Below are 230,686 nucleotides of genomic sequence, written 5' to 3' on the forward strand. Positions count from 1 at the left end.
AGTCGGCGAAGGCCGGCACCCGCTCACGACAGTGTCGCAGCAGCGCGTTGACACCCTCCAGCGCCAGTGCGCGGGTACGTTCGGGGGCACGGTGCGGTGCCCGCCAGACCGCCGGCAGGTGCCGCAGCTCGCGTACGGCGACGGCGAGGCCCCCGCTCATCGGGGCCCATGGATGTCGGTAGGCACCACGCCACCGTAGCGGGTCGCCGCTCGGGCGTCAGGTGCCCGATCCGACCCCCGAGTCGGGACCGGACGACGACGCGGTTCATCGAGGTCACCGCGGTGACGAACCGCTTCTCTACCCGGCTCGGCCGGCCATGGCGACGAAGCCGTTGAGGCCGGGTGCCGGCCGAGCATCTCGTCTGCGGCGGCGGTGATGGAGCCGGGGTCGGTCGTGTCGATGAGCACGGTGTCGATGTCGGGGCGCTCGGTGCGGATGTCGGCGAGCCGGTCTGCTCAGCGGCCACCGACGAGGACCGTGTTGCCCCGTTGCCGGAGCCGCACGGCGAGGCCGAGTCCGATGCCGGAGGTGGCGCCCGCGATGAAGCTGGTGTTGCCGCTGATCTTCATCTGCCCGGTGCCGTTCAGTGGCCGGTGGAGTAGAGGTTGATGAGGTTGCCGTCGGGGTCGCGAAAGAGCATCGACCGGTAGCCCCACGGCTGGGTGGTGGGTTCCTGAACCCAGTCGGTGACCTGCTCGCCCAGGCGGGCGCGTTCGGCGTCGACGTCGTCGACCTCGAATTCGAGGATCGCGGACCGGTTGGCGGCGGCCTCGGCCGCGCCGTTGTTGTAACGCTTGACCGCAGCGCCGGCGGCCAGCGCAATGATGCTGCCCGCGGTGTGCAGTTCGGCGTAGTCACCGGGCCCGAAGGGGGTCACCGGCTCGGTGTTCGTGAGCGCGGAGTAGAAAGCGGTCAGGGCGGGCAGGTCGTCGGTGACGAGACGGATCGAGGCGAGCTTCATGGCGTTCTCCCGCTGCTTCCAGGGGCCGGACCGTCCGGCTCCCCGAAACAGTACGGTACTGTACCGTACTGTTTCTTCGGTGTGCAGAGATGCGGAGATCACAACGTGGCCCGATCCGAGGACTTCGTCGACGTCCGAGTCCAGCGATCCAAGGCGGCCGTGCTCGCCCAGACATACGAGTTGCTGTCGTCAGGTGGGATGGGTGGCGTCAGTATCGACGAGGTGTCACGGCGTTCCGGCGTGTCCAAGACCACGATCTACCGCCATTGGCCGTCGCGGGCCGCACTGCTGGTCGAGGCATGCTCGACGATCGGGTCGGCGCCCCCGGTCCCCGATACGGGTAGCCTCGGCGGGGATCTCGCCGCACTGGCCGAGGAACTGGCCGAGCAGCTACGCAGCGCCCGGTGGGCGACGGTCCTGCCCTCCATCATCGATGCCGCTGAGCGTGAGCCCGAGTTGGCCGGCCTTCAGGCGGACCTGCATGCTCGGTTGCTGGCTCCGTTCGGCGTGGTCGCCGAACGCGCGCGGGCCCGGGGCGAGCTCACCACGGATTGCAGGCAGGACGACGTCACCGCCCTCATCGCCGGCCCCCTGTTCTACCGCCGCTGGTTCTCCCGGGAGCCTCTCGACGCCGCGTTCATTCGACGTGTCGTCGAGGCCGCCCTTGACCAATTCGGCATGCCGCCCCGTTCCCCGTGATCGTTAGGCTTCGCACGCCGGGCGACAGGCGGTCACTACGATTCCGTCACGCGCGTGCACGACTACGCATGGCCCTGCGGCCCTGGCGGCTAACGGATTTGCCGCGGAGGGCGCGCGAGGCGCCCTCCGTCGAACCAGTTGAACAGCAGGTCACCGAGCCGTTGCGGCTGGTGGTAGGTGACCGGGATCATGCCGCTGAGCCCCGGCGACCAGGTTGGCTGCCGCGTTGAAGAGGATGCTCAGCGACCCGCCGTCACGGAGCCGAACACCGACCCGGTAGTAGTTCCGGCCGACCATCGGAGCCTCGACCGAGAGTCCGCCATAGCCGCAGCGTGGGCCGCGCGCGGCCCACGCGGGCGGGGCCGGGCTGCGCCTTCGAGGACGGGTCGACTTACCTATCCAGACTGAGCCACTGCGTGCCGGAGTTCGCTCAGCCACTCAACGCCGAGCCGATGGCCGTCGGGAAACTGGTCCCCGCGATCCCAGCGCCACGTGGTGATCATCGCCAGCATGAGGATCCGGCAATCTCGGAGCAGCCGGCGATCGACGCCCGGGTAGTTGTCACCGACGTCGTCGGGTGCGTAGGCCAGGTCGAACTCGACCGGCCCCCGGCAACAGGTCTCGAAGTCGATGAAGAGCGGGCCGGTCCGGGTCGAGAGCAGGTTGCCTGGGTGGGGTTCACCGTGCAGAAGCTGCTCGGGTCGGCCCCTCTCGCTGACCGCGCGCCGCATACGGTCCAACGTGCTGGCGAGGAAGACCCGATCCGAGTCAACCAGTTCCGGCGTTCGGGCATGGTCGGCCACGAGCGTCTGCGCCGCAGAAACCCGGTCCGTGAAATGCGGGACGGGCAGGTCGACCTTACGCATCCCGGCATGCAGACGTTCGAGCGCGCCGACATACTCCGCGTTCGACAGTGACTGAGTAGTCGCCGGTTCGTAGTAGATCCAGAAGGTGACCACGTAGTCACCCCGGATAAACACCTCGAGCGACTCCAGCGCGGCCACCGGACTCCCGACCTCGGCCAACCGCCGAGCAACATCCACTTCAAGCTGGGCACACTGGTTCGCTGCCGGCGCGACCCGGGCGAGCACGGCGCAGGGCTCCAGCCTCAGGGTGAGCGCGTTCGAGTTGTGCAGGACGGCACCATTGCGGACGGTCAGGCCGAGCGATGAGGCGCTCGACATGGCTGCCTGCATCTGGTGTTGCAGCCGGGCGGCGTGCTGTTCCAGTCGCCCCCACTGCTCCGCTTCCGGGCGGCCCGACAGGTCGAGGCGGACCAGGTCGACGGCCGTCTCGTCGCCGTACTGTTGGGCCGGGGCGTCCGGCGGGCCCACCAGTCGCAGCCGCAGTGCGTCGTGGTGCTCCACCAGGGCGGCCAGTGCCTGGCGCAGCAGATCCAGGTCGACGTGCGCGTCCAGCTCGAACAGCTGCGACATGTTGAAGTGCTCACGGGCCGGCAGCGGTTGTTCCAGGAACCATCGCTGGATCGGGCTGAGCCGGAAGGGCTCGCCGGTCACCGCGGCGACCTCCGGTACGGCTTCCAACTGTTTGCCGACTCCTTGCGCGGCCAGCCGGCGGATCGTCCGGGCGTCGAGGATGTCCCGTGGCGACACCCGCACACCGGCACGCCGTGCCCGGGCGACGATCTGGATGCTGATGATCGAGTCGCCGCCCAACTCGAAGAAGTCGTCGTCGATGCCCACCCGATCGGCCTTGAGGACCTGGCACCAGATGGCCGCGAGCTGTCGCTCCAGATCCGTCGTCGGAGCCACGTACTCGTCGACGGTCGGCTCGAATCCGACACGCGGGTCCGGCAGCCGGGCGAAATCCACCTTTCCGTGCCGGGTCAGCGGGAGGCCGGGAACGGGCACCAGGAACGCCGGCTGCAGGTAGCGCGGCAGGGTCTCCTCGAGCCGGCCCCGGATCTGACGGACGTCCAGGTCGTCCGTCGCGGCCACCAAGTAGGCGACCAGTTGGCGGTCGCCATCGTCGTTGCGGACCACGGTCACCGCCGCGTCGGCTATCCGCTCGTCGGTGACCAGCGCGGCGTGCACCTCGGCCGGCTCGACCCGGAATCCTCGGATCTTCACCTGATCGTCGAGCCGGCCCAGGAACTCCAGTGTGCCGTCGTGACGCCAGCGCGCCCGATCACCGGTCCGGTACCGGCGGGCGCCGGCGCGACGGGGGTCCGCCACGAACCGTTCGGCGTTCATCTCCGCCAGGTTGAGATAGCCGTTGGCGACGCCCAGGCCGCCGGCGTACAACTCGCCGGGGACACCGATCGGCACCGGTTGGCCGGCCGGGTCGACGATGTCGACCGTGGTGTTCGGCAGTGGGCGTCCGATCGGCACGGCGCGGGTCGTGTCGACGGCCGTGACGCGGTGCACGCTGGTCAGCTGGGTGTTCTCGGTGGGTCCGTAGATGTTGAGCAAGGTGCAGTTGGGCACCTCGGTGAGGAAGTCGCGCGCCGCCCGGACCGACATGATGTCCCCACCGGACAGCAGCAGCCGCAGACCGCCGAGGTCCACCAGATGGCGTGGTTCGAGCCGGCGGAACAGCCCCGGGGTCAACTGGAGCACGGTGACGCCGGTGGCCGAGAAGAGCGCGCATAGTTCGTCCAGGGTCTCCGGTCCAGGTGGCGCAAGGGCGAGCGCGGCGCCGTTCAACAGCGCGCCGAAGACGTCGAACAGCGAGGCGTCGAAGGTCAGCGGTGTCGCCTGGGCCACCACGTCGTCCGGACGGACCTGGAGCTCGTCGACGTCGCAGACGAGAGCCGTGATGCCCTGGTGGGACAGGGCCACGCCCTTGGGGCGACCGGTCGAGCCGGAGGTGTAGACGACGCAGGCGAGGTCCGTCGGCTCGAACGGCCATGGACTCTAACTCGGAAGTAGACCTACTTCCTCCCGATTAGGGCCGCTTCGCGCAGCGGAGCGACAAGGACTAACCCCGAACCCGCGGATCAAGAGGTTGATCTTGGTCGAATCGCCTGGTCCAGCGGAGTCGCGTGAGTCCATCTGTTCGCGATCGGGCCCCAGCTTCAGCGGGACGGCGTCCGGGCTGATCCATCGCGCGCCGGCCCCGTCCATCGCGCCAGAGCACCCCGTGAGATGCCGCGTGGATGATCAACCGCCAGCCCAGCTCGGGGCCCACCGCGTCGGATCGTGGCCGACTCGGGTGCACAAAGCGTGCACCCGAGTCGGCGCGACGATCGGCAGTCCGTTACCGGCGGTCAGGCTTGACATCCGCCTCTGTTCTCTGTCAGGCGGGTACGAACTGCCACTGCTGGTTGGTACCGCCGTTGGCCGACCACTGCACGACCTGCGCTCCGTCGCTGGTCGAGGCGCCGTAGACGTCGGCTGCCAGTCCGTTGCCGCGGCTGACGATGGTGTAGTAGCCGTCACCGGTGGGCCGCAGGTACCACATCTGGTTGGTGCCGCCGTTGGCCGACCACTGCTGCAGTTGCAGGCCCTGCGTGGTGCTGCCGCCGTTGACGTCGAGCACCTTTCCGGAGGCGGTGTAGCGCAGGGTGTAGGCGTCCTGCGTGGTGCTGATCGTCCAGGTGGGGGTGCCGCTCTGCTGGACGGTCTTGGCGCCGTCGGCGGTGGAGTTGCCGGCGATGGCGAGGGGTTTGCCGCTGTTACGGTTGACGATGCGGTAGGTGCCGGGAGTGGGTCCGGTTCCGCTGCCTCCGCTGAGGTTGAAGTACTCGACCGCGTCGGTGAAGACGGTGCTGCCGGACTTCGTGGTCGACAGTTGCAGGTACACGCGGCTGCCGGTGGCGGGGGTGGTGAAGGACACCGGCTGGGTGACCCGTGAGCCGAGCGGGACGGTCAGGGTCGTGCTGCCGGACGCGACGACCGCACCGGTCGGGCTGTCGAGCCGCGCCGTCCAGGTGAAGCCCACCGACGTGTCGACGAAGTCGTCGTTGAACACGGTGATGTTGCGGGTCACCGTGGCGTTACGGGCATAGCTGGGCACCGCCTGCGGCAACGGGAAGGTGCCGTTCGAGTCCGAATTGCCGGAGGCCGACCAGAAGGGGAGGTCGACCGCGGCCACCGGGTTGAACGCCGCCTGCACGCGCTGGATCTGCGGGTTGCCCCACGGGTCGGGCAGGTTGTCCACGCCGTAGATGGGGTGACCACCCTCCTCCGGGGTGAAGTCGGTGCTCCGCACGCCGGGCACGACGCTGGCCCAGGCGGACAGCAGCGTGTACGGACGCAGGTCGGTGGCGCCCTTGCCGCGCTTGGCCAGGGTTGCCGTGGCGAACCACTCGAAGCCCTGCTTGTTGTTGCATGCCGGCCAGATGTACTCGCCCTCGCCGTCGGGTCGCCCGTTCACGGTGATCAGGCCCTCCCCGTACCTGCCGAAGCCGTCGACGTAGTGCGGGATAACCGCGAAGTTGGCGTACGTCATCCCGGGATACAGGCTGACATTCCCGCCGACGCCCACCTCGGCGATGATCGGCCGGGTGCCGTCGGCGCCGTTCATCGCCGCGTACAGCTCCTTCTCGAACTGTTCGGAATCCTGGCCGCTCTGGTTCGGCTCGTTGTTCTGACTCCAGCGGATGATCGCGGGGTGGTTGCGGTCGCGCAGGACCAGCGCACGGGCGTGGTTGACCATGTTGTCGTGCCCGACGGACTCCTTCCACTCCTGCGAGGATTGGGAGCCGCGAATCGCGACCTCGTCGATGATCATCAGGCCCATCTCGTCGGCGACATCCAACATGTAAGGGCTCCCGGGCTCCTGGTGGATGCGCACCACGTTGTAGTTCAGCCGCTGGTAGTTGTCCACCGCCTGCGGCCAGCCGCCGTTGCCGGACGACGGGGGCAGGAAGCCGGGCAGGGTGTGGTATGCGTCGCCCTTGCCGCCGTTGTTGATCCGGTCGTAGTCGGCACCCTGGAGGTTGTCGCCGCGGAAGTTGACGCGCACGCCGTTGAGGTAGTAGTAGTCACCGTTCTGGGTGGCCTCCCGGAATCCGAACCGGTACTCGGCGTCGCTCGTCCGGCCGTCGTCGGTGACGGCATGCACCGCCAGCCCGTGCAGCTGCGCCCGGTACCCCGACCGGTACGGCACGTTGGGCCACCAGTACGAGGTGCTGTCGAGGTTCCACGCGACCGGCCCGACGGTCACGGTCACGGTCGAGCGGGCCGCCACGGTGACCGTACGGCTGGGCAGTTCCGGGTAGCTGAAAGCCGTTCCGTTCTTGGACGACAGCGACCCGGTCAACGTCACCGACCGGGAACTGCCCGACGTGTTGCGCACCGTCACGTCGTAGGTCAGTGTCTTGTTCGCCACCGACGTACGCACGAATGTGTCGCTGACGTACACCGCCGGGTACACCCGCAGGAACGCGGACCCGAAGATCCCCTGCGGTACCGCCTCGGACCACGTGGCGGCGTCGGGCACCAGGTACCGGCCGTTGGATGCCTTCAACGCGCCGCGGCCCTTCACGTTCACGGTGATCGTGTGGGTGGTGCCGGCCGCCGCGTAGGCGCTGATGTCGAAGTTCGACGGGGTGAACGCCGTCGTCTGGGTGGCGACCACGCGGCCGTCGACCGACAGTGTCGCCTGGTGGTTGACCGCGCCGAACTCGATCCAGGTCGACTGGGGCTGCCCCGAGTCCGGCACGGTGATGCTGCGCGAGTACACCGCCTCGTTCACGGTGGTGAAGCCCTGTTTGTACCAGCCGCCACCAGGCACCGCGATCGTGGTCGCCGCCCGGCCCGCGGGCGTGAAGCCCCAGGTCCCGCTCAGGTCGACCGAGGCGATCGCGGCGTTCCCGGCTGCCACACCGTCAACACCGGCGGCGGCCACAGCCCCCATCGCGCCCGGCGCGGCCAGGGCCGACCGGGGGGTCGCCAGGGGCAGCCCGCCCAGCGTCAGGGTCAGGCCGAGCGCCACGGTCGCGGCAAGCCCTCTGGCCGACGCCGACAATCGGCCACCCCAATGGGCTTTCGTACGATGCACGGCAACCTCCTGTGACTCATCCGCCAGCTCCGCAACACCGGTTCAGGGCGCAGCCTCAAGGCCGAAACTCGAATCGATTCGACGAATCTGCCGGCGTCGCCGACCACCCCGGGAAGGGTGGCTACGGCCCGGATACATAGATATGTATTAATGGACCTATCGAGCGTGAAGTCAAGGTTTCACGACGGTTACTTCCTGCTCCCTGCGCCTCGCAGACTTCAAACAACCGCCGGTGAGTACGCCCCTTCCGGAGCGCTAGGGCATCGCGATCAGGCATTCCGTGTCGCCAGCTCACCGATGCGGCGTCGACGAATGGCGAATCGATTCGACTCTCCGATGCCCGGCCGCGTGACACGTCGAAGGCGTGGACAGCACTGCGGTCCTCGGAGAAGTCGGCGGGCACCCCGGCCCGACCTGTTCGATTCGAAACTGGGATTAGAGTGTTGGCAAGGAACATGCCTCGCCAGCATCACAGGCGGGCTACGGGAGCTTGATGGCGAGTGTATGACTGCGCAGACATGACAGCGCAATCATACATAACTATGGCCGGCGATGGGAGGTGCCATGACGCGACTGGCAAGGCCGGGTGGAAGCCCTCCGACGCCGCGCAGCGTGGACGTCGCGCGGCTGGCCGGCGTCTCCCAGAAGACGGTGTCCCGGGTCCTCAACGACGAGCCGTATGTCTCAGCCGACGTGCGCCGGCGGGTCCTGGACGCCGCCGAGGAGCTCGGCTACCGGCGCAACCAGGCGGCCCGGGCGCTGGCCTCCGGGCGGACCCGGTCGATCGGCGTGGTGACGCTCGGCAGCGCCTTGTACGGGCCGGCATCGTGGCTCATCGGCATCGAGCGGGCGGTCCGGAAGGTGGGCTACACGCTGCGGGTGGCCACCACGATCGAGGGCGACCCGGGCGGCATCGCGAGCGCCCTGGCATCGCTGCTGGACCAGGGCGTGGACGGCGTCGTCATCTCCGAGCCGATCGACGAGGGCGTCGGCCTCATCAGCGTGGACGTGCCGGTCCTGGTCCTCGGCGCGCCGCCCACCTTCACCGCGCCGCAGGTGGTGACCGCCAGGGTCGGCGCGGGCCGGCTCGCGCGAGCCGCGACCGAGCACCTGCTGGAGTTGGGGCACGCGACCGTCCATCACCTGGCCGGCCCGCAGCGGTGGTATTCGGCACGGGACCGTCTCGCCGGCTGGCGCGAGGCGTTGCGAGCCTGCGGCGCGGACGAGCCGCCGGTCGTCGAGGGCGACTGGTCGGCCGCGTCCGGCTACGCGGCGGGCCGGGAACTGGTCGGCGACGGCACCGTGACCGCGGTGTTCGCCGCGAACGACGACATGGCGATCGGTCTCATCCGCGCGCAGCTCGACGCCGGGCGCCGGGTGCCCGAGGACATCAGCGTCGTCGGGTTCGACGACATCCCGGTCGCCGCCTACGTCACTCCCCCGCTCACCACCCTGCGGCAGCCATTCGACGAGGTCGCGCAGCAGGGCCTCGCGCGGCTGGTAAACGTCATCGAGAAACCGGACGTCGAGCTTCCACCGGCGGCCGACCAACCGGTCGAGCTCGTCGTCCGCGCCTCGACGGCACCACCACCGCCCCGACCGATCCCGGGACGCGGCCGCCGAGCGACCCCCCATGCCCACGGTGGCCCGCATGATCAGCCCGCCGGCAGCGAAGTCCCCTCCACCCAGCCCTGATCAGCGTCAATCCGTCCATCCACGGGGCACGTCACCCGAGGCCCGCACCGGCCGTCGCTGACGAGCGGCGGAAGCACCCGCGCGGACGCGCACCTCTCTCGATACCCCTCCTGTCCCAGCACCCCGTTGCCCAGCGCGCCGGCCCCCGCCCTTTTGATGGGAGTTCACCATGGCCACATCGCCCCCAGGAGGTCCTCGCGCCTGGCAGCCGCCATGGTGTCCGCCGGGCTTCCAGGACACGCCGAGTGTGGGTGCGGCGTCGTAAAATCCGCTGAGTTGCATCATCCGCCCGGGGACAGGCTGACCAGTCGGGTTCGGGCTCGTAGTGGGAGTCGACACCGCAGAGTTCCAGTCCGCGCCCAGAAGGGTGACGGTGTCGTCGAGTTGTTTGCCGGGGTTCCGTGGTCCGAGGCGGATGACCGCGACCATGAGCGGGCAGTCCGCGCCGATGCCCAGTCCAACCTCTTCTGGGACAAGCGGATCGGCGCTCGCCTGTTTCCAAGGTGCAGGGCGAAGAACAGTTGTAATCCCGGCCCGGCGGGGTGGCGGCCGAAGGAACTGGCCGCCACCCCGCCTCACCGCCGTGCCATGGTGGTACGGGGTTGTCGGACCGTCAGCTACGGGTAGCCCATTGCTGGTTGCCGCCTCCGTGGCACGCCCACAGGTTGAGTTGCGTCCCGTTGGCGGTGCCGTTGCCGACGGCGTCCAGGCAGAGTCCCGACTGGACGGAGGTGATGGTCCCGTTGCTGTTCCGGTTCCACTGCTGGTTCGCGCCGCCGTTGCAGTCCCAGATCTGGACGACGGTGCCGTTGCTGGTGCCCGATCCGCTGGCGTCCAGGCACTTGTTGCCGTAGACGGTCAGGGTTCGGTTGGCGGTGTGGGTCCAGCGCTGGTTGCTGTTGCCGTGGCAGTCCCACAGCTGCACCCGGGCGCCGTTGCTCGTGCTGGAGTTGGCGACGTCGATGCAACGGCTCGACTGGCCGCCCGCGATCATCACGTTCGCCTGGCCGGCCGGCGGCGTGGTCGGCGGCGTGGTGGTCGGCGGCGGGGTGGTCGGCGGCGGGGTCGACCCGAACTGGGTGAAGAACCGCCACACCTCAGGCTTGACCCAGCTTCGCGCGCCGCTCTCACAGCCGGCACATCCGTCCACCGGGCCCTGCTGGTGGCCGCCGTCGAACGGGGCCCAGGCCACCGGGTAGCCGGCCCGACACGAGTAGGTGGTGATGATGTGGGTCAGGCTGCCCCGCGCGGGCTCGGGGGCGTTCTGCGCAGCGCAACCGTTGTTTCTGAGCCACCTGTCGCGTAGTGACCGGCCGCTTTGAATGTTGTCGTTGATGCCGTGAATTCCCAGGTACGCCACGGGCTGGGTCCCACCGCTGCAACCACTGATCTCGCCGGGGGCGGCGATGGCCGCGACCGCGCGGAACACCGTCGGCCGCGAACACGCCAACGAGTAGCTCATCGCGCCGCCGTAGCTGAACCCGACCGAGAAGCGTTGCGTGGTGTCGACGCAGAGCGCGTTCTCGATCACGCGGATCATGTCGTCGGTGAAGGTGACGTCCTCGCCGTTGGTGTTGGCCCAGCCGTTGTTGATGCCCTGGGGGGCGACGAAGATCGTGGTGTTGTTCGACTGCGACAGCATGCCGTAGTAGGCCCAGGCGTAGCCGTCGGTTCCGCCCGAGGCGACGGCACTCGCGGTGCCACCCAGCCAGTGGTAGCCGAAGGCCAGCCGGTGCGGGTAGGTGTTGTCGTAGCTGTCGGGGAGCCGAAGGATGAAGCTGCGGCTCTTGCCGCCGCTCTGGATGGTGTGGGTGCCGCTGTTCAGTCCCGGGGCCTTACCGCAGCCGGCAGTGGTGGCCGCCGAGGCCGGTGGGGCGTCGGTGAGGACGTACGCGCCGACGGTGACCAGGACCAGGGCGGCCAGGATCGCCCCTATCCAGGGGGCCGAGCGTTTACGAGGTGACACAGAGTCGACTCCTTACGGGGAAGCTGCCGTCCGGCTCGGGTGTCAAGCCGGCGACCGCTACTTGAGCCACACCCGGCTGGACGTGAAGGCGTCACCGAAGCGCCGACGTCAACACGGACGGCGGTCGAAGCGGCGGCCGCAGACGTCGACCGGCCCGGTGTCATCTCAGCCCTCCGGACGGGACGCGGGCAGGTATATATCGATGCCTATATTCGTATGACGTACGACGTTCGTCAAGTCCCTGCTGCTGTGGGCCATCAACCAGCAACGCATCGCTTACGGCCAGACCGTCACCGTCGGCCCACCCATGACCGCCGCCGGCCGCCGCACCATCGCCCTGGACCACACCACCGCACGGGTGGACCGTGCGGTGGACCATGGCCGCAGGGGCCACGATCAGCCAACTGTGGAACGGCACGCTGAGCACCAGCGGTTCGTCGGTGACGGTGCGCAATGCCGCGCACAACGGTTCGCTGGCCGCCAACGCCTCGACCACGTTCGGATTCCTCGTCAACGGCGCACCGGCCACGCCCCCGCTGACCGTCACGACGCCATAGCACGCCGATCAGGGTGCGCCGGGTGGTGCGCCCATCACACGGATCTCAGGAATGCCCGCGTGCCCCGGTGTCCGTCCTGCGCACGGCCGGTCAGGATGCCGGGGGTACGGGTGATCACGCCGTACCCCCGAACTGCTGCTTGCGGCGGACGTAGACCCCACCCGGCCAGCTCGTCGAGCATCTCCAGGGCCATCATCCACTTCGGCCGGTATCGCTGGTCCACGACCAGCTACGATGCCGCCCGTCGTCGGATCTGGTCGATCTGGCAGTTGGCGACCTTCCGAGGGTGCCGGAGTACTGCCGGGCCGCACGCTCCGGGGCCTTGCCGTCCTTGAGGAATCCGGTGCTAGGACGGATGTCCCCACACCGCAACGGGGCTCCTCGGCACCGCTCCCGGTCCTGGGCGGTCAGGGGCCCAAGGTTCGTCGCCCACGGACAGAGGTGGCGACTCGGCCCGGGGGCGGCGTCGGGCGAGGTCAGCGCCGGCCTGGTCGCGGTGGCCTGGTCCATCCCACGGTTGTCGCGGGTGACCGTCGCGACCAGGCCGTCGAGGTGAACAGGGTGTTCAGGGCCGTCGCTACAGACCCAGGCTGCGCAGGGTCGGCACGGTCTGGCCCACCCAGGCGAGATCGGCGTCCTCGCGGGCACCCTGGGTGCGTTGTGTGCCGGCCAGAAACCACAGGAAGTAGGTCGTGTAGCCGGGCGCGCTGACCACGGTGTGGTAGCCCTCGGGCATCATCTGCATCAGATGCTCGCGGATGGTGGCGTTTTCCTCGTACCCGTCGTCGGTGTAGACCCGGCTGATGCCGAACCCGTCAACCGGGTTGACGCGGTAGTAGTACATCTCCTCGTGTGCGGCCTCGGCGGGAAGGTCGTCGACCCGGTGCCGGTGCGGCGGGTAGGTGCTCCAGTTGCCCGAGGGCGTGTAGGTCTCGCCGACGATGAGCCGGCGGGCGGGCAGGTCCGGTTGGGCGATCTCGGTGAGGATCTGGTGGTAGGTGCGGCCGAAGTTGGCGGCTCCCCAGCGGCCGGTCGCGACCTGCTCCGGCGCGATGACGTAGGGCTCGGTGGCCAGCTCACTGGGTGCGCTGGGCAGGGCGATCTCCACGGCGGTGACGGCCTCGACGGTGATCGAGGAGCCAGCCGGGAGGTAGACGGAGTGCGGCTTGCCGGAGAAGACGTCCGGACGCTGGCCGACCTGCGGGAAGTGGTGGCCGGCGACGGTGAAGTCGGCGGTGCCGCCGAGAATGACGGCCAGGATCTCCCGATCACCGGACTCGCCGGTCCAGGACTCGCCGGCCGACAGCCGCAGCAGGGTGAAGTCCAGCAGCCGGCAGGGATTGAAGGGCAGCGTGTTCCGGCCGTCGGCGGCGGGGATGGAGCAGTGGTAGCGGTAGTCCATGGTCACCTTTCGGAGGAGGCGGGGCAGTACGGGTCCGTCGCGGCGGTCACCAGGGGCTGGTCCAGCCGGGGATCGTGGCGCGGGTGAGGGCTTCCAGGTAGAAGTAGTCGCCCCACAGGGTTCCCTCGTCGACGCCGACGCCCTTGGGTTTGTCGTAGACGCCGTGCAGGATCAGCGCGTTCGAGACCTGATGGCCGCCGGTGGAGTAGTGGTCGATGAGCGAACGCAGGATCTCGGCGGCGGCTGTGCGGTACCGGCCGGCGCTGGCCGGGTCGGTGAGGTTGTCCGCGAGTTCGAGCAGGCCGCAGACGGCGATGGCCGCGGCGGAACTGTCCCGTTCCTGGCCGCTGCCGTCGCCGAACTCCAGGTCCCAGTACGCGACGTGGTCGGCTGGCAGGTGGGCGAGGAACCGGTCGGCGCAGGCGCTCGCGGCGGCGAGCAGCGCGGGATCGCCGATGTGCCGGTGGTTGAGGCTGAACCCGTAGATGCCCCAGGCCTGCCCACGGGCCCAGCAGGAGTGGTCGGCGTGGCCCTGTTCGGTCTCGCCGCGCAGCGGCACACCGCTGTCCGGGTCCCAGTAGAAGGTGTGGAAGGTGGTGCCGTCCGGGCGCAGGATGTGCCGGCGCAGTTGAGCGGTGTGCCGGCGGGCGGCCGCGGCGTAGCGGTCGTCGCCGGTGGTGTGGCCGGCCCAGAAGAGCAGTGGCGTGTTCATGAGGCTGTCGATGATGGTACGGCCGCGTTGGCGCGGATCGTCGAGGTCGCCCCAGGCCTGGATGATACCGGCGGGTTCGAGCACGCGGGTCATCAGGTGGTCGGCGGCGGCGAGAGCCGCGTCCCGGGCCTGCGGGTCGCCGGTACGGCGGGCCGGGTTGACGCAGGCGAGGGTGTAGAGGAACCCGAGGTCGTGGGTGTCGAGGTCGATGCCGTGGTTCACTCGCGACGCGAAACTGTCCACGTGGGACAGGGCGGCCCGCAGGTGACGGTCGTCACCGGTCAGGTCGTGCGCCAGCCAGAGCATGCCGGGCCAGAAGCTGGTGGTCCACCCGACGTTGGCGCCCTCGGGCTGGCCGGCGCTCGGTGGCCGGAGCGGGTAGCGGTCGGCGTCGGTGGTGTCCGCGGGATACCGGTCGCCGAAGGTGACGATGTTCGCGTCGACGGTGCGTACCGCGGCGGCCACCGCAGCCGCCAGAGCCTCGGCGTCGGAGTGGAGACGGACGTTGGTTGCCGTCATGGATGCTGTTCTCCCTCGTGGGTCCGGTCCGGTGCCGGGCAGGTGTGTCATCGACGTCCCCGCTCGCTGGCCGGAACGTGGTGGTCAGGTGCGCTGGGCTGCGGCCGTCGACGGGTCGAGGACGGCCCGCAGGGTGAAGCGGCTGTTGGCCCAGACGACGTAGAGCAGCGGCGCGGCGGCGAGGCCGAGCGCGATCGCGGGCCGGGCCGCTAGGAGCTGGACGAGCAGCGCAAGCACGAGCAGAGACGCGACGGTGAGGTACCACCGGCGCACCGCCAGATATCCGCAGGCACTGGCCACGTCGCGCAGCGGCGCGGTGGGTCGCTCGGCGACGGTCACCAACCCGAGCAGCGTGGTCGCGACGGTGAGGACGATCAGGGTCGCCAGTACCGGCAGGGCGAGTGCCCCGACCCGGTGGCCCCACGCGGCGCGGGCGTCCACGGCGAGCACCACCAGGGCGGCCATGGCTACCGCCGTCCAGAGCATCGCCGGCCGGGCGGTGGCTCGCCAGGCACGTCCGTAGGTGCGCAGCACGCCGCCGGAGTCGCCTGCGGAGTAGGCGGACATGACCGCGAAGACCGCACAGAGCCCGGGCGCGCAGAGCGGGGCGGTCAGCGCGTAGAGCGGCCAGGAGCGCGCCGCGTCGGTGGTGAACGCGAGGGTCACCATGGGCAGGCAACCGAGCACCAGCAGCAGGTTGGTGACGAGCGCGACGTGGACCCCGTCGAAGACGGCGGTGATGGTGTGGTGGCGTGGCCGCATGGACCTCACCCCTTCAGTCCGGTCGTGGCGATGCCCTCGATGAAGTGGCGTTGGCCGAGCAGGAAGATGACCGCGACGGGCAGCACGGACAGCACGGAGCCGGTCATGATGAGCGCGTACTCGGCGTTGTACTGGGAGATGAAGGTGTTCAGCCCCAACTGGATGGTGCGCAGCTCCGGACTGCGCAGGTAGACCAGCGGGCCGAGGTAGTCGTTCCAGGTGGTCACGAACGTCAGCAGGGCCAGGCTGGCGAGCGCCGGCCGGGACAACGGCAGCATGATCCGTCGGTAGATGCCGAACTCGCTGAGCCCGTCGACCCGCGCCGACTCGCTGAGTTCCTCGGGGATCGTCTCGTAGAACTGCTTCATCAGGAACACGCCGAACGCGCCGAACGCCTGTAGCGCGACGATCGACCACAGGGTGTTCGACAGGTGCAGCTTCGACATGAGGATGAACTGCGGGATCATGTACGACTGCCAGGGCACCGCGATCGTTCCCACGTACGCCAGGAAGAGCATGTTGCGGCCGGGGAAGCGGACCCGGGCGAAGCCGTAAGCGGCGAAGCTGCCGGTGAGCACCTGCAGGACGGTGACGAGCACCGACAGCAGCAGGGTGTTCCACAGCCACGTCGTCATGTCCGAGCGCTGCCAGATGTCGAGGTAGTTCCGCCACACCACGGGATCGGGCAGCCAGGTGATCGGGATGGTGAAGACGTCGTTGTTGGTCTTCAACGACGCCGCCACCATCCAGTAGAACGGCAGCAGCAGCCCGACCGCCGCGAGCACGAGGGTCACGTACCCCACGAGCCGCCAACCCCGGAGCCTGACACGTCGGGTGGGTGTCCCGCGGTGGCCGGGCGCGGCGACGGCCGGTGCGGGCACGGAGAGGTCGGTCGCGGTCATCAGCTGTTCCTCCGCTTGTTGACCATGAACTGGATGACCGTGATGCCGAAGCAGATGGCGAACAGGACGATGGAGACCGCCGAGGCGTAGCCGAACTGGTTCTCCTCGAAGCCCTTCTGGTAGATGTACTGCGAGAGCACCAGTGTCGACTGGCCGGGCCCGCCGCCGGTCATCACGAGAATGAGGTCGAAGACCTTGAAACTCTCGATGGTGATCAGCACGGTGACGAAGAAGGTGGTGTGTCGCAGGCCGGGGAGGGTCACGTGCACGAACCGCTGCCACGCTGTGGCGCCGTCGGTCTCAGCCGCCTCGTAGAGCTGGGCCGGAATGGTCTGTAGGCCGGCCAGGAACAGCAGCATGTAGTAGCCCATGTAGCGCCAGGTGCCGACGATGATGACCGCCGGCATCGACCAGGTCGACGACGTGGTCCAGCCCGGCGGGTCGTCCACCCCCACGGCGCGCAGGAGCGCGTTGACCGGCCCGTACTCCGGACTGAACAGTTGGTTCCACACGATCGCGATCGCCACGATCGAGGTGACGTAGGGGAAGAAGGCGACGGTACGGAAGAACCGCACGCCGCGCAGTCTGCGATTGAGCAGCAGCGCCAGCCCGAGTGCGGCCGCGAGGGTCAGCGGGATGTGGAAGACCGTGTAGTAGACGGTGTTACGCAGCGCGGTCCAGAAGCTCGCGTCGCCCCACATCCGCCGGAAGTTGGCGGTGCCGGTCCACTCGGCCACCCCGAAGACGTTCCAGCTGGTGAAGGCCACGTAGAACAGCACCGCGACGGGTAGGAGGGTCAGCACGGCGAAGCCGACGAAGTTGGGCAGGATGAACGACCAACCGGCGACCGTGTTGTGCCACACCAGACGCCGGTTCCTGGGTCGCGTGCGCGGCAGTGTTGCCATAGGGATTCTCCGGGGGCGTTCGACGTGGCGGCGGGTCCGGCAGGCAGTTCAGCCGCGCCGGGCCCGCCGTGAGTTCACTGGTTGAGGACCTCGTTCTTGGCGCGGGTCTGCGCCTCGCTCAGCGCCGCATCGACGCCCTTGCTGTTGGACAGGATCGCCGAGTGCGTCTCGTTGAGGAGGTTCTGCAGACCGGCGGTGTGTTTCGAGACCGGGTTCTCCGGCTTGATGGTGTGCTTGGCGTAGGCGAACTTCGACAGGTCGTCCTGCGGTACGCCGTCCAACCCGAACAGCGTCGCGGTGACCGCGTCGGTGACCTGGGCCGGGGTGATGCCGATCCCGGCCAGCGCCTTGCCGGCATCCGGGCCGGCCGCGTACTGGAGGAATGCCTTGGCCACGGCGACCTTCGACTTGCTGATCTTCGGGTTGATCCCCAGGCCGGTCGGGTCACCGAAGGTGACAGGTGTGGCGGAGGTGCCGGTGGTGGACTTGTCGAACTGCGGCACCGGGGCGATCCCCCACCCGAACGTGTCGGCGTCACCGCTCTTGCGCTGGTTGAGCAGCGTCGCCACGTACCAGGTGCCCATCGGCAGCAGCGCCGACTGCTGCTTGCCGAACTGCGCCTGGTAGGTGAGCTTGTTGGTCTTCGCGGTGCCGAAGGTCGGCTGCGCGCCGGCCGCCTGCAGGTCCAGCGACCGCTCGTAGTACGGCTTCAGGTAGCCGAAGTCCCCGGAGAGCAGGTCCGCGCCGGGGGTCTGGGCGAGCGCGAATCCCTGCACGGTGGACTGGAAGGTGTGCTGGTACGCGCCGGTCGCGTTCGAGCCGGCCGCCTTCAGCCCGGTGTGCAGTCGCTTCGTCGCGTCGGTGTAGTCGTCCCAGGTCCAGCTGCCGTCCGGCGGTGCCACCTTCGCCTTCGCGAACAGGTCCTTGTTGTAGAACAGCACCCACGAGTCCTGCCGGTACGGCACCGCGTACGCCTTGCCGTCCACCTGGAACGACGCGAGCGCCGGGCCCGAGCCGAGACCGGAGATGGCGTCGGAGACGTCCAGCAGCTGACCACCGCTCTGGTACGTGTAGAAGTTCTTGAGGTTCTTCATCACGTACAGGTCCGGGGCGGTGCCGGCGGCCAGGTCCGTGATCATCTGGGTGTCGTAGTCGTTGCCTGCGGCGTACTCCTTGAGCTCCACCGTCACGTTCGAGTGGGTCGCCTTGAAGCCGTCGGCGAGCGTCTTGAACTCGGGCGTGGACGACAGACTCCAGCCGGCCAGGGTGATTGTCACGGGGGCGTTGGGGTCGACTGGCTCGTCTCCGCCGCCGCAACCGGCGAGAACAAGCGTCAGGGCCGTCGCGGCGCTGATGACGGCAGGTATCGCGCGCTTCATCCCTTTCTCCTTCAGGTCAGGGGCCCGGACGGGCCCGCACTGCTACCAGGCCACCGCGGTGGGCCCGGCATGTTCCGTGTCCAGCCGGGTCGACGTGCTGACCCCGTCGGGCCAGTCGACGGCCAGGTGGAGGCCGTGGGCGGCCTCGTCGGCCACGACCCGGCACGCCTGCCCGGCCGTGGCTGCCGGGGCCCTGGACAGCTCGAGAAGGGCGACGACCCATGCGCCCGGCCGGACGGGGTGGTCCAGCCAGGGCACGACCAGGTCGCCGGCCAGCGGCCCGCCGTGCGGAACAACGGTGGCACCGGCCGTTCCGCCGCCGTGAACGCTGTCGAGCCTGCTGGTCAGGCCGGCCCCCGTCACGGCCGCCACCCGGTCACCCAAGGTCGCCGTCGCGTTCCCGGCAACGGCCCAGCCGCCGATCCGCAGCCGCAGCGCAGCCGCCCCGACACCGTCGGCGAGGTCGTCGACGCGGGTCAGCCGGAGTTCCCAGGGGCCGTGGACCAGCGAGTACACCGTGAGGTGCCCGGCCGGTCGGGACCGGCCCCGGCGGCCGCCGCCGTGATCGCGTTGACCGGGATCCGGGTCGACCCAGTGGGCGAGGGCACGTGATCCGGCCACCCCGACGCCGTCGGTGTCGACGTACACGGTCAGCAGGCGCATGCCGGCGCGGTGGGTGACCCGACCCGCGTCGTCGACGAGGGTGACGGACTGGTCGAGCGGACTGACCCAGCCGCTGTCGTCGAGGACAGGGCTGGTGGCGGTGGAGTAGCCCAGCCGGGCGTAGAGCGGGGAGTCTCCGACGGTGGCGCCCTCGACGGCGTGGTCGGTGCCGTGGTTGACGACACGGACGACCCCGTCGGCGCGGGTGCCGGAGACCAGCCAGCCCGGCGCGGGTATCGCCCGTACCGTGTCCCGCTCCTCGACCGGGAGCGGCTCCTCGACGGCCGTCCAGACGGGATGGTCGGCGGGCAGCGCGATGCCGAGCAGACCCTTGCTGGCCCAGTACGGCGAGCCGGGCCCGGAGTACGACTGCGCCAGTCGCGGCCACGGCCCGTGCCAGCCGAGGGTGAGCAGGCCGCGTTCGTCCACGGCGCCGTTGGCGACGAAGTGGCGCACGATACGGGTGGCCGCGCGGCGCAACTGACCGAGGCTGACCGAGGACACGCCGGCGATGGCCCCGACCCAGAACGGCGCCGCCGCGGCGAATCGGTAGGTCAGGCTCCGTCCCTGGATCAACGGTGATCCGTCGGCGCCCACGAGCGCGACCGCATCGCTCAGGAAGCGGTCGAGGCCGGCCAGGTCCCGTTCGCGGCGCTGCTCGGCGAGGCCCGCGGCGCCGGCCATGCGCGCCCACAGCGTCGGGTACAGGTGCAGGGCCCAACCCACATAGTGGTCGTAGGCGCGGTCTGATCCGTCGGACATCCAGCCGTCGCCTCGGGCGAAGCCGTCATGGGTGCGCAGGTCCTCGGCCATCTCGTCGAGCGAGTGCGGCCCGCCGACCGAACGCAGGAACGTCTGGACGACCAGCCGGAACCAGACCCAGTTGATCCGTGGGTACGTGTCGTCGCCGACCGCCGGGCGCAGATAGTCCACTACCCGCTCCCGCACCACGGGCGGCAACCGGTCCCAGATCCACGGACGGGTCAGGTCGAGGACCAACGCGATGGAGGCGGCCTCCACCTTCGCCTGGGGGTGCTCGTCCAGGCGCACCCAGCGGTCCGGACCGCTCGGGTCGGTGCCGGCGGCGATGCCGGTCGTGTACCGGTCCACGAGTTCGTCCACGCCCACTCCCCGGGCACCCGCGATGCGGAAGCCGGCCAGCAGGAAGGTGCGAGCGAAACCCTCCAGGCCGTCGACGGCCCGTCCGTAACCGCCCGCCGGCCCGGGAAAGGTGACGAGGGCGTGGCCGGGCGACGCGAACGGCCGGACGGCGGCGAGCATCCGGTCGGCGAGGGCCAACCAGTCATCCCGGTGCCAGGTCGCGGCGGGGGCGGCCGGGTTCGTCCCCGGTGTCGGCCGGCCGGCCGTCCCGAACGTCATCCGAGGTCCTGTCGCATCAAGCCGTCTCCGTGAAACGTGGCGAGCGGGGCGTTGCCCATGAATGTGACGTGCAGACATCCACCGGGTTTCCGAAGTAAAACGCTCACATCAGAGCAAGTCAATGCCGTCCTCAAACCGATACGGACACAACCGATCAAAGAGGGAAACAATACTGCTTTGACCGGCCAAGTGATCTGATACGATCACCATCGTTCATAACCGCTCTACCGTCCGAGGGGTCATGACCATCGCCGACCGCTTCGCCGGCCCGCTGGCTGCGGCGCGGCGCGGTCACCGGACGGAACCACCGGGACGGATGTTCGCGTCGCCGCAGGACGCCTGGTGCCTCGACCCGGGCCAGACGACCTCGCCGCCCCCACAGCCACCTGCCCGTGGCCGGCCAGTCATGGCTCGGCGGCGGCCGCGCCCGGCCGCCGCGCCGGGCGGCGCCTGGCCGGCTCGGCGACGGTCGGCAGCCGGGTGCGGCGTCGTGCGCCGCGACGATCCGGCGGAGCACGACTCCTATGCTCTTCGACGGATGGGAGATGAGCTGATCCGGCTCGCGGTCGACGTCACCGCGTTCGACCCGGCCGGCGAGCCCATCCGCACCCCGCACGAGCTCCCGCCGCACCAAGCGTTCCCCGGAGGTCCCCCATGACCAAGGACAGTCCTGTCGTCGCCACGACGGAGGGCTCCCGAGGGCCGCTTCAGGTCGCCCGCCGTCAGCAACTGTTGGCAGCCCTGCAACGGGACGGCTCGATGCGCGTCTCCGACCTGTCCCACGCGCTGGGCGCCGCGCCGGTCACCATCCGGCGTGACATCGCGGAGCTGGCCGCCGAGGGTCTGGTGCGCCGCGTCCACGGTGGGGTCGCCCTGATCCTGCCGGACGACGCCCCGGCAGCAGACGAGGCACCAGTCGCCGGCCTGGACCCGCTGGTCGGACGCGCCCTCGGCATGCTCGTGCCCTCATTGGACTACTACTGGCCGGACGTGGCCCGCGGCGTCGAGGGAGCAGCCCGCGAGCTCGACATGCGCGTGGTACTGCGCGGCTCCTCCTACGACACCGAGGACGACCAGCCGCAACTGGCCCGGCTCGTGGAGCGGATGGGCGTCGACGCGCTCATCATCGCGCCGAGCATGGACGCGCCGAGCGCCGAGCGCACCATCGAATGGCTCGACCAGGTCGGCATCCCGGTCGTCCTGCTGGAACGCACCGCCACGGTGGGCAGCCACCACGCGGTCATGGAGTCAGTGGTCACCGACCACGCACTCGGTGCGGCCATGGCGGTACGCCACCTCACCTCGCTCGGACACCGCACGGTCGGCCTGGTGCTCGATGCCAACAGCCCCACCAGCCAGCACGTACGGCGCGGCTGGCTCGACGCCACTACCGAGTGCGGCCTCGACCCGGACGCGACGGTGGTGGCCGTGGTGCCCGACGCGCGGTCACCGGAGCGGGACACCGTACTCAACGACGTCCTCGACCGGTGTCAGGCGACCGGGACGACGGCGCTGCTGGTGCACGCCGACGCCGAGGCCATCGCGCTGGTACAGCACTGCGAGGAACGGCACCTCTCCGTTCCCGGCGACCTCTCCATCGTGGCGTACGACGACGAGGTCGCCGGCCTCTTCAGCCCGCCGCTGACCGCGGTCCGACCGCCTCGACGCTCGATCGGACGGGCCGCCGTGCGTCTCGTCGCCGACCGGCTTGTCGACCCCGACCGCCCCACCCACCGGATCGTCATCAGCCCGTCACTGCGGATCCGGGGATCGACCGCGCCGCCACCCGCGTAGGTGCTCCACCTCATCCTCGGCTCCCCCGGTCACCGTCCGCCCGGCCGATACGGCAATGCTGGCCGACGCTCCTGGTCTGCCAGTCTGAAGAGGTCAGATCGATCCGGCGCCATCGGCTCACCGGCAGCACGCCTGGTGGCTCGGCGTCGGCTTCGGAATCGAGATCCACGACGACCTCCGTGTTTCGTTGATCAGTGGGGCAGGTCAGGTGCGTGTGCGGCAGGTGGTGCGGGCGTCGGCGTACCAGGCCGTAGTGAGAAGTCCTGCCTGGTGCCGTGACCACGAACGTTCACGGTGTCGGATGACACGCCGTCGTGCCTGTCGGCTGGAACCACGACTCGGACACTCCCCGTGACGAGCCGAGGAACTGTCCGGTCCGGGCTGGCCCGCCGGGCCCGGACCCGTTACCGCGCAGGCCCGCCGGGCCCGGGCCCTCTCGGGCCCGGACCGAGTCCGGCCCCGAGAGAGGTGACGGTCAGCTACGCAGACTCCATCGCTGGTTGGAGCCGCCGTTGCAGGACCACAGGATCAGTTTGGTGCCGTTAGCCGTCCCGGCGCCGTTCGCGTCGAGGCACAGTCCGGACTGCTGTCCGGTGATCGTGCCGTTGGAGTTGACGTTCCACTGCTGGTTCGGCTGGCCGTTACAGTCCCAGATGATCACCGTCGTGCCGTTGCTCGTACCCGCGCCGTTCGCGTCCAGGCACTTGCTGCCGTACACCTGCAGTTGCCTGCCCGAAGTGTAGGTGAAGCGCTGGCCCATGGCGGTGCCGCAGTCCCAGAGCTGCACCTGGGTGCCGTTGTTCTGGGTCGAGTTCGGCACGTCCACGCAGCGGTTGGACTGCGCGCCGACGATCTGCTGACCGGTTGCCGGCGGCGGCGTCGTGGGTGGGGTGGTGGTGGGTGGGGTGGTGGGTCCGTCGGGGCTCAGTGAGGTGATGAATCTCCACACCTCTGCCTGTGTCCAGGATTTGGCGCCGGGTGCGTAGGGGTCGGCCGAGCCGTCGACGGCGTTGGGGGCGTGTGGTCCGTCGAAGGCGCCCCAGACGACGGGGTAGCCGGTGCGGCAGCCCGTGTACCAGGTGACGATGTGGGTGAGGCTGCCCTGGGGTGGCTCGGGCGGGTTCTGTCGGGTGCAGCCGTTGTTCTGGACGAACCGGTCGCGCATCGACCGTCCGCCGGAGATGGGGAGGGTGCCGTCGCGTAGTCCGTGGATGCCGAAGTAGGCGATGGGATCGGTGCCGCCCTGGCATCCGCTGAGGACCCCGCCGGAGTAGACGATGACGCCGCGGAAGGTGGTGGCGCGGGCGCAGGCGATGGCGTAGGTCATGGCGCCGCCGTAGCTGAAGCCGGAGGCGAACAGCTGGGTGGTGTCGACGCACAGGCCGCCTTCGATCTGCCTGATCATGTCGTCGACGAAGGTGAGGTCCTGGCCGTTGGAGTTTCCCCAGCCGTTGTTGATGCCCTGGGGGGCGACGAAGATCGTGTTGCCCTTGCCGTACTTGTCGACGCGCAGTCCGTAGTAGGACCATTCGATGCCGCTGGTGCTGCCGTTGTCGACCTGTTCGGCGGTGCCACCGACCCAGTGGAAGGAGAAGACCAACCGGTAGGGGTGGTTGCTGTCGTAGTTGTCGGGGATCCGCAGGATGTAGCTGCGGTTCTGTCCGCCGCTGGTGATCGTGCGTTTACCGCTGGTCAGGGTGGGCGCCTTGCCGCACCCGGCGGTCGCGGCCAGCACACCAGCACCAGCGGTGGAGGCTGCGGAGGCGAGTCCGCCGCTGATGGTGAGGCCGGCGGCCAGGGTGAGGGCGACCGCGGCAGCTGCCACGGATGCCAGGGTTGCTCTGTGTTTCACGACCATTCAACTCCTTCTATCAGGAACATCCCGCCCCCGGTTTCGGCTACCCGCCTGCCTGGGTGGTCGGGTTTGGCTGTCCGTCCCACGCCTCGCCGTGGCGGCAGGGCTCCCGGCCCCGCCGGGCGGGAGCCGCACCTGATCCGCCGGCACCGACCCGGGACGGTACGGCGAGGACCGGCCTCCCGCTGTCGGCCCACCGCCGCTACCGGCGTACGACCCACGATCACGGACGGCCGCGATCACGCCGAGGACGGGTGAGCCGGACGTGGCGGCGTGGACGGGCACCGATGGGCGACTGACCGCGTACGCGGGGCATGCTCAGACAGGTCTCCGCAGGCTCGACGAATCGATTCGCCACACCGTACGGTCGGCATCACCGGACCGTCAAGTGATGGACGTCGATGTATTTGCCGAGGTGCCGGCCGGTGACGGCGGGCGCTGTCGCGTTGGCGGATCGGTGGGCACGCCGAGCCCCGCCAGTGGGCGCTGGTCAGATTGCTCCGGCGAGTTCGGTGAACGCGGAAGCCACCCGTAGAGAGGGCTCGGACTCCTGAAGGGACGGCCGCCTGTCCGGACTGCGCGGCCGTGACGGACCGGGTGCACGGGTATCACCAGTGGAGCCTCTTGGACGTGTCGGTCGATGCCCGGCCAGTGGTGCTCCGGGTACGCGTACGTCACCTGGCATGCCCGACGCAGGGCTGCCCACAGACGTTCCGTGAACAGCTTCCGGCTGTTCTGGAGCGTTACCAGTACCGCACACCCCGGTTGATCTCCCAGGTCGCTACGGTGTTGCGTCATCTGGCTGGCCGGGGCGGCGCTCGCCTGTTGTCAGTCCTGGCGATGGTCGTCATGTCCCGACACACCGCCCTGCCGGCGCTGCTACGCATACCGCCGACTGAGCGGAGGGTGCCCCGCGTGCCGCATCTGCGCCTGGTTGTCGGTGTCGTAGGCGAGTTCCACGAGACCGACGGGCTCGGCCGGCAACTTCGGGTAGAGCGGGGTGAAATCGAAGCCGGAGGCGCTGGTGCGCAGCAGTTCCTGCCCATCGTCGATCGCTTGGGTGAACCGCAGCATATCGGCCCGGTCGCGGTTGATCGAGTCGAGCAGGTCCCGCACCTCGCCGGCCACGCCCTCCCGGATCTTGATGAAGTATCCGCCGCGCAGGGCCGGGTTCGCGCTTGCCTCGACGTGAGAGGGCGGTCCGATGATGTTCGAGTTGATCTATGGCTTGTATCCGGTTGAAGGGCTTTCGGCAGGTTCGTCGGTGATCGCTACCACTCGATGCGTGGAAGGTGAATCCTGGTCGTGACCGACGGGCGGTAGTGGCGTTAGGTCGGTCATGGGTGATCGAAAGCCGTACCCGAGTGACCTCACCGACGAGCAGTGGGCGCTGATCGGGCCGTTCCTGCGGGCGCGGAAGACCAAGCGGGTCTCGGTGTCGGGCCATCAGGGTGACTACGACCTGCGGGAGATCGTGAACGCGATCTTCTACCAGAACCGGACCGGGTGTCAGTGGGCGTACCTGCCACATGACCTGCCCCCGAAGTCGGCCACCTACTACTACTTCGCTCTCTGGCGCGACGACGGCACCGACCAGACGATCCACGATCTACTGCGCTGCCAGGCTCGGGAGAACGCCGGCCGGGCCGAGGACCCCAGCGCGGTCGTGCTGGACACCCAGTCGATCCGCGCGGCGAACCATGTCCCGGCTGCCACGACCGGCAAGGACGCGGCGAAGAAGGTACCGGGGCGTAAGCGGGGCCTGGCCGTGGACGCCCTGGGTTTGATCATCGCGGTCGTGGTGACCGCGGCGTCGTCCACCGACAACGCCATCGGCGTTCGACTGCTCGACAAGGTCGCCACGCACACCCCGACGGTCACCCGCGCCTTCGTCGACGCCGGGTTCAAACAGGACGTGGCGCTGCACGGCGCCGTGCTGGGAATCGACGTCGAGGTCGTCAAACGATCCGACACCCGGCCCGGGTTCGTGCCGATCCGCAAACGGTGGATCGTGGAGCAGGTCAACGGCACGCTGATGCTGCACCGCCGCCTCGTGCGCGAGTACGAGAGCCGACCGGAATCGGCGGTGTCACGGACGGTGTGGGCATCGACGGCAAACATCGTGCGCCGGCTGACCGGGACCACCACATCCTCCTGGCGACACCGGTGAACCTTCCCACGCTGCTCGACCTGATCGCCGAACGCGAGGCCACCGCACGCCAGGCCGCCGACCGGCTCCGCGAGCAGATCACCACACTCACCACCGAACTCACCCGCGTCGAGGGCGAACTGGCCGACCTGAAGACCACCCGCACCACCCTGCGTGCCCTCGCCGCCGCCGAGTTCACCGCCGACGACCCGACGATCGCCAGCGCCCCCTACCAACAGATCCTGGAAGTCCTCACCACCGCCCCGACCGGCATGCGCGCGAAAGGCATCTGCCTCGCGCTCGGCGTCGAGCCCTCACCGAAACACGTCGAAGGCGCCCGCGCGAAGCTGAAACGCATGGTCACCCGCCAGGTCCTGACCGAAGACGAACCCGGAGTGTTCACCCTCGCCCCGAAACGGACCTAATGTTCCGAACCGTCCTCTGATAGGACCGGCCGGCGCAAGATCCCTCACCACGGCCAGGCCGCCGCGACCAGGGCGGACGTAGTTCTCGGCACCCACAGCGTCGACGGGTAGCGGACAAGCGCGTGCTGGCTCTGGTCAAGGCGTTCCTCAAGGCGGCATCCTCACCGAGGTCGGTGGTTGCGCGGACACCCATACCGGAACGCCGCAGGGGTCTTTATGCTCAGCTGAACATAATGAACCCTATGAACAGTGCTGGGTTATGCGCAGCGGTGGTCTGTTGGTCCTGGTGAGGCGGACAGGGGAGGCAGGGTCTTCTCGCGAGATCGTCACAGTGACCTCTTCGGCACAGCCAGCAGAGTATTTGAGTGTTGTCAGCCTGCCCACCGGTGCGGGCCCGGGCCCGCGGCTGTGGCGTGGGTCGTGGACGCGGGCACGCTGAGGACGGCGCGCGCGGCGGCGATGACGAACGATTTCTCCTCGGCGGTGAGTCGGCGTCGCTGATCGAACGACGTTCGAGGGGTGCCGGCGCATCGTTCTGCCGTGGTGCCGGTCTCCGCCGCGGTCAGCACGCCGGCGTGGATGACACCCACGACGCATCGCCCACGCAGTACGGCGGCTTGGTCGGTGCCTCCGCCGATGGCCTTTTGGAGGGTGAGCACGCGTTCGGGAAGGCGCAGTCGCCGCAGCTCGCGGGCCACCGACGGGTCTCCGAACAGCGAGCGCAGCAGCGCGGCGTGCTCGTCGAAGATGTCGACCAGGCGGGCCAGGAGGTCGGTGGTCATCGTTCCCGCGGCGTTGAGGTCGGCGACGAACGCATCGTGTTCGCCCAGCGGGGGTGTCATCAGGGCGTGCAGCAGCTCCTCCTTGGAGGAGAAGTGGTAATACAGGGAACCCTTGGTCATCTGGACCTGCTCGGCGACATCCTGCACTGACGTGCCGGCGTATCCGCGCTCGACGAACAGCCGTCGGGCCACGTCCAGGATCCGCCGGCGGGTCTTCTCCGCCGCACTTCCCACGGTCCGCGCCATTGCCACCTCCCGTACTGCCATCCGAGCCTGGGTGTTGATCCGATGCCAGACCGTGGCCGACCGGCCGTGGCCACACGCTCAGCAAACCGGCTGTTCCCCGGCGACGCAAACCGCCTGATCGCCGCGTGCGACCGTCCGCCGTCGGAGCGAACGCGGTCTCAGCCAGTTCACAGGAACGTTGGTTACCTTGCGCGCGAACATACCGACCGTTTGATTAAAAAGGGGGTCCGGCATGGCAGGGGTCGCACGCTGGTGTTTTCGTCGACGGTATGTCGTCGTGTTGCTGTGGGTAGCGGTGCTGGTCGGCCTCGGAGCGCTCAGCCAGGCCGCGGGAAGCGCCTACTCCAACAGCTTCTCGCTGCCCGGCACTGATTCCAGTAAGGCACTCGACCTGCTCAGGTCAGCCTTCCCGGCGCAGGCCGGCGACTCCGACACCATCGTGTGGCGGGTGTCCGCCGGGTCAGTCCGCGACCCCCAGGTCCAGCAATCGATCACCGTGATGCTGGACAAGGTCGCCGACGCGCCGTCGGTCGCCGCCGTCAAGAGCCCTTACGTCGCCGGCGGCGCGGCGCAGATCAGCCCGGACGGGCGTACCGCGTACGCCACGGTGAACCTGGAAGGACTCGCCCAGGAAGTCCCGAAGGCAGATGTCGAGAACGTGATCTCGTTGGCCGAGTCCGCGCGCACCGATAACGTCGCGGTGGAACTCGGCGGCAACGCGATCCGTCAGGTCAACAAGGTCTCCACCTCGGTGTCGGAGGTCGTCGGTGTCGTCGCCGCGGCGGTGGTGCTGCTCATCGCGTTCGGTTCGTTGCTGTCGATGCTGTTGCCCCTGGTCACCGCGATCGTGTCGCTGTTCGTCAGCATTCTGAGCATCGGCCTGTTGAGCCACGTCGTCACCATGAACGACATCGCGCCGACCCTGGCCGTGCTCATCGGCCTCGGCGTGGGCATCGACTATGCGCTGTTCATCGTCTCCCGGCACCGCAGCGGCCTCAAGGCAGGGCTCACCGCCGAGGAGGCGACGGTACGAGCGCTGAACACCTCGGGCCGAGCCGTCATCTTCGCTGGCCTCACGGTCTGCGTCGCCATGCTCGGCATGCTCGTGCTACAGCTGTCGTTCCTCACCGGCATCGGCATCGCCGCGGCGGTGATGGTACTCATCAGCGTGGCAGCGGCGACGACCCTGCTGCCCGCGATGCTCGGCATCATCGGTCACCGGGTGCTGAGCCGGCGGGAACGGCGCCAACTCGCCGCCGAGGGCCCGCGCGACGTATCCGGCCAGGGCTTCTGGGCCCGCTGGGCCACCTTCGTGCAGCGGCACCCGCGGCTTCTCGCACCGGCCGCGCTGGCCGTCATGGTAGCGCTGATCATCCCGGTCTTCTCGCTGCACCTCGGCTCCTCCGACCAGGGCAACGACCCGGCCGGCACGACCACCCGCAAGGCCTACGACATGCTCGCCACAGGGTTCGGGCCAGGCTTCAACGGGCCGCTACAACTGGTCGCCGCGACCTCCTCCCCCGCCGACCAGCAGGCGCTGGCCGGCCTCGCGAACACCGTCAGCAGGACGCCCGGCGTCGCGGCGGCCATCGCACTGCCGGCACAGCCCGGCGCGAAGCTCGGCATCATCCAGGTCATCCCGACCACCTCACCGCAGGACTCCAAGACCAGTGACCTGATCACACACCTGCGCAAAGACGTCATCCCCGCCGCCGAGGCGGACACCGGGCTGCGCGTGTACGTCGGCGGCCAGACCGCCATCTTCGATGACTTCGCCGACGTCATCACCGCGAAGCTGCCGCTGTTCATCGGTGTCATCGTCGGCCTGGGCTTCCTCCTGATGCTGCTCGCGTTCCGCAGCGTCGTGGTATCGCTGACCGCGGCGGTGATGAACCTGCTCGCGGCCGGTGCCTCGTTCGGTGTGGTGGTCGCGTTCTTCCAGTGGGGGTGGGGCTCCGAGGCGTTCGGAATCGGCAAGGCCGGCCCGGTGGAGGCGTTTCTGCCCGTGATGATGCTCGCCATCCTCTTCGGGCTGTCCATGGACTACCAGGTGTTCCTGGTCAGCCGGATGCACGAGGAGTGGGTGCACACCCGCGACAACCGGCGTGCGGTCACCATCGGTCAGGCCTCCACCGGCCGCATCATCACCGCTGCGGCAACGATCATGATCTGCGTCTTCCTGGCCTTCGTCTTCGGCGGCCAACGGGTCATCGCCGAATTCGGCGTCGGCCTGGCCAGCGCGGTGCTCATCGACGCGTTCGTGCTGCGGACACTACTGGTGCCAGCACTGATGCACCTGCTGGGCAAGGCCAACTGGTGGCTGCCGACATGGATCGACAGGTGGCTCCCACACGTCTCGGTCGAACCGGCCGACGACGCCGCTTCGGCCACCGGTCAGACACCCGCCGCAGACCCGACGCACCAGACGATCCCGGCGGCATCGGCCTAATGCCCCTGAGCCGGTCGTCGGCCTCAACCTCGTCACGCGAAACCGGATCCCGCAGGCGCGACCGAGCGGGATCCATACCGCAACGGCACCGGGCGAGGCCGCCGACGCGCTCGCGGCGGCTGATGACGATCTGCACACCGCCCTCGCAGACCTGCAGGCCCAACTCGCGAAGGGCAACCGGGCGACGTCCGGATCACCGACGACGGCGAGCTGATCATCCCGCCTCTGACGGCTGAGGACGTACCCGCCGAGACCGACGCGCTGCGTGCCGAGCTGGCCGGGATGCTGCCACGGGCGCCGATCGCGTCGGTGCTGGTAGAGGTCGACGCCCGGATCGGGTTCACCGACCACCTGGTGCACGCCGGTGAGAAGTTCGCCCGGCCGGCGGAGCTCAAGCGCAGTCTGATGTACGTGGTCATCGCGGAGGCCACGAACCTGGGCCTGTCCGCGATGGAAGAGTCGTACGACGTGCTCGCCTGGACCGCCGAGTGGTACCTCCGGCCGGAGGCCCTGGAGGCAGCTAACGCCACGGTGGTCAACTACCACCATCGGCTGCCGCTGACCCGGGCGTCCGGCTCGGGCACCCTGTCGTCCTCGGGCGGGCAGCGGTCCCGGTCAAGGGCAAGAGCATCACCGCCCGGCACCTGTCGCAGTACCTCGTCCACGGGCAGGGCATCTCCACCTACACCCACGTTTTCGACCAGCACTCGACCTACGACACGAAGGTGATCCTGGCGCACATCTGGCTGACCTACCACGAGAACGGCACTTCTACGGCACCGACTCCGTCGACATCGACGGCGAACTCTCCCAGCTCGACGCCGACGGCTACCGGCCGCTGCGCCTGGCCCAGGTTGCCACGGCAAGTGGCTGACCGGACTCCGGTGACGGACGATGCCCGCCGACTGGTAAGTCGGCGGGCATCGGTGTGCCGGTGGGGCGCTCACGCGCAGCAGCTGCCGCGGGCCGACTGGTTGAGGGCTGTCAGGCCGGTAACGGGGCCTGCAGGGTGCCGGGCTGTTCGGTCAGCGCGGCACCCTGCAGGCCGGCGTCATCGCAGCCACGGATTCCGCCCCCGGGGCCCTGCAGAACATGCGCTGCATCTTCCTGGGGCAGCCTCCGTCGTCCCGCCGAGGGGCGTATGCAGATCAACGGCGTGTACTCAGGACGCGGGTTGCTCGCTGGGGAAGAAGACCTTCTCGACCTGGTCGTGGTGGGTGTGCAGCTCCCAGTACAGCGGCGCGATCTCTTCCGGTGCGGTGGCGCCCGGCTGGCGGCCGAGCCACGCACCGATCGCTATGTGACCGACCTGTACTCCTCGAGGAGCGGCGGCGGCGTGCAGACCATGGGCCCAGCTGCGTAGCCACGCCGCGGCCGGGGCGACGTTGCCGAACATGTCGTGACCCATCTCGGGGCGTACGGAGGAGGCGCCGGTGGTGAACAGGATCGTGCCCGAGCCTCGGGCGAGCATCTCCGGCAAGACCTCGTTGACCGCTGCCACGGCGCCGTGCACGTAGAAGTCGAGCTGGATCTGCACGTTGTCGTGGGTCAGCTCGGTGGAGGAAGCCATCGGCAGCGTCAGGTTGGCCGGCGAGTACTCAAGGACATCGATCTGCCCGAATCGCTGCTTGACCGCCGCGAGGCCGGAGACGATCGACGGCCGGTCCAGGACGTCGGCCGCGAAGGCCGCCGCTTCGACGCCTTGGCCGGTCAGTTCGGCCACGACCGCCTCCAGGTTGGCCGGGGTACGCGACAGCAGCGCGACCTGGTGGCCTTGGCTGCCGAAGGTCTGGGCGATGGCGAGCCCCATTCCGGGACCGGCACCCATGATGGCGATGGTCGGCATGACTTCTCCTTCGATGACAACAGCGTTGTGGACAGCGGGTTCGGTCGGGGCCGAGTGCCGCTGGGAGTTGATGAGGCGCAAGAGGAGCAGGCGGGGCACCGCGTACCACTGGCCGATGTCAGTCGCTGATTCGCAGCTCCTGCCGCGCGTATCGCAGGTCCTCGGTCTGAGCGAGGATGAACTGCGCGAGATCGGCCCGGGCGATGCGCGAGCCGACCCGGTCCCCGGATCCGGTCCTGGTGCGCACCTTGACCCTGCCCGATCCCGGCTGGTCGTTGGGTGCGGTGACGACCACGATGGCCCAGTCCGAATCCGAGCCACGAACGGCCTCACCCACCTGAACCGTCTCGTTGACCATGGAGCGGGTAGCGGGCAGCAGCCCGAACAGGGCGAAGCTCGCGCTGCGCAACGCCCGCAGCAGGGGATTGCGGGGAATCACGATGCTCGGCCCCCAGTTGTAGACGAGCCTGAGGGCCCGGTGTGCGCGCATCGCGGCCAGGATAGTGCCCGTTCCCGACGCGAGAGGCACCTCCCGTGGCCCGCCGAGGATCTTGGGGCTGAGGGAGGCGAGGACGGCGTCAGCGCCGCGGGCGGCGTCGGCGACGACCACCTCGTTGGTCAACTCGCCCTGCGCGACCCGCAGCCGGTCGTGGCGCAGGGCGAGCTTCGCCGGATTGCGCATCAATGCCACCATATCGGGCCAGACCGCGAGCGCCTGCTCGACCAGATGCACGCCGGTGTGGCCGCTCGCGCCGAAGATGGCCAGTTTCATCAAATCTCCCCAAGCCTGGTCCGCGCCGAGTCGCGACACAGCGTGACAAAATGAGGCCGCCCTCATGTTGAGCTTAGCACGAAAGTCGAGGTACCCCTCAAATTGATAGACTGTGGGGTATGCCCCCTGACCGTGCACCAGCCGCGACCCCGGTCTCCGCGCCCGCCCGCCCGCTGCGCCGCGATGCCCAGCGCAATCGCGAGTCGCTACTGGCCGCCGCCCGGGCCACGTTCGCCGAGCAGGGGATGCAGGCGTCGCTGGAGCAGGTCGCCAAGCGTGCAGGGGTGGCCATCGGCACCCTCTACAACCACTTCCCCGCCCGGCTGGACCTGGTGCAAGAGGTATTCGCCGGCAAACTCGCGACCTGGATCGCCGCAGCCGAACAAGCCCTGAGCATGGACGACGCGTGGGAAGGGCTCCGCCTGTTCCTGGAAACCATGTGCGAACTGCAGGCCCGCGACCGCGGCTTCAACGACTTCGCCTCGATCCGGCTGCCAGAGGATGCCTGCCTGGCCGGCCAGCAGACCCGCGTCCACGACCTCGGTGTACGCATCGTCGAACGGGCGCGAGAACAGGGCCGCCTACGAGCCGACCTGGTACCCGAGGACCTCGCCTTCGTCATCTGGTCCCACAGCCGGATCATCGAGGCGACCGACGGGATCGCCCCGCACGCCTGGCGCCGCCACCTGTACCTGATGCTCGACGGGTTCCGCGCTGAGCGCGCCCGCCCGCTCCCCGAACCGCCCCTGACTCCCGGACAGCTCTACCGCGCCATGCTGCGCCTCGGCGGCGGCGACAACAGCACCGACTGACTGCCCGGGACGCCGAGCTGGCGTGTCCCCGTGCAGCTACGCCGCCGGCATGTCCCCTGTCCGGCAACTACATCGCCGGCGACGCCGCTGACCAGCAGCCCGAACGGCTCCACCGACGGTGCCGGTTCCGCGTCGACCATGGCGAACTCCGCTGTGGCCGGCAGGTAGCCGGCAAGGACCACCTGCTGCCCGCCGGTCGTCGAGCGTAGCCGTACGGCGGTCGCGTCAGAATCCGAGTGCTTACCGCCGTGTGTATCACGGCATCGACGACCACATGGCCAAGGTGCGGCAACAGCACACCCAGGCCGGCCGCCGCGTTGATCAGAGTCCACAGCCAGCCAAACGATCACGACCAACTGCTAGTGCCTTGACCACGAACGTTCACGGTGTTGGTTGACACGCCGTCCGGCCTGCTGGTCGGGCGGCGTCGTGGGGGTCAGGCTGTGGCGGTGGCAGATCCTGTACGCGTGCGGCGGCTGAGTGACCTGGAGGGTCAGCAGCTGCTCAGAATCACCCGCCGGGGCACCGGTTCACCGATCCGACTGCGGCGAGCGATGGTCGTGCTCGCGTCCGCTGGTGGGAACACGGTGCCGGCGATCGCCCGTCTCGTGCAAGCCGATGAGGACACGATCCGGCAGGTCGTCCACCGGTTCAACGAGATGGGGATGGCCAGCCTGGACCCTCAGTGGGCGGGTGGCCGTCCCCGCCAGATCAGTCCTGACGAAGAGCAGTTCATCGTCGAGACGGCCAACACCCGCCCCGAGAAGCTGGGGCGACCGTTCACCCGTTGGAGCATCCGCAAGCTCGCCGATCACCTGCGCGTCCACTCCGCTCGACGGGTCCGGATCGAGCGGGAACGGCTGCGGCAGATCCTGCACCGACACCGGATCACCTTCCAACGGACCAAGACGTGGAAGGAGTCCACCGATCCGCACCGGGACGCCAAACTGGCCCGGATCGAGTACGTGAGTACCTGTTTCCCGCAGCGGGTGTTCGCGTTCGACGAGTTCGGGCCCCTGGTGATCCGTCCGCAGGCCGGCGCAGGTTGGGCACCGGCGGGGCACCCGCACCGGTTGCCCGCGAACTACCACAAGCTGCACGGCGTCCGGCAGTTCCACGGCTGCTACTCAGTCGGTGACGACCAGCTCTGGGGTGTCGTCCGGCGGCGAAAGAGCGCCGGCAACACCCTGGCGGCGCTCAAGTCGATCCGGGCCTCTCGACCCGACGGGGCACCGATCTACGTGATCCTGGACAACCTGTCCGCGCACAAAGGACTCAAGATCCGCAGGTGGGCCGCCCGGAGCAAGGTCGAACTCTGCTTCACCCCGACCTACGCCTCCTGGGCCAACCCGATCGAAGCCCAGTTCGGGCCGCTACGCACCTTCGTCATCGCCGGCTCGAACCACCCCAACCACACCGTCCTGGCGCGTCGGCTACAGACCTACCTGCGGTGGCGCAACGCCAACGCCCGCCACCCCGACGTTCTCGCCGCCCAACGCCGCGAACGCGCCCGAATCCGCAGCGAACGACAACGACGATGGGGCCAACCCACCACCCACGCAGCCTGACCCCAACACCCTGAACGTTCGTGGTCACGGCACTAGCGGGTGGGGTTGGCCGGTGAGGGCGACCAGGGCGGTGGCGACGGCGTGGAGGTCGGCTTTGATGTAGGTGGTGGTGGCGGGTCCGCGGCTGTCGGTGTGGCCGGCGTAGGCGCGGGCTATCCCGTAGCCGAAGCGCCGTTCGACCCAGGTGAGGGTGGTGTGGCGTAGCCAGTGGGTGGAGATGCCCTGCGCGGCGACCCACGGGAGCTGACGCCCGATGCGTTTCCACAGCAGGTCGTAGCGGCGGTAGCTGGCGGGTTGGCCGTTGCGGTAGCGCAGGAGCTTGTCGGTGGGCGCGACGGCGCCGCGGGCGTTGGCGTGATCGAGGAGGCGTTCGGCGAGCATCGGGGTGATGGGTTGCCACCGTTGGGTGCCGCCCTTTTCGGTGAGCCGGATCAGGGCGTGGTCGGTATCGAGGTCGATCAGGCGCAGCGCCAAGGCACCTCCGCGGCGGCAGGCGGTTTCGGTGTGCAGGCGCAGCAGCAGGGCGTCGAGGATGATGTCGTTGCCGCCGCTGCGGGCGGCGCGGTTGATCTCCTCCAGTTCTATCGGGGTGAGGGCGCGGCGGGTGTTGGGCAGCCGGCGGGGCTTGCGCACCCGGTGGGCGGGGCTGTCTACGGCCGTGATGTAGCCGTCGGCGATAGCCCGGGTGTAGAAGGCGCGGGCGGCGGCGACGAAATGCTCGCCGGCGTGCCGACCGTGACGGGAGTTGCGGCGGGAGCGGGCGCCGGCGGTGGCCTGGCGCATGAGGGCTTCGATGTCGCTTGCGGTGACCGTATCGAGGCGGCGGTCGCCGAGGGTCGCGGCCATGCGGTTCCAGTAGCTTCGGTAGCCGCGCCGGGTGCCGGGGCTCGCCGCCGCTTCGACGCGGGGCAGGTATTCGGCGATTGTCGGCACCGCGCGGCTGGTGGTGTCGGTGAGGTCGGCGGCGGTGAGGCCGAGATGGTCGAGCCGCGCTCGGGCGATGGTGATGCGGTCGGGGTCAGCGCTCATCGAGTGCTCCGAGGATGTGGGCGTGCAGGTCGGCCAGGAGCGTGGTGATGGTGTTTGAGGGGTGCACGACGATCAGGTCTCGGCCGCGGAAGGCGGCCAGGAGCACCGGTTGACCGGGAGTGATGCCGCACAGGTGGCGGGCGGCGGCCGGCAGGGGAAGCTCTTCACGGGCGCCCACGACGTGCTCCCCGTCAACGGCAGGGGCGATGAGCAGCGCGGCGTGCACGACGTCGACGCGCAGGGCGAGGCCAGGCGTCCAACCCAGGGCGCGCAGCAGCGGGCGGGCGGTCACCCGACCCGCGGAATCGGGGCGGGCGACGTCGAACAACACCCCGCCGGAGGTCTGGTCAGCGGGCGGCGGCAGGGTCGGCATGGGTGCCGGCTGCGGCGGCGCGACCGGCAGTGGGGTGGGCACGAGCGCCTCGACGAGCTGCTCGTCGTGCCAGCGGGGAGGGAGCGGTCGGCGGCTCACGGCCGTTCCCGCCAATGTGGCCGCGCCAGTGTCAGCGCAGGCGGGGGCGTCCCCCGAGGTTCGTCATGAGCATGGATGCTGCTGGTGGTGATCCGCTGCCCCGCCGTTGCCGGTCGATCTTGCGCGAATCTCCACGAAAACTGGTGTCCGAGGGGGGATGAGCCCCCACGCGAAGCATCCCTGCACACGGTAGGTGTGCATGCAGCAAAGGCTACCGGTCGTATACCCCATGACGGAACCCCTCGGTTCCAGCACGCGCTTCCGCGATGCGGAGGATCCCGAGGTCACACAGCCTGGTCGGCGCGGCCACTAAAGGACGTCTCGTAACTCGGTGAAGGCTTTGCCCGGCACCGGTGCTGGGTCACCCCGTGAGGATGATGTTGTGGAAAGGTCTTCATGCGGGCCAGGGCGTGTTCGACCTGGGCGCGGACGGTGCGGTGTTGCCTGTTCAGCTCCTTCTGCCAATCGGGTAGCTCGCTGCCGTCGGCGGGCTTGCGGTACGGGATGATCACCTCCGGGTTGCCGCGGTAGGCGCCGTCGGCCATGACCGGCCTTCCGGTCAGTTTCTGGTTGATGCCGGAGGTGCGGTAGACGATGGTGTCGTTGCGGTTGCCGGGTTGTGGATCGCCGAGAGCCACGACGAGGCGGGTGTGGGCGTCGATAGCGACCTGCAGGTTCGTGCTGTAGCGGTAGTTCTTGCTCGGGGCGGCCAGACGGTGGTCCCGGGTCGGGACGAGGGTGCCGTCGACGATGGTGATCTGCTCGACCCGACGCCGCCGCCCCGGAGTGAGAGCGAGCAGAGGGCCGAGGGTGTCGATGACCCGGTGCGCGGCGGAGTGCGACACCCCGAACAGCGGACCGATCTGCCGCATCGTCAGGTTCGTGCGCCAGTATGCGGCCACCAGCAACACCCGGTCGGCGAGGTCGAGAGACCACTGCCGGCCCGGCCGACCATCAGCGATCGCATCACCACCACGCTCGGCGACCAACCTGACCAGTCTGCGGAACTGGGCGGGCTGCAGCCCCGTGAACGGGAAGATCCACTCCTGGCGGGCCGCTGAGATTACCTGCACCCCAACATGATCCACCATGGACCGAACGCCGAGTTACGAGACGTCCTTTAGGGCCGCTTCGCGCAGCAGAGCGACAAGGACTAACCCCACGGAAGGCAGGGACCGGAGCCTGCACAACAAGAGGTTCGCCACTGCGACATGCACCCGCGGCCGGCGTGACCAGGGACGCGCTCGGACGCAGCAACGGGCCGTCGGACAGGACCGGACGTGAGGGATGCTCGTCGCACGAGCACCCACCGAGCACCCAACCGACCACAAGGGACGGAAAAGCGAAGGGGCCTGACTGCCATTTCGGCAGGTCAGACCCCTTATAATCTTGTGCGCCCGAAGGGACTCGAACCCCTAACCTTCTGATCCGTAGCCGCCGGAGGCGAGAGGTTCCCGGGTGGCACCTCGGGCGAACCGGTTCAGACCAGGTCACGGTGTTCAGGCGCGCAGGTAGGCGAGGACGGCGAGCACGCGACGGTGCCCGTCGGTGGCGACCGGGAGTTCGAGTTTGTTGAAGATGCCGCCGATGTGCTTGTTCACCGCGGCATCGCTGACGCGCAGCTTCGCCCCGATGTAGGCGTTCGAGCGGCCCTCCGCCATGAGGGCCAGAACCTCCTGCTCACGGGGGCTGAGCCGCTCAAGCGGATCCTGCCGGCGGCGGATGAGCTGGCGGACCACGGCCGGGTCGACCACCGTCTCGCCGGCCGCCACCTGGTCCACCGCACTCATGAAGTCGGCGACCGCGCCGACCCGGTCCTTGAGCAGGTACCCCACCCCGGCCCCGTCGCCGGAGTCGAGCAGTTTGGCGGCGTACGACTGCTCCACGTATTGGCTGAGCACCAGCACCGGCAGGCCGGGCAAGGCATCGCGGAGCGCCACAGCAGCACGCAATCCGTCATCGGAGTGGTGCGGCGGCATCCGCACGTCGGTGATCAACAGGTCGGGTTGGTCCGCGTGCACCGCCTCCACCACGGCATCGGCGTCAGCGACCGCCGCGATGGTCTCGTGACCGAAACGGCTCAGTATGCCGACGAGGCCTTCCCGCAGCAGAGACGAGTCCTCGGCGACGACTATACGAAGGGGCACGGTATCTCCACGTGGATGATGGTGGGGCCGCCAGGCGGGCTGGAGACGCGCATGCGGCCGTCGAGGACGCCGACCCGGTCGGCGAGACCGGTCATTCCGGTTCCGCCACCCTGGTAGGCGCCACCGACGCCGTTGTCGGTGATCTGTAGGGTCAGCACGTCGGCATGGTGCCGCCCGGTGATCCGGGCCTTGGTCGCGCCGCTGTGCTTGGCGATGTTAGTCATCGCCTCGGTGACCACGTAGTACGCGGCCAGCTCGACGGATTGCGGCAGCCGGGCCGGCAGCTGCACGTCGACGGTCACCGGAATCGTGAACCGGCTGGTATTTTCCTCGATCGCGGCGACCAGGCCGTTGTCCGCGAGCACCTGCGGGTTGAGCCCGTGCACCAGGTCGCGCAGCTCCGCCAGGGCAATCGACAGCTGCTCCTGCGCCTCGCCGATCCGCCGGTGCAACGGGGAGTCCGGCTCGGTGTCCAGCTGCATCACCCCGAGCCGCATGCTGAGCGACACGAGCCGTTGCTGGGCGCCGTCATGCAGATCGCGCTCGATGCGGGCACGTTCCGCCTCGAACGCGCCGACCAGCCGGGCCCGGGACCGACTCACCTCGGTGAGCTGCTCACCGAGCTCCTGGTCGCGCGGCGACAGGATGATCCGGGTGAGCGCGGCGCGCGCGCCGGCCCACGCGGTGATGGAGTACGGCCACGCCGACAGCAGCAGTACACCGATGATCGCCCACGGCCACACCGCCGGATCCTGAACCGCGGCCTGGATGCAGATCCACGGCAGCGCGAACGCGAACGCCAGCACCACAAGGTCCAGCCAGCACAGGGCGGTGGTGGAGATGACGGTGAAAGCGAGCTCGCGCCACGTCGCCGGCTCGGTCAGCCGGGTCCGCAGCCAGGCTCGGAAACCGGGGGCGGCCGGCGCCTGGTGAGGGTCGTCGGTGCGGTCCATGTCCACCAGCCGCATCCGCCAGCGCTCCAGGCGGGCCACGGCGAGGCCGGACAGGGCGGTCGCGAGCAACAGCACCAGCCCGACCAGGATGACGAGAGAGATCACGCCGGCCGCGATCAACACGGCCAGGATCCCGAGAGTCACCGCACCGAGCAGGACACCGGAGATCAGGTACGCGAGAGCGCGCCACGGCCAGGAGGTGAACAGGAATCCGAATGGGCGCTGGGCCATCGCTTGCCACGCTGTCCGGGTTTGCACTCCACGACCGTAGGACATCCCGCATGGGCCGCACAGTAGAGCGGACTCTACCTGCAGAACTACAGTCCGGGTCAATGTGCGGGAGCCGGTCGGTGGGGTCTGATGATTGGCATGACGACGACGCATATGACCTCCGTTACGACGGCGGTTGAACTCAACTCCGTCCGCAAGGTCTACGGATCCGGCAACCAGGCCGTGACTGCGCTCGACGACGTCTCCATCGCCTTCCCCCGTGGCACCTTCACTGCTGTCATGGGCCCCTCCGGCTCGGGCAAGTCCACGCTGCTGCAGTGCGCGGCGGGGCTCGACCAGCCGACCTCCGGGCAGATCCTGGTAGCCGGGCAAGACGTCGGCGCGATGGACGAGAATCGCCGCACGATCCTGCGCCGCGACCACATCGGCTTCGTCTTCCAGGCCTTCAACCTGGTCGCCTCGCTGACGGCCGCGCAGAACGTGGAGCTGCCGATGCGTTTCGCCGGCAAGCGGCCCGACCCGGCCGCGGTGCGCGCCGCGCTGACCCAGGTCGGCCTCGGCGAGCGCACCGGGCACAAGCCCAGCCAGCTCTCCGGGGGGCAGCAGCAGCGGGTGGCCCTGGCCCGCGCGCTGATCACCCGCCCCGACGTGCTCTTTGCCGACGAGCCGACCGGCGCTCTCGACACCACCACCTCCGGTGAGGTGCTGACCCTGCTCCGCACGCTCGTCGACAACGAACAGCAGACCACGATCATGGTGACCCACGATCCGGTCGCCGCCTCGTACGCCGATGTCGTGGTCTTCCTCAAGGACGGACGGATCGCCGATCGGGTGACGCTGCGCCGGGGCGACCCGGCCAACCCCCAGCTCATCGCCGCCCATATGACCCGGCTGGAGAACTGATCATGCTCGCACTCGCCAACATCCGCGAACGCTGGCGCTCCTTCGTCGCCGCCTTCCTCGCGGTCGCCTTCGGTGTCGCCCTCATCGGCGTCACACTAATCGTCTACGACTCGGCACGCCCGCAGGTCCAGTCACGCTATGGGGCGGCGCCGGTGCTGGTCATCCCCCACCAGGCCGCGAACGAGAGCGGCACCCCCAAGGATCCGATCCCGTGGAGCGAAACGGACGCGGCGGCCCTCGCCGGCCGGCTCGGCGGGATCGCTGGAGTCCACGGAACCGTGATCGACCGGTCCTTCTACTCCCAGGCGTTCCGCAACGGACAGCCGGTCCACGACGACGCGGCCGAGGACGCCGGGCACGGCTGGTCCAGCACTCTGCTAGCACCGTACAAGCTGGTGGCCGGCACCGCGCCGCAGACTGCCGACCAGGTCGCGGTGGACGCGTCACTGAACGTCGAGCCCGGCGACAAACTCCAGGTCAACCTGGCCTCCGGGCTGCGAGAGCTGACCGTGTCGGGCACGGTCGACGGGCCCGGCTTCTTCTACACAGACACGGCCGCCGCGCAGCTCGATCCGGGTGTGCGGGCGATCGCCCCGCTGCTGGACGACCCAGGTAGGGCCGGCGTCGTGGCGAACCAGGCCGGCACCGTGACCGGCGACGCGGGCACGGTCCTCACCGGTGACGCCCGGTCCGCGCTGGAGCCGCAGTTCGTGGCGCACAAGCGCTTCCTCGGCACCCAACTGATCGCGGCGATGGCCCTCCTCGGCCTGTTCGTGACGGTGTTCGTGGTGGCCGCCACCCTGGCGCTGGCGACCGCTCAGCGGCGGCGTGAGATCGGCCTGCTGCGCACCATCGGCGCCCAGCCCAAGCAGATCCGCCGGATGATCCTCGGCGAGGCGGCCGGGGTCGGCCTGGCCGGCTCGCTGGCCGGCTCGGTGCTGGCGGTGGCGGCCGCGCCGCTGATGAAGGCGATCCTGGTGAGCCTGGACGTGACCGCTCCCGGCTTCGCGATCTCGGTGTCCGCCTGGCCGCTGCTGACCGCGACGCTGATCGGCGTCGGGGTGGCCGTGGTCGGTTCCTGGGCGGCGAGCCGACTGGCCGCGAAGGTGGCTCCGCTTGAGGCGCTCCTGGACGCCCAGTCCGAGAAGCGCGCGATGACGCCGGCCCGGTGGCTCACCGGAGCCGGGACGCTGGGCCTCGGCGCGCTGCTGGCGGTGATGACCGCGGTCTCCGGTGCGGACGACCGGATCAACATGGCGATGGGCGCGGCGATGTGCTTCATCGTGGCGGCGGCGCTGCTCGCTCCGGTCCTCATCGGCCCGGTGGTCCGGCTGGTCACCGCGCCGCTGACCCGGCGGTCCGCCTCGGCCGGCCCGATGTTGATCCGTTCCGAGCTGCTCAACGCGACCCGCCGGGCGGCCTCGACGGCGGCGCCGATCATCGCGGCAGTCGGGTTCGCGGTGCTGATCAGCGGCATGGTGGAGACGATGCGGATGGCGTACCCGGCCGGGGAGACGAAGAAGCTGGCCGGCCAGGTCCTGATAGCACCGGAAGGCACACCGGGTCTGAGCGACCAGGTGGTGACGCAGAACCCGGTGGGCAAGGCGGCACTGCCGACCCGGATCTTCCTGGACCGTCCGGGCAAGGGCCCGACCGTGATCGACGGGCTCGGCTCACGGGACCCCCTCTGGGACAAGCCGGGCGAGGCCGTGCTGGGTGAGAGCACCGCGAAGATGTTCGGCGTTACCGCCGGCCAGACGGTCACCGTCCGCTTCGTCGACGGCCTGAGCGAGACGGTCAAGGTCTCCCGGGTGCTTCCGGACGATCCGGGTCGCGGCGCCTTCGTGATGTCCCGGGCGCTGGTCCGGCAGCACGACCGCGCGGCGCTCACCGACACCATCTTCATCCCGCAGGCCGACGCTCCGCAGACGGTGGCCGCCGGAGCCGCGCTGCACGACGCGCAGAGCTACGCCCTGGCCGACTACAACACCGACGCCCGCCTCACCACCAGCCTCGCGATGATGCTGATCGTGGTGGCGGTCGGCTACAGCGGCCTGGCGGTGGCGAACAACATGGCGATGGCGGCGTACGGACGCAAGGACGACTTCGCGGTGATGAAGTCGGCCGGTGGCACCATGCGGCAGCTGATGAGGTTCGTGGTCGGCGAGACCACGCTGATCTCCGGGATCGGCATCGCGCTGGGCCTGCTGGTGACGCTCCCGCCGCTGGCCGGCATGGCCTCAGGCCTGTCCCAGGTGACCGGCACGGACGTCACGATCCAGCTCAGCGGAGGCGTGGTCACCGCCGCGATCATCGGCTCGCTGATCATGGCGATCGGCGCGAGCGTCGCGGTCACGTGGCGAGTGCTCCGGCCCCGGGTGGCGGCCGGCTGAGCCGGGATGGGGTCCCGTGGCCAGACCCCCATCCCGAGGAGCCCGAGGACGGCGGACCCCCGCCGCTGTCCTCGGGCTCCGTCGTGTCCACCCATCCGCCTAGACGGATCGACGCTTATAGAAAGCAGGTAGCCCCCGGCGATTCGCTACGGCTTCCACCTATCCGATGGGAGGCGATCAGCATGGTCGTCCGGGGGAGCCAGACGTCCGCGCGATGGCTGCGGCCGTGCAACGACGTCGTGTACCCGACCAGCCACCTCGTATGCCTGCCGCACGCGGGAGGCACCGCTCAGGCGTACCGCAGCTGGCCGGGCCGGCTGCCGGCCGACGTGGCGGTGCACTCCGTCCAGTACCCGGGCCGGCAGGACCGGCTGCGTGAGCCAGCCGCCGAGGCGCTGACCGATCTGGTCGGCCCGATCGCCGACGAGCTGACCGCGCTGCTCGGCTCGCCGTTGACCCTGTTCGGGCACAGCATGGGCGCGATCGTCGCCTACGAGGTGACGCTGGAGCTCCAGCGGCGCCACGGCGCGGTCGTCGACCTGCTGGCCGTCTCCGGCTCCCGGGCCCCGGACCAGCGCGAGCCGGGTGACAAGCACAAGCTCACCGACGCCGCGCTGATCGCGGAGATCAGCCGGGTGAACAGCACGTTCGGTGATCTGCTGGCCGCCCCGGAACTGCTCGAGCTGGTGCTGCCCACGATCCGCGCCGACTACCAGCTGATCGGCGGCTACGACCGTACGGCGGTGGTGCCGGTGCGAGCGCCGATGCTGGCCATGGGTGGTGACGCCGACCCGGACGTCAGCCGCGCCGACCTGCTGCAGTGGTCCCGGTTCAGCAGCGCCGGCTTCGACTCGGCCGTCTTCCCGGGCGGCCACTTCTATCTCGTCGCCGACGAGGCGAGCGTCCTGCGCCGGCTGGCCTGCTCTCTGCCGTCCGGCGCCACCCGCCGGCACCAACGGGTCGCCGTCCAACAGCCGTCGAACAGCTAGGGGTCCGTAACCATGCCCGAATCCCGTACAGTCTCCGCAGTCTTCCGCCAGATAGTCGAGCGCAGGAGCGACCGTCACGCCGTCGCCTACGTCGGCGACCCGTTGGACGACGCCACCATCCGCTGGTGGACTTACGCCGATGTGGATCGCCAGGCCCGGAGCATCGCCGGCTGGCTGACCCAGCAGGCCCCGCCCGGCTCCCGCGTGCTGCTGCTCTACCCGGCCGGTGGTGACTTCGTCACGGCCCTGCTCGGCTGCTTCTACGCCGGCATGGTGGCGGTGCCCTCGTCGATGCCCGGCCGGTACATGCACGACCAGCGCCGGGTGCTCAACATCGCCCGGGACGCCCAGATATCCGGCGTGCTCACCGTCGACGCTGAGCTGGACTCGGTGCGTTCCTGGGCCGAGCAGACCGACCTGGACGCGGCGATCCTGGCCACCGACACGTCCGAGCTGTTCCCGCTCGCGGCGGAGGCGATCCATCCGGTACGGCCGGACAGCGTGGCCGTCCTGCAGTACACCTCCGGGTCCACGTCGGACCCAAAGGGCGTGGTCATCACCCACGAGAACCTGCTGCTCAACGCGGCTTCGGTGCACGAGGGCCTGAACACCGACGAGACCAGTCGGTTCGGCGGCTGGATCCCGAACTACCACGACATGGGCCTGATGGGGCACATCCTGCCGCCCCTTGTGGTCGGCGGTCAGGTCGTGCTGATGAGCCCGGCGACGTTCCTGCGCCGGCCGGTCACCTGGCTGCAGCTGGTCGACCGGTTCGACCTGAAGCTCTCGGCCGGCCCCAGCTTCGCGTACGAGCTGTGCCTCAACCGGGTCACCGACGAGGAGATCGCCGAGCTTGACCTGTCCGGCTGGCAGAACGCCGCCAACGGCTCCGAGCCGGTCAACCCGACGGTGCTGCGCGCCTTCACCGAGCGGTTCGCGGCCGCCGGTTTCCGCGCGGAGAACTTCTCGCCCTGCTACGGCATGGCCGAGGCGACCCTGGTGGTGTCGGCGTTCGCCACCGGCGACCCGGTGGTGCGGCGCTGCGACGCGGCCGCCCTGGCCGAGAACCGGATCGTGCCGGCCGCCGTCGACGGCGAGCACCGCGACCTGGTCAGCTGCGGTGCGCCGGTCGGCATCGACCTGCGGATCGTGGACCCGGCGACCGGAGTGGAACTGCCCGAGGGCCGGGTCGGCGAGATCTGGCTGAACGGTCCCAGCGTCGCGCAGGGCTACTGGCAGAATCCGGCCGCCACCGCGGCGGCCTTCGGCCATCGGGTCGGCGACACCGACGACTTCCTGCGCACCGGCGACCTGGGCACGTTGCTCGACGGCGAGGTCTATGTCACCGGCCGGATCAAAGACATGATCATCGTACGGGGCCGCAACATCTACCCGCACGACGTGGAGCAGGAGCTGCGTCTGCACCACCCGGAGTTGCGCGACCGGGTCGGCGCGGTCTTCACCGTCCCGGCCGGGGACGGCAGCCCCGACGGCCGGCTCATCGTCACGCACGAGGTGCAGAAGTTGCCCGCAGGCCGGGACGCGGCCGACCTGATCGCCGGCATCCGCCAGACGGTGTCCCGGGAGTTCGGCGTCCGGGCGTACGCGGTGCTGCTGATGCGCCGCGGCGCGGTCCGGCGCACCACCAGCGGCAAAATCCAGCGCTCCGCGATGCGCGCACTCTTCCAGACCGGCGAGCTGCAGCCCCTGCACGCCGACGGCTACTCGGCCGAGCGCACCCTGGCCACGATCGGCGGCCTGCGGTGACGCTGGAGAGCCTGGGCCTGGACGAAGTCTCGGCGTTCCCGATCGCCGCCTGCGCCGCGTTGGACGAGGCGGGACTGCCGGCGCACTACGTGCCGGTCCCGCTCGGCGGCCGGCTGGACGGCCTCAGCACCCTGATCGCCCGGTTGCGCGAGACGGCCGCGACCGACCTGACGGTGGCGGTGGCGCACGGCAAGACGTTCCTCGGGGCGGTCTCGGTGTGGCTGGCCGGTGACCCCGCCCAGGCCACCCGGCTGGCCCGGCACGTGCTGGCCGGCGAGGCGGTGGCGTGGGGGCTGACCGAGGAGGGCACCGGCAGCGATCTACTGGCCGGGACGGTGTCGGCCACCCGCACTGCGGAGGGCTGGCGCCTGGACGGCCGGAAGTGGCCGATCAACAACGCCACCCGCGGCCGCTTCATGTGCGTGCTCGCCCGTACCTCCGAGGCCGGCGGCCCGCGCGGCTTCAGTCTCTTCCTGGTCGACAAGCGCGTCATGCCGCCCGGCGCCACCGCACCGATAGCGAAGGTGTCGACCCACGGCATCCGCGGCGCCGACATCAGCGGGCTGGAGTTCACCGCCGCCCCGCTGCCGGCCGACGCTCTGGTGGGCCCGGTCGGAGGCGGCCTGGAGACGGTACTCAAGGCGTTGCAGTGGACCCGGACCGCGTGCAGCGCGCTGTCGCTGGGCGCGGCCGACCACGGCCTTGCCCTGGCCCGGCGCTACCTGTCCGAACGGCGGCTCTACGACCGGCGGCTCGGCGACCTGCCACACGCCCGCGCCGGCGCCGGGGAGGGGGTGGCCCGGCTGTTTCTGGCCGAGGTGGTCGCCACCACCACGGCCCGGGCCGCGCAGGCCGCGCCGGGCGAGCTGAGCGTGCTGGCCGCCATCGCGAAGGCGTTCGTGCCGAGCGTCGTCCACGAGCAGTTGCGGCAGCTCGGCGACCTGCTCGGGGCCCGTGGGTTCCTGATCGGCGTCGAGGGCTACGGCGAGTTCGCCAAACTCGAGCGCGACCACCAGATCGTCGGCATCTTCGACGGCAGCACCTGGGTCAACCGCCGTGCGCTGGTCACCAGCCTGCCGGCGGTGAGCCGGATCCTGGAGCGCGGCGCCGGTCCCGTCGGGCCGCCCGGATGGCTGGACCTGGACACGCCGCTGCCCGCCCTGGACCCGTCGGTGCTGCGACTGACACCGGCCGACGAGTCGATCGTGCGGGCGCTGCCCGGGGTGGTCGCCGGCCTGGAGCGGGACGGCAGCCTGCCGCCGGATGTGCTGGCGGAAGCGCATCGGCTGGTGGCGGCGGCCCGGGCGGTCCAGGACGAACTGCGGACGATCCGGCCCAGCGCCGGGTTGCCGCCGACCGCTGTGATGCGCCTGGCCGAGCGGTACGAGTGGTGCTTCGCGGGCGCCGCCGCGGTGAGCCTGTGGGCGGCCAACCCGCAGCGGCACGCCCTGCCGTGGTGGCAGTCGGGCCTGTGGCTACAGGGTGTCCTGTCGCTGGTGCTCGCGCAGCTCACCGGAGCCCCGGTGGACTATTTCGACCTGCTGGCGGATAGGTTGCTCAGCCCGGACGGGGCGGCGCCCACGCTGCTGACCCGAGGATCGGGGGTGGTCTGATGGCCGCGGACGTCTTCTTGGCTCCGGACATCGACGAGCGGATCGGCGCGCTGGAGAACCTGCTCGGGGATCCGCGCGATCCGGCCAACCCGGTCGGGCACGCGGCGATCCTGGGCGCCGACGAGCGGGCCGAGCTGCTGCCCGCCGGCGAGGAATTGCTCGACGAGTTCGGGCTCAAGGCCGAGATGGTGCCGGCCGAGCTGGGCGGACGCTTCACCCGAGCGGACGACCTGGTGGAGTTGATGCGCTCGCTCTACCGGCGCGATCCGTGCCTGGGCCTGGGCTATGCCTCCAGCACCCTGCTGGGCGCGGTGAACGTGTGGACGGCGGGCTCGGCCGGGCAGCGGGCCGACTTGGCCGAGCTGCTGCTGGCCAACGGGCGGGTGGCAGCGGCATACCACGAGCTGGCGCACGGCAACGACATCGGCGCAATGGAGTTCTCGGCGCTGCCCGGGCCGGCGGGCGGGCTGCTGCTCAACGGGCGCAAGGAGGTCGTGTCGAACCTTCGGCGCGCGGACGCGGTGGTGTTCTTCGCCCGCACCGATCCCGGACCGGGGCGGCGCAGCCACTCGCAGGTCTACGTGCGCAAGTCCGATCTGGATCCGCGCCGCTACACGTATCTGCCCCGCTTCCGCTCGGTCGGGATGCGCGGGGTGGATCTGGGCGGCATCGAGATCCGGGACTGCCCGATCGACGCCGGCTCGGTACTCGGGCCGCCCGGCCGGGGCATGGAGGTGACCACCCGCGCCTACCAGCTGACCCGGACCGCGCTGCCGGCGATGTGCACCGCGCTGCTGGACACCGGTCTGCGCACCGCGCTCGACCACGTCCGATCGCGCACCCTTTACGGTCGCACCGCCGACACCATCCCGATGGTGCGCACCACCCTGGTCAACGCTTTCGTGGATCAGCTGGTCTGCGAGGCGCTGGCGCTGGCGGCGACCCGGGCGCTGCACCTGGCCCCACGGGCCGGCAGCGTCTACGCCCCGGCGGTCAAGTATCTGCTCTCCGGCCTGCTGCTGGACGCCATGCAGCAGCTGGTGCTGGTGATGGGCTCGGAGTTCTATCGGCGCGACGGCGTGAACGCGATCTTCGAGAAGATTGCGCGGGATCTCAAGCCGGTCGGGTTCGGGCACGTCGCCCGGGCGGCCTGCCTGACCAGCCTCATCCCGCAGCTGCCGTTGCTGGCCCGGCGGGGCTGGTGGGCCGCCGAGCCGGCCCCGGACGGCCTGTTCGCCCCGATCGCGGATCTGCCGCCGCTGGACTTCGCCGGGCTGACGATCACTTCCGGCGGCCACGACCCGCTCGCCGGGTCACTGGCCACCGCGTCCGACCGGCTCGGCCCGGACGCGCCGGCCACGCTGCGCCGGCTGGTCGAGCGGCAGGCCGGTGAGCTGGCGATGCTGACCGCACAGTGCGCGGCCCTCGCGCCCGCGGACCTGAGCATCGTCGCGACCGCACGGACCCGGCAGCTGGCGGCCGCGTACGTGACGGCGCTGGCCGCCTCGGCCTGCATCGAGCTTCATCTGCGGCACCGCGCCACCAGCGGTTTCCTCGGTGGCTCCGACTGGCTGGTCGCAGCGCTCACCCGGCTCTCCGCCGCACATTTGCCGGTCACCCGGGACGTGCCCGTCGAGGTGGAGGACGCGCTCCTGACCGAGCTGCGGCGACGGCACGACCAGGGCGCCGGCTTCGGGATCTCGGCCCGTCAACTGCGCTGACAGGTCATCGCACTCACTGTGAAGGGAAATCTCTGATGGACAGCATCACCGGAATGACCTCGGTCGACGGCGCCGTCGCCACGCTGCGCGACTGGCTGCTGGAGCGGGTCGCGGCGTATCTGCCCGACGTCGAGGAGCCGATCAGCCCGCGTAACCCGCTCGGCGAGTACGGCCTCGACTCGATCGTCGTGCTAGCCCTGGCCGCCGACATCGAGGACCATCTCGCGATCAGCCTGGACCCGACCGCTTTGTGGGACTACTCCACGGTCGACCAGCTCACCGTCTTTCTGCTGGACGAGTGCGTCCGGCAGAAGTCACAGATATAAGGGGGAATCATGCGTTCTTTCAAGATCACGGCGGGTCTGCTCGCCGTAGCGGTGGCGCTCGTGGCGCCGCTCCCGGCCGAGGCGGCCGCTCCCGTCCGGGCGGCGACCATCGACTGGCCGATCCAGGAGATGGAACGGCTCGACCCGCTGGAGGGGGTCTGGAACTGCACCGGACTCAACTACTCCCGCCCGGGGGCCACGCCGATCGCCGCGACCGGGTCGGCCGCCGTCAAGTTCTCGCAGGGACAGCGCTGGCTGCAATGGGACGTGACGACCACGCTGGCCAACGGCTACGTCGGCACCGAGTTCGCCGTCTGGGGCTGGGACGCGGTCACCAAGACCTACTCCCTCGACACGTACGGCGAGGGGTACCGGGCGATCCTGCGCAGCCCGGGCTGGCAGGGCAACACGATCATGGCGTACGGCATCACCACCACAGCGTCAGCGGACATCGTCAAGTCACGCGTGTCGATGACCATCGAGGGGTCGGAGGCGGTGAGCCTGCAGCGTGAGTACGAGGTGAACGGCGCGTTCTACGTGGCCGTGCAGCAGAGCTGCCGACGCAGCTCGTAGGGCGCAACGACTTTGGGGCGCCCCGATTGCGGGGCGCCCCAAAGTCGTCTGCGGGTCCGGTCAGAACACGAGGACCAGGTTGTCGTGGCGCAGCAGCCGATCGTCGCAGTGCCACTCGATCGCCCGAGACAACACGGTGCGTTCGACGTCGGCGCCCAGCCGGACCAGGTCCGCGGTGTCGTGCCGATGCGAGGCCCGCACCACGTCCTGCTCGATGATCGGGCCCTCGTCGAGATCCTCGGTGACGTAGTGAGCGGTCGCGCCGATCAGCTTGACGCCCCGCTGCCGGGCCCGTTCGTACGGCCCGGCCCCGGCGAACGCCGGCAGGAACGAGTGATGAATGTTGATCACCGGCACCCGTACCTTCTCCAGGAACGCACCGGAGAGGATCTGCATGTACCGGGCCAGGACGATCACGTCGCACTCACCAGCGAGCACGTCGGCGAGCGCCCCCTCGGCCTGCGCCTTGCCGCCGGGCGGCACCGGCACATGGTGGAAGGTCAGGCCGAACGACTCCACGGTGTCCCGCAGGTCGGGGTGGTTCGAGGCGACCAGGACCAGTTCGCCGGCCAGTTCACCGCGGCGCCAGCGCCACAGCAGATCCAGCAGGCAGTGATCGGTCCGGGAGACCAGGACCGCGATCCGCTTGGGCCGACCGGCGTCGGCGAAGTGCCAGGCCATGTCGTACGGCGTGGCGACCTCCGCGGCGAACTCCCCGACCAGGGCCGGCCGGTCCACGGCGTCGACCGCGAGCTCCATCCGCAGGTGGAACGTGCCTCCCTCCGGGCTGGTCGTGTACTGGTCGGCCTGGCGGACGCTCGCACCACGGTCGTGCAGGAACTGCGTGACCGCGCGGATGATGCCCGGACGGTCCGGGCACGAGACGAGCAGGCGCAGCTTGTCGACGGGCATGGTTCCTCCAACACAGGCTCGGATCACCCGAATGTCGCGCAGTGATCTATGCCGGAACTCTGTGTCGGCGCCCTCAGCTCAACCAGCGCAGCTCCTGTGCGCGAACCCCGCCCTGGAAACGGCTCTGCGCCCCGAGCGCGTCCATCAACTCGCGGATGAGCCGGCTCAACGTACGTGGGGAGACGCCCAGGTTGCGGGCGATCTTCTCGTCCTTGAGACCGGTGGCCAGCATCTGCAGCAGCGCGGCGTGCTGCGGCGCGAGCTGGTCGAGCGGTGGGCGGGGCAGCTCATCGTCGTGCGGCAGCGCGGTGCCCGGATTCCACGCCAGGTCGTACAGGTGGGCGATCGGTTGCACGATGGCCCCGCCCCGCAGCGCCAGCACTGGTGACTCTTCCTGATCACCAACTGCGGCTAGCAGCGCCAGCGTGTTGTCGCAGATGATCATCCGCGTTGGTACGACCGGACTGGTGCGTACGTCGGCGCCGATGTTGCGCAGCGAGTTCAAATACTGCCGGGCATAACCGACCCGCAGGTACTGCTCCTGATAGAGCGCGCGCATACGGATGCCCCGGCGCAACATGATCTCGTCACGTTGGAGACCGCTCCGCAACACCTCCTCGGGCGGCGGCGGGCCGGGGTGCACGGAGATCACCTCGTTGACCGCACGGTCGGTGATCTCGGTCAGTAGGCCCCGGATCCGTCCGCTGTCACGGACAAGTTCGACCCGGATGTCGTCGGACGGAACGATGTCTATCGGCAGGAACCCCTGAACCAGGGTGGCCACTGCGGCCTGGGTCTCCGCAACCCGCTGGGCGGCCACGTCCAAGGTGTCCATCTCGTCGCTGAGTAGTCGGCGTAGCGCCGCGTCCGGGGTGAGCAGGGCGTCGGACTGCTGGATCCCCTCGCCATCCAGTAGCCGCAACGCCGACAGCACCTCCACGGCACGTTCCCGCTTGGCGCCGTTGAGATCGAGAGCCTCGGCGGCGTTGTTCACGTCCGAACACCCGGCACGAAACATGTGTTCGTAGAGTCTTAATGCCAGATCGACATCAGGCTTATCGAAAGCAGGCATACGCACTTCCCCCGTGCTAGTCCACCACGCGGCATGGTCGCACGATTGTCAGACCAGGACGAGGCCAGCCCAGGAGTGATCCGAATCACTTTTCAGGGCGGAAAGACGGTATCAACCTACCCCCATAGGCCTGGTACCGCCGCTTCGGCCGTCCCGGGCCGGCCGGGACGCGTAACGCACCCGGGCCGCCAGACACCCGGCCAGCACCTCGCCTGCTACCTGGCTCCGACCGGCCACCGGGACCCGGCGCACCGCATCGGCGGCCAAGCCGAACCGGTCGGCCTCGGCCACCGCCGACTGGGTGTACAGCAGATGGACGTCGACGGGAAGGCTCTGATAAACGAGCCGGGCCCAGGCCCGCGAGCCGTCGCCGGCGGCGGCCGGCGCCTCCAACGCCGAATGCGCCAGCGGGCAGCCCAGCTCCAGGGCGAGCAGCGCGGCGAAGATCAGCGACTCGGTGCCCCAGGCGAGCACCACGTCGATCTTCGGTTCGACGGCGCGGGCGCGCAACGCACCACACGCCGCGGCGACGGCCGCGCGGGTCAGCTCCCCGCTGACCACGACGTCGGCCCGGTGACCGAGCCGCTCCAGCTCGACACGCAGGGGATCGAAGTCGGCAGTCGCCGCACTGAAGACGCACGTGAGTATGCGCATCGGCGCACACCTCCTAATCGCAACCGATCCCGAGACCGCCCAGTGTCCGGAGCGCCGTGCGTCATCGGCGCTCCATCGCGTCAGGTTGGCAGCTTGCTGCCAGGTTGGCGACCGTCGGCATGCCCACCGGCCGGGCGATGCCGCAGCCCGCCGCACCACCAGTAACCAACAGTGAGACAGTGGCGACTCTCCGCCACTGCGAGTTGCCGCCTTTACCAAGCCTTCCAATAGCCCCGCTACATCGACATCCTGGTTTACAGAGCCGGACGGAATCCGGACGGATCAACGGCCGAAACTCTCCCCATGAAAGGTCGATGTCATGCTGTCTGCCCTCATTCTCACCCTCACTACCACCGCCATCAACGTCTTCCCGGCGGCCGACATCACGATCTGGTGGCCGTGACGATGCACGTCAAAACCGTCACGGCTCGACAGATTCAACCAGTGCTGGGCGGCGCGGCGCACCACCTCACGCTGCTGGCTCCGGCCGCCGCGCTGACCGACGGCTGCCCGGACGTGGCGGCCGCGACCGCGGCCGTCCGGCGCGGCGTACGGGTCCGGGTGCATGTCGGCTCCGACCGTTGCGGCCTGTGCCCGGCGATGGCCGACCTGGCGGTGCTGCCGACCGTCACGGTCCCGTGCCGGATGGCGGTGATCGACGGAAAGATCCTGGTCGCAGCGCAGAATGGCTGGGACTACACGGCCGGTGGGGCGGTGCTAGCGAGCCCCGGACTGGCCTCGATGATCGAGCGGTCGATGTGGCGCGACGCGGTACCGCGGGCCGGCGAGGCGCACCGGTTGCCGTACGCCGAGCAGGCCGTGCTTAGTCAGCTCGCCCTCGGCCTGACGGACGACCTGGCGGCACGCAGCCTGGGTGTCGCGATTCGGTCCTATCGGCGCACCGTCGCGGCCCTGATGCAACGGTTCTCCGCCGACAGCAGATTCCAGGCCGGCTATCGCGCCGCCAAGGCGAATCTGCTTTGAACAGCTCGGTCCAGCTATACGGACTATCGGGGGAACGACAATGGAATTTTCAATTCTGGGTCCGGTGACGGCGCGCAAATGCGGTGCGGAGATTCCGCTGTCGGGATCGAAGATAAACACCGTGCTCTGTGCGCTGCTCGTGGCCCGGGGCAGAGCCCTGTCCTACACACAGCTCAGTGAGTACCTGTGGGGTTGGACGCCACCAGCGACGATGAGCGCGCAGATATACTCCTACGTCTACAAGCTCCGCAAACAGCTGGGCGACGAGGTGAGGCTGGAACGCCAGCACGCCGGGTACACACTCGACACGCTCGATGCGGAGCTCGACGTGGTGGCCTTCGACCGCCGGGTGGAGCAGGGCCGCCGCGCCCTCGCCGTACGCGATTACGGGACCGCCGCCGAGCAGCTGCGCGCCGCCCTGGCACTGTGGCGCGGACCCGCGCTGACCAATGTCACCGAGCACCTGGCCGAGGTCGAGCGGCCGCCGCTCGAGGAGGCCTGGGCCAACGCCACCGAGCAGCGCATCGAGGCGGACCTCGCGCTGCGTCAGGACACCGGGCTGACCCCGGAGCTGACCAGCCTGGTCGGCAAGTACCCGCTGCGCGAGCAGTTCCGTGCGCAGCTGGTACTGGCGCTGTGTCGCAGCGGTCGGCGTGCCGACGCCCTGCTCGCCTTCCACGAGGGCCGCCGGGTGCTCGCCGACCATCTCGGCGTGGATCCGGGACCGATGCTCGTCCGGGCCTATCAGGAGGCGCTGCACGACGAGGAGCCCGAGTACCCGCCGAAGCCGGGCGTCGTCGTTGCCCGGGAGCGCCGACGGCGGGCCAACTCCCCACTGCTACCACCCGACATCGGGCACTTCACCGGACGCCGCGCCGAGCTGGCCACGGTCCGCGGCGCCTGGGCCGCGACCGGCGGTCCCTGGGCCCGAACGGCACCGAGCCGTCTGCTGATCACGGGCGCGGTCGGCACGGGCAAGACCGCCCTGGCCATACGCATCGGGCACACCTCGGCCGAGCAGTTCCCGGACGGGGTTCTCTACGCTCCGCTGACCGAGTGGGACGGCACACCCCGGCCGGTCGCCGACATCCTCACCCAGCTACTGCACGGCATGGGCGAGGAACCGGCCCCCGGCACCGACGTGCGCGACCTCCTGCGTGACTACCGGATCGCGGGGCACGACCGTCGCATACTGGTGATCCTCGACGACGTCGTCGACGAGCGACGCCTGGACGACCTCATTCCAACCAGTCCCATGGCGGCCGCCATGGTCACCAGCCGTCAGTATCTCACCGGCTTCCCGCACCGGCACGTCATGGCACTGGACCCGCTGTCGGAGCGCGACGGGGTGAAGCTGCTGGCCGCGATCGCCGGCGAGTACCGGGTCTACAAGGAGCTCGCCGCCGCGCGGACGGTGGTGCGGCTATGCGACGGTCTGCCGCTGGCCCTGCACATCGCCGGCGCCCGGCTCGCATCCCATCCGCTGTGGACGGTTGAGCAACTGGCCACCCGCCTCGCCGATCCGGCCCGGCGGCTCGACGAGCTCTGCCACGCCCGGCAGACCGTACGCGGCCGGTTGATGACCGTGATGCAGCGGCTGCCCGCACCGGCCCGTGCACTGCTGCCGGCACTGGTCAGCGCGGATCCTGCGGGGTTCACCGCACGGTCCGTAACGTCGGCGGCCACGGCGTTGACCGAGACGGCCGACCGGCTGGAGGAACTGGCCGATCTGCACCTGGTCGCCCCGGCCGCAGTGGACGACGCCGGATTCACCAGGTTCCGGCTGACCGGGCTGAACCGCTTGCTCGCCGCCGAGCTGGCGGCCGGGGAGGACAGAAGTTGAGACACCGGAGGTGGGGGCGGATGGTCCGCCCCCCTTCCGGTGCGCGCGTGACGTCAGTCGGACATCGCCACCAGCGTGCGCCGGTCACCGGTGAACGACCGGCGACCGTGCCCGACCAGCACGTTGTCGATGAGCATCAGGTCGCCGGCCTGCCACGGGACGTCGACCGCGTTCTCCAGGCCACGGTCGCGGATCTGCTCGACGTACCGTCCGGGGATCGGGCTGCCGTCGGCGAACGTGACGTACTGCGGCAGCTCGTCGAGCGGCAGGATGTCGTAGAGCTCGGCCGCCGTCTGGTCGCCCAGCCCGGCCGGATGCCACTGGTCGGCCTGGTTGAACCAGACCTCCGCGCCGGTCACCGAGTGCCGGGTCGTGGCCGGGCGCACCTGGGTGACCCGCAGGCCCTCCGACCGCCACTCGAACTCGGCCTCCGCGTCGGTCAGGAACTTCTCCACCGCGGCCCGGTCGTCGGTCTCGAACGTGTCCTGCCAGCTCTTGCCGAGCCCGTAGCCGTCGTGCAGGTTCTGCACGTAGCGCACCCCGCCGGCGAACGCCTCGCGGACCTCGACGTCGAGCGAGGCCAACCAGAGCTCGCCGTCGACGATCGGCGTCCCGCCGCCGGTGAGCGCCGCGATCTGGCTGTAGAACGCCAGCCGGGCCGGCCAGCGCCGGGCATAGCAGAGCTCGTTGTGCTGGGAGATGGTGAACTCGGCCGGATACTCGGTCGAGGTGTAGACGTTGCCGCGCACCCGGGCACGCGGCGAGTTGCCGTGCACGTAGGGCAGGCGATTGGGCAGCAACCGGTCGAGCACGCCGTCGAGCTCCCCCGGCGTCACCCCGAAGTCGCGGAAGACCAGCGCCTTCTTCTCCACCAGCAGGGTCGACAGACCGTCGGGGCCGAGCTCGTCGAGCCATCCGGCGAGCCGGCGGACACCCGTGTCGGTCGCCCGGATCTCGTACGGCGTCCACGCGGTGGCGATGTCCGTCATGAATTCATCCTTCGTCCCGGCCGCGCCACCCGGCACGGCGCCGACGGGCGCGCCGGTCGGCGCGTCCGTTCCCGGGCCCGCGGCCTCAGGCGGTGACGCGGGCGTTGAGCTTGCCGAGCAGTTCGATGCCGGCCAGAACGGCGTCCGGGCGGACACCGAAGTCGATCAGGCAACCGATCTCGTCGATGCCGAGGCCGGCCACCCGGTCGATCAGCTCGGCGGCGTGGTCCACGCCGCCGAACAAGCCGCCGGTGGAGAAGTAGCGGTCGAAGGCGCGCGCCGAGAGGTACTCGATGTCGGCGGCGTTCAGGTCGGCCAGGTTCACGTCCTTACCGAGGAACGACTTCGCGGTCAGGTTCGCCGAGCTCTTCAGGTAGTTGGTGAACGGGGCCCGGACCACCTCGCGGACCTGGTCGAGGTCGTCGCCGAGCAGGGTGTGCAGCATCAGCACCACGTGCCCGGACCACCCGTGCCGCTCGGTGGCGACCCGGCGGTACTCGGCGATTTTCCCGGCCAGTTCACCGAGGTTCTGCCCGAGCAGATGGGTCAGCAGGCCGGCCCGCATCTCCCCGGCCGCCCGGAACGTCTCGACGCCGCCACCGGAGGTGACCCAGATCGGCAGCTCCGGCTGGACGGCCGGCGGGTACGGCCGCACCTCGACGGCCCGCCCCATACCGTCCACCCCGGTCGCCGTGCCGCCGCGCCACAACCGCCGTACCTCCTCGGCGGTCTGCCTCAACACGGTGCGACGGTTCTCGTAGTTACCCGGCGCGAGCGCGAAGTCGACGGCGTTCCACCCGGAGGCGAAGGCGATGCCGACCCGGCCGCCGGAGAGGTTGTCGACGACCGACCACTCCTCGGCGATGCGCAGGGGGTTGTGCAGGGGCGCGACGACGCTGCCGGCCCGGATGCCGATCCGGTCGGTGATCGTGGCGATGGCCGCGCCGAGCACCGACGGGTTCGGATAGGCGCCGCCGAACGGGTCGAAGTGCCGTTCCGGGGTCCACACCGCGGTGAGGCCGGCCCGGTCGGCGAGCTTGGCGCCCTCGATGAGCAGCTCGTAGCGGCCGCGCGCGCCGGGGGCGGTGCTGTCGTTGGCGAAGTAGAACAGGCTCAGATCCATGGTGGTCCCGTCAGGTCGTGGTTACGAGGTCGCCCGGCACCGGCTCCGGGGCCGGCAGCCGGGTCCGCCGGATCGCCGGGACGGTGAGCGCAGCCGCCGTAACGACGGCCATCCCGGCCGCCGCGATGAGCAGCCCGGTCGCGCCACCGGTCACGTCCAGCAGGTATCCGGCGCCGATCGCGCCGAGCCCGGCGGCGGCAGCTGCGGTGAATCCCGCGGTGGCCCCGACCCGCCCCTGCAGCTCGGCCGGAGTCGCGGTCATCTGGTAGATCGCCGAGGCGACGTTGAAGACGGCGCCGACGAAGCTCATCGCGGCGAACAGCACGCCCAGGCCCACCGGCGTGACGATGAACGCGCTACCCGCCATCAGGGCGCCCCAGGCCGCGAACCCGCCGATCACCACGGCCGGCAGCGGCAGCCGGCTCAGCCACCAGCGCGCGGTGAGCGCCCCGGCCACGCCGCCGCAGCCGCTGATGCCGAAGAGCAGACCGACCGCCGATGCCGGATGGCCCTGCTCCTGGACCAGGACGACCATCAGGGACAGCGAGACGAGCTGGAAGAACACGCCGCTGAGGGACACCAGGACGACGGCGGCGCGCAGGAAGGCGTGGCCTCGCAGCCAGGCGAGGCCGTCGAGCACGTCCCGGCCGACGTGCCGGTCACCGGCGACGGGCGCCGGACGGGTGTCGGCCCGCATCAGCCAGACGTTGGCGAATGCCACCAGGGCACCGACGGCGGCCAGCAGGAACGGGCTCCACCGGGTCCAGGTGAACAGCAGCGTGCCGAGCGGCGCGCCGACCAGCCCGGCCACCCGGCCCCGGGCCTCGTTCTGGCCCATCGCCGAGCCGAGCTGGGACGCCGGCACCACCTGACGCACGGTCACCCGCTCGGCGAGCCCGGAGAAGATCGCCAGGCTGGTGTCGACGAAGACCGCGGCGAGCAGCACGGTGAGGGTGAGCGTGCCGGTCAGCAGGGTGGCGGCCACCGCGCCGAGTGCCAGCGCCCGGCACCCGGCACAGAGGACCATCACCCGGCGGCGGTCCCACCGGTCCACAAGAGCTCCGGCCGGCAACTGGAAGACGACGCTCGGCAGGATAGCCGCCGCGGTCGCGAAACCGGCCGCCGCCGCCGACCCTCCGGAGATCCAGAGCGCCAGCAGGGGATAACAGACCGCGCTCATCCGGGAGCCGAGGAACGAGACCCAGTGGCCCGTCCAGAGCAGGACGAAGTCGCGGTTGCGGTGCAGCGGCACGATCTCGCGGGCAGTCATCACCGGCGCCTCTCTTTCGGTGCCTCGGCTCAGGCGGCGTCGCCGGCCATCTCGCGCACCAGGCTGAGCGGGCGCATGTCGGTCCAGTTCTGCTCGACGTATTCCAGGCACGCGGCGCGGGTGTCCTCGCCGTACACCCGCTCCCAACCGGCCGGCACCTCGGCGAAAGCCGGCCACAGCGAGTGCTGCCCCTCGTCGTTGACCAGGACTAGGTACGGCGCCTCGTCGTTCTCGAACGGGTTCGGCATGGTTGCTCCTCACATCGGATCGGTGTCGTCCGGTGACGACGAGTTCGACTCTCCGGCAGTGGTCTATCCGTTTCCTATGCCGTCGCGCCGAGGCGTTTGGCCAGCACACGGCCGATCTCGCTGACCGCCGCAGGCGTGGTGAACAGCTGCTCGTGCGTGGCGTCGACGGGATGCTCGGTGATCTGGCCACCGATGTGGGCCGCCCACGATGACGCGTCCTCGCGGACCTTGCCGCCCGGCGCCGAGGCGACGAAGAGCAGATCTCCGCCGTACGGATCGGGCTGGTGCGCCCGCATGATCAGCACGTTGCCGACGAAGGTCTCGATCATCCGCAGCAGCTGATCGTCCGGAAGATCGGCGATCGACGGGTTCTCGCCGCGCAGGAAGGTCAGGTAGGCGTCGACCGGCACGTCGTCGCCCTCGTGGGTGAACCCGGTCGCGCGCATCTGGTCGGCAATCACCTGCTGCCGGGTCGGCGGCACGGCGCCCGGTGGTTGCGGGTGCGCGTCCACCACGGCCAGCAGGTCGACCTCGGCGCCCGAGCGTTCCAGCAGCACCGCGACGGCCTGCGCCACGTGGCCGCCGAAGGACCAGCCCAGCAGCCGGTACGGGCCCTCCGGCCGCACCTCGCGGATCAGCCGCACGTAGCGTTCGGCCATCTCCCGCAGGGTGTCCGGCCGGTCGTCGCCGGTGAGGCCCTCGGCCTGCAGGGCGTAGACCGGCTGCTCCGGACTGAGGTGGCTGAGCAGCCCGGCGTAACACCAGCCGGCCCCGGAAGCCGGATGCACGCAGAATAGCGGTGGCTCGCCGCCCCGGGCCCGCAGCGGCAGCAGCGGCCCGAACGCCGGCCCACCGGCGTCGCCGGAGCCGAGCCGCGCGGCCAGAGCGGCCGGGGTCGGCGCCTCGAACAGCGTCCGGACGCCGATCTCGGCGCCGAGTACCGCCCGGATCCGGGCCACCAGGCCGGCCGCGAGCATCGAATGTCCGCCGACGGCGAAGAAATCGTCGTCCACGCCGACCGCCGGCACCCTGAGCACCTCGGCGAACAGGCCGCAGAGCAGCTCCTCCTGCGGGGTTCGCGGCGCCCGGCCGACCCGGGCGGTGTGAACCGGGGCCGGCAACGCACGCCGGTCCAGTTTGCCGGTGCCGGTCAGCGGCAGCGCGGCCAGCGGCACGACGGCGGACGGGATCATGTAGTCCGGCAGCCGCCGGGCCAGCGCAGCACACAGGGCGACCGAATCCGGCTCGTCACCCACCACGTAGGCGACGATCCGCCGGTCACCAGGCACGTCCTCGCGGACCAGCACCGCGGCCCGGCTCACCCCGGCCTGCTCGGTGAGGGCCTGCTCCACCTCGCCCAGCTCCACCCGGAAGCCGCGGATCTTGACCTGATCGTCGGCCCGGCCGAGGAAGACCAGATCACCGCCACCGGTCCACATCGCCAGGTCACCGGTCCGGTACATCCGCTCCCCCGGCGTACCGGACGGGTCAGCGACGAAACGCTGGGCGGTCAGCCCCGGATGGGCGTGGTAGCCCCGGGCCAGGCCGGCACCGGCGATGTAGAGCTCGCCGGGAACACCGGGCGCGACCGGGCGCAGCCGCTCGTCGAGCAGCCGCAGGTGGGCGTTGTCGACGGCACGGCCGATCCCGGCCGTCTCCGGCCAGCCGGCCACCGCGGCGGGCAGGGTGGTGGCGGTGACCACGTGGGTCTCGGCCGGCCCGTAATGGTTGTGCAGTCGGGCGTGCGGGTGGTCGGCGAAGAACCGGCGTACGTGCGGGCGCAGTGTCAGCGCCTCCCCGGCCTGGGCGACCGCGGTCAGTGCGGGCAGCCGGATCCCCTCCTGACCGGCCGCATCGAGGACGGCGTCGATCACGAGGTTCGGCGCCAGCAGGTGCTCGATCCCGGTGGCGGCGAGCCAGGCGGCCAGCCGTGGCGGGTCGCTGCGGATGTCGGCCGGGCACGGGACCAGGGTGTAGCCGTGCAGCAGGGCGCCCAGCAACTCCTGCACCGAGACGTCGAACCCGACCGCGGAGAACTGGGCGATCCGGCGGGTGCCGGTGGCCGGCAACGCGCGCTCGTGCCAGGCGAGCAGGCTGCGCATCGCCAGCTGGGTCATCACCACGCCCTTGGGGCGGCCGGTGGAACCGGAGGTGTAGATGACGTAGGCCGGATGCAGTGGACCGGCGACCGGCCAGACGTCCGGTTCCGGCGCGCCGCCGGGCGCGGTCACGTCGACGACCGGGCCGTCCCAGTCGAAGCCGCCCGCGCAGACCAGCACGGCCGGGGCCGTGTCGGCGAGCATCAGCGCGATCCGCCCGGCCGGCAGGGCCAGATCGACCGGCAGGTACGCAGCGCCGCACTTGAGGACCGCGACCAGGGCCACGGCCAGGTCAGCGGAGCGGGGCAGGGCCACCGCCACGTACCGCTCCGGGCCGGCGCCCTCGGCCAGCAGCCGCCGGGCCAGCCGGGTCGCCCAAGCGTCCAGCTCCCGGTAGGTGACCGGGACGTCGCCATCCAGCACCGCGACCGCGTCCGGGGTGCTCGCCACCACGGCGGCGAACCGGTCGGCCAGGCCCGCGCCGTCGTCCGGGAACACCGCGCCGACGCCGAAACCGGCCGGCACGGCGCCGAGGCTCAGCTCGGCCACCGGCTGGTCCGGGCTCTGCAGGACGGTCGCGAGCAGCTCGGTGAGCCGGACGGTTAGGCGCTCGGCGGTGTCCCGGTCGAACGCGTCCACGCCGAAGAGCAGGCGACCGGAGACCCCGGCCGGTGCGCCGGCTTCGTCCCGGCGGGCGTACAGGGCGAACGAGAGGTCCATCCGGGTCATGCCGGTCTCCGGCCGCTCCTCGGCCAGCCGTACGCCACCGGCCTCGGACACCGCGCGTACGCCCAGGCTCTGGTCCTGCCAGAGCAGCTCCACCTGGAACAGCGGGTGCCGGGCCATCGACCGGGCCGGGTTGACCACCTCGACCAGTCGCTCGAACGGCAGCTCCTGGTGTTCGAAGGCGGCCAGGTCGCTCTCCCGGACCCGGCGGACCACCTCGGCGAAAGTGGGTTCACCGGACAGGTCGGTGCGCAGCACCAGGGTGTTGACGAAGAAGCCGACCAGCCGGTCCAGCGCGTCGTCGGTACGCCCGGCGACCGGCGTGCCGATCGGGACGTCGTCGCCGGCGCCGAGCCGGTGCAGCAGCACCGCGAGCGCGGCCTGCACCACCATGAACGGAGTGGCGTGCCGGGCGGCGGCGAACGCGGCCAGGCCGGCGTGCACGTCGGCGCCGAGCTCGAACCGGACGGTCTCCCCACGGTTGGTCGGCTGGGCCGGTCGGGGCCGGCGGCCGGGCAGCGCCACCTCGTCGGGCAGCCCGGCCAGGGCGTCCTGCCAATACGCGAGTTGCGCGCTGATCAGGCTGTCCGGGTCGTCCTCGGAGCCGAGCAGGGCGCGCTGCCACAGGGTGTAGTCGGCGTACTGGACCCGCAGCGGCGCCCAGTCCGGCGCCGAGCCGCTACGCCGGGCGTCGTAGGCGGCCATCAGGTCCCGGCCCAGCACCGGCAGCGACCAGCCGTCGGCCGCGATGTGGTGCAGCACCAGCAGCACCACGTGCTCGTCCCCGCCGGGCTCGAAGAGCCAGGCCCGGATCGGGATCTCGGCGGACAGGTCGAAGGCGTACCGGGCGGCCTCGGACAGGTCGTCGCCGGCGACCACGGTCAGCTCCGGCCGGGCTTCCGGCAGAACCACCTGGTACGCGCCGTCGTCGTCGGTCGCGACCACGGTGCGCAGCGCCTCGTGGCGGGCGACCACGTCGGCCAGCGCGTCCCGCAGGGCGTCCACGTCGAGCGCGCCGGTCAGCCGCAAAGCGGTCGGGATGTTGTACGTCGGGTTCGGCCCGTCCAGCTCGTGCAGGAACCACAGCCGCTGCTGGGCGTAGGAGAGCGGCACCCGGGCCGGACGCGCTCCGGCGACCAGCGGGGTGCGGCTCCGCCCGGCGCCGTCCAGCCTGGCGCCGAGCCGGGCCGGCGTCGGGTGATCGAAGAGGTCGCGGATGCCCACCTCCGCGCCGAGCACGCCGCGGATCCGGCTGACCAGCGTGGTGGCCAGCAGGGAGTGGCCGCCGCAGCCGAAGAAGTCGTCGTCCAGGTGGACCACCGGCCGGTGCAGCAGCTCGGCGAAGAGGCCGCAGAGGATCTCCTCCCGCGGGGTGCGCGGCTCGCGGCCGGCGTCGTCGAGCCGGTACTCCGGCACCGGCAGTCCACGCTTGTCGACCTTGCCGTTGGGGGTGAGCGGGATCTTCGGCAGCGGCACGAGCATCGACGGGAACATGTAGTCGGGCAGGGCCAGGGCGGCGTGCGCGCGGACCGCGGCCAGGTCGATCCCGGGCTCGGCGGCCAGGTAGGCGACGAGCCGCCGGTCCCCGGGCCGGTCCTCGCGGATCAGCACGACCGCCCGCGCCACCTCGGGGTGGCCGGCCAGCACGGTCTCGATCTCGCCGAGCTCGATCCGGAAGCCGCGCAGCTTCACCTGGTCGTCGACCCGGCCCAGGTAGTCCAAGGCGCCGTCGGCACGCCGGCGGACCAGGTCGCCGGTGCGGTACATCCGCTGTCCCGGCCCGGCGAACGGGTCGGCGACGAAGCGTTGCGTGGTCAGGCCGGGCCGGCCGTGGTAGCCGCGGGCCACGCCGGCGCCGCCGACGTAGAGTTCGCCGGGCACTCCGGCCGGGACCGGGCGCAGGCCCGCGTCGAGCACGTACGCGGTGGTGTTGGCGACCGCCGGGCCGATGTCCGGCACGGTCTCCCCGTCGACCCAGGCCATCGTCGAATAGATGGCGGCCTCGGTCGGGCCGTAGCCGTTCGACAGCGACTCCGCGGTGGCCATCACGGTGGCGGCCAGGTCGATCGCCAGGGCTTCGCCACCGACCAGCAGGCGCAGACCGGCGAACGCCTCCGGGTCCTGTTCGGCCAGGGCCCGGAACAGGCTGGGCGTGGCCTGCACCATCAGGGTGCCGGCACGAGCCCGCTCGGCTCGCATCCGGGCGCCCAGGGCGATCTGGTCGCGGACCACGTCCACCGGGGCGATCACCAGCGTCGCGCCGGTGATCATCGGCAGGAAGAACTCGAGGCTGGCGATGTCGAAGCCGATCGTGGTGACGGCCAGCAGGCGGTCGCCGTGGGTGAGGCCGAACCGGCTCCGCACGGCGACGAGGGTGTTCTGGAAACCACCGCGGGTCACCACCACGCCCTTGGGACGGCCGGTCGATCCCGAGGTGTAGATCATGTAGCCGGCCGCGGTGGCCGGGGCGGCGACCCGTACCGGCTCGGATTGTCCCTGGGCCAGGTCGATCTCGTCCAGGAACAGCCGGCCGACCGCGGTGCCGGCGTCCGGGTCGGTGCCGTGGGTGGTGAGCAGCAGCGCCGGGGCCGCGTCGGTGAGCATGTAGTCGATCCGGTCGGCCGGATACGCCGGGTCGATCGGCACGTACGCGGCGCCGGCCTTCACGATCGCCAGGAGCGCGACCGCGAGGACGGCAGTGCGGGGCAACGTGACCGCGACGAACGACTCGGTCGTCACCCCGCGCGCCACCAGCAGCGCGGCGAGCCGGTCGGACCGGGCGTCGAGCTCGGCGTAGGTCAGCGGGCCGCCGTCACCATCCACGGCGACGGCGTCCGGCACGGCCGCCGCGGTGCTCGCCGCCCAGTCCGCCAGCCCGTCCGGGGGCACCGGCAAGTGCTCCCCGGCCCGGGTGAGTGCGCGCTCTTCGGTGGGGGTGGCGAGCGCGAACCGGCTCACCGGGCGGTCCGGGGCGGCGGTGACCGCCGTGAGCACCCGGACGAACCAGTCGGCCAGGCGGGTGGCCGTGGCCGTGTCGAACAGGTCGGTGCTGTACTCCAGGTGACCGGCCAGGCCGGCCGGGGTGTGCCCGGCCGGACGGGGCTTCTCGGCCAGCGAGAATCGCAGGTCGACCATGACCGAGCCGGTGGCGACCGGCTCCGCGGCGACGGTCAGGCCGGGCAGCTCCCGTACGCCGCCCATCTTCTCCACCTGATCGACGGTGTTGAGCGCGAGCATGGTCTGGAACAGCGGATGCCGGACCATCGAGCGGGGCGGGTTGAGCACCTCGACGAGCCGCTCGAACGGCACGTCCTGGTGGGCGAAGGCGGCCAGGTCGGTCTCCCGCACCCGGCCCAGCAGCTCGGTGAAGCTCGGATCGCCGGACAGGTCGGTCCGCAGCACCAGGGTGTTGACGAAGAAGCCGACCAGCCGGTCCAGCACGTCGTCGGTACGCCCGGCGACCGGCGTGCCGATCGGGACGTCGTCGCCGGCGCCGAGCCGGTGCAGCAGCACCGCGAGCGCGGCCTGCACCACCATGAAGACGCTGACCCGGGCCTGCGCCGCGAGTTCGACGATCCGCTGGTGGGCTGCGGCCGGGATCTCCAGCGGCACCTGGCCCCCGCGGTAGCTGGCGGTCACCGGGCGGGACCGGTCGGCCGGCAGGGTCAGCTCGTCCGGCAGCCCGGCCAGCGCCTCGGTCCAGTAGGCGATCTGACGGGCCAGCGCACTGTCCGGGTCGGACTCGTCGCCGAGCTCCGCGCGCTGCCAGAGGGTGTAGTCGGCGTACTGCACCGGCAGGGGCGCCCAGTCCGGCACCCCGCCGGCGGTGCGGGCGGCGTACGCCTCAGTGAGCTCGCCCATCAGCAGCGGGATGGACCAGCCGCCGTCGGCGGCGATGTGGTGCGCGACCACCAGCAGGATGCGCTCGTTGCCACCGGGCTCGAACAGCCAGGCCCGGATCGGGATCTCGGCCGACAGGTCGAACGGCCGCCGGATCGCGGACGCCAGATCGTCCCCGTCGACCACGGTCAGCACCGGCCGGGCATCCGGCCGCACCACTTGGTACGCACCGTCACCGTCCTCGGCGAAGACGGTCCGCAGCACCTCGTGCCGAGCGACGACGTCGGCCAACGCGTCGGCCAGAACGGCCGGGTCGACGTCACCGATGAGCCGGAGCGCGGCCGGCACGTGGTACGCGGGGTTCGGCCCTTCCATCTGGTGCAGGATCCACAGCCGTTGCTGGGCGAAGGAGAGTGGCAGGCGCTCGGGCCGGGGTACCGCGGTGAGGGATCGCCTCCCACGCCCAGCCCGTTCCATCGCCGCCGAGATCCCGGCGACGGTGGGCGCCTCGAACAGGACGCTGATCGGCAGATCGATGCCGAACACCGTCCGGATGCGGCCCATCAGGCTCATGGCCATCAGGGAATGCCCGCCCGAGCCGAAGAAGTCGTCGTCCACGCCCACCGACGGGCGACGCAGCACTTCGGCGAAGAGCCCGCAGAGGATCTCCTCCTGCGGAGTACGCGCGGCCCGGGCGGGGCTCGCGTTCGCGAACACGGGGGCCGGCAGGGCCTTCCGGTCGAGCTTGCCGTTCGGGGTCCGGGGGAACTCCGGCACGGTGACGAACGCCGAGGGCACCATGTAGTCGGGCAGGAGCCCGGTCAGGTGCCCGCGCACCGCCGCCAGGTCGGTCGACGGGTCGTTGACGTAGGCGACCAGGCGGGGCTCACCACCGGCGTCGGCCCGGACCGCGACTGCGGCCCGGCGCACCCCCGGCGCGGCCGCGAGCACGGCTTCGATCTCGCCGAGCTCGATCCGGAATCCGCGGATTTTGACCTGGTCGTCGACCCGGGACAAGAACTCCAATCCTTCCGGCGTACGGCGGACCAGGTCCCCGGTGCGGTACATCCGCTCGCCGGGCCGGCCGTACGGGCAGGCGACGAACCGCCCGGCGGTGAGCCCGGCGCGGCCGTGGTAGCCGCGGGCCAGCCCGTCACCACCGAGGTACAGCTCGCCGGGGACACCGGTCGGCACCGGGCGCAGGCCGGCGTCGAGTACGAGCACGTCGGTGTTCCGGATCGCCGTTCCGATTCGCACGGCACGGCCGGCGGTGACGTCGCCGACCGTCGACCAGACGGTGGTCTCGGTCGGGCCGTACATGTTGTGTACCGCCGCGGCCGGGCCGAACGCCTCGATCAAGTCGGGTGGCAGCGGTTCGCCGCCGACTAGGACCCGGACGCCGGCCACCGCGTCGGGCTCGTCGCTCACCAGCGCCCGCCACAGCGTGGGCGTGGCCTGCATGACCGACGCGGTGCGCAGCAGGGCGGCTATGCGGGCGGTGTCCCGGACCGTCTCCCGCGGCGCGATCACCACGGTCGCGCCGGTTGTCAGGGGCAGGAACAGTTCCAGGCCGGCGATGTCGAAGCCGACGGTGGTGACGGCCAGCAGACGCTCGCCGGGGTCGAGGCCGATCCGCTCGCGCATGGCGGCCAGGAAGTTGTCGAACGCGGACCGGGGGATGACGACGCCCTTGGGGCGGCCGGTGGAACCGGAGGTGTAGATGGTGTACGCCGCCGCGGTTCCCGGCACTGGAAGCGCCGGCAGTGACGTCTCACCCGGGGCGAACGTGTCCAGCAACAGCCGTTCGGCGTCGCTCGGCAGCAGCGCCGAGGTGGCCGTGTCGGTGATGGCCAGCACCGGCGCGCAGTCCTCGATCAGGTAGGCGACCCGGTCGGCCGGGTACTCGATGTCGACCGGCAGGTAGGCGGCGCCGCAGCGGAGCACCGCCAGCAGCGCCACCAGCAGGTCGACCGAGCGGGGCAGCGCCACCGCGACGAACCGGTCGGGGCCGGCGCCGCGGCCGGCCAGTTCGGCGGCGAGCAGGCCGGCCCGCTCGTCCAGCTCGCGATAGCTGAGCCGGATCGGACCGCACTCCACCGCGACCACGTCCGGCGCGGCGGCCAGCCACCGGTCGAAGGCGGCGGCAAGGGATGCCGCGGGCTCGTCGGCGCGGTTGCCCCCGAAGTCGGCCCGCTCGTCGTCGAGCAGCACGTCGACCGCGGACACCCGGATGTCCGGCGTGGTGGCGAACGCGGTCAGCACCCGGGTGAGGCGGGTCGCGAGCCGCTCGGCGGTGCCTTCGTCGAACAGGTCGGCCGACGCGGTGAGCGAGCCGCAGAGACCGGCCCCGCCGGGTTGCTCCTCCACACTTACCGACAGGTCGAACCGGGCCGTGCCGGCCTCGGCCGGCTCCACCCGCACGGTCAGCCCGCGCAGCGCGGCGACGCTTTCCCGGGCGGCCCGCTCGTCCAGCGTGTTCCAGGTCAGCAGGGTCTGGAAAAGTGGGTTGCGGGACCGGGATCGGGCTGGGTTGAGCGCCTCGACCAGCCGCTCGAACGGCAGGTCCTGGTGATCCTGTGCGGTCATCACCAGCTCGGCGGTACGACCGACCAGCTCCTCGACGGCAGGGTCGCCGCTGAGGTCGTTGCGCAGCACCAGCGTGTTGACGAAGAGCCCGACCAGCTCGTGCAACGCCTCGTCAGGGCGACCGGCGACCGGCGTGCCGATCGGCAGGTCGTCGCCGGCTCCCAGCCGATGCAGCAGGGTAGCCAGGGCCGCCTGCACCACCGCGAAGACGGTGGTGCGCTGCCGCTTGGCCAGCGCGGTTAGGCCGGCACGCACCTCGGCCGGGACGGTGAACGGCACGGAGTGACCCCGGTGCCCGGCCACCGGCGGACGCGGCCGGTCGACCGGGAGTTGGAGCTCCTCCGGCAGCCCGGCCAGAGTGCTCGTCCAGTGGGTGAGCTGACGGGCGGCCAGACTGGCCGGGTCCGTCTCCTCGCCGAGCAGCTCACGCTGCCAGAGCGCGTAGTCGGCGTACTGCACCGGTAGTTCCGGCTGCTCCGGCGCACGTCCCTCGGCCCGGGCGGCGTACGCCGTCATCAGGTCGCGCACCAGCAGCGAGCGGGACCAGCCGTCCGCGACGATGTGGTGCACCAGCAACAGGAGGACGTGCTCGTCGCCGCCGAGGTCGAAGAGGCTGGCCCGCAGTTGCGGCACGTCCCGCAGGTCGAAGGCGTGGCGCTGGGCCTCCGCCAGCCGCGCCGGCAGCTCCGCGGGAGTCACCCGAACCGTCTCCAGGCCGGGCCGGTGATCCGCTCCGAGGATGATCTGCTGCTCCCCGTCGAAGACCGTGCGCAGGCTCTCGTGCCGCAGCACCAGGTCATGCAGTGCGGCGTGCAGGGCCGGCCCGTCGAGTCGGCCGGTGATCCGCAGTGCGGTGGCGATGTTCCAGGTGGCGGTCGGGCCCTCGAGCTCGTGGAGAAACCAGAGCCGCTGCTGGGCGTATGACAACGGGATCATCGGGTGGTCCTCCTGCGCAGGGCCGGGCGGGCCGGGGCCGCGGCCGGGGAGTCGCCGGCCGCGGCGAGGCGGCCGGCGAGGTCGGCGACGGTCGGGCATTCGAAGAGGGTGCGGACGGTCAGGTCGGCGCCGAGGACGGTCCGGATGCGGGCGATGGCCTTCATGGCCAGCACCGAGTGACCGCCGAACTCGAAGAAGTCGTCGTCGATCGAGACCCGGGGTAGTCCGAGCACGTCGGCGAAGACGCAACAGAGGTTCTCCTCGCGCGGGTCGCGCGGCGGCCGTCCGGTCGGTCCGGTGTCGTACCGGGGTGCCGGGAGCGCCCGGCGGTCCACCTTGCCGTTCGGGGTGAGCGGAACGGCGTCCATCGTCACGATCACCCGCGGCATCATGTAGTCGGGCAGTGTCTGCCCGGCGTGCCGGCGCAGCTCCGCCGAGTCCAGGGCGAAGCCGGGCTCGGCGACGACGTATCCGGCCAGCCGCCGGTCCCCGGGCTGGTCCTCGCGGACGATGACCACCGCGCGGGCCACCCCGGGGTGCTGCTGGAGCACCGTCTCGATCTCGCCGAGCTCGATCCGGAAGCCGCGCAGCTTGACCTGCGCGTCGACCCGGCCGAGGTAGTCGAGACGGCCGTCAGGCCGCCAGCGGACCAGGTCACCGGTGCGGTACATCCGCTCGCCGGGCCCGCCGAATGGATCGGCGACGAACCGTTCCGCGGTCAGCGCCGGACGGCCGTGGTAGCCGAGGGCCAGCCCGGCACCCCCGATCCAGAGCTCGCCGGGCACACCGGCCGGGGTCCGGCGCAGCCCCGGGTCGAGCACGTGCAGTGTGGTGGCGCGGACCGGTCCGCCGATGTGCGGGCTGCCGTCGACCACGGATGCGGTCGACCAGACCGTGGTCTCGGTGGGTCCGTACATGTTGAGGACCTGCGCGGCCCGCGCGGTCAGAGCGGTGGCCAGCGCCGGCGGCAGGGCCTCCCCGCCGACCAGGACGCGCAGCCCGTCGATCGCCGCCGGGTCCTCGTCGAGCAGCGCCTGCCACAGGCTCGGCGTGGCCTGCATCAGCAGGTCACCGACGGCGGAGCGGTGGGCGTGCACGAGCGCGGCCAGCCGCGCCGGGTCTCCGACGACGTCGCGTGCGGCCAGCACCACCGTCGCGCCGACGGTCAGCGGCAGGAAGATCTCCAGCACCGAGATGTCGAACCCGACCGTGGTGACCGCGACCAGGCGATCGCCGGCGCTGAGGTCGCACCGCTGCTCCATCGCGGCCAGGAAGTTGTCCATGGCGGCGCGCGGGACGACCACGCCCTTGGGCCGGCCGGTCGAGCCGGAGGTGTAGATCGTGTAGGCCGGCGCCATGCCCGGCACCGTCTCGTCCGGGATCCGGTCGGGCCCGGTGACGTCGCCGATCAGCAGCACCGGCACACCGGCGTCCACGGCGGTGTCGGTCACCAGCACCGACGGGGCGGCGTCGGTGAGCATCCAGGCCACCCGCTCGGCCGGGAAGTCCCGGTCGACCGGCAGGTACTGGGCGCCCCGGCGCAGCACCGCCAGCAGGGCGGCGACCAGGTCGGCGTCGCGCGGCAGGGCCACCGCCACGGTCGATCCGGGGGTCACGCCCCGGGCGGCCAGGGCGGCGGCGATCGCGGCGGCCCGGCGGTCCAGCTCGGCGTAGGTGACGAAGACGCCTCCGGCGTCCACGGCGACCGCGTCCGGCGTACGCGCGACCGCCGCCGCGAACCTGTCGAGCAGCTCCGGGGTCGTCCCCGCAGGCTCGCCGGTACCGGCGACGACCAGCTCGGCGACCTCGGCCGGGGTGGTGAGCGGGAATCGGCTCACCGGGGCGTCCGGGTCCGTCACGACCGCCTCGACGACGCGCCCGAGCCAGTCGGCCAGCCGTTCGGCGGTGGACCGGTCGAACAGGTCGGTGGCGTACTCCAGGGCGCCGGTCACCCCATCTGGGGAGCCGTCCGCTGCCCGCCGTTCGGCCAGGTTGAGGGTCAGGTCGACCTTGGTGGTCACCGCCGGGGTGGGCAGCGCCCGGGCGACCAGGTCACCGAGCGGCAGTTCCCGGTCGCCCAGGCTCTCGTTGTTGTTCCACATCAACAGGGTCTGGAACAGCGGGTGACGGGCGGTGGACCGGGCCGGGTTGAGCACCTCGACGAGCCGCTCGAACGGCACGTCCTGGTGGGCGAAGGCGGCCAGGTCGGCCTCCCGGACCCGGGCCAACAGCTCGGTGAAGCTCGGATCGCCGGACACGTCGGTCCGCAGCACCAGCGTGTTGATGAACAGGCCGACGAGGTCCTCGACCGCGTCGTCGGTGCGACCGGCGACCGGTGTGCCGATCGGGATGTCGTCGCCGGCGCCGAGCCGGTGCAGCAGCACCGCGAGCGCGGCCTGCACCACCATGAAGACACTGACCTGCGTACGGGCGGCCAGCGCGGCCAGCCGCCGGTGCGCCTCGGCCGGGATCTCCAGCGGCACCTGGCCACCGCGGTAGGAGGCGGTGACCGGACGGGACCGGTCGACCGGCAGGGTCAGCTCGTCCGGCAGGCCGGCCAACGCCCCGGTCCAGTGGCCGAGCTGGCGGCTCAACTCGCCGCCCTCGTCGAGGACCCGCTGCTGCCACAGGGTGTGGTCGGCGTACTGCACCGGCAGCGGCGCCCAGCCGGGCGCGCGGCCGGCGCTGCGGGCGGCGTACGCGACGGCCAGGTCACGCATCAGCACCGGCATCGACCAGCCGTCCCCGGCGATGTGGTGGAGCACAACCACCAGGGCGTACTCGTCGGCACCGAGGTCGAACAGGACCGTACGCAGGGGCGGCTCGGTGGCCAGGTCGAATCCGAGCCGGGCCTCGGCGGCCACCGCACGCTCCAGCTTGTCCGGCGAGCAGCTGATCACCCGCGGGCCGGGCCGCGACTCCGGCCGTACCACCTGGTAGGCGCCGTCGCCGTCCTCGGCGAAGATGGTGCGCAGGCTCTCGTGCCGGCCCGCCACGTCGGCGAACGCCGTGGCCAGCGCGCCGGGGTCCAGGGCGCCGCTGATCCGCAGCGCGGTGGTGAGGTTCCAGGTGGCGCTCGGTCCTTCCATCTGGTGCAGGAACCAGAGACGCTGCTGGGCGAAGGAGAGCGGCAGCCGTTCCGGGCGCTCGGCCGGGGTGACCCCGGCCCGGGCTCCGGCGGCGCCGGCCAGCGCCCGGCTGAGACCGGCCACCGTCGGCGTCTCGAACACCTGCCGGACCGACAGCTCGACGCCGAGCATCGTGCGGATCCGGCTGGTCAGCCGGGTGGCGAGCAGCGAGTGACCACCGACGGTGAAGAAGTCGTCGTCGATGCTCACCACCGGCACCCGCAGCACCTCGGCGAACAGCCCGCAGAGCAGTTCCTCGCGCGGCGAACGCGGCGCCCGGCCCTCGGTCGCCCGGGTGTAGCGCGGCGCGGGCAGCGCCCGGCGGTCGAGTTTGCCGTTGTGGGTCAGGGGCAGCCGGTCCATCGGCACCAGCGCCGACGGGAGCATGAAGTCCGGCAGCGAGGCGGCCAGGTTACGGCGCAGCGCGTCCGCGTCGAAGGTCCAACCCGGCTCCGGTACGACGTAGCCGACCAGCCGCTTGTCGCCGGGCCCCTCCTCGCGGACCACGACGGCGGCCCGCAGGACGCCGGGCGCCCGACTGAGCACGGTCTCGATCTCGCCCAGCTCGATCCGGTAGCCGCGCAGTTTGACCTGGTCGTCGGCGCGGCTGACGTACTCCAGGACGCCGTTGCGCCAGCGGGCGAGGTCGCCGGAGCGGTACATCCGGCGGCCGGGCACACCAAACGGGTCGGGCAGGAAGCGCCCGGCCGTCATGCCGGGCCGGCGCAGGTAGCCGCGGGCCAGGTTGTCGCCGGCGATGTAGAGCTCGCCGGTGACGCCGGGCGGCACCGGCAGCAGCGCGCTGTCGAGCACGTAGACCCGGGTGTTGCTGATCGGGGCGCCGATCGGCGGGCTGTCCGGCCACTCCGCCACGTCGGCGGGCAACGTCCACGCGGTGACCACGTGGGTCTCCGCCGGACCGTAGTGGTTGTGCAGCCGGTGACCGGGGTGCGCGGCGTAGAAGTCGCGGACCCCGCGGCGCAGGGTGAGCGCCTCGCCGGCCTGGACCACGCGCCGCAGGTGGCCCAGCCCGGCGTCACCGCGCTCCTCGAAAAGGCCGTCGACGACCAGATTGGGCGCGTAGAGCTCGGCGACACCGTGCCGGTCGAGCCACCGCGCCAGCGCACGCGGGTCCTGGCGGACGTCCTCCGGGCAGACCGCGAGGGTACGGCCGTGCAGCAGCGCGGAGAGGAACTCCTGCACCGAGACGTCGAAGCTGACCGCGGTGAACTGGGCGACCACCGCGCCGTCGGGGCTCGGCATCGCCTGTTCGTGCCAGGCCATCAGGTTGGTCATCGCCCGCCCCGGCATCACGATGCCCTTGGGGCGGCCGGTGGATCCGGAGCTGAAGATGACGTACGCGGGATGGTCCGGCCGGATGTCCGGCGCGGGACCAAAGCTCCGCTCCGGCAGCGTGGCCGTGTCGAGCAGGAGCCGCGGCGTGTCCGCCGGCAGCAGCGTCCCGGGGATCGCCGCAGTGCTGATCACCAGCGCCGGGCGGGCGTCGGCCAGCATCGCCTGGATCCGCTCGGCCGGATACTCCAGGTCGAACGGAACGTAGGCCGCGCCGGTCTTGAGGACGGCGACCACCGCGACCGCCAGGTCAGCGCCGCGCGGCAGGGCCACCGCGACGAACTCCTCGGGGGCGGCGCCACGGCGGGCCAGCTCGGCGGCGAGCCGGTCGGCGGCGGCGTCCAGTGCGGCGTAGGTGAGCTCCCGGCCGTCCTCGACGATCGCCACGGCTTCCGGCGTACGGGCGACCTGAGCGCTGAACTGCTCGGCCAGCGACGCGTCGGTGCGCGACGCCGTCGTCGCGTCGTTGATCCGGTCCAGGGCGGCCCGCTCGGTGTCGTCGACGATGTCGATGCGGTGCACCGGCCGGTCCGGCGCGGCGGTGACCGCGGTGAGTACCCGGACGAAACGGTCGGCGATCCGCGCGGCGGTGGCGGTGTCGAACATGTCGGTGCTGAACTCCAGCCGCCCGGCGAGCCCGGCCGCCGCCCCGCGTTCTCCGCGCCGGTCCTGGATCGCGAGCAGCAGGTCGAACGTCGCCACGTCGGTGCCCAGCTCGAGCTGGCCGACCGACAGGCCGGGCAGGCTGAGGGTGTCGGCGGCGCCGGCCTGCGACCGCGCGGTGTTCCAGGTGATCATGGTCTGGAACAGCGGGTGCCGGGCCATCGACCGACCCGGGTTCAGCTCCTCGACGAGCCGCTCGAACGGCACGTCCTGGTGGCTGTAGGCGTCCAGCGCGGTGGCCCTGGTCCGGGCGATTACCTCGGCGAACGTCGGGTCGCCGGACAGGTCCGTACGCAGGACCAGGGTGTTGACGAAGAACCCGATCAGACCTTCCAGCGCGGCGTCGGTGCGGCCCGCGGTGGGTGTGCCGAGCGGAATGTCCTCACCCGCGCCGAGCCGGGACAGCAGCACCGCCAGCGCCGCCTGCACCACCATGAACGTGCTGGTGCGGTGCTCGCGGGCCAGGTCGTCGAGGCGGGCGTGCAGAGCGGCGGGCACGGTGAACGCGACGGTCGCGCCGCGGTGGGTGGCGGTCAGCGGCCGGCCGCGGTCCACCGGCAGGGACAGTTCCTCGGGCAGCCCCGCCAGCTTGGTTCGCCAGTAGTCGAGCTGCCGAGCCATCTCGCTGCCGGTGTCCTCGGCCTCCCCGAGCACGTCACGCTGCCACAGGGTGTAGTCGGCGTACTGGACCGGCAGGGCGGCCCAGGCGGGCGGGGCGCCGGCCGTACGGGCGGTGTAGGCGACCGTCAGGTCCTTGATCAACAACGGCATCGACCACCCGCCGTCACCGGCGATGTGGTGCATGACCAGCAGCAGCACGTGCTCGTCGGCGGCGACGCGGAACAGGTGGGCCCGCAGCGGGATCTCGGCGCCCAGGTCGAAGCCGACCCGGGCCGCGCGGGTCAGTGCCGCGTCCAGGTCGTCCGGGGCCACGGTCCGCGACGACAGGCGGAACTCGGCCGGGGGCAGGATCCGCTGGTGGACGCCCTCGGTGTCCTCCTCGAAGAGGGTGCGCAGCGTCTCGTGCCGGGCCACCACGTCGCCGAGGGCCGCGGCCAGCACGGCGTCGTCGAGGTCGCCGGTGAGCCTCAGCGCGGCCGGCACGTTGTAGGTGGCGCTCGGTCCCTCCAATTGATTGAGGAACCAGAGCCGCTGCTGGGCGTAGGAGACCGGCAGCCGCCGCGGCCGGTCGCCGGCGATCAGCGGGGGCCGGGCGGTGCCGTTCGTGGTGAGCAGCGCGGCCAGCCCGGCCACGGTCGGCGTCTCGAACAGCGCGCTGATCGGGATGTCCTGGTCGAAGACCGCCCGGACCCGGCTGAGCAGGCGCATCGCGGCCAGCGAGTGGCCGCCGGAGGCGAAGAAGTCCTCGTCGATGAAGACCTGCGGGCGGTTCAGGATCTCGGCGAACAGCCCGCAGAGGATGTCCTCCTGCGGCGAGCGCGGCATCCGGCCGGCCGCGTCGGTCACGACCTCGGCCGGCTCCGGCAGCGCAGCCCGGTCGATCTTGCCGTTGGCGGTCAGCGGCAGCTCGTCGAGCAGGACGAACACCGACGGCACCATGTAGTCCGGCACCGCGGTGGCCAGATGTTTGCGCAGGACGCCGACATCCACCGCGCCACGGGTCACGGCGTAACCGATCAGGCGGCTCTCGCCGCGCGAGTCGGGCCGCACCGCGGCGACCGCGGCGGTCACGTCCGGGTGCCCGGCCAGGACGGCTTCGATCTCGCCCAGCTCGATCCGGAAGCCGCGCAGCTTCACCTGGCTGTCCACGCGGGTGAAGAACTCCAGCTCGCCGGCGGCGGTCCAGCGGACCAGGTCGCCGGTGCGGTACATCCGCTCGCCCGGCTCGCCGTACGGATCGGCGACGAACCGCTGCGCGGTCAGCCCGGCCCGCCGCAGGTAGCCGCGGGCCACGCCGAAGCCGGCGATGTACAGTTCGCCGGCCACGCCCACCGGCACCGGTCGCAGCGCGTCGTCCAGCACGTAGACGCGGGTGTTGGCGATCGGGGCGCCGATGGTCGGCGGCGCGCCGGTGACCGCCGCGGCGGTCGACCACACGGTGGTCTCGGTCGGGCCGTACACGTTGGTGACCGAGGCGGCGTGCCCGGCCAGGGTGGCCGCCAGGGCCGGCGGCAGCGCCTCGCCACCGACCAGGACGTCCACGCCGCCGAGGACCTCCGGCTGCTCGGCGGTAAGCACCTGCCACAGCGTCGGGGTGGCCTGCATGGCGGTGATCCGGTCACCGGCCAGCAGGTCGCGCAGGGCGGCCGGGTCGCGCACCGTGTCCCGTTCCGCGACCACCACTGTCGCGCCGGCGAACAGCGGCAGGTAAAGCTCCAGGCCGGCGATGTCGAAGCCGACCGTGGTCACCGCCAGCAGCCGGTCGCCCTCGGTCAGGCCGAGCCGGTCGCGCATGGCGAGCAGGAAGTTGTCCAGCGCGCCCCGGGAGACGACCACGCCCTTGGGCACCCCGGTGGAGCCGGAGGTGTAGATGACGTAGGCGGCCGTGCTGTCCGGGACCATCCGGCGGCTGAACTCCCGGGCCGGCTCGGCGACGTCCAGCAGGACCGGCGCCGCCGGGGTCGCCGGCAGGCCGAGCAGCAGGGCAGTGGACGTTAGCAGGGCGACCGGCGCGGCGTCGGCGAGCATCAACCGGATCCGCTCGGCCGGGTACTCGGTGTCGATCGGCAGGTACGCGGCCCCGGTGCGCTGCACCGCGAGCAGCGCCACGACCAGGTCGGCGGAGCGCGGCAGGGCCACCGCGACGAACGTCTCCGGCGCCGCGCCACGGGCGGCGAGACGGCCGGCGAGGGCGTCGGCGCGGGCGTCCAGCTCGGCGTAGGTCAGCCGCACACCGGCGCACTCGACGGCGATCGCGTCCGGCTGGTCGGCGGCGAACCGGTCGATGCGGTCGAGCAGGGAGCCGCCGGTCAGCTCGGCGCCGGTGTCGTTCCAGTCGTCGAGCAGCAGCCGGCGCTCGACGGCGGTCAGCACGTCGGCGGCGCCGGCCCGCAACGCCGGGTCGGCGGCGAACTGCGCGAGCAGGGCGGCGAACCGGTCGGCGAGCTGTTCCACGGTGGCCCGGTCGAACAGGTCGGCGGAGAACTCGATGATGCCGGTCAGCCCGTCGGCGCCGGGCTGCTCGGCCAGGTTGACTGCGAGGTCGAACTTGGCCACGCCGCCGTCCACGCCGTGGCTGCGGATGCGCAGGTCGCCGAGGGAGGCGAGCGCCTCGGTCCTACCGCCCTGATCGTTGTTGTTGAACGAGAGCAGCACCTGGAACAGCGGCGACCGGGAACGGGACCGGACCGGGTTGAGCACCTCGACGAGCCGCTCGAACGGCACGTCCTGGTGGGCGAAGGCGGCCAGGTCGGTCTCCCGGACCCGGGCCAGCAGCTCGGTGAAGGTCGGGTCGCCGGACACGTCGGTCCGCAGCACCAGCGTGTTGACGAAGAGGCCGACGAGCTCCTCAAGGGAGTCGTCCGGTCGGCCGGCGACCGGGACGCCGATCGGGATGTCGTGGCCGGAACCGAGGCGGGACAACAGCACGGCCAGGGCCGCCTGTATCGCCATGAAGACGGTCACCTGCTGGTCGCGGGCCAGCTCACGCAGCGCGCGGTGCACCCCGGCCGGGACATGCAGGGGCACCGTGCCACCCCGGTAGGAGGCGACCGCGGGCCGGGGACGGTCGACCGGCAGCGGCAACTCCTCCGGCAGCCCGGTCAGGTGACTCGTCCAGTAACCGAGCTGGCGGACCACCGGCGAGTCCGGGTCGTCCTCGGAGCCGAGCAGCTCACGCTGCCAGAGGGCGAAGTCGGCGTACTGGACCGGCAGCGGCGTCCAGGTGGGAGGGGTTCCACCGGCCCGGGCGGTGTAGGCACGGGTCAGGTCACGGGAGAGCAGCGGCGTGGACCAGCCGTCCCCGGCGATGTGGTGCAGCAGTACGAACAGCACGTGCCGGTCGGCGTCCAGGCGGAACAGCCACAGCTTCAGCGGGTTCTCCCGCGACAGGTCGAAGGCGTACCGGGAGCACTCGGCGAGCCGCTGCGGCAGGGCCGCCTCGGAGTAGTCGACGACCGGCAGGTCGAACTCCGGCTCGTCCACGATGATCTGGTACGCGCCCTCGGCGTCCTCGGCGAAGACGGTCCGCAGGCTCTCGTGCCGTGCCAGCACGTCCCCGTAGGCGGCACGCAGCGCGGCGACGTCGATCGGGCCGGTCAGCTCCAGCGCCGAGCCGAGGTTGTAGACCGGGCTGGGACCCTCCAGGCGGTGCAGGAACCACAGGCGCTGCTGGGCGAAGGAGAGCGGGAGCCGCTCCGGGCGCGGGCCCGCGGTCAGCGGCAGGCGGGCGGTGCCGGCCGAGCGCAGGGACCGGGCCAGCTTGGCCACCGTCGGATTCTGGAAGAGCTGCCGTACGGACAGCTCCGCGCCCAGGGCGGCCCGGACCCGGCTGACCAGGCGGATGGCGAGCAGGGAGTGCCCGCCGACGGCGAAGAAGTCCTCGTCGACGCCGACCGACGGCCGGCCCAGGACCGCCGCGAACAGGTCGCACAGCAGCTCCTCGCGGGGGTCGCGAGGGCCGCGGGCAGCCGCGGCGCCGTCCGCCCAGTCCGGCGCCGGCAGGGCCGCGCGGTCTACCTTGCCGTGCGCGTTGAGCGGCAGGTCGGCCAGCGGCACGATCGCGGCCGGCACCATGTACTCGGGCAGGGCGGCGGCGAGGTGCTCGCGCAGCGCGGGGATCGCCGGGTCGGTGCCGACGACGTAGAGGACCAGGCGCCGGTCGCCGGACTCCTCGCGGACCACGGCGACGGCGCGGGTCACCGCCGGGTGGGCGGCCGCAGTGGCGGCGATCTCGCCGAGCTCGATCCGAAAACCACGGATCTTGACCTGGTCGTCGGCGCGGCCGACGTACTCCAGCGCGCCGCCGACCCGGCGGCGGACCACATCGCCGGTACGGTACATCCGGGCGCCGGGCGGGCCGAACGGATCGGCCGGGAACCGTTCCGCGGTCAGGCCGGGGCGGCCGAGGTAACCACGGGCCAGCACGACGCCGGCCACGTAGAGCTCCCCGGTGACCCCGTCGGCGACCGGGCGCAGGGCCGAGTCCAGCACGTACGCCCGGGTGTTCCAGAACGGGGTGCCGATCGGCACCGGGCCGTCCGGGAGCGGCTCACCGGCCGGGATGCGGTGCTCCAGGCAGTTCACGGTCGCCTCGGTCGGGCCGTACGCGTTGATGATCTGAACCTCGGGGTGAGCGGCCCGCCAGGCGCGCAGGGCCTCACCGCGCAGCGCCTCACCGCCGAGGATGAGCGTGCCGCTCGGGCTGACCGTCTCCGACATGGTGTCGAGCAGCGGCAGGTGGCTCGGGGTGCCCTTGAGGAAGGTCGGCCGGGGCCCGTCGACCGCGTCCGGCAGCTCGGCGACGTGCACCTGACCACCGGAGACCAGCGGGGACCACAGCCCGGTGACGGTCAGGTCGAAGGCGACCGAGGAGTGCGCCAGCGCGATGCCGGCCGCGTCCGGGTAGACCACCCGGGCCCGGCTCAGGTAGGCGCCGACCGAGCGGTGCTCGACCACGACGCCCTTCGGGCGGCCGGTGGAACCGGAGGTGAAGATGACGTAGACCGGGTCGTGCGGTCGGACCCGCACGGTGAACGGCTCGGACTCATGCTCCCCCAAGGTGACAGTCCGCAGGCCCTCCGGCAGGGCGGTCCCGGCCGTGGTGACCGCGAGAACCGGGTCGGCGTCGCCCAGGATCACCGCGATCCGGTCGGCCGGATAGTCCGGGTCGATCGGCGCATAGGCCCCGCCGGCCTTGGTCACCGCGAGCAGCGCCACCACCAGCTCGACCGAGCGGGGCAGCAGCACCGCGACCAGCCGGCCCGGGCCCACCCCGCGGGAGGCCAGTTCCCGGGCGAGGTGGCTGGCCCGGGCGTCCAGCTGACGGTAGGTCAGGGTCCGGCCGCCGGCTAGCACGGCCGGCGCGTCCGGGGTCCGGCGGACCTGCTCGTCGAAGAGCTGCGGCAGGCTGGCCGGAGCGACCTCGCGGGCGGTGTCGTTCGCTAGGGCGAACTCCCGCTCGGCCGGCGTGAGCAGGCTGATCCGGCCGATCGGCCGGTCCGGGTGCTCGACGAGCGCGTCGAGCACCCACCGGAACCGGTCGACGATCGCCGCGACGGCCGCGTCGTCGAACAGGTCCGGCTGGTGGAACAGCTTGAACCGCAGACAGTCCTGCGGCATGCCGACCAGGCTGAGTGGGAAGTGGTTGGCCGAGTGGCTGCGGGCACCGACGACGCGCAGCTCGTCGTTGTCCGGCGCGGGGGCCGGGGCGTCGTCGAACGGGAAGTTCTCGAACACCACCGAGGTGTCGAAGAGCGCGCCCAGCCCGGCCCGCCGCTGGATCTCGCCCAGGCCGATGTGCTGGTTCGCGACCAGGCGCAGCTGCTGGTCCTGCACCCGGGCGAGCAGGTCGCCGACGGTCTGGCCGGGATCGAGGCGTACCCGCAGCGGAAGGGTGTTGATGAACAGGCCGACCATCGACTCGACGCCGGGCAGCTCAGCCGGACGGCCGTTGACGGTGACCCCGAAAACGACGTCGTCGCGGCCGGTGAGCCCGGCCAGCACCAGCGACCAGGCCGCCTGGACGACCGTGTTGACGGTGACGCCGGAGGACCGGGCCAGCGCGGTGACCGCCCGGGTGCGCTCGGCAGTCAGCCCGAACTCGGTGCGGCCGGGATCCTGCGGGGCGCGGTCAGCCGGCACCGTGATCACCCGGGTGGGCGCGTCCAGCCCGGCGAGCGTCTCGTCCCAGGCGGCGCGGGCCGCGTCCTGGTCCTGGGCGGAGAGCCAGGCCAGGTAGTCCCGGTACGGCGCGACCGGGGGCAGCATGCTCGCGTCGCCGCCGGCGAGGTAGAGGGCGTGGAACTCCTTGAGCAGCGTCGGGAACGACCAGCCGTCCAGAACCGTGTGGTGAATGGTCAGCACCAGGCGGTGGTCCCGCTCGCCGAGCCGGATCAGCAGGAACCGGATCAGCGGCGGCCGACTGATGTCGAACCGGGTGGCCCGGTCCGCGAGAACGGCCTGCCGGGCCTGCTCCTCGGCGTCCGCGCCCGACCCGGCCAGGTCCAGGACGGTGAACGGCACCGTCACCCGCGCCGCGATGAGCTGCGCCCAGTCCCCGTTGCCCCGATGCCGGAACGCCGCCCGCAGATTGGCGTGCCGCCGCACCAGCGCGTCCGCGGCCGCCCGGGCCCGCTCCTCATCGAGCGTCCCGGCCAGGTGGAAGGTGGACTGCACGGTGTAGATGTCCGGCGTCGTCTCGTCGAAGACGCTGTGGAAGAGCAGGCCACCCTGCAGGGGTGACAGCGGCAGGATGTCTTCGATGGTCCCCCGACGAGTCACGTCACTACTCCAAATCCGAGTCGAATGCTGATTCGAACTCTTCGATCTCGTTCTGTGTCAGGCCTATAAGGCCCACGTCATGCGGGGTGAGACCGCCGGCGTCGGGCCGCTGCGCCCAGGCCGCGAGACCGCCCAGAGCGCTGATCCAGAGGTCGGCGAGCGCGGCCGTCTCCGCTTCGGTGAGCACATCGCCGGCCCAGGTGAAGGTGACGCTCAGGACCGACCCGTCCGCGGTCTCCGAGGTGCCCGCGTTGAGCTCGAGCACGTGCGGCAGCGGAGTGGACGGGTCCTCGCCCGGCGGACGGGGCAGACCATCGGCCACCGCCCAGTCGACGGTCTCGGCGGTGACGAAGCGGCCCAGGTAATTGAAGCCGAGGTCGGCCTCGCCGAGCCCGGCCAGCGCGCTGCGGGTGGCCGGGTTCAGGTGGCGCAGCAGGCCGTAGCCGATGCCCTTGTCGGGGACCGCCAGCAGCTGTTCCTTGACCGCCTTGAGCAGGGCGCCCGCGGCGGGTCCGCCGGCCAGCGCGGCGGCGGTGTCGAAGCCGCGCGGGTCCAGGGCGACCGGGTGCATCGCGGTCAGCCAGCCGATGGTCCGGGACAGGTCGATGCCGCCGCCCGGGCCGCCGGTGCGGCCGTGCCCCTCCAGGTCGATCACCACCGGGCCGTCCCCGCGCCACCGCGCCACCGCCACCGTGAGCGCGGTGAGCAGCACGTCGTCCACGCCCGCGCCGACCGCGGCCGGCACGGTGGTGAGCAGGGTCCGGGTGAGCTCCGAGGGGACGGTACGGGTCAGCCGCCCGGCCGTGGCGTAGGTGTCGGCCCGGCTCAGCGGACGCCGGCCGATTCCGCGCCGGTCGCCGGAGAGCACCCCGGTCCAGTGCGTGAGCTCGGCGGTCCGGGACGGACTGATGGCCTCCGCGGCCAGCGCGTGCGACCAGCGGCGCAGCGAGGCCGGCACCGGGGCCAGCGACACCTCCCGACCGGCCTGCACGGCCTGCCACGCCTCCAGCAGGTCGGGCATCAGGATCCGCCAGGAGACGCCGTCCACGGCGAGGTGGTTCACCGCCAGGACCAGCACGCCGGGCCGGTCAGCCCGGTCCAGCCAGGCAACCTGCAGCATCACCCCGTCGGCGGGGCGCAGCCTGCCGACCGCGGCACGGCCCTCCCGGTCGACGGCGGCGGACAGCTCGTCGTCGTCCAGGCCGGAGGCGTCGACGCGGTGTACGCACCCCTCGGCCCGCACCGAGCCCGGATCGGGCACCTCGCAGCGCCAGGTGGTGGCGTCCCCCGGATCGACGGCGTCCACCCGCATCCGCAGGCTGTCGTGCCGGTCCAGGACCGCCTGCAGCAGAGCGTGCAGGGTGGCCAGGTCGAGTCCGGCCGGCGACCGCACCAGCGTGGACTGGTTGAACGCCTCCAGCGGCGCGGCCCGGTCGGCGAGCCAGTGCATCATCGGCGACGGCACGACGTCGCCGACGCCGACATCCGGGGTGTCCGGCTCGCCGTCGTCCGTGCCGGCCACCGTGGCCAGATCGGCGACAGTGCGATGCCGGAACACGTCGGCCGCGGTGATCCGCAGCCCGGCCCGGGTGGCCCGGCTGACCAGCTGGATGGCCATGATGCTGTCGCCACCGAGGTCGAAGAACGCGTCGTCGGGGCCGACCTCGGGGAGCCGGAGCACCTCGGCGAAGAGCTCGGTGAGGATCCGCTCGACCGAGGAGCGCGGCGCCCGGGCCGTCTCGCCAGTGGTGAACACCGGTGCCGGCAGTGCCCGCCGGTCGACCTTACCGAGCCCGGTGAGCGGCAGTTCCGGCAACTCGACCAGGACCGGTACGGCGTAGTCGGGCAGGACCGCGCGCAGGTGCTCCCGGGCCCGTTCGGTGTCGTAGCCGTCGACCGGGACGACGTACGCGACCAGGCGCTTCTCACCCGGCCGGTCCTCGCGCAGCAGGACGGTCGAGGTGCCGACACCACCGGCACCGGCCACCGCGGCCTCCACCTCACCCAGCTCGATCCGGAACCCGCGCAGCTTCACCTGGTCGTCGATGCGGCCGACGAAGTCGATCTGTTCGTCGCGGGTCCATCGGGCCAGGTCGCCGGTGCGGTACATCCGGGCGCCGGGCGCGCCGTACGGGTCGACCACGAACCGTTCCGCGGTGAAACCGGGCCGGTCCCAGTAACCGCGGGCCAGGCCGTCCCCGGCCAGATAGAGCTCACCGGTGGTGCCGGGCGGCACCAGCCGCAGGCGGTCGTCGAGCACGTAGTGGCGCAGGTTGTCCAGGGAACGGCCGATCGGCACGGTGGTCGCCCACTCCCGCTCGGTCTCCGGATCGGCCCGGTAGACCAGCGCGAACACGGTCGTCTCGGTCGGGCCGTAGCCGTTGACGATGCGGCAGCCGGGCGCGTGCTTGTGCAGCCGCCGGACCGAGCCCGGGGTGGTCACGTCGCCGCCGGCGCTGAGCTGGCGGACCCGGCGGAACGCCTCCGGCGCCTCCTGCGCCATGACGCGGACCAGTCCGGACGTCATGAACAGCGAGGTGATGTCGTTGCCCTCGATCAGCTCGCGCAGGGCCGCGACGTCCAGGTCACCGGGCGGGGCGACGACCACGCAGCCGCCGCGCAGCAGCGGCACCCAGAGTTCCAGGACCGAGCCGTCCCAGGCGTGTGGCGAGTGCAGCGGCACCCGGTCCAGCACGTCGTCCCAGAGCCGGTCACCGGCCAGGGTGGCGACATCGCACTGCTGGACGGCCACCCCCTTGGGCTCCCCGGTCGAGCCGGAGGTGAACATGACGTACGCCAGCTGCAGCGGCGCCACCACCACACCGGTCGGGCTCGCGTCGCCACCGGTCCAGCCGGTCTCGTCGATCGTCATCACCGCCGCCGCGACGCCCAGGCTCTCCGCCCGGGCCCGGCCGGGCCGGTCGGTGACCAGCAGCGGGGCCTCCACCTGCCGGTCGAGCAGCGCGGCGAGCCGGTCATCCGGGTAGGTGGGGCTGAGCGGCACGTAGACGCCACCGGCCTTGAGGATCGCCAGCAGGGTCACGATCAGGTCGAGGGAGCGTTCCATCAGCACACCGACCCGGGTCTCCGTGGTCACGCCGCAGGCGATCAGGCGGTGGGCGAGGCGATTCGTGGCGGCGTCGAGCTCGGCGTACGTGAGGACCCGCTCGCCGAACCGCACGGCGGGCATCGCCGGCGTGGCCCGGACCTGTGCGGCGAAGAGGTCCGGGATCGACCCGCTCAAGGTCGGCTGCCCGGTGTCCAGCAGGCCGACCAGCAACCGGTCGCGCTCGCCGCCGACAAGCGTCTCCAGGCCGGAGATCGCCGCGTCGGGCCGGCGGGTCGCCTGCTCGAGGACACCGAGGAAGCGCTGCGTCAGCGTCTCGACGGTCGTGACGTCGAAGAGGTCGGCGCTGTACTCGACCGCACCGGTCTCACCGACCAGGGTGACCATCAGGTCGAACTTGACGTGCTGCGGCCCGACGTGATCGGTGGTGACGACGAGGCCGGGCAGCTCGGCGACCGCTTCGGCGGCCTCGGCTCCCGCGGTGTCCACCGTCAGAACGGTCTGGACGAGCGGGTGGCGTCCGGTGACCCGGGCCGGGCGCAGCGCCTCGACGAGCCGCTCGAACGGGACGTCCTGATGCTCGTACGCGGCAAGATCGGTCTCCCGGACCCGGCCGACCAACTCGGCGAAACTCGGATCACCGGAGACGTCGGTCCGCAACACCAACGTGTTGACGAAGAACCCGACCACCTCGGCCAGCGCCTCGTCCACCCGACCGGCCACCGGCGTACCGATCGGCACGTCAGCCCCGGCTCCCAGCCGCGACAACGTCACCGCCAGCGCCGCCTGCACCACCATGAACGGCGTGGCGCCGAGCCGGGCGGCCAGGCCGGCGATCCGGTCGTGCACCCCGGCCGGCAGGGTGAACGTGCTCCTTCCGGCCCGCTGCGGCCCGTCGAGCGGCCGGGATCGGTCGACCGGCAGGGCCAGCTCGTCCGGCAGCCCGGCCAGCGCCGACCGCCAGTAGTCGAGCTGCTCCTCCTCGTCGCCGGCGACCGCTCGCTGCCAGAGCGCGTAGTCGGCGTACTGCACCGTCAGCGCCGCCCACCCGGGCGCCCGGCCGGCCAGCCGCGCGGTGTACGCGGTCACCAGGTCCCGGGCCAGCACCGGCATGGACGCGCCGTCGCCGGCGATGTGGTGCACCACCACGAGCAGCTGGTGGTCGCGCTCCCCAGCCCGCCCCAACCGGGCCCGGATCGGCAGGTCGGTGGTCAGGTCGAACGGCTCGGCCGCCGCCTCCCGCAGGGCCGCGACGGGCACCACTGGCAGCGCGGGCCGGGCCGCTTCGGCCGGCACCACCACCTGGTAGGCGTCGTCGCCGGAGCCGGCCACCAGGGTGCGCAGGCTCTCGTGGCGGGACACCACGTCGGCGAGGGCCGCGGTCAGGGCGGCGACGTCGAGGTCGCCGCCCAGGCGCAGCAGCACCGGAATGTTATAGGTGGCGTCCGGGCCGCCCAGCTCGTGCATCAGCCACAGCCGCCGCTGCGCGGCGGAGAGCGGCAGCCGGTCCGGGCGCTCGGCCGGGGTGACCGGCGGCCGGGTGGTCCGGGCCGCGCCGCCCAGCACGGCGTCCAGGCCGGCCACGGTCGGCTCCTCGAACAGTTGCCGCACGCTGACCTCGACGCCGAGGACGGCCCGGATCCGGGCGACCAGGCGGGTGGCCGACAGCGAGTGCCCGCCGAGGGCGAAGAAGTCGTCCTCGGCCCCGACCGAGGGCACGCCGAGGATCTCGGCGAACGCCTCGGCGAGCAGCCGCTCGCGCGGCGTGCGGGGTTCGCGGCGGGTCGCGGTGGAGACGTGCACCGGCGCCGGCAGCGCCCGCCGGTCGAGCTTGCCGTTGGAGGTGAGCGGGATGGCGCTCAGCTCCACGAAGGCGGAGGGGACCATGTAGTCCGGCAGCGCCTCGCCGAGAGCGTGCCGCAGCTGGTCCGTGTCGCACTCGCCGACCAGGTAGGCGACCAGGCGCTGGTCGCCGGGCTGGTCCTCGCGGACGACGACTACGGCTTGGGCGACACCGGGCTGGGCGGCCAGCACCGTCTGGATCTCGCCGAGCTCGATCCGGAAACCGCGGATCTTCACCTGGTCGTCGATCCGGCCGAGATACTCCAGCGTGCCGTCGGCCCGCCAGCGGGCCAGGTCGCCGGTGCGGTACATCCGGGTGCCGGGGGCACCGAACGGGTCGGCGACGAACCGGATCGCGGACAGGCCCGGGCGGTTGAGGTATCCGCGGGCCAGGCCGGCGCCGGAGACGTACATCTCGCCGGCGACCCCGGCCGGCACCGGCTGCAGCCCCTCGTCGAGGACGTACATGCCGAGGTCCGGGATGCCGACGCCGATCAGGCTGGCCGCCTGCTCGGCCGCGGTGCGCTCGGTCAGCGGCTGGTAGGTCACGTGGACCGTGGTCTCCGTGATGCCGTACATGTTGACCAGTACCGGCGCGTCGTCCGCGTGCCGTTCGTACCAGCCGGAGAGACGGCCGAGGTCGAGCGCCTCCCCACCGAAGATCACGTAGCGCAGCGCGAGATCGGCGCCGCCGACCTCCCGGTCAGCCTGCATCAGCTGGTAGAAGGCGGACGGGGTCTGGTTGAGCACGGTGACCCGTTCCCGGCTGAGCAGGTCGAGGAAGTCCGCCGGGCTCCGGCTGGTGTCGTACGGAACCACGACGAGGCGGCCGCCGTGCAGCAGCGGGCCCCACAGCTCCCAGACCGAGAAGTCGAACGCGTACGAGTGGAACAGCGTCCAGGTGTGCGTCTCGTCGAAGCCGAACCAGTGCGCGGTCTGCCGGAACAGCCGCAGCACGTTGGCGTGGGTGACCGCCACGCCCTTGGGGGTGCCGGTGGAGCCGGAGGTGTAGATGACGTACGCCGGGTGTTCGGCGGCCGGCTCAGTCACCGGCGGGGTGTCCGGCAGCCCGGTCAGGTCCACGTCGTCGAGCAGCACCCACCGCACGTCCCCGGCGTCGATGCGGGACCGAACGCCGGCGGTGCCGACGATCAGCGCCGGCTGCGCGTCGGCCAGCATGAACGCAATGCGGTCGGCCGGGTAACCGGGGTCGATCGGCAGGTAGGCGGCGCCGGACTTGAGCACCGCCAGGATGGCGACGACCAGCTCGGTACGGCGCGGCAGGGCCAGCGCGACAAAGCGCTCGGGGCCGGCCCCGTGCCGGGCGAACAGGTGGGCCAGCCGGTTCGCGGCGGCGTCCAGTTCCGCGTACGTCAACTCGCCGTCCTCGCCGGTCACCGCGACCGCGTCCGGGTGCCGTCGCGCCGCCGCCTCGAACTCGCGCACCAGGTTCCGCTGGGCGCCGGCCGGGACCGGCTGTTCCGGGGCGGGCCGGCTCCACGATCCGAGGATGCAAGCACGCTCCTGCGCGTCGAGCAGGTCGATGCGGCTGATCGGCTCCTCGGGGCGGGTCAGGGCCGCGTCCAAGACCCGGATCAGCCGGGCGGCGAGCCGGGCGGCGGTGTCCGGGTCGAACATCTCGGCGCTGTACTCCAGGACCCCGGCCACCTCCCCGGCGTCGCCTGCGGTGAGGTGGAAGACCAGGTCGAACTTGGCGGTCCGCAGATCGACGGTCACCGGCGTGACGGCCAGGCCGGGCATCGCGCCGAGGGCGGCGAGCGCGGCCGGCTGCCCGTCACTCCAGTCGAGAACGGTCTGGACGAGCGGGTGGCGTCCGGTGACCCGGGCCGGGCGCAGCGCCTCGACGAGCCGCTCGAACGGGACGTCCTGATGCTCGTACGCGGCAAGATCGGTCTCCCGGACCCGGCCGACCAACTCGGCGAAACTCGGATCACCGGAGACGTCGGTCCGCAACACCAACGTGTTGACGAAGAACCCGACCACCTCGGCTAGCGCCTCGTCCACCCGACCGGCCACCGGCGTACCGATCGGCACGTCAGCCCCGGCTCCCAGCCGCGACAACGTCACCGCCAGCGCCGCCTGCACCACCATGAACGGCGTGGCCCGCAGCGCCCGTGCGGCGCCACGCAGCCGCTCGTGCAGGTCGGCGGGGAGGGTGAACTCGGCCCGGCCACCTCGGCCGGCGCTGCCGGACGGGCGCGGCCGGTCGACCGGCAGGGCCAGCTCGTCTGGCAGCCCGGCCAGCGCCGACCGCCAGTAGTCAAGCTGGTCGTCGGCTTCACTGGTCATCTCCAGCTGCCAGAGCACGTAGTCGGCGTACTGGACCGGCAGCGGCGCCCAGTCTGGCTCACCGCCGCGGGTGCGGCCGGTGTAGGCGGTGGCCAGGTCGGCGGCGAGCGGCTGGACCGAGCCGGCGTCACCGGCCACGTGGTGCAACAGCAGGAGCAGGACGTGCTCCCGGTCGCCGGTCCGGAACAGCGAGACCCGCAGCGGCGTCTCGGCGGACAGGTCGAACCGGTACGCGGCGGCCTCGGCGAGCACGGCCGGAAGGTCGGCCGGGCTCACCTCGCCCGTCTCGAACGGCGTCGGCCGGTCCACGAGGATCTGGTACGGCCCGTCGGTGTCGTCGGCCAGCACGGTCCGCAGCGTCTCGTGCCGCTCGACCAGGTCGGTCACCGCCTGACGCAGCGCGGCGACGTCGAGGTCGCCGTGCAGGCGCAGGGCGGCGGCGATGTTGTAGGCCGGGCTGGGGCCCTCCATCTGGTGCAGGAACCAGAGGCGACGCTGGGCCGCGGAGAGCGGCAGCCGGTCCGGCCGGGTCCGCAGGCGGACCGGGGCCGGCCGGTCGCGGCGCCGTCCAGTAGGGTCGCGATCCCGGACGCGGTCGGCGTCTCGAAGAGCTGCCGGACGGTGACCTCGACGCCGAACAGCACCCGGATCCGGGCGACCAGCCGGGTGGCGGTCAGCGAGTGGCCGCCGAGCGCGAAGAAACTCTCGTCGGGTCCGACTCGCGGCACGCCGAGCACCTCGGCGAAGGCGTCGCAGAGCAGCGCCTCGCGCGGGGTGGCCGGTTCCCGGCCGGTGCCGGCCGGGCCGGCCAGCACCGGCGAGGGCAACGCCTTCCGGTCCACCTTGCCGTTCGGGGTGACGGGGAGCTGGTCGAGGACCATCACCACGGCCGGGACCATGTAGTCGGGAACGCCGGCGGCGACGTGCTCGTGTACGGCCGCCGGTTCGGCCGTGCCGGTCACGTAACCGACCAGGTGCCGGTCGCCGAGCCGGTCCTCGCGCACCACCGCGACTGCGGCGGTCACCCCGGGATGCCCGGCCATCAGGGCCTCGACCTCACCCAGCTCGATCCGGTGGCCACGCAGCTTCACCTGGTCGTCGCTGCGCCCGCGGAACTCCAGCTCGCCGTGGCCGGTCCAGACCGCCACGTCGCCGGTGCGGTACATCCGGGCGCCGGGCGGACCGGCCGGGTCGGCGACGAACCTCTCCGAGGTCAGCGCGGAGCGGCCGTGGTAGCCACGGGCCAGGCCGTGGCCGGAGACGTAAAGGTCACCGACCACGCCGGGCGGCACCGGCTGCAGGTGCGGGTCGAGCAGGTAGACCCGGGCGTTGACGATCGGCCCGCCGATGGTCGGCGTGTCCGGGCCGGCCAGCGGCGTGCTCATGGTGGCGCAGACCGTCGTCTCGGTCGGCCCGTACGCGTTGATCATGCGACGGCCGGACGACCACTGGGCGACGATGCCGCCCGGGCAGTGCTCACCGGCCACCGCGAGCGAACGGACGCCGGGCAGCGAGTCCGGGTCCAGCTCGGCCAGGAGCACCGGTGGCAGGGTGACGTGACTGACCCGCTGGGCGGTGATCAGGTCGACCAGGGGTGCCTTCGGCAGCAGCCGGGCCTTCGGCGCGACCACCAGGCAGGCTCCGGAGAGGAGCGTGACGGCCACCTCGGAGACGGCGGCGTCGAAGCTGGGCGAGGCGAACTGCAGCACCCGGCTGTCCGGCCGCACGTCGAATCGCTCGCGTTGCGCCTCGACCAGGGAGTCGATGCCGCGATGCGAGACCACCACGCCCTTCGGGCGCCCCGTGGAGCCGGAGGTGTAGATGACGTACGCAGGATGATCGGCTCGCAGGCCGGGCTCGGTCCACGGGGCGGAACTCGCGTCCAGGCCCGCGATGCTCTTCTCGGTGATCACCACATCCGGCGCCGCGTCCCGCAGGATGTAGGCGATCCGCTCGGCCGGGTACTCCGGGTCGACCGGCACGAATGCCGCCCCGGCCAGGACCACCGCGTGCATGGCGGTGATCAGCTCGATCGACCGCGGCAGCAGGACGGCCACCCGGCGCTCGGGGCCGGCGCCGGCTGCTGCCAGCGCTCCGGCCCAGGCCGTGGCGCGCCCGGCCAGTTCACCGAAGGTGACCTCGACGCCCTCGAAGGCCAGCGCCGGGGCGTCCGGCGTCCGGCGGGCCTGGGCCAGGAACTCCACCGGCCACAGTCCGGTGGCCTCCGGGACCGGCCGGCCCTGCTGGCGGGGATCGTCCCGCCCGACCAGGCCGACCGCGCCGACCGGCGTCTCCGGGGCCAGGGCGACGACGTCGAGCAGTTCGCCAAGCCAGCGGGCGACCAGAGCGGCCCGCTCGGCCGGCACCACGTCCGGCCGGTGGTGCAGGCGGAGGTCAAGTCCGCCACCGAGCCGGGGCGCGGCCTCCAGCGCGAGGGCGTAGTGCGGCGCCGAGTGGTGGGCGATGTCGCCGATCTCCAGGCCGGCGCCGCGGGCGTACGCCCGGATCGCCTCCGGGTCGAACGGGTAGTTCTCGAACACCATGGCCGTGTCGAACAGCTCGTCGGCCCCGGCCGCCCGCTGGATCTCGGCCAGGCCGAGGTGCTGGTGCTCCAGCAGGGTGACCTGCTCGCGCTGCAGCCGGCGGGCGAACGCGGCGAGGCTCTCCCCGGCGTCGAGGCGGGCACGCAGCGGCAGGGTGTTGATGAACAGGCCGACCATCTCGTCCACGCCGGGCAGCTCCGGCGGGCGACCGGCCACCGTCATACCGGTGACCACGTCGTCCCGGCCGGTGAGCCGGGCCAGCAGCAGCAGCCAGACGGTCTGCAGCACGGTGCCGGGGGTGACGCCCAGGGCGCGCGAGGTGACGTCCAGCGGGACCGGCCCGGCGTAGGAGACGTCGATGCGGGCCGGTTCGGCGACGCCGGGCGCGGCGGCGACGAGCGTCGGATCCTCGAGCCCGTCGAGGGCGGTGCGCCAGGCGGCCAGGGCGGCGGGCCGGTCCCGCCCGGCCAACCAGGCGAGCTGAATCGCGTACGGCCGCGGCGCCGCCAGCGGTTCACCGCGGTAGAGGGCGAGCAGCTCGCGCACGATGATCGGCACCGACCAGCCGTCGCGTACCGCGTGGTGACCGGTGATCGCCAGCCGCCACCGCCCCTGCGCCAGACTGATCAGCGTGAATCGGATCAGCGGCGGCCGGCCCAGGTCGAAGCGCCGGTCCCGTTCGGCGGCCAGCACCGCGTCCGGTGAGCCGGTGTGCACGCTGAAGTCCAGCGGCGGGTCGGCCAGCACGACCTGCACCGTGGTGCCCTTGACGGTGAGCCGAAATCCGGAGCGCAGGGCGGTGTGCCGCCGCACCACCTCGGTCGCGGCCGTCCGCAGCCGCGCCACGTCCAGGTCCCCGTCGATATCGGCGACGAGCTGGGTGAGGTACGGGTCGCGCTCCCCCTCCTGGTGGGCGCTGTGGAAGACCAGGCCCTCCTGCAGCGGGGCGAGCGGTAGCAGCGCCGCGACGTCGCCCGCCGCCTCCAGCTCGTCGATCTCCGCCTGGGTCAGCCGGACGAGCAGGTCGGATGGGGTGTGCCCGGCCCGCGGCGGGGCCGCGGCGAGCGCCCGGAGCGCGGTGAACCACAGGTCGGCGAGTCGTTCCATCCGCTCGTCGTCGAGCGCCGCGCCGGCCCAGGTCCAGGTCGCGACGAGTTCGGGGCCGTCCGGGCCCTCGTGGGTGGCGGCGTTCAGCTCGACCAGGTGCCCGAGGGCGCGTTCCGGGTCGTCGGGCGCGCCCGGATGCGCATCCAGGGCGAACTCTCCGGCCTCGCCGGTGGTGAGCCGGCCCAGGTAGTTGAAGGCGAGCCCGGGGTGGCCGCGATCAGCGAACTCCGGCGCGGTGACCGGGTCGAGGTAACGCGTGACCCCGTACGCGAGATCTTGTTCCCCGGCCGCCCGCAGCTGCTCCTTGACCGTCTTGAGTAGGCCGTGGCCGCCGCGGCCGGCGAGCACGTCGGTGGCCCGGGCCGCGCCCAGCCGCAGCCGGACCGGCTGCACACCGGTGAACCAGCCGACCGTACGGGACAGGTCGGTGCCCGGCACCAGCCAGTCGGCACGGCCATGGCGCTCGGTGTCGACCAGCACGCCGTCGTCGTCGCCGCGCCAGGCCGAGACCGCCACGGCCAGGGCGGTCAGCAGCACGTCGTCGACGTCGCCGTGCACCGCGGCCGGGATCGTGGTGAGCAGGGGCAGAGTCGTGGCGGTGGACAGCCGGCGGGTAAGCCGACCGGCGCCGGCCACGGTGCCGGGGTCGGTGCGGCCCGGGTCGACGGCGAGCCCGGGCTCGTCGTCGAGCAGTGCCAGCCACGGCGCGGCGCCCACGGCCGGCAGCCGCGTCGAGCGCGCCGCCCAGGTCCGGAACGAGGTGGACGCCGGGTCGAGCGGGGCGTCCGGGTCCCGCCAGGCCGCCGCCAGGTCGGGCAGGAGGATCCGCCAGGACACGCCGTCGACGGCCAGGTGGTGAACGACCAGCAGCAGTCGTCCCGGAGCGTTGCCGGCGTCGAACCAGACGGCCCGGACGATCACTCCGGATGCCGGGTCCAGCTCGTCGCGGGCGATTTCACCGGCCGCAGTCAGCTCCGCGTCGGCGCCCGGGCCAGCGATCCGGCGCAGGCAGGTGGTGGCGTCCACCGAGCCGGGCGGGGTGATCTCCAGTTCGGTGTCGTCGAGCAGCCGCAGCCGCAGCGCGTGGTGGTGGTCGAGCACGGCCTGCAGGGCGGCGGTCAGCCGGGCCGCGTCGGTCGGCGGGACGGTCACCACGACGGATTGGTGGTAGCGACTGGTCCGGCCCCCGCGTTCGGCCAGCCGCCGCATGATCGGGGTGGCCGGCATCCGCCCGAAGGCGGCGGCGACCGGCTCGGTGAAGGGGGCGGCCGCCTCCGCGGCGACGGCGAGCAGGGCGGCCGCCGTACGGTGCTCGAACACCTGCCGGGCGGTGAAGTGCAGACCGGCCGTGCGAGCCCGACCGACCAGCTGCATCGACATGATGCTGTCCCCACCCAGGGTGAAGAAGTCCTGGTCGGGTCCGACGTCGTCGCGTCCGAGGACCTCGCCGATCAGCCGGCACAGGCGCTGCTCGCCGGGGGTGGCCGGGGCTCGCCCGGACGCCGCCGCGGTGAAGTCGGGCGCCGGCAGGGCGGCCCGGTCGACCTTGCCGTTCGCGGTGGTCGGCAGGTTGGTGAGGGAGACCAGCGCCGACGGTACGAAGTGCTCCGGCAGGGTGGCACGCAGGGCGGCCCGGACGGTGTCGTGCTCGGCGACCCCCACCAGGTAGCCCACCAGCCGGCCGTCGCGGACGGCGGCGACCGCGCGGGTCACGCCGGGCTGACGGCCGAGCGCCGCCTCGATCTCCCCGAGCTCGATCCGGTGTCCACGGATCTTGATCTGCTCGTCCGAGCGACCGAGGTAGACCAGGAGTCCCTCCGGCGTCCAGCGGACCAGGTCGCCGGTGCGGTACATCCGGGTGCCGGGCGCGTCGTACGGGCTGGGTACGAACCGCTCGGCGGTGGCGCGCGGCGCGTTCAAGTAGCCGCGGGCCACCCCGGCGCCGGCCACGTACAGTTCGCCGACAGCGCCGACCGGGACCGGGCACAGGCCACTGTCCAGCACGTACGCGCGGGTGTGGGCGAACGGGCGGCCGATCGGCAGCGGCCCGGGCGGCAGCTGTTCGCCCGGTTCCACCCGGTGGTCGATGCAGTTCACCGTGGTCTCGGTCGGGCCATACGAGTTGATCACTGTGACGTCCGGGTGAGCCTCCCGCCACTCGTGCAGCCCTTCGGCGGTGAGCTGCTCGCCACCGAGCATCAGCAGCCCGGTGGGCGACACGTCGATCCGCTGGTTGACCAGGACCGGCAGGTGGCTCGGGGTGCCCTTGAGGAAGGTCGGCCGCTCGGCCGCGTCGGCGAGCTCGTCGAGCTGCACGCAGCCACCGGTCACCAGCGGGCCGAACAGCCCGGTGACGGTCAGGTCGAAGGCCGGTGAGGAGTGCACCAGGCTGGTACCGCCGACCTCCGGGTACGCCTCGCGGATGCGCAGCAGGTGCGCGGCGAGCGCGTCGTGCGGCACCACCACGCCCTTCGGCACGCCGGTCGAGCCGGACGTGAAGATGACGTAGGCGGCCTGCTCGGGGCCCGGATTCGGGGCCGGGACGGCCGTCGAGCCGGTGGCCAGGCCGGGCAGGTCCGCGGGGCGGATCACCAGGGCCGGGCGGGCCTCGGTGAGGATCCGGTCGATGCGGTCGGCCGGATAGTCCGGGTCGAGGGGCAGATACGCGGCACCCGCGTGGTGCACCGCCAGGAGCGTCGCGACCAAGTCGATGCCGCGCGGCAGCAGGACCGCGACCAGCGACTCCGGTCCGGCGCCGCGGGCCTGAAGTCCGGCCGCCAGTTCCCGGACCCGGGCGTCGAGCTGCCGGTAGGTGAGCACGGCGCCGCCGGAACCGACCGCGGGACGGTCCGGGCCAGCCGCGACCTGCTCGGCAAAGAGCTGCGGCAGGCTGGTGCGGGGCCGCTCCGGAAGGGTGCCGTTCCAGCGGGTCAGCACCCGGTCGCGGTCCTCGTCGCTGATCAGGTCGAGCCGGCCGACGGCGCGGTCCGGCGCCGAACTGAAGGCGCGCAGGGCCCGCAGGAACAGCTCGGTGACGCGGGCCGCGGTGTCCCGGTCGATCTGCGCGGACTGGTGGTGCAGCCGGAACCGGAGCCGCTCGCCGGGCATCGCCATCAGGCCGAGCGCGTAGTGGCTGGCGTCGGTGACCCGGGCGTCGATCAGGCGCAGCCCGGTGGTGGCGGCCAGGTCGTCGAGGGCGTCCTGCTCGAACGGGAAGTTCTCGAAGATGACTGCGGTATCGAAGAGCTCGCCGAGCCTGCGGTCACGCTGAATGGTGGTGAGCGCGACGTGCTGGTGGTCCAGCAGCCTGGCCTGCTCCCCGGCCAGGCGACCGAGCAGGGCGGTGACCGGCTCGGCCGGGTCCAGGCGGACGGCGAACGGCACCGTGTTGATGAAGAGGCCGACCATGTCCTCGGCACCGGCCAGATCGGCCGGCCGCCCGGCGACGGTGATGCCGAAGACCACGTCGTCACGGCCGGTCAGCCGGCTCAGGGCGAGCGCCCACGCCGCCTGCACCAGGGTGTTGAGCGGAACCCGGGCCTCGTGCGCGGCCCGGACCAGTGCCCGCGTCTCGGCCGCCGTCAGCTCGCGGTCCAGGCGGATCGGCTCGCTGTCGGCCGCCGCGGGGGTGCCGGTCCCGAGCAGCGTCGGCCGCTCCACGCCGGCCAGGGCCCGCTGCCACACCCGGGCCGAGCCTTCGTCCCGGGTGGCCAGCCAGTCGAGGTAATCGCGGTAGGGCCGGCGGACCGGCAGTTCGGTGGCGCCGCCGTACAGCTGGAGAAGCTCCCGGACCAGAATCGGCAGGGACCAGCCGTCGGCCACGAGGTGGTGCAGGGTGAGGACGATCGCCCGCTCGGCCAGACCGACCCGGATCAGCGGCGGGTTCGCCAGATCGAACCGCTCGGCCCGATCGTGGTCGAGGAACGCGTCCAGGTCGGTGATCTCGCTCCACGGCAGGGCGGCCGACTCGTGCACCACCTGGGCCGGCTCGGGCAGCCCGGTGGAGACGAACCCGGTGCGCAGCACGGGGTGCCGGTCCAGCAGCGACGAGCAGGCGGCTCGCAGCCGCGCCGCGTCGATCAGCCCGGCGACGTGCAGCACGATCTGGATCAGGTACGGGTCACGCGTACCGCCGTCGTAGGAGCTGTGGAATAGCAGCCCCTGCTGGATCGGCGCGAGCGGCAGCACGTCGGCGACCCCGGGCCGGGCCAGCAGCTCGGCGTGCTCGGCGCGCGGGGCGGCCACCGCGGGTGACTCCGGCGCCGTCCCGCGGTCACGGGTGACCGAGGCCAGCGCGGCCACCGTACGGCGCTCGAAGACGTCTCGGATGGCGAACGTGACACCCCGGACCCGGGCCCGGCTGAGCAGCCGGAAGCAGAGCACACTGTCCCCGCCGAGCGCGAAGAAGTCATCGTCGACACCGACCCGCGGCAGACCGAGCACCTCGGCGTAAAGGTCGCAGAGCAGCTGCTCGCGCGGGTTGTGCGGGGCACGCCCGGCCGATTCGGCCCGCTGCGGCGGGGCGGGCAGCGCCCGCTTGTCGACCTTGCGGTTCGGGGTCAGCGGGATCTCGTCGAGCGGCACCACCACCGCGGGCACCATGTACTCCGGGAGGGTGGCCGCGGCGTGCTCGCGCAGCGCGTCCGGATCGATCGCCGCGTGGGCGCCCACGACGTAGGCGACGAGCTTGCGGTCACCGGCCCGGTCCTCGCGGACCACCGCGACCGCGCGGACCACGACCGGGTGGGTCGCCAGCGCGGCCGCCACCTCGCCCAGCTCGATCCGGAAGCCACGCAGCTTGACCTGGTCGTCGACCCGGCCGAGGAAGTCCAGGCGGCCGTCGGGACGACGCTGGACCAGGTCTCCGGTGCGGTACATGCGAGCGCCGGGCGGGTCGTCCGGCGCGGCGACGAACCTCTCCGCGGTGAGCCCGGCCCGGCCGTGGTAGCCGCGGGCCAACCCGTCCCCGCCGAGGTAGAGCTCGCCCGGGACGCCGGGCGGGACCGGGCGCAGCGCGGTGTCGAGCACCCGGGCGACGGTGTTGAGAACCGGCGTGCCGATGTCCGGCCGGTGGTCGGTGACGACGCCGACGGTCGACCAGACGGTGGTCTCGGTCGGGCCGTACATGTTGAGCACCACGTCAGCCGCGCCGGCCAGCACGGCCGCCAGGTCCGGCGGCAGCGCCTCGCCCCCGACCAGGACCCGCAGCCCCTGCAGCGTTGCCGGGTCCTCCTCGGCCACGGCCCGCCACAGGTTGGGGGTGGCCTGCACGAGCAGGGCCGATCCGGAGCGGCGGGGCCGGCGCAGGGCGGCGCAGAGCGCGACCGGGTCGGTCACGACGTCGCGCGGGGCGAGGACGACGGTGGCGCCGACGAGCAGCGGCAGGAACAGTTCGAGGACCGCGATGTCGAACCCGACGGTGGTGACCGCGAGCAGGTAGTCGCCGGCGGCCAGGCTGGTCCGGTCGATCATCGCGATCAGGAAGTTGTCCATCGCCGCGCGCGGGACGACCACGCCCTTCGGCTTCCCGGTCGAGCCGGAGGTGTAGATCATGTACGCTGCGGCTCCGCCGGGCACGTCGACCCGCACCGGGGCGGTGCCGGTGACCGTGGTGTCCTCGACGTAGAGGCGGGTGACCGGGTGGTCCAGCTCGACCGTACGGTCGGTCAACAGCAGGACCGGCCCGGCATCGGCGAGCATGTAGTCGGCGCGGTCGGCCGGGAACCCGGTGTCGATCGGGACGTAGGCGGCGCCGCAGCGCAGCACCGCCAGCACCGACACCAGCAGGTCGGCCGTGCGGGGCAGGGCGATCGCGACGAACTCACCGGGCTCGACGCCGGCCGCCACCAGGCGCGCGGCCAGCGCGTCGGCACGGTCGTGGAGTTCCCGGTAGGTGAGCGTCGCGTCCGTGGCGACCAGCGCGATCCCGTCCGGGGTCCGTCGGGCCTGCTCGGCGAACCACTGCACGGTGTCGCCGGCCGGCAGCTCCCCGGCCGGTCCGGCGAGCGCGGCCGGGCCGCTCTCGAGCGCGACCGCGCCGAGGGTTCGGGTGGGGTCGTCGGCGACGGCCCGCAGCAGGGTAAGCAGCCAGTCCAGCGCGTGGCCGGCCAGCAGTCCGGTGACCGGCTGGTAGTCCAGGCGCAGACGCAGCTCGTCGCCGGGGAAGGCGTACAGGGCGAGCGGGTAGTGCGTGGCGTCGTCCACGCCGGCGTCAAGAATCCGCAGGTCGTGACCGGCGGCCGCCACCGCGGCGGGATCGGCCGGGAAGTTCTCGAAGATCAGGATGGTGTCGAACAGGTCGGCGCCGCCGGAGGTGGCCCGCTGCACGTCGATCAGCGGCAGGTACTGGTGCTCCAACAGGTCCGACTGCCGGTCCTGGATGTCCCGGGCCAGGCTTTCCAGGGTGTGCTCCGGCCCGACGACGGCGCGCAACGGCACCGTGTTGATGAACAGGCCGGCCATCTCCTCGACGCCGATCAGCTCGGCCGGGCGGCCCGCGACAGTAACGCCGACGACGACGTCGCTCCGGCCAGTGAGCCGGCCGACTACGGCCGCCCAGGCCGTCCGCACGAACGCGTTCACGGTGACGCCGGCGGCCCGAGCGCGGGCGGCCAGGCGGGCGGTCTGCGCGGCGTCCAGGGCGGCGGTCAGCCGCTCCGGGCGCCGCGGGGTGTGCGGCGCGGCGACCCGGGTCGGCTCGGCGCCGGCCAGCGCGGTCGTCCACGCCTGCAGCGAGGACCGCCGATCCCGGCCGGCCAGCCACGCCAGGTAGTCCCGGTAGGGCCGCGGGCCGGCTGCGGGAAGTTCCCCGTGGTACGCCTGGAGCAACTCGCGCAGCAGCACCGGCACCGACCAGCCGTCGAGGACCATGTGGTGACAGGTGATCGTCAGTCGACGACCGCCCTCCGGCAGCGCCTCCAGAGCGGCTCGCAGCAGCGGCGCGACGGTCACGTCGATCGGCCCGCCCGGCTCGTCGTCCCAGGGCACCCCCGGAGCGGTGTGCACGGCCAGCACGGGCCGGCTCAAACCCTCATGGCGTACGGCCGAGCGCAGGACCGGATGCCGGGCGAGGACTGCGGCCAGCGCCCGGCGCAGCGCGGCCGGATCGACGTCGCCGGCCAAGTCGAGGTGGATCCGCATCACGTAGACGTCGTCCTCGGCGTACGCGCTGCGGGCCAGTAGCCCCTCCTGCAGCGGCGTCAGCGGCAGCACCTCCGCGACGCCCGGCTCGGCCAGAACCGCTTCCAGTTCGCCGGCCGGCAGCGGCGCGGGCAGCTCGGTCTCCGCGGTGTGCACCGCGGTGCAGACGCCGACCAGCCGAGCCACCGTACGCAGCCGGAACAGCTGCCGGATGGGCACGTCCACGCCGGCCCGGCGAGCGGCGGCGACCACCCGGGTGGCGAGCAGGGAGTGCCCGCCGAGGGCGAAGAAGTCGTCGTCGATGCCGACCAGGCCACTCTCCAGCACCTCGGCGAAGATCCGGCAGAGGAGCGCCTCCAACTCGGTACGCGGCGCCCGGCTACCGGCCGTCCCGGTGCGCACGGGCGCGGGCAGGGCGCGCCGGTCGAGCTTGCCGTTCGGGGTCAGCGGCAGTACGTCGAGGGCCACGATCGCCGCCGGGACCATGTATTCGGGCAGCCGGTCAGCGATGTGGCGGGTCAGGTCCGCGTCGGTGCCGACCACGTAGGCGACGACCCGCTTGTCGCCGGGCGAGTCCTCGCGCACGATCACGGCGGCGCGCTCCACGGCCGGGTGCGCGGCGAGCACGGCTTCGATCTCGCCGAGCTCGATCCGGTGACCGCGGACCTTGACCTGGTGGTCGACGCGGGAGACGAAGAACAACCGGCCGTCGTCGCCGACCCGCACCAGGTCGCCGGTGCGGTAGAGGCGGCCGGTTCCGTAGGGGTTGGCCACGAACCGCTCGGCGGTCAGCCCCGGCCGGCCCAGGTAGCCGCGGCCCACGTTGCCGCCGCCGATGTAGAGCTCGCCGGCGTGGCCGGGCGGCACCGGTTGCAGGGCCGCGTCGAGCACGTGGACCTGGGTGTTGAGGATCGGCTTCCCCAGGTCGACGGTGCTGCCCCGGACCGCGCCGGCGGTGGCCCAGACGGTGGTCTCCGTCGGGCCGTAGACGTTCGTAACATCGCCTGCCGCGGCGAACAGCCGGGCGGCCAGGTCGTCGGGCAGCGCCTCGCCGCCGGCCAGCACGCGTAGCCTGGCCAGGTCGTCGCCGCCGCCGGCCAGGAACATGTCCCACAGGCTCGGCGTGGCCTGCATGACGGTCACCCGCTCCCGGGCGATAAGGGCACGCAGTTCGCCGGTGTCGAGGACCTGGTCACGAGTGGCGATGGCGGTCGAGGCACCCGACAGCAGCGGCAGGAACAGCTCCAGTACGGCGATATCGAAGCTGATCGTGGTGAGCGCCAGGACCACGTCGGCGCCGGCCAGCGGGAAGCGGACGACCATCGCCTGCAGGAAGTTGGCCAGGTTGGACCGGCTGATCGCGACGCCCTTGGGCCGGCCGGTGGAGCCGGAGGTGTAGATGACGTAGGCGAGGCTCTCCGGCGTCTGCGGCACGCCCGGGCTCCCGGCCGGGTCGGCCGGCACGTCGGACAGCAGCATCACCGGGGTGTCACCGGCTGACGCGGGGCAGGTCGCGTCGTCGGTCAGCAGCAGGGCCGGTCGGGCGTCGGCCAGCACCCCGGCGATCCGGTCGGCCGGGTGCTCCGGATCGAGCGGCAGGTAGGCAGCGCCCGTCTTGAGCACGCCGAGCAGGGCGGCCAGCAGGTCGGCGGACCGAGGCAGGGCGACCGCCACCAGACGCTCCGGGCCGGCGCCGTGCCGCATCAGGGCGTGCGCGATCCGGTTGGCCCGCTCGTCGAGGGCGGCATAGGTCAGGGCCTGCTCACCACGAACCGCAAGGGCGTCAGGGGTGGCCGCCACCTGCCGCTCGAAGCGTTCGACCAGGCCGGCCGGCACCGGGCCGCCCGGGCCACGGCCGAGCCGGAGCAGAACGGTACGGGTGTCGTCGTCGAGCAGATCGGCCGTGCCGATGGGCGCGTCCGGCCGGGCGGCCAGCGAGGCGAGCAGGGTGAGGAAGCGGCGCTGGTGCGCCATCACGTCGGTGTAGCGGTAGGAGCGCGGGTTGCCTGCGAACTCCAGCTGCACGTCGTCCGACGCCGGGTCGCCGAAGCTCTGCAGCATCAGGTCGTTGACCGGCCCGTTGGCCAGCTGAACGCCGGTCGCCACGGTGTCGCCGAAGCTAACCCGGGCGCCGAACGCCATCGCGTTGACGAGCAGGCCGTACAGGGTGCCGGTGGTGCCGGCCCGGCGCAGCTCGGTGTGCATCTCCTCACGGCGGAACCGCTGTGCGCGTAGCGCCTCGCCGAGACGCTCGCGGACCTGGCTCACCACCTCGGCGAAGCTGTCCTGAGCGGTGACCGTCAGCCGCAGCGACACGTCGTTGGCGAGCATGGCCGGGGTGCGCAGCGCGGCCGGGGTGCGGCGGGCGGCGACCGGCAGGCCGATCACGATGTCCGACTCGGAGAGCAGACGGTGCTGGTAGACGGCGGTCGCGGCGGTCATGACGACCGGCCAGCGCTCGACCGCGCTGAGTGCGGCGACCAGGGGTCCGTCGAGCGTGGTCCGGCTGCGCAGGGCGTCCGACGCCGGGGCCGCGGAACGCTCGGCGAGGGCCTGGCCGGCGGTCTCCTCCGCGTACCGGTCCAGCCAGTACCGCCGATCCCGGTGATACTGGTCCGACCCCGGATAGGCGGCCTCCTCGCCGGTGACGGTGCCGAGGCCGTCCCACTTGGGCTCGCCGGCGCCGGCGCCGGACGCCAGCGCCGTGTAGATCTCGGCGAGCCGAGCTACGTACTGGCTCTGTCCGTAGCCGTCCAGCAGGATGTGGTGGTACCGCAGGTAGAACACCCAGCGGGTGTCGCCGAGGCGCAGCAGCGCGTGGTGGAAGAGTGGGCCGGTGGTCAGGTCGGCCGCGGTCGCCCGGTCGTTATCCATCCATTCGATCGCCGCGGAGGCCGGGTCCGGCTCATCTCGCAGATCTAGCACGTCTAGGCCGGCCTCGACCCGTGGGCGGATCAGCTGGTGCACCTCGCCGTCGTCGCCGAAGACCGCGCGCAGCGCCTCGGCCTCCCCGACCGCCCGGTCGACCGCAGCGGCCAGCAGCCGCTCGTCGATCGGCCCGTCGCCGTCGTAGCGCGCGGCGCACTGATACATCGGGCTGTCCGGCTGGAGCCGCTGACCCACCCAGACGCCGAGCTGGGCAGCGGTGACGGGCAGCCGGACGGCTTGCAGGCTGGGGACCTCGGTGACTGCCAATCGACTCACGCTCCATGGGAGGGTTCACGGCTACTCCGCAGAAGCTCGGCCGTCGCACTACCCGGGGCCTATATGGCCGCCACATAGAGCAGGCATAGACGCTCACCTCAGCGTCGGCCGAAACCCGTCCGATGTCTGTGAGGTTTCGTTGCCTGCGACCATCGATATCGTCTGCCCGGCCTTCAACCGATCCGTGGCCATCAAGAACACCATCGATAGCGTCGTGGCGCAGAACATGACGGATTGGCGGCTGCTTGTCGTTTCGGACGGCAGCACCGACGACACCGACGAGGTGGTCCTCTCCTACGCCGACTCCCGCGTGCGGTTGATCCGCACCGAGCGGCATGGCCACCCCGGCGGGCCCCGCAACATCGGCCTGGCCGCGGCGGCCGCCCCGTACATCGCCTATCTGGACAGTGACGACCGCTGGCTGCCGGACCATCTGGCGGTGCTGCGCCGGGAGTTCCACCGTGGCGCGCGGCTGGTGGTCACCGCCAGCATCGGGATGAACGGCCAGGACGAGGAGCAGTACCGCTCCGACCTGCTGAACCACGTGTGGCACCCGGATCTGCAGCTGCTCTGGGCGCTGTACGAGCCGTCCCGCGTCGGGCACGTACGCGGGCTGGCCGAGGCGGCCGGCGGCTGGACCACCGAGCACACCGGCATGGAGGACTGGGATCTCTGGCTGCGGATGGCCGACCAGGGCGAACGCTTTACCACGGTGTCCGACCGGACGGTACTGATGTACCTGTCCGACTCGTCCCGACGCAAGACCATGGACGTCCGGCACCGCATCAAGCTGGGCCGCACCACCGAACCGGAGGCGCTGCTGGCCCGGGTCCGCACCCCGGAGATCCAGCACGAGCTGCGGGCCGCGTTCGCGAAGCAGATGCTGCGCTTCTACGAGTCCAAGGCGCAGGCCGGCGAGTTGGTCTTCCCCGCCGAGGTCTCGGCCGGTGCGGTGCTGGCCCGGGTGACCGAGTTCGTCCGCGAACCGGCGACACCGATGTACCGCGAGCTCAGCATCGACCCGGATGGCACCGTTTACCTGCCGCTCCAGGTCAGCAGCGCCAGCCACGCCGCACGACTGCAAACCTTCCTGCGGGTCCACGACAGCGGCCGGCGCCGCATCGTGCGCCGCCTGATCGACGGAGGCAACCGATGACCGGCACCAGTCCGCTGCGCAGCCCGATCGCGCCCGCCGTCGCCTCGTCCGACTTCCGCGCCACCCTCGGTCACTACTGCACCGGCGTCGCGGTGATCGCCGGCTACCACCAGGGCCCGGCCGGTTTCGCCTGCCAGTCCTTCGCCGCGCTCTCCCTGGACCCGCCGCTGGTGACATTCTCGGTGGCCAACACCTCGCGCAGCTGGCCGCGAATCGCCCGCTCGGGCGCGTTCTGCGCCAGCATCCTCGGCGGGCACCAGATCGACACGTGCCGCACCTTCGGCACCCCCGAGGCCGACAAGTTCGGCACCACCGACTGGGCCCTGGCCACCATCACAGGCTCGCCCCGGCTCACCGACGCCATAGCCTGGATCGACTGCGAGGTGACCAACGTCCTGCCCGGCGGCGACCACACCATCGTCATCGGCCGGGTGGTCGCCCTGGACTACACCGGCAGCGACGACCCGCTGGTCTACTACCGCGGCCGCTTCCATACCGACGTCACCCGATGATCCTGTGGCCCGAGCGAAGCGTGGGCGATACAGCCGGCCTGAACCGCCCTCGGCGGCCCGAGTAGACCGAAGCGGGCAGCGCCCAGCACCAACACGACCCGGTACACCAACTTCGAGGGCGTCGTGCAGTCTGCTGGACTCAAGATCGCCGGATCCTGTCGCTGGCGGTACCGCTGCCCCACGGCACGCCTTGCCTCCGGCCTTCGACGAGAGTCACCACCAGCTCCCGTGTTGGCCGCCGCCCCGCCGGTGGGTGGACCGTCGGAAGTCACAGGTGGCGCGCGCCGGTCGACGGGCCCGTACCGGCAGGTGGGTCGGCGTCGGTGGAGAGGTGACTCCATCGAAAGGGCCCGGTCATGGCGAGGTCAGGTGTGATCTTCAAACGGTGTGGGTGCCGAGACGACCAGCGGCGGAGATGGGAGCAGTCTGCCCCCGACTGGGCGATCGTGGCCACGGCACCTGGTACTTCCACTGCTCGGCGAGGAACCCGCCACGCCCGCGACGAATGGTTGACCGCCACGAAGGCGGACCGGACGGCACAGGGCTGGACGGTCGAGCGGTGGCTGCGGTACTGGCTCGACAACCGCACCAAGATCCGCCCCACCACTCGCTTCCACTACACCCGCGACGTCGATACCGTCCTCATCCCCCACCTCGGCCCTCGGACGACAGGGCGAGTTCCTCGGCCCGAGCCCGCTCTGAAACCAGGAAGGTCGTCTCGACGGTGATCGGTGGCAGGTCGCTTGGCCTCGCGGACGTGTCGGGTCGCTTGGCCCACCGGGTGGCCTGCGTGTCTGGTGTGATGTACCGGTGGGGGTGCAGGGCGACAGCGAGTTGACGGTGCTGGTGGATCGGTTGCGGCGGGATCGTCGCCGTGATCCGTACTCGGGCCGGGACGCCTACTCGCGTACGGTGCGGGAGGTCGCCGACCGCTGCGAGGAGTTGATCGACGTGGGTGAGGCGTCGGTCGCGGTGCCGGTGCTGCGCAAGGCGGTCGATCGGATGACGAGCGCCCTGATGTACATGGACAGCTCCTCGGGCGTGCTCGGCAACGACCTCGCGTACCTGATGGAGGTCTACGCCCGGGCGTGTCGGGCCGCGCTGCCGCGGCCGGCAGGGTTGGCGGCGTGGCTGGTGAAGCTGGTGTGTGACGGCCCGGGCTGGCCGGACGTGGTGCTGCGCGAGTGGGCGCCGGCGCTGGGGCCGAAGGGCCTCGCTGAGGTCGCCCGGTTGGTCGACGAGCGTGCCGCCGCCGGGAACGAGCCCGATGGCTGGCATCGGCAGTGGGCGGTGCGGTACCTGCGGGAGCAGATCGCTGAGGTCTCCGGCGACACCGACCGCCACGTACAGGTCCTGGCGGAGCATCTGGTCAGCGCCGACCAGTACGGGCGGATCGTCACGGTGTTGGCGCAGGCGCAGCGCCCCGCCGAGGCGATCGGCTGGGCCCGACGCGGACTCGCCGCTCACCCGTCGGGGCATCAGGCTGTGGCGCTACGGACCTGCTCGTCTGGCTGTTGATCGAGACCGGTGAACCGGAGGCGGCGGTGGCCGAGCGCCGGACGGCGTTCGACGTCCAACCGACGATCGACAACTTCCGGTCACTGCTGGCCACGGTGGCCGACACCGACCGGGACGCCGCGCACACCGAGGCGGCATTGACGGTGGTACGCGAACGCGCCGCAGAGCAGGCGGGATATCTGCCCCACCTGATCGACGTGCTGATCCTCGCCGGTCGTGACGACGAGGCCTGGCACACCGGGCTCACGCGCTGGAACGAGATTCCCACCCAGCAGCGCGTCGAACTGGTGGAGTTGCGGCGGCGCACCCACCCGGCCGAGGTGTGCGAGCCCTACCAGGCGCTCATCGACGCCCAACTGCTGGACCCCTACGACAAACGCCGCTACGACAGGGCGATCACGCTGCTGCGCAACCTGCGCGAGGCGTACGTGGACACCGGTGAGGTCACCTGTTTCGAGGCGTACCTGGAGACGTTGCGCGCAGAACACCGCCGCCGGCCGACGTTCCTGGCCAAGCTCGACGACGCCCGCTTCCAGCCCAGCCGATAGGATGTGCCTGTGGCGGTCCGCATCGACGTAGAGGCCTTTCGTGATTCGATCCCCACCGTGGTGGATGAGATTGCGGCGCGACTGCTGGCCGACGGCAACGTCGGTGAGTTGGGATCCGCCGGGGGCGGTGTCCAGGCCTTGGTGCGCGACCACGACGCCACTTTCCAGCCCTGGGTGGGCATCGTCGACGGGATCTTCACCGGGGACTGCGATTGCGGGATCAGCGGAGACGACCTGTGCGCACACTCGGTCGCGGCCGCGTTGACCGCGTTCCACGCAGGCGCCACCTTCTCCGGCGCCGCCACCCCGCCCGGCGCCGCTCCCGGTGTGCCCGAACACGCCCGCTACCTTCGAGCCGTGCAGCGGCTGTCGCCCCACCAACTCGCCGAACTGGTGGCGGGGCACGCGGCCCGGGACCGCCTCTTCGCCACCCTGCTGCTGGGCGGGGCCGGCATGCTCGACGCCGCCGACACGTCCGGCCTCGCCGACTTCCGCACCGCAGTCGAGGACGCGTCGACCGTGACCGCCGGCAGCAGGTGGCAGATCTCCGACGTGGAAACCACGGGGGAGCGCCTGGCCGCCGAAGTCGAGATCCTCTGCGCCCACCCCGCAACCCCCGCCGCGCTCGACCTCGTCGAGGAAGCCATCCTCGTCTGGGACGACCTGTCCGGGCATCTCCGCGACGCCTACCACATCACCCGCACCGAACCGCAGGAGATCGCCGAGCCGCTCGTAGGCGCGCACCGTTACCTGTGTGAACGCCTCGACCTCGCCTCGGACGAGATCGCCCAGCGACTCAACCGGCTCCTCGAACGCTGCCACTACGACACCGTGGACGTCGACATCTACGCCGATCTCCTCGCTGAGCACGCCGTAGGAATGGCTGGTACGGCCGGTTGCTGATCATCGCGCGCGGAGGTAACGCCGTGTGATGCTTGTGCCGCCCGCCGCAGGACAGGACAACGCCGCCGGCAAGCACCGGCGGCGGGGCTACTGCCGGCCCCTACAGGTCAATCGTTGTTTGGTGGCAGTGGCTTGACCAACCGGAGTCGTTAAAGCCCTGGTAGCTGGGCTTGACCGAGAGGAATAGGCGTAGACAAAGTGTCCTCAGTCGATTGCTTGGGTTTCGACGGCCACGGTGGAGCCGGTGGCTGTCTTACGGACGTAGAGGCGGGATGGAATCCGCCGACGTAGTTCCGCGACGTGGCTGACCAGTCCGACGGTACGGCCACCTGAGCGCAGGCCGTCGAGGGCGTCGAGTACCTGGTCGAGTGCTTCTTGGTCGAGAGTCCCGAAGCCTTCGTCGACGAAGAGGCTGCCGAGTTGGGTGCCGCCAGCCTCAGCCAGGACGACGTCGCTGAGGCCGAGCGCCAGGCACAGCGAGACCAGAAAGGTTTCCCCGCCGGAGAGGGTGGCCGGGCGGCGTTCCTGGCCGGTCCAGGCGTCGACGACGGACAAGCCGAGCCCATTGCGGCCGGCGCGGCGGCCGGTGTCCGACTCGGTGACATGGCGCAGCAGGTAGCGGTTGTGGGTGACCTGCCCGAGTCGGGTGTTCGCCGCCGTGACGACGTGCCGGAACCGGTGGGTCAGCACATAGGTGGAGAGGGTCATCCGGGTACCGCTGTCGCTGCTCTTGCCCTCGACGAGTTGGGCGAGGCGGTTGGCGATCTCGTACTCGGCGCGGATGGGTCTCCACTGAGCGAGGGCGTTGACCAGATCCGGGCCCAGCTGCTTCAGCCGGTCGTGTTGCTCGACGGCGAGGCCATGCTGGGCGTGCAGCTCGGTGGCCCGCAGTCGGGCGGCTTGGTAGGTCTGTTCGCTGCCCTCAACGTCCGGTGATGGTTGGTGTGCGGCGGCGAGCAGGGTGGGGTCCTGTGCTCGTCCTGCGGCCTGGTGGTACTCGCCGTCGAAAGCGTCGATACGCTCCTGCAGGTCGACGATCTCGGGGTCGGTCAGGGCTGCGGCCCGCGCTGCCACGGTGTCGGCGAACTCCGACAGGTGCAGGTGGTGCTGCGCCTCCCGGTGGGCGTCGGCGAGTTCCCTTCCTGCCTGTAGCCACTGCCCCAGGTTGGTCGCTGCGGTCCTGACCTCGGCGAGTTCCCCGGTCAGGCGGGTCACCCGCGCCCGCAGGGTCTTGTCCTGGCCGCGGACGGCGTCGATGCTCTCGTCGAGTTCGGTGATCTGCGCGGTCAGGGCGGCCTGCTGGGCGTTCGCCACCGCTTCGTCGCGGCCGATGTCGGCGGCCTCGCGGTGCTGATCGGCCAGCATCACGTCGAGGGTTTCCAGGTGGGCGCCGAGTTCGTCGGCCAGTTTCGTCGCCTCGGTCGCCGCCCGCACCGCCTTGCGTGCCTCGGTGACCGTCGACCTCGCATGGGCTGCGGTCAGGTCACCGACCGTCTCGGTGACTTCGTTGAGCTGGGCGTTGATGCGCTCGACGGTGACCTCGGCGCTGCGACGTTCGTCGAGCAGTTCGCCCGCCTCCGTCTTGGCGTGGTCCTCGTCGGCGGCGGAGACGGCGTCGGCGGCGGCCTGCGCGGGTTCGGGGTGTTCCGGGGAGCCACAGACCCCGCAGGGCTGACCGGGCCGTAGTTCACCAGCGAGCTCCGCGGCCATGCCGGCCAGCCGACGCTGCCGTACGTCGAGGTGCCGGGCCTCGGCGGCTTGGTGGCGGTCGACGGCAGTACGCCGTTCCTCCTCGGCGGTCGCAAGCCGCGCGGTGAGGTCGTCGCGGCGCTTGCACGCCTTGGCTTGCTTCTGCGCCTCGTCCAGCCGCAGCTCGGCGGCCTCCCGGTCGGCGGCCACCGCCAGGGCCTGCTCGCGCCGGCCAGTGATCTCGGCATGCTCGACCGGCAGCTCGACCAGGCGGGCGTTGACCTTCTCGCTTCGGCCGGCCAGATCTTCGAGCTTCTTGCCGACCGCCGTCCGCTGCCCTCGCAGCGTGGTCCGTCGCGCCTCGCTGTCGATCGCGGCCTCGGCGGCACGCAGCTGCGTGGTGCGGGTCTGTTCCGCCCGGGTCAGCGCGTTGACGTCGAGGCCGGCCACGTCGACGGCCTCCCCGCCGTCCGGGACAGTCAGCGCGATACGGTCCGGCAGCACCGCCACGTCAGCGGGCAGCGAGGCGAGGTGTTCGATCGTCGTGCGGCGGAGCAGGTCGAGGTCGGTGTGCCGCCGGTCGACCTGGTCGAGGTACGGCTTCAGCGTCGCCGCCGCGCGGGCGGAGTCGAGCTGGCGCTTCCAGCGGTCACGCTCCGGCTTGCGTGTCGTCAGCTCATCGCGCTGCTGCACCGCCGCCTGGTACTCCCGTTGCTGCCTGGCGAGGGTCGCGGCGGCCTGCCGAACCTGGTCGAGGCGCTGCTCCTCCGCCGTACCCACGGCCATGTTCTGGGCCAGGGCCTCCACCAGGTCAGCGGCCCGGTTTCGGTGCACGGCGGCCCAGGCGTCCAGCTCACTCAAGGTGTCAGGCTTGTCGAGATCGGCGGGCACCTCGACCTTGACCACCTCGGCGAAGCGCTGCGTCAGGTCGCGGATCGTGCCGAGGGCCGCGCGTTCCTGCTGGCCGAGTTGCGTCCGGTGCTCCGCCAGCCATCCCTCGGCGCGAGTGAAGATCTCGATGTCGAAGAGGCGCCGCAGGAGCCCCTGCCGGTCGTCGGCAGACGCCTGCAGGAACCTGGCGAACCCGCCCTGGGGCAGCAGGACCACCTGGCAGAACTGCTGGACGTCAAGGCCGGTCTCCGCCCTGATCAGGTCGGCGGCTTCCCGGTGCTCCCTGGTGACGAACTCGATCCGGTCCGGGAGCTGTTCGACGATCTCGACAAGAGCCTGTTGCCGGGTGGTCCCGCTGCCGCGCCTACGGGGACGCATCCACTCCGGGCTGCGGCTGATCAACAGCCGTCGGTTGGTCAGGGTGACGTCCAGTTCGACCCGGGGGCCGACACCAACGGCGGCATGCTGCGAGTGCAGCGACTTGGCATCGTCCCGGAAACCGGGCACGGACCCGTACAGGGCGAAGCAGATCCCGTCCAGGATCGTCGTCTTCCCCGCACCGGTGTCCCCGTGGATCAGGAACAGGCCGTCGGCCGTGAGCGCCTCGAAGTCCACGCTCACCGTGTGAGGAAACGGCCCGAAGGCGGTCATGGTCAGCCGGTGCAGTCGCATCAGCGGGTCACCTCCACCCGGCGCAGCTCGTCGAAGGTCCGCTGCAGCAGCGCGACCTCGTCGTTGTCCGCCGGCCGACCACGCACCTCGGTCACGAAGTCCAGCGCCACCTCCACCGGTGACAGCCGATCCAGATCGGCGAGATCCCGGCCGCCCACCTCGACGGCCAGGCTCGGCACCACGAGCTTCAGCAGATGTGGGAACCGACGCTTGAGCCGCTCGTGCGGCGACAACGGACGCACCGCATCGGTCAACGTCGCCTCGACCCAACACTGCTCATACGCGCTGTAGGCAGGGCTGTTCAACAATTCCTCCACGGTGCCGGTGAGCCGGGCCATCCGCCTCGGCACCGGAGCAGGAACCTCCTCCACACCACGCAGCCCATCGACACCAAAATCCACCAGATAGGACGACTTGACGTGCGCGGCCTCGGAAAAGCTAAAGGCAAGCGGTGAACCGCTGTACCGCAACCCGTCGGCCAGACGCTGACGCCCGTGCAAGTGACCCAACGCCACATAGTCGACGCCCTCGAACACCGCACCGGGCACATGCTGCACTCCACCCACGCTGATGTCCCGCTCAGTGTCACAACCCTGACCGCCGGACACGAAGGCGTGCGCCATGACGACGGACCGATAGCCGGGACGAAGGGCCAAATCCGACCGAACCCTACCCATCGCGGCACGCAGCGCCGCCGCGTGACTCCGATCCTCGACCCCCCAGGAGGCAACCACCGACGCCGGTTCGAGGAACGGCACCGGGTAGCAAGCGACCCTCGCGTCCTCGTCTTCCAGCAGCACCGGCGTACCCACCGCACCCGTGCCCACCCGCACGTGCACACCGGCCCGCTCCAGCAACCGGGAACTGACACCCAACCGCGCCGGCGAATCATGGTTCCCGGCGATGACGACCACCTTGGTCCCCGCCTCCAGCACGAGCCGGGTCTGCGCCTGATCCCACAGACCGACCGCGTCCGGCGGCGGCACCGCCCGGTCGTAGAGATCACCCGCGATGAGCACCGCATAGACCCGCTCGCTCCGAGCGACCTCGACGAGATGGTCGATGAACGCCTGATGCGCGTCGTGCAGGCTGAGGCCGTGCAGATGACGGCCCAGATGCCAGTCCGAGGTGTGAAGAAAACGCACGAGCCGAGACGCTAGAACATCCATTGACCGCAGCACATCACCCCAGCCGACCACACTTCCGGACGAAGATCGGGTGTGTCCCGGCAGTCCATAGGGGAAACCTTTGCTATGGAATGGCCGAAGGACCGGCGGGCGGTCCTCTTGGCACCATCGGCGCCACTGGCCTTGGAGGGCCCCGTGCCATACCGCCACAGCCGACCGGTCGCGCTGTCTCACACTTCGGCGGGGACACCTCGGGTGAAGGGGCGTCCGGTGTAGACCATGCGGTGAGCTACCCCCACTTCGGTGGAGAGAGGACTCCACCAAGTTCAGGCAGGACTACCGATACACGGCCGACACTGGCACCGCGCCAGGCGAGTAATAGCCTCGACCCCTCCTCCGCGCCAACGGGTGTGGTGAGTGGCCGAGTCCAACAAACCACTGCATCGTTGTCCCTCCATGTCGAGGGATGCCCGTAGGCCTCGGTGTGGGAGGTCCTGATGCAGTACACGCCGGAACTCGACGGCCCTGACCTGCTCGGCTGGTGGATGCGGCAGCCGACCCGGCGAAGCCGCCCTCGGACGCGGCGCCAGGCAACACCAAAGCCGATGGGTATCCGGTTCGCGTTCTACGGCCGGATGTCGACGCGGGAGTTCCAGGACCGGTTGTCGTCGGCGCGGTGGCAACGCGACTTCGCCGAAGAGGTGATCGACGGCCGGGGCGTGATCGTGGCCGAGTTCTTCGATGTCGGCGAGTCCCGTCAGGTGCCCTGGCCGCGTCGCCCGCAAGCCGCGCGATTGCTGGCAGCTCTCGCGGACCCTGGCCGGGGGTTCGATGCGGTGGTCATGGGCGAGTTCGAGCAAGCGTTCTACGGCAGCCAGTTCCGCGACCTCGCGCCGATGTTCAACCTGTACGGCGTGCAGCTGTGGCTGCCCGAGCTCAACGGACCGGTCGACGCCAGCAACGAGTTCCACCTGTCGCTGCTGGCCCTGCTCGGCGTGCACTCGAAACGAGAGGTCCAACGCTCCCGGTTTCGGGCCAAGGCGGCGATGCGCGCCCAGGTGGTCGAGCAGGGCCGTCATCTCGGTGGCCGACCGCCCTACGGCTACCGGCTGGCCGACGCGGGCCCGCACCCGAACCGGGCACACGCCAAATGGGGACGCGTGGTCCACCGGCTGGAACCTGACCCGTCCACGGCACCGCATGCGCAGTGGATGTTCGCCCAGCGCCTCGCCGGCCGCAGCGTCGCCGGGATCACCCGCGACCTCAACGATCGGCACGTGCCCTGCCCGTCCCGCGTCGATCCCGGCCGCAACCCGCACCGCAGCGGCACGGGATGGACACTACGCACGGTGGCGGCGATCCTCGCTAACCCTCGCTACACCGGACGGCAGGTCTGGAACCGGCAGCACACCGACCGCGGCCCGCTCGACGCCGCCGATGATCTCCTCGGCCAGTCAGAGGCACGCCGCTGGAACCTGATGCAGCAGTGGGTCATCTCCCGGGACCTCGCGCATCCGCCGCTGGTCAGCGAGCACGACTTCGTCGCCGCCCAACAGGCCAACGCCCTGCCCGCACCTGCCGACGGCTCGAACGGGCGCTACCTGCTCACCGGACTGATCCGCTGCCAGGAATGCGGCCGGATCCTCGACGCCCATTGGGTCAACAAGCACGCCGCCTACCGCTGCCGCCACGGCCACCGCACCGCCTCAACAGATGACGCGCCCCGGCCGCTCAACGTCTACATCCACGAAGCCAAAGCGATCACACAACTCGCCGAATGGATCGGCATCCCGGCCGCCGACTCCCACACGGTCACCGACGCGCTACTCGAACACGAGCTCCACATCACCTGCGCGATCGGCGGGACACTGACCATCACAAAGATCTCCGAGGCGGCCACAACGCATCGACTACCCGCGAAGACCACCCGTGGGGGTTAACGTGTCCGAGGGGGGACTTGAACCCCCACGCCCTATACGGGCACTAGCACCTCAAGCTAGCGCGTCTGCCATTCCGCCACCCGGACCTGCTCGTTCAGCCTACCGCGTCGGCCCCGGCGGCTTTCACCCCGGTCAGCCGCCCTGGCGGGCCGCACGGGGCATTACTGTACACGGCCCGTATGGATCATGCACATCACCGCCCGACCCGCCGGCGGGAGCCGGATCATCGCAGCTCAGAACGCGGCTGTGGCGGGTGGGTAGCGTCCGGACCCGCTCAGACGGCAGCATTGCTGGCGTGTCCGCACCCTCACCCCTCGCCGCAGTCCAGCACCGGGCCCTCGCCCTGCGTTCCGCCGGTGACCTGTCGGAGGCCCGCCGGCTACTCACCGACGCGATCGCCTCGGCCCGTCCCGCGTACGGTGAGGACCACCCGGAGATCATGGGCACCGCGCACCTGCTCGCGAGGTTGCACCGGGAGGCCGACGAACCGGCCGCCGCCCGGCGGGTGTTGGAGGAGGCCTACGCGGCCGGCGAGCGGCGGTGGAGTCCAGCCGACCCGTTGATGCTCGCCCTGGCCTTCGATCTGGCCGGGGTCGCCGAGGAGTTGGGCAACCGGCACGAGGCCCGCCGCAACTACACCCGCGTCGCCACCGCCGGGCCCGCCGCGCTCGGCGAGCAGCATCCCGCCGTACGCACCGCCCGTCAGTATCTCGGCATCCCTGGGGGTCAACCGCAGCCGCCCTCCCCCGCGCCACCGGCCGTCCCCCCGGCGGCTCCGCCATCGGCACCTCCCGGGTACGCCCCGGCGGCGGCCCCCCACCAGGGATACCGGCCCACCCCGACGCCCCGGCCCGAGTCTGCGCCACCGTCGCCCCATCCTGTCTCCGCGCCCCCCACCCCCGCCGCCCCGGGCCCACCGGCCCCGGCTGGACCAGCACCCTCCTCGGGCCAGCCCGCCCCTGCCGGCCAGCCGGTACGCCCGACGGCACCACGGCCGGGACCCGCCCCGGACACCGAGCCCCGGGTGCCACTGCCCCGGCAGATGTACGGGGTCCAGCCCACCCACCGGCCCGGCGCACCCCGGCCCCACCCGGCCTCCCCGCCCCCCGGCCCCACCCGGCCTCCCCGCCCCCCGGCTGCACCCGGCCTCCCCCGCACCGCAGTCGGGGCCACCGGCGGCACCGCCGGGCCCGCCACCCGCCGCCCACCCGGGGCCGGACGCCATCGCGGAGGCGGCACCACCGCGACGGCATGCGTCGTCCCCCGATCCGGTCTCCGGTGGTGCGCCGCCGACGTCGCCCTGGGCACCCCCGCGCCTCCAGCAGCCGCCCCACCCGTCGTCACCGGTCCCGCCGGGAGAGCCCACCCAGCCGGCTGCTCCCCTGTCCGTACCGCACCCCGGGCCGCCGGCCACGGTGCCACCCGGTCCACCGGCCCACCACGGGCAGCCGGTCCCCATCCCCGCCGGGCCGCCCACCGACCCCGGCCAGCCGACCGGGGCACCGGCCGGGGCACCCATCCGGCACGGCCAGCCGACCGCGCTTGCACCCGTGCCCACCATCGCCGGGTCGGTACGCCCCCTCCCCGTCGCCGAGCCGCCCACCCGGGCCGAGCCGCCCAGCGGGCCATCGGCCGGCACACCGGAACAGCCGACCGGGCCCGTCGACGTCTCCATGTCCCGTCGCCCCACGGAGCAGCGGCCCGGGCCAGCCCCGACCGGGGACCGCACCACGTCGGGCTCTGCACCCGCCCACGCACCGGTGGCGAACCCGGCCGCGGCACCCGGCTCCGCCGCGGCAGCCGACCCGGTGGCGGCAGCCGACCCGGTGGCGGCAGCCGACCCGGTGGCGGCAGCCGACCCGGTGGCGGCAGCCGACCCGGTGGCGGCAGCCGACCCGGTGGCGGCAGCCGACTCGGTGGCGACTCCGGCAGCTCCACCCGCACCGGGCGCCGCCGCGACCCCGCCCGCGCCGGGTTGGGACCGTCCGACGGTACGGGTCCAGCAGATCGGGCCTCTGCTGGCGGAACCGCACAGCGGCCCCGGCCAGGCCCCGGCGGCAACCGCAGCCGACGACACGGCACGCGGGCCTGCCTCCGCCACCCCACCCGACCCGGCACCCACCCCAGCCGTCGACCACACCACAGGTCCGGCGTCCACGGCAGGGTCCGGCTTCGCAGCCCAGCCACCGCCGACAGCGACCGTGCCCTCTCCTGCGGATTTCCCACCGGCGTCCCCACCGTCGTCGGCGCACTCCTCACCACCGGTACCACCACGGACGGCACCAGGTCCCGCGTCGCCCCCACCCGCAGCCGCACCGCCGCCGGCCATGGTCACCCCGCCGGCAGTGGTACCGCCGCCACCGCGGGCCGGGCGGGATGCCGTCCCGGCCGATGCCCCCGATTCGCGGGGCTCCGCCGGGGGCACACCCGTCCCGGCCTCGACCGCCGGGCACCCCGCAGGTCTCGGCGGACCAGACGAGGACGACGATGCCCCCGCCGACGGCCCGACGTGGGGCGACGTGGCATCGGGGCGGTCGATCACCCTACCGCTGGCTCCGATGACCGAGCAGGCTCCCCAGCCGCCACCGACGACGGCACGGACCGCCGTACAGCCACCGGACACGGGACCAACCCCCGGCGCACCGTCGGCACCGGCAACCGGGCGGGGCTTCGAACCGCCACCGCCACCGGCATCACCATCACCGCCACCAGCGGCACCGCCACCACCGCCAGCGCCACCACCGGCACCGGCATCCCCACCGGCAGCGGACAGTGCGCAGGAACTCAGGCCACCGGCCGCCCCCGAGCCGACGCGGCAGGTGGTCCCGCAGTCCGGGCCGCAGGCACCGGCACAGCCGGGTTCACCGACCGGCTCCGGTTCGTCAGCCGGGTACGACGGTGGACGTGGCACCGGCCGGGGCGTACCGCCGGAGGTGGAGGAGACGGGTTATCCGGAGCTGACGCCGTCGTACCCGACACGGGACGGACGCCCGCGCCGGCGGGGCCGGACGGTGGCCGTGGTGGTCGGGGTGGTGGTGCTCGCCGTCGGAGGCACGATCGGGGCGGTGACCCTGAGCCGGCACGCGGACGGGCCGCAGCGGTCGACCGGCACCGCGCCCCGGGAGACGGCGGGGCCGCCCCCGGCCGACCTGAAGTTGCGCGACGACGCCGCCACCATCACGGTCACCTGGTCCGATCCGAGCAACGGGTCGGTGCCGTTCATGGTCGCGGGTGGACGCACCGGTCGGGCGCTCGGGGTGATGGCCACCGTCGACCCCGGACAGACCAGCTTCACGGTCAACGGGCTGAACGCCGAGGTGAACTACTGCTTCACGGTGCTGGCGGTCTACTCGACGGACGCGTTCGCCACCTCCGGTCAGGTCTGCACCGACCGGGTCCGACCGTCGCCGAGCGGCTGACCGGTCGACGGCGACCGGCACCGCGACGGCACGTCGCCCCGGCATCCCGGAACGCTGGGTGTCCGAATCGGAACGGTACGGGTTTCGTCGTCCCGGAGTGGCCCCTATGATGGCCCACGGTTCAGGCGCGGGCGTCCGGCACCCGGCACGCCGCCCCGGGCCACCGGACGGAGGGCAGCCCGCTGTGGCCAGCATCGACGACGCCCCGAGCGCCGACGCCGGCACGTCCCGCCGACGTTCCCGGTTACGCGGCGGGCTGGTCACGGTCGGTACGGTGACCGCGTTGGTGGCGGCGTTGGGGCTCACCCTGCTCGGCCGGGGTGCCGCCGAGGACGCGTTGGCCAGCTTCGACGCCAGCAGTTGGTTGTGGAGCAGCACCCGCGGCGAGTTGGCCCGGGTCAACGGGATCACCGCCAGGGTGGACACCCGCAAGGAGGTCCCCGGGGCCCGGCAGCATCAGGTGCAGGTCACCCAGACCGACCGGTTGCTGATCCTGCGGGACCTGGAGACCGGTCAGGTCAGCGCGCTCGACCTGGCCACCCTCCAAATCACCGCGACCACCCCCACCACGCCGGGTCTCGGGGTCAACGTGGTGCTGCACGACGACGCCGCGTTCGTGGTGGACGCGGTGCGGGGGGTGGTGCGCCAGCTCGACCCCCGTTCGCTGGTGCCGGTGGGTGAGCCGGTGCTCTTTCCGCCGGGCATCACGGCCGGCGCGTTCGACGGTCGGGGCCGGCTGTGGATCGCGGTGCCGACGGAGGGCACCGTCTCGGCGGTCACCCCCGCCGCGCTGCCGTCCGGCCCGGTGTCGGGGGCGGCCGACGGTCGGGGTCCGCAGCGGGTGGAGACCCGTCCGGTGGCCGAACCGCACCACGAGTTGGCCCTGTCCACGCTGGACGACGGGGTGGCGGTGCTGGATCGGACCACCGGCACGTTGGTGACGGTCCGGGCCGGGCAGACCCGGCGTACCGTGCTCGGGGACGCCGCGGGTGGCGCGGTGCCGGCGCGGACCAGCGGCCCGGTGGTGCCGGTGACGATCGGCGGTGACCGGCGGGTGCTCGCGGTCGGTGACGGCCGGGTGGTCACCCGGTTCGTCGTGCCGGGCAGCGGCGACCGGGTCGGGCCGGCCGTCGCCTGGGCGGGCCGGTTCTACTGCGCCGACGGGGTCACCGGCGCGGTCTACGCCTTCGACGGCGACGGGCGGCTGGTGGAGACCATCCGCCCCGGCCGGGCCGCCGGCCCGTGGGAGCTGGAGGTGCGGGAGAACCACCTGTTCATCAACGCCCCCGGTGCGGCCACCGCCCGGGTGGTCGACGACGCGCACCGGGTGCGCACCGTCGACAAGTACGCCAACGACGTGCTGGGCGGGGACCCGCCGCCGGACCCGCCCCCGCCGCCTCCGCCGCCGAAACCCCGGGTGGGCAAGCCCGGTGCGCCCCGGCAGGTCACCGCCACCGCCGGTGACGCGCGGGCCCGGGTCGCCTGGCGACCGGCCGCCGCGAACGGTGCGGCCGTCCTGCGGTACGTGGTGGAGGGCGCCGGCCAACGTCACGAGGTGGGGGCGAACCAGCGGGCCGTGGAGATCACCGAACTGACCAACGGCGCGACGTACACGTTCTCGGTGCACGCGGTGAACGCGAAGGGCGACGGCCCCGCCCGGCGCAGCAACCCGGTGACCCCGACGTCGGCGGTGCCCGCCCCGCCGGCCGAGGTCACCGCGCAGGCCCGCGCCGACGGGACCGTGCTGGTGCGGTGGCCGGCCGCCGACGGGCAGGGCAACCGCATCGCCCGGTACGTGGTCACCGCGACCTCGGCCGGCGCGAGCGCCCCGGTCGGCGAGTCGCGCCGTACGGAGCTGGTGGTGCCGGCCGGCGAGTTGACGTACGGCACGCAGTACGCGTTCACGGTGACCTCGGTCAACGACCGGGGTGCCGCCTCGGCGGCCTCCCCGATCAGTGCCACTGTGGTGCCGTTCGCCGCTCCGGGGCAGCCGGTGGACCTGCGGGCGGCCACGGTGGCCGACCGGCCGGGCACGATCGCGGTGCGGTGGTCCCCGGCGGCGGCGAACGGCCGGCCGGTGAGCCGCTACCAGGTCGACGTGGGCGGGCGGACCAGCGAGGTGACCGACACCGCCACGACGGTCAGCGGGCTGGACGACGGGCAGAACGTGATGGTCCGGGTGAAGGCGGTCAACGAGGCCGGCCCGGGGCCGGAGGCCACCGCGACCGCGCGGACGGTGGCGGTGCCCCGGGTGACGGTGACCGGGTCCTCGGCGGAGGCGACGTCGGTGACGGTGACGTTCACCGTGGACGCCGGTGGTGGGGAGCCGACCTGCACCGCCGCCACCGGGGGGAAGAGCGCCACGGGCAGCTGCGCCAGCCTGCGGGTGACCGGCCTGACCCCGGGTACGGCGTACACGGTGACGGTCACGGCCAGCAACGCCGCCGGCCGGGGCACGGCTACCCGGGCGCAGGGCACCGACCCGCTCTACGGGGTGGCGACCTGCGTCAACGGGCCGGACGGCGACCAACGCACCTACTGCGACCGCGATGTGGACGGTCGCAACGGCAACGAGGTCTTCTCGGTGCCCCGGCAGGACAACGACGAACAGGTCGGTTGGGCGAAGCCGGGCACCCGGCTGCGGGCGTACTGTCGGCGGCAGGGCGAGAACGTCGACTCCTGGATCTACAACGACCAGAAGCAGTCCACCTGGTGGGTCCGGGTCGACTACCAGGGCCGCAACTACATCCCCTGGGCCTGGCTCAACCTGGCCGGCGGTGACGACATCGCCGTGCTGCCCACCTGTTGACCAGCGTCGCCGCAGCCGAGGAGCATCCCGCCGTCGTGAACGACACCCCCGCACCGCTCAGCCAGCCGGAGGTCCAGGGTTTCGCCGCCCTGGCCGCCCGGCTGGCGGAGAACGTCAACGCGGTCGTGCTGGGCAAGCCGGAGGTGGTGCGGTTGGCGTTGACCGCACTGTTCGCCCAGGGGCACGTGCTGCTGGAGGACGTGCCGGGGGTGGGCAAGACCACCCTGGCGCGGGCGGTGGCGGCGACGGTGCAGGGCCAGTGGCGGCGCATCCAGTTCACCCCGGACCTGCTGCCCTCGGACGTCTCCGGGGTGACGATCTTCAACCAGGCCACCCGAGGGTTCGAGTTCCATCCGGGGCCGGTGTTCGCCAACATCGTCATCGCCGACGAGATCAACCGGGCCTCCCCCAAGACCCAGTCGGCGCTGCTGGAGGTGATGGAGGAACGGACGGTCACGGTGGACGGGGTCCGGCACCCGGTGCCGCAGCCGTTCCTGGTGGTCGCCACCCAGAACCCGGTGGAGATGGACGGCACGTACCGGCTGCCCGAGGCCCAGCTGGACCGGTTCCTGGTGAAGCTGTCGGTGGGGTACCCCGACGAGGCGGTGGAGGTGGAGGTGCTGCGCGGGGCGACGGTCCGCTCCCCCGACTCGCTGCAACCGGTCACCGACACGGCGACCGTCGGGGAGATGGTCCGGATGGCCCGCCGGGTGCACATCGCCGAACCCCTCTACGGGTACGCCGTCCGGCTGGCCACGGCGACCCGCCAGCACCCGCAGGTACGGGTGGGGGTCAGCCCCCGGGGGGTGATCGCGTTGACCCGGGCGGCGTGCGCGTACGCGCTGATCGACGGCCGGGGGTGGATCATGCCGGAGGACCTGAAGGCGCTCGTCGAGCCGGTCTTCGCCCACCGGCTGCTGCTCACCGCCGACGCGCAGGTGCGCGGGGTGACCGCCGCCGACGTGCTGCGTCATGCGGTGGCGTCGGTGCCGGTGCCGCTGCCGTCGGGCCAGTCGACCCCGACGCACGGCTGAGCGGGCCGGGCGTGGGGCTCACCGCCCGGGGTACCGGGCTGCTCGTCGCCGCGACCGCGTTGCTCGGCGCGGGGTTGCGGTTCGCGTACCCGGAGCTGGCCGTGCTGGGGGCGGCGGGCGCGGTGGCGGTCGGGCAGGCGGTGCTGGTGGCGGCCCGCACCCCCCGGCTGGTGGTGTCCCGCACCGCCGACCCGGACCGGGTGGCGGTGGGTGAGCCGGCGCGGATGGCCCTGACCGTCCGCAACGCCGGGCGGCTGCGGGTGGGCAGCCTGCTGGCCGAGGACCGGTGCGCGGGCCGGCCGGTGCCGGTGCCGGTGGTGCGGCTGCGTCCCGGCCGGGACACCGGCCTCGGGTACGACGTGCCGACCCGTCGACGCGGGGTGCTGCCGGTGGGGCCGCTGCGGGTGACCCGCCGCGACCCGCTGGGCCTGTCCGCCGCGACCCGCGCGTACGGGCCGACGGCGGTGGTCCGGGTGCATCCCCGGGTGCACCCGTTGACGGCGGTGCCGACCGGGGCGGGGCGCAGCCTGGACGGCCGGGTGGACGGGGTGCCGCACGGGTCGATCACCTTCGACTCGCTGCGGGAGTACGTGGTCGGCGACGAGTTGCGCCGGGTGCACTGGCGGACCAGCGCCCGGGTGGGTGAGCTGATGGTGCGGGAGAACGTGGACACGTCGCTGCCCCGGATCGTGGTGCTGTTGGACAACCGGTCGGCCGCCCACCCGGACCGGGTCGGCGGGGTGGCCGGGTCGTTCGAGGCGGCCTGCGAGGCGGCGGCGTCGCTGGTGGTGGCCGCGTTCCGCCAGGACCTGCCGGTGGTGCTGCTGCTGGTGGACCCGGCCGACGACCGGACGGCTGACCCGCCGCTGGACCGGCTGGCCGCGGTGACCCTGACCGACCCCTCGGGCCGGGGCCCGACGGCGCGACGACGGGTGACCGCGACGGTGCGGCGTTGGACGCCACCCTGACCCGGCTGCGCGCCGACCGGCCGGGCGACACGCTGGTCTTCCTCACCGGCCCCGGGGGCCGCGACGACGTCGGCCGGGTGGGCGCGCTGCGCGGGGCGTACCCGTCGGTGCTGGTGGGGGTGTTGGGGGCGGCCGGGCCGACGCCGACGGCGGCCGGGCCGGTGGTGCTCGACGCGGTCGACGGCGCGGCGTTCGCCGCCGCGTGGGACGCGACCGGCCGATGGTGACGGTGACCGAGCGGCCCGACGCCGCCCGACCGGACCGGGCGCGGGCGGGTGGCCCGGCCGGCGGTGGGCCGGGCCGGGCCGTCGCCCGGGTGCTGCGGGCGGCCGTGGTGCCGGTGACGCTCGTCGCCGCCATCGGCCTGGCCGGCGTGGCACTCGACCGGGTGTACGCCGGTGACCTGCTGACCCGGCTGGTGAGCGGCGCGGCCCTGGCGGCGGTGCTGGTCAGCGTGGCCGCCCGCCGGTTGCCGTCCTGGCAGGTGGCGCCGCTGTCGGTGGCCGCCATGCTCGGCGCGACGGCCTGGTCGGTGCGGCTCGCCGCCGCACACGCCGACCTGCCGGGCGGATTCCTCGACGTGACCGCCGACGCCGCCGCCAACGCGGTGCCCCGGCTGCTCACCGCGATGATCCCGGTCGAACCGGCCCCGGACACGGTGCTGGTGCCGGTGGTCGCCGCCTGGTTGGCCGGGCTGGCCGGTGCCGAGGTGGCGCTGCGGGCCGGTCGGGTGCTGCTCGGTTTCCTCCCGGCCACCGCGCTGTACGCCGGGGCCGTCTACGTCGTCGGCCCGAACGCGGAACCGGCGGTCGGGTCGTCGGTGGTCTTCGCCGGGCTGGTCGCGCTCGCCCTGGCCGCCGGCCGCACGCCGGGAGGCGACCCGGCCGCCGGGCTGCCGCCGGCCGTACGCGGCCCGGTGCGGGCCCGGGCGACGGTGGTCGCCGCCGCCGGGGTGGCGGTGGTGGTCGGGTCCGCCGCGCTGCTCGGGCCGGCCCTCGCCGGCCGGATCGACGACCGGCCGGTCGACCCGCGCCGCTACGTGCCACCGCCCCGGGTGGAGTCGCTGGACGAGAACCCGCTGATCCGGATCTCCGGCTGGGCGTTGGAGCCGCAGCAGAAGCTGCTGGACGTGTCGACCCGGGCCCCGGGCGAGGGGCCGACCACGATCCGGCTGGCCGTGCTCAGCGACTACGACGGGGTGACCTGGCGGGTCGGGGCGACCTACCGCACCGCCGGTCGGGTCCTGCCCGGCGGTGACCCGCAGGCGGCGGACACCGTCCGGCAGGAGATCACCGTGGCCGGGTTGACCGGCCGGCTGCTGCCCGCGGTGGCCACCCCCCGCACTGTCGACGGGGCCCGGGTGGCGTACGACCCGCAGAGCGGCACGTTGATCCGGCCGGAGGGGCTGACCCCGGGGTTGAGGTACACGGTCACCTCGGCGCGGGAACGGCTGGACGTGAACCTGCTCGCCACCGCCGACGTACCGGCCGGGGCGCAGGTGGCCCGGGTGCTGCGGGTGCCCGACGGGACGCCGGAACGGTTGCGCCGGCTCGCCACCCACCTGGCCGAGGAGAACGGCGCCCCGTACGCGCGGGCGGCGGCGGTGGAGCAGTTCCTCGCCGAGCACTACCGGCTGGTGGCGGACGCGCCGAGCGGGCACGCGTACCCGAACCTGGAGTTCTTCCTGTTCGGGCCGCGCGGTGGCGGCGGCCAGCGGGGCACCTCCGAGCAGTTCGCCGCCGCCTTCGCGGTGCTGGGCCGGTTGACCGGCCTGCCGACCCGGGTGGTGGTGGGGTTCACCGCCCGGGGTGACGGACCGGTGCGGGCCGCCGACGCGTACGCCTGGCCGGAGGTGCTCTTCGCCGGGGTGGGGTGGGTGCCGTTCGACCCCCGGCCCCGCCCGGACACCGCGCCCCGGCCGGTGGAGGACGACTTCCGGCCGGCCCCGCCGAGCCCGCCGCCGTCGGAGGTGCCCGAGCCGACCGCGACCCCACCGGCCACCCCACCGGCCACCCCACCGGCGGCGACCGCGCCGGGCCGGAGCACCGGGGAGCGCGGCGGGCCGACGCCGCTGCTGGTGGGGTTCGGCACCGGTGGGTTGCTGCTGGCGGGGCTGGTCCTCGCCGGGCTGGTCGGGTGCCGCCGGGCGCAGACCCGGGCCCGGTTGGGCCGGGGCGACCCGGGGACCCGGGTGGGCGGCGCGTGGCGGCACACCACCGACGCGCTGCGACTGTCGGGACGGCCGGTCGGCGGGGACCTCTCCGCCACCGAGGTCGCCGACCGGGCCCGCCGCGCCCTCGCCGAGGACACCGGCCGGGCCGAGGGTTCCCGCCCTGCCGGGGGTGCCGGCACCGGTGACCCCGGTGCGGACCCGGTGGGGTTGGCGGAACTCGCCGGGCTGCTCAACCAGGCGGCCTTCGCGCCGGGCACGCTGACCGACGCCCAGGCCGACCGGGCCCGGGACGTCGCCGTGGGGTACGCGGCGGCGCTGCGGGCGGCCCGGCCCCGCTGGCGGCGGTTGCTGTGGTCGGCACATCCCGGTCCCCTGCGCTGGCCCCGCTGACCGGTTCCCTGCCCCGGGAGACCGGGGCACGGTGAGGCCCGCCGGACCGGACGGTGGCGGGACGGGACCACCTCGACCGTGGGCCGGACCCTGGCGACGCGGAACCGGACCCCGGCAGCCCGGACCGGATCGTGGTGGGCCGGGGCCGGCTACGCCGGTGGTGGGCCGGGGCCGGCTACGCCGGTGGTGGGCCGGCGGCCCGCAGCCGGCGGACCAGTTTACGCAGGCCCGCCTGCCAGCCGTCCGGGTCCTCGGCGCGGCGCAGCGCGTACCCGGCGACCTCGGGGTGGGGCAGGATGAGGAAGCGTTCCTCGGCGAGCCCGGCGACCGCCGCGTCGGCGACCTGGTCGGGGGTGAGCACCGGGCCGGAGGCGGCGATCACCCGGGCGGCCAGGTGGCCGGTGGCCAGCCCGTCGGCGAGCATCGGGGTGTCCACCCCCTGCGGGCACAGGGCGCTGACCCGGATGCCCTGGTCCCGGTAGGTGACCGCCAACCACTCGGCCAGCCCGACCGCCGCGTGTTTGGTGGCCGTGTACGGGGCGTCGCCGACCGCCGTGAGCACCCCGGCTGCCGAGCAGGTGTGCAGCAGGTGGCCGCCGCCCCGGGCCAGCATGCCGGGCAGCACGGCGCGGGCGGCGTACACGTGGGCGAGCACGTTGACCCGCCAGGCGCGGTCCCAGTCGTCGTCGGGGGCGTCGATGCCGGCGCCGGTGGCCACGCCCGCGTTGGCGCAGAACAGGTCGATCCGGCCGTACCGTCGCTCGGTGTCGGCGACCAGGTCGCGGACCTGGCCCTCGTCGGCGGCGTCGACGGCGACCCCCCGGGCGACCGGGCCGACCGCCTCGGCGACGGCGGCGGTCGCGCGGGCGTCGAGATCGGCCAGGACGACGGCGGCGGCCCCTTCGGCGGCGAAGCGGCGGGCCAGCGCCGCGCCGATGCCCCCCGCTCCCCCGGTGATCACCACCACCCGGTCGGTCAGGTTCATCTCAGCCCCGTTCCGCCGGCCGCCCGGCGTCCACCGCCGACGGCGGGCCCAGCCGGCTGATCAGCTCACCCAGGGCGGCGGCCCCACCGGCGGTCACCTCCGGGGTGGGCAGCAGGGCCAGCACCGGCACGTCCACGCCCGCGTCGGCGTAGCGGCGGACCTGGTCGCGGCAGTGCTCGGGCGAGCCGTGCAGGATCAGCGCGTCGACCACCTCGTCGGGCACGGCCGCGGCGGCGGCCCGCCGGTCACCTGCCGCCCAGGCCGCCCAGACCGGGCCGAGCACGTCCTCCCGCCCCAGCCAACGGTGGAACTCCGCGTACGCGGGGACGGTGAGGTAGCTGGTGATCAGCCGCCGGCCGAGGGTACGGGCGTAGCCGGCGTCCTCGGTGGGGCAGACGAAGATCCGGGCGACCACCTCGAAGCCGGGGCCGCGCCCGGTCAGCTCGGCGAGGGCCTGCGCGACGTCGTCGGCGGCCAGCCAGTTGAGGATCACCCCGTCGGCCTCGGCGGCGGCCAGCCGCAGCATCCCCGGGCGCAGGGCGGCCAGCAGCAGCGGCGGTGGGCTGGCCGGCGGGCGTTCCAGGGTGAACCGGCGCACCCGGAACGTGTCGAACGCCCCGTCGACCGTCTCGCCCCGCAGCGCCGGCCGGAGGAACCGCAGCAGGTCGCGGGTGCGCCGGAACGGCTCGGTGTACGGCACGCCGTTCCAGTCCCCCACCACCACCGGGGAGGACGCGCCGATGCCGAGGGCGAACCGGCCCGGGGCGGCCTCGGCCAGCGCCGCCGCGCTCATCGCTAGCAGGCCCGGCCCCCGGGTGAAGGCGGGGGTGATCGCGGTGCCCAGCCGCAGTCCGGGTTGCCAGGCGGCGGCCAGCGCCAGCGGGGTGAACGCGTCGGTGCCGTTGACCTCCGACGACCACAGGTCGGTGAAACCGGCCTCTGCCAGGGCCGCGTAGCCGGCCGCGTGCTCGGCGAGCGGGACACCGGTCAGCGGCACGGTGAAGCCCCATCGGTTCGTCATCCGGTCGATCGTGCCCGCTCGCCCCGGCCGGAACAAGGCCGGCACCGGGGTGGATTCGGCGATGCCCGCCGCCGCAGCCGCCCGGGATGTTACGAACCCCTGGTGGGCCGGGCCGACGGCGACTGCCGACGATTATGACGGGCGGCGAGGAGGCCGCTCCGCTGCGGCGTACCGGATCGGCCCAGCGGGCCACGTTCCTGGAACTCTTCTTCGACCTGGTGTACGTCTTCGCGCTCACCCGGATCTCGTTCCGCGCCTTCGAGGACCTGGCCCTGGAGCCCGGCGGCACCACCGGCTGGTCCCCGGTCACCGGGGGCGTCAAGACGCTGCTGCTGCTGCTCGCGCTCTGGGCGGTCTGGCAGGGCACCGCGTGGACGACCAGCCGGTACGACCCGCACCACGGCTGGCTCCAGTTCGTGGTGATCACCGCCCTGATCGGCAGCATGGTGATGGGGGTGGCGATCCCCCACGCGTTCACCTCCACCGGGCTGGCGTTCGCGGTGGCGTACGTGGTGACGCAGGTGTCCCGCCCGGGTCTGCTGCTGCTGGCCCTCGGCAGCCACGAGTACCGGCGGCTCAAGCTGCGCATGCTCGTCACCTTCGGCGCGACCGGGGTGCTCTGGCTGACCGGGGCGTTCCTGTCGCCCACCCCCCGGGGGCTGCTCTGGGCGCTGGCGCTGGTCGTGGAGTACCTGGCCGCCCGGTTCGGGTGGCCGGTGCCGGGGCTGGGCCGGTCGAGGGCGAGCCGCTGGGACGTCGCCGGGGAACACCTGGCCGAGCGGTACCAGCAGTTCTTCCTGGTCGCGTTGGGCGAGACGATCCTGGTGGGCGGGCTGGCGTACAGCACGGGTCCGTTCGACCCGGCCCGGACCGGCGCGTTCGCGGTGGCGTTGGTGACCTCGGTGCTGCTGTGGCGGATCTACGTGCAGCGGGCCGGGCAGGTGCTCGCCGAGGCGGTGGTGCGGTCCCGGCACCCGTCGGACACCGGCCGCTCGGCGGCGGACACCCACCTGGCGATGGTGGTGGGGCTGGTCGGTACGGCGATCGGGTACGAGCTGACCATCGAGCACCCGTTCACCTCCCCGGAGGCGGCGTGGGTGGTGCTGGTGGTGGGCGGCCCGGTGCTCTTCCTGCTCGCCCGCGCCCGCTTCGAGTACGAGGTCTTCGGCCGGGTGTCGCCGTCGCGGTGGCTCGCGGCGGTGCTGCTGGTCGTGCTCTTCCCGCTGCTGCTGCACGTGGTGCCGCTGGTCTCCGCCACGGTGGCCGCGCTGGTGCTCGGCGGGGTCGCGGCGGCCGGCGCCCGCCGGGCCGGGGCCGCCCCCCGGAACCCCCCGCCCCACCCCTGTAACCACCCCACCCCACCCGCCCCGCCGGGTGGGCCTGACCCCGGTGATCAAGAAGTTTGCGTCACGTTGATGATCAGAACTGACGCGAACCTCTTGATCACCGGGGCACAGTCGCGGGGGCACAGCAGCGGGAGCCAGCAGCGCGGGGCACAGCAGCGCGGGGGTGGGTCAGGTGGGGGCGGTGAGGAACAGGTGGGGCCAGGGTTGCGCCGTGACGATCCGCCGCTCGGCGACGGTGAGCGGGGCCCGGCCGGTGGTCTTGCGGACCAGGGTGAGACGGTCCCAGCCGAGCCCGTCCGGGACCGGTCGTCCCCCGGTGACCAGGTCGGCGATCACCCGCGCGGCGGCGGGGGTGAGCCACGGCTCGCGGTGCAGCGCCACCGCCAGGTCCAGCCCGTGCACGCCGACCTCCACCACGCGGGTCACCAGGAACTCGTGCACCGTCATCGGGTCACCGTGGCGGGTGCGGACGACCCGGTCGGCGGGCTGCGCCCGCACCGCCGCGTCGGTGGCCCGCCAGGTGGCGGTGAAGGCCGCGGCGGTCGTCACCGCTTCCGTGGACCCGGTCGGGGCGGCGGGATCGCGGGCCGCCCGCCGGGCGCTGGCGATCCGGTCGGCGTCGACCTGGGGGGTGAACTTCGCCGGGCCGAAGTAGCCGGCGGCGTCCACCTCGGCGCGCGGCGGCGCGGGCGCGGCGAGCATGTCGACCAGCCGTCCGGCACCCGTGCGGACGTGGGCGACGAGGTCCCGGACCGCCCAGGGCGGGCACGGGGTGGGCCGGTCCAGGTCCGCGTCGGTCAGCGTGGCCAGGACCACGGCCAGCCGGGCACATTCGACTCGGAATGCCGTACCGGCCAGCGACGTCATGGTCGGGAGGTCCTCAACCCTTCCAGCGGGGCACCAGGCGGTGCACGGACAGCAGCACCAGCGCCGCCACCACCCCCATGGTGCCGGCGATCCCGGCGGCGCTGCCGGCGTACCCGATGAACAGGGTGCGGCGGGTCAGCTCGTCCACCGGCGTCTGCTGCTGGTCGAGCAGGCCGGACAGGGCGATGCCGCAGCCGAGGACGGCGAGCAGACCGCCGATGCCGAGCACGCTGGCGGCCACCTTGTGGGCGTCGTCGGGAGCGACCTGCGCCTGCTCGTGCTGGAAGATCAGCAGGAGCAGCCCGGCCAACGCCGCCCAGGCCCCGACCACCAGGAACGCGGCGATCGCGTCGCTGGGCCGGTGCCAGCCGGCGGAGAGGGTGGCGACCCCGGCGACGGCCGCGTACGCGGTGCCGAGGAACGCCCCGAGGACGCGCACCTTGGCCGGCAGCACCAGGATCAGCGCCAGCGCCACCGAGGCGGCGATGGTGGTGTGTCCACTGGGCAGGCTGTTGCCGACCGCGTCGCGTTGCGGGTCGATGCCGAGCGCGGGTCGGTCGATGACGTACTTGAGCACCTGGGTGGTGACGTTCGCCCCGGCGATCAGCAGGGTGGCCGAGATGGCGAGCGCCTTGCGGCCCCGGATCAGGGCGATGAAGAAGATCACCACCATGGCCGCCAGCAGGGAGACCACCGACATGGCGTTGAGGATCCGGTTGACCAGCCCGTCGATGCGGTCCTGGCCGATCCGGTTGCCGGTCAACGCGACCGTGTCGAGCCACTGCCCGGTGCCGGTGTGCACGGCGAACCGCCACACCAGCAGGAAGGCCGCCGTCTGGGCCAACGCCAGCACGACCAACCAGACCGCGGTCCAACCCCTTGCCGTCGCTCGCACCCGCACACCGTAGCGGCATGACCGGCACGTCGCGCGGGGGCCCACCGGCTCGACCCGGATACCTTGACACGGGACCACGGGAGGTGACGGTGACCGGCACACCGCAGCACGGACGATCGACCCGGCAGCCGCCGTCCGGGGACCCGCCGGCACCGCCGCCGCACGGGCCGTCCCCGCAGCCACCGGCCGGGAACCCGCCGGCCGGACGGTCCGCCGCCGCGCCCACGGCGACCGGCCAGCCGACCGCCGCACCACCGCCGGCCGGGGACCCGGCGGCACCGCACGGGCCGGCACCGCACGGGCCGGCACCCCACGGGCCGGCACCGCACGGGCCGGCACCGCACGGGCCGGCACCGCAGCCGCCGGAGCAGGGAGATTCGTTGGCCGGTCTGCTCGGTGGGCGCGGTGGCGCGGTCGACGCGACCCTGCCGCCGGTCGCGTTCACCATCGGCTGGCTGGCCACCGGACGGTCCGTCGTCGGCGGGGTCGCCGTGGCCGTGCTGGCCGGTACGGCGGTGGCGTTGTGGCGGTGGCGGCGCGGGGACCGTCCCCGGGCGGTGCTGATCGGACTGCTGGCGGTCTGCCTGGCCGCGGTGGTGGCGTTGCGCACCGGCCGGGCCGCCGACTTCTTCGCGGTGCAGGTCTTCTCCAACCTCGCCAGCGCGCTGGTCTGGATGGTGAGCATCGTGGTACGCCGGCCGCTGCTCGGGGTGGTCGTCGGGGCGGCGTTGCGCCAGCGCGGGCGGTGGCGGCGCGACCCGGCGCTGCTGCGGGCGTACGGGCGGGGCAGTTGGGTGTGGGCGGCGACGTACGTCGTGCGGGTGGCGGTGTTCCTGCCGCTGTGGCTGGGCGGGCAGGTGCTCGCGTTGACCGTGGCCCGGGTCGCGCTGACCTGGCCGCTGGTGGCGGCGGCGCTGACGGTGAGCTGGGTGGTGATCCGCCGGTCGCTACCGACCGGTCATCCGGGGCTGCGACACCCGGTGGACCCCGCTGAGGCGCGGCCGGAGGGCTGAGGCGCGGCCGGGCCACGGCCGACGGCCGGGGGCTGAGGTGTGGTCAGGGGTGGAGACGTTAATGGAGAGGCCGCCACGGGGGGAGCGGCCTCTCCGATCAACACGGTACTCCGTCAGGTGGCGTCGCGTTATCCCGCGCGCCCTCTTTTTTCACAGCCCTTTCCCGCCGGAGCGGGAAAGGGGATGGTGGGGTGGGCCGGCCGTTCCGCTGCGTCGGCCGGACGGTCGACCCACCCCCGGCCTGACCGTGGGAATCAGGCCGCCCGCCGACCGGGCGTCCGCTCCCCCGGGCCCGGTCGGCCTCCGGGTGGGCGGCGCCGCGCCACCCACCCGGCAGGGTCAACTCAGCCGTTCGGGAAGAGCATCCCGTAGTCCGCGTACGCCATGGCGATGTCGGACTGGGCCCAGAACCGGTGGTAGTTGAACGTCGGCTCGGGGCCGCCCTTGAGGTACGCGTCGACCTTCGGCCAGTCCGGGTCGTTCTTGTAGAACGACCGGATGTCCAGGAAGCTCTTGCCGGCGGCGATGGTGTCGCCGTTGGGCATCTTCCCGGTCCAGCCCGGCGGCACGTAGAGGCCCTGACCGTCGGCGGCGTTGTAGACGTCGTCGAAGCGCTTGTAGTCGCCGCGCGTCTCCGTCGTCGACACACCCTTGCTGTCGCTGGCCGCCGAGAGCGCGTCCAGCAGACCCTTCGCGGTGGTCTTGGCCTGCGTGTTGCCGGACTTGGCCGCGTACGCGATCAGGGTCCGGGCGAGGGAGCCGGTGACGCCGACGTCCTGACCCGTGGAGCTGACCTCGACGTGCAGGCCGGTGTTGGACGCCGGGCTGCTCGGGTTCCAGTTGGCGGGCTGGCCCGTCCACTTCAGCTCGGACGGAACCGCCCAGTTGGTGCCCAGCTTGGTGTTGGCGATCGCCCACGGCACCCACTTGTCGAGCAGCGCCTTGGCCTTGGTGTTGCCGGTCTCCAGGTACAGCTCGGCGATGCGCTGCATCGACCAGACCTGCATGCCGAACCACTGGTTCGACGGCGGGTCGTTGTAGACCGGGTCGACGTCGTAGAACATGCCGTAGAAGGTGGCGGTGCCGGCCGGCGGCTGGGCGTAACTACCGTCCCAGCTGTTGGTGGCGCCACCGGCGATGCCGCCCTCGGCGGACTGGAGCCAGGTGTAGAACTCCAGCTGCCGGTCGAAGCTCTTCTGCCAGTCCGCGACCGCGGTCGGGGACTTCGGCTTGAGCTCGCTGATGTTGGTCATCGCCCAGGCCGCGAACGGGTTCTGGTAGCCGAAGTGGTTGTGGCTGGAACCGATCCGCCAGGACCAGCCCGCGCTGGCGTCGTACGCGCCACCCCAGGCGTAGTACCAGGACAGCAGGTAGTGCGCCGAGTCCTTGCCGGTGCCGGCGGCGCAGGTGCTGGCCCCGACGCAGTTGCCGATCTTCTTGAAGTACTTGTCGAACATCGCGTACCGCAGGTAGTCGCCCATCTTGGCGGCCTTGGCCACGGTGGCCGCGACGTCGGCCTGCTTGCCCTGCGCCTTGGCCCAGGTCAGCGCCCAGTACGCGGCCTGCACGGCGCGGGCGTCGGCGTCCGGGGCGTTGGTGTACTTCCACTGCTTGGCGGGGGCACCCGAGTCCTTGACGAACAGGTCGAGGTAGCCGTACTGGCCGCCGTGCTTGAAGGTGTCGCAGGAGGGCTGCGGGATGGTCTCCCACACCGACTCCTGGGTGCCCCGCTGGAAGGTGTTGATGTAGGCCGGCTTGGTGGTGCCGTCACCGCAGCGGCCGAAGCCGTAGGTGTTGTCGACGTCCATCAGCCAGTGCATGCCGTAGATGTCGCCGGTGCCGTAGGTGGACTGCAGCTCCGAGCGCAGCGGGTCCTGGCCGACCGGGACGCTGGCGTTCAGCGCCGACGGGTACTGGCTGGGCAGGTTGTACTCGGAGGCGTACTGCGGGGTGCCGGCGACGCCCGCGGTGGGCTGGTCGGCGTGCGACGGGATGATGTACTTCTCCATCACCGTCCAGGCGTTGTTGAACGGGGCCCAGTTCTGGGTGACCCGGCCGTAGTAGGCCTCCAGCCACAGCCAGTAGCTGAACGCCTCGGAGGTGGTCTCGTGGCCGTGGTCGGGCGCCTCGACGATCAGCGTCTCGATCGAGTGGTACGGCACGCCCTCGGGGCTGAAGTAGCCCGAGTTCTTGATCTTGCCGTACTGGTCGAGGAACTTCGCCACGTAGGCGTTGTCCCCGCCGGGGGTGTCGTTGTCGATCTCGGTGGCGGTGACCACCACCGAGGAGACCCCGGTGCCGGCCGCGGTGATGGTGGCGGTGCCACCGGCGGTGTCGGTGTCCTCCGCCGCGGCGACCGTGACGGTGGCCCCGGTGTTCCAGTTGCTCGGGGTCAGCGTGACGCTGGCCGGCGAGACCGTGATGTCGGTGTCACCGGCACGGGTGATGGCGACCGGCACGTTGCCCGAGGGCGCGGCGCTGAGCTTGAGGTTGAAGGTGGTGCTGCCACCCTCGTTGACGCTCACCGTGGACGGCGTGGCGACCAGCGCCGGGCCGGTGGCCGGGTTGACGGTGAACGACTTCTCCGCCACGCCGATGCCGTTGGCGTTGTCGTACGCCTTGGCCTGGACCGTGTAGCTGCCGGACGGCAGCGAGGTCAGCGTGTACGCGTACGGCGCGGAGGTGTCGGTGTTGACCAGCATGCCGTTGCGGTAGAACTCGACCTTGCTGATCGTCCCGTCCGGGTCGCTGGCGGTGGCGGTCAGCGGCACGTCGGCCGGCGCGGTGAACGGGCCGGCGGGCACACCGAGGGAGACCGTCGGCGGCTGGTTGGCCGGGGTGCCGTTGCACGGGGTGCCGTTGAGGGTGAACGACGTCGGCTTCGGGTTGCTGCCCGAGTAGGAGCCGTTGAACCCGATGGTGGTGGAGGCCCCGGTCCCGATGTTGCCGTTGTAGGACTCGTTGGTGGCGGTGACCTCGCTGCCGCTCTGGCTCCACTTCGCCGACCAGCCCTGGGTGACCCGCTGGCTGCTGTTCGGGAAGGTCCACTTGAGCGACCAGCTGCTGAGCGCGTCACCCATGTTCTTGATGGTGACGTTCGCGGTGAAGCCGCTGCCCCAGTCGTTGGTGGCGTAGACCACGTCGCAGGCCGGCGCGGCCTGGGCCGCGCTGGCCGGCAGGCCCACCCCGCCGATGGCGAGTGCGGTGGCGGCGAGCATCGCCGTGCGGCGACGTCTTGCCATGAGTCTCATGTGCGCGGTGTCTCCTCGGACCGGGCCGGGGCTGCGGGCCCCGGCGGAGGCACCTCCACGCGCGGATACAGGGGTGCGCGGGGGGACGGAGGCGCCGGAATGGTGGTCGGTCCGGCCGGTGGGCCGGGGCAGGGACGGGGTACGGCCGAGCAGGCCGGCCGTGCCGTTCCTTCGGGTGCCGTCCGGGAGACCCGGATGCCCTCGGCGACCCATCACTCGCGCGTGTTTGGCTCCGCTGCGTTGATTCGACAGTGTGCCATGGAAGCGCTCCCACGACAACTACCAGTATCGAAACGCAGGTCGATGTTTCGATCTCGTTTAGGGGCTTTCACAAAGCCGTGACGGGCGTTACAGTCGCAGCATCGCCGATGGGAGCGCTTCCATCGACGGAGATGCAACAAGTGAAGGTCAGAACCGTGGTCGCCCGACCACGGGGTTCAGCCCGAAAGGCTGACGACGGGCCAGCCCGGACACCGTCGCCAGCCATCATCCCACCATCACGGAGGGAGGTGGAACCAGAGCCACTCGCGTGGCCCGGCTCCCGCGCGACACGCACGGCCGGACGCCAATTCGAGCGTGCGTGTGTGCAACACAGGTGGGGACGGGGGTTGCCCTCCCCCGTCCCCACACTAAACCCCCGTACTCGACGGGAAAAGAGGCCGACGGGTCAGGCGTGCGCGCCGCCCGGCCGGCCTCGATCGCTATCTGCCCCTCGGCAGTTGGGCCGACCGTCCCCACGACGGCGCCCGTCACACTCCCGATTCCCCATCCCGGCCGCCCACGCGCGGCCCTCTAGGCTGGCGGCCCGCCCCGAGGCGGCCGGGCCGTCGCACGCCCGCGCTGGGAGCGCTCCCGGCCGTCGGGGTGGCCCGCACCCTGAGGAGAAACATCCATGTCGATACTCACCCGGCGACGCCTGCTGCGCCGCGCCGCGCTCTCCGCCACCGCCACCGCCGGCGCCGGGCTCACCGCCGCCACCGGTGCCGGTGGCCTGGTCGCGGCCACCGGCACCCTGGCCGCCGGCTGCGACACGCCGAAGGGTGGCGATCCGGCGCCCGACCCCGCCACGGAGCGGCTGCGGTTCCCCCACGACTTCGGCTGGGGTGCCGCCACCTCGGCCTACCAGATCGAGGGCGCCGCCAAGGAGGACGGCCGGGGCGAGTCGGTCTGGGACACCTTCAGTCACACCCCCGGACGCACCCACAACGGCGACACCGGTGACGTGGCCGCCGACCACTACCACCGCTGGGCCGACGACCTGGACCTGATGCGCGACCTCGGGCTGCGCAGCTACCGGTTCTCCGTCTCCTGGCCCCGGATCCAGGCCGACGGCACCGGCAAGCCCAACCAGCGCGGGCTCGACTTCTACAAGCGGCTCGTCGACGGACTGCACGAACGCGGCATCGCCCCGATGGTCACCCTCTTCCACTGGGACCTGCCGCAGGCGTTGCAGGACGAGGGCGGCTGGGAGAACCGGGACACCGCCCACCGGTTCGCCGACTACGCCGACGCGGTCTTCCGGGGCATCGGCGACCAGGTGCCGGTCTGGTTGACCATCAACGAACCCAAGACCGTGGTGCAGAACGGCTACCTCTGGGGCCACCACGCCCCCGGCCGACAGGACGCCGACGCCGCCTACCTGGTCGCCCACCACCTCCAGCTCGCCCACGGCCTCGCCGTCCGCGCGCTGCGTGCCACCGGCTACGACACCCGCATCGGCCCGGCGCTCAACCTGCACCCGTGCTACCCCGCCGACGACAGCCCCGCCGCGGCCTCCGCCGCCACGCTGCACGACGGGTACGAGAACCGCCTCTACCTGGACTCCATCCTCACCGGGGCCTACCCGGCCGACGTACTGGCCGACCTCGGCCCGGACAGCCGGATGGTCAAAGGCATCCACGACGGCGACCTGGGAATCATCTCCACCCCGGTGGACCTGCTCGCGGTGCAGTACTACACCCCGCTCTACCTGACCGGCAACGGCAACACCGTCACCCGCTGGCCCACCAGCGAGGCGGACTGGCAGCAGATCTACCCGCAGGGCATGTACGACACCCTGACCCGGGTCACCCGCGACTACGGCCCGATCCCGATCACCGTCACCGAGAACGGACTGCCCTGCCCCGACACCCTCGGCCCGGACGGCACCGTCGACGACGCCGGCCGGATCGCCTTCCTGCGCGACCACTTCACCGCCGCCCACCGGGCCATCGCCGACGGCGTACCGCTGGAGAGCTACCACGTCTGGTCGCTGCTGGACAACTTCGAATGGGCCGAGGGGTACGACCAGCGCTGGGGGCTGGTCTATGTGGACTACCCGACCCAGCGGCGCGTCCTGAAGCGCAGCGCCCACTGGTACCGCCAGGTCATCCGGGACAACGGCCTGTAGAGACGCCGACCGGTAACCCGGCGACCGGGGCACCACCGGCACGGCCGGACCGCGTGGGGGCGGTCCGGCCCGGCACCCGACCGACCGTCAGCGGGGCAGTGCCTGCTGGAGTTCCGCGCGCAGCGCCGGGGTCAGCATCTCGCCGGCCTGCTTGGCCAGCCGGGCCATCTCGTAGCCCACCACGCCGATGTCCGCGTCCGCGCCGGCCAGGGTGGCCAGGATCGAGCCGTCACGGATCTGCATGACCAGGAAGTAGCCCCGCCCCATCTCGACCACCGTCTGCTTGACGATGTCGCCGTCGAACATCTGGGCCGCACCCGCGGTGATGCTCATCAACCCCGAGGTGACCGCGGCCAACTTGTCCGCGTGGTCCCGGGGCAACTGCGCCGAGATCGCGACCAGCAGACCGTCCGAGGAGACCACCACCGCGTGCGCCACACCCGGCACCCGCTCCGCGAACGCGTTGACCAACCAGTTCAGGTCACGCGCCTCCTGACTCAGCGTCATCACTGTCGTCCTCCTTCGCTGCGCACACCCGGCGGCAAGATTAACTCGGTGGTCTCCTCGGCCTCGGCACGGCGCACGCCGCTGTAGAGCCGGGACAGCATCCCGCCCACCGCCTCCGGGTCCAGGTCCTCGCGTACCCGGGCCGCCGGCCGGGCCGGCTCCGTCACCGAGGTCAGCTGGGCCATCGGCACCCGCACCGGCAGCCCCCGGTCGTTGGTGCCGCCGGTGACCGGGACGAGCGGCGGCGCCGGCGTGCGCTCCCCCAGCGACACCGGCGACGACGGGGCCGGACCCTGCCGGGACCACCAGCCGCCACCGGTGTCGGCCGGGGGCGCAGCGACCGGCGCCAGCACGTCCGCGGCGCGGACCGGCAACGGGGCCGGCGCGTCGGGCCGCTGCTGCGGCACCCCCGGCCACTGCTGCGGTGGCCGGCCGGCCACCGGCAGGTCGACCGGGTGGACCGCACCGGGCTGGCGCGACGCCCCGACGGGACGGGGCGCGGCGGTGACCGCGGTGGTGAGGGCCCGCTGCCCGACCGGCATGTCCAGCTCCACGGCGGGCGCCGGCGCGAGCAGGCTCGCCGGCAACGCGATCCGCGCCACCAGCCCCTGCCCCGGGGCGGCCAGCTGCACCCCGACGCCGTGCCGTGCGGCCAGGTGGCTGACCACGAAGTGACCCATCCGCTCGATGGCCGCCACGTCCGCCGCCGGTGGTGCCGCCAGCACCGCGTTGGCCTGCGCCAACGCCGCCGGGCTCATGCCGAGACCGGCGTCGGCGACCTCCACCACCGCACCGCCGCCCTCGGCCCACGCGCTCACCCGCACCGCGGTGTCCGGCCGGGAGAAGGCAGTCGCGTTCTCCAGCAGCTCCGCCATCAGGTGCACCAGCTCACCGACGGCGTGCCCGACCACGTAGAGGTCGGCCACCGACTCGTGGCGGACCCGCTGGTACTGCTCGATCTCGGCGCTCGCCGCGAGCAGCACCGCACCCAACCGCACCGGCCGGTTCCACCGGCGGGTGGACTCGGTGCCGGCGAGCACCAGCAGGCTCTCGTCGTTACGGCGCATCCGGGCGGCCAGATGGTCCAGTTTGAACAGGTTCTCCAGCTGGTCCGGGTCGGCCTCCTCCCGTTCCAGGTCGTCGAGCAGCTCCAGTTGCCGCTCCACCAGCACCTGGCTGCGCCGGGCCAGGTTCACGAACATCGCATTGACGGTACGGCGGGTCTCCGCCTGCTCCACGGCGACGCTGACCGCGCTGCGGTGCACCGCCACGAACGCCTCGGCCAGCTCGCCGATCTCGTCCAGGGACCGCACCACGGCGGGCGGCACGTCGATCCTCGGCACCCCGCCGTCGACGGCCCGCAGCCGGTCCAGGGCGTGCGGGAGTTCGACCTGGGCGATCCGCAGTGCCTGGTCACGCAGCCGCTGCATCGAGTTCGCGATCGACCGACCGATCAGCACGGCCAGCAGCACCGCCAGGGCGAGCACCACCACGATGCCACCGAGCACCAGCAGGGTGGTGCGCAACTGGGCGCCGCTGACCTCGTCGGCCCGGACCACCGCGTCGTCGAGGACCCGGGTCTCCAGCTGCCGCAGCAGCGCCTGCCGCTGCTCGCTGACCGTCCACCACTGGTTCGCGGGCAACACCGCGGGCAGGGCGGTGCCGCCGGTGGTGATGCTCTTCTCCTCCAACCGGGTGGCGTCGACGAACGCCCCCTGCCGGGAGGTCCGGTCGTACGCCTGGATCTGGCCGGTGGTCGCGGCGACCCGGAACGCGCCCAACGCGGCCAACTGCTGGGCCCGCAGGTCGGTCAGGTTCACCTGGTCCTCCAGGCCGTACCGGCCGGCCCGGCCGGCGGCGTACAGCTGGGCCCGGATCCGCGACGACAGCTCCTTGACCCGGGCCAGCTGCACGTAACGCAGCACCGCGTCGGTCAACTCCGGACGCTCCGGCCCGGGGTTGGGCTCGGCGAGCAGGCCGAGCAGCGCCTCCACCGCCCGGTGGTAGTTGCCCAGGATGGTGTCGCTGCTCAGCACCGCCGGCGGCACCGCCGCCCGGATGTAGACCACCTGGTCGTACGCCTCCAACGCCTCGGCGTAGGCGACCTGCCAGGCGGCGTCGGAGTCGGCCAGCGGGCCGGCCGCCTCGCGCAACGCACCGATGGCCGTGTCGGTGGCGGAGTGCAACGGCCGCAGGGCGAGCTGCGCGGCGTCCCGGTCGGCGGCGTTGCCCGCGCGGCGCAGGGCCGCCAGTTCACCGGCGGTGCGGTCCCGTTCCTGCTGGAGCCGGTCCACCACGGTGGTGATCTGCTGGCCGATGCCGACTTGCCGGGCGAAGTCGTTCAGCGCGGTGGTCCGCCCGACCAGCCCCGCCGTCTGCACCCCGGCCAGCACCAGGAAGGCCACCGACGGGATGACCAGGACGGTGGCGAGCTTGGTCCGCATCCGCCAGTCCCGCAGCCGCAGCGGCGAACGCCGCCGGTGCGGCACGACCCGCTCGTCGAACCGGTTCCGACCCGGCGACTCCGCGCTCGGTGTCGGGTCGGGACCTGCGTCCACGTCTCGCCTCCTCGGTCCCCGTCCCCACGACGGGTGGCCCGGTCCATCCAACCAGGCCAGACACCGGTGTCAACGGGTCGACGGGGCATCCGACCGGGCGGACGTGCCGGACCCGACGGTCGAGGTCGGCGAGGGGTCCTCCTCCGTACGGCCGGTGCCGGCGAGCCGGTCCGCGTCGGGCACCCGACCCAGCGCGACCAGCGCGGCCCCGGTTGCCCCGATCTCCCGCTCGGCGCGGTGCCGGACCGGTCGCGGGGCGAGCGCGGCGGCGAACGCCGTACGCCACCACGCGGAGGCGGTCACCGCTCCCCCGCCGAGCACCACCTCGACGGGTGCGTCGACACCGGACTCCAGCACGGCGAGGTCGTCGGCGACCATCCGGCACAGCCCGGTCATCAGCCCGGCGAGAATGTCCACCCCGGTGCTGGAGAAGCTGAGTCCGTGCAGCTCACCGGAGCCGGCCGGGGCCAGACCGGGCGGCCGGTCCCCACCCAGCCGGGGGTTCGCGGCGAGCACGCCGTCCGGCGCTACCCGGGCCAGCGCCGCGTCGAGTTCGGCCCCCTCGGGCAGCCGCAGTTCCCGGTTCGCCCAGGCGAACAGGTTCCCGCCGGACGAGTAGGCCGCACCGGTCACCACGTGCTCGTGGTCCACCCGGTAGCGCCACAGCGACGCGGGCAGGGGCGGCAACGCCGTCCCTGCCGGGACCCGCTGGACCAGCCGTACCGCGGCGGAGGTGCCGACGGTGACCGCCGCCCGGCGGGGGTCCACGCAGCCCGAGCCGACGTTGGAGGCGGCCCCGTCACCGACCGGCGCGGCCCAGTCCGCCGCGGCGAGTTGCGGCCACCGCCGGGCGTGCCCGGCCCGCAGCCGACCGTGCCAGCCCATCGGGGCCAACTCGGGAAGCTCACCCGGGCGGACCCCGGCCAACGCGACGGCCTCGTCGTCCCAGTCGAGGCGGCGCAGGTCGAGCAGGCCGGTGCCGGACGCCATCGACACCGACATCGGCGCGTCGTCGAGCAACTGGCCGAGGACGTACTCGACCAGGCCGGCGAACCGGGTCACGCCGGTCGTGCGTTCCCGCAGCCAGGGCAGCCGCACCGACCAGTAACAGCGATGCCACCACGCCCCGGTACGACGGTGGAAGTCCTGCGGATCGGCCGGACCGCTCGCGCCGGGGGCGGCTGCGGGCCGGGTGTCCAGCCAGGTCAGGACCGGGCCGAGCGGGTCACCGGCCCGGTCCAGGGGCAGCACCGAGTGCCACTGCGCGCAGACCGCGACCAGGCCCACGTCGCGCAGGTGGCCGGCGGCGGCCAACTCGTCCAGACACTCGGTCAGGCCGGCCAGGTAGGCGGCGGCGTCCAGGGTGCCGGCGCCGTCCCCGGTGACCGACAGGTGCACCTTGCGGCGGGCCAACGCTTCCGGCAGCGGGTCGGCGTCGGCGTCGAGCACCAGTCCCCGTACCGAGGAGGTGCCCAGGTCGAGGGCGAGAATGTTCATCGCGGATCACGCTACCCGCAGCTGCGGGTGGGAACGCCCTTCCCCGTCGTCCCCGCACCGCCTAGGGTGGGGGCATGCTCGCGCACCTGACCTGCTGGTGGCCCGCCGACCCGGCGGCCATCCCCCGCGCGTAGCTCTCACGCGGCCGCCCCGACGAGGCGGCCGACGGTTATCTCCCCGGCACCGGGGCCGCCCGACGACGAGGCGGCCCGGCCGACGAGGAGAACCCGATGAACCACCCGTACGACCTGCTCGCCGTCCTCGCCGACGGCGGGGACCCCGGCCCGTTCGCGCTGGTCCGCCGCGACGGCGTCGACCACGTCGACCTGTTCACCGGCCCGGTGGGCGTCGCCGACCACCTCGCCGAACTGCCGCTGCCCGAGGGCGGTCCGGGCCCCCGGACGCTGGCGCTGGTGCCCTACCGGCAGATCGCCGAACGGGGCTTCGCGTGTGTGGACGACGGCGTCCCGCTGGAGTACCTGACCGTCGAGTCGCACGTCGCGTTGCCGCTGGCCGACCTGCTCGCCGCCCTGCCGACCGGACCGGTGGTCACCCGCGACGCCGCCTTCGACGTCGACGACGACGAGTACGCCCGGATCGTCGACCGGGTGCTGGCCGAGGAGATCGGCCGGGGCGAGGGGGCGAACTTCGTCATCCACCGCACCCTGCACGCCACCGTACGGGGCACCCCGTTGGGTGCCGCGCTGGCGGCGCTGGGCCGGCTGCTACGCGACGAGCGAGGCGCGTACTGGACGTTCCTGGTGCACACCGGCACCCGGACCCTGGTCGGCGCGAGCCCGGAACGGCACGTCAGCGTCGACGACGGCCTGGTCATGATGAACCCGATCAGCGGCACCTTCCGGCACACCGGGACGGCCGCCGACCGGGACGCGCTGCTGCGGTTCCTGCACGACCCGAAGGAGGTCGAGGAGCTGTACATGGTCCTCGACGAGGAACTGAAGATGATGGCCGGGGTGGCCGAGCACGGCGGGCAGGTGGTCGGGCCGTACCTCAAGGAGATGTCGCACCTGGCGCACACCGAGTACCTGCTGGCCGGTCGGGGCACCCGCGACGTCCGGGAGGTGCTGCGCGAGACGATGTTCGCCCCGACGGTGACCGGCAGCCCGATGCAGAACGCCTGCCGGGTGATCGCCCGGCACGAACCTACCGGCCGGCGGTACTACTCCGGGGTGCTGGCGCTGCTGGGCCGCGACGCCGAGGGCCGGCAGACGTTGGACGCGCCGATCCTGATCCGGACCGCCGAGATCTCCCCCGCCGGGCGGCTGCGGGTGCCGGTCGGGGCGACCCTGGTGCGGCACTCCACCGCCGCCGGTGAGGTCGCCGAGACGCACGCCAAGGCCGCCGGGGTGCTCGCCGCGTTGGGGCTGGGCCCGCAGGCGGCGACGGTCGGTGCGTACCCGCCGGTGCGGTGGGCCGACGATCCGCAGGTACGGGCGGTGCTCGCCGCCCGCAACGACCCGCTGGCCCGGTTCTGGCTCGACCAGCGGGCCCCGGCGCGGTGGTGCTGCCCGGGGCGGCGGGCCGGCGGGCGCTGGTGGTCGACGGGGAGGACACCTTCACCGGAATGCTCGCCCACCAGTTGCGGGCGCTGGGCCTGACGGTGGACGTGCGGCCCTGGCACACCCCCGGCCGCACCGACGGATACGACCTGGTGGTGGTCGGCCCCGGACCGGGTGACCCGGGCGCGGTCGACGACCCGAAGATGGCGGCCCTGCGCGGGCTGCTGACCCGGCGGCTGGACGCGGACCGGCCCACCCTGGCGGTGTGCCTGGGTCACCAGCTGCTCAGCGGGCTGCTCGGATTGACGCTGCACCGCCGGGCCGCGCCCTACCAGGGCCTGCAACGGCAGGTGTCGCTGTTCGGGGTGCCACGTCGGGTGGGTTTCTACTCGACGTTCACCGCCCGGGCGGCCACCGACCGGATCGGCTCGCCGTACGGCCCGGTGGAGCTGGCCCGGGACCCGGCCGACGGGTCGGTGCACGCGCTGCGTGGGACGACCTTCGCCGGGGTGCAGTTCCATCCGGAGTCGGTGCTCAGCCGGGACGGCCTGGCGGTCCTGGCCGAGCTGCTGGGTCAACTCCTGGCCCGGCCGGCGCTGGCGGCGCACGGCGACCCGGTGGGCGGGTAGTGCGGCGGTGGGCGGTGGATCGGACGGTGCTGGCGACCCGTCCGATCCACCGCCCACCCGCCGGCACTGCCCCACCCGCCGGTCCGGTCCGGCGGGTCGACCTGGTCCGCCGGCTCGGTCTGGTCCGCCGGGGCTCAGCCGGCCAGGCCGCGCTTGACGGCGGCGCCGATGCGGACCGCCCGCTTGGCGGTCAGCGCGGTGGCCGCGAGCGCCACGTGGTCCGGGGCGATCTCCCCGTTGTTGCTGGTGTGCGACGCGCCGTACGGGTTGCCGGCGACGAACTGACTCGGGTCGGTGTAGCCGGGGGTGACCACCACACCACCCCAGTGGTAGAAGATCGTGAACAGCGACAGCAGGGTCGACTCCTGCCCGCCGTGCGAGGTGGCGGTGGAGGTGAAGCCGCTGTAGACCTTGTCGGCCAGCGCACCGTTGGCCCAGAGCGGGCCGGTGGTGTCGATGAACTGCTTGAGCTGGGCGGCGATCATGCCGTACCGGGTGGGGCTACCGAAGATCACCACGTCGGCCCAGGCCAGATCGTCGATCTCGGCCTCCATCACGTCCTGGGTCTCCAGCCGGTGCGCCTGCCAGCCCGCGTTCGAGCGGATCGCCTCGTCGGGCGCCAACTCCCGCACCTTGCGCAGGCGCACCTCGGCTCCCGCCTCACCGGCGGCCTCACAGGCCGCCTGCGCCATCTGGTAGGTGATGCCGGTCGCGCTGTAGTAGATGACCGCTACCTTGACCTGGCCGTCCATTCCTGTGTCCTCCTCGGTTCGGGTCAGCTCCCGCGACTACCCGGTGGTTGCCGGGTCAAACGTTCCCGCGTGGCATGATCCGGACATGCAGCTGCGCGCCGCCACCGCCGGGGACTGGCCCGCGATCTGGTCCTTCCTGCGCGAGATCGTCGCCGCAGGGCAGACGTACACCTGGCCGCGTGACGTGAGTGCGGACGACGCCCGCCGACGGTGGTTGGTCGTCCCACCCGGTCGGACGGTGGTCGCGGTGGACGACGACGGGACGGTCCTGGGGACGGCGAAGCTGGTCGCCAACCAGGAAGGGCCGGGCGACCACGTGGCCAACGCCAGCTTCATGGTCGCGCCGACGGCGGCGGGTCGCGGCGTCGGCCGGGCCCTCGGGGTGTACGTGCTGGAGCTGGCCCGGCGCGACGGCTACCGGGCGATGCAGTTCAACGCGGTCGTGGCCAGCAACACCCGGGCGGTGGCGCTGTGGCAGTCGCTGGGATTCGCCGTGGTCGGCCGGGTCCCGGAGGGTTTCCGCCATCCCGACCTCGGCCTGGTCGACCTGCTGGTGATGCACCGCCGGCTCGACTAGACCGGCCGGCGACACCGAGAGTTTCGGCCGCAGCTCAAGATTTCCGCAAGTTCCGCCCGGGAACGCTCCCACGCACGGACGGGAACGCGATCCTGGGGGCACGGACGCCGGGGTGGGGGCCACCCTCGGGGTTCGGGGGACCTGCACGGGGGATCGCGCTCCGCCGGTTCGGCAACCGGCGTAGCGCGATCAGGGGTCTCCACCCACATGACCACCGCGCTGCGCGCCCCGCGGTGGCGGTCCGGTCCGGGTGTGCCGGCCGACGTCGGGGGTCGCTCCTATGCTGGCCGCATGGTGGAGCTGACCGGCGGCGAGGCGCTGACGTTGCGGATGACCGCGCTGGGCCTGCGGGAGCACCCGGGTGGCCGGCCGGTGGACGTGGCCGGGGTGGTGGAGTGGTTCGGTGCCATGCAGGCCCAGGACGCGGCGAGCGGCCTGTGGTCGCTGGGCCTGCGGCTGCCCGGTCACACCGAGGCCGACGTACGCGCCGCCCTGGAACGACGCGAGGCGCTGCGCACCTGGCCGATGCGGGGCACCGTGCACCTGCTCCCCTGCCGCGACGCCCGCTGGATGCTGGAGCTGACCGGGGTACGCGCCCTGGCCGGGGCACCGGCCCGCCGGGCCACGATCGGGCTGACCGAGGCAGACGCCGACCGGGCCGCCGACGTGCTCGGCGCGGCGCTGGCCGGCGGCGGCCGGTTGACCCGCGCCCAGTGCCTGGCCACACTCGCCGCCGCCGGCATCGACACCACCGGCCAGCGCGCCTACCACCTGCTCTGGTACGCCAGCCAACGGGGTGTCACCTGCATCGCCCCGCACGTGGGCACCGAGCAGACCTTCGCGCTACTCGACGAGTGGGCCCCCGACCCGCACCGGCCCGAGCGCGACGAGGCGCTGGGCATCCTGGCCCGGCGCTACTTCCGCAGTCACGGGCCGACGACCCGGCGGGACTTCACCGGCTGGACGGGGCTGACCGCCGCCGACGCGAAGCGCGCCATCGCGGTCGCCACCGACGCCGGGCAGTTGGCCGTGGTGCACGTCGACGGCGTGGAGTCGCACCTCGACCCGGCGTTGCTCGACGCGCCCCGCCTGCCGGTGGACGACGTCCACGTGCTCCCCGGCTTCGACGAGTATCTGCTGGGCTTCAAGGACCGCACCCTGATGGTGGACCCGGCGCACGTGCCGGCGGTGATCCCCGGCGGCAACGGCGTCTTCCAGTCCACGGTGGTGCGCGGCGGCCGGGTGGTCGGCACCTGGAAGCGCCGCCTCGCCCGGACCAGGGTCACCGTGACGGTGCAGCCGCTGGTCCCGCTGGACACGGAGATCAGACAGCGGGTCGGGGTGGCGTTGGAAGGCTACGCCCGCTTCCTCGACCTGCCGTTGCACCTCTCCTGGTAGCCCGCCGCATCCCGCAGCCCCTCGTGCCGGAACTCCCGGCCGCCGCCCGCGCCGCACAGCCCCCACAGGCCGCACAGTCCGCCTGGGCCGGGCAGCCCCATAGGCCGCGCAGCCCTCCTGGGCCGGGTAGTCACCACGGGCCGGGCAGCCGCCACGAGCCCGGTAGCCACCACGGACTGGGTAGTTCCTGCGCGCCGCAGTGATGCGCACACATCCCGAACACCTTGCCCCGGTGACAACTCAGCGTAATTCTCGGCAGTATTACTGCCAGTAATCGGCCGCCTCGGCTGCCGAGAAGCCAGAAACCCCACCCTCATGTGCCCTGAACTGGTAATTCACCGAAACACCTCGCCGACCGCCGCCACACCCACCCGCCCCCTTTGCTCTGCTGCCATCCACGCGACAGTTGCGGAAAGTGAGCGTCGCATCGGTGGCAGCAGAGCAAAGGGGCCGAAGGTGGTGGGGCGAGGCGGACGTTTGGGTTACTGTCCGCGCTGGGCGGGTGGCGGCGAGCCCCGAGGTCGGGCTCGGACGGCGCAGGCCGTCACCGGCCTCGTGGGCAGCCGCACCGGGCCGCTGCGTCTGCGGTCCCAGCGGGGCTGCGGTCCCAGCGGGGCCTGCAGCCCCAGCGGGGTGGGCCGCCGCCGCTGGGGCCGGACGTCCGGGCCGGGAGGGGATCAGTTGCCGAGCGTGCCGGCCGACCGGCCCTCGTGCAGGGTGAGATTCCGCCCGTTCGACGGGTCGAACAGGTGGATCTTCTCCAGGTTGAACCAGACCCGCCGGTCCTCGCCCTCCTGCACCGGCGACTCGGCCGACAGCCGGGTCACCAGGTTGCCCCCGCCGCCGCTGAAGTCGGCCCCGGCGTCGGCGGCCAACTCCTCCAGCTCGGCGGCGCTGGCCCGCTGCCCCTCGACGGTGAAGTAGACGTACTTGTCGGAGCCCATCGACTCGACGATGTCGGCGGGGGCGGTGAACTCCATGCCCCGGGCCCGCGCCTCGTCGTCGATCAGTTCGGCGTCCTCGAAGTGCTCGGGGCGGATGCCGAGGATCAGCTCCCTGGGCGCGTCGGCCCCCTCCAGCTCGCGGCGGATCCGGTCGCCGATCGGCACGTCACCCAGGGCGGTCCGCAGCTTCCCGTCCTCCACGGCGGCGTGCAGGAAGTTCATCGACGGGGAGCCGATGAAACCGGCGACGAAGAGGTTGCGGGGGTGGTCGTACAGCTCCTGGGGCGGGCCGACCTGCTGGATCGCGCCACCCCGCATGATGACCACGCGGTCGCCGAGGGTCATCGCCTCGGTCTGGTCGTGGGTCACGTAGACGGTGGTGGTGCCGAGCTTCTTCTGCAACCGGGACACCACGGTACGCATCTGCACCCGCAGCTTGGCATCCAGGTTGGACAGTGGCTCGTCCATCAGGAACGCCTTGGGCTGCCGGACGATCGCCCGGCCCATCGCCACCCGCTGGCGCTGCCCACCGGAGAGGTTCGCCGGCTTGCGGTCGAGCAGCGAGGTCAGCTCCAGCACTTTCGCCGCCTCGTCCACCTTCTGGTCGATGGTCGCCTTGTCCAGCTTGGCCAGCCGCAGCGGGAACGCCATGTTCTCCCGGACGGTCATGTTCGGGTAGAGCGCGTACGACTGGAACACCATCGCGATGTCCCGGTCCCGGGGCGCCTTGTCGTTGACCCGCTGCCCGCCGATGCGCAGCTCACCGGAGCTGATGTCCTCCAGCCCGGCGATCATGTTGAGGGTGGTGGACTTCCCGCAGCCGGACGGCCCGACCAGGATGACGAACTCGCCGTCGGCGATCTCCAGGTCGACGTCCTGCACCGCGACGGTGCCGTCGGGGAAGCTCTTGCTCACCTTGTCCAGCACGATGTCAGCCATTTTGTCACCTATCCCTTGACTGCGCCGGAGGTCAGACCGGAGACGATGCGGCGCTGGAAGAAGAGCACGAACAGGATGATCGGAATGGTGATCACCACGGCGGCGGCGCAGATCGCCCCGGTGGGGTCCTCGAACTGCGACTCGCCGGTGAAGAACGACAGCGCCACCGGCACCGTACGGGCCCGCTCGGTCGAGGTGAGCGTGATGGCGAACAGGAAGTCGTTCCAGCAGAAGATGAAGACCAGGATCGCCGTGGTGAACAGGCCCGGGGCGGCCAGCGGGGCGATGACCCGCCGGAACGCCTGCGCCTGGGTCGCGCCGTCCATCTTCGCGGCCTTCTCCAGGTCCCACGGGATCTGCTTGAAGAACGCCGACAGCGTGTAGATCGCCAGCGGCAGCGCGAAGGTGATGTACGGCAGGATCAGCCCCGGCCAGGTGTCGAAGAGGCCGAGTTGCCGTTCGATCTCGAACAGCGGCGACACCAGCGACACCTGCGGGAACATCGCGATCAGCAGGGACACCCCGACCAGCAGGCGCTTGCCGGGGAAGTCCAGCCGGCTGATCGCGTACGCGGCCATCGCGCCGAGGACCACCGCGATGAGCGTGGCGATCAGGGCGATGCCGATCGAGTTGACCAGGGCGCGGACGAACTGGTCGGTGTCGAAGATGCTCCGGTAGTTGTCCAGCGTCCACTCCCGGGGCCAGAACTTGCCGTCGGTGAGGGTGGCCGGGGTCTTGAACGACAGGGAGGCGATCCAGAGCACCGGGACCAGGGCGAACACGACGACGATGACGTCGATCAGGCCCCAGCGCAGCTTCGCGCGGGTGGTGGTGTCGGCCATGTCAGCGCCTCTCCCCGTCGTCGCTGCCCGGGGCAGCGGTGCCGAACAGCTTCACGAAGACGAACGCGATGATCGCCACCGTGATGAAGATCAGCACGGACATCGTGGAGCCGATGCCGAGGTTGAGCCCCCGGATCAGGTTGTTGTAGGCGAGCATCGACACCGACGAGGTCTCGTTGCCGCCGTTGGTGAGCACGAAGATGTTGTCGAAGACCCGGAACGCGTCGAGGGTGCGGAACAGCAGCGCGACCAGGATCGCCGGCTTCATCACCGGCAGCATCACCTTGGTGAACCGCTGCCACGCCGTCGCCCCATCGGTGGAGGCCGCCTTGAGCAGGTCCTCCGGCACCAGCGCCAGCCCGGCCATCAGCAGCAGGGCCATGAACGGGGTGGTCTTCCAGATCTCCGCCAGCATGATGATCGCCAGCGAACTGGCCCGCTCGGTCAGTGGCGCGCTGCCGTCGAACAGGTTGGCCAGGTAGCCGGTGCCGGGCGTCCAGGCGTACCGCCAGGAGAACGCGGCGACGACCGTGACGATGCCGTAGGGGATCAGCGCGGCGGTCCGGACGATGCCCCGGCCGACCAGGGTGCGGTGCATGACCAGGGCCAGCCCCATGCCGAGCACCAGCTCCACCGCGACGGTGACCACCGTGATCAGCATGGTCACCCCGAACGCGGTCCACCAGAACTCGTTGCTGAGCACGGTGACGTAGTTCTCCAGCCCGATGAACTTCCGCTCGTCGGGGAAGCGCAGGTCGAAGCGCTGCAACGACAACCAGACCGAATAGATGATCGGGTACGCGGTGACCAGCACCATGACCAGCGCGGCCGGGGCGCACAGCAGCCAGCCCAGTTTCCGTTCGGCCTTCTTGTTCTCGCTCAGCGGGGCTCGCCGACTCACGGCAGGACCCCCTTGGACTGGAGCGCGTCGGAGATCGCGTCGCGCAGCTCCTTGGCGGTCTGCTCCGGCCTGATCGCCGACGGCGGCGACAGGATCGCCGACATCACCGTGGAGATGCTCTGGTACGCGGGGGTCAGCGGACGGACCGCCGGCTCCTTCAGCTCCTCCAGGATGGTCTCCTTCATCGGGTACGCCTCGTCCATCTCCGGGTCGTCGTAGACCGCCTCGATGGTCGGTGGCACCCCGTCGTTGATCGCGGAGAACTTCTGGTTCTTGGCGTCCCGGAGGCACTTCGCCGCCTCGAAGGACTCCGTCGGGTGCTTGGAGTAGGCGCTGACCGCCATGTTGACCCCGCCGATGGTGACCTTGCTGGGGGTGTTCGCGTCGATGCCGGGCACCCGGGCCCACTTGACCTTCTTGGCCAGCTCCGGGTCGGCCTCCTGCAACGCCGGGTAGACGAACGGCCAGTTGACCTGGAAGGCGCCCTTGCCGGACTGGAAGTCCAGCCGGACCGGATCCTCGGTGGAGTTGCTGAACGACGGTGACGTCACGCCCGACGTGGCGAAGCGCTGGAGCTGGTCGAGGGCCTTGACGGTGCCTTCGTCCATCACGGCCTGCTTGCCGTCGTCGCTGAGGATCTTGCCCCCGGCACTCTCGGCGAGCGTGTTGTAGAGCACCACCAGGCCCTCGTACTGCGCGCCCATGGTGAGCACCTGGTACGGCTTGCCCTGCCCCTTGAGGTCCTTGGCGACGGTGATCATGTCGTCCCAGGTCTTGGGTGCCTGCGGGACGAGGTCGCTGCGGTACCAGAGCAGTTGCACGTTGGTGTTCTTGGGCGCCCCGTAGAGCTTGCCCTCGTAGCGGGCGGTGTCCAGCGGGCCCGCCAGGGTGCCCTGTTCGACCTCGGACTTGTCCTGACCGGTCCACTCCCGGATCCACTTCGCGCTGGCGAACTCCTGGGTCCAGGTGACGTCGAGGCCGAGCACGTCCATCCCGGTGTCCTCGGCGGCCAGCCGGCGGACCAACTGCACCCGCTGGTCGTCGGCCTGCCGGGGCAGCACCCGGTAGGCGATCTTGTAGCGCCCCTCGGCCCGGGTGTTGCAGTCGTCGACCACCTTCTGCAGGTTCTGCTCGGGCGGGTAGTACAGGTTGATCGTGGGCGTACCACCGCCACCGTCGTCGGTGCCGCACGCGGCCAGCGGCGCGACCAGCGCCAGCGCGGCGGCGGCCGCCCCGGCCCGGAGCGCCGGCCGACGCCGGTGTCGGGCCGTTCCGGGGTCCGTCATCGCCCCTCCCCCTCTCTTCGGCGAAACCGGGGAGGTCAACCCGTGCCCCGGTGCACGGCAAGCCGTTACCGGGCCGGTGAAGTGCGGAAACGCGCCGCCCCGGGGTGTTGCGTGCGCCTACACTGCCCGACCTGCGAAGTCGTGAAACCTGTCGGTAACCGGAGTCGGGACGGGTGGGGCCGGGCCCACCGCGCAGGCGTCACCGGTGTCCGGGTCGTGCCCGTGCGGGCGGTTTCAGCGCCGGGCCCTGGCCCAGGTCAGGAAACGTTCGTTCATCCGGGCCGGCGGGTGCTCCGGGTGCAGTTGGGCGAGCTGGTTGGTCGCCTCGTGCATCAGGGTGCCGAGGTAGACCAGCAGCCCGGTGCGGTCCCTGCGGTACTCGGTGAGCAGGGCGAGCTTGGCCGGCTGGCAGGGCCACTCCCGGCCACAGTTGCGGCACCGCCACAGCGGGCGCATCGCGACGTGCGGGACCGGCGGTCGGACCACCATCACCGCCACCTCCTCGAATCGTGGGCGCGGTGGCCCCCGGCCGTCGTGGCCGGAGGCCGACCGCATCGACCTGGGATTGGAAGGGGCCGCTCCCGCACGGGGGGTGTCGGGAGCGGCCCCGGGCAGGGCCCGCTGCCGCCCTCCCCGGCTGCCAGCGGGCCCGCCACCGGTGACAATGTGCTGACCGGACCACTACTTTCGATACACGCTCACGTCATCTGCGCAGCTCAGCAGGGTGGGTGAGCGACCACGAGCGACCCGCCGGTCCACGGTGGGCAGGAACCGGGGGTGTGATGGGGACGGCTACCGACTACGTGTTGGAGGAGTTACGCCTGTTCCGGGCGTCACTCGCACTCAGCCAGGAGGATTTCGGTAAGGGCATCGGCTACTCGGGGTCGCACGTCAGCTCGGTGGAGACCGGCGGCCGGGCGCCCACGAAGGAGTTCATGAAGGCCGTCGACGGCCACCACGACACCGGCGGGCGCTTCCTGCGGATGCTGGACCGGTTGGGCCGGCTCGACGCCGAGCCCGCCTGGCTGCGGGAGTGGATCGAGTTCGAACGGGAGGCGACCACGCTGCGCTGGTTCGAGCTGGCGTACGTGCCGGGCCTGTTGCAGACCGAACGGTACGCCCGCGCGACGCTGGCCGGTGGCCGGTTCGCCCCGGAGGACGTCGACCGGATCGTGGCGTCCCGGCTCGAACGGCAGGCGATCCTGCGGCGGGAACGCCCACCGCAGCTCATCTGCGTGATCGACGAGACGGTGCTGCGCCGGCCGGTGCTCGACCAGCCGGGGCTGATGATCGAGCAGTGCGAGCACCTGGCCCGGTTGACCGCCGAGGAGCACGTCCAGGTGCACATCGTGCCGACCGACGCCGGCATGTACCTGGGGCTGGCCGGGCAGTTCATCATCGCCGAGATGCCCGACGGCGAGCGGGTCGCCCATGCGGACAACCAGCTCACCGCGCAGATCGTCGATACGCCGACCGATGTCGCTACGCTGGCCAGAACGTGGGAGATCGTGCGGAACGAGGCGCTCCCCCGCCGGCAGTCAATCGAGCTGATCGAGGAAGTGGCGAAGTCATGGACATGATGACCCCGCAGTGGCGGAAGTCGACCAGGTCCGGCGGCAACGGCGGATCGTGCGTCGAGGTCGCCGACAATCTGCCCGACCGGGTGCTGGTGCGCGACACCAAGGACCGCGAGGGCGGCACCCTGCACTTCGACCGTACGGCCTGGACCGCGTTCGTCGGCTACGCCAAGCGGCACTGACCAGGTCGGTCGACCAGGCTCCCCCGCACCGCCGGGAGCCTGGTCGACCCGGCCCGGCCGCCCCGCGCCGGTCAGCCTGACCAGCCCCGATCCCGGCCCGCCCTGACCCGGCCGCGGCCGGCCCCCATCCGACCCGCCCTCGGCTGCCCTGGCCCGGCCGGCCGCAGCGTGCCGAGCGCAAGATCGACTCATGTGGGGCGCAACAGCGGTATCGAGGTGCGGCGGACACCGCAACATCGACCCCAAGGAGTCGATCAACCGCGCCGCCCCGTCCCGACCGGCATCGCGCGGCCCGTCGGCTTGTCGACGACTGTCCGGATGGCGGGCGCGGTGGGCTGTCCCGGGGCATGCCGCGTGCACTAGCGTTGACGCACTCACTCCACCAGGCCGCGCGTCGCCGTCGTAGTCGATACGCCTCCGGCCGACATCAGCCTGCCCGTTCGGTGGGTTCTCCCGCGAACTCCCACTGCGCGCCCCCGGCCCGGGCAGGATCGTCCTCAACGAGGAGGTGCCCCGTGGTGCAGGACACCCGCGCTCTCGCCCTGACGTTCGAGGTGAGCGGCCTGCCACCGGTGAAAACCGAGGCGCTGTCCATCTTCGCTGCCGGCCATCGGCAGGCGACGAGGGTCCGCGCCCTACTCGAGGCGGCCTGCGCCGCGGCCCAGCAGACCGGCTGGACTCCGTTGGCCGGGCCGATCGAGGTCGACCTGATCCTGCGGTGCCCACCCGGGCACCGCACCTCCGACGCCAGCACCCTGCTGGGCGGGGTGTGCGCGGTGCTCCAGGACAAGAAGCGGGTGGCCAACATCGGGCTGGCCCATCTCGGGGTCCTGGTCGACGTCGCCCTCTACGTCGACGACCGGCAGATCCGCCGGCTGTCGTACCGGGAGGAACCGGCGGAGGACTTCTCGTACCAGGTCCGGGTGGCCGACGCGTCAGCCGTGGTTTGACCGACGTCCGCGGTGGGGTACCGCGGACGCCGACGAAGGGAGCGCCGATGTCGGAGCCACATGTCACGCTCGACCCGAGAGGGCTCGATCCGGTGCAGCAGAAGCTGCGCGGCCCACTGGAGGATCAGCTGACCTCGGCCCTCCAGGCCGCCACCGACCGGGTCCGGGCTGGCTACGCGGGCGAGCCGGTCGAGCAGGTCTGCCAGCTGCTGCTCGACGAGACCCGGTCCGGGCTGCACCCGGACATCGCCGCCGGTTTCCGGCCCGACATGGACGAGTTCTGCCGGGTGGCGGTGGCGATCGTCCGGGACGAGATCGCCTGACCCCGGCGCACCGCGTGCCAGCTCAACCCCGACCAAGGCCCTGCACCAGCCAGGGCTCACCCGACCATGCCTCCACCGGCCAGGGCCCGACACCGGTCAAGCCCACCAGCCAGGGCCCGACACCCACCAGCCAGGGCCCGACACCGGCCGAGCCCTCACCGGACGGGGATCAGTAGCGGCCGAGGTTCTGGGCCGGGCAGATCACGATGCGCGGGGCATGCTTCGGGTCCAGCCAGCGCAGCACGGTCACCAGGTCGGCGTGCGACATGCTGACGCACCCGGCGGTCGGGCCGCCGCCGGCCTTGCTGAACTCGTGCAGGAAGATGCCGCTGCCGGCGTTGGGCACGGGCTTGGGCACGGTCGGCGGCATGTTGTAGGTGATGACCGCGAAGTGGGTGTACGCCGGCACCTCCCGCCACAACGCCTCGCTGTATCCGCCGGGGTTCGTGCTGCTGTGCTGGAACGTGTTGTAGGCCGCCGAGTTCGGGTTCTCGTTCCACCAGTCGTCGGTGACCACCCGGTGGTAGGGGAAGCGCACGCCCGGGTTGGCGGCGATGCCGTACATGGTGGGGCCGAAGGAGTAGACCCCGGTCGGGGTGGTCGCCGCCCCCTCGGTGTGGTTGTCGCTGAACCCCTTCGCGCCCAGCCGGGCGGCCAGCGGGGCCGAGACCGCCACCCAGCGCCCACCCGCCTGGTGGAACGTCTCCATCGTGGCGTACGTGGTGGAGTAGCTGCTGCCGGTGACGATGACGACCTGGCGGGTCCCGGCGGGCAGGGTGGTCAGCCGGGAGGCCCGGTTCGGTGGCGGGAGCGGCCGCCCGCGACCCGTCGCCAGTGCCGAGCCGGGTGTGGTTTCCATCCCGAGATGATCGCACCACGAACGACACCAGGTGTCCCGAGGATCGCCGGGTGCTGGTCCGGTGGGTCAGGGCCGGGTCCGCAACTCCCCGGCCCTGACCGCCAGCCGTCCGGCCCGGCAGCGGTGGTCGCCGGTGCGAGCACGACGGGCGGGGCAGGCCGCCCATGTCGGGCCCGACACTCGGGCCAGGCCGCCTGCACTCAGCTCCACGGTGCCCCGGGCGTCGGACTTCGGCGCGTCCCGGCCACCCCGAATGGCGCCGGACGCGGGCCCAGGTTAGGCACCCGTCGCCGGGCCGGGCAAGCAGGTAGGTGGGGGCTGCGGGGGTGATTCCCGCCGGGGCGGAATTGCGGCATCCCGGCGTGACACGGTCAGCCGGGTCGACGCTGTTGGCGCTCAGAAGTGGGCGAGCAGATCCGGGAAGGCGGCCAGCCGGATCACCCCGGTGTCGGCCGGGTCGAGGTCGTCGTTCTCCAGCACCCAGGTGTTCTCGTTGGGGATGAACACCGCCCGCATCCCGGCCGCCCGCGCCGGCAGGATGTCCGACTTCGGGGAGTTGCCGATCATCCACGCGTCGGCCGGCGCGAAGCCGTGTTCCCGGGCCAGCCACCGGTAGGTCCCGGCGTCCTTCTCGGCCACGACGTGCGCTGCGGTGAAGTGGTGCAGCAGGCCGCAGGCATCCAGCTTGCGTTGCTGCTCCTCCCGGTCCCCCTTGGTCAGCAGCAGCAGGTCGTAGCGGGTGGCCAGGGCGTCGAGGGTGTCGGCGACCCCGGGCATCAACTCGACCTGGTGGTTGACCAGCGCGGTGGCCAACCCGTCGATGTCCGCGCGTTCCCGGGCGGTGGCCGGCCGTTCCCGCAGCCGCTCCAGGCACTCGCCGAGGCTGCGCAGGAAGACCTTGCTGCCGTAGCCGTGGGCCACCGCGTTGGCCCGCTCGATGTCGTCGAGCACGGTACGGATCTGGGCCCGGTCGAGGCTCGGGTGGTCGAGCCAGTCCAGGAAGTCGTCGATCACCCGCTCGAACAGGACGTTGTTCTCCCACAGCGTGTCGTCGGCGTCGAAGATCAACGTCGTCGCGCGCCCACCCGGGACCGTCCCGGCCACCGCAGCGCCCCCGCCCGACGTCGACCCGGTCGCACCCGTGTCCACCCTGGTCCCCTCCCCGATCGGTCGGCCGCCCGGCCCGGGGGCGGTCCCGGACACGTTAGCGGCCCGGCCCGCCCGGCACATCCGGGTTGTCCCGGCGCAGGGTCAGAATCAGGTCGGCCACCAGCGCCGTCCACCCGGTCTGGTGCCAGGCCCCGAGCCCGGCGCCGTTGTCGCCGTGGAAATACTCGGGGAAGGCGATCAGGTCCCGCCAGTCGGGATGGGTCTGGAACAGCTGACACGCCCCGTAGATCGGCCGGCGGCCCCAGTCGTCCCGGGTGAACAGTGAGATCAACCGGACGGACAGGTCGTCGGCGATCTCGTCCAGGGTGCACTTGCGCCCCGACCTGGTCGGGTACTCCACCTGCAGGTCGTCGCCGAAGAACGCCGCGTAGTCACGCAACGCGCTGATCAGCAGGAAGTTCGTCGGCATCCAGATCGGGCCGCGCCAGTTGGAGTTGCCGCCGAACAACCCGCTCGTCGACTCGGCCGGCTCGTAGCCGACGCAGAACTCCTGCCCGCCCAGGTCGACCGCGAACGGCTTGTCCAGGTGCGCCCGGCTCAGCGTACGCAGACCGTAGTCGGAGAGGAACTCGTCGGGGTCGAGCATCCGGGCCAGCAGCCGGACCACCTGCTCCGGGCCGACCATGGACAGCAGCCGCTGCTGACGCCCGTCCGGGCCGAGCCGACGGGCCCCGATCACGTCGGCGTACTCGGGGCGTTGGGTGAGGAACCAGCGCAGCCGGGCACCCAGCTCGGGCAGGCGGTGCAGGGTACGGGCGCTGAGCCGGGTGGTGGCCGCCAACGGCAGCAACCCGACCACCGAGCGGACCTTCAGCGGCACCTGACTGCCGTCGGCGAGGCGCAGCACGTCGTAGAAGAACGCGTCCTCGGCGTCCCACAGCCCCTGCGAGTAACCGGCGGCGGCGATGTACGCGAAGTGTTCGAAGAACTTCGTCGCGGTGTCCACGTACGCCCGGTCGTGCTCGGCCAGCACGATGGCCATGTCCAGCAGGTTGAGGGCGTACATCGCCATCCAGCCGGTGCCGTCGGACTGTTCGAGGACCCCGGCCACCGGCAGCGCCGCCGAGCGGTCGAACGGGCCGACGTTGTCCAGCCCGAGGAAACCGCCCTCGAACAGGTTGTTGCCGCCGGTGTCCTTGCGGTTGACCCACCAGGTGAAGTTGAGCAGCAGCTTGTGCATCACCCGGGCGAGGAACTCGTGGTCGCGCCCGCCGTCGATCTCGAACACCTTCAGCGCCGCCCAGGCGTGCACCGGCGGGTTCACGTCGCCGAACGCCCACTCGTACGCCGGGATCTGGCCGTTGGGGTGCAGGTACCACTCGCGGAGCAGGAGCAGCACCTGCGCCTTGGCGAAGCCCGGGTCGACCCGGGCGATGGTGACGCAGTGGAAGGCCAGATCCCAGGCGGCGTACCAGGGATATTCCCACGGGTCCGGCATGGAGATCACGTCGAAGCTGGTCATGTGCCACCAGGCGCTGTTGCGCCCGTGGCGGCGGCCGGCCGGCGGCGTCGAGCCCGGGTCGCCGTCGAGCCACCGTTTGACGTCGAAGTGGTAGAACTGCTTGCCCCACATCAGCCCGGCGATCGCCTGCCGGGCCACCAGTGCCTCGTCGGCGCTGGCCGCCGCCGGGATCACCCCGGCGAAGAAGCGGTTCGCCTCGGCCCGCCGGGCCCACACCACCGCGTCGAAGCCCGCGCCCAACTCCGCCGGGGGCGGTGCGACGGCCCCGGGCGGCGGGGCGGTCCGGGTCAGCCGCAACCGGATCTGCCGTTGCCCGCCGGCCGGCACCTCCAGCACGTAGTGCAGGGCACCCTTGGTGCCCTCCCGGTCCGGGTTGACGGTGGCCGCGCCGGCCACCACGTGGTCGTTGATCCCGTCCTTCGGGTACGGCGAGCGACCGGCCAGCCCCCACAGCCGCTCGGCGTTGGTGTCGTTGTCGCAGAGCAGCGGGACCGGCTCGCCGTCGCCCTCCAGCAGGATCTGCCCCAGCACCCAGTGCTCGCCGACCAGCCGGCCCCCCTCGCCGGTCAGCCGGGGCACCCGGTCCGCGCCGGGCGGACCCCAGGCCCAGGTGTTGCGGAACCACAGCGTGGGCAGCACGTGCAGGGTGGCCGCCTCGTCGGCCCGGTTGGCGACGGTGACCAGGATGCACATGTCCGTCGGGGACGCCTTGGCGTAGTCGACGGTGACCGCCCAGTACCTGTCGTCGTCGAAGATGCCGGTGTCGACCAGCTCGTACTCGTTCTCGTCCCGGCCGCGCAGGGCGTTCACGGCGACCAGCTCGTCGTACGGGAAGGCGGCCTGCGGGTAGTGGTAGCGCCAGCGCATCCACGAGTGGGTGGGGGTGCTGTCGAGGTACCACCAGTATTCCTTGGCGTCCTCGCCGTGGTTGCCGCCGTCGCCGCCGAGGCCGAACATCCGCTCCTTGAGGATCGGGTCGACGCCGTTCCACAGCGCCAGCGCGAAGCAGAACGTCTGCCGGTCGTCGCAGACGCCCGCCATGCCGTCCTCGTTCCACCGGTAGGCTCTGGACCGCGCGTGGTCGTGGGGGAAGTAGTCCCACGCCGTGCCGTGTTCGCTGTAGTCCTCCCGTACCGTCCCCCACGCCCGCTCGGACAGATAGGGACCCCATGCTCGCCAGTCCTGCTCCCCGGCGTCAGCCTGGGCGAGCCGGAGCCGCTCGGCGTCGGGGGACGGGGCGTCGGAGGGCGATCTGTCGGTGAGCACCTGCACATTTTCGACGCCGCCGGGGTACTTGACCACAGCGGCCATTGTCGTCGTGGCGTGTTACACCTCGCCGCCACAGGAGGAAAGAAGTTGATCGAGTTCGGTTTCGGGCCGGGGGTCTGCGGTGAACTGGCCACCGGGGCGACCCGGGAATGGCTGGTCACCGACGGTCTCGGCGGTTACGCCATGGGCACGGTGAGCGGGTTGCGGACCCGCCGCTACCACGGTCTGCTGGTGGTCGCCGGAGAGACGCCGGCCGCCCGCCGGGTGGGACTGGTCAGCCTGGACCCGGCGGTGGTCCTGCCGTCCGGGGCCCGGGTGCGGCTCGGCGCGCACGAGTGGAACTCCGGCGTGGTCGACCCGCGCGGCTACGAGTTCCTGGAACGGTTCGACCTGGTCGACGGGCTGCCGCGCTGGCGGTGGCGGATCGGCGAGGTGGTGATCGAGCGGGAACTGGCCATGACGTACGGCCGGCCCGCCGTGGCGGTGGTGCACCGGCTGGTGGCCGGCGGCCCGGTCCGGCTGGACCTGTCGGCCGCCTGCACCTGGCGCGACGCGCACGGCGAGCGGCGGGCCGACGGTCCGACGCCCCGGGTGGAGCCGGCCGACGGCGGCGCGGTGGTCGAGGGCGCATACCGGCTGACCGGCCCGGACTGGACGCCCGAGGGGCAGTGGTGGCTGGGCGTGCACCACCGCGAGGAGGCCGCCCGGGGGCTGCACCCCGACGAGGACCTGTGGTGCGCCGGGCGGTTCTCCGGCGCGCTGGACCGCCCCGGGGACACCGTGTCGGTGCTGGCCTGGGCCGGCGACCTGGCCGAGGAGCCGCCCCCGGCGACGCAGGTGGTGGCGGCGGCCCGGCAACGGCACCGGGCGGTCGTGGCGGCGGCGAAACCGGCCGACGCGGTGGACGCCACCCTGGCGCTGGCCGCCGACGCGTTCGTGGTGCGCACCGCCACCGGCCCGGACGTGGTCGCCGGCTACCCGTGGTTCGGGGCCTGGTCGCGGGACACCATGACCTCCTACGAGGGGTTGTTCCTGTGCACCGGGCGGGCCGACGAGGGGCGGGAGCTGCTGCGGGGGTACGCGGCGACGCTGTCGGAGGGGATGCTGGCGAACACCGCCGACACGGGTCGGGTGGAGTACAACACGGTCGACGCGACGCTGTGGTTCCTGCACGCGGTGAGCCGGCACGTCACCGTCACCGGCGACACCGACCTGGGTGACGAGCTGCTGCCGGCGCTGCACGGGGTGGTGCAGGCACACCTGGCCGGCACCCGGTACGGCATCGCGGTCGACCCGGCCGACGGGCTGATCACCCAGGGTGGCACCCCGGGCACCGCGCTGACCTGGATGGACGCCCGGGTGTACGGGGTGCCGGTGACCCCGCGTACCGGCAAGCCGGTTGAGGTCAACGCGTTGTGGATCAACGGGCTGGCCGGGTTGGCGGAGCTGACCGAGCTGGCCGGGCAGGACCCGGCCGAGCTGTGGCGGCTGCACCACCGGGCCCGGGACGCGTTCGGTAAGCGGTTCCCCACCCCGGCGGGCTGGCTGCACGACGTGGTGGACGCGCCCGCCCCGGCGTACCCGCTGGGTGGGGCGGCGCACCACGACGACGACCTGCTGCGCCCCAACCAGCTGCTCGCCTGGTCGCTGCCGTACGCCCCGCTGGAGCCGGACCCGGTGGCGCTGCGTCGGGTGGCCGCCGGGCTGTTCACCCCGCTGGGCCCGCGCAGCCTCGCCCCCGACTCGCCGGAGTTCGCGCCCCGGCACCGGGGTGGCCCGGCGGAGCGGGACGGCGCGTACCACCAGGGGACGGTCTGGCCGTGGCTGGTCGGGCCGTTCGTCGAGGCGTACCGCAAGGCCGGGCTGCCCACCGACGACCTGCTGGTCGGGCTGGTCGGACACCTGGGGGAATTCGGCCTGGGCTCGGTCAGCGAGACGGCGGACGCCACCGCCCCGCACGCCGCCACCGGCTGCCCGTTCCAGGCGTGGTCGGTGGCCGAGCTGCTGCGGGTCAGGCGGGTTCGATAGGCAGGCGTTACACACCGGCAACGGCGGCGTCTCCGCTGGTTATCCACCGGTGGGCAGGATGGGCCCCAACCCCGGGCCGCAGCGAGGACACCCTTCTGGTGTCCCACCGGCGTGCGCCCAGGACACCACCCGAAGGGGGCCGCATGTCACCTGACGCCGACGTGATCGACATCCACCCCGCCCGGCACCAGCGGGTGCTGATGCTGTCCTGGGAGTACCCGCCGGTGCTGGTCGGCGGCCTCGGCCGGCACGTACACGCGCTGGCCACCGCCCTGGCCGCCGCCGGGCACGAGGTCACCGTGGTCACCCGGCACGCCGAGGGGGCGCCGCTTCAGGAGTACGCCGAGGGGGTCCGCGTCCTGCGCGCCCCCGAGGACCCGGTGACCTTCCCGCTGGCCACCGGGTCCCTGCTGGCCTGGACGATGGCGTTCAACCACACCCTGACCCGGACCGCCCTGCGGGCCACCGACTCCGCCGACTACGACGTGATCCACGCCCACGACTGGCTGGTCGGGCACACCGCCGTAACCCTGGCCGAGCACCTCGACCTGCCGCTGGTCACCACCATCCACGCCACCGAGGCCGGCCGCCACCAGGGCTGGCTGCCCGGGGAACTCAACCGCACCATCCACGGTGTCGAACACTGGATCAGCAACGCCTCGACCCGGGTGATCGCCTGCTCCGGTTACATGCGCGCCCAGGTGAGCCGGCTGTTCGACGTCCCGGCGGGGCGGGTCGACGTGGTGCCCAACGGGGTCGACGACCGGGCCTGGCGGGCCCGGCCCCGGGCGGTCGCCTCGGCCCGCGCCCGGTTCGCCGGGGACGGCCCGCTGGTCGGCTACGCCGGTCGGCTGGTCTACGAGAAGGGCGTACAGCACCTGGTGGACGCCGTGCCGCACCTGCGGGAGCGGCACCCGGGGCTGCGGGTGGTGATCGCCGGGGACGGCCCGTACAAGGACGAGCTGGTCGACCAGGTACGCCGGCTGCACGTCGGCGACAGCGTCCGGTTCGCCGGGTTCCTCGACGCCGGACAGCTCCCGGCGGTGCTCGCCGCCACCGACGCGACGGTCGTGCCGAGCCTCTACGAGCCGTTCGGCATGATCGCCCTGGAGGCGGCGGCGGCCGGCGCCCCGCTGGCCGTGGCGAGCACCGGCGGGCTGGCCGAGATCGTCGAGCCGGGCGTCACCGGGGTGACCTTCCCGCACAGCGACCCGGGCGCGCTCGCCGGTGCGGTCGACCGGCTCGTCGGCGACGAGGTCTTCGCCCGCCGGGTGGCCCGCCGGGCCCGCACCATGGTCGGCGAGCGGTACGGCTGGGTAGCCATCGCCGCACGTACCGTGAGCAGCTACTCCACCGCCCGTCGCGAACACGGCGGCTTCCAGGCCCGACGCGCCGCGACCCTGCTGACCGGCGGTCGCCAGCGGATCGCCATCCCCGAGGGCAACCTGCTGGCGTTCGACGGTGCCGCCTGCTGAGGAAACCGGGACCCGACGACCGATAGGTCCGCCCCGATCCATTGGCTACGGTGTACCTCGGCCGATGGTGAGGAGAACGGTGCAGCAGGTAGTGATCGCCGGCCGGTACCGCCTGTTGAACTTGGTGGGCCGGGGTGGCATGGGCCGGGTCTGGCTGGCCCGCGACGAGGTGTTGCATCGCGAGGTGGCGGTCAAGGAGGTGGTGCCCCCCGCCTGGTTGGCTGACGACGAACGCGACGAGGTGCGGCTGCGGACCCTGCGTGAGGCGCGCACCGCCGCCCGGCTCAACCATCCCAACGTGGTCCGGGTCTACGACGTGGTGCAGATCGAGGAACGCCCGTGGATCGTGATGGAGTACGTCCTGTCGCGGTCGTTGCAGGCGGTGCTGGACACCACCGGCCCGGTCGACCCGGTGCGCGCCGCCGAGATCGGGCTGGCGCTGCTGGCCGCGCTGCGGGCCGCGCACTCCGCCGGGGTGCTGCACCGCGACGTGAAGCCGCAGAACGTCCTGGTCGCCGACGACGGACGGGTGATGCTCACCGACTTCGGGCTGGCCACCTTCGACGGTGGGGACGGGCTGATGACCCGCCCCGGGATGGTGCTCGGCTCGCCGCAGTTCGTCGCCCCGGAACGCGCCGCCGACGGCGTGTCCAGCGTGGAGGCGGACATGTGGTCGCTCGGGGCCACCCTGCACGCCGCGGTGGAGGGCCGCTCCCCGTACGCCCGGAGCACCGCGATGGCCACCCTGGCCGCCCTGGCGAGTTCCCCGCCGGACCCGGCGCCGCACGCCGGACCGCTGCGCCCGGTCCTCGACGGGCTGCTGCTGCGCGACCCCCGGCAGCGGATCGGCCACGACGAGACGAACCGCCGCCTGGAGGCGGTGACCCGACCGACGCCCGCCGCCGAGCCGCCGACGGTGATACTGCCGGTCGCCCGTCCGGTGGGCGTGGCCCGGCCGCCCCGGCCGGGCGGGGACGGCGAGCCGACGCAGCAGCCGACGGACCGCGCGGCGAGGAGCCGCGCGGAACTCGACGCCGAACGGGAGTGGGGGCCACCAGGTCGCCGGGTCGCCGGTGACTCGGGGGAACGCCCCACCACGTCCTCCTCCCCGACGACGGCCGGCACCACCGGCTCGACGTCGTCGGGCCCGGAGCCCGGCCGTCCCGGGCCGGGTGTCGGGGCACCGGACGGCAGCGTGCCGACGTCCGGCCCGGCCACCGCCGCGCCGGGGTCGGGCGGACCTGCCCCCGCCGGTGCCGGGGCGGAACCCGGCGTCCCGGGGGGACACGGTCCCGGGACGGACCCGGGGCGCGGTGGCGCGGGTGGACGAGGCCCGGGGCGGTCCGGCGCGGGGGCGGGATCACGGCGGGCGACCGGGACGGGTGGGGTGGTCGGGATGTTCACCCGGCTGCCCGGCGGCACCCGGGGCTGGCTACTGGCCGGGGCGACCCTGGCGGTGGGGGCCACGGTGGGCATCGGCACCACGTTCGCGATCGACAACGACGAGCAGCGGGCCGCGCCGCGCAGCACCGACGTGCCCGTCACCGGCGTGCCCTCCACCCGCCCGTACGGCCCGCCGGGTGCCGACCGGGGCCGGCCGAACCCACCGCCCGGCGCACCGGGCCTCGCCCCGCCGCCCCTGCCCTGCCTGCGGCCCGATCCGGTCGGCACGAAGGTCACCGGCCGACCGGCGACCGTGGACGGCGGGTTCCGTCCCCCGGCCGGCTGGACCTGGTACGACGGTGCCGGCTTCCGGATCGCCGTCCCGGTCGGCTGGCTGCGCACCCAGGAGGGGCAGGTGGCCTGCTTCCGCGACCCGGGCAGCCGCCGGACGCTCAGCGTGGAACCGCTGGCCGGTGGTGGCGGCGGCGCGCTGGACCGGTTGCGGGCCGAGGAACGCACGCAGCTCGACTTCAACGCCCTGCCCGGGTACGACAAGATCAGGCTGGACACTCTCGACGATGACGGCGCCCAGTGGGAGTGCCGTTGGGACACCCCGTTCGGCGGCCGGGAGCACGCGGTCCGGATGATCCCGGGTCGGAACCTGTCCGGGTTCATCCTCAGCTGGTCCGCCGCCGACGAGGACTGGAGCAACTCGAACAGCCAGCTGCGGGTGGTGCGGGAGAGCTTCCAGGGTCGGTCGACCGAGGTGACCTCGCCCACCTGACCGGCCCCGCCGCTGCGCCCGCCCCCATCGTCACGGTCACCGTCACTGCGGCCGCCGTCACTGCGGCCGCCGTCACTGCGGCCGCCGTCACTGCGGCCGCCGTCACTGCGGCCGCCATCGCTGCGGTCGAGAAACCGCAGCTCGGTGGCTACCCTGGCGAGGGGGCAGTCGAGGGGGAAAGTCGTGCAGCAGCAGCTGGTCGCGGGGCGCTACCGCCTGCTCGAACTGGCCGGCACCGGCGGGATGGGCCGGGTCTGGTTGGCCCGCGACGAGATGCTGCACCGGGATGTCGCCGTCAAGGAGGTCGTCCCGCCCCACTGGCTCGCCGAGTCCGAACGCTCGGAACTACGGCTACGGACGCTGCGTGAGGCGCGTACCGCGGCCCGGCTCAACCACCCGAACGTGGTCCGGATCTATGACGTGGTGCACGACGGGGACAACCCCTGGATCGTGATGGAGTACGTCCCGTCCCGGTCGGTGCAGCAACTGCTCGGCATCGAAGGACCGCTGGACCCGCACCGGGTGGCGGGGATCGGGCTGGCGGTGCTGGCCGCGCTGCGGGCCGCACACACCGCCGGGGTGCTGCACCGCGACGTCAAACCGCACAACGTGCTGGTCGCCGACGACGGGCGGGTGGTGCTCACCGACTTCGGGCTGGCCACCTTCGACGGTGGGGACGGGCTGATGACCGGCCCGGGGTTGGTGCTCGGGTCGCCGCAGTTCGTCGCTCCCGAGCGGGCCCGCGACGGGGTCTCCGACCCGCGTACCGACCTGTGGTCGTTGGGCGCCACGCTCTACGCGGCGGTGGAGGGGCAGTCCCCGTACGCCCGCGCCAGTGCGATGGCGACGTTGAGCGCCCTGGCCACCGAGCCGCCCGACCCGGTGCGTCGGGCCGGGCCGCTGCGTCCGGTGCTGGAAGGTCTGCTGCGCCGGGAGCCGGGCGAACGGCCCACCGCCGCCGAGACGGAGTCGTTGCTGCTCGCCGCGCTCGCCGCACCGCCGACCGGCAGTCCCTCCCCCGCCGGGCCACCTCCGCCCGGCGCGGCTGTCCACCGGCCGGAGATCCCGACCGACCCGGCAACCGTCGACGCGCCCCCGCCCTCCGGGTCGGCCGGGCCGGGTCCCGGGATCGGTCCACCGGGACCGGGTCCCGCCGGGCCGAGTCCGGCCAGGCCGGATCCAGCCGGGCCGGGTCTGGCCGGGCCGGGTCTGGCCGGGCCGGGTCTGGCCGGGCCGGATCCAGCCGGGATCGGTCCACCGGGACCGGGCCCGGCCGCGCCGGATCCAGCCGGGATCGGTCCACTGGGACCGGGCCCGGCCGCGCCGGGTCCAGCCGGGATCGGTCCGGCCGGGATCGGTCCGGCCGGGCGGAGTCCGGTCGACGGGCGTACCCCGGCGGTGCCGGTGGCGGACGCACGTCGCCGCCGACGGATCGCCCTGGTCACGGTGGCCGTCGCGGGCGCCCTGCTGGCCGGGGTCGGGACGACGCTCGCCCTGCACGACGGCGGCACCACCCCGTCCTCACCGGGCGGCGGCGCCGGCAACCCGGTGGCCCGGCCGGCGGCCTTCCCGTGCGCCGCGCCCGCGCCGACGGACGCCACCCCGGTCCGGTCCGCGCCACCGCCGGCGGGTGAGCGGTTCGGCCTGGTCCCGGGCTGGACCTGGTACGAGGACCCGACCGGATTCCGGATCGCCGCGCCGGCCGGGTGGCTGCACTACACCGAGGGCACGGTGACCTGCCTGCGGGAGCCGGGCGGCCCCCGGGTGCTCAGCGTGGCCCCCGGTGACGCCCCGGCCGACCCGGTCGCCCACTGGCAGGCCGAGGAACGCCGGCTCACCGATGACGGCCGGCTCACCGGTTACCGTCGGGTGGAGATCGTCCCGTTGGACATGTTCCGGGGTGGCGCACTGTGGGAGTGCGAGTGGACCGGTGCCACCGGTGGCCGGCTGCACACCGCCCGGCTGCTGGTACGGGTCACCCGGGACCGGGCGTACACCGTCTCATGGCTGACAGACCAGTTCGACTGGCAGGTCAACGCGACATACTTCCTGATGATCAGGCAGAGTTTCCGCCCCGCCGACTGACACCGTCCCCTGTGGATTGTCCGGGTGATTGCCCCGTCGGTGACGGCTCTGACACAGTGGCGTAGCGTTGTCGATCAAGAACCCGGGGAGGGGCGAGGCGAGATGATGGGACCGTCCCACGCACTGTCGGGCGCGGCGGTGTGGCTGACCGGGTCGTGGGCGCTGGACTACTTCGCCGACTACCACCAGTCCCCGCTGGCGCTGGCCGTCGGCACGGCGGTCTGTGCCGGTGGCGCGCTCTTTCCCGACCTCGACCTCTCCGGCAAGGTCACCCGTAACCAGGGCGGCGCGACGGTGGCCCGCACCTTCGGCGTCTTCTCGCTCTTCGTCGCCGAGGTGATGGAGAAGATCTCCCTCGGCGTCTACTACGCCACCAAGCTCAGCCGCGACCCGCGCCGCAACAACGGCCACCGTACGCTGACCCACACCATCCCGTTCACCGTGCTGGTCGGCTGGGGCACCACCGCGCTCTGCGCCGCGTACGGCAAGTGGGCGGTGGTGAGCATCCTGTTCTTCATGATCGGGCTGGCGCTGCGCGGGCTCTTCGACGAGTGGGCCGAACGGGCCGGCTGGGTGATCGTCACGCTCGTCTCGGCCGCCGCCGCCTGGTTCACCTTCGCCACCCTGCCCGGCGACCGCGGCTACCCGATGATCGGGTTGGCCGTCGGAGTGGGCTGTTTCGTGCACATCCTCGGCGACATGATCACCAAGGCGGGGGTGCCGATCCTCTGGCCGATCCCGATCAAGCGCCGCATGTGGACGATGATCGGGCTGCCGAACAGCATCGCCCTGCGCACCGGCAGCAAAGCCGAGGTGGTCGTGTTGCGCACCGCGCTGACGGTGCTCTCCGTACTCGCGGCGGTCGGCCTGGTAGCCCCCTCGGTCCTGCAACGATTCAACATAGAGGTCTAACCCCTCCCGCTCGCCCCCGCCCCCGCCCCGCCTCCTCCCCGCCCCGGCCCCGGCCCCGGCCCGGCCTTTCCCCGGTGATCAAGAGGTTTGCGTCAACATGGAGATCATTCTTGACGCAAATCTCTTGATCACCCGGGGGAAAGGCGGGCGGGGAGGGGCGGAGTCGGCCTGGTTGGCCGTGGGTGGGGGCCGGGTTCGTGGGTGAGGGGACGGTCGGGGGCGCTGGCCGAGCGGTCGGCGGTCACCTGTCGCGTTCCGCAGGCGGCAGCATCCCCGCCGCCTGCCTGAACGCTGATCAGACGCCGACCCGCTGCGGTGGCACGGTGAGGCCGTAGAGCGCCATCAGCTCCGGGGTGTCGACCCGGTTGCCGTCGGCGACCGAGTCGCAGGCGATGTCGACGATTTGGTCCTTGTGCGCCAACAGGTAAGGTCGGGCTCCGACATCGGCGCTGGCCAGGGTGGCGATGCCGGCCCAGTGCCGACGGCCGAACAGCATCGGGTAACCGCGCAACCCGTCGTAGGTGGCGCAGGCGAGCACGTCCGGGTAGGGCAGCGCGGCCACCCGGCGGACCGCCTCCGGGGTGAGGCCGGGCATGTCGACCGGGACCACCACCACCGCCTCGACCCGCCTGTCGGCCAGCGCGGCCAGGCCAGCCCGGATCGACGAGCCGACGCCGGTGCCCCAGGCCCGGTTGACCACCACGGTGGCAGGGCTCAGGTCAGCCGCCGCCCGTACCTCGTCGGCCGCCGCGCCCAACACGACCACCAACTGCCCGCACCCGGCCTCGGTCATCGTGTCGATCATGCAGCTGACCAGCGGCCGGCCTCCCTGGAGCAGTAATGCCTCGGGGCCGCCGAGCCGGCGTCCCCCGCCCGCCGCGATGATCATTCCTGCGATACGCACACCGGGTGCAACGAGCCCTCACCCGATCCGTGTCGGCACGAAACGGATATTTCACGCGTAATACCCACCCGCCCCCTGCCCTAACCCTCCTCCCGTCCCCCACCTGCCCTCGGTGATCAAGAGGTTTACGTCAGGAAACTCGATCCGGCTGACGCAAACCTCTTGATCACCGGGGACGGGAGGGGATGGGCGGGGGACCCGGGGATGGGCGGGGGTGGGGACGGGATGAGGGGTGGGGTGGGGGTGGGGGTGGGTTAGGCGTGGGCGTAGCAGTCGACGGTGGAGAGGTCGAGGGGGAAGCGGACGGGGGTGTCGCCGAAGAGCAGGGTCGAGGCGCGTGCTCCGGCCCGGCGGATCGCCTCGGTCACCGGATCGGCCAGCTCGGCCGGGCAGTGCACGATCACCTCGTCGTGCTGAAAGAAGACCAACTCGCCACCGATACCGGCCAGCTCGCCCCGGAGCGTGGCGAGCATCGTCGAGGCCCACTCGGCGGCGGTGGCCTGGATGACGAAATTCCGGGTGAACCGGCCCCGGGACCGGGCGGCCCGCGCCCGGGGTGAACGGGGGTCCGACCCGGCGTCCGGGTCCACCAGGGCATCGTCACCGGTGTCGAAGCCGGCTGTCCCCGGTGGGCAGGTCCGCCCCAGCCAGGACCGGACCAGACCGCCCGCCTCGCCGGTGCGGGCTGCCGCCTCCAGGTAACCGAAGGCGGTCGGGTAGCTGCGCTTGAGCACCGCCAGGGCGGGCAGCGCCGAGCCACCGGTCTGCCCGTACATCGCGCCGAGCAGGGCCAGCTTGGCCCGGGCCCGGTCACCACCGAAGGAGTCCTGCGCCAACGCCGCATAGAGGTCACCGGCCGCACCGGCGGTGGCCAGCCGGGCGTCGCCGGAGACCGCGGCGAGCACCCGGGGCTCCAACTGGCCGGCGTCGGCCACCACCAACTGCCACCCCGGATCGGCCACCACCGCCTGCCGGATCACCTTGGGGATCTGCAACGCGCCGCCGCCCCGGGTCGCCCACCGGCCGGAGACCACCCCGGCGGGGACGTACTCCGGGCGGAACCGGCCGTCGCGGACCCAGGCGTCCCGCCAGGCCCAGCCGTGCGCCGTCCAGATCCGGAACAGCTCCTTGTATTCGAGCACCAACGGTACGGCCGGATGGTCGACGCCGCGCAGCACCCAGGCCCGGGTGTTGGGCAGCTGCACGCCGACGCGGGCGAAGGCGCGCATCAGCTCCGCCGGGGAGTCGATGTGCAGCTGCCGCACCCCGAGCGCCTCGGCGATCCGGGCGGCCAGTTCGGCCAGCCGCCGGGGCGGCCCGCCCATCGGGGACGCCTCGCCCAGCAGCTCGGCGAGGATCTCACCGTGCACGTCGACCCGCCACGGCAGCCCCGCCGCGGCCATCTCGACCGCGACGAGCGCACCGGCCGACTCGGCGGCGACCAGCAGCCGGAACCGGCCGGGATGCGCGGTGGCGGCGATCCGGGTGAGCTGGTCGGCGTACACCCGGGTCAGGGTGTCGATGCCGGGGCCCGGCGGGCCGGGGACGGCCTCGAAGAGCGCGGCCTGGCCGTGACCGGGCGGCGCGGGCGGCCGGGCCGGCGGGTCGGGTGGGACCACGGCCCCGATGAGCCGGGCGTACGCGGCGGCCGGCGAACGCGGCTCGCCCCACCGCCCGGCGTGCCCCAGCAGCAGCGCCTCGGTCAGCTCGACGTCGTGGCACCGCTCGACCCGCACCCCGGCACCCAGCAGGATGGGGTAGACCGCCGTGCCGGAGCCCCACACCCAGCGGGGACGCTCGGCGGCCTCCCGGGCGGCGACCGCGCGGGTCAGGTCGTCGACCAGCTCGACCGCGCCGGACGGGCGGCCGGCGGCGTCCAGCGGCCGGAGCGCGCCACTGCCCCGCTCGCCCGCCACCACCGCCACCACCGCCACGGCCCGATTCTGCCCCGCCCCTGTGACACCCCGCCGCTTCCGCCGGTCGCCGGGTCCGTTCCACCTGTCAGGCCGTCACCTACCGACACCTGCGGATCGCCCACTGCGGTACTGAGGGGCAGGGGGCGTGCCGGCACCCGGACAGCTGCCGCAGCGCAGCGGCGGGGCCGGGTGCCGCCGCGGCCCAGCGGCCCAGCGGCCCGAGAACCGCGGTCCGGGGCCCGAGAACCGAGAACCGGGGCCCGAGAACCGAAGTCCCGGGCACTGACCGCGCATGAGGGCTGGCGGCAGGGCGGAGCGCCAGCCGGCCCGGCGGCGGGATGGAGCGGGTCGCCTCGCCGCCGGGACGGAGGGGGCTACTTGACCGCGCCGGAGGTCAGACCGGACTGGATCTGCCGCTGGAAGATCGCGTACACGATGATCATCGGGAGGATGGCGATGGTCAGGGCGGCGAACAGGCCGGACCAGTCGGCCTCGTAGCCGGCATTGACCGAGATGTCGGCGATGCCCTGGGTGAGCACCCACTTGTCCTTGGCGTTGGAGAGCAGCACCAGGGGCAACTGGTACTGCGCCCACTGCCCGATGATGTTGAAGATCGCCACGCTGATCAGGCCCGGCTTCGCCATCGGCAGCATCACCTGGAAGAACAGTCGGGTGTGCGAACAGCCGTCGATCATGCCGGCCTCGGCCACCGAGTTCGGCAGCGTCCGGAAGAACGCGGCCAGGAAGAAGATGGTGAACGGCAGCGAGTAGGCGATGTAGACCAGGATCACGCCGGTGTGGGTGTCCAGCAGGCCCAGGTTGCGGACCACGAAGAACAGCGGCACCAGCGCCAGGAAGACCGGGAAGGCCAACCCGGAGACGAACAGGTAGTAGATCGCCCGGTTGCCCCGGAACTTGTACCGGGCCAGCACGTACGCGGCCATCGAACCGAACAGCATGGTGCCGAAGGTGCTGCACGACACCACGAAGACGCTGTTGAGGAAGTACCGGCCGACGTGCGCCTTGGTCCAGGCCCGGCCGAAGTTCTCCCAGCGCAGCTCCGCCGGCAGCGTCCACGGGCTGCTGAAGATCTCGCCGGTGTTCTTGAACGCGGCCAGGAACGTCCAGAGGATCGGCACGATGACGATCACCGCCCAGACGGCGAGCGCCAGCTGACCGAGCCCGCTGAACAGTCGTACCTCGTGGTGCTCGCCCCGGCCCTTGCGGGTGCGGGCGGCGGGCCGGCCGGGCGGGGTGTCCGCCGCGGCCGGCGGCAGCGTCGTCTGTGCGGCCATGTCAGTACTCCACGCTTTCCCGCTTGGTCAACCGCAGCGTCAGCGCCGCGAACGTGAGGGTGAGGAAGAACAGCGCCACACCCATCGCCGAGGCGTAGCCGTACTTCGAGTAGACGAAGGCGTTGCGGTAGATCTCCACCGCCAGCACCGTCGTCGCGCCGTCCGGGCCGCCGCTGTCCACCGAGAGCACCGCGACGATGGCGAACGCGTCGAACGCGGCGATGCCGAGATAGACCCAGGCCACCTGGAGGGTGTCCCAGAGCAGCGGCAGGGTGACCCGGAAGAACAGCATCACCTTGCTCGCCCCGTCCATCTCGGCCGCCTCGTAGATCTCCCCCGGGATCGAGGCCATCCCGGCCGAGAAGAGCACCACGTAGAAGCCGACGGCCTGCCAGACCAGCACCGCGATGATCGACCACAGGGCCAGGTTCGGCCGGACCAGGAACAGCACCGGGTCCAGCCCGATCTTCATCAGCACGCCGTTGATCAGGCCGGACTCGTTGGGCCGGTACACCATCTGGAACAGCACCGCGATGATGGCCACCGCCAGGACCTGGGGGAAGAAGAACACCACCCGGTAGAACTTCGACCCCCGGACCCCCTGCCGCTGGCCACCCACGCTGCGTCCGCCCACGTTGAGCAGGAAGGCGAAGAACAACGCGATGGCGATCGTGATCAGCGGCAGGGCAAGCAGCAGTACGCCGTGGTGCTGGACCGCCTGCCAGAAGCGCCCGTCGTCGAGCAGCCGCCGGTAGTTGTCGAAGCCCACCCACTGCGGGGCGGACAGCCCCCGCCAGTTGGTCATCGAGATCTGGAACGCCTGCGCGTACGGTGCGATGACGAAGACCACGTACAGCGTGACCGGGGCGAAGAGGAACCCGATCACGAACGGATACTTGCCGTGCCGCATGATCCCGCTACTCCGATCGGTCAGCGCGTGAACTTGGCGACGGAGCTGTCCTTCTTGATGGCGTCGGCCCGCTTCTGGATCCGCTCCACGAAGGCGTCCGCCTTGATCCGGCCGAACATCAGCTCGTTGGTGGCGGTGCGCGCCTCCGTGTCGAGCTCCTTGTACCAGCCGTCGAAGTACAGGTTGAACACGTCCTTGCCGGCGGCGGCGAGGGCGGCCTGCGAGCTGGCCACGCCGGGCGGAAAGGCGAAGCCGGCGCTGCCGGCGGTGACCACGGTCGGGGCCTTGACCACCTCGGTGAAGCCCTTCGCCCCGGCGACCGAGAGCATCTGGCGCATGTACTCCAGACCACCGCGCGGGTTCTTGCTCTTGGCCGAGACGAAGTAGCCCTCACCGGCGGTGGCCCGTACGGCGGTGGCGGGCAGCTTGTCCGAGCCGGTGAGGCTGGGCACCGGCATCAGCTGGTAGTCGAAGCCGGCCGGGGTGTCCTTCTTCTGCTCGCCCTCCAGCCAGTCGCCGCTGGGGTAGAGGGCCAGCTTGTACTGGTTCTGCCGCAGCTGCACGTCGGTGTGCTTGAGCCCCTCGAAGCTCTTGTCGACGTACTTCGCGCCGATCTCCTCCCATGCCTGGGCGGCCTGCTTGACCGCGTCCTGCTGCCAGGCGCCGTCCTCCAGGTTGTCGATGTTCTTGAGTACGTCGGTGCCGCCGATCTTCGCGGCGTGGGTCAGGATGACGTTCCACTGGTAGTAGGCGGCGTTCGCCCCGGCGTAGCCGTACGGGGTGATGCCCTTGGACTTGATGCCGTCGAGCAGGGCGGTGAACTCCGACCAGGTCTTCGCGGGCGCCCAGCCGTTGTCCTTGAACAGCTTGCCCGAGTACCAGATGCCGAAGACGGTGGAGACGTAGTACAGGACGTACGGCTTGCCGTTGAACGAGCCGGCCTCGACGGTGCCGGGGACGACGGTGTCGCGGACCTTCTTGCTCGGGTCGTCGACCGACGGGGCGTCCCACAGCTCGGTGAGGTCCATCAACTGCCCGTCGGCGACCAGCGAGCCGAAGTCGATCAGCTTCTCGCCGGAGTTGTTGACGAACTCCGGCGGGTTGCCCGAGGCGAACCGGGGCTGGAGCACGGTGGAGACCGCCTGGGTGGACTGGTGCTTGATCTCCGCCTTGGGGAACGCCTTCTTGTAGAGCGGCTCGTGCACGTCGGTGGCGTACTTCTCGCCGTAGCCACCGTTGAAGATGACCACCTCCAGCGGGGCGTCCTCGGCGGCGCCGAGCGGGTTGGTCGCGCTCTTGGTGCCCTCCTCGGCCTTGGTGGTGTCCTCGTCGGAGCCGCTGGTGGCGCAGGCACCGAGCAGGCCGACCACCGGGGTGGCGAGCAGGCCCGCCGCGGCGGTCCGGCCCAGCAGGCTGCGGCGGCTCATCGGGGTCGGGGTCTCGGGGGTGTTCGACATCGTCGTCTCTCCTTGGGTGTCCGGGTCAGGCGGTGCGCCGGAGACGCCCGGCGTACCGCGACTCGAGGGCGAGGTTGTGCGCGTCCCCACCGGGGACGTTGGCGGAGAGGTAGATAGGGGGTACCTCTCCGGCCTGGTGGAACCGTCGGACGACCTCCGCGGTCACCAGTTGCGCCAGCAGCGCGGAGGTGACCGAGGAGACCGCACAGACCGCGCCGCCGCCCTCCAGCGGCAGCAGTGCGTCGCCGTACGGTGCGCCGTTGTCCAGCACGACGTCGGCGAGTTCGGCGAGTCGGCGACCGGACGGGTGGCGGGGCGCGACCCGTGCGGTGTGGGCGACCGAGGTGACCGCGATCAGCGGGTGGCCGTGCCCGGTGACCAGCGTCGCCAGCTCGACGACCGAGCCGTTGATGCCGGACTGGGAGGCGATCAGGAAGACGTCGGCCGGCTGCGGCCGGGCCAGCGGGTAGAGCTGGTGGGCCACGGCCGGGTCGCGTTCCAGCTTGGGGTCGGTGAGCACGTCGCGCGGGGCGTCGCCGTGCAGCACCAGGTCGTGCAGGCCGATCCGGTTGGTGGGGACCAGGCCGCCGGCCCGGGCCACCAGTTCGGCGGCGAACGCCTCGGAGTGGCCGGCGCCGAACGCCTGGAGCACGCCGCCGGCCCGCAGGCTGGTGGCGATCAGGTCGGCGGCCCGGCCGATCGCCTCGGCCTGGGTGTCGAGCAGCCGGTCGAGGACGGGCCGGACGGCTCGCGCGTACCCCTGGGCACTGATCATGACGTGGTCCCCTTCGCGGCCTTGTGCCCGTCGACGGCCTGGGCGGTACGCCGGAAGGCCGCGTGGGCGCGGTCGTGGGTGCGCTGCGCCACGGCGATGTAGAGCAGGTCGAGCACGACGAGTTGGGGGTGCCGGGCGGACAGCGCGTCCGGCCGGAAGGTGGTGGCCTGGCTGGCGGTGAGCAGGACGATGTCGGCCAGTTCGGCGAGCGGGGAGCGGGGGAACCCGGTCAACGCGACGGTGGTGGCGCCCCGGCTGCCCGCCTCGGCGAGCATCTCGATGGTCTCCCGGGTCTGCCCGGTGTGCGAGATGCCCAGGGCGACGTCGCCGACGCCGAGCAGCGCGGCGCTGGCGAGCCCCTCGTGCACGTCGCTCCAGGCCCACGCCGCCACCCCGATGCGGTGCAGGCTGAACTGCATCTCCTCGCCGACCAGGGCGCTGCCGCTGGCGCCGAAGATGTTGACCCGGGCGGCTCCGGCGATGGCGACGGCGGCCCGTTCGACCTCGGCGAGGTCGAGCAGGGTGGCGGTGTCGTGCATGGCGCGGGTGTCGGCGGCCATGATCTGGTCGAGCACCCGGGCCAGCGGGTCGCCGGGCTGGATCTCCCGGCCGATGTCGACGGTCCAGCCGGCCGAGCGGGCCCGGCCGGTCTCGGAGGCGATGCCCAGGCGCAGGTCGGCGTAGCCGTCGAAGCCCATGGCCCGGCAGAAGCGGGTGATCGTCGCCGGTGAGGTGCCGCTGCGTTCGGCCAGCTCGACGATAGTGGCGCGGGCCGCTGCCTCCGGGTCGCTGAGCACCTGCTCGGCGACCCGGCGCAACGCTCCCGTCAACTCCCCCGTGCCGGCCCGGACCCTGGCCAGCACTCCGTCCGCGCTGCGCCGGTCGACCGGCTCGGCATCGACCACCGCGGTTGCCGCGGTGGTGTCCGCCTCGTGCTCGGCCATCGACGCGCCTTTCGGAAAAGAGTGTTAACTGTTAGTGGTAAAAGTTCTTACTGAAGGCCCCTTCCTGTCAAGACCATGGGCGAAGTTTTCAAACTGTTACCTGTCGCTACGGCCCGCCACCGGCGCCCGGTCTTGCCCTGCGACACCGCACCGACCAGCATGGACACCCCCACACCAGCGCACCCCCGGGAGGCCCGCGAGGATGTCCGACATCGTCGTGGTCGGCCTCGACGTCGGGGGTACGTCCACCCGGGCCACCGCCCTGACCCTCACCGGCGAACGCCTCGGCACCGGCCGGGCCGGCGGCGGCAACCCCACCAGCCACGGTGCCGAACGGGCCGCCGCCGAACTGTCGACCGCCCTGCGGGAGGCGCTGCGCGACGTCGACCCGACCCGGGTCCACGCCGGGGCGATCGGGCTGGCCGGGGCCGGCCGGTTGCGCGCCGACCCGGCCGGCCGGGCCGCCTTCGACCGGGCCTGGTCGGACGCCGGCCTGCGCTGCCCGTACACGGTGCACAGCGACGCCCTCGTCGGGTACGCCTCCGGCACCGCCGCAGCCGACGGCACGATCCTGATCGCCGGGACCGGGGCGATCGCCGCCCAGGTGTGCCGATGGCGACTGGACCGGGTCGCCGACGGGCACGGGTGGTTGCTCGGCGACGCCGGCTCCGGGTTCTGGCTGGGCCGGGAGGCGGTCCGGCGCCTGCTCGCCGACCTGGACGCGGCCCGGACGCCGGGGCCACTGGGCCGCCGGGTGCTCGCCACCCTGCTGGGGGACGACCGGGTCGCCGACCGGCCCCGAGAGACCGTGGACGCGGTGGTGCAGGCGGTCACCCGCCGGCCGGCGGTGGAGCTGGCCCGGCTCGCCCCGCTGGTGGTCGCCGCCGCCGCCGAGACCGAACCGGTCGCCGTCACGCTGATCGAGCGGGCCGCCGGGCTGCTGGCCGACAGCGTCGCGCGGATCCGACCGGCCGACGCGGTGGACCCGGTGGTCCTCGGCGGCGGTCTGCTCACCGGTGACACCCCACTGGCCGTCGCCGTCACCGCGGAGCTGGCCCGGCGGTGGCCGGTCGCGCCCCTGCGTCCGGCCGGCGACGGCGCCTCCGCGGCGGCCTGGCTCGCCGCCCGCGACCTGCCGGGGGCCACCGATCCAACGGCTCTGCACCCGCTGCTCGTACCGGACCCGCCGGTCGACGGGAAGGGAGTCGCGACGGATCGTGTGCTACGGTAACCGGGTTGCAGTTTTGATTTCCGTAGACGTCTCATGGCGCCTGGTGGGTTATCTAAAACCCATCCGGGCGCTTTTCGTTTTTCGTGTCGTTTCGATGCGGGTTATCAACTCGGCGGCTAAGGGTCCGCGCAGTGCGGTCTCTCCACAGCCTGCAGAGGAGCAGACATGACTACAGGTACCGTGAAGTGGTTCAACGCCGACAAGGGCTTCGGCTTCATCAGCCCCGACGACGGCGGTGCCGACGTGTTCGCCCACTTCTCCGCGATCTCGGCGAGCGGCTTCCGCAGCCTCGACGAGAACCAGAAGGTGGAGTTCGACGTCACCCAGGGCCAGAAGGGCCCGCAGGCGGAGAACATCCGCCCGCTCTGATCCACGCTTCACGAACGGCGGCCCGACTGGTTCAGCGGGCCGCCGTTCGGCGTCTCCATCGCTCACCACGGCGACCGGGGCTGAGCGACCAGGGCCGCCCGGCCAGGCGTGAGCCGACGCAGACCCCTCCCGCTACGCGCCACGTTCCACAGCGCCGCCGCCCTGACGGTCGGGGCACGTACGACCCTGGTCCCGATGGAGCACAGCCCGACGCCCCGGCTCCCGATGACCACGGCCGGGGGCCGAGGTGCGCAGCGTTCACCCTGAAAGGCTGATGACTTTGACGACGACCTACTCGGGTCCGGCGAGGCTGATCCTGGCCGACGGCGCACGCATATCCGGCATGGCCTCCCTCAGCACCAACCAACGCGGTGGACTCAACGGCTGGGGTGGCACCTTCCGTCCGGACGAGATCACGACGGACCTTCGCAACGCCGTCGAGGGACTGCAACTGGAACTGCCCTACGACCGCGTGGGAACGGTCGCCGTCACCGGCCTACGCAAACTACTCGCCACGCAGGTGTTGATGTCGCTGGCAGGCCGCGGACCCGCACCATTCTGACCGTACGCCCGCACGGCCCCACCCCGCAGACTCGGTCACCCGTGCCTGCGGGGTGTGCCGCGGCTGCTCAGCTCTGGGTGGGGAAGCCGAGGTTCACCCCGCCGTGGCGCGGGTCCGGCCAACGGCTGGTGACCACCTTGCCCCGGGTGAAGAACCGCACCCCGTCCTCACCGTGGGCGTGCAGGTCACCGAAGAGCGACGCCTTCCAGCCGCCGAACGAGTAGTAGGCCATCGGCACCGGGATCGGCACGTTGATCCCGACCATGCCGACCTGGACCTCGTACTGGAACCGCCGGGCCGCCCCACCGTCGTTGGTGAAGATCGCCGTGCCGTTGCCGTACGGGTTGGCGTTGACCAGTGCCACCGCCGCGTCGTACGAGTCGACCCGGACGACGCCGAGCACCGGGCCGAAAATCTCGTCGGTGTAGATCGACATGTCCGGGGTGACGTGGTCGAACAGGGTCGGGCCCAGCCAGAACCCGTCCGGGTCCCCGTCCGGCACGACGTCCCGACCGTCCACCACCGGCACCGCGCCCGCCGCCACCCCGGCCTCGACGTACCCACGGACCCGCGCCAGGTGCGCGGCGGTGACCAGCGGCCCCAGGTCGCCACCGCGCCGACCGTCGCCGGTGCGCAGCCCGGCCATCCGGTCGGCGATCCGGGCGACCAGGGCGTCGGCGACCGGCCCCACCGCCACCAGCGCGGAGATCGCCATGCACCGCTGGCCCGCCGAGCCGAACCCGGCGTTGACCGCCGCGTCGGCGGCCAGGTCCAGATCGGCGTCGGGCAGCACCACCAGGTGGTTCTTGGCCCCGCCGAGGGCCTGCACCCGCTTGCCGGTCAGCGTCGCGCGCCGGTGCACGTGCCGGGCGACCGGGGTGGAGCCGACGAACGACACCGCCTGCACGTCGGGGTGGTCGAGCAGCGCGTCGACCGCCTCGGCGTCGCCGTTGACCACGGTGAGCACTCCGGCCGGCAGGCCCGCCTCGACGAACCACTCGGCCAGCAGCAGCGCCGCGCTCGGGTCCTTCTCGCTCGGCTTGAGCACCACCGCGTTGCCGCAGGCCACCGCCACCGGCACGAACCACAGCGGCACCATCACCGGGAAGTTGAACGGCGAGATCACCGCCACCACCCCCAACGGCTGCCGCAGGCTGTACGAGTCGACCTCGGTGGACACGTTCGCGCTGAAGCTCCCGCGCGACGCCGAGGCGATACCGCAGGCGTACTCGATCACCTCGAGGCCGCGCTGCACCTCGCCGGCGGCGTCGGCGAGCACCTTGCCGTGCTCGGCGGTGATCACCTCGGCGAGCCGGTCCCGGCGGGCGTGGACCAGCTCCCGGAAGGCGAACAGCACCGCCGTGCGGCGGGCCAGCGAGGCGTCCCGCCAGCTCCGGGCGGCCCGCCCGGCCACCTCGACGACCATCGCCACCTCGGCCGCGTCAGCCAACGCCACCCGGCCGGTACGCCGGCCGGTGGCCGGATCGAAGACGTCGGCGTACCGCCCGGACGTCCCGTCGATGCGCCTACCGTCGACGAAATGCCCGATCCGGGGCGCGTCGCCCGCCCCCTGCTCGATGTCGGCAAAGTCGTCTTCGCTGTCGGCCGCCGCAGCCACCGGCCCGGCAGCCACCGGCCCGGCAGCCAACGGCGCTCCGGAGGGTGACGTCCCGCCCGGCGTGCTCACCGGGCCGCCTGCGCCGCGACGGCGCACCGGATCGCCTCGACCAGGATGGCCAGCCCCTCGCGGGCCTCGTCCTCGGTGAGGGTCAGCGGCGGGCCCATCCGCAGCACGTTGCCGTGCAGGCCGCCCTTGCCGACCAGCAGGCCACCGGCCCGGCACGCCTCGAAGACCCCGGCGGTCAACACCGGATCGGGCTCCAGCCCGCCGGGTCGGACGAACTCCACGGCGAGCATCAGACCCTTGCCCCGCACCTCGGCGACGCCGTCGAGGTCGGCGACCGTGGCCCGCAGCCCGTCGAGGAGGATCGCGCCCACCCGCGCCGCGTTGGCCTGCAGGTCGTGGTCGCGCAGGTAGTCCAGGACCGCGTTGCCGGCGGCGGTGCAGAGCGGGTTGCCGCCGAAGGTGGAGAAGCTGATCGCCGGCACCGACTCCATGACGTCCGCCCGGCCGACCACGCCCGCCAGGGCGAACCCGTTGCCGATGCCCTTGGCGAAGGTCAGCAGGTCCGGGGTGACCCCGTGCGCCTGGTAGCCCCAGAAGTGCTCGCCGGTGCGCCCCCAGCCCGTCTGCACCTCGTCGGAGATGAGCAGGATGCCGTGCTCGTCGAGCACCTTGCGCCAGCCGGCGAACAGCCCGTCGGGCGGGGCGACGAAACCGCCGACCCCCTGGATCGGCTCGGCGATCAGGCAGGCCACGTCGCCGCTGGTCTGGGTGGCGAGCACCTCGCGCAGGTCCTCCACGGCGGCCTCCGTCCGGTCGGCCTCGGGCAGCCGGGCGAGCAGCCCGCGCAGCCGCTCACCGGAGTGCAGAAAGGCCACCTGGAGCGGATTGTGCGCGCTGGCCGTCCAACCCCCGTTGCCGGTGATCCCCATCGTCGCGTACGACCGGCCGTGGTAACTGTTGCGGACGGCGAGGATCTGGTGCGACCGGCGGTGGTTGGTGGCGACCAGCAGCGCCGCCTCGTTCGCCTCGGTGCCCGAGTTGGTGAAGAAGACCCGGGCGTCCGGGATGCCGGCGAGCGAGGTCACCCTCTCGGCCAGCTCCACCTGTTGCCGGATCAGATAGAGGGTGGAGGTGTGCACCAGACCGGTCCGCAGTTGACGCTCCACCGCCTCGCGGATCTCCGGGATGTCGTAGCCGATCATGTTGGTCAGCACACCGCCGAAGAAGTCCAGGTAGCTGCGGCCCTGGGCGTCGGTGACCCGGCGGCCGGACCCGGCGACCAACTCGATCGGCTCGGCATAGTAGAGCGGCATCCAGGACGGGAGCACGGCCCGGTGTCGGGCCAGCAGGTCGTCGGCGGTCATCGGCACACCCTTCAGCGGCGGCGGCTTGCGCGTCCTCCGCACGCTGCCACCCCGACCGGCCGGCGACAACTGGCACTGTGTAGCCCGGCGTCCGTCCCCGCCTGACACCGCGTCACCCGGCCCGGTGTCGTCGGGCCCGTGCCGGGGCCGAGGTCGCCGGCCCGCGCTCAGCCGGCGGCGGTGTCCCGGATCGCCTCGGCGAACACCTCGGAGCGGTGCTCGAAGTTACGGAACCGCCCGTAGCTGGGCGCCGCCGGGGAGAGCAGCACCACCCCGCCGGCCGGGGTCACCGACCGGGCCAGCCGGACCGCGTCCACCAGGTCGTCCACCAATTCGGTACGCACCTTCGGCAACCCGGCCAGCGCCGCCACGATCCGGGGACCACTGTCGGGAATCCCGATCACGGTCAACTCCCGCTCGGCCAGGTGCTCGGCCAGCGGCGTGTAGTCCAACCCCCGGTCGGTGCCACCGACGATCACCGTCAACGGCCGCCCGTCGTACGCGTCGATCGCGTGCATCGCCGCGTACGGGCTGGTGGCGAGGGTGTCGTCGACGAAGGTGAGGCCGGACGGGTCGGCGATCTCGGTGAGCCGGTGGGCCAGCCCGTGGAACCCGGCGACCGCCACCGCCAGGGTGTCCTTGTGGGCGACGACGTCGACCCCGAGCGCGTCGAGCACCGCGAGCGCCACGCACAGGTTGCCCGCGTTGTGCCGGCCGACCAGCGGCAGCACCCCCCGGGCGAACAACGGCCGGTCGCCGAGGTGGAACCAGTCGGTGCCGTCCGGGCCGGTGCCGACGTGCACACTGTCGGGCAGGCCGGCCCGGATCGCCGCCCGGTCGCCCAGCTCCAGTGCCAGCCGCGGGTCGTTGCCGTTGACCACCACCGTCCGGGGGCCGTACGCGATCAGGTTGAGCTTGTCGCGGTAGTACTCGGCCTCGCCGCCGTGCGCGTCCAGGTGTTCGGGGAACAGTGCGGTGACCACCGCGACCCGGGGCGAGTCGGTCAGGTCGCTGCACTGGTAGCTGGACAGCTCCAGCACGTACGACTCGGCGTCGGGCAGGTCGAGGGTGGGCACCCCGATGTTGCCGCCCAGGACGTTGGGCCGGTCCACCGCCGCGAGCAGGTGACTGATCAGGCTGGCCGTGGTCGACTTGCCCTTGCTGCCGGTGACCCCGATCGTCCGGTCGGCGTGGTCGGCCATCCACAGCGCGGTGCCCTGGGTGACGGTGACCCCCTTGGCGCGCAGCTCGACCAGCCACGGGTGGGTGTTGGGCACCCCCGGGGAGCGCACGACGACGTCGGCGGCGGCCAGCCGGGCGTACCCCTGCTCCCCGGTGACCAGCGGCGCGGCCTCGGCGAGCGGCCCCTCCCAGGCCACGGCGAGGAAGTTGGCGCTGTCGTCGACGGCGACCAGGTCCGCCGGGCCGTGCGCGGCGATGGCGGTCACGGCGGCGCGGCCCTCGCGGCCGGCCCCCAGACGGCGACGGTACGGCCGCGCAGATCGGACAGGCGCACGAACTCTCCCTCAGGTGTCGACGGTGGTGCGGCGGCCGGTCCGGCGCAGCGGACCCGGCCGGACGGACCAGGGCCTAGTATGGCGTGTGCCCAACGAGCAGCTCCGGCGGATGGACGCCTTCACCTTCCCGTCGTACTCGTTCGACCCCGCCACCGGCGCGGCGTCGTTCGACTACGCCCTGACCGGTCCCGACGGCGAGCAGCGGTTCACCGAGGTGATCACGTTACCGGTGCCGGCCGCGCCGCCGTCGGACGAGACGGTCGCCACCCTGGGCCGGGTCCTGGAACTGCTGCACGTGGTGGCCGGGGTCAGCTACTACAAGGCCGCCGCCCCGCCGCGCCTGGTGCTGCCGACGCCGCTGGGCGGGGCCGCCACCGCGCTGGTCACCGCCGTCTACACCAAGGGTCTCGCCGAGTACGCCTACCGCAACCAGCTCCCGCACGTGCTGCAGCTGCGCCCCGAGGTGCCGGCCGGCGAGGTCCCGCCACCCCGGGTGTACGACGACTCGGACCGTCGGCCGCTGTCGGCCGTCGGCGGGGGCAAGGACTCCATCGTCAGCCTGGAGGCGCTGCGCCGGGGCGGCTTCGACCCGGTGCCGTTCTCGGTCAACCCCAACCACGTGATCGTCGCGGTGAACGAGGCGTCCGGGTTGCCGGCGCTGGCCGCCCGCCGGCGGCTCGACCCGGTGCTGTTCGACCTGAACGCGGCCGGGGCGCGCAACGGGCACATCCCGGTCACCGCGATCAACTCGCTGATCGCGGTCGCCACCGCCGTGCTGCACGGGCTCGGGCCGGTGGTGATGTCCAACGAGCGGTCCGCGTCCGACCCGAACCTGATCTGGAACGGTCACGAGATCAACCACCAGTGGTCCAAGGGGGTCGAGGCCGAGGGGCTGCTGCGGGCGGCACTGGCCGAGCACGCCGGGCTCACCGAGCCGTACTTTTCGCTGCTGCGTTCGCTGTCGGAGCTGCACATCGCCCGGCTGTTCGCCACCATCGACCGCTACGACGCGGTGGTGACCAGTTGCAACGCCGCGTTCAAGCTGCGCGACGCCAGCGCCCGCTGGTGCCGCGACTGCCCGAAGTGCCGGTTCGTCTTCCTGGCCATGGCCCCGTTCATGCCCCGGGACCGGGTGGTCGGCATCTTCGGCGGTGACCTGCTGGCCGACGAGACGCAGATCCCCGGCTACCGGGAGCTGCTCGGCGTGGACGGGCACAAGCCGTTCGAGTGCGTCGGCGAGGTCGAGGAGTCGGTGGTGGCGTTGAGCCTGCTCGCCGCCCAGGACCAGTGGCGCGACGCCCCGGTGGTCCGCACCCTGGTCGACGCGGTCCCCGCCGCCGCCTGGTCGACGGCCGCCACCTCCGACGTCTTCACCCCCGCCGGCCCCCACCACGTCCCCGCCCCCTACGCCAAAACCCTGGACACCCTGACCTGACCCCCCTCCCCGCCCCCTCCCCGCTCCCCTCCCCCCACCCCCATCACCCCGGTGATCAAGAGGTTCGCGTCACCAGGGCGGCAAATTCTGACGCAAACCTCTTGATCACCGTGAACCTGCCGGCCGGGCAGTCGGTGATCAAGAGGAATACGTCATCCGGACAGCGAAATCTGACGCAAACCTCTTGATCGCGGTCGACGGGCAGACCGCGTAGGCGGTGATCAAGAGGAATGCGTCACCCCGCCGACGAAATCTGACGTATTTCTCTTGATCACCGGAGACGGGCCGGGGGCGGGCGGGCACGGGCCGGGGGCGGGCGGGCACGGGGCGGGGCGGGCACGGGGCGGGGGCGGGCGGAAGGGCGGTGGGGTGGGGAGGGGCGTCAGGGGGTGCGGATGGCGTCGAGGGCCAGTAGGGCTACGTGGAGGGAGAGGCTGGTCTCGACCGAGTCGAGGTCGACGCCGAGGATTCGGCCGATCCGGGCCAGTCGCTCGTAGAAGGCCGGGCGGGACAGGTGGGCGGCAGCCGCGCCGGCCGACTTGTTGCGGCCCTGCTCCAGGTAGGCCCGCAGGGTGCCGAGCAGTTGCTCCCGGGGGTGTTGGGCGTCGTGGGCCAGTAGCGCGCCGAGTTCCCGTTCGACGAAGGTCTGTAACCGGGGCTCGTCGCGCAGCAGGTGCAGCAGACCGGCCAACCCGACGTGCGGCAGCCGGAAGACCGGCAGTTCCCGGCTGTCCCGGCGGGCGGCCTCGGCGAGCTGCCGGGCCTCGACCAGCGACCGGCGTACCTCCCGCAGGCTCCCGACTCCGGAGCCGGCGGCGACGATCACCGTCAGCCGGTGGCCGTTCCCGCCGGACGGCGGCGGGTCGGGGTGGCGGCGGCGCACGGCGGCGGCGAAGGCGGTGAGGGCGCGTTCCTCGGCGGCGGCGTCCGGCAGGGCGAGCAGGACACCCACCGCCTGGTCGTCGACCGGACTGGTCAGACCGGACAGCTTCGTCTCCCGCAGCGCCTGGCCGACCGCCTCGGCGAGATCCCGCAGCCGGGCCGGGCCGGCCTGCGGGTCCGCCGGGGCCGGTGTGGGCCAGGTGACCGGGTACGCAGGGGAGCCGGCTCCGTCGGCGGGTGGCCCGCCCTCGCCCGGTGCGGGGGTGCCCGCCGGGGCGTCGCGGCGGTGCCGGACCATGATGCCGACCAGATGCCGGCGGTCGAGGGTCACTCCGAGCGCCCGGGCCCGCAGGGCGATTTCGTCCACCGGGCGGGAGTGGTCGAGCAGGGCGGTGAGCAGGGTGCGGTGCAGTTGCCGTTCCAGTCCTTCGGCGTCGCGGCGGATCAGCCGGCCCAGCGCCAGCGTCGAGGCGGCCCGCTCCACCAGGATGGTCAGCCGGGTGGGCGGCGTGCCGACGGGCCGACCGTCGCCGAGGCCCGCCCGCGCCGGCCAGCGCAGCAGCAGCCGACCCCAGTCCTGCCCGCGCGCGCCGACGGTGGTCACCAGCCAGCCGCTGTCCCCGTCGTACGCGGTCCGGCCGGTGGGACGGATCCGGCGGGAGTGCTGCTCCCAGCCGTCGAGCAGCAGGTCGGCGCTCTCCCCCGCCGGGTCGTAGGCGAGCACCTGCCGGGACAGGTTCTCCAGCACCACCGGGCAGCCGGCCAGCTCGGCGGCCTGCCGGACGACCTCGGCCGCCCCGGCGCCCTCGACGGACAGGTCGGTGAACCGCTGGTGGATCTCCTCGGTGGCCCGCAGCTCGTGCAGTTGGGCGTCGACGATCTGGGCGTGCACCGCCTCGGTGATCCGGACGAACGGGGTGGCCCGCCGCAGCTCGACCAGGGGCAACCCGCGCCGCTCGGCGGCCACGGCCATCACCCGGGGCACCTCGGTCGGGTAGCGGCGGCCCAGCTCGACCACCAGCCCGGAGACGCCCACCTCGGCGAGGTCGCCGATGAAGGCGCGGAGCCCGGCGTCGTCGGCCGGTAGCCCGATGCCGGTGGTGAGCACCAGTTCACCACCGCCGAGCAGGGTGGCGATGTCGGGCACCTCCGCCACGTGCACCCAGCGCACCGGCCGGTCCAGGCCGGCCTCCCCCGCCACCAGTCGCGGTGCGCCCCGACGGACCGGGTCCAGCGCCAGCACCTCACGGACGGTCGGGAACACGGGCGACACGCTACCCTCCGTGACCCCGGGTCCCGCCATCCGCCGTCCGTCGCCGCCCCACCGGCCGGGGCGGCCCCACCGGCCGGGGCGGCCCCACCGGCCGGGGCGGCCCCACCGGCCGGGGCGGCCCCACCGGCCGGGGCGGCCCCACCGGCCGGGGCGGCCCCACCGGCCGGGGCGGTGACCCGTCCCCGGCCGGCGGCGCGACGGTCAGTCGACGCCGAACTCCATCGCGGCCCGGTCGAGGGCCTCGTCGTCGGCCGAGGCGACGCCCCGGGAGGCGATGGCCTCCGCGCCGCCCTGCGGCATCGCCCCGATCAGCCCGGTGGAGGCGGCCTGGGCCGCGCCGACCGCCCGCTGGGGGTCCCGCCGCCGACCAGGCCGAGGGTGGCGTACTGCTCCAGCTTGGCCCGCGAGTCGGCGATGTCCAGGTTGCGCATGGTGAGCTGCCCGATCCGGTCGGACGGGCCGAAGGCCGAGTCCTCGGTACGTTCCATCGACAGCTTGTCCGGGTGGTAGCTGAACGCCGGGCCGGTGGTGTCTAGGATCGAGTAGTCCTCGCCCCGGCGCAGCCGCAGGGTCACCTCGCCGGTGACGGCGGTGCCGACCCAGCGCTGCAACGACTCGCGCAGCATCAGTGCCTGCGGGTCGAGCCAGCGGCCCTCGTACATCAGCCGGCCGAGGCGGCGGCCCTCGTGGTGGTAGTTGGCCAGGGTGTCCTCGTTGTGGATGGCGTTGACCAGCCGCTCGTACGCGGCGTGCAGCAGCGCCATGCCGGGGGCCTCGTAGATGCCCCGGCTCTTGGCCTCGATGATCCGGTTCTCGATCTGGTCGGACATGCCCAGGCCGTGCCGGCCGCCGATGGCGTTGGCCTCCAGCACCAGGTCGACGGGGCTGCCGAACTCCTTGCCGTTGATCGTCACCGGGCGGCCCTGGTCGAAGCCGATGGTGACGTCCTCGGTGGGGATCTCCACGGACGGGTCCCAGAACCGGACCCCCATGATCGGGCTGACCGTCTCGATGCCGGTGTCGAGGTGCTCCAGGGTCTTGGCCTCGTGGGTGGCCCCCCAGATGTTGGCGTCGGTGGAGTACGCCTTCTCGGTGCTGTCCCGGTAGGGCAGGCCGCGTTCGAGCAGCCACTCCGACATCTCCTTGCGGCCACCCAGTTCGGTGACGAAGTCGGTGTCCAGCCACGGCTTGTAGATCCGCAGCTGCGGGTTGGCCAGCAGGCCGTACCGGTAGAACCGCTCGATGTCGTTGCCCTTGAAGGTCGAGCCGTCGCCCCAGATCTGCACGTCGTCGGAGATCATCGCCCGGACGAGCAGGGTCCCGGTCACGGCCCGGCCCAGCGGCGTGGTGTTGAAGTAGGCCCGGCCGCCGGAGCGGATGTGGAAGGCGCCGCAGGTCAGCGCGGCGAGGCCCTCCTCGACCAGGGCGGCGCGACAGTCGACCAGGCGGGCGACCTCGGCGCCGTAGCTGAGCGCACGTCCGGGCACCGAGTCGATGTCGGGCTCGTCGTACTGGCCGATGTCGGCGGTGTAGGCGCACGGGACTGCGCCCTTGTCGCGCATCCACGCGACCGCGACCGAGGTGTCGAGGCCGCCGGAGAAGGCGATGCCGACACGTTCGCCGATGGGCAGGGAGGTGAGAACCTTGGACACAGGAAAGATTATGCACCTGGCCGCATTCTCATGCAAATAGCCGGTGGTCGTGGTGGCTACCCGTCGACCGGGTCGTCCCGGCCCAGCTCCCAGAACGCCACCGCCGCCGCTGCGGCCACGTTCAACGAGTCCACGCCACGCCGCATCGGGATCACCACCCGCACGTCGCTGGCCGCCTGGGCCGCCCCGGTCAGCCCCGGGCCCTCCGCCCCCAGCAGCAACGCCGCCCGCGCCCGCTGCGCCGACGTCAACCGCTGCATGGGTACGGCGTCCGCCGCCAACGTCATCGCGAGCACGGTGAACCCCGCCTCCCGCACCTGGTCCAACCCCACCGGCCAGCGCTCCAGCTTCGCGTACGGCACCGCGAACACCTCCCCCATGCTGACCCGCACGCTGCGCCGGTAGAGCGGATCGGCGCAGGACGGCGAGAGCAGCACCGCGTCGATGCCGAGCGCGGCGGCCCCCCGGAAGATCGCGCCGAGGTTGGTGTGGTTGTTGATGTCCTCCAGGATCACCACCCGACGGGCGGCGGCCAGCACCTCGGCGGCGGTGGGCAGGGGCTTGCGGTGGAACGAGGCGAGCACGCCCCGGTGGACGTGGAAGCCGGTCGCCTTCTCCAGCACGTCGGGGGTGGCCGCGTAGACCGGGACGTCCCCGATGTCCAGGTCGGCGAGCTGGTCGACCCGTTTCGCGTCCACCAGGTACGACCGGGCCGGATAGCCGGCCCGCAACGCCCGGCGCAGCACCAGCTCCCCCTCGGCGATGAACAACCCGTGCGGGGGTTCCCACCGGGTACGCAGCTCGACGTCGGTCAGCGCGCGGTAGTCGGCGATCCGGGCGTCGTCGGGGTCGGTGATCTGGTGAACGGGCACCGCCCGATTCTGCCGGGTGCCCCGGCGCGCACCTGCGGGGCGGTCCGGCGCACCGCCCGCCGGAACCCGGTCGCCTTCCCCGACCCGGCCGACCTCCCCGACCCGGCCGACCTCCCCGACCCGGTCGCCTTCCCGCCCACGGGCAGGTTCCCGGACACCGTCGCCTTCTCGGGCACCGTCGCCTTCCCGGACGCGGGCGGGTTTCCCGGGCCGGGCGGGGTTTCCCCGGACGTGGGGCGGGAAGGGGGCGGGAAAGGGACGCGACCGGAGGGACCACCACGATGAGCGCAACAGGCACCGCCGACGGCAGCTTGCCGAAGAACGCCACGGTCGCCGACCACATCGTGGCCCGCCTCGCCGAATGGGGGGTGCACCGCTACTTCGGTTACCCCGGCGACGGGATCAACGGGATGACCTCCGCGCTGCAACGAGCCGGCGGCCGGGTGGAGTTCGTCCAGGTACGCCACGAGGAGACCGCCGGTTTCGCCGCCAGCGCCCACGTGAAGTACGGCGGCGGCCCACTCGGCTGCGCCCTGGCGACCAGTGGCCCCGGCGCGATCCACCTGCTCAACGGCCTCTACGACGCCAAGCTCGACCACCAGCCGGTGGTGGCCCTGGTCGGCAACACCGCGCTGACCGCCGAGGGCGGCGGCTACTACCAGGAGGTCGACCTGCTCGCCCTCTACAAGGACGTCGCCTCGGACTTCCTGGCCCAACTCGACGACCCGTCCCAGGTGAGGCACCTGGTGGACCGGGCCTGCCGTACGGCGCTGTCCCGCCGGACGGTGACCGCACTGGTGCTCCCGCTGGACGTGCAGGACGAGCCGGCGGTACCGGATCCACCGCACGCGCACGGCTACTACCACACCAGTTCGGTCCCGAGCAGCATGCCGACGGTGCCGCCGGAGGCGGAGCTGCGCCGCGCCGCCGAGGTGCTGCGCGGCGGCGAGAAGGTGGCGATGCTGGTCGGGCAGGGCGCGCTCGGTGCCGTGCAGGAGGTACGCCTGATCGCCGACCGGCTGGGCGCGGGGGTGGCCACCGCCCTGCTCGGCTTCACCGCCGTCGACCACCGTGAGCCGTGGGTGACCGGGGCGATCGGCCTACTCGGCACCCGACCGAGCTGGCAGCTGATGCAGGACTGTGACCGGCTGCTGATCGTCGGCAGCAACATGCCGTACTCGGACTTCTATCCGCCGCAGGGGCAGGCCCGTGCGGTGCAGATCGACCTGGACGGGTCCCGGATGGGGCTGCGCTACCCGACGGAGGTCAACCTGACCGGCGACGCCGGCCCGACCCTGCGGGCGTTGCTGCGGGAGCTGGGCGACGGTCCCGCCCCGACGGCCTGGCGGGCGACCGTCGCCGACGCCACCTCGGCGTGGCGACGCGTCCAGGCGGACCTGGCCGGGCAGCCCGCCGACCCGGTGAACCCGCAGCTGTTGTTCCACACCCTCAACGACGCACTGCCCGACGACGCCATGATCGCCGTCGACTGCGGCACCGCCACCGCCTGGTACGCCCGCCACCTCCAGGTCCGCCCCGGCATGCTGGCCAGCCTCTCCGGCACCCTGCTGTCAATGGGCGGCGCCATGCCGTACGCCCTCGCGGCGAAGTTCGCCCACCCCGACCGGCCGGTGGTGGTGTTGATCGGCGACGGGGCGATGCAGATGAACGGGGTCAACGAGTTGATCACCGTGGCGAAGAACTGGCGGCACTGGGCCGACCCGCGTTTCGTGGTGCTGGTGCTCAACAACCGGGATCTGGCGTTCGTCAGTTGGGAGCAACGCTCCACCGAGGGCAGCCCGCGCTATCCGGCCAGCCAGGACGTGCCGGACGTGGCGTACCACCGGTGGGCCGAGGTGCTGGGCCTCGACGGCGAACTGGTCGACTCCCCCGACCAGGTCGCCGGCCTGTGGCGTCGGGCCCTGACCGCCGACCGTCCCGTGGTGGTGAACGCGATGGTCGACCCGGCGGAGCTGATGCTGCCCCCGCACTTCACCCTCGACCAGGCCCGCAAGACGGCGGCGGCCCTGCTGCGCGGCGACACCGACCGGGCCGGCATCGTCCGCCGGGGCATCCCCGCCACCCTGGCCACCTACCGCCCCGCCGCAAAAACCCCTGACCACCCACCCACCCGCCAGCCCACCCACCCGCACCGCCCGGAGCGGGGACCGGACCGGACCGCCCCGCCCAGCCTCCGCGCCGGACCGCGGTGATCAAGAGGTTTACGTCAAACAAAGCCCCATTCCTGACCTGAACCTCTTGATCACCGGGCCAAGCCGGGGTGGGGTGAGCCTGGGTGGGGTTTGGGGGGTGGGGTTTGGGGTTTGGGGGTGGGTTCGGGGGTGGTGGGGTCGTATCGGGTGGTTAGGGTGCGGGGGATGGGGCGTGGGGTGGTTGTCGCGATGGTGGGGACGGACGGGTCAGGAAAGTCGACCCAGGCCAGAGGGCTGGTGGGGCGGCTGAACGAGGCGGGGATACCCGCGACCTACCTCGAGAATGCCGGTGGACGGCCGCTGTGGAACCGGCTGGCGCGGGCGGTGGGCCGTCGCGACGGCGTGCATCTGTTCGGACGGCGCGCCTACCCGGTGCTGGAGGCGACGGTACGGTGGGTGGCGCTGGCACGTGCGGTGGCGGTCACCCGGTTGACCGGGCGGGTCGGGGTGATGGACCGCTGGACCTGGTGCCAATACGTGATCATGCGAGCCCGCGGCGACCGGGGTGTCGCGCTGGTCCGCGCCGCGTACGCCCTCTTTCCCCGGCCGGACCTGGTCTGTTTCCTGGCGGTCCGGCCGGAGCTGGCCCAGCGACGGGTGCTGGAGCGGGGCATCGACACCGAGGAGTTGGCCCACCTGACCGCGCTCGACGCCGGTTACCGGGCGCTACCGGAGTTCGGCAGCTTCACCCTGATCGACGGCAACGCCGCCCCGGCGACGGTGGCCGACGCCCTGGACCGGGCGGTCGCCACGGTGACCGGCAGGCGGTAGGGGTTTTGAGGCCACTCGAACATGGATCGAGCGCGATCTTGCACCTCGGTGCCACGCACGAACCCCGGCTGCGCGACCTGGGCGTACCGGCCGACTGGCACCCGCACGACCCCGGCTCAGCCCCGACGGTTCTGCAACCAGCGCAGCAGGTCCGACGGGAAGCCCTCGTCCGGTTGCGGCGCGCTGGGGGACGGCCGGGGCGTCGGACGCTGCGGGTTGCCGACGAGTTCCCGGCTGGGGGCGGTGAAATCGCGGACCGGCTGGCCATCCACGGCGGTACGGATGGTCCGGGCGACCGCCGTGATCACCTCACCCTGCACCGCCGCGCCGACCGCGTCGCTGGGGTCGTCGGGGTTGGCGGCGATGCCGGCGACCGCCACCTGCGGGGTGAAGCCGACGAAGGTCTCGGTGGCGTTCTGCTCCGAGCTGCCGGTCTTGCCGGCCACCGGGCGACCGACGATCCGGTCCACCCCACCGGCGGTGCTGCCGTTGCACTGCCCGTACGCCGACTGCTGGCCGACCGGGCAGCGGGCCGCGTCGGTGGCGGCGCGGGCCACGTCCGGCGTCAGCACCTGCTTGCAGGCCGGCTGCCCGACCGGCACGGTCGTACCGTCCGGGGCGGTCACCGAGACCACCGGGGTCGGCGCACAGTACGTCCCCTCGGCGGCCACCGTCGCGTAGGCGTTGGCCAGGTCGAGCGGGGTGGTGGCGGACACCCCGAGGGTGAACGCCCCCCAGTCGTCGGCGTCGTGCGCGGCGAGGTCGGCGTCGGCCGGCGCGCGGAAGGTTATCCCGAGGCGCTGGGCCATCTCCACCACCTTGGCCGGGCCGACCTGCTCTTCCAGCCAGACGAAGTAGGTGTTCACCGAGCGGCCGAAGCCGTCCCACATCATCCGGTAGCCGTCCATCCGCGCCGGGTTGGCGTTGGCCGGGCACCACCGGCCGTCACAGGACGCCTCCCCCTCGGCGGGGAACCGGGTGGTCAGCCGGCTCGGCGAGTCGAACCCGGTGGACAGGGTACGACCGTTCTCCAGCGCAGCCAGCATGGTGAACAGCTTGAACGTGGAGCCGGCCTGGTAGCCGGCGATGCTGCCGCCGCCGGATACCAGCGGGTTGACGGTCTGGCCGTCGCCCACCCCGTACTCCCGGTTGACGGCCAGGGCGAGCACCCGCCCGGTGCCGGGCTCGACGGCGGCGATCGGCAGGGCCCGGGCGTCGTCGGCGGGGTAGACCTTGCGGGCCTCGGCGACGGCGGTGGCCTGCACGTCGGGGTCGAGCGAGGTGACCACGGTGTAGCCGCCCCGGCGCAGCGACTGCTCCCGCTCCTGGGCGGTCGCACCGAAGGCGGGCTGATCCAACCACCAGCGGCGCAGGTAGTCGCAGAAGAAGCCGGCGTCGGCGCTGGCCGTGGCGGTGCAGCCGTTGGGCTGGGCCGTGGGGTGCAGGGTCAGCTTCTCGGCGCGGGCCCCGTCGGCCTGGGCGGCGGTGATCGCGCCGGTGGCGACCATCGAGTCGAGGACGTACCCGCGTCGCTTCAGGGCCGCGCCCTGGTCACCGTCGATCGGGCTGTACGCGTCGGGCGACTGGACCAGGCCGGCGAGCAACGCCGACTCGGCCAGGGTCAGGTCGGCGGGTGCCTTGCCGAAGTAGCGCTGGCTGGCGGCAGCGACCCCGTACGCCCCGGAGCCGAAGTAGGCGATGTTGAGGTAGCGGTTGAGGATCTCGTCCTTGCTGAGGGTCTTCTCCAGCTCGGTGGCGTACCGGATCTCCTGGAGCTTGCGCCCGACGGTCTGCTCGGTGGCCGCCTCCCGTTGCTCGGCGGTGGCCGTGGGGTCGGTCTTGAGCACGTTGCGCACGTACTGCATGGTCAGCGTGGAGCCGCCCTGGGCGGTGCCGCCGCCGGTGACGTTGGCGACCAGGGCGCGGGCCATGCCGCGCAGGTCGGCCCCACCGTGGGAGTAGAAGCGGCGGTCCTCGGCGGCGACGATCGCCTGCCGCAGTGTCGGGGCGATCTCGGCCAGCGGCACGTCGGTGCGGTTGACGTCGTAGAACGTGGTGAGCAGCGTCTTACCGTCGTTGGCGTAGAGGTAGGAGCGCTGCGGGGTGGCCGGGGTGCGCAGCGCCGCCGGCAGGTCGTCGAACGCCCCCAGGACCGCCTTGGTGGCGATGCCGGCGAGCAGGTTGCCCGGGAGCGCGGCGACTGCGAGGACCAGACCGGCCAGCAGGCCGGCGAGCAGCACGGTGAGCAGCCGCGTCAGCGGCGTCCGGGGTGAGGACATGGACGCAAGCATTGCCACCGCACCGGGTAGCAGCCCACTCCGCCAGCGGATTGTCAGGTAACTCACCGTAATCTGCCAGCGACTTCCCCGCCCCGTCCCCCTCCCGTCCCCGCATCCCCCGTCCATCCCGTCCATCCCCTCCGTCCCCTCCGTCCCGGCGGCTCGGTGATCAAGAGCTTTGCGTGCTCTCCGGCCGAATTCCTGACGCAAACTTCTTGATCACCGACCCGAGCCGACCCGAGGCGGGGGCGGGGTTAGTCCTTGTCGCTCCGCTGCGCGAAGCGGCCCTAATCGGGAGGAAGTAGGTCTACTTCCGAGTTAGGCGGCGGGGAGGGGGCCTTGCGGGCCGGGGGTGGGGTGGGGGTGGGGGTGGTGACGCTGGCGGTGGCGGCGTCGTGGGCGATGGCGGCCGGGAGGAGGCGGCCGGAGCGGTAGCCGATACCGACACCCGAGATCAGCACGAAGATCGCGCCGAAGGTCGGCAGCGAGCCGACCAGCGCGCCGCCCAGGCCGAGCAGCGGGGCGGCGATCATCAGCATCGCCCCGTCACCGATGGCGAACGCCCCGGAACGGGCCACCGCCCAGCCGGTGAGCAGCCACCCCGCGCTGTAGCAGGTGGCCCCGACCAGCACCAGCGTCCGGGCGGTGGTGCCGAAGACCGGGGTCTGCTCGGTCAGGCCGGCGAAGGGCAGCATCAGCACCGTGCCACCGATGCCCACCAGCAGGCCGGCCACCGCCGCCCGCCGGCTGCGGGTGGCCGCGAGCAGACCGGTGAGCGCGAGCAGGGCGAGCAGACCCAGCCAGATGGCGGCGACCCAGCCGAGCAGGTAGAGGGGTCGACCGTCGGCCGGGTACGGGTCGTTGCCGACCGCGCCGTCGCTGGCCATCGCCACCGCCCCGTAGAGCACCGCGTAGGCGGGCAGCAGCCAGACCGCCGCCCGGGCGAGCCGGCGCAGCGACCAGGCCCAACTGGCGTCGGTGGCCGGCGCTGACGGGCCGGGGTCACCGACGAAGGGCAGCACCCCGAAGCCGCCGCCGGTGCGCCGGGTGCCCAGCGGACCCGCCGGGTCGTGTGCGCCGGCAACCGGGGTACGGGAGAACAAGCGCTGCGCGGGTTCCTTCATGGCTCACCTCGTCTGCTCCGACGGGCGGCACGCGCGGCGACACCCGTCTGCTCCGACGGGTGGACCGGCACGCGCCCCCGTCCGCCCTCCCGACGGGCGGCACGGGACGCGCCACCCGGCTGCTGGCGACGGGCCGGCCGGAACGCGTCCGGCGCCCCGGTGCCTGACCACCACCCGTCCCTCAGGACCGATCGTGGCAGGCACCGGGGCGCCGGATGAGCGTTTCTCACATTTGCCGCCGGGGTGGGCGGCGGCGGGTCAGGCCCGTTCGCGCTGGTCGACCGGGTCGCTGACCAGGCTGGCCGGGGAGACCGGCTCGGGTGCCGGCAGCCCCTGCGGCACCTTGCCGCCGGTGGCCTGCGCCTCGGCGACGCGTACCTCGTCGTGGATCTGCTGGGCGGCGATGGCCGCCGCCTGCGCCGCCTCGGCGGCCTCCCGCTCTACCTCGCCGGCGCTGTGCTTCGCCTCCGGGGCCGGCTCGTCGCCGACCATCCGGCTGAGCCCGCCCAGCGCGCCGCCCATGCCCTCCAGGGCCTTGGTCAGCTCGGTCGGGATGATCCAGACCTTGTTGGCCGTGCCGTTGGCGATCTGCGGCAGCGCCTGCAGGTATTGGTAGGCCAGCACCTTCTGGCTCGGGTTGGCGGTGTGGATCGCGTCGAAGACCGTCCGGATCGCCTTGGCCTGACCCTCGGCCTGGAGGATCCGGGCCTGCCGGTCACCGTCGGCGCGCAGCACCGCGGACTGCTTGTCACCCTCGGCGGTGAGGATCTGCGACTGCTTGTGGCCCTCGGCGGTGAGGATCGCCGCCCGGCGGTCCCGCTCGGCACGCATCTGCTTCTCCATCGAGTCGCGGATGCTGGCCGGCGGCTCGATCGCCTTGATCTCCACCCGGGTCACCTTGATGCCCCACCGGCCGGTGGTCTCGTCGAGCACGCCGGAGAGGTGCCGGTTGATCTCCTCGCGGCTGGTCAGCGCCCGCTCCAGGTCCAGCGAGCCGATCACGTTACGCAGCGTCGTGACGGTCAACTGCTCGATCGCCTGGATGAAGTTGGCGATCTCGTAGGTGGCCCGGACCGCGTCGACCACCTTGTAGTAGAGGACGGTGTCGATCGACACCACCAGGTTGTCCGAGGTGATCACCGGCTGCGGCGGGAAGCTCACCACCTGCTCGCGCATGTCGACCTTGGTACGCACCGCGTCGACGAACGGGACCAGCAGGTTCAGGCCCGGGTTCAGGGTGCGCTTGTACTTGCCGAGCCGCTCCACCACGTCCTGACGCTGCTGCGGCACGATGCGTACCGCCTTCGCCAGCGTCACCACCATGATCAACGCTACGGCCACCAACAGGACCGCTAGAAATTCCATACCGTCACCTTTTCGCTTCCGGCAGCTCGCCGGGGGAGGAAATGTCGTCCTGCCACACCAGGGCGGTGGCGCCCCGGACCTTTATCACCTGCACCCGCGCACCGGGCTCGAAAGTCTGCGTCGCGTCGTACGGACGCGCCGTCCACAACTCGCCGTCGATCTTCACCATGCCCTGGTCGGCACCGACCTGCTCGATCACCAGTGCGGTGGCGCCCTCCAGCGCCGCCACCCCGAACGGCTGCTCGCCGCTGTCCACCGACGGCCGCATGTGCCGGCGGATCGTCGGCCGGGCGAGCGCCACCGTCAACGCCGACACCACGGCGAAAACCACCGCCTGCACGGCGACGGGCGCACCCAGCGCGGCGGCCCCGGCAGCGGCGAACGCGCCCACCGCGAACATGATCAAAAACAGCGTCGTCGTGAAGATCTCGGCGACGGCCAACAGCACACCCAGCACGATCCACACCACGGCGTCCACCCCCCGATCGTGACACGTCCACGCGAATCCACCCACTCCTGGTGATCAGTAAGCTCAGTTCAGGCCCGTTCCGACCGCCGCCAAGGAGCCGATCGTGACCCTGCTCGCCGAGACCGTCCGCCGGATCGACACCCTCGTGGCACAGGCCCAGGCCACCGGGCGTACGCCGTCGTTGGCGCTGGGCGTCGTACGGAACGGGACCCTGGTGCACCTGGCCGCCGCCGGCGACCACCCGCGCCCGGACCCCGACCTCCAGTACCGGGTGGGCTCGATCACCAAGACGATGACCGCGACGCTGCTGCTGGGGGAACGGGACGCCGGCCGGCTCACCCTCGACGACCCGCTGGAGCGGCACCTGCCGGGCACCGCCGTCGGCGGGCTCACCCTGCGCCAACTCCTCGGCCACGCCAGCGGCCTGCACCGCGAACCCGACGGCCCCTGGTGGGAGCGGACCGAGGGCACCGACCTGGCCACCCTGGTCGCCGGCGTGACCACGGACAAGGTCGGCTACCCCGCCTGGCGCGGCTACCACTACTCCAACCTGGCGTACGGGCTGCTCGGCGGGGTGCTGGAACGGGTCACCGGGACGCCCTGGGCGCAACTGCTGAGCACCCGGATCCTCGACCCGCTGGGCCTGCGGCGCACCACCTACCACCCCACCGCGCCGTACGCCCCGGGCTACGTGGTGCACCCGTGGCACGACACCCTGCGGGAGGAGCCGCGCACCGACACCGGGGCGATGGCCCCCGCCGGGCAACTCTGGTCGACCGTCACCGACCTCGCCCGCTGGGCGGCGTTCCTCGCCGACCCCGACCCCGAGGTGCTGGCCGCCGACACCCTCACCGAGATGTGCACCCCGGTCATCCTCAGCGACCTGGACTCCTGGCGTGGCGGCCACGGCCTGGGCCTGGAGCTGTACCGCGAGGGCGACCGGGTGTACGTGGGCCACGGCGGCTCGATGCCCGGCTACGTCGCCGCGCTGACCGTGCACCGGCCCAGCCGGACCGCCGTGGTCGGCTACGCCAACTCGTACGGGTTCCGCACCGGCCACATCGGCGGGCTGTCCCGGCAACTGCTCACCCTGGTCCTGGACGCCGAACCGACGCCGGTCACGCCCTGGCGGCCGGCCGCCGCCCCACCCCCGGCGGAACTGGCCGAGCTGACCGGCCGCTGGTGGTGGATGGGCATCGAGTACGAGGTCCGGGCCGACCCGGCCGGCGAGCTGTGGGCCGGCCGGCCCGGCGAGCCGACGCTGCGGTTCACCCGGACCGGACCGGACCGCTGGCGGGGCCGCTCCGGCGAGGAGGACAGCGAGGTCCTCGCCGTGCTCCGCGACCCGGACGGGCGGGCGGTGGGCCTGGACATCGGCACCTTCGTCTTCACCCGCACCCCCGACCAGGAGCCCTGACCGGGGCCGACGGGCCGGCGGCGGCGGGTGTCAGCCGGGTTCGGTGACGAAGTCGATCAGGCGTTCCATCGCGTTGATCAGCGGCGTCTCCACGTCGGCGAAACTGTCCACCCGGGACAGGATGCGCCGCCACATGTCGGCCGGCTCGGCCACCCCGAGGGCCGCACAGACGCCCTCCTTCCACGGCCGGCCCGGCGGCACCACCGGCCAGGCCCGGATGCCCAGCGCGGCCGGCTTGACCGCCTGCCACACGTCGACGTACGGGTGCCCGGTGACCAGCACGTGCGGGGAGTCCACCCGGGCCACGATCCGGCTCTCCTTGGAGCCGGGCACCAGGTGGTCGACGAGCACCCCCAACCGGCGGCCGGGGCCGGGGGCGAAGTCGCGTACCTCGGCGTCGAGGGCGTCGATGCCGTCCAACGGCTCCACCACCACGCCCTCGACCCGCAGGTCGTCGCCCCAGATCCGCTCCACCAGGGCGGCGTCGTGCACGCCCTCGACCCAGATCCGGCTGGCCTTGGCCACCCGCGCCCGGACGTCGGCCACGGCGATCGATCCGGAGGCGGTGCGGCGGCGGGCGGCGGGCACCACGGGGCGTACCGGCCGGCGCAGGGTCACCGGTGCCCCGTCGAGCAGGAACGCGGCGGGCAGCAGCGGGAAGACACGCCGCCGGCCGTGCCGGTCCTCCAGCACCACCGCCCCCGACTCGAACCCCACCACCGCGCCGCAGAACCCGGAGTCGGCGTCCTCCACCACGAGATCCACCTCGGCGTCGACCTCGGGGGTGACCTTCCGTCGCCGCCAGTCGCCCGCCAGCACGTCCTCGCCGTATCGCCCCGCCATGTCGATCACGCTAACCTCCGGCGCGCTCCGGCACCTCCCGACGCGCCCGTCCGACGTGCCGCCCACCCGGACCGACGCGCCCCGTCCGACCGCCGTCCGCGCGGGCCGACGTGCCGACCGCCCCGGACCGACGTGTTAACCGCCCCGGACCGACGTGCCGCCCGTGCGGGCCGCCACCTGCACCGGTGGGTGGGCCGTGGGACCCACGATCCGGCAGTCGAGACAGGGGCGGCGGGGAGCACGTACCCTTTCGGCATGTCCTCCCCCGCAACGGGCGCGGCCACCCTCGCCGCGCGCCGGTCGAGCCGTTTCGTGGCCTGGGTACGCGCCTGGCGGGCCGGCCTGGTGCCCTTCGACGAGGTGGCCGAGTCGGTCGCCGGTGACGAGGAGCACCTGGTCGCCGACGCGCCGGGCACCTGGCGGGACGTGCCGCTACGCGACGCCCTACCGACGTTGGCCAAGCTCTCCCCCGACGAGATCCGCCTGGTGCTGCCGGCACCGGGCGACCCGCGGGGGCTGCCCGGTCCAGGCGACTTCGCCGGGGCCGCGCTGCTGGCCGGGGAGGCCGTGGTGGCCGGTGGGCTCGGGCTGATCCCCGAGGTGCGCACCCACACCTCCGGCTCCGGGATGACCTGGGAGACGGTGCTGTGGCGGGTCTACCCGCTGCCGGCCGACGCGCCGAAGGCGTCGCTGACCGCGCCCGGAGCGGCCGAGGCGGAGGCGGAGCTGGCCACCGCGCTGGCCGAGTCCACCGCCGCGCTGACCCGCCTCGACGTGGCCCAGTGGCGGCCCGAGCTGGCCGGGGCGCTCGCCGCGCTGCGCCGCCCGGACGGTGCCACCGACCTGCCGCCCGGGTTCGACCCGCGCTCCCGGCGGCTGTTCGCCCGCGCCGCCGTCCTCGACCGGGTCCTCGCGCTGGCCGGGGAGAGCGCGCCCGGCGGAGCGATCAACAACCACGAGGCCCAGCAGCGCGACGCCGCCCTGCGCCCGCTCACCACCGCCTGTAGGCAGGCGCTGGTCGCCGCCTGCAACGCCCCGCTGCGCCCCTGACCGCACCCGCCGCGCACACCGGGCCGGGCCGCCCGCACCGCGCCGCACACCAGGCCGGGCCGCCCGCACCGCGCCGTATGCAGGGCCGAGCCGTCCGCGCCGGGACGCCATGCCCGCCGGCCGGGACGCCGCCCGCACCCGGACCGGATCGCGCCGGAACGGTACGGCTCAGATCTCGTCGATCAGGTCCAGCACCGAGTCGACGATGCGCGACGGCCGGTACGGGTAGCGTTCCGTCTCCGCCCGGGTGCTGATCCCGGTGAGCACCAGGATCGTCTCCAGTCCCGCCTCCAGGCCGCACAGGATGTCGGTGTCCATCCGGTCGCCGATCATCGCGGTGCTCTCCGAGTGGGCGTTGATGGTGTTCAACGCCGAACGCATCATCATCGGGTTGGGCTTGCCGACGAAGTACGGCTCCACCCCGGTCGCCTTCGAGATCATCGCGGCGACCGACCCGGCGGCGGGCAGCGCACCCTCCACCGACGGGCCGGTGACGTCCGGGTTGGTGCAGATGAACCGGGCCCCGTCGTTGATCAGCCGGACCGCCTTGGTGATCGCCTCGAAGCTGTAGGTGCGGGTCTCCCCCAGCACCACGTAGTCCGGGGCGAAGTCGGTCAGCACGTAACCGACGGCGTGCAGCGCGGTGGTCAGCCCCGCCTCGCCGATCACGTACGCGGTGCCGCCCGGCCGCTGGTCGGCGAGGAACTGGGCGGTGGCCAGCGCCGCCGTCCAGATCGCCTCCTCGGGCACCTCGAAGCCCATCCGGGTGAGCCGGGCCTGGAGGTCGCGCGGGGTGTAGATGGAGTTGTTGGTGAGCACCAGGAAGGGCTTGCCGGAGGACCGGAGCCGGTTGACGAACTCCGGGGCGCCGGGCACCGGCTGGCCCTCGTGCACCAGCACGCCGTCCATGTCGGTGAGCCAGCTCTGCACCGGTTTGCGGTCAAGCATCTGTCGTCCCAAGGGGGTGTCGGGGAGGGTGGGTCGTCGGCATCAGGGTCGGCGGGCGGCCGGCACGCAGCACGGGGTCGGGCAGCTGTCCCACATCGGCAGCTCACCGAGGCGACGGCGGGTCGCCGGCCCGTCGGGCGTGGTGCGTTCGGCCACCAGTTCGCGCACCATCGAAACGAACCTCGGGTCGGTGCCGGGGGTGCCCGCCCGGACGAAGTCCAGACCGAGCTGCTTGGCCGTCTCCAACGCCTCGGTGTCGAGGTCCCAGACCACCTCCAGGTGGTCGGAGACGAACCCGATCGGGCTGACCACCACCCCGGTCACCCCCTGCCCGGCGAGGGCGGTCAGGTGGTCGTTGACGTCCGGCTCCAGCCACGGCACCTGGGGCGGGCCGGAACGGCTCTGCCAGACCAGGTCGTAGGGCAGGTCGGGTGCGGCGGCGGCGTGCACCAGCCGGGCGGTCTCCGCCAGCTGCGCGGTGTACCGGCCGCCGTGCGGGCCGGCGGTGGCCGCCGCCGAGGTGGGGATGGAGTGCGCGGTGAAGACCAGCCGGGTGGTGTCCCGCCGGGCCGGGTCGAGCTGGGCCAGCGCCGAACGCACCGCGTCGGCGTGCGGCTCGACGAAGCCCGGGTGGTCCCAGAACTGCCGCAGCTTGTCGATCACCGGGGCGTCCGGGCCGACGGCGGCCCGCGCGGCGGCGATGTCCTCCTGGTACTGCCGGCACGACGAGTAGCCGCCGTACGCGCTGGTGACGAACGCCAGCGCCCGGGTGATCCCGTCGTCACGCATCTGCGCCACGGTGTCGGCGAGCATCGGGTCCCAGTTCCGGTTGCCCCAGTAGACCGGCAGGTCGACGTCGTGCGCGGCGAGGTCAGCCCGGATCGCGGCGAGCAGTTCGCGGCACTGCTGGTTGATCGGGGAGACCCCGCCGAAGTGCAGGTAGTGCTCGGCGACCTCGGCCAGCCGCTCGGGCGGCACCCCCCGCCCCCGGGTCACGTTCTCCAGGAAGGGCAGCACGTCCTCGGGCCGCTCCGGGCCACCGAAGGAGACCAGCACCAATGCGTCGTACGACATGGGGTCATTCTCCCCCGCGGCCGAAGACGGCCCGACGACGCCCCCTGGTCGCGGGCGTGCCGCAGGGGCCCCGGTCCGGGGCCCCTGCGGGCGGGTCAGGCGCCGAGGGCGTGGTAGCCACCGTCGACGTGGACGATCTCGCCGGTGGTGGCCGGGAACCAGTCCGACATCAGCGCCAGGCAGGCGCGGGCGGCCGGCTCCTGGTCGGTGAGGCTCCAGCCGAGTGGGGCACGCTCGGTCCAGGCCTGCTCGAACTGCTCGAAGCCGGGGATCGACTTCGCCGCCATGGTGCGCAGCGGCCCGGCGGCGACCAGGTTGCTGCGGATGCCCTGCTTGCCGAGGTGCAGCGCGAGGTAGCGGGAGGCGGACTCCAGCCCGGCCTTGGCCACGCCCATCCAGTCGTAGACCGGCCAGGCCTTGGTGGCGTCGAAGGTGAGCCCGACCACCGCACCGCCCGGCGACATCAGCGGCAGCGCCGCCATGGCCAGCGACTTGTAGGAGTACGTGGAGACGTGCAGGGCGGTCGCCACGTCCTCCCAGGAGGCGTCGAGGAAGCCGCCGCCGAGGCAGCTCTGCGGGGCGAAGCCGATCGAGTGGACCACCCCGTCGAGTCCGTCGACGTGCTCGCGTACCCGGTCGGCCAGACCGGCGAGATGCTCCGGGCTGGTCACGTCCAGCTCGATGATCGGTGCGGGCTGGGGCAGCCGGCGGGCGATCCGCTCGACCAGCGAGAGCCGGCCGTAGCCGGTGAGCACGACCTGGGCGCCGTTCTCCTGGGCGATCTTCGCCACCGAGAAGGCGATCGAGGCGTCGGTGATGACGCCGGTGACCAGCAGCCGCTTACCGGCGAGCAGTCCTGACATGTGTTGGCTTCCTCCGTACGTTCTCAGTGACCCATGCCGAGGCCGCCGTCGACCGGGATGACGGCACCGGAGATGTAGCCGGCGGCGTCCGAGGCGAGCCAGGTGACCACCCCGGCGACCTCGTCCGGCGCGGCGAACCGCCCGGCCGGGATGACCTTGCGGTACTCGGTGCGGCGCTCCTCGGGCAGCTTGGCCGTCATCTCGGTGTCGATGAAGCCCGGGGCGACCACGTTCGCGGTGATGTTGCGGCTGCCCAGTTCCCGGGTGATCGAGCGGGCCACCCCCACCAGGCCGGCCTTGCTGGCGGCGTAGTTGACCTGGCCGGCGCCGCCGTAGAGGCCGATCACCGACGAGATGAAGATCATCCGGCCCCACTTGGCCCGGAGCATCTTGGACGAGGCCCGCTTGGCGCACCGGAAGGCGCCGGTCAGGTTGGTGTCGAGCACCCCGGTGAACTGCTCCTCGGACATCCGCATCAGCAGCGTGTCGTCGGTGATGCCGGCGTTGGCGACCAGCACCTCGACCGGGCCGAGCTCGGCCTCGACCGCGGCGAAGGCGGCGTCGACGGAGGCCGAGTCGGTGACGTCGCACCGGACCCCGAACAGTCCCTCCGGCGCGTCGCCGCTGCGGTGGGTGACCGCCACCCGGTCGCCCTGCTTGGCGAAGGACTGCGCGATGGCCAGTCCGATTCCCCGGTTGCCGCCGGTCACCAGCACGGTACGGGCCACTGTCCCCCCTCGTTTCCACTGATCATTCCGGTCGGAGCCTAGGCGTTACCGACAGGTAACCGCTAACGGTCCGCCACCGGCGGCCGGCCGAGTACGCGTTCGCGCAGTCCCCGTTGTACGATCATCGTCGTCCGCGAGCCGAATGCGACTCGCGTTTCCGGGCCCGCCGACCGCAGGAGGTGATCGCTGTGCGAGATAGCGATCCTCCCAGTCGTGGCCGGGCCCTCCGTCAGCCCCGCTGAGCCACGACTCAGTCGGTCGAGCTGACCCAGCTCCCGCTCCCCGCACCTCCCGTCTGCGGTCCCGGCCACAGACCGGTCGGTGGTGCCGTCCCGCGTCGGGACGCCCCGGTGGAGCAGCCCGGTCACGACTTCGCGTGTGCGCCCCGTTCAACCCTTTGCGGTCCGCCCCGCCCCCGCGGACCGCCCCGTCGCCACCGGAGCCGTTCATGAGCCGCTACGTCGCCCCGCTGAGCTTCACCCTCGCCGCCGTCTGGGTGGCCGTCGTGTTCGTACTGGCCGGCGGCGGTCACTGACCACCACCGGCCGTCGCGCCGACCCGCACACCCCGGAGGGACACCCCGGACCGGGTCACCGCACCTCGGGACGTCCGCCAACCGCCACACCACACCCCGGACGTCCAGCCGGGCGTCACAGCATCCGGGACGTCCACAGCAGGCTCAACCCGCCCGCGCAGAGCACCAGCAGCAACGCCACCCCCGCGTACCACTGGGTGATCTCGCGGGGCTCGGTGCGGAACCCGATCGACGAGCCCATGTCCTGGTAGACCTGCTTCAGCTCGGCCACCGAGGCCGCCTCGTAGAAGTAACCCTCGGTGGTCTCGGCGAGCTGGGCCAGCGCCAGCCGGTCCACCGGCACCCGCTGCAACTGACCACCGATGTCGACCTGCCCCGAGTCGGTGCCGAACGCGATGGTGGACACCGGCACGTTCGCCGCCTGCGCCGCCGCCGCGGCCTCCTCCACCGACCGGCCCGAGGTGCGGAACCCGTCGGAGAGCAGCACGATCCGGGCCGGCGGAATGCCGGCCGCACCGTCGGCCGGCACCGACCGGATCGCCTCCAGGCAGGTGAAGACCGCCTCACCGGTGGCGGTCGCCTCGGCCAGGGTCAGCCCGTCGATCGCCGCCGTCACCACCGCCCGGTCCTTCGTGGGGGCCACCAGCACGTTCGCCGCCTTGGCGAAGGAGACCAACCCCAGGTTGTAGCTGGCCGGCAACTCACCGACGAACTGCTTCGCCGCCTCCTGCGCGGCCTCCAACCGGTTCGGCGACACGTCGTCGGCCTGCATGGACAGCGACACGTCGATGGCGAGCATCACGGTGGCCCGCTCCAACGGCTCCCGGGTGTCGATCGCCGGCCGGGCCATCCCGGTGGCCAGCGCCACCATCGCCAGCAGCAGCACGGTCGCCGCCACGTGCCGCCGCCACCCCAACCCCTTCGGCGCGAGGGTCCGCAGCAGGTCCACGTTGGTGAACCGCATCGCGTACGCCCGGCGGTGGCGCTGCCGCCAGACGTAGGCCGCGGCCAGGGCCAGCACCGGCACCAGCGTCAGCAGCCACCACGGTTGCATGAAACGGATCATCGCGTCGTCCCCCGGGTGCGGGCGTGCCGCTGGGCGGCCACGAATCGCACCATGTCCAGCAGCCAGTCTCGGTCGGTACGCAACACCAGGTGCCCGGCACCGGCGGCGCGCAGCTCGGTGGCGATCGCGCCGCGCTGGGCGGCGGCCGCCTCCGCGTAACGGCGGCGCAGCTGCGGATCGGCGGTCTGCACCTCGTGCAGCTCCCCGGTCTCCGGGTCCACCACCGGCAGCACCCCCACGTCGGGCAACTCCAGCTCGCGCGGGTCGACCACCTCGATGGCCAGCACGTCGTGCCGGACCCGCAGCTTACGCATCGGCCGGCCCCACTGCGCGGGCGGTGCGAGGAAGTCCGAGATCACCACGGCCAGGCCCCGGCGGCGCGGCGGCCGGTTGAGCAGGTCGATCAGCGCCCCCAGGTCACCGCGCCCGGGACGCAGCGGGGTGTGCGCCACCGCGCGCAGCAACGCCTGCGCCTCCCGCCGGCCGGAGCGGGCCGGCACCCGGGTCAGCGTCCCCGGCCCGGTGGGCTCCGGTGGTGGGGCGGAGCGCCACCGACGGGTGGGCGGGGCCGGCGGCGGGGCCCCGGTGCCGATCACCGCGCCGATCCGGTTGCCGCCGCGCACGGTCAGGTGGGTCAGCGCGGCCGTCGCGGCGACCACCACGTCCCGCTTGAGCCACCGGCCGGTGCCGAAGTCCAGGCTCGCCGACAGGTCCACCGCCAGCCACGTCTCCAACTCCCGGTCCGCCACCGTACGCCGCACGTGCGGGGTGGTGGTCCGGGCGGTCACCGGCCAGTCCATCCGGCGTACGTCGTCGCCGGGGCGGTACTCGCGCGACTCCCCCGCCTCGCTGCCCGGCCCCGGCAGCAGACCCGCATAGTCGCCCTGGAGCAGTCCGTCGAGTTTGCGGGTCACCAGCAGTTGCAGCCGGGACAGCACCGCCTCGTTGCGCTCCCCACCGGCGTCGGCCGGGCGTACCGGTGCGGTCACGGGCGCTGCCCGGGCCAGCCGGCGGCCGGCGGGCCGCTGACCGGCGGCGGCGCGGACGCCTGCTGACGGGGCGCCACCGAGGGCATCGGGATGGTCGACATCACCCGGTGCACCACGTGGTCGGCGGGCACGTCGTCGGCCAGCGCGTCATAGCTGAGCACCAGCCGGTGGCGCAGGATGTCCGGCGCGATGTCCTGGACGTCCTGCGGCAACGCGTAGTCCCGGCCGCGCAGCAGTGCCAGCGCCCGGGTGGCCCGGATCAGGCCGAGCGAGGCGCGTGGGCTGGCCCCGTACTGGATCAGCCGGGCCACGTCGGGCATCCCGTGCTCGGCGGGGCTGCGGGTGGCCAGCACCAGCCGGACGGCGTAGTCGACCAACGCGTTGTGCACGAAGACCTGGTCGGCCTTGCGTTGCAGGGCGAGCAGGTCGTCGGCGGTGAAGACCTGCGCCGGCACGGGCGCGGCGACCCCCATCCGGTAGACGATCTCCCGCTCCTCGGCGTCGGTGGGGTACCCGACGACGATCTTCATCAGGAAGCGGTCCCGTTGCGCCTCCGGCAACGGATAGACGCCCTCCTGCTCGATCGGGTTCTGGGTGGCCATCACCAGGAACGGGTCGGGCACCCGGTGGGTCTGGCCGCCGATGGAGACCTGCCGTTCGCTCATCACCTCCAGCAGTGCCGACTGCACCTTGGCCGGGGCCCGGTTGATCTCGTCGGCGAGCAGGAAGTTGACGAAGACCGGGCCCAGCTCGACGTCGAACTTCTCACTCGACTGCCGGTAGATCCGGGTGCCCATGATGTCGGCCGGCACCAGGTCCGGGGTGAACTGCACCCGGGCGAACTCCCCACCCACCACCCGGGCCAGGGTCTCCACCGCGAGGGTCTTGGCCACCCCCGGCACACCCTCCAGCAGGCAGTGCCCCCGGGCCAGGAGCGCCACGAACATCCGCTCCACCATCCGGTCCTGCCCGACGATCACCCGTTTGATCTCGAACAGCGCCCGCTCCAGCAGGGTGGCGTCCTGGGCGGGAGTGGTCACCACCGCAGGTGTCTCGGGGGCCGTCCCGTTCGGGGTCGGGGCGTCGGGCGTGGTCGGCTGGGCCACCGGTCCTCCACAGCATGATCGGTCGTCGTGGCGTGGTGCGGTAACAAGACTCGCATGCCCGGCTGAGAGCCGAGGTGGGGAGAACCCGATTTCCGCCACGCCGTCCCGATCACCGAATCGCTGAACGAGGGTGGACACGAAGGGGTCTGCCGCGTGTACGATTCACCCCGTCGCCGGGCGGCTCCCCCCGTGGCCGCCCGGCGCTCAAACCTCCGGCCCAGGCGTGCCTACACTTCCCTGGTGACCGATCCCACCCCCACCGACGAGGCCCCCGTCTGTTCGTCGCGGGGGTGTCGCGCGCCCGCCACCTGGGCGTTGCGCTGGAACAATCCCCGACTGCACACCCCCGACCGGCGCAAGACCTGGCTCGCCTGCCCGGCCCACCGGGGCAGTCTCGGCGACTTTCTCGACGCCCGGGGGTTCCTCCGGGAGGTCGCCGGGCTCCCCACATCGCATACCCTCGAAGCGTGAACGCTGCCGAGCCACCCCAGTCCCCGGTGAGCGCCCTGGAACCCTGGCCGGACACCGTCCGCTGGCAGCCGATCTCGACCGACCTGATCTGGGTCGAACTGCTCCGCCTGGCACTGGGCCTGGTGGTGCTGCTGGTCGGGCTGGCGGTGGGCTGGGCGCTGCAGGGGCACTGGCTGTTCGGCGCGGGCTGCGCCGTGGTGCTGCTCGGCGGCGGCTGGCGGGCGGTGACGATCGTCCGGGGCGTACACGCCTGGGGGTACGCCGAACGCGACGACGACCTGCTGGTCCGGCACGGGTTGCTGGTCCGCCGGTTGTCCATCGTGCCGTATTCGCGGATGCAGTTCGTCGACGTCAGCGCCGGCCCACTGGAACGCGCCTTCGACCTGGCCACCGTGCAGTTGCACACCGCCGCGGCGGCCACCGACGCCCGGGTGCCCGGCCTGCGGCCGGCCGAGGCGTCCCGGCTGCGCGACCGGCTCACCGCCCTCGGTGAGGACCGGGCGGAGGGGCTGTGACCGACGGCCACCCTGGCCCCGGCGCGGCCCGTCCCGCCGACCCGACGCCCACCAGGCCCACACCGTCTGACCCACCAGCACTGTCCGACCGTTCACCATCCGGCCCACCGGCACCGTCGGACCATTCACCATCGCACCGAGCGGCACCGTCGGGCCCAGCGGTGCCGTCGGGCCCAGCGGTGCCGGCGGGCCCAGCGGTGCCGGCGGCCCGCCCGCGCCGGGCGGGGTCGCCGCCCCGCAGGTGGCGACCGTCCCGGACCGTCTGGAGTCCCCCGCGCCGGCGGGACCCGTCACTGGTCCAGATGCCGACCAGCCGGGGCCGACCGGTCCGGGCGCGACGGCCGCCGATGCGCCGCCCCGGCAACGGCTGCACCCGCTGAGCCCGGTGTTGCAGGGGGCGAAGTCCCTGTTCGTGGTGATCGCCGGCCTGTCCTGGTCGACCCTGTCCCGGGTCGGCTTCGGCTGGTTCGCCGTGCTGGTGGCGGTACTCGCCCTGGGCGCGACCGTACTGGCGGTGGTCAGCTGGTACAACACCGGTTACCACATCGTCGGGCGGGAACTGCGGGTGCACGAGGGTCTGCTGTGGCGGCGCACCCGGGCGATCCCGCTGGAACGCCTACAGGCCGTGGAGGTGGTCCGCCCGCTGCTGGCACAGCTCACCGGCCTGGCCGAGCTGCGCCTGGAGGTGGTCGGCGGCGGTAAGACCGAGGCGCCGCTGGCGTACCTCTCGGTGGCCGACGCGGCCCGGCTGCGGCAGCGGCTGCTCGCCGTGGCCGCCGGCACCCCGGACCAGGAGACCACCGGGGCGGTCCCGCCGACGCCCGGCGACCCGGAGGTGGACGCCACCACGCCGACCGAGCGGGAGCCGGCGGGCCGGCCGCTGCACGCGGTGAGCAACACCGACCTGCTGGTCAGCCAACTCCTCACCCCGCAGGCGTTCCTGCTCCCGGTCGGGGTGGCCTTCGTGGTGGCGCAGTTCCTGTCCGAGGGCTCCTGGTCGTTCATCGCGGTCGCCAGCACCCTCACCGCGATGGCCGGCGTGCTGCTGCAACCGGTCCGCCGGGTCCTCGACGACTGGAGCTTCCGCCTGGCCCGCGAATCCGACCGGCTGCGCATCCACAACGGGCTGCTGGAGACCCGGATGCAGACCGTGCCGCTGGAACGGGTGCAGACCGTCGTGGTGACCTGGCCGCTGCTCTGGCGGATGAAGGGCTGGCTGCGGCTGCGGCTGGAGGTCGCCGGCTACTCCGGCGGCGAGACCGACGACCGCAACCGGCCCGACCGGCTGCTCCCCGTCGGCGACCTGGCCGTCGGCACGATGATCGTCGACGAGGTGCTGCCCGGGGTGCGGCTGGACGCGCTGCCGTTGACCCCGCCACCGCAGCGGGCCCGCTGGCTGCGCCCGCTCAGCGCCCGGGCGCTCGGCGCGGGGCTGCACGAGCGGGTGTTCGCCGTCCGGTCCGGTCTGCTCACCCGGCAGTTGGCGTTGGTGCCGTACGCCCGCATCCAGAGCGTGCGGGTGGTGCAGGGGCCAGCGCAGCGGCGGTTGCGGCTGGCGACCGTGCACGTCGACACCGCCGGTGGGTCGGGTGCCGCCGCGTACGACCGGGACCTGGCCCAGGCGTGGGCGCTCGCCGCGGAGCTGACCGCCCGGGCCCACGCCGCCCGCCGCGCCCGCTGATCAGCGCCGGGCGGACCCGGCCGGGGTGACGGCGACCGCAGCGTCGTCGGGTGACGCCGCGGCGGTGGAGCCGGCACGACGGGCCTGGCGGGCCCGCCAGGCCCGCTCGGCCAGCCCCACGACCAGGAACGTCACCCCCACGTACGCCCAGCCCACCAGGACGTCGATGACGTAGTGCTCACCGCTGTAGACCAGGGTGAAGGTCATCGCCAGCGGGTAGGCCAGCAGCAGCGGCCACCAGCGCCGCCGGGTCGAGCGCAGGAAGAACAACACCACGAACAACGCCCAGGCGGTGTGCAGCGACGGCATCGCGGCGACCGGGTTGGAGGCGATCTGCCCGGCGTTGAGCAGGTTGCCCGCGCCGTGCATCCCGAACTCCTTCCACCCCCGGGTGGAGATCCGGGCGACCTCGGTGAGCAGACCGTTCTGCGCCGCCCACCACGGCGGAGCGGCCGGATAGACGAAGTAGGTGACCAGGCCGGCCGCGCAGAGGAAACCCCACCGCCGCATATACGCCGCCCACCGTGCCCGGCTGCGCAGCCAGAGCACCGCGGCGGCGGCCAGCGTCACCACGAAGTGGGAGAAGTAGACCCAGCTGACCACCACGTCCCACCAGCGCACGTCGGGGCGGTAGAGGTGCTGCTGGAGCCAGACCGTCGGCACCTCGCCCCCGGTCGCCCAGCCGAACATCAACCGGTCGGCGACGATCAGCTCGTAGGCGTGCGGGGTGCGGCCGTTGTCGGCGAACCCCCGGGAGAGGTTGTAGAAGGCGAGCAGCAGCACCACCGGGATCCAGTCCCGGGCGAACCGCAGGTGGCTGCGCCAGGGCCGGCCCCAGTTCCAGGCGACGGTGCCGGCCCAGATCCACAGGAAGGCGTACGCCGGGTCGGTGGGCAGGCCGATGGCCAGCCAGGTCACCACGAAGGCGACGGCCCAGACGGACATCGCGATCACGCGGCGGCGTCCACCGGCGGACGCGCCGACGGACCCGGACGGGACGGGGGGCGGGGGCTCAGTCACAACGGCCATCGCGGTCAAGGTTAACGGTGGGCGACGCATCGACCACCGCCGACCACCTGTCGGGTGACCACCGGGCACGGGAGCCCGCCGACGGCGGCGGAAGCACCCGGCCGGCCGCCGATGTCCCGGCCGGCAGCGGGGGCCCGACCACTAGGCTGACCCCATGCTGGAACAGCCGGACGCACCGTTCCCGCCGGGGCTGACCGCCCGGGTGGAGCTGACCGTCGCCGACGCCGACACCGCGCGGGCCGTCGGCTCCGGTGACGTGCCGGTGCTGGCCACCCCCCGGGTGCTGGCCCTCGCCGAGGCCGCCACGGTGGCCGCGACGGCACCCCGGATGCCCACCGGCCGGACCACGGTCGGGGTCCGGGTCGAGCTGGCACACCTGGCCGCCACCCCGGTCGGGCGGACCGTGGTGGCCCACGCCCGGCTGGTCGAGGCCGACGGGCGGCGGCTGCTGTTCGAGGTGACGGTGACCGACGGCGACACGACGGTGGCGTCGGGCCGGGTGGAGCGGGCGCTGGTCGACCGGCAACGGTTCGTCGAGCGGGCGGCGCGGGTGTCATGACGAACCGGTTCGTGGAGATCGCCGACCGGGTCCACGTGCTGCGGGAACCGCTGCTCGACGTCAACGTCACGCTGGTGGTCGGCGACGGCGCGGCGCTGCTGGTGGACACCCTGTCCACCGCCGGTCAGGCCGCCGAGCTGGCCGCCGCGGCGCGGGCCGTCACCCCGCACCCGTGGACGCTGGTCAACACCCACCACCACTTCGACCACTGCTTCGGCAACGCGACGCTCGCCGCCGACCCACCCCGCCCGGTGTACGCGCACGAGGTGGCCGCCGCCGCACTGCGGGACCGGCCGGACCAGCTGCGCCGGGCGGCGTACGAGGAGATGCGGGCGGAGCATCCCGGGCTCGCCGCCGAGCTGGCCGGGACGACCCTGCTGGCCCCGACGCACACCGTGCACACCGAGACCGTGCTGGACGTCGGCGGCCGGCGGGTGGTGCTGCGGCACCCGGGGCACGGGCACACCGACGGGGATCTGGTGGTACACGTGCCGGATGCCGACGTGCTGGTCGCCGGGGATCTGGTGGAGCAGTCCGGGCCGCCGGCCTTCGAGGAGTCCTACCCGTTGCAGTGGCCGGACGCCGTGGCCGACCTGCTGCGGATGACCACGCCCGCGACGGTGGTGGTGCCGGGCCACGGCACGCCGGTGGACGTGGAGTTCGTCCGGGCCCAGCACGCCCAACTGGTCGAGCTGGCCTGGCTGATCCGGGCCGCGCACACCGGCGACGCCCCGCCGGAGCGGGTGGCCGCCGGCTCCCCGTTCGGTGCCCGACCCGGCCTGGTCGCCGCCCGCCGGGGCTACCGGGAACTCGACGGCACGCCCTGAGTCACCGGCCGCCGCGGACGGCCGGACGAACTGGCACCACGCCGTGCCCGACCGTCGACCCGGTCGCTGCGGTGACCGGGTGGGCGGCGCTCAGTCGGTGAAGCGGCGGCGTACCGCGTCCCGGGTGGGCATGGCGACCGCACCGCCGGGTGACTCGCAGACCAGGCCGGCGACCCGCAGGGCGAACGCCACCCGCCGGTGCCAGCCGGTCGGCTCGGTCGGTTCGCCGTCGGCCAGCAACTCGGCGATGAGCGCGGCCATCACCGAGTCGCCCGCGCCGGTGGCGTCCACCGCCTGGACCTTCGGCGCGGGCACCCGGACCGGGTCGGGACCGGCGGCGACCAGGGCACCGTCCGCGCCGAGGGTCACCACCACCGTGCCCGCGCCCACCTCCCGCAGGTACGCGGCGACCCCCTCGACCGGCTCGTCGGGCCAGAGGAGGGCGGCGTCGGCGCTGCTGAGCTTCACCAGGTGCGCCGAGGCGGCGAACTCCACCACCACCTGGCGCAGGCCGGCCAGTTCCGCCGGGCCGGACAGCAGCCGGGGCCGGACGTTGGGGTCGAAGACCCGCAGGCCGGGCGCGAGCGACCAGGCCCGCCGGGCGGCGGCGAGAGTCGGTGGGCGCAGCAGCACGATCGAGCCGCAGTAGAGCACGTCCGCGCCCTCGATCAGCGCCCCGTCGAGGTCGTCGGCGGCGAGCAGGCCGTACGACGGTGGTTCGCCGTAGAAGCGGAAGTCCGGCTCGGCCCCGGTGTGGGTGGTGACCGCCAGCGTGGTGGGTGCGGGCACGGTGACCGCGCCGGTCAGCCCGACCCCGGCGTCGGCCAGGAAGGCGCGGATGCGGCCGGCGAGCACGTCGTCGCCGAGGGAGCCGACGAACTCGGCGGTGCCGCCGAGCCGGGCCACCCCGACGGCGACGTTGAGCGGGCCGCCGCCGATCGCCTGCCGGAACACCGGCTGCCCCTCGGACTCGGCGTCCAACAGGTCGATCAGCGCCTCACCGAGCACCACCGCGTACCCCACGTCGCCTCCCAGCGCGTCGTCGTCGGCTACCAGGCTGGCACAACGGTCCATGCCGATCGGGGCCGGCCGGGCAACCAGATCCCACCCATCGAGCAACGACTATTGCGTGGTTCGTCCGGGCGTGATGGTATTGGGGTGCCGGGCCGGCGCGGAGGGCTGCCGCACCCGCTCGGCGATCAGCTGGGGTCTGACGCGAGAGGCACCGGTCCGTGGGCACGGACCGCCGACGGCACGCGCCCGTCGGCCCCTGTCGGGCCGCCGGCCAGAGCCGCGACCGACGCATCCCTCACCTTGTGCGGGGCGGGCGTTCGCGCCACCCCGCGGATCAGGAGAAGCTCGTGCTTCGTTCCCGTACGGCCGCGTTGTTCACCGCGGCCGCCACCCTCGCCTTCGGGGCCGTCGCCCTGACGGTGCAGCCCGAACCGGCCGCCGCACACGGCACGCCGATCGTTCCGGGCAGCCGGACCTACCTGTGCTGGCAGGACGGCCTGAGCCCCACCGGCGAGATCCGGCCGAACAACCCGGCCTGCTCCGCCGCCGTCGCCCAGAGCGGCACCAACTCCCTCTACAACTGGTTCAGCGTGCTCCGCTCCGACGCCGGTGGCCGCACCGTCGGCTTCATCCCCGACGGCAAGCTGTGCAGCGGCGGCAACACCGGTTTCGCCGGGTACGACCTGGCCCGTACCGACTGGCCGCTGACCCACCTGACGTCCGGTGCCCGGCTGGACTTCAAGTACAGCAACTGGGCGCACCACCCGGGCACCTTCTACTTCTATGTGACGAAGGACAGCTGGAGCCCGACCCGGCCGCTGGCCTGGAGTGACCTGGAGGAGCCGTTCCTCACGGTGACCAACCCGCCCCAGCGGGGCGCGTCGGGCACCAACGAGGGGCACTACTACTTCAGCGGGAACCTGCCGTCGGGCAAGTCCGGCCGGCACATCATCTACTCCCGCTGGGTCCGCTCGGACAGCCAGGAGAACTTCTTCGGCTGCTCGGACGTCACCTTCGACGGTGGCAACGGTCAGGTGACCGGGGTCGGCAGCGGCAACAACCCGACCACCCCGCCGCCGACCACGCCCCCGCCGACCACCCCGCCGCCGACCACCACCCCGCCGCCGCCGACCACGACCCCGCCGCCGCCGACCACCACCCCGCCGCCGGGCAACAGCGACTGCATGGCGGTCTACAAGGTGGTCAGCGCCTGGAACGGCGGCTTCCAGGGTGAGGTCACCATCATGAACCACAGCACCCGCACGTACGGGGGCTGGGCGGCGAGCTGGACCTGGCCCAACGGTCAGGTGATCTCGCAGGTCTGGAACGGCTCGCTGAGCACCAGCGGGTCGACGGTGACCGTCACCAACGCCGCGTACAACGGCTCGATCGCGCCGGAGAAGACGACCACGTTCGGCTTCACGGCGAGCAGCACCGGCACCAACGGACTGCCGACGGTCTCCTGCTCCGGCCGGTGATCCGACGCTGAACGCACACACCGGAGGCCCCCACCCGTCGGGTGGGGGCCTCCGGTCCGTCCGGGCCCGGTGTCCGTCGCGACGGGACCGGGGGCGGGGTCAGCGGACCATGCTGCCGACCACCGGCTTGGTGAGCAGGGCCGACTGGTTGCGCTGGATGCCCGGGTCGAGGGTCTTGGCCACGAAGATGGCGTGCCAGATGCAGAAGATCAGCACCGTCCACACCTTGCGGGAGTTGTCCGCCTCCTCACGCTTGTGCTCCTCCAGCAGCCGCATCGCGTACGACAGGTCGATCAGGTCGCCGGCACCGGAGGTGGACAGCACGTGCCGGGCCCACTCGTACATCTCGCCGCGCAGCCAGACCCGGGTGGGGGTCGGGAAGCCCAGCTTCTTGCGGTTGACGATGGCCGGCGGCACGACGCCCTGCAACGCCTGGCGCATGGCGTACTTGGTGGCGTCGGAACGGGGCGGCAGCTTCAGGTCGACCGGGATGGTGGCCGCCACGTCGAAGACCGCCCGGTCCAGGAACGGCACCCGCACCTCCAGCGAGTGCGACATCGAGATCCGGTCCGCCTTGACCAGGATGTCGCCGCGCAGCCAGGTGTAGAGGTCGACGTACTGCATCTTGGTGACGTCGTCCAGCTCGGTGCACTCGGCGTAGATCGGGGCGGTGACGTCGGTGTAACGCACCGACGGGTCGTAGCGGCGCAGCAGGTGCTGCTTCTCCTCCTCGGTGAACATCCGGGCGTTGCCGTAGTAGCGCTGCTCGATCGGGGTGGTGCCGCGCTCCAGGAAGCTCTTGCCCTTGACCCCCTGCGGGATCGCCTTGGAGACCGCGCGCAGGCCCTTCTGCACCCCGCCCGGCAGCCCGTTGACGGTGCCGAGGGAGAGCGGCTCCCGGTAGATGGTGTAACCGCCGAAGAACTCGTCGGCGCCCTCGCCGGAGAGCACCACCGTGACGTGCTCGGCGGCCTTCTTGGCGACGAAGTAGAGCGGCACCAGCGCCGGGTCGGCCACCGGGTCGTCCAGGTGCCAGACGATCTTCGGCAGCGCGTCGATCATGTCCTGCGGCCCGATCTTGGTCGGGATCGTCGTCACGTCGAGATGCCGGGCCGAGTCCTGGGCCACGTCGATCTCGGAGTAGCCGGGCACGTCGTAGCCGACGGTGAAGGTGAGGATGTTGGGGTTGAACTCGCGGGCCAGGGCCACCACGGCGGTCGAGTCGATGCCGCTGGACAGGAACGAGCCGACCGGCACGTCCGAGCGCATGTGCATCCGTACGCTCTCCCGAAGCGTCTCCCGGATCTCGTGGTAGAGCCGCTGCTCGTCGGCGACCGGGGCGGGCCGGAACACCGGCCGGTACCAGCGCCGCACGTCCAGCCGGCCCCCCGGCGACCAGGTCAGGTACTCCCCGGAGCCGATCCGGCTGATCCCCTGGTGCAGGGTGCCGGGCTCGGGAACGTACTGGAGGGTGAGGTAGTGGCTGAGGTTGGCGGTGTCGATGCCGGCGTCACCCTGGTAGTAGGAGTGCGCGAAGGGCAGCAGCGCCTTCTTCTCGGAGGCGAGGTAGAGGCCGTCGGCGGTCTCCAGGTAGTGCAGCGGCTTGATGCCGAAGTAGTCCCGCGCGCCGAACGCCCGACGCTCCTGCCGGTCCCAGATGACGAAGGCGAACATGCCGCGCAGCCGGGTGAGCACCTGCTCGCCCCAGTAGTGGTAGCCGGCGACGATCACCTCGCCGTCACCGGCGGTGGCGAACTGGGCCCCGAAGTTGCGGGCCAGCTCCTCGCGCAGCTCGATGTAGTTGTAGATCTCGCCGTTGAAGGTCAGCAGGTAGCGGCCGCCCGCGTAGGGCAGCGGCTCGTGGCTGGACGCCACGTCGATGATGGCGAGCCGCTTGTGGGCGAACACCCCGTCGGCGTAGTGGCCGGTGGCGTCACCGACCACCTCGACCCCTGTCTCGTCCGGTCCGCGGTGGTGCAGGCATTCCAACGCCCCCGCGATGTTGTCGCGGTGGGCGGCGGCGTTGCCGTTCGCGCTGAAGAAGGCCAGGAGTCCGCACATGGTCGCCATCTTTCCACGCGGCACATTCCGGTCGTGCGGCACCGCTGGCTCTGTCCCTCCGCGCGAAGCGGACGGCGCTGTCCCTCCGCGCGAGCGTCCGGTGCCGGACCGCAGGCACCCCGCCCGGCCGGAGCCGGGGTACCGTCTGGACGAGCGACGAGGCGAAGGGAGCCGACATGGCCGAGGAACGGACGGAAGGCAAGCCGGCGGACGGCACCGAATCGCACGACCCGGACTTTCCGGAGGCGTTCCTGTCCTTCATGCGGCACGGCTGGCGCGACACCAGCCTGCCGGTCGGGCCCCGACCGGAGGTCCCGCACCACGCCAAGCGGCGGGCCGCGCTCTCCGCGGCCTTCCCGGGCGAGACGCTGGTCATCCCCACCGGCACCGAGAAGGTACGCGCCAACGACACCGACCACCCGTTCCGGCCGGGCAGCGACTTCGCCTACCTGACCGGGGACCACGACCCGGACAGCGTCCTGGTGCTGCGCCCCAACGGTTCGGGGCACGACGCGACGCTGTACATGCGTCCCCGGTCCTCGCGGGAGACCGACGAGTTCTTCCGCAGCCGGCACGGCGAGCTGTGGGTGGGCCGGCGGCACACCCTGGCCGAGAAGTCCACCGAACTGGGCCTGCCCACGGAGGACCTGACGGCGCTGGACGGGGCGCTGGCGCGGATGGCACCGGGGCGGACCCGGGTGTTGCGCGGCTTCGACCAGCGGGTCGACGCGGCGGTGCGCCCGTGGGACGGCCCCGGGAGGAGGGGCAGCCGGCCCGCGACCGGGAGCTGGCGATCGTGATCGCCGAGCTGAAGCTGGTCAAGGACGAGTGGGAGGTCGCCCAACTCCAGGACGCGGTCGACGCCACCGTACGCGGCTTCGAGGACGTGACCCGGGTGCTGCCGGCCGACCGGGGGTCTCCGAGCGGCTGTTGGAGGGGATCTTCGCGCTGCGGGCCCGGCACGACGGCAACGACGTCGGCTACAGCTCGATCGTCGGGGGCGGCGAGCACGCGACGATCCTGCACTGGGTGCACAACCACGGCGCGACCCGTCCGGGTGAGCTGCTGTTGATGGACATGGGCGTGGAGAACCGCAACCTCTACACCGCCGACGTGACCCGGGTGCTGCCGGTGGACGGCCGGTTCACCCCGCTGCAACGCCAGGTCTACGACGCGGTGTACGCCGCCCAGCAGGCCGGCATCGACGCGATCCGGCCGGGCGTGGGGTTCCGCGAGGTGCACCTGACCTCGATGCGGGTGCTCGCCGAGGCGCTGAAGGATCTCGATCTGCTGCCGGTGAGCGTCGACGAGGCGATGGACCCGGCCTCCACGGTCTACCGGCGGTGGACCCTGCACGGCACCAGTCACATGCTCGGCATCGACGTGCACGACTGCGCGAACGCCCGCAAGGAGAAGTACCGCGACGGCCAGCTCGGTGAGGGTTACGTGCTCACCGTCGAGCCGGGGCTGTATTTCCAGCCGGAGGACGAGCTGGTCCCGGAGGAGCTGCGCGGCATCGGGGTCCGCATCGAGGACGACATCCTGGTCACCGCGACCGGTTCGGTGAACCTGTCGGCCGGTCTGCCCCGCCGCTCCGACGAGGTGGAGACCTGGCTGGCCGAGCAGCGTGAGGCGGGTCCCCGCCTGCCCGGCTGACCCCCGCACCCGGTTCACGGCGGCCCCGCCGCCGGACGCGTCGCCCCCTCGGCGGACGCCTCCGGCGGCGGGCCGCCGTCGTTCCCGCCCCACGCACCGCTCCCGCCCCGCCTGGCCTGGCCATCCCCGGCTGAAGCCGCCCCTGCGGCGAGTTACAGGGGATCACCCGCTGAGGACCTGCTCGTCCCGAGGGTCACCGACCGCCGGAACGTGCAAATAAGGCGGGCTTTCTTCGGGTTTGGCCTCATAGCGAGGAACGTTCTCATACCGTGGGTTTCGGGAGCTACAACCGATTTGTAGCAGGGGACGTCCGCTCAGGCGCGGCGACCCTGTCTGGTACGAGGAGAGGGCAGAGAGCTCCGATGTCCAACTACCTAACGAACAACGAAGCCTCCGCGCGGGCGACGGGGAGCAGGAGCCGTCGCAAGCTCTGGCTCGCCAGTGGCGTCGCCGGGTTGACAGGTGTGGTCAGTCTCGCCGCGGTGGGCGTCGCCGGCAGTGCCGGGGCGGTCGGGGTGAGCGGACTGAAGTGGAACACCACTCAGCAGGTCACCAAGGACGGCGACCATGGCCGCGGCGACGAGGGCCCGGACCGTGGCGGCAAGGACGACCGTGGCGGCAAGGACGAGCACGAGGGCAAGGACCGCGAGCGTGGAAGGGAGGTGCCCTGCGACACCGACCGGCTCATCCAGGCCATCGTCTTCGCCAACAGCCGCGACGGCGGCGTGCTGGACCTGGCCAAGGGCTGCACCTACAACCTGACCCGCAACCAGGACGGCAACGGCCTGCCGGTGATCACCCAGAACATCACCCTTCGGGGTGAGCACACCACGATCTCCCGGGACGCCACCGCCGACTACTTCCGGATCCTCAACGTGGGCCCCGGCGGCCACCTGAGCATCAAGGGCCTGACCATCAAGGGCGGGCAGACCATCGAGGCGTTCACGGCCGTCGCGCCGGAGACGGTCTGGGGGGCCTACTCGGACTCCCAGGCGATCGCCGCCCAGGTGAAGGCCGGCACCCCGCTGACCCAGGCGCTCACCGTCCGCAAGGCGAACCCGAAGGCCGGCCTGAAGGCCGCGCCGAAGGCCACGCCCAAGGCCGCCGTACAGCTCGCACCCAAGGCCAAGCCGGGGGCCGTCACGCCGCTGGTCCTCACGCCGGGCATCAACGACGGCGCCGGGATCCTGGTGCAACCGGGTGGTACGGCCGACCTGTTCGACACCTCGGTCGTGCTGAACCAGTCCGGCGGCAACGGCGGCGGGCTGGCCAACTTCGGCACCACGTCGCTGCGGCACACCGAGGTCGCCCACAACACCGCCTTCTTCTTCGGCGGTGGCATCTTCAACGCCGGCCTGCTCAAGGTCGACGAATCCACGATCACCGACAACACCGCCGTCATCGGTGGTGGCGGCATCTCCAACGGCGCCGCGGAGATCTTCACCGAGGACGTCGACGGCGGCACCGTCCTGATCGAGAAGTCCAAGATCACCGAGAACGAGACGCTCGGCTTCGGCGGCGGCCTGCTCGACATCGGGGGCAACACCACAGTGCGCTACACGGAGGTCCTGTCGAACACCGCGGTGCTCGCCGGTGGCGGTATCGCGGCGGCGGACGCCCAGGTCAACGTGCACCACTCGACGGTGGCCAAGAACAGCACCGCGGGCGTCGGCGGCGGCGTGGCCGTGGCCTTCGACAGCGCGGTCACCATCGAGAAGAGCCACCTCAAGGAGAACACCGCCGGCTTCTTCGGCGGCGGGCTGTTCAACGCGGACAGCGTCACCACGGTGCGTGAGTCCGAGGTCGTCGCCAACCGGGCCCTCGGTCCGATCGGCGTCGGCGGCGGCATCTTCAACATCTTCGGCGAGGTCAACCTCAGCCGGACGAAGGTCGCCAACAACTTCGCCACCTTCGCTCCGGGCGGTGTGTTCACCTTCGAGGGCGTGGTGAACGTGGACGACAAGTCCGCGATCGTCGCGAACCGCCCGACGAACTGCCTGGCCATCCCGGGCGACACCATCCCGAACTGCTTCGGCTGAGCATCCTCGGATGACGTGCGGCCGGTGACGGCGGCACACCGGGCAGGACGCGAACCGGCCCCCCTCCGCAGCACGCGGAGGGGGGCCGGTCGTCGCCTGCTCAGCGCACGACGAAGCGCCGTCGGGTCAACGCTGGACGAAGACCCCCACGCTGCGTGCCGGCACGGTGAAGGTGCCCGCCGCCCGGTCGAACGAGGCGGCCCGCAGCACCGGGTCGGCGGAGTCGGCCAGCACCGGGTGCAGGGTGGTGTCGGTGCCCCGCAACCCGGCCACCGTCTGCTTCGCCGCCGTCGGGGTGGCGTTGAAGACCACGGTCACCGTCTTCCACCGGCCACCCAGCCCCCGGGCGTCCAGGGTCATGGTGAGCACCCCCGGGGTCTCCTTCGCCCCGGACAGCGGGAAGGCGACCCGCTGCTGCACCTGGTCGGCGGTGGACAGCCCGAACACCGGCGAGGACCGCCGGATCTCCAGCAGTTCCGCGTACCGGGCGTCGGCCAGGTCGATCGCGGCGCAGTCCGGGACCAGGGACGGATCGGCCAGCAGCGGCTTCGCGTACGACCACTTGTCCTGGTTGTCCGCCGCCGGTGGGAGACCGGCACCGAAGCCGTTGCCCTCGGCGCAGTCCCAGCGGATCTGGTTGAACCAGTCACCGGAGTTGTAGGAGTTGCGGTCGAGCGACTTCGACCGCAGCCGCTCCGAGCCAGCCGCCACGAACCCGGTCCCCTGCCCGAGGGCGGTGGTGGCCAGGGCGAGCACCTGCATCCGGGCCCGGTCCGTCGCCGAGGTGCCGGTCGGCAGCTTGTACGCCAGCGCGTCGTACAGGATCTCGTTGTCGTGCGCGTCGACGTAGGTCACCGCCTCGCCGGGCGCGGCGGTGTAGCCGGCCGGGGAGCCGTTGTAGTCCACCTGCGCCCCGGTGACCTTGCGGCCGGTGGAGTCGGTGAACCGGTAGCCGCGCAGGTTGCCGGTCAGCCCCACCTTGATCAGGTCCTGCTGGTGGCGCAGCCGGGCCTGTTGTTCGGCGGCGGTGCCGTTGACCGGGTCGCCGTTGGGATCGGTGTAGAGGCCGGAGGCGAAGCCCTGCACGCGCGGGTTGGCGTCGAAGGGGCCGCCACCGCGTACCGCGTCGCGGAGCCGGTCGTTGAAGGTGCCGATCCCGGTGCCGGCCATGTTGGTCTGGGTGGCCTGGACGAACCGGGCGTCGTCGGCGACCTCGCCGAAGTTCCAGCCCTCGCCGTAGAGCAGGATCTTCTTCCCGTCGACACCGTCGCGGGCGAGGGTGAGACGGTCCAGCGCGGCCCGGACGGCCAGGATGTTGGCCTTGGGGTGGTGGCCCATCAGGTCGAACCGGAAGCCGTCCACCTTGTACTGCTTCGCCCAGACGACCAGCGAGTCGACCACCAACTTGCCCATCATGGCGTGCTCGGGGGCGGTGTTGGCGCAGCAGGTCGAGTTGGCGACGGTGCCGTCATCGAGCAGCCGGTGGTAGTAGCCGGGCACCACCTGGTCGAGGACCGACTTCGGATCGGTGCCGGCGGCGGAGGTGTGGTTGTAGACCACGTCGAGCACCACCCGCAGGCCAGCGCCGTTGATCCCGGCGACCATCCGGCGGAACTCGGTGGTCCGCCGCGCCCCGTCCGGGTCGACGGCGTAGCCGCCCTCGGGGACGGTGTAGTGCAGCGGGTCGTACCCCCAGTTGTAGCCGTCGGTGTCGGCGACCGCCGCGACGCACGCCTGCTGCCGGTCGGAGTCCGGGGGCAGCGTCGCCAGGTCGCAGTCGGGCTGCCGCTGGTCGGCGCGCTTCTCGGGAATGGTGGCGAAGTCGAACACCGGCAGCAGGTGCAGGTAGTTGACCCCGGCGTCGCCGAGCGCCTTGAGGTGTTTCATGCCGGCCGTGCCCGGGTCGGTGAAGGCCAGGTAGGTGCCCCGCCGGTCGGCCGGGACGGTGGTGTCGGCGATGGAGAAGTCGCGTACCGACAGTTCGGAGATCTGCGCCTGCGACGCGGCCGGCGCGGCCGGCTTGCGCAGCCCGGACCAGCCGGTCGGGGTGAGCGCCGGGTCGGCCAGGTCGACGATCTGGCTGTGCGTGGAGTCCGCCGCGAGCGCCACCGAGTAGGGGTCGGTGACCGAGGCGGTGACGATCTTCTGGGCGGCCGGCTGCCAGGCTTCGACCCGGTAGCGGTAGTACCGGCCGGTCCAGTCGCGGCTGCCGCGTACCGACCAGACGCCGGTGCGGTCGTCGCGGCGCATCGCCACCGTGCGCGGCTGCGCCGACGGCGTGTCGGACAGTTCGAGGGTGACGGTGCGGGCGGTGGGCGCCCAGACCGCGAGGGTGGGCACCTTACCGGCGAAACTGACGCCGAGCGTCGCGTCGGTGGCGGCCCGGTAGACGTCGTCGAGCGCGCCGGGGATCTGCACCCCGGTCGCGCGCAGCAGCGCCCCCCGGGCGTCGCGTTCGGTCACCACGAGTTGCCCGCGCAGCGCCGCCGGCACCTTCGCCAGGTCGGCCCGGTCGAGACGGAACGCCTGGTGGGCCCACAGGTGCGGGAAGGCCGCCCGCTGGGCCTCGGTGAGCCCGTTGCGCTGCGCCCGCAACGGCAGCGAGGTGTACGTCCCGGACAGCTCGCCGTCGACCACACTCAGCCCACCCGCCGGGGCGGCCACCAGGGCGTACGCCCTGCCGTCGGTCGGGCCGACGGCCCAGGTGACCGTGGACCTGTCGATCCACTGCGCCTGCTGCTTCGTGATGTCGAGGTCCTTCGTCGTCCCGGTGGCGGTGGCGGGGAGCAGCCGGCCGGGCACCCCGCCCAGCAGCCAGACCTCGTGGCCGACCCCGGTGAGGTCGAGTCGCTGGTCGTCGGGCTGATCCTTGGTGTCGCCCCGGTGGATGATGTAGTTGAGCCCGGTCGCGCCGGCCGCCAGCGGCACCCGGAACAGCGCGCCGAAGGAGTCCACCTTCTCGGGCAGGAGCGGGCTGGCCCAGTCGGTCGGGGTGGCCGCGCCGTCCCACAGGTGCAGGCCCCAGCCGGCGTAGTCGTTGTCGGCCTTGCGCCAGTGGATGATCGCGGTGCCCGGGTCGACGGGTGGGTCGGGTTCGCCGGTGGCGGCCTGCCGGGTGGGATAGAGCGCCGGGTCGCCCTGCTTGACCCAGACCTCGCCGGTGGTGGTCACGTCGATGGTGCGGTCGTTGGCGACGTCCTTGGTGCCCGCCTTGTCGACCACGAGGAACCCGACGGACTTGGCGCCAGGCTTGAGCTTCACCCAGGCGAACCGGCCGTACGAATCCTCCCCGGCGAACGGCTGCCCGGCGGGCCACTGCGTGACGTACGCCGGATCGAGGTCACCCCAGGCGTACAGTCCCCAGTCGGCGTAGTCCCCGGCGGGGCGCTGGTAGTGCACCACCACCCAGTCCCGGGACGCGCCCTGCGCGGGGGTGCCGACCACCCCGGTCGACCGGGTGGCGGTCGTCCGCCCCTTTCCGTCGCGGACCACCGCCTTGTATTCGACCCGGGTGCCCCCGGCGAGCCCGGTCAGGTCGTGGTGCACGGTGTACGGCGCGGTGTGCGCGCTGCCCAGCAGGGTCCATTTCCCACCCGCGACCCGGGCGGCGACGGTGACGGTGGCCAGCGGGTCACCTGTCACCTGAGCGGTGACGGCGGCCCGGGTGGCGACCGGGTCGGTGCCCGGCTCGGTGAGGGTGACGGTCGGCTTGGCGGTGGCCTGTGGGACGGGCCGGCCGGCCTTGAGCACCACCGCCGACCCGGCGGGGACGGTCACGCTCAGCTTTCCGTCGGTGCCGGCGGTCGGGGTGGCCGTGCCGCCGTAGATGCCGGTGAACGTGGTGCCGGGTGACCAGGTCTGCACGGTGACAGTCTGCGGGGTGCCGGCGTTGTTCACCGCCACCAGGTACTCGGTGCGGTCGGCCGGGGAGATCCGGGAGAAGGCGAAGACACCCGGCCCGTCGGCGGCGTACCGGGTGACCTGGACGCCGTCGCGCAGGCCGGGGTGCGCGGCCCGCAGCCGGCCCAGCTCGGCGATGGTGCGGTACAGCGGGTGGGTGGTGTCGTACTGGTCCGCGGCGTGGGTGCGGGTGGTGCCGATCAGGTCGTCGTCGAGGTAGTCCGCCGTGCGGGTGGCGAACATGTCCTGCCGGGCGTCCTTGTCCCCGCCCGGCCCGGTGAAGCCCTGCTCGTCGCCGGAGTAGACGACCGGCTGACCCCGGGTGAGGAACATCAGCTGGTGGGCGAGGCGGTCCCGGCCGAACTGGCGGGCGTCGTCGCCCCCGGCGGCGGCGATGAACGAGCCGATCCGACCCATGTCGTGGTTGCCGAGGAAGGTGGTCAGCCGGCCGGCGTCGGTGTCCCGGGCGGCGTACAGCGGGTCCTTGGCGTAGACGTCGGCCAGCGCCTTCGCCGATCCGTCGGTGGTGACGTAGCCGCGCGCCGCCTCCTGGAAGGAGAAGTCGAGGGTGGCCGGCAGCCCGCCGCGCCGCACGTAGGTGGAGGTGACCTCCTGGTCGGCGCTGTAGACCTCGCCGAACATGAAGAAGTCCTTCTTGCCGGCGGAGTCGGCGGCGCGCTTGATGCCCTGGCTGAACTGCGGCCAGAAGTCGAGGTTGACGTGCTTGACGGTGTCCAGCCGGAACCCGTCGACGTCGGTGCTGGCGATCCAGTCGCCGTACGCCTTGGTCAGGCCCCGGACCACCTCGGGCCGCTCGGTCCACAGGTCGTCGAGGCCGTAGAAGTCGCCGTACTCGCTGTTCTCACCGGCGAAGGTGGAGTCACCCCGGTTGTGGTACATCGTCGGGTCGTTGAGCCAGGCCGGCACCTTGACGCCCGCGTCGGCTCCGGTGGCGAACGTCGGCGTGTACGGGCCGGCGTCGGTGTTCACCCTCGGGAAGTCCCGGGTGCCGTCGGCGTAGTTGCGGTCCTCGAACTCACGCCCCTGCGCGTCGGTGTACGGCGACGTCTTCTTGTCGACGTAGGCGTACTTGCCCTCGGCGTAGGAGATGACGTCGGCGGTGTGGTTGACGATGACGTCGAGGTAGACCTTGATGCCCCGCTGGTGGGCCAGCCTGACCAGCCGCTTCATTTCCTCGTTGGTGCCGAAGTGCGGGTCGACCTGGGTGAAGTCGGTGATCCAGTAGCCGTGGTAGCCGGCGGAGACGTCCGCGCCGCTGCCCTGCACAGGGCGGTTCTTGAACACCGGCGCCAGCCAGATGGCGGTGGTGCCGAGCCCCTGGATGTAGTCGAGCTTGTCGATGACGCCCTTGAGGTCGCCACCGTGGTAGAAGCCCTTGTCGGTCGGGTCGAGCCCGGTGCGCAGCCGGTCGCCGGTGAGACCGCCGGTGTCGTTGCGGCGGTCGCCGTTGGCGAACCGGTCCGGCAGGACGAAGTAGAACTGCTCGGCGCGTCCCTTACCGGTGCCGGCGGCGAGCAGCGCCTCGGTGGTGGGTTCGGCACCCCACTGGGCGGCGCCGGCCGCGGCGAGTGCGTCGATGGTGGACGGGCGGTCGGTGGCGTCGGCACCGAGGTGGCGGACGGCGACCGGGACGCCGACGAGGGCGAGGGTGAGGGTGGAGACCAGGGCGAGCAGCGCCTTGCGCGGCAGCGGGGGTTTCATCGACGGCCTTCCTATGGTCGCTGATTCGCCCGCACGCTAGCCCTTTCCGAAAGGGTTCTGCAATACCTTGCAAACCAAGTCGCAACAAAGCAGCAAACTTGCAACGACGGCAACCGGACCGGCGACCCGACGCGACGGTCAGAGACCGGAGCAGGCCACCCCGTCGACCGTGCAGCGCGACGGCCGGATGCTGCCCCCGGTGTTCTCGAAGTGGAACCGCAACGGCACCGACGCCCCCGGCGCGACGTTCACCCCACTGGTGTACGTGAACACCCCACCCGACATCCGGGGGGTGCCCTGCGGCGCACCCTCCACCCACGAGGTGACCAGCCTGCTGCCGGCGGGCGGGACCAGCCGCACCGTCCAGGGCCGGGCCACCCGGTCCCGGTTGTGCAGCAGCACCTCACCGATGAACGCCTCGTTGTTCCAACTGTCCCGCACGCTGAACCGACCCGTCATCGGCGACGACGGCGGGGCCGGTGGCGCGGGCGGCGTGGCCTGCGGGGCCGGCGGGGCGGGCGGCGCACCTGGGTCGTCGGGCGGCACCACGACCCCGTCGGGCGGCGAGGACACCGCACCGCCACCACCCGACGGGTCACCCCCGACGACGTCGGCGGGCAGCTCGACCGGCAGCGGGTCGGTGCGGCGGGGCGTCAGACCGGGGACGACCGGTTCGGGCAGGTTCGCCGCCACCGGCGCCCGGTCGGTCACCCCCGACCCGGGCAGCGAGTAGGCCGGCACCGGATCGGCCGGCCGCGCCTCGAACGCCGGCCCACGACTGCGGTACGACGCCAGCGCCACGATCAGGAGCACGACCATCACCAGCACCCCGGTGGCGACCACGACCCATGGCGACGACGCCAGCGCACCCGCTCCGTGTGCCCGCGGTTGTGCGCGACGCATGCCGGACATGACCCTCCCTGGTCGGCCCCGTCCGAGAAGAGTAACGATCCCGGCGTTTGCCGGAAAGTGGCTGAGGCATCGGATTTTGTCCTAACCGGACAGTTCGCCGTTCGTCAGCCCCGTACCCGCAACGCGTCCACCTGGAAGTAGACGCCGTTCCGCTTGACCGCCCAGATGGTGTACGTCCCGAGCGGAAGGTCCCTGACGCTGAACACCGTCTGCTGGGGCTGGTAACGGTTCGCCCGCGCGCTCACCCGCTGCTGCTTCACCGGCCGGCCGCCGGCATCGACGACCCACACGTCGGCATCCCCGTACTCCGGGTCCCGCGACGTGATGTAGTCCAGCCCCGTGCCGGTGAACGTGAAGCTGAACGAGTCCCCGTCGTGGATCGTGTAGTGAACGTCGTCGCGGTGGTCGCCGTACGGCCGGTCCCGGGAGACCGCCCACCGCCCCCGGTAGGAGATGCCCGGGGCGTCGTCGTTGAGCAGCGTGGTCGGCTTCGGCGAGGGCGTCGCGGCCGACGGCGACACGGACGGGGACGGGGACGGCGTGGCCGACCGGGACGCGGTGGGCGGTCGACCGGCCGGTGGCAGGGCCACGCCCGGTCCGCCACCGGGGTCCGGGCGGGTCCTGGTGGGCGACGGCGACGGCAGCACCGACTCGGTCGCCACCGGCACACCCGGCACCATGATGGCCTCGCTGCGCGCCCCGGCGCCGTGCTCGGCGTAACGGTCGTGACCGAGCACCGCCACCAACGCCTTGACCAGCAAGAAGAGCAGCACGATCACCGCGATCGAGGCGAGCGTCCAGGGCAGCGCGGCGATCGCGTGGGGCAACCGAGACGTCCACCGCGTCCAGCGCGTCCCCGGCATGATCCTCCTCGGTCGATCCCGTACGCAGAGATTAGCGACCGTCCAGTAGCGATGATCAGCGGGGGCGGTAGGCCCGGCGCGCGCAGGTCAGCCGGTCCGGATGACGGTGCAGATCGCCGGGCCGTCCTCGGTGCCACGCAGCAGGTAGCGGTAGCGCTCCCCGGGCACCGCCCGCCCCTGGCTGTCCAGGAACTCCCACCGCACGGCGACCATGGTCAGCAGGGCGGAGACCGGCTCGACCTGCTCGATCAGCGCGTGCGCCGCGACCAGCTCCCGTTCCTGGTAGTCGGGCGCGGCACCGACGAAGGAGAGCGCGACGGCGGCCATCGTGCTGAACGAGAAGCTGTAGCTGTCGGCGACCACCAGCCCGGGCAGGGCGTAACAGCCGGCGATGGCGGGCACGTCACCGGTGGTGAGTGCCACCCCGTAACGGTCGAAGAAATCGCTCAGCGTATTCAGATCGGTGGAAGCTCTCACGGCGTCACCAGTTGCCGTCGCCGCCCGCCGGCAAACCTCATCGGGGCGGGATGCGTACCTCGATCTCCGCGCCCAGCCGTGCGTCGCCGGCCAGGTCGAGGTCGTCGCCGCTCCAGAACCGGCCCGGGTCGTACCAGTTGGGCCGGCGGCCGGGCGGCAGCAACCCCATCGCCTCGTAGGTCACCGCCACCACCTCCGCGCAGTACGCGGTCTCCAGCGCGCGGTCGCCGGTCGGCCGGTCGCCGGGCTGCCGGTCGGCCGGCTCGCCGTCCCGGTCCCGCCGACCCGGCAGGGGCAACGGGATGCGCAGCTGCGGGACCCGCCCCCGGGCCCACCGCCAGGCCAACTGGGCGGTGGACGGGAACGGGGTGCCGTCGAGCCGGGCCACGGTCTGCAGCACCGCCTGCTCCATCGCCAGGTCGGCCGACGGTTCGAGCTGACGCAGCCAGGCGCGCTGGCCGTACCGGTTGGCCCAGACGCAGACCGCGTCGCGCAGGTCGTGCAGTTGCACACCGCGCTGGTGGGTGCCGGTCCACATGTCCCGCAGCGACCGCCCCAGCTCGGCGTGCCACATCAACGGCGGCATGTCGTCCAGCACCACCGCCATGCCGACGTGGTTGACGGGACTGTTGGTGGTGAACTGGATGGCCCGGTCCGGCACGCTGCGCCCCCGGAACACCCACACGTCACCGGTACGGCTCAGGTCGACGGCCTCGTCCAGGCTGATGCTCATGAGCGTCTACCCTAGGCCGATGCGGCAACGGATGCAGTGGTGGAAGGTCCTCGGGTTGGCGGGTATCGCGGGGGTCGCCGCGACCGGCGTGGTCGTCGCCCGCGCCGAACGGCGGCGTCGCGCGTACACCCCGGAGGAGATCCGGGACCGGCTGCGGCAGCGGCACGCCGAGGCCGCGAAGCCCGCCGACGACCCGGCCTGACCGACCCCGGGCCGTCCGTCGCCGGTCGGCCACGGACGGCGCCCACGGCGGCCCCGACGGGGCAGTCGGGCGGGCCGCCGACGGCTAGGCTCCCGGCATGGATGATGCGGTCGAGCAGCAACCCTTCGTGTTGTCACCGCCCGCAGCGCCGGTGGAGCGGCACGGCCAGGTCGACCTGCACCTGCCGACCGGCCCCGGGCCGCACCCCGTCGTGGTGGTCGTGCACGGTGCCCCACTTCCGCCGGGCGCACCGGATCCTCGGGACTGGCTGCTCTACCGGGGCTACGGGGCGCTCGTCGCCGAGCAGGGTCTGGTCGCCGCCGTCGTCAGCTACCGGGTCACCGACCTCGCCGGGCTGCCCACCACCGCCGACGAGATCGCCGGCCTGGTCGAGGCCGTCCGGTCCGATCCCCGGGTGGACGCGCAGCGGGTGGTGCTCTGGTTCTTCTCCGGTGGGTGCCTGCTGGCGGCCGACTGGCTGCGCGCCGCGCCGGCCTGGGTACGGGGCATCGCGCTGACCTATCCGCTGCTCGTCCCGCTGCCCGGCTGGGAGGTGCCGGCGCGGTTCCTGCCGATCGATGCCCTCGGTGCCGGCTCGACGACGCCGGTGGTGCTGACCCGGGCCGGGCAGGACAAGCTCCCCGGGCTGCTGGCCGGCATCGCCGCGTTCCTCGACGCCGCCGCCCAGGTCGGGCGACCGGTGCGTCTGGTGGAGGTGCCGGACGGCCAGCACGCCTTCGACATCCTGGACCACACCGAGCAGTCGCGTGACGCCGTCCGGGCGGCCCGGGACGCGGTGGTCGACCTGATCCGGGCCGACTGAGCCGGGTCCACCACCCACCGCACCGGGTCCGGTAGCCGCCCGGACGTCCGGTTCCGACCGGAGGTCCCGCACCGGACAAGCCCGTTTGTGCCCGATCGTCCCGTGGCCGGGGCCACCCGCACGGCGGAATCGTCGCCGGGGCCGGGGCGTTGTACCTGGCATACCACCGCCACTCCCCCACCCCCCGGGGGGGGACGGCCCCGGAACCCCGACCGCGGAATGCGGTCGCCACCGGGTCGGTTACACCTC

At 72.4% G+C, this 230,686-nt stretch carries 143 protein-coding genes, 1 tRNA gene and 12 pseudogenes (1 of these 156 cut by a window edge); 67 read left to right on the forward strand and 89 right to left on the reverse strand.

Annotated elements, in window-relative coordinates; genetic code table 11:
- Both J7462_RS09120 and J7462_RS09125 read right to left on the reverse strand, forming a co-directional pair.
- Nucleotides 1-160 carry the 5' end (the start) of a phenylacetate--CoA ligase family protein gene (locus J7462_RS09120; protein WP_219463468.1) on the reverse strand. Its footprint begins 1,154 nt before the window's first position, so only the first 160 of its 1,314 coding nucleotides appear in the window; its start codon is at nt 158-160; the stop codon falls past the left edge of the window.
- 424 nt (nt 161-584) lie between these two features.
- The gene (locus tag J7462_RS09125; RefSeq protein ID WP_219463470.1) at nt 585-962 is read right to left on the reverse strand and encodes a VOC family protein; all 378 of its coding nucleotides are present in this window, start codon (nt 960-962) and stop codon (nt 585-587) included.
- A gap of 105 nt (nt 963-1,067) precedes the next feature.
- On the opposite strand from J7462_RS09125, the gene J7462_RS09130 reads away from it, so the two are divergent.
- On the forward strand, nt 1,068-1,661 hold the full coding sequence (locus J7462_RS09130) for a TetR/AcrR family transcriptional regulator (protein ID WP_219463473.1): 594 nt from the start codon (nt 1,068-1,070) through the stop codon (nt 1,659-1,661).
- A gap of 395 nt (nt 1,662-2,056) precedes the next feature.
- Here J7462_RS09130 and J7462_RS33570 read toward each other — a convergent pair whose 3' ends face one another.
- From J7462_RS33570 to J7462_RS09140, 3 genes and pseudogenes are all read right to left on the reverse strand, one after another.
- Nucleotides 2,057-3,874 carry a phosphopantetheine-binding protein gene (locus tag J7462_RS33570; protein WP_374197569.1) on the reverse strand — a complete coding sequence of 606 codons (1,818 nt, stop codon included), beginning with the start codon at nt 3,872-3,874 and terminating at the stop codon, nt 2,057-2,059.
- A gap of 24 nt (nt 3,875-3,898) precedes the next feature.
- Nucleotides 3,899-4,513, reverse strand: a pseudogene (locus J7462_RS33575) (AMP-binding protein); the annotation flags it as partial.
- A gap of 406 nt (nt 4,514-4,919) precedes the next feature.
- On the reverse strand, nt 4,920-7,628 hold the full coding sequence (locus J7462_RS09140; RefSeq protein WP_219463477.1) for an RICIN domain-containing protein: 2,709 nt from the start codon (nt 7,626-7,628) through the stop codon (nt 4,920-4,922).
- 564 nt (nt 7,629-8,192) lie between these two features.
- Between J7462_RS09140 and J7462_RS09145 the strand changes: the two genes are divergently transcribed.
- Entirely contained in the window at nt 8,193-9,323 is a 1,131-nt protein-coding gene (locus J7462_RS09145) for a LacI family DNA-binding transcriptional regulator (protein WP_219463478.1), read from the forward strand.
- Between the two features lie 613 nt (nt 9,324-9,936).
- Here J7462_RS09145 and J7462_RS09150 read toward each other — a convergent pair.
- Nucleotides 9,937-11,289, reverse strand: a complete 1,353-nt coding sequence (locus J7462_RS09150; RefSeq protein WP_219463481.1) for a ricin-type beta-trefoil lectin domain protein — start codon at nt 11,287-11,289, stop codon at nt 9,937-9,939.
- 377 nt (nt 11,290-11,666) lie between these two features.
- Between J7462_RS09150 and J7462_RS09155 the strand changes: the two genes are divergently transcribed.
- On the forward strand, nt 11,667-11,846 hold the full coding sequence (locus J7462_RS09155; protein ID WP_219463483.1) for a cellulose binding domain-containing protein: 180 nt from the start codon (nt 11,667-11,669) through the stop codon (nt 11,844-11,846).
- A gap of 82 nt (nt 11,847-11,928) precedes the next feature.
- On the opposite strand, the pseudogene J7462_RS32925 reads toward J7462_RS09155, so the two are convergent.
- The 8 genes and pseudogenes from J7462_RS32925 to J7462_RS09195 all read right to left on the reverse strand — a co-directional run.
- Nucleotides 11,929-12,111 (reverse strand): annotated as a pseudogene (locus J7462_RS32925) (IS701 family transposase); the annotation flags it as partial.
- A 312-nt stretch (nt 12,112-12,423) separates the two neighbouring features.
- A complete protein-coding gene (gene iolB, locus J7462_RS09165; RefSeq protein ID WP_255598374.1) occupies nt 12,424-13,248 on the reverse strand; it encodes a 5-deoxy-glucuronate isomerase in 825 nt (274 codons plus the stop codon).
- A gap of 46 nt (nt 13,249-13,294) precedes the next feature.
- Nucleotides 13,295-14,479, reverse strand: coding sequence for a glycoside hydrolase family 88 protein (locus J7462_RS09170; protein ID WP_219463485.1), 1,185 nt, complete (start codon nt 14,477-14,479; stop codon nt 13,295-13,297).
- Nucleotides 14,480-14,563: 84 nt separating this feature from the next.
- Nucleotides 14,564-15,241 carry a hypothetical protein gene (locus tag J7462_RS09175; RefSeq protein WP_219463487.1) on the reverse strand — a complete coding sequence of 226 codons (678 nt, stop codon included), beginning with the start codon at nt 15,239-15,241 and terminating at the stop codon, nt 14,564-14,566.
- 5 nt (nt 15,242-15,246) lie between these two features.
- The gene (locus J7462_RS09180; RefSeq protein ID WP_219463489.1) at nt 15,247-16,143 is read right to left on the reverse strand and encodes a carbohydrate ABC transporter permease; all 897 of its coding nucleotides are present in this window, start codon (nt 16,141-16,143) and stop codon (nt 15,247-15,249) included.
- Nucleotides 16,143-17,006: a sugar ABC transporter permease gene (locus J7462_RS09185; RefSeq protein ID WP_308290840.1), complete on the reverse strand. Its 864-nt coding sequence runs from the start codon at nt 17,004-17,006 to the stop codon at nt 16,143-16,145. Before J7462_RS09185 ends, J7462_RS09180 begins: the two co-directional genes overlap by 1 nt.
- Nucleotides 17,007-17,122: 116 nt before the next feature.
- On the reverse strand, nt 17,123-18,427 hold the full coding sequence (locus J7462_RS09190; RefSeq protein ID WP_219463492.1) for an ABC transporter substrate-binding protein: 1,305 nt from the start codon (nt 18,425-18,427) through the stop codon (nt 17,123-17,125).
- A 42-nt stretch (nt 18,428-18,469) separates the two neighbouring features.
- Nucleotides 18,470-20,470 carry a DUF2264 domain-containing protein gene (locus J7462_RS09195; protein WP_219463494.1) on the reverse strand — a complete coding sequence of 667 codons (2,001 nt, stop codon included), beginning with the start codon at nt 20,468-20,470 and terminating at the stop codon, nt 18,470-18,472.
- 654 nt (nt 20,471-21,124) lie between these two features.
- On the opposite strand from J7462_RS09195, the gene J7462_RS09200 reads away from it, so the two are divergent.
- Complete coding sequence (locus J7462_RS09200) at nt 21,125-22,264, forward strand: substrate-binding domain-containing protein (RefSeq protein ID WP_219463496.1); 1,140 nt, start codon at nt 21,125-21,127, stop codon at nt 22,262-22,264.
- A gap of 10 nt (nt 22,265-22,274) precedes the next feature.
- On the opposite strand, the gene J7462_RS09205 is transcribed toward J7462_RS09200, so the two are convergent.
- Nucleotides 22,275-22,433, reverse strand: coding sequence for a hypothetical protein (locus J7462_RS09205; RefSeq protein WP_219463497.1), 159 nt, complete (start codon nt 22,431-22,433; stop codon nt 22,275-22,277).
- A 306-nt stretch (nt 22,434-22,739) separates the two neighbouring features.
- Nucleotides 22,740-24,089, reverse strand: a complete 1,350-nt coding sequence (locus tag J7462_RS09210; RefSeq protein WP_308290841.1) for a ricin-type beta-trefoil lectin domain protein — start codon at nt 24,087-24,089, stop codon at nt 22,740-22,742.
- A gap of 561 nt (nt 24,090-24,650) precedes the next feature.
- Between J7462_RS09210 and J7462_RS09215 the strand changes: the two are divergent.
- Nucleotides 24,651-25,037, forward strand: a pseudogene (locus J7462_RS09215) (transposase family protein); the annotation flags it as partial.
- Here J7462_RS09215 and J7462_RS09220 read toward each other — a convergent pair.
- Nucleotides 24,999-25,340 carry a hypothetical protein gene (locus J7462_RS09220; RefSeq protein WP_219470161.1) on the reverse strand — a complete coding sequence of 114 codons (342 nt, stop codon included), beginning with the start codon at nt 25,338-25,340 and terminating at the stop codon, nt 24,999-25,001. The pseudogene J7462_RS09215 and the gene J7462_RS09220 overlap by 39 nt on opposite strands.
- A gap of 118 nt (nt 25,341-25,458) precedes the next feature.
- Here J7462_RS09220 and J7462_RS09225 point away from each other — a divergent pair, with 118 nt between their 5' ends.
- Entirely contained in the window at nt 25,459-26,289 is an 831-nt protein-coding gene (locus J7462_RS09225; protein WP_219463508.1) for an IS5 family transposase, read from the forward strand.
- The gene (locus J7462_RS09230; protein ID WP_219463509.1) at nt 26,286-26,693 is read left to right on the forward strand and encodes a hypothetical protein; all 408 of its coding nucleotides are present in this window, start codon (nt 26,286-26,288) and stop codon (nt 26,691-26,693) included. Before J7462_RS09225 ends, J7462_RS09230 begins: the two co-directional genes overlap by 4 nt.
- 371 nt (nt 26,694-27,064) lie before the next feature.
- Here the strand turns inward: J7462_RS09230 and J7462_RS09235 are convergent, their stop codons facing one another.
- Nucleotides 27,065-27,742, reverse strand: coding sequence for a TetR/AcrR family transcriptional regulator (locus tag J7462_RS09235; protein ID WP_219463511.1), 678 nt, complete (start codon nt 27,740-27,742; stop codon nt 27,065-27,067).
- Nucleotides 27,743-27,998: 256 nt separating this feature from the next.
- Between J7462_RS09235 and J7462_RS09240 the strand changes: the two genes are divergently transcribed.
- Together J7462_RS09240 and J7462_RS09245 are read left to right on the forward strand one after the other, a co-directional pair.
- On the forward strand, nt 27,999-30,170 hold the full coding sequence (locus tag J7462_RS09240) for an MMPL family transporter (RefSeq protein ID WP_219463514.1): 2,172 nt from the start codon (nt 27,999-28,001) through the stop codon (nt 30,168-30,170).
- An 88-nt stretch (nt 30,171-30,258) separates the two neighbouring features.
- Nucleotides 30,259-30,907: pseudogene (locus J7462_RS09245) on the forward strand (Tn3 family transposase); the annotation flags it as partial.
- A gap of 425 nt (nt 30,908-31,332) precedes the next feature.
- Here J7462_RS09245 and J7462_RS09250 read toward each other — a convergent pair.
- Complete coding sequence (locus J7462_RS09250) at nt 31,333-32,016, reverse strand: SDR family oxidoreductase (RefSeq protein ID WP_219463516.1); 684 nt, start codon at nt 32,014-32,016, stop codon at nt 31,333-31,335.
- Between the two features lie 118 nt (nt 32,017-32,134).
- Nucleotides 32,135-32,788, reverse strand: coding sequence for an NAD(P)-dependent oxidoreductase (locus J7462_RS09255; protein WP_219463518.1), 654 nt, complete (start codon nt 32,786-32,788; stop codon nt 32,135-32,137).
- Between the two features lie 119 nt (nt 32,789-32,907).
- Between J7462_RS09255 and J7462_RS09260 the strand changes: the two genes are divergently transcribed.
- Both J7462_RS09260 and J7462_RS09265 read left to right on the forward strand, forming a co-directional pair.
- A complete protein-coding gene (locus J7462_RS09260; protein WP_255597649.1) occupies nt 32,908-33,600 on the forward strand; it encodes a TetR/AcrR family transcriptional regulator in 693 nt (230 codons plus the stop codon).
- A 449-nt stretch (nt 33,601-34,049) separates the two neighbouring features.
- The gene (locus J7462_RS09265; RefSeq protein WP_308290842.1) at nt 34,050-35,168 is read left to right on the forward strand and encodes an IS630 family transposase; all 1,119 of its coding nucleotides are present in this window, start codon (nt 34,050-34,052) and stop codon (nt 35,166-35,168) included.
- Between the two features lie 24 nt (nt 35,169-35,192).
- Here J7462_RS09265 and J7462_RS09270 read toward each other — a convergent pair whose 3' ends face one another.
- From J7462_RS09270 to J7462_RS09290, 5 genes are all read right to left on the reverse strand, one after another.
- Entirely contained in the window at nt 35,193-36,197 is a 1,005-nt protein-coding gene (locus J7462_RS09270) for a site-specific integrase (RefSeq protein ID WP_219463522.1), read from the reverse strand.
- A complete protein-coding gene (locus J7462_RS09275) occupies nt 36,187-36,669 on the reverse strand; it encodes a hypothetical protein (RefSeq protein ID WP_219463524.1) in 483 nt (160 codons plus the stop codon). Before J7462_RS09275 ends, J7462_RS09270 begins: the two co-directional genes overlap by 11 nt.
- Nucleotides 36,670-36,953: 284 nt before the next feature.
- The gene (locus J7462_RS09280; protein ID WP_374197509.1) at nt 36,954-37,742 is read right to left on the reverse strand and encodes a transposase family protein; all 789 of its coding nucleotides are present in this window, start codon (nt 37,740-37,742) and stop codon (nt 36,954-36,956) included.
- Nucleotides 37,743-38,168: 426 nt separating this feature from the next.
- On the reverse strand, nt 38,169-38,804 hold the full coding sequence (locus J7462_RS09285) for a response regulator transcription factor (RefSeq protein ID WP_219470164.1): 636 nt from the start codon (nt 38,802-38,804) through the stop codon (nt 38,169-38,171).
- Nucleotides 38,801-40,000 (reverse strand): sensor histidine kinase, encoded by a 1,200-nt coding sequence (locus tag J7462_RS09290; protein WP_255597650.1) that lies wholly within the window; start codon nt 39,998-40,000, stop codon nt 38,801-38,803. The genes J7462_RS09285 and J7462_RS09290 overlap by 4 nt, the downstream gene beginning before the upstream one ends.
- Nucleotides 40,001-40,153: 153 nt before the next feature.
- Here J7462_RS09290 and J7462_RS09295 point away from each other — a divergent pair, with 153 nt between their 5' ends.
- The 8 genes from J7462_RS09295 (at nt 40,154) to J7462_RS09330 (ending at nt 50,285) form a co-directional block, all read left to right on the forward strand.
- A complete protein-coding gene (locus J7462_RS09295) occupies nt 40,154-40,903 on the forward strand; it encodes an ABC transporter ATP-binding protein (protein ID WP_219470168.1) in 750 nt (249 codons plus the stop codon).
- 2 nt (nt 40,904-40,905) lie between these two features.
- Nucleotides 40,906-43,296, forward strand: coding sequence for an FtsX-like permease family protein (locus tag J7462_RS09300; protein WP_219463526.1), 2,391 nt, complete (start codon nt 40,906-40,908; stop codon nt 43,294-43,296).
- Between the two features lie 182 nt (nt 43,297-43,478).
- On the forward strand, nt 43,479-44,285 hold the full coding sequence (locus J7462_RS09305) for a thioesterase II family protein (protein ID WP_219463528.1): 807 nt from the start codon (nt 43,479-43,481) through the stop codon (nt 44,283-44,285).
- A 12-nt stretch (nt 44,286-44,297) separates the two neighbouring features.
- Nucleotides 44,298-46,052 carry a fatty acyl-AMP ligase gene (locus J7462_RS09310; RefSeq protein ID WP_219463530.1) on the forward strand — a complete coding sequence of 585 codons (1,755 nt, stop codon included), beginning with the start codon at nt 44,298-44,300 and terminating at the stop codon, nt 46,050-46,052.
- Complete coding sequence (locus J7462_RS09315) at nt 46,049-47,665, forward strand: acyl-CoA dehydrogenase family protein (RefSeq protein WP_219463531.1); 1,617 nt, start codon at nt 46,049-46,051, stop codon at nt 47,663-47,665. Before J7462_RS09310 ends, J7462_RS09315 begins: the two co-directional genes overlap by 4 nt.
- Nucleotides 47,665-49,386, forward strand: a complete 1,722-nt coding sequence (locus J7462_RS09320; RefSeq protein WP_219463532.1) for an acyl-CoA dehydrogenase — start codon at nt 47,665-47,667, stop codon at nt 49,384-49,386. The genes J7462_RS09315 and J7462_RS09320 overlap by 1 nt, the downstream gene beginning before the upstream one ends.
- Before the next feature lie 35 nt (nt 49,387-49,421).
- Nucleotides 49,422-49,712 (forward strand): acyl carrier protein, encoded by a 291-nt coding sequence (locus tag J7462_RS09325; RefSeq protein ID WP_219463534.1) that lies wholly within the window; start codon nt 49,422-49,424, stop codon nt 49,710-49,712.
- Nucleotides 49,713-49,721: 9 nt separating this feature from the next.
- Complete coding sequence (locus tag J7462_RS09330; RefSeq protein WP_219463536.1) at nt 49,722-50,285, forward strand: DUF1579 family protein; 564 nt, start codon at nt 49,722-49,724, stop codon at nt 50,283-50,285.
- A gap of 60 nt (nt 50,286-50,345) precedes the next feature.
- Here the strand turns inward: J7462_RS09330 and purU are convergent, their stop codons facing one another.
- From purU to J7462_RS09345, 3 genes are all read right to left on the reverse strand, one after another.
- Nucleotides 50,346-51,197, reverse strand: coding sequence for a formyltetrahydrofolate deformylase (purU, locus tag J7462_RS09335; RefSeq protein ID WP_219463538.1), 852 nt, complete (start codon nt 51,195-51,197; stop codon nt 50,346-50,348).
- Nucleotides 51,198-51,270: 73 nt separating this feature from the next.
- On the reverse strand, nt 51,271-52,191 hold the full coding sequence (locus tag J7462_RS33225; RefSeq protein ID WP_219463541.1) for a LuxR C-terminal-related transcriptional regulator: 921 nt from the start codon (nt 52,189-52,191) through the stop codon (nt 51,271-51,273).
- Between the two features lie 189 nt (nt 52,192-52,380).
- The gene (locus J7462_RS09345) at nt 52,381-52,923 is read right to left on the reverse strand and encodes a hypothetical protein (protein ID WP_219463542.1); all 543 of its coding nucleotides are present in this window, start codon (nt 52,921-52,923) and stop codon (nt 52,381-52,383) included.
- A 393-nt stretch (nt 52,924-53,316) separates the two neighbouring features.
- Here J7462_RS09345 and J7462_RS09350 point away from each other — a divergent pair, with 393 nt between their 5' ends.
- Both J7462_RS09350 and J7462_RS09355 read left to right on the forward strand, forming a co-directional pair.
- Nucleotides 53,317-53,907 carry a hypothetical protein gene (locus J7462_RS09350; protein ID WP_219463543.1) on the forward strand — a complete coding sequence of 197 codons (591 nt, stop codon included), beginning with the start codon at nt 53,317-53,319 and terminating at the stop codon, nt 53,905-53,907.
- Between the two features lie 64 nt (nt 53,908-53,971).
- On the forward strand, nt 53,972-55,750 hold the full coding sequence (locus tag J7462_RS09355) for an AfsR/SARP family transcriptional regulator (protein ID WP_219463545.1): 1,779 nt from the start codon (nt 53,972-53,974) through the stop codon (nt 55,748-55,750).
- Nucleotides 55,751-55,803: 53 nt separating this feature from the next.
- Here the strand turns inward: J7462_RS09355 and J7462_RS09360 are convergent, their stop codons facing one another.
- The 8 genes from J7462_RS09360 to J7462_RS09395 all read right to left on the reverse strand — a co-directional run bounded on the left by J7462_RS09360 (nt 55,804) and on the right by J7462_RS09395 (nt 103,316).
- Nucleotides 55,804-56,739 (reverse strand): TauD/TfdA family dioxygenase, encoded by a 936-nt coding sequence (locus J7462_RS09360; RefSeq protein ID WP_219463548.1) that lies wholly within the window; start codon nt 56,737-56,739, stop codon nt 55,804-55,806.
- Between the two features lie 85 nt (nt 56,740-56,824).
- Nucleotides 56,825-57,862 carry a MupA/Atu3671 family FMN-dependent luciferase-like monooxygenase gene (locus J7462_RS09365; protein ID WP_219463550.1) on the reverse strand — a complete coding sequence of 346 codons (1,038 nt, stop codon included), beginning with the start codon at nt 57,860-57,862 and terminating at the stop codon, nt 56,825-56,827.
- A gap of 10 nt (nt 57,863-57,872) precedes the next feature.
- Nucleotides 57,873-59,132 carry an MFS transporter gene (locus J7462_RS09370; protein ID WP_219463553.1) on the reverse strand — a complete coding sequence of 420 codons (1,260 nt, stop codon included), beginning with the start codon at nt 59,130-59,132 and terminating at the stop codon, nt 57,873-57,875.
- Between the two features lie 29 nt (nt 59,133-59,161).
- A complete protein-coding gene (locus J7462_RS09375) occupies nt 59,162-59,380 on the reverse strand; it encodes an MbtH family protein (protein WP_219463556.1) in 219 nt (72 codons plus the stop codon).
- Between the two features lie 74 nt (nt 59,381-59,454).
- Nucleotides 59,455-69,567, reverse strand: a complete 10,113-nt coding sequence (locus tag J7462_RS09380; RefSeq protein WP_219463558.1) for a non-ribosomal peptide synthetase — start codon at nt 69,565-69,567, stop codon at nt 59,455-59,457.
- Entirely contained in the window at nt 69,564-82,112 is a 12,549-nt protein-coding gene (locus J7462_RS09385; RefSeq protein ID WP_219463559.1) for a non-ribosomal peptide synthetase, read from the reverse strand. The genes J7462_RS09380 and J7462_RS09385 overlap by 4 nt, the downstream gene beginning before the upstream one ends.
- Nucleotides 82,113-82,116: 4 nt before the next feature.
- Nucleotides 82,117-89,802, reverse strand: a complete 7,686-nt coding sequence (locus J7462_RS09390; RefSeq protein ID WP_219463561.1) for a non-ribosomal peptide synthetase — start codon at nt 89,800-89,802, stop codon at nt 82,117-82,119.
- On the reverse strand, nt 89,715-103,316 hold the full coding sequence (locus J7462_RS09395) for a non-ribosomal peptide synthetase (protein ID WP_219463564.1): 13,602 nt from the start codon (nt 103,314-103,316) through the stop codon (nt 89,715-89,717). The genes J7462_RS09390 and J7462_RS09395 overlap by 88 nt, the downstream gene beginning before the upstream one ends.
- Between J7462_RS09395 and J7462_RS09400 the strand changes: the two genes are divergently transcribed.
- From J7462_RS09400 to J7462_RS32050, 5 genes are all read left to right on the forward strand, one after another.
- Nucleotides 103,306-104,481, forward strand: a complete 1,176-nt coding sequence (locus J7462_RS09400; RefSeq protein ID WP_308290843.1) for a glycosyltransferase family 2 protein — start codon at nt 103,306-103,308, stop codon at nt 104,479-104,481. The two genes, J7462_RS09395 and J7462_RS09400, sit on opposite strands and share 11 nt — an antisense overlap.
- The gene (locus J7462_RS09405) at nt 104,478-104,993 is read left to right on the forward strand and encodes a flavin reductase family protein (RefSeq protein WP_219463566.1); all 516 of its coding nucleotides are present in this window, start codon (nt 104,478-104,480) and stop codon (nt 104,991-104,993) included. The genes J7462_RS09400 and J7462_RS09405 overlap by 4 nt, the downstream gene beginning before the upstream one ends.
- Nucleotides 104,994-105,803: 810 nt before the next feature.
- A complete protein-coding gene (locus tag J7462_RS09410) occupies nt 105,804-106,511 on the forward strand; it encodes a hypothetical protein (protein ID WP_219463568.1) in 708 nt (235 codons plus the stop codon).
- A complete protein-coding gene (locus J7462_RS09415; protein WP_219463571.1) occupies nt 106,508-107,059 on the forward strand; it encodes a hypothetical protein in 552 nt (183 codons plus the stop codon). Before J7462_RS09410 ends, J7462_RS09415 begins: the two co-directional genes overlap by 4 nt.
- A 9-nt stretch (nt 107,060-107,068) precedes the next feature.
- A complete protein-coding gene (locus J7462_RS32050; protein WP_255597653.1) occupies nt 107,069-107,962 on the forward strand; it encodes a hypothetical protein in 894 nt (297 codons plus the stop codon).
- Between the two features lie 204 nt (nt 107,963-108,166).
- On the opposite strand, the gene J7462_RS09425 is transcribed toward J7462_RS32050, so the two are convergent.
- A complete protein-coding gene (locus J7462_RS09425; protein ID WP_219463574.1) occupies nt 108,167-111,214 on the reverse strand; it encodes an AAA family ATPase in 3,048 nt (1,015 codons plus the stop codon).
- Nucleotides 111,214-112,359, reverse strand: coding sequence for an exonuclease SbcCD subunit D (locus tag J7462_RS09430; protein ID WP_219463576.1), 1,146 nt, complete (start codon nt 112,357-112,359; stop codon nt 111,214-111,216). Before J7462_RS09430 ends, J7462_RS09425 begins: the two co-directional genes overlap by 1 nt.
- Before the next feature lie 479 nt (nt 112,360-112,838).
- Here J7462_RS09430 and J7462_RS09435 point away from each other — a divergent pair, with 479 nt between their 5' ends.
- Nucleotides 112,839-114,281, forward strand: coding sequence for a recombinase family protein (locus J7462_RS09435; protein ID WP_219463578.1), 1,443 nt, complete (start codon nt 112,839-112,841; stop codon nt 114,279-114,281).
- A gap of 2 nt (nt 114,282-114,283) precedes the next feature.
- Here the strand turns inward: J7462_RS09435 and J7462_RS09440 are convergent.
- Nucleotides 114,284-114,367, reverse strand: a tRNA-Leu gene (locus tag J7462_RS09440).
- Nucleotides 114,368-114,576: 209 nt separating this feature from the next.
- On the opposite strand from J7462_RS09440, the pseudogene J7462_RS33230 reads away from it, so the two are divergent.
- From J7462_RS33230 to J7462_RS09470, 6 genes and pseudogenes are all read left to right on the forward strand, one after another.
- Nucleotides 114,577-114,798: pseudogene (locus J7462_RS33230) on the forward strand (tetratricopeptide repeat protein); the annotation flags it as partial.
- 2,302 nt (nt 114,799-117,100) lie between these two features.
- Nucleotides 117,101-117,700, forward strand: coding sequence for a fibronectin type III domain-containing protein (locus J7462_RS33235; RefSeq protein ID WP_219463580.1), 600 nt, complete (start codon nt 117,101-117,103; stop codon nt 117,698-117,700).
- A gap of 184 nt (nt 117,701-117,884) precedes the next feature.
- Nucleotides 117,885-120,509 (forward strand): fibronectin type III domain-containing protein, encoded by a 2,625-nt coding sequence (locus J7462_RS09455; protein WP_219463581.1) that lies wholly within the window; start codon nt 117,885-117,887, stop codon nt 120,507-120,509.
- A gap of 35 nt (nt 120,510-120,544) precedes the next feature.
- Nucleotides 120,545-121,543 carry a MoxR family ATPase gene (locus tag J7462_RS09460; protein ID WP_219463583.1) on the forward strand — a complete coding sequence of 333 codons (999 nt, stop codon included), beginning with the start codon at nt 120,545-120,547 and terminating at the stop codon, nt 121,541-121,543.
- An 11-nt stretch (nt 121,544-121,554) separates the two neighbouring features.
- Nucleotides 121,555-122,738 (forward strand): annotated as a pseudogene (locus J7462_RS09465) (DUF58 domain-containing protein).
- Nucleotides 122,714-125,074 (forward strand): DUF3488 and transglutaminase-like domain-containing protein, encoded by a 2,361-nt coding sequence (locus J7462_RS09470; RefSeq protein ID WP_374197510.1) that lies wholly within the window; start codon nt 122,714-122,716, stop codon nt 125,072-125,074. Before J7462_RS09465 ends, J7462_RS09470 begins: the two are co-directional and overlap by 25 nt.
- Before the next feature lie 175 nt (nt 125,075-125,249).
- On the opposite strand, the gene J7462_RS09475 is transcribed toward J7462_RS09470, so the two are convergent.
- Nucleotides 125,250-126,059 (reverse strand): SDR family oxidoreductase, encoded by an 810-nt coding sequence (locus J7462_RS09475; RefSeq protein WP_219463587.1) that lies wholly within the window; start codon nt 126,057-126,059, stop codon nt 125,250-125,252.
- Nucleotide 126,060: 1 nt separating this feature from the next.
- Complete coding sequence (locus J7462_RS09480) at nt 126,061-127,080, reverse strand: LLM class F420-dependent oxidoreductase (protein ID WP_219463589.1); 1,020 nt, start codon at nt 127,078-127,080, stop codon at nt 126,061-126,063.
- 134 nt (nt 127,081-127,214) lie between these two features.
- Here J7462_RS09480 and J7462_RS09485 point away from each other — a divergent pair.
- Nucleotides 127,215-128,312: pseudogene (locus J7462_RS09485) on the forward strand (low temperature requirement protein A); the annotation flags it as partial.
- A gap of 282 nt (nt 128,313-128,594) precedes the next feature.
- Here the strand turns inward: J7462_RS09485 and J7462_RS09490 are convergent.
- Nucleotides 128,595-129,293 carry a maleylpyruvate isomerase N-terminal domain-containing protein gene (locus J7462_RS09490; RefSeq protein WP_219470174.1) on the reverse strand — a complete coding sequence of 233 codons (699 nt, stop codon included), beginning with the start codon at nt 129,291-129,293 and terminating at the stop codon, nt 128,595-128,597.
- Between the two features lie 13 nt (nt 129,294-129,306).
- Nucleotides 129,307-130,194 (reverse strand): phosphatase PAP2 family protein, encoded by an 888-nt coding sequence (locus tag J7462_RS09495; protein ID WP_219463591.1) that lies wholly within the window; start codon nt 130,192-130,194, stop codon nt 129,307-129,309.
- 383 nt (nt 130,195-130,577) lie between these two features.
- Between J7462_RS09495 and J7462_RS09500 the strand changes: the two genes are divergently transcribed.
- Nucleotides 130,578-131,201, forward strand: coding sequence for a DUF3159 domain-containing protein (locus J7462_RS09500; RefSeq protein ID WP_219470176.1), 624 nt, complete (start codon nt 130,578-130,580; stop codon nt 131,199-131,201).
- A gap of 344 nt (nt 131,202-131,545) precedes the next feature.
- On the opposite strand, the gene J7462_RS09505 is transcribed toward J7462_RS09500, so the two are convergent.
- Nucleotides 131,546-134,443 (reverse strand): glycoside hydrolase family 48 protein, encoded by a 2,898-nt coding sequence (locus J7462_RS09505; RefSeq protein WP_219470179.1) that lies wholly within the window; start codon nt 134,441-134,443, stop codon nt 131,546-131,548.
- A gap of 901 nt (nt 134,444-135,344) precedes the next feature.
- On the opposite strand from J7462_RS09505, the gene J7462_RS09510 reads away from it, so the two are divergent.
- Nucleotides 135,345-136,841 (forward strand): GH1 family beta-glucosidase, encoded by a 1,497-nt coding sequence (locus tag J7462_RS09510; protein WP_255597655.1) that lies wholly within the window; start codon nt 135,345-135,347, stop codon nt 136,839-136,841.
- Nucleotides 136,842-136,928: 87 nt separating this feature from the next.
- Here J7462_RS09510 and J7462_RS09515 read toward each other — a convergent pair whose 3' ends face one another.
- The 3 genes from J7462_RS09515 to J7462_RS09525 all read right to left on the reverse strand — a co-directional run bounded on the left by J7462_RS09515 (nt 136,929) and on the right by J7462_RS09525 (nt 141,403).
- On the reverse strand, nt 136,929-137,342 hold the full coding sequence (locus J7462_RS09515) for a roadblock/LC7 domain-containing protein (protein WP_208569834.1): 414 nt from the start codon (nt 137,340-137,342) through the stop codon (nt 136,929-136,931).
- Between the two features lie 5 nt (nt 137,343-137,347).
- The gene (locus J7462_RS09520) at nt 137,348-139,906 is read right to left on the reverse strand and encodes a nitrate- and nitrite sensing domain-containing protein (protein WP_308290844.1); all 2,559 of its coding nucleotides are present in this window, start codon (nt 139,904-139,906) and stop codon (nt 137,348-137,350) included.
- Between the two features lie 69 nt (nt 139,907-139,975).
- Nucleotides 139,976-141,403: an FGGY family carbohydrate kinase gene (locus tag J7462_RS09525; RefSeq protein WP_219463594.1), complete on the reverse strand. Its 1,428-nt coding sequence runs from the start codon at nt 141,401-141,403 to the stop codon at nt 139,976-139,978.
- Between the two features lie 230 nt (nt 141,404-141,633).
- On the opposite strand from J7462_RS09525, the pseudogene J7462_RS09530 reads away from it, so the two are divergent.
- A pseudogene (locus J7462_RS09530) lies at nt 141,634-143,552 on the forward strand (anthranilate synthase family protein).
- A gap of 134 nt (nt 143,553-143,686) precedes the next feature.
- Here the strand turns inward: J7462_RS09530 and wrbA are convergent.
- Nucleotides 143,687-144,304: an NAD(P)H:quinone oxidoreductase gene (gene wrbA, locus J7462_RS09535; protein WP_208569787.1), complete on the reverse strand. Its 618-nt coding sequence runs from the start codon at nt 144,302-144,304 to the stop codon at nt 143,687-143,689.
- An 85-nt stretch (nt 144,305-144,389) separates the two neighbouring features.
- Here wrbA and J7462_RS09540 point away from each other — a divergent pair, with 85 nt between their 5' ends.
- Both J7462_RS09540 and J7462_RS09545 read left to right on the forward strand, forming a co-directional pair.
- On the forward strand, nt 144,390-144,881 hold the full coding sequence (locus J7462_RS09540) for a GNAT family N-acetyltransferase (RefSeq protein WP_219463596.1): 492 nt from the start codon (nt 144,390-144,392) through the stop codon (nt 144,879-144,881).
- A 291-nt stretch (nt 144,882-145,172) separates the two neighbouring features.
- A complete protein-coding gene (locus J7462_RS09545) occupies nt 145,173-146,279 on the forward strand; it encodes a winged helix DNA-binding domain-containing protein (protein ID WP_219463598.1) in 1,107 nt (368 codons plus the stop codon).
- Between the two features lie 677 nt (nt 146,280-146,956).
- Here J7462_RS09545 and J7462_RS09550 read toward each other — a convergent pair.
- The 5 genes from J7462_RS09550 to J7462_RS09570 all read right to left on the reverse strand — a co-directional run bounded on the left by J7462_RS09550 (nt 146,957) and on the right by J7462_RS09570 (nt 151,680).
- A complete protein-coding gene (locus tag J7462_RS09550; protein WP_219463600.1) occupies nt 146,957-148,162 on the reverse strand; it encodes an ABC transporter ATP-binding protein in 1,206 nt (401 codons plus the stop codon).
- An 8-nt stretch (nt 148,163-148,170) separates the two neighbouring features.
- Nucleotides 148,171-149,004 carry a carbohydrate ABC transporter permease gene (locus J7462_RS09555; RefSeq protein ID WP_208569783.1) on the reverse strand — a complete coding sequence of 278 codons (834 nt, stop codon included), beginning with the start codon at nt 149,002-149,004 and terminating at the stop codon, nt 148,171-148,173.
- Nucleotide 149,005: 1 nt separating this feature from the next.
- Entirely contained in the window at nt 149,006-149,905 is a 900-nt protein-coding gene (locus J7462_RS09560) for a carbohydrate ABC transporter permease (protein WP_219463602.1), read from the reverse strand.
- Nucleotides 149,902-151,191: an ABC transporter substrate-binding protein gene (locus tag J7462_RS09565; protein ID WP_219463610.1), complete on the reverse strand. Its 1,290-nt coding sequence runs from the start codon at nt 151,189-151,191 to the stop codon at nt 149,902-149,904. The genes J7462_RS09560 and J7462_RS09565 overlap by 4 nt, the downstream gene beginning before the upstream one ends.
- Nucleotides 151,192-151,425: 234 nt before the next feature.
- Nucleotides 151,426-151,680 (reverse strand): flavin reductase, encoded by a 255-nt coding sequence (locus tag J7462_RS09570; protein WP_219463613.1) that lies wholly within the window; start codon nt 151,678-151,680, stop codon nt 151,426-151,428.
- 293 nt (nt 151,681-151,973) lie between these two features.
- On the opposite strand from J7462_RS09570, the gene J7462_RS09575 reads away from it, so the two are divergent.
- The 4 genes from J7462_RS09575 (at nt 151,974) to J7462_RS09590 (ending at nt 154,223) form a co-directional block, all read left to right on the forward strand.
- Nucleotides 151,974-152,771, forward strand: coding sequence for a helix-turn-helix transcriptional regulator (locus J7462_RS09575; protein ID WP_219463614.1), 798 nt, complete (start codon nt 151,974-151,976; stop codon nt 152,769-152,771).
- Nucleotides 152,768-152,950 (forward strand): DUF397 domain-containing protein, encoded by a 183-nt coding sequence (locus J7462_RS09580; protein ID WP_204926244.1) that lies wholly within the window; start codon nt 152,768-152,770, stop codon nt 152,948-152,950. Before J7462_RS09575 ends, J7462_RS09580 begins: the two co-directional genes overlap by 4 nt.
- Before the next feature lie 518 nt (nt 152,951-153,468).
- Nucleotides 153,469-153,900, forward strand: a complete 432-nt coding sequence (locus J7462_RS09585; RefSeq protein ID WP_208569832.1) for a hypothetical protein — start codon at nt 153,469-153,471, stop codon at nt 153,898-153,900.
- 47 nt (nt 153,901-153,947) lie between these two features.
- Nucleotides 153,948-154,223, forward strand: coding sequence for a hypothetical protein (locus J7462_RS09590; protein WP_219463615.1), 276 nt, complete (start codon nt 153,948-153,950; stop codon nt 154,221-154,223).
- A gap of 169 nt (nt 154,224-154,392) precedes the next feature.
- Here J7462_RS09590 and J7462_RS09595 read toward each other — a convergent pair whose 3' ends face one another.
- From J7462_RS09595 to J7462_RS09605, 3 genes are all read right to left on the reverse strand, one after another.
- Nucleotides 154,393-155,082: a L,D-transpeptidase gene (locus J7462_RS09595; RefSeq protein ID WP_219463616.1), complete on the reverse strand. Its 690-nt coding sequence runs from the start codon at nt 155,080-155,082 to the stop codon at nt 154,393-154,395.
- Between the two features lie 396 nt (nt 155,083-155,478).
- Nucleotides 155,479-156,186, reverse strand: coding sequence for an HAD family hydrolase (locus J7462_RS09600; protein WP_308290846.1), 708 nt, complete (start codon nt 156,184-156,186; stop codon nt 155,479-155,481).
- Nucleotides 156,187-156,286: 100 nt separating this feature from the next.
- The gene (locus J7462_RS09605; protein ID WP_219463618.1) at nt 156,287-159,025 is read right to left on the reverse strand and encodes a glucosidase; all 2,739 of its coding nucleotides are present in this window, start codon (nt 159,023-159,025) and stop codon (nt 156,287-156,289) included.
- Between the two features lie 45 nt (nt 159,026-159,070).
- On the opposite strand from J7462_RS09605, the gene J7462_RS09610 reads away from it, so the two are divergent.
- The 5 genes from J7462_RS09610 (at nt 159,071) to J7462_RS09630 (ending at nt 167,650) form a co-directional block, all read left to right on the forward strand.
- Complete coding sequence (locus tag J7462_RS09610) at nt 159,071-161,011, forward strand: amylo-alpha-1,6-glucosidase (protein ID WP_219463619.1); 1,941 nt, start codon at nt 159,071-159,073, stop codon at nt 161,009-161,011.
- A 143-nt stretch (nt 161,012-161,154) separates the two neighbouring features.
- On the forward strand, nt 161,155-162,486 hold the full coding sequence (locus J7462_RS09615) for a glycosyltransferase family 4 protein (RefSeq protein ID WP_219463620.1): 1,332 nt from the start codon (nt 161,155-161,157) through the stop codon (nt 162,484-162,486).
- Between the two features lie 79 nt (nt 162,487-162,565).
- Complete coding sequence (locus tag J7462_RS09620; RefSeq protein WP_308290847.1) at nt 162,566-164,653, forward strand: protein kinase; 2,088 nt, start codon at nt 162,566-162,568, stop codon at nt 164,651-164,653.
- Between the two features lie 183 nt (nt 164,654-164,836).
- The gene (locus J7462_RS09625) at nt 164,837-166,738 is read left to right on the forward strand and encodes a serine/threonine-protein kinase (RefSeq protein WP_219463624.1); all 1,902 of its coding nucleotides are present in this window, start codon (nt 164,837-164,839) and stop codon (nt 166,736-166,738) included.
- A 102-nt stretch (nt 166,739-166,840) separates the two neighbouring features.
- Entirely contained in the window at nt 166,841-167,650 is an 810-nt protein-coding gene (locus tag J7462_RS09630; RefSeq protein WP_219463626.1) for a metal-dependent hydrolase, read from the forward strand.
- A gap of 295 nt (nt 167,651-167,945) precedes the next feature.
- On the opposite strand, the gene J7462_RS09635 is transcribed toward J7462_RS09630, so the two are convergent.
- The 7 genes from J7462_RS09635 to J7462_RS09665 form a co-directional block, all read right to left on the reverse strand.
- Complete coding sequence (locus J7462_RS09635; RefSeq protein ID WP_219470184.1) at nt 167,946-168,539, reverse strand: NTP transferase domain-containing protein; 594 nt, start codon at nt 168,537-168,539, stop codon at nt 167,946-167,948.
- 269 nt (nt 168,540-168,808) lie between these two features.
- Nucleotides 168,809-170,488, reverse strand: coding sequence for a bifunctional 3'-5' exonuclease/DNA polymerase (locus J7462_RS09640; RefSeq protein WP_308290848.1), 1,680 nt, complete (start codon nt 170,486-170,488; stop codon nt 168,809-168,811).
- A gap of 356 nt (nt 170,489-170,844) precedes the next feature.
- Nucleotides 170,845-171,765, reverse strand: a complete 921-nt coding sequence (locus J7462_RS09645) for a carbohydrate ABC transporter permease (RefSeq protein WP_219463627.1) — start codon at nt 171,763-171,765, stop codon at nt 170,845-170,847.
- A gap of 1 nt (nt 171,766) precedes the next feature.
- Nucleotides 171,767-172,675, reverse strand: a complete 909-nt coding sequence (locus J7462_RS09650) for a carbohydrate ABC transporter permease (protein WP_208570895.1) — start codon at nt 172,673-172,675, stop codon at nt 171,767-171,769.
- Nucleotides 172,676-172,695: 20 nt separating this feature from the next.
- On the reverse strand, nt 172,696-174,132 hold the full coding sequence (gene ngcE, locus J7462_RS09655; protein ID WP_219463629.1) for an N-acetylglucosamine/diacetylchitobiose ABC transporter substrate-binding protein: 1,437 nt from the start codon (nt 174,130-174,132) through the stop codon (nt 172,696-172,698).
- 25 nt (nt 174,133-174,157) lie between these two features.
- Nucleotides 174,158-174,907, reverse strand: a complete 750-nt coding sequence (locus J7462_RS09660; RefSeq protein WP_208570897.1) for a sugar isomerase domain-containing protein — start codon at nt 174,905-174,907, stop codon at nt 174,158-174,160.
- A complete protein-coding gene (locus J7462_RS09665; protein WP_208570898.1) occupies nt 174,904-175,851 on the reverse strand; it encodes a MurR/RpiR family transcriptional regulator in 948 nt (315 codons plus the stop codon). Before J7462_RS09665 ends, J7462_RS09660 begins: the two co-directional genes overlap by 4 nt.
- 202 nt (nt 175,852-176,053) lie before the next feature.
- Here J7462_RS09665 and J7462_RS09670 point away from each other — a divergent pair, with 202 nt between their 5' ends.
- From J7462_RS09670 to J7462_RS09680, 3 genes are all read left to right on the forward strand, one after another.
- Nucleotides 176,054-177,082, forward strand: a complete 1,029-nt coding sequence (locus J7462_RS09670; RefSeq protein WP_219463631.1) for an N-acetylglucosamine kinase — start codon at nt 176,054-176,056, stop codon at nt 177,080-177,082.
- 165 nt (nt 177,083-177,247) lie between these two features.
- Nucleotides 177,248-177,451, forward strand: a complete 204-nt coding sequence (locus tag J7462_RS09675; RefSeq protein WP_043326981.1) for a cold-shock protein — start codon at nt 177,248-177,250, stop codon at nt 177,449-177,451.
- 274 nt (nt 177,452-177,725) lie between these two features.
- A complete protein-coding gene (locus tag J7462_RS09680; protein ID WP_208570907.1) occupies nt 177,726-178,013 on the forward strand; it encodes a hypothetical protein in 288 nt (95 codons plus the stop codon).
- 67 nt (nt 178,014-178,080) lie between these two features.
- On the opposite strand, the gene J7462_RS09685 is transcribed toward J7462_RS09680, so the two are convergent.
- The 3 genes and pseudogenes from J7462_RS09685 to murD form a co-directional block, all read right to left on the reverse strand.
- On the reverse strand, nt 178,081-179,562 hold the full coding sequence (locus tag J7462_RS09685) for a CoA-acylating methylmalonate-semialdehyde dehydrogenase (protein ID WP_219470188.1): 1,482 nt from the start codon (nt 179,560-179,562) through the stop codon (nt 178,081-178,083).
- A gap of 134 nt (nt 179,563-179,696) precedes the next feature.
- Nucleotides 179,697-181,004 carry an aspartate aminotransferase family protein gene (locus J7462_RS09690; RefSeq protein ID WP_208570900.1) on the reverse strand — a complete coding sequence of 436 codons (1,308 nt, stop codon included), beginning with the start codon at nt 181,002-181,004 and terminating at the stop codon, nt 179,697-179,699.
- Between the two features lie 167 nt (nt 181,005-181,171).
- A pseudogene (gene murD / locus J7462_RS09695) lies at nt 181,172-182,520 on the reverse strand (UDP-N-acetylmuramoyl-L-alanine--D-glutamate ligase).
- A gap of 86 nt (nt 182,521-182,606) precedes the next feature.
- Between murD and J7462_RS09700 the strand changes: the two are divergent.
- Nucleotides 182,607-183,956 (forward strand): hypothetical protein, encoded by a 1,350-nt coding sequence (locus J7462_RS09700; protein WP_219463632.1) that lies wholly within the window; start codon nt 182,607-182,609, stop codon nt 183,954-183,956.
- 382 nt (nt 183,957-184,338) lie between these two features.
- On the opposite strand, the gene J7462_RS09705 is transcribed toward J7462_RS09700, so the two are convergent.
- The 3 genes and pseudogenes from J7462_RS09705 to J7462_RS09715 all read right to left on the reverse strand — a co-directional run bounded on the left by J7462_RS09705 (nt 184,339) and on the right by J7462_RS09715 (nt 188,635).
- Entirely contained in the window at nt 184,339-186,141 is a 1,803-nt protein-coding gene (locus tag J7462_RS09705; protein WP_219463634.1) for a PucR family transcriptional regulator ligand-binding domain-containing protein, read from the reverse strand.
- 171 nt (nt 186,142-186,312) lie between these two features.
- Nucleotides 186,313-187,763: pseudogene (argG, locus tag J7462_RS09710) on the reverse strand (argininosuccinate synthase).
- Nucleotides 187,764-187,819: 56 nt separating this feature from the next.
- Nucleotides 187,820-188,635 carry an RNA methyltransferase gene (locus J7462_RS09715; protein WP_219463635.1) on the reverse strand — a complete coding sequence of 272 codons (816 nt, stop codon included), beginning with the start codon at nt 188,633-188,635 and terminating at the stop codon, nt 187,820-187,822.
- A gap of 281 nt (nt 188,636-188,916) precedes the next feature.
- Between J7462_RS09715 and J7462_RS09720 the strand changes: the two are divergent.
- Nucleotides 188,917-190,737 (forward strand): annotated as a pseudogene (locus J7462_RS09720) (thiamine pyrophosphate-requiring protein); the annotation flags it as partial.
- A gap of 276 nt (nt 190,738-191,013) precedes the next feature.
- Entirely contained in the window at nt 191,014-191,619 is a 606-nt protein-coding gene (locus tag J7462_RS09725) for a thymidylate kinase (protein ID WP_219463639.1), read from the forward strand.
- Between the two features lie 116 nt (nt 191,620-191,735).
- On the opposite strand, the gene J7462_RS09730 is transcribed toward J7462_RS09725, so the two are convergent.
- From J7462_RS09730 to J7462_RS09745, 4 genes are all read right to left on the reverse strand, one after another.
- Nucleotides 191,736-193,964, reverse strand: coding sequence for a transglycosylase domain-containing protein (locus J7462_RS09730; protein ID WP_219463642.1), 2,229 nt, complete (start codon nt 193,962-193,964; stop codon nt 191,736-191,738).
- A 221-nt stretch (nt 193,965-194,185) separates the two neighbouring features.
- The gene (locus J7462_RS09735; protein ID WP_255597658.1) at nt 194,186-195,022 is read right to left on the reverse strand and encodes a hypothetical protein; all 837 of its coding nucleotides are present in this window, start codon (nt 195,020-195,022) and stop codon (nt 194,186-194,188) included.
- A gap of 258 nt (nt 195,023-195,280) precedes the next feature.
- Nucleotides 195,281-196,387 carry an SPFH domain-containing protein gene (locus J7462_RS09740; RefSeq protein ID WP_219463643.1) on the reverse strand — a complete coding sequence of 369 codons (1,107 nt, stop codon included), beginning with the start codon at nt 196,385-196,387 and terminating at the stop codon, nt 195,281-195,283.
- 4 nt (nt 196,388-196,391) lie between these two features.
- Nucleotides 196,392-196,865 (reverse strand): NfeD family protein, encoded by a 474-nt coding sequence (locus tag J7462_RS09745; protein ID WP_219463646.1) that lies wholly within the window; start codon nt 196,863-196,865, stop codon nt 196,392-196,394.
- Between the two features lie 94 nt (nt 196,866-196,959).
- Between J7462_RS09745 and J7462_RS09750 the strand changes: the two genes are divergently transcribed.
- Nucleotides 196,960-198,273: a serine hydrolase gene (locus J7462_RS09750; protein ID WP_219463649.1), complete on the forward strand. Its 1,314-nt coding sequence runs from the start codon at nt 196,960-196,962 to the stop codon at nt 198,271-198,273.
- Between the two features lie 30 nt (nt 198,274-198,303).
- Here J7462_RS09750 and J7462_RS09755 read toward each other — a convergent pair whose 3' ends face one another.
- Nucleotides 198,304-199,116, reverse strand: coding sequence for a DUF3097 domain-containing protein (locus J7462_RS09755; protein WP_219463650.1), 813 nt, complete (start codon nt 199,114-199,116; stop codon nt 198,304-198,306).
- 255 nt (nt 199,117-199,371) lie between these two features.
- Between J7462_RS09755 and J7462_RS09760 the strand changes: the two genes are divergently transcribed.
- Entirely contained in the window at nt 199,372-200,166 is a 795-nt protein-coding gene (locus J7462_RS09760) for a hypothetical protein (RefSeq protein ID WP_208570883.1), read from the forward strand.
- Nucleotides 200,167-200,334: 168 nt separating this feature from the next.
- Here J7462_RS09760 and J7462_RS09765 read toward each other — a convergent pair whose 3' ends face one another.
- The 4 genes from J7462_RS09765 to fabG form a co-directional block, all read right to left on the reverse strand.
- Nucleotides 200,335-201,114, reverse strand: a complete 780-nt coding sequence (locus J7462_RS09765) for an HAD-IIA family hydrolase (protein ID WP_088645665.1) — start codon at nt 201,112-201,114, stop codon at nt 200,335-200,337.
- 42 nt (nt 201,115-201,156) lie between these two features.
- Nucleotides 201,157-202,188 carry a ferrochelatase gene (locus J7462_RS09770; protein WP_219463652.1) on the reverse strand — a complete coding sequence of 344 codons (1,032 nt, stop codon included), beginning with the start codon at nt 202,186-202,188 and terminating at the stop codon, nt 201,157-201,159.
- Nucleotides 202,189-202,283: 95 nt separating this feature from the next.
- Entirely contained in the window at nt 202,284-203,051 is a 768-nt protein-coding gene (fabI, locus tag J7462_RS09775; RefSeq protein WP_219463653.1) for an enoyl-ACP reductase FabI, read from the reverse strand.
- 23 nt (nt 203,052-203,074) lie between these two features.
- Nucleotides 203,075-203,779 (reverse strand): beta-ketoacyl-ACP reductase, encoded by a 705-nt coding sequence (gene fabG / locus J7462_RS09780; RefSeq protein WP_208570880.1) that lies wholly within the window; start codon nt 203,777-203,779, stop codon nt 203,075-203,077.
- A gap of 397 nt (nt 203,780-204,176) precedes the next feature.
- Here fabG and J7462_RS09785 point away from each other — a divergent pair, with 397 nt between their 5' ends.
- Nucleotides 204,177-204,314: a hypothetical protein gene (locus J7462_RS09785; RefSeq protein WP_219463656.1), complete on the forward strand. Its 138-nt coding sequence runs from the start codon at nt 204,177-204,179 to the stop codon at nt 204,312-204,314.
- A gap of 115 nt (nt 204,315-204,429) precedes the next feature.
- Here the strand turns inward: J7462_RS09785 and J7462_RS09790 are convergent, their stop codons facing one another.
- From J7462_RS09790 to J7462_RS09800, 3 genes are read right to left on the reverse strand one after another with little or no spacing between them, the layout of a single operon-like run.
- Nucleotides 204,430-205,380, reverse strand: coding sequence for a VWA domain-containing protein (locus J7462_RS09790; protein ID WP_219463657.1), 951 nt, complete (start codon nt 205,378-205,380; stop codon nt 204,430-204,432).
- Nucleotides 205,377-206,387: a DUF58 domain-containing protein gene (locus J7462_RS09795; RefSeq protein ID WP_219470191.1), complete on the reverse strand. Its 1,011-nt coding sequence runs from the start codon at nt 206,385-206,387 to the stop codon at nt 205,377-205,379. The genes J7462_RS09790 and J7462_RS09795 overlap by 4 nt, the downstream gene beginning before the upstream one ends.
- On the reverse strand, nt 206,366-207,475 hold the full coding sequence (locus tag J7462_RS09800; protein ID WP_219463659.1) for a MoxR family ATPase: 1,110 nt from the start codon (nt 207,473-207,475) through the stop codon (nt 206,366-206,368). The genes J7462_RS09795 and J7462_RS09800 overlap by 22 nt, the downstream gene beginning before the upstream one ends.
- A gap of 240 nt (nt 207,476-207,715) precedes the next feature.
- Between J7462_RS09800 and J7462_RS09805 the strand changes: the two genes are divergently transcribed.
- From J7462_RS09805 to J7462_RS09815, 3 genes are all read left to right on the forward strand, one after another.
- Nucleotides 207,716-207,946 carry a hypothetical protein gene (locus tag J7462_RS09805; RefSeq protein ID WP_219463660.1) on the forward strand — a complete coding sequence of 77 codons (231 nt, stop codon included), beginning with the start codon at nt 207,716-207,718 and terminating at the stop codon, nt 207,944-207,946.
- Entirely contained in the window at nt 207,943-208,461 is a 519-nt protein-coding gene (locus J7462_RS09810) for a PH domain-containing protein (protein WP_308290849.1), read from the forward strand. The genes J7462_RS09805 and J7462_RS09810 overlap by 4 nt, the downstream gene beginning before the upstream one ends.
- Before the next feature lie 262 nt (nt 208,462-208,723).
- Complete coding sequence (locus tag J7462_RS09815) at nt 208,724-210,142, forward strand: PH domain-containing protein (protein WP_374197570.1); 1,419 nt, start codon at nt 208,724-208,726, stop codon at nt 210,140-210,142.
- Here the strand turns inward: J7462_RS09815 and J7462_RS09820 are convergent, their stop codons facing one another.
- Entirely contained in the window at nt 210,143-211,171 is a 1,029-nt protein-coding gene (locus J7462_RS09820; protein WP_219463664.1) for a phosphatase PAP2 family protein, read from the reverse strand. It abuts the gene before it with no gap.
- Nucleotides 211,172-211,325: 154 nt separating this feature from the next.
- Between J7462_RS09820 and J7462_RS09825 the strand changes: the two genes are divergently transcribed.
- Nucleotides 211,326-211,730, forward strand: coding sequence for a thioesterase family protein (locus tag J7462_RS09825; protein WP_208570936.1), 405 nt, complete (start codon nt 211,326-211,328; stop codon nt 211,728-211,730).
- On the forward strand, nt 211,727-212,557 hold the full coding sequence (locus J7462_RS09830; RefSeq protein WP_219463666.1) for an MBL fold metallo-hydrolase: 831 nt from the start codon (nt 211,727-211,729) through the stop codon (nt 212,555-212,557). The genes J7462_RS09825 and J7462_RS09830 overlap by 4 nt, the downstream gene beginning before the upstream one ends.
- 90 nt (nt 212,558-212,647) lie before the next feature.
- On the opposite strand, the gene J7462_RS09835 is transcribed toward J7462_RS09830, so the two are convergent.
- A complete protein-coding gene (locus tag J7462_RS09835) occupies nt 212,648-213,580 on the reverse strand; it encodes a carbohydrate kinase (RefSeq protein WP_219470196.1) in 933 nt (310 codons plus the stop codon).
- A gap of 338 nt (nt 213,581-213,918) precedes the next feature.
- On the opposite strand from J7462_RS09835, the gene J7462_RS09840 reads away from it, so the two are divergent.
- Nucleotides 213,919-215,049 carry a lytic polysaccharide monooxygenase gene (locus J7462_RS09840; protein WP_219463669.1) on the forward strand — a complete coding sequence of 377 codons (1,131 nt, stop codon included), beginning with the start codon at nt 213,919-213,921 and terminating at the stop codon, nt 215,047-215,049.
- A 99-nt stretch (nt 215,050-215,148) separates the two neighbouring features.
- On the opposite strand, the gene asnB is transcribed toward J7462_RS09840, so the two are convergent.
- Nucleotides 215,149-217,110, reverse strand: coding sequence for an asparagine synthase (glutamine-hydrolyzing) (asnB, locus tag J7462_RS09845; protein ID WP_208570933.1), 1,962 nt, complete (start codon nt 217,108-217,110; stop codon nt 215,149-215,151).
- A gap of 176 nt (nt 217,111-217,286) precedes the next feature.
- Between asnB and J7462_RS09850 the strand changes: the two are divergent.
- Together J7462_RS09850 and J7462_RS09855 are read left to right on the forward strand one after the other, a co-directional pair.
- Nucleotides 217,287-218,766: pseudogene (locus J7462_RS09850) on the forward strand (aminopeptidase P family protein).
- 362 nt (nt 218,767-219,128) lie between these two features.
- Nucleotides 219,129-220,805, forward strand: coding sequence for a right-handed parallel beta-helix repeat-containing protein (locus J7462_RS09855; RefSeq protein WP_219463671.1), 1,677 nt, complete (start codon nt 219,129-219,131; stop codon nt 220,803-220,805).
- Nucleotides 220,806-220,931: 126 nt separating this feature from the next.
- Here J7462_RS09855 and pulA read toward each other — a convergent pair whose 3' ends face one another.
- The 5 genes from pulA to J7462_RS09880 form a co-directional block, all read right to left on the reverse strand.
- A complete protein-coding gene (gene pulA, locus J7462_RS09860; protein ID WP_219463673.1) occupies nt 220,932-226,427 on the reverse strand; it encodes a pullulanase-type alpha-1,6-glucosidase in 5,496 nt (1,831 codons plus the stop codon).
- A gap of 138 nt (nt 226,428-226,565) precedes the next feature.
- The gene (locus tag J7462_RS09865; protein WP_219463675.1) at nt 226,566-227,339 is read right to left on the reverse strand and encodes a cellulose binding domain-containing protein; all 774 of its coding nucleotides are present in this window, start codon (nt 227,337-227,339) and stop codon (nt 226,566-226,568) included.
- A gap of 104 nt (nt 227,340-227,443) precedes the next feature.
- Nucleotides 227,444-228,166 (reverse strand): hypothetical protein, encoded by a 723-nt coding sequence (locus tag J7462_RS09870; RefSeq protein WP_219463681.1) that lies wholly within the window; start codon nt 228,164-228,166, stop codon nt 227,444-227,446.
- A gap of 123 nt (nt 228,167-228,289) precedes the next feature.
- A complete protein-coding gene (locus J7462_RS09875) occupies nt 228,290-228,679 on the reverse strand; it encodes a hypothetical protein (RefSeq protein ID WP_219463682.1) in 390 nt (129 codons plus the stop codon).
- Between the two features lie 37 nt (nt 228,680-228,716).
- Entirely contained in the window at nt 228,717-229,412 is a 696-nt protein-coding gene (locus J7462_RS09880; RefSeq protein ID WP_219463684.1) for a hypothetical protein, read from the reverse strand.
- Here J7462_RS09880 and J7462_RS09885 point away from each other — a divergent pair.
- Nucleotides 229,411-229,614, forward strand: coding sequence for a hypothetical protein (locus tag J7462_RS09885; protein ID WP_208570938.1), 204 nt, complete (start codon nt 229,411-229,413; stop codon nt 229,612-229,614). The genes J7462_RS09880 and J7462_RS09885 overlap by 2 nt on opposite strands.
- A gap of 97 nt (nt 229,615-229,711) precedes the next feature.
- Complete coding sequence (locus J7462_RS09890; RefSeq protein WP_219463686.1) at nt 229,712-230,437, forward strand: hypothetical protein; 726 nt, start codon at nt 229,712-229,714, stop codon at nt 230,435-230,437.
- The last annotated feature ends 249 nt before the right edge of the window (nt 230,438-230,686 follow it).

Source organism: Micromonospora sp. RL09-050-HVF-A, assembly GCF_019374995.1.
Lineage (GTDB): Bacteria > Actinomycetota > Actinomycetes > Mycobacteriales > Micromonosporaceae > Micromonospora > Micromonospora antibiotica.

What these genes read in the sequence shown, in the direction of transcription:
- J7462_RS09760 (WP_208570883.1), top strand. Translation starts at nt 199,372, where the DNA reads ATGTCCTCCCCCGCAACGGGCGCGGCCACCCTCGCCGCGCGCCGGTCG.
- J7462_RS09725 (WP_219463639.1), top strand. Translation starts at nt 191,014, where the DNA reads ATGGGGCGTGGGGTGGTTGTCGCGATGGTGGGGACGGACGGGTCAGGA.
- J7462_RS09270 (WP_219463522.1), bottom strand. Translation starts at nt 36,197, where the DNA reads ATGAGCGCTGACCCCGACCGCATCACCATCGCCCGAGCGCGGCTCGAC.
- J7462_RS09505 (WP_219470179.1), bottom strand. Translation starts at nt 134,443, where the DNA reads ATGGCAAGACGTCGCCGCACGGCGATGCTCGCCGCCACCGCACTCGCC.
- J7462_RS09305 (WP_219463528.1), top strand. Translation starts at nt 43,479, where the DNA reads ATGGTCGTCCGGGGGAGCCAGACGTCCGCGCGATGGCTGCGGCCGTGC.
- J7462_RS09665 (WP_208570898.1), bottom strand. Translation starts at nt 175,851, where the DNA reads ATGGCCGAGCACGAGGCGGACACCACCGCGGCAACCGCGGTGGTCGAT.
- J7462_RS09320 (WP_219463532.1), top strand. Translation starts at nt 47,665, where the DNA reads ATGGCCGCGGACGTCTTCTTGGCTCCGGACATCGACGAGCGGATCGGC.
- asnB (WP_208570933.1), bottom strand. Translation starts at nt 217,110, where the DNA reads ATGTGCGGACTCCTGGCCTTCTTCAGCGCGAACGGCAACGCCGCCGCC.
- fabI (WP_219463653.1), bottom strand. Translation starts at nt 203,051, where the DNA reads ATGTCAGGACTGCTCGCCGGTAAGCGGCTGCTGGTCACCGGCGTCATC.
- J7462_RS09705 (WP_219463634.1), bottom strand. Translation starts at nt 186,141, where the DNA reads ATGGCGGGACCCGGGGTCACGGAGGGTAGCGTGTCGCCCGTGTTCCCG.
- J7462_RS09570 (WP_219463613.1), bottom strand. Translation starts at nt 151,680, where the DNA reads ATGGTGGTCCGACCGCCGGTCCCGCACGTCGCGATGCGCCCGCTGTGG.
- J7462_RS09595 (WP_219463616.1), bottom strand. Translation starts at nt 155,082, where the DNA reads ATGGAAACCACACCCGGCTCGGCACTGGCGACGGGTCGCGGGCGGCCG.
- J7462_RS09295 (WP_219470168.1), top strand. Translation starts at nt 40,154, where the DNA reads ATGACCTCCGTTACGACGGCGGTTGAACTCAACTCCGTCCGCAAGGTC.
- J7462_RS09540 (WP_219463596.1), top strand. Translation starts at nt 144,390, where the DNA reads ATGCAGCTGCGCGCCGCCACCGCCGGGGACTGGCCCGCGATCTGGTCC.
- J7462_RS09615 (WP_219463620.1), top strand. Translation starts at nt 161,155, where the DNA reads ATGTCACCTGACGCCGACGTGATCGACATCCACCCCGCCCGGCACCAG.
- J7462_RS09820 (WP_219463664.1), bottom strand. Translation starts at nt 211,171, where the DNA reads ATGGCCGTTGTGACTGAGCCCCCGCCCCCCGTCCCGTCCGGGTCCGTC.
- J7462_RS09360 (WP_219463548.1), bottom strand. Translation starts at nt 56,739, where the DNA reads ATGACGGACATCGCCACCGCGTGGACGCCGTACGAGATCCGGGCGACC.
- J7462_RS09125 (WP_219463470.1), bottom strand. Translation starts at nt 962, where the DNA reads ATGAAGCTCGCCTCGATCCGTCTCGTCACCGACGACCTGCCCGCCCTG.
- J7462_RS09670 (WP_219463631.1), top strand. Translation starts at nt 176,054, where the DNA reads ATGTCCGACATCGTCGTGGTCGGCCTCGACGTCGGGGGTACGTCCACC.
- J7462_RS33570 (WP_374197569.1), bottom strand. Translation starts at nt 3,874, where the DNA reads ATGAACGCCGAACGGTTCGTGGCGGACCCCCGTCGCGCCGGCGCCCGC.
- J7462_RS09235 (WP_219463511.1), bottom strand. Translation starts at nt 27,742, where the DNA reads ATGGCAGTACGGGAGGTGGCAATGGCGCGGACCGTGGGAAGTGCGGCG.
- J7462_RS09480 (WP_219463589.1), bottom strand. Translation starts at nt 127,080, where the DNA reads ATGACGAACCGATGGGGCTTCACCGTGCCGCTGACCGGTGTCCCGCTC.
- J7462_RS09660 (WP_208570897.1), bottom strand. Translation starts at nt 174,907, where the DNA reads ATGATCAGTGCCCAGGGGTACGCGCGAGCCGTCCGGCCCGTCCTCGAC.
- J7462_RS09550 (WP_219463600.1), bottom strand. Translation starts at nt 148,162, where the DNA reads ATGGCTGACATCGTGCTGGACAAGGTGAGCAAGAGCTTCCCCGACGGC.
- J7462_RS09605 (WP_219463618.1), bottom strand. Translation starts at nt 159,025, where the DNA reads ATGGCCGCTGTGGTCAAGTACCCCGGCGGCGTCGAAAATGTGCAGGTG.
- J7462_RS09545 (WP_219463598.1), top strand. Translation starts at nt 145,173, where the DNA reads ATGGTGGAGCTGACCGGCGGCGAGGCGCTGACGTTGCGGATGACCGCG.
- J7462_RS09370 (WP_219463553.1), bottom strand. Translation starts at nt 59,132, where the DNA reads ATGACTGCCCGCGAGATCGTGCCGCTGCACCGCAACCGCGACTTCGTC.
- J7462_RS09300 (WP_219463526.1), top strand. Translation starts at nt 40,906, where the DNA reads ATGCTCGCACTCGCCAACATCCGCGAACGCTGGCGCTCCTTCGTCGCC.
- J7462_RS09250 (WP_219463516.1), bottom strand. Translation starts at nt 32,016, where the DNA reads ATGCCGACCATCGCCATCATGGGTGCCGGTCCCGGAATGGGGCTCGCC.
- J7462_RS09825 (WP_208570936.1), top strand. Translation starts at nt 211,326, where the DNA reads ATGCTGGAACAGCCGGACGCACCGTTCCCGCCGGGGCTGACCGCCCGG.
- J7462_RS09755 (WP_219463650.1), bottom strand. Translation starts at nt 199,116, where the DNA reads ATGGCGGGGCGATACGGCGAGGACGTGCTGGCGGGCGACTGGCGGCGA.
- J7462_RS09425 (WP_219463574.1), bottom strand. Translation starts at nt 111,214, where the DNA reads ATGCGACTGCACCGGCTGACCATGACCGCCTTCGGGCCGTTTCCTCAC.
- J7462_RS09735 (WP_255597658.1), bottom strand. Translation starts at nt 195,022, where the DNA reads ATGAAGGAACCCGCGCAGCGCTTGTTCTCCCGTACCCCGGTTGCCGGC.
- J7462_RS09325 (WP_219463534.1), top strand. Translation starts at nt 49,422, where the DNA reads ATGGACAGCATCACCGGAATGACCTCGGTCGACGGCGCCGTCGCCACG.
- J7462_RS09490 (WP_219470174.1), bottom strand. Translation starts at nt 129,293, where the DNA reads ATGACGTCGCTGGCCGGTACGGCATTCCGAGTCGAATGTGCCCGGCTG.
- J7462_RS09770 (WP_219463652.1), bottom strand. Translation starts at nt 202,188, where the DNA reads ATGTCGTACGACGCATTGGTGCTGGTCTCCTTCGGTGGCCCGGAGCGG.
- J7462_RS09405 (WP_219463566.1), top strand. Translation starts at nt 104,478, where the DNA reads ATGACCGGCACCAGTCCGCTGCGCAGCCCGATCGCGCCCGCCGTCGCC.
- J7462_RS09170 (WP_219463485.1), bottom strand. Translation starts at nt 14,479, where the DNA reads ATGACGGCAACCAACGTCCGTCTCCACTCCGACGCCGAGGCTCTGGCG.
- J7462_RS09345 (WP_219463542.1), bottom strand. Translation starts at nt 52,923, where the DNA reads ATGCGCATACTCACGTGCGTCTTCAGTGCGGCGACTGCCGACTTCGAT.
- J7462_RS09880 (WP_219463684.1), bottom strand. Translation starts at nt 229,412, where the DNA reads ATGAGCATCAGCCTGGACGAGGCCGTCGACCTGAGCCGTACCGGTGAC.
- J7462_RS09830 (WP_219463666.1), top strand. Translation starts at nt 211,727, where the DNA reads ATGACGAACCGGTTCGTGGAGATCGCCGACCGGGTCCACGTGCTGCGG.
- J7462_RS09790 (WP_219463657.1), bottom strand. Translation starts at nt 205,380, where the DNA reads ATGATCCGTTTCATGCAACCGTGGTGGCTGCTGACGCTGGTGCCGGTG.
- J7462_RS09855 (WP_219463671.1), top strand. Translation starts at nt 219,129, where the DNA reads ATGTCCAACTACCTAACGAACAACGAAGCCTCCGCGCGGGCGACGGGG.
- J7462_RS09680 (WP_208570907.1), top strand. Translation starts at nt 177,726, where the DNA reads ATGACTTTGACGACGACCTACTCGGGTCCGGCGAGGCTGATCCTGGCC.
- J7462_RS09180 (WP_219463489.1), bottom strand. Translation starts at nt 16,143, where the DNA reads ATGACCGCGACCGACCTCTCCGTGCCCGCACCGGCCGTCGCCGCGCCC.
- J7462_RS09155 (WP_219463483.1), top strand. Translation starts at nt 11,667, where the DNA reads ATGGCCGCAGGGGCCACGATCAGCCAACTGTGGAACGGCACGCTGAGC.
- J7462_RS09475 (WP_219463587.1), bottom strand. Translation starts at nt 126,059, where the DNA reads ATGAACCTGACCGACCGGGTGGTGGTGATCACCGGGGGAGCGGGGGGC.
- J7462_RS09555 (WP_208569783.1), bottom strand. Translation starts at nt 149,004, where the DNA reads ATGGCCGACACCACCACCCGCGCGAAGCTGCGCTGGGGCCTGATCGAC.
- J7462_RS09225 (WP_219463508.1), top strand. Translation starts at nt 25,459, where the DNA reads ATGGGTGATCGAAAGCCGTACCCGAGTGACCTCACCGACGAGCAGTGG.
- J7462_RS09195 (WP_219463494.1), bottom strand. Translation starts at nt 20,470, where the DNA reads ATGACGTTCGGGACGGCCGGCCGGCCGACACCGGGGACGAACCCGGCC.
- J7462_RS09365 (WP_219463550.1), bottom strand. Translation starts at nt 57,862, where the DNA reads ATGGATCTGAGCCTGTTCTACTTCGCCAACGACAGCACCGCCCCCGGC.
- wrbA (WP_208569787.1), bottom strand. Translation starts at nt 144,304, where the DNA reads ATGGACGGCCAGGTCAAGGTAGCGGTCATCTACTACAGCGCGACCGGC.
- J7462_RS09525 (WP_219463594.1), bottom strand. Translation starts at nt 141,403, where the DNA reads ATGAACATTCTCGCCCTCGACCTGGGCACCTCCTCGGTACGGGGACTG.
- J7462_RS09635 (WP_219470184.1), bottom strand. Translation starts at nt 168,539, where the DNA reads ATGATCATCGCGGCGGGCGGGGGACGCCGGCTCGGCGGCCCCGAGGCA.
- J7462_RS09290 (WP_255597650.1), bottom strand. Translation starts at nt 40,000, where the DNA reads ATGGCCCAGCGCCCATTCGGATTCCTGTTCACCTCCTGGCCGTGGCGC.
- J7462_RS09865 (WP_219463675.1), bottom strand. Translation starts at nt 227,339, where the DNA reads ATGTCCGGCATGCGTCGCGCACAACCGCGGGCACACGGAGCGGGTGCG.
- J7462_RS09435 (WP_219463578.1), top strand. Translation starts at nt 112,839, where the DNA reads ATGCAGTACACGCCGGAACTCGACGGCCCTGACCTGCTCGGCTGGTGG.
- purU (WP_219463538.1), bottom strand. Translation starts at nt 51,197, where the DNA reads ATGCCCGTCGACAAGCTGCGCCTGCTCGTCTCGTGCCCGGACCGTCCG.
- J7462_RS09255 (WP_219463518.1), bottom strand. Translation starts at nt 32,788, where the DNA reads ATGAAACTGGCCATCTTCGGCGCGAGCGGCCACACCGGCGTGCATCTG.
- J7462_RS09375 (WP_219463556.1), bottom strand. Translation starts at nt 59,380, where the DNA reads ATGCCGAACCCGTTCGAGAACGACGAGGCGCCGTACCTAGTCCTGGTC.
- iolB (WP_255598374.1), bottom strand. Translation starts at nt 13,248, where the DNA reads ATGGACTACCGCTACCACTGCTCCATCCCCGCCGCCGACGGCCGGAAC.
- J7462_RS09390 (WP_219463561.1), bottom strand. Translation starts at nt 89,802, where the DNA reads ATGGAGGGCCCCAGCCCGGCCTACAACATCGCCGCCGCCCTGCGCCTG.
- J7462_RS09690 (WP_208570900.1), bottom strand. Translation starts at nt 181,004, where the DNA reads ATGACCGCCGACGACCTGCTGGCCCGACACCGGGCCGTGCTCCCGTCC.
- pulA (WP_219463673.1), bottom strand. Translation starts at nt 226,427, where the DNA reads ATGAAACCCCCGCTGCCGCGCAAGGCGCTGCTCGCCCTGGTCTCCACC.
- J7462_RS09765 (WP_088645665.1), bottom strand. Translation starts at nt 201,114, where the DNA reads ATGCTTGACCGCAAACCGGTGCAGAGCTGGCTCACCGACATGGACGGC.
- J7462_RS09330 (WP_219463536.1), top strand. Translation starts at nt 49,722, where the DNA reads ATGCGTTCTTTCAAGATCACGGCGGGTCTGCTCGCCGTAGCGGTGGCG.
- J7462_RS09190 (WP_219463492.1), bottom strand. Translation starts at nt 18,427, where the DNA reads ATGAAGCGCGCGATACCTGCCGTCATCAGCGCCGCGACGGCCCTGACG.
- J7462_RS09510 (WP_255597655.1), top strand. Translation starts at nt 135,345, where the DNA reads ATGTCGATACTCACCCGGCGACGCCTGCTGCGCCGCGCCGCGCTCTCC.
- J7462_RS09580 (WP_204926244.1), top strand. Translation starts at nt 152,768, where the DNA reads ATGATGACCCCGCAGTGGCGGAAGTCGACCAGGTCCGGCGGCAACGGC.
- J7462_RS09650 (WP_208570895.1), bottom strand. Translation starts at nt 172,675, where the DNA reads ATGCGGCACGGCAAGTATCCGTTCGTGATCGGGTTCCTCTTCGCCCCG.
- J7462_RS09310 (WP_219463530.1), top strand. Translation starts at nt 44,298, where the DNA reads ATGCCCGAATCCCGTACAGTCTCCGCAGTCTTCCGCCAGATAGTCGAG.
- J7462_RS09645 (WP_219463627.1), bottom strand. Translation starts at nt 171,765, where the DNA reads ATGGCCGCACAGACGACGCTGCCGCCGGCCGCGGCGGACACCCCGCCC.
- J7462_RS09675 (WP_043326981.1), top strand. Translation starts at nt 177,248, where the DNA reads ATGACTACAGGTACCGTGAAGTGGTTCAACGCCGACAAGGGCTTCGGC.
- J7462_RS09380 (WP_219463558.1), bottom strand. Translation starts at nt 69,567, where the DNA reads ATGATCCCGTTGTCATACGCCCAGCAGCGGCTCTGGTTTCTCCACGAG.
- J7462_RS09630 (WP_219463626.1), top strand. Translation starts at nt 166,841, where the DNA reads ATGATGGGACCGTCCCACGCACTGTCGGGCGCGGCGGTGTGGCTGACC.
- J7462_RS09260 (WP_255597649.1), top strand. Translation starts at nt 32,908, where the DNA reads ATGCCCCCTGACCGTGCACCAGCCGCGACCCCGGTCTCCGCGCCCGCC.
- J7462_RS09590 (WP_219463615.1), top strand. Translation starts at nt 153,948, where the DNA reads ATGTCGGAGCCACATGTCACGCTCGACCCGAGAGGGCTCGATCCGGTG.
- ngcE (WP_219463629.1), bottom strand. Translation starts at nt 174,132, where the DNA reads ATGTCGAACACCCCCGAGACCCCGACCCCGATGAGCCGCCGCAGCCTG.
- J7462_RS09885 (WP_208570938.1), top strand. Translation starts at nt 229,411, where the DNA reads ATGAGCGTCTACCCTAGGCCGATGCGGCAACGGATGCAGTGGTGGAAG.
- J7462_RS09565 (WP_219463610.1), bottom strand. Translation starts at nt 151,191, where the DNA reads ATGACGGACCCCGGAACGGCCCGACACCGGCGTCGGCCGGCGCTCCGG.
- J7462_RS09145 (WP_219463478.1), top strand. Translation starts at nt 8,193, where the DNA reads ATGACGCGACTGGCAAGGCCGGGTGGAAGCCCTCCGACGCCGCGCAGC.
- J7462_RS09575 (WP_219463614.1), top strand. Translation starts at nt 151,974, where the DNA reads ATGGGGACGGCTACCGACTACGTGTTGGAGGAGTTACGCCTGTTCCGG.
- J7462_RS09175 (WP_219463487.1), bottom strand. Translation starts at nt 15,241, where the DNA reads ATGCGGCCACGCCACCACACCATCACCGCCGTCTTCGACGGGGTCCAC.
- J7462_RS09890 (WP_219463686.1), top strand. Translation starts at nt 229,712, where the DNA reads ATGGATGATGCGGTCGAGCAGCAACCCTTCGTGTTGTCACCGCCCGCA.
- J7462_RS09740 (WP_219463643.1), bottom strand. Translation starts at nt 196,387, where the DNA reads ATGGAATTTCTAGCGGTCCTGTTGGTGGCCGTAGCGTTGATCATGGTG.
- J7462_RS09200 (WP_219463496.1), top strand. Translation starts at nt 21,125, where the DNA reads ATGACCAAGGACAGTCCTGTCGTCGCCACGACGGAGGGCTCCCGAGGG.